Raw genomic sequence first — 230,686 nt, 5'->3', positions numbered from 1 at the left:
TGCAGAAGAACGTGCGCGAGAAGGATCTGAAGCTGTTTCTCGATCTCTCCGGCGAGCCGCCGCCGGCGACGCCCGATGAGCTTGCGCTGCGCATCCTCGTCCCTGCCTTCATGATCTCCGAGCTGAAGCGCGCCTTCGAGATCGGTTTCCTGCTGTTCCTCCCCTTCCTGATCATCGACCTCGTCGTCGCCTCGGTGCTGATGTCGATGGGCATGATGATGCTGCCGCCAGCGACGATCTCGCTGCCGTTCAAGCTGATCTTCTTCGTGCTGGTCGACGGCTGGTCGCTGGTGGCGGGAAGCCTGGTGCAGAGTTACGGGGGGTAGTCGCCGCGATTTACGCAGCCCCCCTTACTTCACGTCATACTGCTTGCTGAGGTGATCGCCGATCTGCACCAGCATGGCGACGCTTTCGGGAAAGCCGGGCTTGGCGCGCGTCGCCTGGTCGGCATCGGCGCGGAACTCCCAGCTGTCGCCGTCGCGGACGATCGAGATGGACATGCCCTCGGGGCCGTCGGTATGGACCTTCAACTCGGCGCGCGCCATGGCGATGAGTTCGGCTTCGGTCTTGGCAGGCTTGCTCATATCGTCGCTCTCCCGGCATGAAGGTGCACAGGTTGCCGTCTCGCCCGGCACCTGTCGAGAGGCCAGAAGTAGCAGAGTTCCTAAAGCGCGATACGCGCTTTAGGTTATTGTTTGAGCATGATCTCCGCGCAAACGCGTTCCGCGTTTGTCGCGAGGGAAAACCGCGGCGCACTTTTCCGGATCATGCTCTATCGCGTCATCTTGATCTGCCGCACGACCGGGATCGTCGGCAGCGAGCCGGTATGATCGGTCTCGTCCTTGGCCTGCGGGGCGGCCGGTGCGCGGGCGGTGGCGTCGGGGAAGCGCTGCTTCATCTCGCGGAGGAAGCCATCGAGCGTGTCGACGCTTGCGGCGAGTTTTGCAATGTCGGCGAATTCGGCGCTGGACGCCGCGGCCGGCTTGCTGGCGATGTCGAAGGCGAGCCGGTCCGCGCTCTCGCTCATCAGGGGGGCGTATTTCTCGCGAAAGCGCGACAGCCCGATCGAGTCGTCGGCCAGCGCATAGCCGACGGCGGCGCGGATGATGTCGCTCTTCTCCACCGCATTGAGCGGCTTGAAGTCGCGGAAGCGGTCGCCGTAATAGAGCTCGATCTGCTCGGCGGACTCGCGCCAGCGACGTCCTGCCCAGAAGATGTCGGACCGCAGCCGCAGCACCTCGCGGCCACTGACATTGGAGACGATGTCGAGTGCGAGATCATGGCGGCCGACGTCGCTCTGCGCACGCGCTTCCAGCAGCAGGCGCTGCTGCCGCAACTCGCCGGAGAGATCGCTGATGCGGCTGGCGCGCAGCGCCGTGATCGCCATGTCGGGCTTGCGGTTGGCGAGGTAGATCATGGCGAGGCGCGCCGCGACCTGCGCGCGCGCGGCACCTTCGAGGCGGTGGTCGACCTGGTATTGTAGCAGCTCGGCGGCCTGGTCGAGCAGATCGATCGAGGCGAGACGATCGGCCAGGCGGCGGATCAGCTCGTCACCGCGGCGGCCGATCGGCGTCAGCTCGCGGAACTCATAGAACATCCCGAGCGCCTCGACCGGCGGCAGCTCGTCGCCCTTCGGCCCCAGGAAGATCTGCGTAAACAGATCCGAGGCCAGATCCTGCGCCTGGCGCGAGGCTTCCGCATTCGGCTGCAGCTTGGTCGCGGTCCGCGCCGCGGTGAGCGCATCGCGATAACGCCCATTCTCGGAATAGAGTTGCGACAGCATCTGCAGCGTCTTGACCTCGATCGCGTCGCCGCGCCACGTCATCGACAGCGTCTCGAGCTCCTTCAGCGCGTCTTCCTTGCTGATCTCGTCACGCTTCTGCCGCAGCGCGACCTCGAGCTGCTTGGCTTCCGCCGCTGCCTGCCGGTCATTCGAGGCGACCGCGAATTTGTAGTCGTCGAGCGCGTCCTTGTCGTGACCGAGCGCCTCGGCGAGCCGGCCGCGCAACACGGCAAAGCCGGGCGCAGCTTCCGGCGACACGCCGACCACCTCGATCTCGCCGCGGCGCTTGGAGGCGCCGGCATAGTCCTTCACCTCGAGCGAGGCGCGCATCGCATCCATCGTCACGATGCGCTGGATGTCGAGCGGCAGCGAGGCGATGGCGAATTCGACATTCTTGAACTTCTCGCGGGCATCCGCCCATTTGCCCTGGCGCGCATAGGCGAGCGCCTTCCAAAGCTGCGAGTCGTGGCTGTTGCCGATCACGGGATTGGCGAGATCCTTCAGGCCTAATGCAGGCCGTCCGATCAGGATGCTCGAGATCGCATGCACGATCAACGCGCCGCTCTCCTCCTTGTTGAGGGGATCGCTCAGCATCAATTCGGTCACGGACTTGGCTTCGTGATACATCGCGCGCGACATGTAGAACTGCGCGAGGTCGAGCCGCGGCAGCGAACGCTGTGCCGGCTCGACGGCGGAGATCGCCGCAATCAGTTCGCTCTGGCGCGTCCAGAACTCTTCCGACTGGCCCTTGCGCCAGCCCTCGGGATTGAAGACCGGCCGCACCGCAGTCGGTGCGCGCTCGGCCGAAACGTCGACCGGCGACAGCGTCAGGCCGCCCTTCTTGCCGAGGATGACCTTGTCCGATCCGACCTCGACGCCGACCTCGTCGGAGTTCGGCCGGATCGCGATGCCGTGGGCGGATTCCAGCAGCGAGAGATCGACGAGATCCTGCCGCTTGATGAAGCCGCGGACCGGCCGCTGCGCGGTGACGACATAGAGCATGTCGCCGGCGTCAGGATCGGTGAGCTTGTGCATCAGGCCCGGATTGGCGAAGGGGATCGCGATGTTGGCGAGTGCGGGATCGGTGATGTTGCGCGACATCATCAACGGCAGCGGCGTTGCCTGGATCTTGTCGGCGAGCGTGAGCAGCCAGTTGGTCTCCTTGCCGACCTCCTCGCTGGTCAGCGAATAGACCAGCGGACGGGTGAGACGGATGCGCACCGCCTGCCCCTTCTCGAGCGGCATGCGGCTGACCTCGCCGATCATGGCACCGCCTTTGGTGCGGATCGCTTCGACGTCGACCGGCTTTGGCGAGTCGAACACCAGCCACACCGTGTCGCCGCGACGGAACGCGGCGGCGGGCGTTGAGACCTGAAGCGGGAATGTCACGCGCAGGCCGTCGCTGTCACGCCGCGCATCGACACTCGCCGCCGCGGGCGGTGGCGAAGCTTGGGCTTCGACGGGCGCAGCCTTGGGCGTTTCTTTGGGTGCTTCTTTCGGCGTCTCCTTGGCAGCTTCCTTGGGCTCTTCCTTGATCGGTTCCTTCGCGGCTTCCTTCACGACCTCTTTGGGCGCCTCGGGCACCACGGGCTTGGCAGGAGCGGCAGGCACGGCGGCTTCCGTCGCGGGTGGCGCGGGCTTGGGCGCTTCCGTGACGCGCGGAGCTTCGGTCGAATTTATTGCCGCTGCCGACTTCGGCGCCTCGGCGGGCGGCATCGCCGCGGGCGTTTCCGGCTTCACCTCGGGCTTCACGTCAATTTTAGCTTCGCGCGCGATCGTTTCCGAGGTCGGCGGCTTGATCTCGCCATGGGCGTCCTTCGGCTTTGCGGCCGCCGGCTTCTCAGTAGCCGGCGCCGGTCCGTGACCACCGGATTCGGCCTTTGCGATCGTCGCTTCAGGCGTCGCCGCCCTGGTCTTGTCGGGCTGGAAGGCGATGTCGACGACGTAGTTCTTGTCGTCGCGGAAGGAGTGCACGTCGGAATCGCCGATCAGCGCAATCTCGACGCTGGTCTGGTCGATATCGGACTTCTGCTTGATCGACGCGACGTTCGGCGGCGCGGCGACGACGGCATCTGCAAGGTCGAAGCTGAGATTGGCGTTGAAGGCGAGCGTCAGCTTCTGCTCATTGAGCACGGAGGACACACCGACGCCGTCGGGCATCTCGAACACGAAGCGCACGAAGGTCGGCTGCATCGAGGCCCGCACGCGGATCGGCGGACGCTTCTTGCCTTCGGCCGCGGCGCGCTGGGCGCGCAGCGCGCGTTCGGCAGCGCGCGCGCGCTCGGCGAGTTCCTTGACCACCTCCTGAGGCAGGCTGGGCGGCGGTCCCTTCCAACCTTCCGGCATCAGATCGACGAAGGTGCGCTCGCCGGCATTCATGGTGTTGACGGTGACGCGCCGCGCTAGCGACAGCCGGATCGCGCTGCCGTCGGGGTCGCGCCGGGCGGAGTTGACGTAATCGGGCGCACCTTCCGGCACCCGGTCGACGGGAACGTCGACGGGTCGATCGAAGCGGATGATGAGGATGGAGCCGGCGGTCGTCACCTCGGAGGGTACGTCTTCGCCGAGCTTGATCACGAGACGGGCAAAACCGCCGCTGGCCGAAAAGCTCGCCTCGCCCCGAATCGTATCGGCCGCTCGGGCACCATGATTAAGGCCGACCAACAGGCAGGCTGCCAGAACAGGTGCCTTACGGATATGACGCGACAGGCCCAGCGCCAAAGCGCGGGCTCGCGACACAAATCCAGCGGCAGCCTTCTGCGCCATTGGCGGCATTTCTTCCGGTTCGACGAGTCATGCCGGCACTGGCGCCGGCCCGTGCCGTCGACTGTAGGTTTTGCCAATTAAGGACTTGTTAATGCTGTAATGAGGACTTGATTGGGCACAGGGTGACGCGACGCCCTGCTCGTGGACCGAGACGTTCGCGTACGGAATCTGGGGGAGCAATGGGTTAAGGAGGTGTTAACGCCCCGTCGTCGCGCGCACCGTCATCGGCCGCGTGGGCACAAAAAGACGGCCAATCAAGCGCCACCATTGGCCGGCAAGAAACTTATCTCGCCTCGCGCTTCGCGAACTGACTGCATGGTCGATCGCTCTTCCGAGATTCGACTCTCGATGTACTCACGCTCGAGATCCGTCAGCTGCGTGTTCAACAACCGCTGATAGCGGCGAATGCTGTCGTGAGCTCGAATGAGCGCGAACCTTGCATCCATATTCACCTCCGATTCGTTCCGCGTGACCAGGCCAACTCAGTCGGAAACGACGCCAAAACGTGTGAACTCGTCGCCGATGTTCCCCTGAATTGTCTTGGCTGCCGAAATGTCGGCATCCCCGCCAACCCCGTCGCCTTGCTTCAGTTTGGCAAGCCCGCGGCCAAAAAGCGCGCTGGCCAATGCCGGGGCAGCTCGCAGGGCAGAATTGTAGTCGTCGATCGCGGCGCCGAATTCACCCATCTTCAGGTGGATCAGTCCGCGCGAATCGTACACGGCAGCGCTGGTCGATCCCGATTGAAGCGCTCTGTCGCAATCCTCCAGCGCCGCCTGCCAGGCGCCGAGAACCGCCCGGGTCCAGCATCGTCCGCTCCATGCGGACTGCAGGTCGGGCTGGAGACGAATTGCCTCGTCGTAGTCGCGCGCCGCGCGCTGGTGGTCCTTCTTCTTCAGATAGGCTCCGGCGCGGTTGACGAAGGCAGCGCCGTAGCCGGGATCGAGCTTGATCGCACCATCAAAGGCTTCGATCGCGAGTTCAAATTCGCCTTGCCTCAGATGAGCCACGCCGCGGTTGTTGAAAGCCTTCGCGTATGTCGGATTGAGTGTGATCGACTGATCGAAATCGCGGAGCGCCCTGTCGTAGTCGCCCCTTGCGGTGTAGGCGTTGCCGCGATTGTTATAGGCGATGGCCAGCGCTGTGGTCGGACCTTGACGCGCCTCTATGAAAGCCGTGCAGGCGTCGATCCGGGCATCGAGCGGGGTGGCACCGGTCCCGTTGCATAATTCGATCTTGCTGAGATAGCTGTCCTTCACCTTGGCGTTCTGGGCTGCGACCGGCAGGCCGACCAACAGCAAGACGACAAGTGCGATTCCGCCTTCAGCGATGGAGGACCTTGCTTCCATGTCAGGCTCCCGATCTTCTGAGATCTGGCGATGGCACGGTTAGCACCAATTCTAGCAGCCGCGGCAAATGTTCAGATTGAGCCTGTGCTCGACCCTTTGCTCGGCTTTCGGCGCCCCCGCTGCGCCGGACCTCTTCGTATATTTGTTCTTGCCCTCTTCGATGAGAGTAGAGAACCTGGTGGTTCCGTCGTCCGAGATTTCGACGTGAGGTGTGGTGCCTCGAATGCCCATCGTGGCAACCGGCGTTTCGATCTTCATGTCGCCGGTCTTCGCAACCTGGCCGGCGACAAAAACGAACGTCCCCCGAGTCAGATTGAAAACCGTCGAATTGGACTTCCCAGTCGGGTCGTAGACATATTCGTCCAGCGTCATGTGGGCGTTGCTCGACAGGTTGAACGAAGTTCCATCGACAAAGTTGATGCCGACCCGTCCGTCGGCACCGGTTCGGACCACATCGCCCGAATAGACGGGATCTCCGATCTTCGTCTGGATGGCGTCGCCCGCGACGTTTGCCTGGACAATGGCGGCACCCGCATGCTCGATGATGACCGAGCCATCGGCCGTCACAACTTTCCCGATTGGCGTTGACGCCGAGTCCAGCACGGCACGACGCGGAGAATCGCTCTGCGCGTGGACTGCGCAGGCGGCCTGCGCGAGGACGAGACCTGCCACGAGAATAATCGTTGCACGAGTGCCCATGGCTTCCTCCTCTAGAAGATATCGTCCTTGAGCATCCGAACGGCTCGGACAGCGTCGGTGAAGCCATCGCGCATCATGGCAGACCCGTCACAACAAGCCACGACAGTCAAAATGGTTATTCCGGCTTAATCCGAATGGCTGATCGCGGTGCCCAAAAGAGCCACTATCCGCGCCCGGCAATTTCAAACAGCTTTTCTCAAAGCCGTGGCGTCCGGCAAACGACAGCAGTTCTGCCGTGATCCGCCTGGGCGGAATTCTCGGAGACCACGGCCTTTAGCGGGCCTGACTGACGTTGCCGGCACAAAACTGTTCCCGATCGCGTGACGCGGCAAGCCGGCCAAGGTACGGCGACGGCTGAGGCCGACTGTTTGGGCAATCGGGGTTGAACAATGTTCGGCACGTCCACTGCAAGGCACGGGGACGAGCGCGAAGCCGCCGCGGCCCCGCACCGCCAAGTGAGGACCGCGACGAGCGGCGCTCTTGATGCGCCCGCTACCCAGATTCGTGAGCGGGCCTCTGCCGGGGGCTTCGGGATGCTGTCGCTCACGGCATTGCTCCTCTCGATGATCAAAGAGGTCGAGGCGGCAGACCCGAACGTAACGTTCCTCGACGACGATACGATTGCGTACAAGGACCTTGCGCACGGCGCGTTCGAGCTCACCACCAAGGAGGCCATCCCGCGGCACATCATCGTCGAGGATCCCGGACAAACGGTCGTGCTGAGTAAGGTCGGCTCCGGGGTTTCCGTGAACCAGCTCGACAACAGCGCGACGCGCATGGAGGAGCTGCGGGCGGTCCAGCAAGAGGCGCTCGAAAATTTCGCGAAGGGATATGGCACGCACGGGTCCGGCACCCCTCCGTTCGTCAAATCCCTGCCGCTGGAGCCGATCCATTTCATAGCGCCCGACGCACCCGCGGCGCCGAACGCACTGCCAGCGGTGCCCGTCATCATGATGCCCGAGATCATGATCGTGAAGACGCCGCCGACCTTGAATGCTCAGGCGCCCCCGCTTGAACTCGACACGGCCGTGTTCGACGTCTTCACCGCAACGAGGGGAACGTTCAGCGCCAGCAGCTCCAGCTCCAACGCCGCGCTGACTTTCGCCATCAGCGGAGGCGCTCCGGGCAATACCGTGCTGGATGGAGCAACCTACGACGTATCGAAGACCAGCGCTTATGGCACGCTTTATCTGAACAGTACGACTGGCGCCTATGCCTTCGTTCCCGACAATGACGCGATCAACGCGCTGAAGACGTCGACCACCGATAGCTTTGTGATCGCCGTGTCAGACGGGTCGCTTTCGGCACAGCAGGTCTTCACGATCAACATCAATGGGGTCGACGACGCGGCGATCATCTCCGGCATAACGACCGGCACATCGATCGAATCCGGCGGCGTCGCCAATGCCTCGTCCGGATCATCCGTCACGACCGGCAAGCTCTCGGATGTCGATGTCGACGACCCCGCCAACACTTTCACGGCCGTCAATTCGCCGACGCCGAGTGCACACGGCTACGGCACTTTCACGATGACCGCCGATGGCGTCTGGGCCTACACGCTCGATCAATCCAACAGCGCAGTCCAGGCGTTGAACATTGGCCAGACGCTGACCGACACTTTTACGGTGACGAGCATCGGCGGGACCCCGCAGTTGATTACCATCACGATCAACGGCTCCAACGATGCTGCCATCATCTCCGGGACGGCGACCGGCACCGTAACGGAAGCCGCGTATGGGACGCGCGGGACACCGACCGCAACCGGCAGGCTCACCGATACGGATGTCGACAATACTCCCGACAGCTTCACGCCGGTGACCTCGCCAAAGGTGAGCGACCACGGTTATGGCAGCTTCCAGATGACGGCAGACGGTGTCTGGACCTACCTGCTCGACAACGCAAATTGCGCCGTCCAGGCGCTGAACGCCTGCGATACCCTGACGGACACCTTCACGGTGACCACCATCGACGGCACCGCGCAGGTGGTGACGATCACCATCCACGGCACGAACGATCCCGCCATCATCCGCGGCTGCACCACAGGCTCGGTGACCGAGCCCGACTGCGAGGAACGAGGCAAGCCGACGGCGAGCGGCAGACTGACCGACACCGACGTCGACAACCCGCCCAACACATTCACGCCGGTCACTTGTGCGACGCGGAGCGCGGGCGGCTACGGCACCTTCACGATGACCGCCGCCGGCGTGTGGACCTACACGCTCGATACCACCAACTGCGCCGTAAAGGCGCTTTCTTCCTGTGACACATTGACCGACACCTTCGCGGTCACCACCATCGATGGCACGGAACAGACGATAGCGATCACAATCCACGGTGCCGACGATCGCGACCATTTCGGTCACGCGGCAGCTCACGATGCCGCCGCCCCGCCCCATGCTGCCGCGATCCCCGAAGACAATACGGCTGCAGATGGTTTTGCCGCCGTTCAGACGGTGGCTGCGAGCACCCACGACGCGCGCACCGGTGACACCGCTGTCTCCGGCGAAAGTCCGGATGATGGCAAGATCAGTTCACAGGACAGTTGCGATGCCCGTTCTGGCGGATACGAGCGGAATCTTCTTGCCAGTAGTTCCAGAGACGACCATTTCGTCTTTGCCTCGACATCAAATCCCGGTGCGGCGCGCCCTGATATCGTCTCTGGATTCAAGATAGACTCTGAGCGCATCGACCTGACGGCTCTCGGCGTCGACCGCAGCATCCATTCCGGCACAGGTCCCATCGAGACGTCACACCATGAAAATCAGTTGCTCGAGCAACATCACCGGGACCCGACAGGCGAGAACGACCTTCCTCGTGTTGCCTGGGTTCGCCTCGGGGACTCATTTCATTTCAAGCAGCCAGCCCCAGACGGTTCGGGTGTCCTTGCGCCCGAGCCGAGACACGCGGCGGCCGAACCCCACGCCACCGAGGATGGCGCTTTGCGTGACCACCGATCAGGGTCCGGCGCAGGATTGGATGATCCCTCGGACCCGTCCGGTCATCACGAACATGCCGGCGTAGTCCATGGATTCGGGGCGGCGCCGATGCCTGAACTGTCCCCGCTGCACATTGATCCAGCTCACGGGCCAGGCTCAACTCACGCCCTCGTACCGCACGATCTGATCGTGTGATGCCCGCAGGGCGACGGTGTCAATGTCGCCTTCTCGCGCTCCGCGCCTCTCGAGCCCTCAATTCGGCTTTTGCGTCGGCTTGCCGTCGATCTTGGGAAGATCACTGGCGGAGGCAGCCTGATCGCCGCCCCCATTGGCGCGGCGGGCCATTTCGACGGTCAGCCGCTCGGCCGCTTCCGACGACATCAGTCCCAGGATGTCGGACATCTTGCGCGGGGCGATCGCCGAGGCGATCTCGATCAGCACACCCATTTCCAACCGGTCGAACACCCGCGCCGCGTCCTTGGGCTTCATGCCCTCATACATGGTCACGAGGCCCTTCAAGCGCTGGGCCTCGGCGGCCTTCTGCTCGGCCTGGGTCGCGGTGATGCGGGATTCCACCGCTTTCATCTCCTCGACCTTGTCCTCGATGCGCTTCTCGGCCGACTTCAAAAGGCTCTCGCGGATATCGATCTCGCGCTGACGGGACTCGATCTCCTGGCGGCGCGCCTGCAACCGTTCCAGGATCGCGCGCTCCGAGGCCGAGACCTGCGGCTGGGCTTCGTCCATCTTGACCGGGGTGCCCTCGAACTTGGTTTCGGGCGCGGCCGGCTTCGGCGCTTCCTTCGGCGCGCCATGCGTGGAGCCGGTGATGTCAGGGTCCTCGCCCCCGGGAAAATTCAAATTCTCCTGCGCCCAGGACTTCTTCACCTGCTTCGGCTGGTAGTCGAAGACATAGCCGCCATTGATCACGAGCCCCGCCACTTTCAGTGTGGCGAGACCTGCGACCGCAACCAGGACGACCGGAATGACGCGGATGTTACGAAAGGACTTCATACCCTGACTTTATGCGGCGAGACCGTTGGACCTTCGGCGCTCGGAGAACGCTTCGGCGGCAGCGGCCACCGCCTTCGCCGCCGACGGCTTGGCGACCGGGGCGGCCGCGGCTTCCGGATTCGTGACGGGGCGCGCCGCGATCGCGATCTTGGAGAGGCGACGCACCACGTTGTCGGCTTCGCCGAGCTGCTTGTGGAGCTGGTCGGACATCTGCGTGGCGGCGGCAAGCTGGCTGCCGAGATTCTCGTTGACGTCGCGCACCGCGAGCTTGAGCCCGCCGATCGCGCGCTCGGCGATCTCGGTCGCGGTGATGAGCTCGCCGATCACAGCCTTCAGCGAATGCTCGTCCGCCTTCAGCCGCGTCAGCCGCTTGTTGAGCAGGATGCAGTAGCCGATCGTGAGCATTAGCAGGATAGCCACCAACGTCTCGATCGCCATTCCCAGAGAGTGGTTCATGGGGCCTCCATCAGCTTGTTCTGTTCGTCCACCTTCTCGAACATCGCAAGTGTCGTACTTGGCTTGCGCAAGGGTTTCGTCACGCGGATCGCAACGCGTTCCCCGACCCGGCCCATGCGTCCTTCGGTGATCGTGACGTCGCCGCAGCGCACGGTGACGTTGGCATCGGCGCGCATGTCGAGCGGCAGCGTGTCGCCGACCTTCAGCCGCATCAGCTGCTTGAGCGGAATGTCGGCCTCGTAGAGCACGGCGTCGACGGAAATCTCGGCCTGCACGATCTCGGTGGCGAAATGGCCTTCCCAGATCGGGTCGCGGCCGAACTTTTCGCCCATGAACATCTGGAGCAGGACGGCCCGGATCGGTTCGATGGTCGCGTAAGGCAGCAGCAGTTCGATGTTGCCGCCGCGATCTTCCATGTCGATGCGCAGGCGCACCAGGATCGCGGCGTTGGCGGGACGGCTGATCGCGGCGAAGCGCGGATTGGTCTCGAGCCGGTCGATCGTGAAGGTCACCGGCGACAGCGGCCGGAACGCCTGCTCGGCATCGGCCAGCACCACCTCGACCAGGCGCTTGACCAGCTCGGTCTCGATCGTGGTGTAGGGCCGGCCCTCGATGCGGAGCTGGCTCGAGCCGCGGCGGCCGCCGAGCAGCACGTCGATCATCGAGTAGATCAGGCTGGAATCGACCGTCGCCATGCCGAAATTGTCCCACTCCTCGGCCTTGAAGACCGAGAGCACGGCGGGCAGCGGGATCGAGTTCATGTAGTCGCCGAAACGCACCGAGGTGATGCGGTCGAGCGAGACTTCGACGTTGTCGGAGGTGAAATTGCGCAAGGAGGTCGTCAGCAACCGCACCAGGCGGTCGAAGACGATTTCGAGCATCGGCAGACGCTCGTAGGAGACCATCGCCGAATCGATGATCGCGCGGATGCCGGAATGGTCGTCGAGCGTGACGTCACCGACGGTGAAGCCGAGGAGATTGTCGATCTCCTCCTGCGACAGCACCCGCTCGCCCGAGTTCTTGCCGTTGCCGAGATCGCGGCTGCCGTCCTCGACCATGGCCGCCCATTGCAGGGCCATGGTCTCCGAGAGTTCGTTTTCGGCAGCAGCCTTCGCGGCCTCTGCGGGATCCTCGGAATCGAGCGACGCCTCCCATTGGGCGGCAATCGCATCCTGGTCCATCTGCTCGTTGCCGGCCATGACGCTAGCCCGTTACCTTCTCTGAACCGTCACTGGAGCACGACTTCCTTGAACAGCACCGCGCTGACCTGGATCGGCGCGACTGCGGCGTTGACGCGCTTGGTCAGCTCTTCCTTGAGGCGGAAGACGCCGGCGGAGCCGTTGAGGTCGGAGGAGCGGAGCTCGCGCACATAGGTCTGGAAGATGTCGGTGACCCGCGGCATCGACGGCTTGATCGCCTCGATCTGCTTCTCTTCCTTCAGCTCGAGCACGATCTTGAGCTTGAGATATTGCACGCGCTCGCCGGGCGCACCGGCGAGGTTGACCATCATGTCGGGCACTTCGACGAAGGCCGGCGGCTTCGGCGGGGGAGCGACCTCGGCATGATGCTCGTCTTCACCATGACGGAAGAACAGGAACCAGGTTGCGGCGCCGCCGCCGAGCACGACCAGCGCGCCGACGATGATCAGGATCAGCTTGAACTTGCTTTTGGGGGCAGCGGCTTCCGCGCCTTCGGCGGCTCCGCCGCCTTCCGCTTCATTCTCTGCCATGATCGTCCGGGCTCGCTCATCTCAAAAGGATCGAAAGAGCGAAGCCTCCTGGCAGACAGTGACGCGATACAAATGCCCCAGCGCAAAGCGCTCCTCTTACAAGCAAACGCTACGGTAATAATGGTTAACGGAACCTTTCGATTGGGCCCCCGCTAGGAAAAATCTGCCGGGCAAACATGGCTAACAGAACCTTTCTGCCTCCCGCCCGCGCCGCCAAAAATCGACAACCCATTGGAATTTAACACCATTTCAAGTTGGCACGGCTTTCGCTGAGAGAGGGGCGAGACCGAACGGTTTGGGAGAACCCGACGGTCTCGTTCACGGGATCGGCCAAGGCGCTTGGGAGAGCGAAATGGCGGATCTCACGCAAGGGGAGATTGACCGATGCAGAATGCGCTTCTGATCGGCTTGTCACGGCAGATGACGTTGGAGCGGCAGATGGATGTCATCGCCAACAACGTCGCCAATGCCAACACCAACGGCTTCAAGGCCGACCATTCGCTGTTCGAGGAGTACCTCAACTCGAACGCGCATGAGGACAATTTCGTCGGCTCCGACCGCCGGGTCTCCTATGTGCAGGACCGCGGCACCTACCGCGACGTCGGCCAGGGGCCGATGGAGGCGACCAACAACCCGCTCGACATGGCGATCAGCGGCAACGCGTTCTTCGCCGTGCAGGCCAATGGCGCCGAGCGCTACACCCGCGACGGCAAGTTCGCGCTCAGCAGCACCGGCCAGCTCATGACCTCCGACGGCAATCTCGTGCTCGGCACCGGCGGCCCGATCGTCTTCCAGCCGACCGACCACGACATCAACGTCGCCGCCGACGGCACCGTGACCGTGCTCGAAGGCACGGCCAAGACCGACTCGATCCGCGGCAAGATCCGCATGGTGGAGTTCGACGATCCGGCCAAGCTGACCAAGCTCGGCGCCAATCTCTACGGCGCCGGCTCCGCCAACCAGCAGCAGACCACTTCCAAGTCCACCCTGCAGCAGGGCTACATCGAGAAGTCGAACGTGAATTCGGTCGGCGAGATGAGCCGCATGGTCGAGGTCATGCGCAGCTACACCGCGATCGCCAACCTGCTCCAGCAGCAGAGCGACCTCCACAAATCGGCGATCGAAAAGCTCGCCGACGTTCCGGCCTGATTAGGGGACCACTGACATGCAAGCGCTCCACACCGCTGCGACCGGAATGGCGGCACAGGAACTGAACGTTCAGGTGATCTCCAACAACATCGCCAACCTGCGCACCACCGGCTTCAAGAAGCAAACCGCGGCGTTCCAGGACCTGATCTACGAACACGTCCGCCGCGTCGGCGCGCAGGCCTCGGACCAGGGCACCATCCTGCCGGTCGGCGTCGATATCGGCGGCGGCGTCAAGACCGTCGGCACCCCCCGCAGCATGACGCAGGGCACGCTGTCGCAGACCGGCAACGACCTCGACCTCGCGATGTCCGGCGAAGGCTTCTTCAAGATCCTGATGCCTGACGGCACCTACCAGTACACCCGCGACGGCACGTTCCAGATGGACAACCAGGGCCGCGTCGTCACCGCGCAGGGCAACCCGGTGCAGCCGACCATCACGATCCCGAACAACGCCTCGGGCATCACCGTCAACGAGCAGGGCCAGGTGTCGGTGACGCTGCCGGGCTCGTCGAGCAACACCATTCTCGGCCAGATCGGCGTGACCCGCTTCATCAACAAGGCGGGCCTGCAGCCGGTCGGCAGCAACCAGTTCACCGAGACGACCTCATCCGGCGCGCCGCAGGACGGCACCGCGAACTCCGAAGGCTACGGCAAGATCACGCAAGGCAGCCTCGAACAGGCCAATGTCGACGTCGTGTCGGAGATGAGCGACCTGATCGCCGCGCAGCGCGCCTACGAGATGAACGCCAAGGTGATCAGCGCCGCCGACCAGATGATGCAATCGACCACGGCGCTGTTCCGCTGAGGTGATGACCATGATCCGCACCACGCTTGCCACTCTCTCCGCCCTGCTCGTGCTGGCGCTGCCGGCACAGGCCGCCGACGACGGCATCGCCGTGCCGACGCTGCGCGCCAGCGTCACCGTCACCTCCGACGTGGTGCGGGTCGGCGACCTCATCGAGAACGCCGGCTCGGCCGCGCTGATCGCGGTCTATCGCTCGCCCGATCTCGGCACCACCGGCGCGCTGCCGGTTGCCCAGGTCCTGAGCGTGCTTCGCGCCAAGCAGGTGATCGGCGTGATGACCGGCGACATCAAGGAAGTCCAGGTCACGCGGCTCGCCCGCACCTTCGCCAACAAGGATCTCGAAAACGCGGTCGCCTCCGCGCTCGAACGCCGCTTCGGCCTCGGCGACGCGGCCAACATCACCGTGACCTTCGACCGCGGCGTTTCCGACATGCGGCTCGATGCCTCCAACACCGGCGCGCTGCAGCCCGTCGCAACGCGCTACGACGCCCGCAGCGGCCGCTTCGACCTCGCCTTCGAGATCAACAACGACAACACCCCGACGCCGACCAAGCTGCGCTTGACCGGTACTGCGATCGAGACCGTGGAAGTCGCCGTCCTGACCCGCGACATCGAGCGCACCGAGACGCTGAAATCCTCCGACGTCGCGCAGGAGCGACGGCCCAAGGCGGAAGTGCCGGGCGAGGCCGCCACGCGCGACCGCACCGTCGGCATGCAGCTTCGCCGGCCGATGCGCGCCGGCACGCCGATCCGCGTCGCCGACATCGCCAAGCCCGAATACGTGTCACGCGACCAGAGCGTCACCGTCATCTACCAGGTCCCCGGGATTTATCTCACCACCCGCGGCAAGGCGATCGAGAGTGGCGCCGAGGGCGACACCGTGAGCGTCCTCAATTTGCAGACCAAGCGCACGCTGACCGGCATCGTCACCGCCCGCGGCCAGGTGACCGTGCAGGGCGCCAGCCAGTCCGCGCCGATGGAGGCTGCGGTCGAGCAGACCTCCTCGCTCAAGCGTGACGAGGCGCCCGCCCCCGTCGACACCGCAGCCCTCCTCCGGAACCTGGTCCAGTCCCCCGCGTCGCCGGCCCAGATCGCAGAAGCCCAGATCCCGCAAGCTCGCGTCTCGCAAGCTCAAGCAAAGTAAGAGTTCGTCATGTCCGCTTTCAGTTCGGCTTACCGTCTTCGTCGCGTCGTGATCTCGGCCCTGCTGCTCGCCACTTGCGCGCTCGCAAGCGGCTGCTCCTCGATCGACCGCCTGTCGCAGATCGGCGAGCAACCGAAACTGTCCGCGATCGACAATCCGACGACGCAGCCCGGCTACAAGCCGGTGCAGATGCCGATGCCGAAGCCGGAAGTCGCCTCCTACAATCCGAACTCGCTGTGGCGGAACGGCAGCCGCGCCTTCTTCAAGGATCAACGCGCGACCCATGTCGGCGACCTCCTGACCGTGACCGTGAACATCACCGACAAGGCCAACCTCTCCAACGAGACCCAGCGCAGCCGCACCAATTCGGAAGATTCGGGCATCACCGATTTCATCGGCTCGAAGACGCTCGGCGTCCAGGCGCAGAAGGTGCTGCCCGGCCGCATCCTCACCGCCGACTCCACCGCCTCCAGCGACGGCAAGGGCTCGGTCAATCGCACGGAAGCCCTGCAGACCAACGTCGCAGCGGTCGTGACCCAGGTGCTGCCGAACGGCAATCTCGTCGTCGAAGGCAAGCAGGAGATCCGCGTCAACTTCGAGATCCGCGAACTCGTGGTCGCCGGCATCGTCCGGCCTGAGGACATCCAGAGCGACAACACCATCGATTCCAGCAAGATCGCGCAGGCCCGCATCGCCTATGGCGGCCGCGGCCAGATCACGGACGTGCAGCAGCCGCGCTACGGCCAGCAAGTCATGGACGTGCTGCTGCCCTTCTAAGTCTCTCCCGAGCTCCCACATCGTGTTCGCGAACCTAGGCGCGAACGACGATGTACTACGCGGCCCTCGCTAGCTCCCCTGGCGAGGGCCGCATGTATTTTGGCGGTGGTGGCGCTTCACACTCGGCCATTGCAAACGGAGAGAGCGTTCACGTGAACTCCGCCTCCACCGAGCCCAATCCATCCAGCTCCATCCGCACCTTGTCGCCGGCTTTCAGCCATAGCGTCTTCACCAGGCTGCCGGTCAGCACGAGCTGTCCCGCATGCAACCCCTTGCCTTCGGCGGCGAGGTGGTTGGCGAGCCAGGCGAGTGCATTGTGGGGATGGCCGAGCACGTCGGCGCCGGTGCCGTGGCTGACCTCCTCGCCATTGACGAGGGCGCGGCCCTTGACCGCCTTCAGGTCCGGGACCGACGAGCGTGGTACCGCCTCGCCCAGCACGCAGCCGGCGGCGAAGAAATCATCCGCAATCAGCGTCGGCGCGCCCATCGTCTCCCATTTTACATAGCGGTCGTCGACGATCTCGATCGCGGGATGATAGGCCTCGACGGCTTCGCCGACCCATTCGGCGGTGAACGGCGCCTCGCCGGCGGCGAGGTTCCGCTTCAGGCGCACCGCGATCTCGCACTCGACGCCGACACGGACATAGTCGGAGGCCGCGAGCTTGACGCCGCTGTCATGCACCCCCTTCTGGAATACGCCGCCGCCGCAGGGGTGCGGGATGCCGATATAGTCCTGCATCACCTGGCTGGTGCAGCCGATCTTGTAGCCGACCAGCGGTCCGACATTCTTCAGCAGAAGATCATGCAGCGCCCGCTGAACCTCATAGCCCTCGGCTTCATCGGCCGGGGGAACTTCAAGCGCCGCAAGCGGCGCATGGTTGCGGCGCGCCAGCGCGATGGCCTTTGCGGCTTCGAGAATTTTGTCCATCGGCGCCGACTCCCACGCTACGCACTTGAGAGCCGCACTTCAGCATCCCCGCCCGGGCATGACAAGCGCGGGCGGCATATGCTGTCACGCCTTGACCAGGCCGAGCCGGATCAGGCTCTCGGCCGTGGCGAGGATCGCCTCGTCGTTGGAACGGGGCTGCCAGCCCAGCATCGACCTCGCCTTGGCGCTGGTGGAATGCCTGACGCGGCCGAGCATCGGCACGACCGCCTGCAGCAGGGGAATCCGGCTCGCGGCGAGCCGCACCAGCCAGTCCGGGGCCTGGAGCCGGGGAACCCGGCGCGCCCGCGATCCCAGTTCCCGCCGCAGCACCTTGCCGATATCGAAGATCGACAGCGTCTCTCCGGAGACCGCGATGAAGCGCTCGCCTTTCGCCTCCGGCGCTGTCATCGCCCGCAAATGCAGGTCGGCGACATCGCGCACGTCGACCACGCCGAAATAGACCCGCGGCACCGCCGGCATGGCGCCGTCGAGCAGCGATTTGACGATCTCGATCGAGCCAGAGAAGTCCGGCCCGAGCACCGGACCGAAAATCCCGGCGGGGTTGATCACCGACAATTCGAGCCCGCCGCCGTCGCGCGCGATGAAATCCCAAGCCGCCCGCTCCGCCAGCGTCTTGGACTTGATATACGGCTGCACGTCGCTGCCGGCGAGATTGGTCCACTCGGTCTCGTCGAACGGCTTCTCCCGCGGCGGATGGCCGTAGCCGATCGCGCCCAGCGACGAGGTGATGACGACCCGCCTGACGCCGGCATCGCGCGAGGCGCGCAGCACCCGCAGCGTGCCGTCGCGGGCCGGAACGATCATCTCGTTCTCGTCCTTGGGCACGCTGGTCGATAGCGGCGAGGCGACGTGGAGCACGTAGTCGCAGCCCGTCACCGCCGCCTGCCAGCCCTCGTCCGCCGTGAGGTCGGCGGTGAAGAAGGACAGATTCTCCGGCGACGCCGCCCCGCCCTCGCGCAGCATGGCCAGCACATCGGTTTGCCGGTCCGGCCGCCGCACCGTCGTTCGCACCACATGACCGGCGGCCAGAAGCTGCAGGACGACATGGATACCGACGAAGCCGGATCCGCCGGTGACCAGAACGATGCTCATTGCCAAATTCCCCATATTGCGCCGGGTGGCTAAATTGGTTCCGCCACCCTGCTCAGAACCGCATCTGGTCACTATCTCCGGGGGAACAAGTAGAATGGATTTCGAGACCGGTATGGAAAACCTGACCAGCGTTTGCGACGGCGACTGCGATTGCAGCCCGGACCCAACCCTGCTCGCCGATTTCAAGCGCGCGATCCATGCGCTCGGCGGCAAGTGGAAACTGGAGATCCTGTTCGCGCTGATGAACGGTGCGGTTCGTTTCGGCGCGTTGCGGCGGTCGATCGGTGGCATCACCCAGCACATGCTGACCACGCAGCTGCGGGAGCTCGAGCAGGACGGCTTGGTGTCGCGCACCGCTTTCGCGGAGAAGCCGTTGCGGGTCGAGTACGAGCTGACGGACGCGGCTTACGGCCTGCTGCCGGCGTTTAAGGAAATATTGAGCTGGTCCAGGGTTTATGGGGATGCAAGCCTTGCTGCATCGCGTGAAGCCTGATTGCAGCGATGTTTGAAGCTGCTGGATCAGGGCCTCAGCATCCGAGACGATCTCGTTGATGCGACTCGCAAAACCTCCCGCACGTGAAGTGAAAGCTGTTTCTCATGTGAATTCACGTGAGCTTGCAGGAATCGACTCTAGGTCCTTGATCCTGATTCACTTTCCACCATCGCGACGATAAGCGCGATGTCGTGGTGCCCGAACCGGCACCACGACATGACGAGATCGAAGCTCCGCGTCTCAGGCGTAGCCGAGCGCGAGCCGGATTGCGCTCTCGACCGGCGAGTAGACGCCATCGGGCCGCTTCAGCCTGTACGGCTCGGCGAGAGGAAGCGACGGCTGTGCCATGAAGCGCGGCCGCGTCCCCTGGTGCCTCTGCGCGGCATGAACCAGGAAGGGATGGCAGAGATAGACGGTGCCGGCATCGCCGGTCGCCAGCGCAATCGGACAATCGGCTCCCATCTCGTCCAGCACCATGCGCGCCCCGCCCGCCTCACCCGCCGGCGCCAGATAGCGCGCCATCGGAACATGCGAGCCGACCCGGATGCGCGTCGGCGCATCGTCCTCGCCGACGTCGGAGAACAGGAACAGGAGCAACAGCGCCCGTCCGCGCGAGGTGACGTTGACGCGCCAGGCCGAGAAGTCGCGCGTCTCGTTCGGGTCGCAATCCGCGCCGGGAAAGCTGAGATCGACGTGCCAGCCGGCGTCGCCCGGATCGTCCGGATGCGGAAAGCGCACTGGAATCGTGCCGATGTCGCGACGCGGGCGCCAGCGTCCAGATCCGACGATCTGGTCGAATGCCGCATGGAGGACGGCCGTGTTGATGGCGTCCCGGAACGGAGGATCGCCATAGCCCGGCAACCGGATCACCGGCCGCGTCCAGGTCGACGGGTCATCCTCCCTACACGGCAGGTCGCGCCACATGATGGCGCGCGCGGCCTCGGCGAGGTTGCGGGGAAAGGCATTGTCGATCCGGACGAAGCCTTCGCGAATGAATTGGTCGATTTGCGCCTCGTCGAGCGCGCAGGAATTGGCAGTCATGCTGTCTCTCAATTGCTCGCCAGCCTTCGTCGTCCGCGCGTTGCGGAACCGGCCGGCTCAATCGGTTGGGAATCCGCGAGTGGAACTCGCGGGACGCGATGCCTCTGCGATGGAGGCGCCTGCGCTCAGCCCAGGAAGGAAACCGAAGCGATATTGAGAGTGCAAATCATCATGGCGGCGCAAATTTACGCGCCAAACCAGCGGCGCTCAAGCGGCACCGTAAGCTCAAAAATAAAGAGCCGCATCGCTGCGGCTCGGACTCTATTCGTCGCGATAGACCTTCTCGCGTTTCTCGTGGCGCTCCTGCGCTTCCACCGAGAGCGTCGCGATGGGCCGGGCCTCGAGCCGTTTCAAAGAGATCGGCTCGCCGGTATCCTCGCAATACCCGTAGGTGTTGTCCTCGATGCGCTGGAGCGCGGCGTCGATCTTGGCGATCAACTTGCGCTGGCGGTCGCGGGCGCGGAGTTCGATGGCGCGGTCGGTTTCGGACGATGCCCGATCGGCGAGATCGGGGTGGTTCACGTTCTCCTCCTGCAGAGCCTGCAGGGTGAGCTTGGACTCTTTGAGGATCTCATCCTTCCAGGCGAGGAGCTTCATACGGAAGTACTCCTTCTGCCGGTCGTTCATGAAAGGCTCTTTTTCGGTCGGTCGGTAGTTTTTCAACTTTTCCAAGGGCGGCCTATCTTCTTAAGCAACGACTCGTGAACGGAACGAAGTCCGTTGAGCCGGGGCTTATATAGCTACCCCATGTGACAGACAATATTTCCTTAATAGCGCGGTTACCGCCCCCAAGCCCTTGCACAGGAAGGTTTATCCGTAAGGGCCCGGGGGCGGCCAAAAGCCTAGTAACCGACCGTGAAACGCTGCCTCAGATGGGCCGGCTTCTCGATCTCGTCGGCGAGCGCGATGGCGTAGTCGGCGAAGCTGATCCAGCTCTTGCCGTTCGCATCTGCGAGAAGCTGATCGGTGCCGAGACGGAACTTGCCGGTGCGTTCGCCCTCAATGAACAGTGCCGAGGGCGAGAGGAAGGTCCAGTTCAGCTCCTTTTCCTGCCGTAGCAGGTCGAGGAAAGCGCCACCCGCCTCCGCCTCGGCTTTGTATTGGGCCGGAAAACCGGGGGTTGTGACCAGTTTGACGCCAGGAGCGACCTCCAGGCTGCCGGCGCCCCCGACAACCAGGTAACGACCGACCTTGGAGTCCTTGGCAGCAGCAATCAGCTTGTGCGGGTCGCTCGCCAGGAAGTGGACGGAACTCACCGCAACATCATGCCCGGCCCAGAGTTTGGTCAGGCCGGCCTGATCGAGCACATCGCCTTTGGTCGGCGTGACGTTCGGCAGGCCTGCGATCTTCTCCGGGTTCCGTGCGATGGCGGTAACGCCATGGCCACGGCGGGATAGTTCCTTGGTGATCTCCGAACCGGCCCGGCCCGAGGCGCCGGCAACTGCGATTTTCATGGAAGGCTCCTTCGCTTCTATAGTAACCAATAGTTACTAGATATCGCAAAGAACGCTGGTGTTAAGAGAGCACTTTGTGCTTACCTGCTTACGCAGGAGTAACCGGCAAGCCGAAGCAAGCGCGAGGATTGAGATGAAACCCAATGTCTATGCCGCCGAGTGCCCGACACGCCAAATTCTCGATCGCGTCGGCGACAAATGGGCCGTGCTGATCCTGTTGCTGCTGCGCGAGGAGCCAATGCGCTTCAATCAGTTACGCCGCACCATTGAAGGCATCTCGCAGAAGATGCTGAGCCAGGTTCTCAAGTCACTCGAACGCGACGGCCTGATCAAGCGCCGCGCCATCGCGACCGTGCCGGTGACGGTTGAATATTCGATCACGCAGCTCGGCGTGACACTCGCTGCTGCGGTGGATCCGTTGCGCGATTGGGCCGAGGAGAATCTGAAAGACGTGCTCGCCGCCCAGCGCCGCTACGATTCGCAGCAGAAGGAGGAAGCGGCGTAAAGCCGTTGTTCTCGCGGGATCGCGGTCAGCCCCGCCCGGCCTTCGCCAGTTCGACCTCGACGCGCAGCTCGATCTCGGACAGCACGGAATCGAGACCGGGATCGCCGGAGGACGATTTCAGGTTTGCGGCCGCGTCGCGCAGCCGCATCACCGTCGAGGCGTCGAGATTGCCGGACAAGAGTCCCATCTTGAGATCGTCGAGCACGTCGAGCGCGGTCTTGCCGCGGGCGACCGAGCGCTTGCGGCGCTCGACCGGATCTTCCTCGATGCCTTGCAGCGCGAGCAGCGCGTCGATGTTGGCGGAAGCTTTCGGTGCGGCTGCGGCGCGCGTCTCTTGCGCCGACGAGGTTTCGGGCAGCACGAAGGTGCCGGAGCTCGTTCGCTTGGCCTGGCTGGCCGGCGTTCCAAGCGTGGTGCCATTCGGTCCGTAGATGCGCATCAGAGCAATCCGGGTGATCGATGCGCCACATTCGCCGCTTTATGGTTAACGGGGCGTAAACGGCCCGGCAAAATCTGCCGACAGGCGGCAGTTTCGCTCCTCAAGGCGAATGCCTGCTGGCGCCGATCCCAAGAGATTTATTCAACCTATTCAATCGACTATCCCCTCTGCCCCGTGTTGGCACAGCGCTCGCAAGGAAAGCGTCGGACCAGCTCGTCATGGGAGTGTCGCAGATGGTCCGAGATGTGAGGAGCCTCGGGGAGCAGAGGATGCCAGGCGTTCGTTGGGTAAGGATTCTGAGTGGGGTTTTTGGGGTGGCCTGTGCCGCGCTGTCAGCGCTGGCGCTCTCGGCGGCCTCTGCAAACGCGACCTCGCGTATCAAGGATCTCGCCAATATCGAAGGCGTGCGGCAGAACCAGCTTATCGGCTACGGCCTCGTCGTCGGCCTCAACGGCACCGGCGACACCCTCAACAACATCCCCTTCACCAAGCAGTCGCTGCAAGCGATGCTCGAGCGCATGGGCGTCAACATCCGCGGCGCCACCATCCGCACCGGTAACGTCGCCGCCGTGATGGTGACCGGCAACCTGCCGGCTTTCTCCACGCAGGGCACGCGCATGGACGTCACCGTCTCCGCGCTCGGCGACGCCAAGGATCTGCGCGGCGGCACCCTGCTCGTCACCCCGCTTCTCGGCGCCGACGGCAACGTCTACGCGGTCGCGCAGGGCTCGCTCGCGATCTCCGGTTTCCAGGCCGAGGGCGAAGCGGCGAAAATCGTGCGCGGCGTTCCGACCGTAGGCCGGATCGCCAACGGCGCCATCATCGAGCGCGAGATCGAGTTCGCGCTGAACCGGCTGCCGAACGTGCGACTGGCGCTCCGGAACGCAGATTTCACCACGGCCAAGCGCATCGCGGCTGCGATCAACGATTATCTCGGCGTCAAGAGCGCCGAGCCGATCGATCCCTCGACGGTGCAGCTGACCATCCCGCCGGAGTTCAAGGGCAACGTGGTCGCATTCCTGACCGAGATCGAACAGCTCCAGGTCGATCCGGATCTCGCCGCCAAGATCATCATCGACGAGCGCTCCGGCATCATCGTGATGGGCCGCGACGTCCGCGTCGCCACCGTCGCGGTTGCACAGGGCAACCTCACGGTCACGATCTCCGAGAGCCCGCAGGTGAGCCAGCCCAACCCGCTGTCGCGGGGCCGGACCGTGGTCACGCCGCGATCGAGCGTCGGCGTCACCGAGGACGGCAAGAAGTTCGCCGTCGTCAAGGACGGCGTCTCGCTGCAGCAGCTCGTCGATGGCCTCAACGGCCTCGGCATCGGCCCGCGCGACCTCATCAGCATCCTCCAGGCGATCAAGGCCGCGGGTGCGATCGAAGCCGACATCGAGGTGATGTGATGCAAACCGGCATGCTCAACACCGCGCACGTCGTCACCGCCGCGCTCTCGAACCCTGCCTTCTCGGTTGAGAGTCGCAACAACCGGCCCGACTTCGAGCTCGCCGCCGCGCTTCAGAAGGTCTCGCCGCAACAGCAGGCCAAGGCGCAGAAGACCGCGACCGACTTCGAGGGCATGTTCCTCAACAGCATGTTCGCGCAGATGACGTCGGGCTTGAAGGGTGAAGGCCCGTTCGGCGACACGCCGGGCACCGGCGTCTGGCGCTCGATGCTGACCGAGCAATATTCCAAGAACTTCGCCAATGCCGGCGGCATCGGCGTCGCCCGCGACGTCTACCGTACCCTGATCATGCAGCAGGCCAAAACCACTCTTCGTACGGCATAAGGTCAAACGAGATGAACCACTTCAGCCCGTCACGTCAGCCGATGCCAGCGCAGCGCCCGAACAGCACGCCCGAGAGCGCCGCGGCACGCAAGCTCGCAGAGGACCTGATGGACGCGATGAGCGCCCTGCTCGGCCTGATCGAGCGCGAGACTGAGCTGGTTCGTGCCGGCAAGGTCCGCGAGGCGATGACGATGGAGAGCCAGAAGCAGGAGCTATCGCGGCGCTACGTCGGCGCCGTCAGTCAGTTGAAGGCGAACCAGACCCAGCTCTCGAAATCCGCGCCCGAGTTGCTCTCGACGCTGCACCGTCACCACGACGCCTTCCGCGCCATGCTTCAGGTCAATCTCACCGTGCTCGCGACCGCTCATGCGGTCTCCGAGAGCGTCGTGCGCGGCGTCAACGCCGAGATCCAGAAGCGCAACGTGCCGAACACCTATACGGCCGCGGGACGCCGCGCCACGCCCGGCCCGCGTCACATCACGCCGCTCGCGGTCAGCCGCACGCTCTGAACGCAGACAAGGAACTCCATCCAATTTTACGAAAAACCGCGCGGCGATAGCGTCGCGCGGTTAGTCACGTTTGCTTACCGGGTGTTCAATCCTGGTGTTCCATGGTTGCGCATTGAGAGGGGTTGGGATTTGACTCACACAAGGCAACCAGGAGGCTGCCATGAGTACAGATTTCAGCATCAGGCCGGTGGGGATACCGGCCCCCGTACAGATCGTCACGACGTCGAATTCGGCGGCGAACGATGCCGTGCAAACCGATTTACCGGTGAGCCAGACGGTCGCCGCGAGCGATACGAGCGCGGCTGCGAGCAATGATCTGCAGAGCAATGCGAACATTTCGCGCCAGGTCGTGTTCGACCAGGCGTCCGCATCGATGGTCTTCCAGGTCGTCAACGACCGGACCGATGCCGTGGTCAATCAGTTCCCCGACGAGGCGATGCTGCGCCGGCGAGCCTATTTCCACGCACTGGATTTGAAGTCGGAGCCCTCACGTCCGCTCAATACGGACCTCAGCGCTTAAAGAGCGCCCGCCGATCAGTTGTCGAGCGTGGCCTGGGCGGTGTCGAGATAGCTCGAGCCGGTCGCCGGGTCCGTGACGACGTTCTTGATCTGCGCCGTGCCGGTGTCGGTCAGCGTGAACTTCGTGTTGCCGAAGCGGAACGACGAATCCTTGATCAGCACCTGCTGGTATTGCGAGGTCCCCTCGCTCTGATAGTGGAGCTGCGCGCGGAAGCCGTTGACCTGCGAGATGTTGAGCGAAAACTTCTTGCCGTCGGCGTAGGTGCCCGTCCAGTTGCCCTGGTACAGCGACGAATCGACCGCAACGTATTTGGACGAGCCTGTCGTGCTCGAAAGCGTATTCGCCTTATACGCGGTCGACAGGATGCTCATGATGTCGGACATCACGAGTCTCCGTCAGGGCCGGCCGGACAGACCGGCAGCAATATTGCGGTTGATCTCGATCAGCGGGCGGAAGTGATCGAACTGCGGGCTCATCTGCAGCGCCGCGGTCTGGCTCAGCACGAACACGCTGATGTTGGCGATCTTCTGCCGGACGTCGAGCGGCTGTGGGTTGTTCTCGCGCATCGCTTCGCTGAGGAAGATGGTCCAGAGCTTGCGGTTGAACATCAGCGCCTGCGTGGTCTGCTCGCTGAAGGGGTCAGCGGCATTGATCGCGTCCTGGAGCTTGTTGGCCGCCTTCAGCAAGGTCTGCGCCTCGACATCTCGAGGAGATGCGGTGGTCGTTGCAACACGCGCGTAGGCCGAGGCAGCGGAATTCGACATCAATCACACCTTGGAAGCTTCCTAGCCCGTTGAACGGACTTAAGGATTTCTTTCCCAACCCTATGCAGTAGCGCTTAAGATTTGCTTACATGTGCGCCTGGAAGCACTCCGGATTATTACGGGTCGCTTCGTGAGCGCGAGGCTAGATGCAAGGACGCAAGCTGTAAACTTGCGTTGCATCGCGCATCTCGATCGCAGCTAATCTTGTCTTAGCGAACTCCCTCAAAAGAACGGCGGGACATTAGCCCCGCCGCGCCGTCTCAAGATTCAATTTCGCGCTTTCGAATTAGCGGAGCAGCTGCAGCACGCTCTGCTGCGACTGGTTGGCCAGCGACAGTGCGGAGACTGCGATCGATTGGCGGGTCGACAGCGCCTGGCTGTTAGCCGCTTCCTCGTTGGTGTCCGCAAGCGTCAGGTTGGACGAGCCGGTCTGCAGCACGTTGATCAGGTTCTTGGAGAAGTCCTGGCGGACCTGCACGATCGACAGGTTCGAACCGAGCGAAGAACCTTCCGAGCGCAGCGTGCTCGAAGCAGCGTTCAGGCTCTGGAGGACCTTGTTGGTAGCGCCGTTGTCGATGAAGTCGGTGCCGGGGACGAGATTGCTGAGGCCAAGACCGGCCGCGTTGAACACGACGCCGTTGATGCCGAGCGTGGAGCTGCCGGTCTCGTTGAAGACCAGCTTCAAGGTGTCGCCGTTCAGCAGGTTGACGCCGTTGAAGGAGGAGTCCTGCGAGGTCGTGTCGATCTGCGCCAGGATGTTGTTGAACTGGCTGACCAGGCTCGAACGCGCGGTCTGCGCCACGGGATCCTGAACCGGGGGCTGCGCGGTGGTGAAGGCAAGCACGCTCGTGAGCGTACCGCCGACCGCGCCGCCTGCGGTCGACGAACCGAGGGTCGACGATGCGTATTCGTTGACGGTGGTGACCGTCAGTACGCCGTTGGCGTCGATCGTCGCGGTCAGGTGGTTGGCCTGAAGCTGGACGTTGAGCTGGTCGAGCGTCTTGACCGTGCCGTTGGTGCCGTCGCCGAAGGTGACGTTGACCGGCGTGCCGCCGTTGAACGAGGTGAAGGTCAGGGTCTTGCCGCTGACGCCGCCGACACCGGAGGTCCGCGATGCGCTGAACGCCGTCGCCGTTCCAGTGTTGCCGCTGAGGCCGAAGGCGTTCAGCGCGTTGCCCGTGCCGGTGATCGAGAGGTCGGCGTTGATGCCGGTCGAGATCGAGAGCTGGCCGCTGGAGTTCACCGACGACGGGATCTGGCCCGAGGTGGTGCTAAGCGTGGCAGCACCGTTGAAGAGGCTGGCGGTCTTGACGCCGGTCGCCAGGTCGATCGAATTGAGCAGGTCGGTCAGGTTCGCGCTCTGCAGATAGACCGTCGAGTTGCCGTTGCCGTCGGTGACGACATTGCCGTTGACGCCGTAGCCGGTGGGCACGCTCGCTGCCGATTGCGGAGTCTGCGCGTTCTTGAAGGTGATGGTGTGGCCGTCGACGTTCAGCGTCGAGCCGTCCTGGACCAGCGAGCCCAGCGAGCCCGCTGTGGTCGAGCGATTCGCGCTCACGCTGGCATTGCCCGCGCCGGTCGCGGCCGTCAAGCCGAGGGCGTGGAGGAAGTCGGCATTGCCCGTCACGCTGAGATCGGCGCCGGTCGAGCTCTTCAGCGTGACGACACCGCCCGCGCTGATGGAGGAGGCTGTCTGAAGGGTGCCCACAGGGCCGGCCGAACCGCTGACAGCGATGGTCGCCGCGCCTGCGCTGATGGTCGCGGTCTTGACGCCGCTCGCGAGATCGATCGCGCTAAGGACGTCGTTGACCGTCGCCTTGGGCGCGGCCGCCGTTCCCTCATAAACGATCGAGTTGCCGTTGCCGTCGGTGGCGATGCTTCCGCTGGCATTGAGGCCCCAGCCGGTCGGCTGCGTCGCCGGAGCGGGGCCGGTGCGGAAGGTAACGGTCTTGCCGTTCACCGTGATGGTGTCGCCGTCCGCGGGCGGCGTGCTGAACGTGGAGGACGTCGTGGTGCCGAGCAGCGTGTCGGTGCCGATCAGCGCAGTGCTGTTGTCGGCGGCATTCACCGCACTACCGGTCAATGTACCAGCGCTCGAACCGAGCGAAGCACCGAGGGCGGCCGCTGCCGTCACCGGCGTGACACCGCCGGGCGCACCGGTATAGAGCACGTTGCTGTTGGCGGTCGCGCTCGCATAGGAGGTCGTGCCGCGCAGATCCGCCGGCGTCGCACCCGGGATCGTGGTCGAGACGTTGGACTTGGTGGAGTAGCCGACCGTGGTCTGCAGCGCCTGGTTGGCGATCGACTTCGCGCTGTCGATCAGCTTCTGCAGCGAGGTGATGCCGGTATTGGCGGCCTGCAACACCTGCACACCGTTGTTGATGCCGTCGAGCAGGTTGCTGATGTCGCTTGCTCGGTTGTCCAGCCCCTGCGCCGTGAAGAAGTTGGTGGGATTGTCGAGCGCCGTGTTGACCTTCTTGCCGGTCGACAACCGCTCCTGCGTCGTGGCCAGCAAGTCGGCCGTCGACTGCAGCGACAACAGGTTCTGGCGAACGGACGCCGAGAGAACGATGTTGGACATTGGCAGGTCTTCCTCTTGAACCGGATACGAATCGGCCGCGCGGGTCTGGAAGCGGGCGTTTGTCCAGTTTTAGGACCTGTCCTTTAAAGTATGGTTAACGCCGGTTTAAGAGATAGGGTTAATGGCTGGTGTACGCCCTTCCCGGTCTCAAAACGCAAAAGAGAGCGGCGGGGCAAAAGCCCCGCCACTCAATTTTATTCAGTAATTTCAGCTACTTATTAGCGAAGCAGCTGAAGCACGCTCTGCTGCGAGGTGTTGGCCAGTGACAGCGCCGAGACCGCGATCGACTGGCGGGTCGACAGCGCCTGGCTGTTCGCCGCTTCGACGTTGGTGTCGGCCAGGGTCAGGTTGGACGAGCCGGTCTGCAGCACGTTGATCAGGTTCTTGTTGAAGTCCTGACGTACCTGCACCACCGAGAGGTTCGAACCGAGTGCGGAAGCCTCGGACCGCAGCGTGCTCGACGCAGCGTTCAGGTTGGTCAGCACCTTGTTCGACGCGGCGTTGTCGATGAAGTCGACGCCGACGGTCAGCGCAGCGAGGCCCAGACCCTTCGAGTTGTAGGTTACGCCGGTGATGTTCAAGCTCGACTTGCCGGTCTCGTCGAACACCAGCTTGAGCTGGTCGCCGTTCAACAGGTTCACGCCGTTGAACGAGGAGTCCTGCGAGGTCGTGTCGATCTGGTTCAGGATGTTGTTGTACTGAGACACCAGATTGGCACGAGCGGTCTGCGCCACCGCATCCTGGACGGGAGTCGATGCCGTCGAGAAAGTCAGCGCGGTGGTGAGCGTACCACCGATCGCACCGCCCGCAGTGGTCGAGCCAATCGTCGAGGACGCGTAGTCGTTGGATGCCGTAATGGTCAGCTGACCGTTGGCGTCGATCGTCGCGGCCAGGTTGTTGGCCTGGAGCTGCGTGTTGAGCTGATCGAGCGTCTTGACCGTGCCGTTGGTGCCGTCGCCGAAGGTAACGTTGACCGCCGTACCACCGTTGAAGGAGGCGAAGGTCAAGGTCTTGCCGGCAATGCCGCCGATACCCGAGGTGCGGGCCGCGGTAAAAGCGGTCGCCGTCCCGGTGTTGCCGGCAAGGCCAAGTGCGTTCAGCGCATTGCCCGACCCAGTAATCGTGAGATCTGCATTGATGCCGGTTGCAAGCCGGAGCTGGCCAGAGCTGTTGATAGACGAGTTGGACTGGCCGGTGGCGGTTTTCAGCGTCGCAGCGCCTGCGGCGTTGATGGTCGCGGTCTGCACGCCGGTGGCGAGGTCGATCGCGTTCAGCACATCGGAGACCGTGCCGGACGACAGATAGACCGTCGAGTTGCCGTTGCCGTCGGTGAGGACGTTGCCGCTGACGCCGGAGCCGCTCGGGATCGCCGGAGCACCCGTGGAGCCCGGAACGGCGCCGTTCTTGAAGGTGATGACATGGCCGTCGACATTCAGCGTCGAGCCGTCCTGGATCTGCTGACCCAGCGAGCCGGAGCTGCTGGTGCGGTTCACGTTCACCGTCGCGTTGCCGCCGCCGGTGGCGGTGGACAGGCCGAGGGCCTTCAGCAAGTCGGCCTTGCCGGTGATGCTGAGATCAGCACCGCTCGAACTGTGCAGCGTGAGCTTGCTGGCCGTCGTGACACCGACGTCCGAAACGGCGGTCGCGTTGGCGCTCTGGGAGATCGTCGCCGAACCGGCGGTGATCGAGGCAACCTTCACGCCGCTGGCGAGGTCGATCGCGGTGGTGAGGTCACCGACCGTCCCCTTCGGCGTCGTGGTGTCGCCCAGATAGATGGTCGAGTTGCCCGCGCCGTCGGTGGTGATGTTGCCGCTGGCGCCAAGGCCGCTCGCAACCGTGGCGGAGGTCGGCGCCACGCCGGAGCGGAAGGTGATCGTGTGACCGTTGACGGTCAGCGTGTCGCCGTCCGAGGGCTGGGCGTTGCCGACCAGGCCGGTCGCGGTCGCCGCACCAGTGCCGAGAAGCGTGATGCCCGCGGTAATGGCGGTCGAACCGTCGCCGGCGGTTGCCGCCGCACCGGTGAGAACGCCCTGGGTCGCGCCGAGGGTCGTGGTGCCGCTCGCAGCGTGGATGCCGCCGGCCGTGCCGTCATAGAGCACGTTGCTGGAAGCAGAAGCGCTGGCAAAGCTGGTCGTGCCGCGCAGGTCCGCCGCCGTCGCACCCGCGATAGTGGTGGAAACGTTGGACTTGGTGGAGTAGCCGACGGTGGTCTGCAGCGCCTGGTTGGCGATCGACTTGGCGCTGTCGATCAGCTTCTGCAGCGAGGTCAGGCCGGTGTTGGCAGCCTGCAGCACCTGCACGCCGTTGGCGATGCCATCGAGGAGGTTGTTGATGTCGCTGGCGCGATTGTCGAGCGACTGGGCGGTGAAGAAGTTGGTGGGATTGTCCAAAGCCGAATTGACGCTCTTGCCGGTCGACAGACGGTTCTGTGTGGTGGCGAGAAGATCGGCGGTGGACTGGAGAGAGAGCAGGTTCTGACGAACCGACGCAGAGAGAACAATACCGGACATGACTCTTACCCTTCTGGCTTACGCGTCTTCGTTCGATCGCTTCTGGATCGAGTGACGGCCACAGGGTGCGCTGACATGGCTAACAAAGGGTGAAACGCGTCTCACTGTCATAAGCGCCGGTTCACCATAAACCATTGTGACGCGTTGCCAGGCCTCGCAATCGGCCTGAAATCATTGGCGATTCTGCGCGCTTACTCTCCATTAACCATAACCGCTGGTTACTTTTTCGATCGCTCCCGCCTCCTCGAATGCCGATGGCGAACAAAAAAAAGCGGCGGGGCCGAAGCCCCGCCGCCGGATCTTGCTTGCGATGTCGTCCGCTTGTTAGCGGAGCAGCTGCAGCACGCTCTGCTGCGACTGGTTGGCCAGCGACAGCGCAGAGACCGCGATCGACTGACGGGTCGACAGCGCCTGGCTGTTCGCCGCTTCGACGTTGGTGTCGGCCAGCGTCAGGTTCGACGAGCCGGTCTGCAGCACGTTGATCAGGTTCTTGTTGAAGTCCTGACGAACCTGCACGATCGTCAGGTTCGAACCCAAGGCGGAGGCTTCCGAACGCAGCGTGCTCGACGCGGAGTTCAGGTTGGTCAGCACCTTGTTGGTCGCGGCGTTGTCGATGAAGTCGACACCGCCGGTCAGTGCGGCAAGGCCGAGACCCTTCGAGTTGTAGGTCACGCCGGTGATGTTGAGGTTTGACTTTCCGGTTTCGTCGAACACCAGCTTGAGCTGATCGCCGTTCAAGAGGTTGACACCGTTGAAGGACGAGTCGAGCGAGGTCGAGTCGATCTGCTGGAGGATGTTGTTGTACTGGCTGACCAGATTGGTACGGGCCGTCTGGGCAACAGTATCCTGCGTGGGCGTAGACGCCGTCGAGAACGTCAGCGAAGTGGTGAGCGTACCACCGATGACGCCGCCCGCGGCGCTCGAACCGATGGTCGAGGACGCGTAGTCATTGGTGCTCGAGACCGTCAGCAGGCCGTTGGCGTCGATCGTCGCGGTCAGGTTGTTGGCCTGGAGCTGCGAGTTGAGCTGATCGAGCGTCTTGACTGTGCCGTTGGTGCCATCGCCGAAGGTGACGTTGACCGCCGTGCCACCGTTGAAGGAGGAGAAGGTCAAGGTCTTGCCGGTGATGCCGCCGATGCCCGAGGTACGGGCCGCGGTGAACGCGGTCCCGGTGCCGGTGTTGCCGGCGAAGCCGAGCACGTTCAGCGCATTGCCCGTGCCGGTGATCGACAGGTCGGCATTCACGCCGGTCGAGACCTTGAGCTGGCCCGAGGCGTTGATCGACGAGTTGGTCTGGCCGGTCGCGGTCTTCAGCGTCGCCGTGCCGTTGGCCGCGATGGTCGCGGTCTGCACGCCGGAGGCAAGGTCGATCGCGTTCAGCACGTCGGAGATCGTGCCGGACGACAGATAGACCGTCGAGTTGCCGGCACCGTCGGTGAGGACGTTGCCGCTGACGCCGGAGCCGCTCGGGATCGCCGGAGCACCCGTGGAGCCCGGAACGGCGCCGTTCTTGAAGGTGATGACATGACCGTCGACATTCAGCGTCGAGCCGTCCTGGATCTGCTGACCCAGCGAGCCGGAGCTGGTGGTGCGGTTCACGTTCACCGTCGCGTTGCCGCCGCCGGTGGCGGTGGACAGGCCGAGGGCCTTCAGCAAGTCGGCCTTGCCGGTGATGCTCAGATCGGCACCGCTCGAGCTGTGCAGCGTGAGCTTGCTGGCCGTCGTGACACCGACGTCCGAAACGGCGGTCGCATTGGCGCTCTGGGAGATCGTCGCCGAACCGGCGGTGATCGAGGCAACCTTCACGCCGCTGGCAAGGTCGATCGCGGTGACGAGGTCACCGACCGTACCCTTCTGGGTCGTGGTGTCACCCAGATAGATGGTCGAGTTGCCCGCGCCGTCGGTGGTGATGTTGCCGCTGGCGCCAAGGCCGCTCGCAACGGTCGAGGAGGTCGGGGCCACGCCGGAGCGGAAGGTGATCGTGTGACCGTTGACGGTCAGCGTGTCGCCGTCCGAGGGTTGGGCGTTGCCGACCAGGCCGGTCGCGGTCGCGGCACCGGTGCCGAGCAGCGTGATCGCCGCCGTAATGGCCGTCGAGCCGTCGCCGGCGGTTGCCGCCGCACCGGTGAGAACGCCCTGGGTCGCGCCGAGGGTCGTGGTGCCGCTCGCAGCGTGCGTGCCGCCGGCGGTGCCGTCGAACAGGACGTTGCTGCTCGCAACCGTGCTCGCAAACGAGGTGGTGCCACGCAGGTCGGCCGCCGTCGCACCGGAGATCGTGGTGGAGACGTTGGACTTGGTGGAGTAACCGACGGTGGTCTGCAGCGCCTGGTTGGCGATCGACTTCGCGCTATCGATCAGCTTCTGCAGCGAGGTGATGCCGGTGTTGGCAGCCTGCAGCACCTGCACGCCGTTGGCGATGCCATCGAGCAGGTTGTTGATGTCGCTGGCGCGATTGTCGAGCGACTGGGCGGTGAAGAAGTTGGTGGGATTGTCCAGAGCCGAGTTCACGCTCTTGCCCGTCGACAGACGGCTCTGCGTGGTGGCGAGAAGATCAGCGGTGGACTGGAGGGAGAGGAGGTTCTGACGAACCGATGAGGAGAGAACAATACCGGACATTGAGTGTTACCCTTCTGGTACGCAACGCAACAAACTTCGATTAGGATTAATCGATGCCGGGACGGTGAACGTTGAGGGCTAACAAAGCATGAAGCGTGTCGCGCGAGTCCTTGCTTGGATTCACCATATGCGCGCTTCGCACCGCATCGCGCCCGCTTCTATCGTCATGATCGAATGATGCTTTTCGATGCAGCGGCGGCGCGTTTGCCACTTGTCAACCATAACTCAGAGTGAGCAATTCGCTGCATTCAATTGCATTGTCTACATCTAAGCGCGTTGGTGCAGCGGCAGGACATTTGCCATTTGTCAACCATAACGCGCAGCACACAAACTGCTTGCCTTCGAAGGCATCGTCTTTATCCGAGGCAGCGACACCGTAATGCCACGCAAAAAGAAAGCGGCGGGGCCGAAGCCCCGCCGCCGGATCTTGCTTGCGACGTCGTCCGCTTGTTAGCGGAGCAGCTGCAGCACGCTCTGCTGCGACTGGTTGGCCAGCGACAGCGCGGAGACCGCGATCGACTGACGGGTCGACAGCGCCTGGCTGTTCGCCGCTTCGACGTTGGTGTCGGCCAGCGTCAGGTTGGACGAGCCGGTCTGCAGCACGTTGATCAGGTTCTTGTTGAAGTCCTGACGAACCTGCACCACCGAGAGGTTCGAACCGAGGGTCGACGCTTCCGAGCGCAGCGTGCTCGACGCGGCGTTCAGGTTGGTCAGCACCTTGTTGGTCGCAGCGTTGTCGATGAAGTCGACACCGTTGGTCAACGAGGCAAGACCCAGGCCCTTCGAGTTGTACGTCACACCCGTGATGTTCAGGCTCGACTTGCCGGTCTCGTCGAAGGTCAGCTTGAGCTGGTCGCCGTTCAACAGGTTCACGCCGTTGAACGAGGAGTCCTGCGAGGTCGAGTCGATCTGGCTCAGGATGTTGTTGTACTGAGACACCAGGTTGGCGCGAGCCGTCTGGGCAACCGTGTCCTGGACGGGGCTGGAAGCCGTCGAGAACGTCAGCGCCGAGGTCAGCGTACCACCGATGACACCGCCCGCGGCGCTCGAACCGATGGTTGAGGACGCGTAGTCATTGGTGCTCGAGACCGTCAGCAGGCCGTTGGCGTCGATCGTCGCGGACAGGTTGTTGGCCTGGAGCTGCGAGTTGAGCTGATCGAGCGTCTTGACCGTGCCGTTGGTGCCGTCGCCGAAGGTAACGTTGACCGCCGTGCCGCCGTTGAAGGAGGAGAAGGTCAAGGTCTTGCCGGCAATGCCGCCGATGCCCGAGGTACGGGCCGCGGTGAACGCGGTCCCGGTGCCGGTGTTGCCGGCGAAGCCGAGCACGTTCAGCGCATTGCCCGTGCCGGTGATCGACAGGTCGGCATTCACGCCGGTCGAGACCTTGAGCTGGCCCGAGGCGTTGATCGACGAGTTGGTCTGGCCGGTCGCGGTCTTCAGCGTCGCTGTGCCGTTGGCCGCGATGGTCGCGGTCTGCACGCCGGAGGCAAGGTCGATCGCGTTCAGCACGTCGGAGATCGTGCCGGACGACAGATAGACCGTCGAGTTGCCGGCACCGTCGGTGAGGACGTTGCCGCTGACACCGGAGCCGCTCGGGATCGCCGGAGCACCCGTGGAGCCCGGAACGGCGCCGTTCTTGAAGGTGATGACATGACCGTCGACATTCAGCGTCGAGCCGTCCTGGATCTGCTGACCCAGCGAGCCGGAGCTGGTGGTGCGGTTCACGTTCACCGTCGCGTTGCCGCCGCCGGTGGCGGTGGACAGGCCGAGGGCCTTCAGCAAGTCGGCCTTGCCGGTGATGCTCAGATCGGCACCGCTCGAGCTGTGCAGCGTGAGCTTGCTGGCCGTCGTGACACCGACGTCCGAAACGGCGGTCGCATTGGCGCTCTGGGAGATCGTCGCCGAACCGGCGGTGATCGAGGCAACCTTCACGCCGCTGGCAAGGTCGATCGCGGTGACGAGGTCACCGACCGTACCCTTCTGGGTCGTGGTGTCACCCAGATAGATGGTCGAGTTGCCCGCGCCGTCGGTGGTGATGTTGCCGCTGGCGCCAAGGCCGCTCGCAACGGTCGAGGAGGTCGGGGCCACGCCGGAGCGGAAGGTGATCGTGTGACCGTTGACGGTCAGCGTGTCGCCGTCCGAGGGCTGGGCGTTGCCGACCAGGCCGGTCGCGGTCGCGGCACCGGTGCCGAGCAGCGTGATCGCCGCCGTAATGGCCGTCGAGCCGTCGCCGGCGGTTGCCGCCGCACCGGTGAGAACGCCCTGGGTCGCGCCGAGGGTCGTGGTGCCGCTCGCAGCGTGCGTGCCGCCGGCGGTGCCGTCGAACAGGACGTTGCTGCTCGCAACCGTGCTCGCAAACGAGGTGGTGCCACGCAGGTCGGCCGCCGTCGCACCGGAGATCGTGGTGGAGACGTTGGACTTGGTGGAGTAACCGACGGTGGTCTGCAGCGCCTGGTTGGCGATCGACTTGGCGGAGTCGACGAGCTTCTGCAGCGAGGTGATGCCGGTGTTGGCAGCCTGCAGCACCTGCACGCCGTTGCCGATGTTGTCGAGGAGGTTGTTGATGTCGCTGGCGCGATTGTCGAGCGACTGGGCGGTGAAGAAGTTGGTCGGATTGTCCAGGGCCGAGTTCACGCTCTTGCCCGTCGACAGACGGTTCTGCGTGGTGGCGAGAAGATCAGCGGTGGACTGGAGGGAGAGGAGGTTCTGACGAACCGATGCCGAGAGGACGATACCGGACATAACTCTGTTACCTTTCTGGTAAACGACGCTACTGTTACGCGTCTGCATGGATCTTGATTGATCCAGCGACTGGCGGACCGTGGCGCCGAGAATCTAACGAAGCATGAAATGAAATCGCCGCTTTCGCTGAGTCGCGGCGTGATTCGGGCAATCAGTGCCGACGTGACGCGGCGCCGCCGGGCAATTTCAACATTGATATGATTGAGCTTTTCCGTGGTGCTGGCCCGGATTCACAACTCGTTAACTAATGTTGAGGGAGTATTGCACCCTGATCCGCCACAACACGCGCTTCGGTTACGAAAGCGTTGATGGAGAACAGGCAATGGCCCTCAAGGTCGAGCTCAGGCCGCACGAACGCATTATTGTCGGGAACTGCGTCATCACCAACACCGACCAGCGCGCCCGCCTTCTGATCGACGGCGAGAACGTGCCGATCCTGCGCGAGCGCGATATCCTCACGCCCGAGACCGCGGATACGCCCGCCAAGCTCGTCTATCTGGCGGTCCAGCTCATGTACATCTCGCCGGACCCGCAGGGCCAGCACGGCACCTATTTCAACCTGGTGCGCGACATCGTCACCGCCGTGCCAAGCGCCTGGCCGATCATCGAAGAGATCAACAACCACATCATGAGCGGCGATCTCTACCGGGCGCTGAAGGATGCCCGCAAGCTGATCGCCTATGAAGACAAGCTGCGTGAGCAATTCGAAGCCACCCACCCAAAGGATGGCATCAAGGGTGACGTCAGCTCGGCCGCCTGAGCGCTTCGCACATCTGAAACGATGCCGCCCCGGACCATGTCCGGGGCGGCTTTATTTTGACGCTCTCTGATATCACTGCGCCGCGAGCGGCGGCGCAGCGACCTCGATCAATCCGCCGGTCCGCCGCGTGCCGAACTTGATCACGGCCGACACCAGCGCGTCGATGTCCGTCTCGGCGGTACGATGATTGACGATCGCCGCGCGGATCGCGAACCTGCCGTCCAGCGTCGTGCTTGACGGTGCGGCAATGCCGGACTCCTGGACATCGGCGACAATCTCCCGATTGATCGCATCGTCGGCGCGATAGCGGAAGCAGACGATGTTGAGATTGACCGGCGCGAGCAATTCGAGCCTGGGCTCGGCGAGCACGCGCGTCTCGAGATATCGCGCGAGCGCGCAGCTGCGTGCGATCACCTCACCCAGCCGGTCGGTGCCGAATGTCTTCAGCGTGAACCACGTCTTCAGCGCACGAAAACCGCGCGACAGATCCGGACCGAGATCGCACGGCCAGACAGCACCGGCCGCAAGCCCCCTCGCCTCGCGGCTCAGATAGGCCGCCGGCTGTGCAAAGGCCTGCCGATGCCGTTCACCGTCACGCACCAGCAGGAAGCCGGCGTCATAAGGCACCTGCCCCCATTTGTGGAAGTCGAGCGCGATCGAATCCGCAAGCTCGATGCCAGCGAGCAGCGGCGCAAGCTCGGGCGAGAGGATCGCGAGCGCACCAAAGGCACCATCGACGTGAAACCAGATGCCCTCTTCGCGGCACAGGTCCGCGATTGCCTTGAGATCGTCGATCGCGCCGATGTCGACCGTGCCGGCCGATGCCGTGACCAGGAACGGCTTGAAGCCGACCTCGCGATCGATCGCGATCTGCGCGCGCAGCGCGGCGACATCGATGCGATGATCGGTGTCGACACCAATCTTGCGCAGCGCGTCGGTGCCGAAGCCAGCGATGTCCATCGCGCGGGAGATACAGCCATGCGCGGCCTTCGACGCATAGGCCGTGAGCAACGTCCCGTCATTGCCGATGCCGTGTTGGCGCGCCAGCGTACCGAGCGCGCTGGTGCGCGCCACCAGCACCGCCATCAGATTGGCCATCGACGTACCGGTGACGAAAATGCCGCTCGCACCTTCCGGAAAGCCGAACAAGCCGCGCATCCACGCGACGATCTGACGCTCGACCTCGATCGGCATGTGATCGCGTCCGCCGAGATTGGCATTGAGGCCTGCTGCAAGCATCTCCGCGACCATGCCGACGGCTGTGCCGCCGCCGTGCACCCAGCCCATGAAGCCGGGATGGACGTTGCCGGTCGCGTAAGGCGCGACATGCTCGGAGAATTCGCGATAGACGTCGGCGAGAGACGTCGCTTCGCGCGGCACGTCGGTCCGGACTGCCGCGCGAACCTCGTCGGGGATCGGCTGCCAGACCGGCCGCGCGCGGACATTGGCGATGCCGTCGATCGCCTCGTCCAGCATGCGATGGGCGAGTGCACGAAACTCGCTCCAGTCCTGCGGATCGAGCGATCCGTTCGTGACAGATGCCTGCGCGTTGCGGATGATCTCGTTCATGCTGCACTCCCCACGCAGGCTTTGGCATGCCGCGACAGCATCGCGGTGAACGCGGCAAAGATCTTGCGCATCTGCGGCGGCTTGTACGGAAACACCACTGGCGAATCCATGTTGTGCACGACGGCCGTGTTGTCGGCCTCGAACACCAGGAGCTCGCCGTTCTGGTTCTCGGCGCAATCGACGATGAAGTAATCGAGGCCGACGCGCCGGCTCATTTCGTCGAGCGCATTCTGGTGACGTGCAGCGAAGGCGCGATCGAAGTCTTGCATGAAGATGGCTTCTTCGGCGCGCTTCTCTTCGCTGAACGCCATGTACGCGTTGAGATACCAGATGTCCCAGCGATCGGCGATCGCCATGTGGCAGGCATAAGGCTTGCCGTCGACCATGGTGAGCCGGATCTTGCGAAAGAGTCCGTCGGGGCTCGCGTAGTTGACGAAACGCGCCACAAAGAAATCCAGCTCCTGCCGTTCGGCAAGATAGGCCGCGAGCGCCGCAGCATCGTCAACCTTCGCAAGCCCGACGCCGGCATGCGTGCCGCGCGGCCGTGCGATCATCGGAAAGTGCAATTCGCCCGAGATCTCCGCGCAAGCGATCCGCCCTTCGGAGAGAGCCGTCAATTGCGCACGCGTTGCGTTGGCGGTCACGGGAATGTCGAGACCCGGGATATCAGCCAGCAACCGGTAGAGCTTGTCGCGATCGAGATTGCCGATCAACTCGGGGCGATTGAGCAGCGGTCGCGGCCAGCGCGGCGCGGCTTTCTCGATCATCGCCAGCGCTTCGCGGCATTCCTCGGAGTCGGATGCGACCACGATGGCAACGTCGTGCTCAGGCAGCGCTTCCGGCAGGCCCTTGTCCTTGGTCACATAGAGCGTCAGGAGCTCGATATCGGAGCCTTCGAGCAAGAATTCGATCGGCGTGTTGCCGCCCATGTCGATATCGGCCGCAAGCGCAAGCACGCGCAAGCCGGGCTTCGGCGCCGCAGACGGCGTGCGAAACAATTGATGGAAGGAGAGCACCTCGGACTGGATCACGAGGCCTGCTTCCTTCTCGCCCATCAGCTGGGCGATCAGCGACAGATCCAATCCCTCGCCAGCCTGCGCCGTCCCCTCCGCGATCCGCGCCAGCAGCCGCTCGCGCAACGGGTGCAGATCGATGCCCTCGAAGGCCTGGCGGGTCAAATGCGCAAAGCCGATACGATCGGCAAAGTTCGGCGCGGCAAGCGGATGCAACATCTCACACCTATGAGGGCTACGCCGGCACAGCGGCGGTATGGTCAAGCAGCAGCTCGGTCTTCACCAGGACGTGGGCGATGCGATCGAGGATATGCTGCACATTGTGTTGCGCTTGCGCGCCGTCGGGCGACCAGGCGTCGGTGACGAGCCGCGCGCCGATGCAAAGGCGCAACGCAGCCTGCGGCGCGCCGTCCGGTTGCGCCAACCGCACCGGCTGGCCGACGAGACAGCGTTGTGCGGCAACCTGCCGGTCCGCCACGCTCCCGACGATGTCGTCGTTCATGTCCCGCGCCAGGGCGCGATGAACGGCGCTGGTATCGGCGATGGATACCGGCTTGCCGTTGCGAAGCAGCGTGAATGGAAAGATCGTAGGCCGCGCGAATTCCTCGTCGTCCACGCCCGCCTCGTCGAAGGCCGCCGGTACGGCGCGCAGCGACGGCGACAGCGCGATCATGCTGCCGATGCCGGCTGCAAGCTCGGCGACCGCCTTGGCACGGAACGCCCCCGGCACGGCGTAGTAGTTGCCGATCTCGGCCAGCGCCGCTTCCCAGCGCAGCCACTGGCCGAAATTCGGACGGCGTTCGAAGCGCGAGCGCAGCGCCGTCCACATCATCGGCCAGTCGCAGCGGCCGGCATAATCGAAGAAGCCCGGCGCGATCCCTTCAATCCGGTCGAGCGCGCGCGACAGTCCTTTCGGCACCAGCAGTGCACCGCTGAAGGCAGGACCGCCGAAGAACTTCGAGCCGGTGATCAGCACCATGTAACCGCGATCGAGATAGGAGCGCAGCCGGCGACGGCCAAGCCGCGCCTGACAGGCATCGACGACGACCTGAACCTTGCGCGGCCAGCGCCGCGCGATCTCATCGAGACAGGCGGCGCTCGGCGCACGCCAGCCGAGCTTTGACGAATCCATAATGTGCAACAAAACGCGCCGGCCTTGCGCGAGGCTGTCCTCGATTGCACGCATGACCTCGGCATCCGCGTCGGTGCGCATCGCGAGGCCGGACGTGGCGTCGAGCAGCGGTACCGCGATGCTGTCACCGGAAAGACCCGCGATCGCAGCGTCCTTGCGCACGGCAACGCCGCTCGCCGTCATCGTGCTGAAATGGTGCCCGCGTGCGGTATGAGCCGTTCCGCTGCCGGTCTGGTCGGCCCCGACCACGATGGACACCGGCGGTCCGCCAAGCACCGCGTGCGCCAGGAACAAGGCATGGAGCTGGGAATCGGTACCCGATGGCGAGAACACGACATCGACGCGCGGCGAGAGCTGGAAGTGTCCGCGCAGTTCGTCGCGCAGGTCCTCGCAGCGCCGGTCGAAGGCGATCTCGACTTCGTCGAACAGCGATTTGTGGACCAGCTCCTCGCGCGCCAGCGCGGCTCGATCATAGCCTGCTTGCGAGATCGTCGACGCAGTCGATGAGGCGAAATTCCAGATCTCGGGTTCGGGCGACGGCGCGCAGCCATAGGCATTGACGCGCTCCCTCGGGTCGAGCGCCAGCCGCTGGTCGCCGCCGGAGACGAGCAGCGTATCCAGCGGCGTGAAGAGATCGCGCAAGCGATAGCGCGAGCCGCCCTCGGACGCTCGCTCGATATCTGCGAGGTGGGATGCGCCGGTGCTCATCCCGACAGGCTCACGCCGCGTCGGCCGCCGCCACCGCGGGTGCGGCTGCGAATTGCGAGGCGATGTCGCCATGGAACACCGAAGGACCGACGTGGTCGAGCGAGCTCTGGATGTCGGCCCAGATCTCGCCACCGATATCGGTCCAGCGCTTGCAGAAGGCGAAGTCTTCCGAGAGATAGGTGCCGGTCGCCGGATCGATCATGCATTCGAACAGCGCGAACCGGTTCTGGCTCGCGACCAGCGAGTCATGCGAATGCTCGCGGAAGAATTGCAGATTGGCATAGTCCGGATGGCGGCACATCGCCTCCAGCGCCTGGCGCCGGATCATCAGGAAACCGGTGCCGGCATAGCGCACGCGGGTAAAGCCGTTGACCACCACGATGCGGTCGGGATCCTCGATCTCGAGCACGTAGTCGAGCGAGGCCGCCGTGACGTCGGTCCGTCCCGCCTTGATCGCGCGCGTTGCCTTGTCCCAATTGACCCGCTTGATCGGATAGCAGCCGGCGACGACGTCGGCGCCGGATTCGATCAACCGGAAGACCTGCTCCGGCTTGAAGCCGATATCGGCGTCGATGAACAGGAAATGCGTCGCGTCCGGGTCGTCCAGGAACATCGCGACCAGATTGGCCCGCGCGCGCGTGATCAGCGCGTCGCCGTCGCGCAAGTGCACCTTGAGCCCGAGATTGGACATGCCGTGCACGGCGCGCTGCAGCGCGAAGATCGAGCTCGCGTAAATGCTCGACACCTGCCCGCCGAAGCATGGCGTAGCCACCACCAGTTGCATCTTGTCCGACATTGACGGCTCCGCCCCCGCTCAAATCCTCACCAAGAGGTAAACAGGCATGGTTAACGGCGCCTTAATGCGCCCTTACAGGTACTTGACCAACGAGAGCTGCGCGAGGTTGGCGGTAGTCTGGTAAGACGCCTGCAGCGCGTTCTGAAGCGACAGGATTTCGCTCGCCACCTGGTCGGGCGAGGCCGACTCCGCCTGATCGACGATGTTCTGCAGCTGCGCCTTGGCCTGGGTCTGGCGCGTGGTCGCGTCCTTCATGGTGTTCTGGGCCATCGCGATGTCGGTCTGGATGTCCTCGATTTTCTGTTGGCCCGCCTGCGGGGTAAGTGCCTGGGTGGTACGCAGGCTCAGGGCTGCGACCGCCGCACCCGAATATTGCCCGGTCGGCGAGGTCGAGAACGTGCCGTACACGGCGACCGCCTGCAGCTGCTTGCGGATCGCGTCCTCGTCGGCCTGGGCGCCATATTGCACCGTGACGGAATCATCGACCCGCGCCACCGCGGTCGAGCGCGCCGACCCCGGACCGTCATTGCCGGTGTACCATTTCACGGTCGTGGCCGAGCCGTCCACCAAGGTCGTCGCCGAGCCCGCAGGCGAGGAGCCGACGCGCAGCGGAGCCTTTGCCGCCGTGACCGGGGACGTCGTGAAGCCGAGCGCCGCGAACGCCGTGCTGTTCGAGCTCGTGATGTTGAGGCTGCCGGGATCGTCCGTGTTGATCGTGATCACGCCACCATGGATGGTCGATGGTTTCGAGGTGCCAGTGAGCTGATCGATCTTGCTAAGCAGAGTTGAGACATTGTCGGTAACGTTGATCTGGTTTGGACCTGTGGCACCCGAGGCGACAAAGGTCAGCGTCTGACCGTTCACCGTAATCGTATCGGGGCTAACGGCAGGCGGACCCGCCGACCCCGCCTGGAACGCCGTCGAGAGGACTGAGGGACCGCCCGTCGTCGCAGTGCCGCTCAGCACAGTTGAACCTGTGATCGGAGCCGTCGACGGCACGCTGCCGCGCGTCACGCTGCCGAGACCGAGCGCCGTGGCCGCCGCACCGCCGGTGACCGCCACGTCTGTGCCGGTGCCAGTGGCGATCTGGATATTGCCGCTGGCGCTCAGGGTCACGTTGGCGGAGGGGACGCCTGCGGCCGTCGCGATCGCGCTCAAGATGTCAGACACCTTGGCGGTGCTGCCCGAAGCCAATCCGATCGTGGTGTTGCCGCTGGCCGTCGTGACCGTGGTGACGGTAGGGTCGAAGGTGATCGTGTGGGCGCCGTTCGCGCCGGTGATGGTCAGGGTGGTCCCGGTCGGAGCGTTGGCGAGCGCGTTGAGAATGGTTCCGTTGAGATGGGGTGTCGCCGAAGAATCGAGCGACGTGGCCGTCGACGCAGCCGCCGCTGCGGTGTCCTGCAACGCGACCGAGCCCGTCCCGGTCGTCGAGGTATAGGAGCTCAGATTGCCGGTGGCCGCCGTGTTCGCGGTGGCCGATCCCGCCGTATTGAAGAAATTGTCGCCGGCAGCCACGGCGGATGCTGCCACCAGCGAGGTGTTGGCGAGCTTCGTGATCGCGGTGTTCAGCGCGGTGTTGAGGTTCGACGAGGTAATGGCCGGGTTCGGAGCAACCGCCGGAATGACATTGGGATTGCCGGGATCAATCGCAAAGCTGCCGACCGGCGTCGGCGTAGCGCTGGACGCCGTCAGGTCGATCTGCTCGGTCGAACCATCCGGCAGCGTGAACTGTACGCTGAGCTTGTCGCCGTTCTTCGGATTGACGCCGTTGAGATTGACCGAGAACGACACCGGCGAGCCGCTTGGGCCGGTCACGGTCGCACCCGTCAGTGTCGAGGAGACCGCCGCGATCTTGAGCCCGAACGGCGACGTCGCCGAATCCTCCTGCACCTGGATCGCGCCCGAGGGCAGCGTCGACTGCACAAGCCGGCCCATGCCATTGGTGCCGAGGTCGGCAGCCTGACGCTCCGCCATGACTTGCTTCAGGCCGGCCTGCGTCGTGGTGCCGTTGATGATGTCACCGGCGTTGGCGACTGATTGCGTGTTGTAGGCGGTGCCGGAGAACAGGTAGCGGTTGCCCGACTGCGTGTTGAGGACGCCAACCATCGAGCCGAACTGCGCGGCGGCGGTGTTCTGCGCCACCGTCTGGCCGTTGACGTTGAGATCCTGTGAGCTGGTGGCCGAGCCCGTCTGCACCGTGTTGCGGATCGTCGTCAGCGACTGCAGTGCCGTGTTGGCGAGGTTGATGTTGACGTTGACGTTGGTGATCGTGTCGGTATAGGCGGCGATGTTCGAAAGCTGCGCGCGCGAGGCGATCGCAAAGCCTTCGTTGGTGCCCATGCCTGAATAATTCTGCGACAGCTTGCCGGTCGAGAGCTGCGTCGACAGGTCGGTGAGCTGCTGGTTGATGTTGCGGATCTGTGCGCCGAGGACCGACGAACCGTAATTGATGCTGCTGATCGACATGTTTCAGAGCCCTACTGATTACCCTTGAGCCTGGATCAACGTATTCATCATGCTCTGCACCACCGACATGACATGGGCGTTGGCGGCATAGGCATTCTGAAGCTGGATCAGGTTCGACATCTCCGAGTCCAGATTGACGCTGGAGGTCGAGTTGAACTTGGCCTGCAGCGTCGAGACCACGACGCTCTGGCCCTGTTGGAGGGCGGTCGCCTGGGTCGAGGCGTTGGCCTGAACGCTCAGGAACTGCTGGAGATAGTTCGAGACGCTGCCGGTGAACGGCTGGCTGGCCGAACCGAGACCGGTCTGCGGTGAATAGGAAAACACCGTGTTGGTGAGCTGCGAATAGAGATAGTCCGAGCGCGTGGTGTCACCGGTGGGCGTCACCGGCGAGGTGCTGTAGATCGACAGCCTTGTCGGGTCGGTGACCAGTGACGGGTTGACCGAAATGCGGCCGGCAAGGCCGGTCATCTGCGAACCCGACGCCGTGATCGCACCTGTGTAGAGCGCCGTGCTGCCGTCGGTGAACAGCGGCAGTTGCGGGCTGCCCGACGTCAGCGACGAGATCGTCTTGGTGGCGGCCGACGAATTGACCTTGGCGAGACCGGTGCCGTCATCGGTGATCCGCAACGTCGTGGCGGTAGCCGGCGACGGGGCGGCGGAAAACGACAGATGCGCACCGGAAAGCGTGGCACTGAGCGCCGACGCGATCGCGCCCATGCCGGCGGAGAAATTGACTCCAACTTGCATCGGATTAGCGTTAGCAGCGTTCTGAAGCGGCAAAGCCGCCGGATCGGTGACGTTGACCAGCGTGATCTGGCGCTGCGTGTTGGTCGTTGTATCCGTGTAGGTAATGTTGACGGTGTTGCCGGGCGCCGCACCCGCGAGGTCGACGTCGAAGCCGGCCGGCGGGCCCGCAACCGCGCTGCCTGCCGTGGTCTTGTCAGACAGTGCGCTCGACATCGTCGCGGCGAGCTGGTCGACCTGGTTCTGCGCCTGCACCAGCGTCTGGTCGCGCAGCTTGAGATCGGCTGCGATCTGGCCGGAGGAGACAACGTTGTTGGCGACGACGTCGAGCGATGATCCGTTTGGCAGCTTGATGGTCAACGCCCCCACACCGGACTTGGTCGGATCGACGTTGTAGAGCGAGGTCGCCGAAAGCGTGCCGGTAGATGCGAAGGAGAACTGCGAGGCCAGTCCCGCGCCGACGAGCTGAATGCCGGTGGTAGTGTAGATGTTGGCCTGGTTTGATCCGTCGGTGGTGACACGAACGTCGACGAATTTCGACAGCGTGTTGATGGCCTGGTCGCGCTGGTCCATCAACGATGCGGCGGATGGATCGCTGGGAGCCAACCCCTGGAGCTTGGTGTTGATGTCGGCGATCTGGCTCATCGCCGCGTTGGCCTGCTGCGATGAGGTGCCGAGATCCTGCTCGACATTGGAGCGCAGCGACTGGATGCCCTTGGTGGTGACGTTGAGCTGCGTCGCCAGCGACTGCGCGGCACCGAGCGCGACCGTTTGCGCCGACGACGAGCCTGCGCTGGTCGAGAGCGCCTGGAGCGAAGAGGTGAAGTTGTTCAGCGCGTTTTCGAGCGTGCCGCTGTTGCCGGGCGTGCCATAGACATTCTGAAGCTGCTTCAGAATGTTGGCCATCTGGTCGGCATAGCCGCTGCCGCCGGTCTCGGTGCGCAGCTGGTTCTGCACATAGCTGTCGATGTCGCGGCTGACGCCGGTCGTCTTCGCAGTCGAGCCGAAGTCACCGGTGGTGACTTCGATCTGGTTCGGCGTCTGGGCGACGTAACCCGGCGTCTGCGAGTTTGCGACGTTCGACGAGACGATCGACAGCGCGGCCTGGTTGGCACGCAGACCGCTCATCGCACTGGCAAGGGCTGAACTCAAACCCATCTTACTTGCCGCCTTTGGTTACGTTACGCGCCGATCAGCGCAACACGTTGAGGAGATCCTGGACCATCGAATTCGCCGTCGTGATCACCTTGGTGTTGGCCGAATAGGCCTGCTGGGTCACGATCAGCTTGGTGAATTCGTCGGCGATGTCGGTGTTGGATCCCTCTAGGGACGAGCCGCTGATGGTGCCCGAGGCGCCGTCGATCGCCGGACCAGACTGATCGGTGACGGCATAGGCGCCGCCATCCAACGCCTTGAGGTAGTTGGTGCCATTGAAGTGCGACAGCGACACCTGAGCGAGGTCGAGGTTTTGGCCGTTGGAGAAGGTGCCGACTACAAGGCCGTTGTTGTTGACGGCGACCGAACGGAGCTGGCCGGCGGCGTAGCCGTTCTGCGTGATGGTGTTGATGGTGACGGCACCGCTGGTGCTGGCATATTGCGTCAACCCACCCGAAGAGATGTTGAAAGCGACCGAGCCGAGTGATTGGCCGCTGACGCTGACGTTGTTGATGGTGATGCCCGAGCCGGTCGGCGTGGACAGCGAACCGTCGCTGGCAAAGGTGAAGGTCTGGCCGCTATTGACCCAGCCGACCGTCGTACCGGTCGCGTTCGGGTCGGTCTGATAAAACAAGTTCCAGCTGTCCGTATGTCCTGTGCCCAGTGCCGCGCTGTCGGTCTTGGCCCAGCGCAATTGCATGTTCACGGGCGTGCCGGCCGCGTTGTAGGCCGTCACGGCACCGCCGCTGATGGATTCCTTGGTGAAGGTCGCGATGTCGTTGCCGATCACCGTCCCGGTGCCGGCCGTGCCGCCGCCGTTGCGCGCCTTGGTCACCGGGCTCGTGAATCCGAGCGCTGAGAACGCGGGCGCGGTGCTCGTGATGCTGAGATCCTGCGCCGTGCCTGTGTGGAAGGTGATGGCGCCGGTCGAGGCGTTGATGGTCGGCTGCACGCCCGTGGCGGTCCCGATCGCCGTGAGCAGGTCGCCGACTGTATCGTCGGCGCGGACGTGGGTTGCGTCCTGCGCGCCGGTGCCTGCTGCAGTGATAGTGATGGTAGTCGCGGGCGAGGTGCCCACGACGATGGTGTTGCCGGCGACGAAGTTCGACGTCAGCGAGTCGCTCGGCGCGGTGCCCGACAGCTTTGTTGCAGTGGTGATCGGCACTGGCGTCGTATTCTCGTTGTGGACGGACGTGCCGGTGATCGTGGCATCCGAATAGGGCGTCGCCGGCGTGCCGATCGGCAGCGGGTTCGCCGCGAAGTCGGACGGATTAAGACCACCATTGGCCAAGAGCGAACCGCTGGCCGCCGTCGAACTTGCCACCGTGTTCGGCTGGGTCGGAAGGTTCGCCGCATACTGAATCGCGGTGGTCGCCTGAGCCGGAACGAAGTTGTTCTGGAATTGCAGCACCGTCGGCACGTTGCCGGTCGGGTTGCCGGTCTTTGGATCGACCGCGACGCCCATCAAATAGTAGCCGGCACCGTTGACGAGGTTGCCGTTGGCGTTGACCTGGAAGTCGCCGCGGCGGGTGTAATTCGTGACGCCGTTGAATACCGGCACGTTGTCGACGACGCCGGTCGCCTTCTGCACCGAGAAGAAGCCGTCGCCGGTGATCGCCATGTTGGTGGCGACGGTGGAGGACGAGATCGTACCCTGGGTGGTGATGGTCGCCTGCGCATGCGCAGTGACGCCGCCGGCGACCTGCTTGCTCGGCACGGAGGCGTCCGGGATGAGATCTTCGAATGAGGTCCCGATGCCCTTGTAACCGGTGGTGGACGAGTTCGCGATGTTGCCCGAGATGTTCTGAAGCGCGTAGGACTGCGCCTGCAGGCCACCCACCGAGGTGTTCATTGCATCGAAGATACCCATAACTTTGTCTCCAAATCCGATCTCGGCGGCCGGCAGACCATGGCCGCAGTCGGAGGAGACGTCGCAAGGCCTATGCCAATGCGGGTATTCTCAGGAAATCAATGACTTAAATAGACATGCCCCGGTCGGATGACCGGGGCATAATTGCCGGACCGGCAACAATTGCCGGGGAAACACTTCATATAACGCCCTAAGTCGCCGACGGCGCCGCGGGATGAAACACCAGCCCGAAACCGTCGATGCAGTAGCGCAATCCGGTCGGCTTCGGACCGTCGTCGAAGACGTGGCCGAGATGGCCGCCGCAGCGCCGGCAGTGCACCTCGGTGCGCACCATGCCGAAGGTGCGGTCCTCGGTCTTGCCGACATTGCCCTCGATCGGCTGGTAGAAGCTCGGCCACCCCGTGCCGCTCTCGAACTTGGTTTCCGAGGCGAACAGCGGCAGGTCGCAGCCGGCGCAGGCGAAGGTGCCCTTGCGATGCTCCTTCAAGAGCGGGCTGGAGCCCGGCCGTTCGGTGCCTTCCTTGCGGAGGATCTCATATTGCTGCGGGGTGAGCTGGGCCCGCCACTCGGCGTCGGTCTTCTCGATCTCGAACTTTTGTGCGGCCTTCTCTCCAGCCTCAGCGGGTGTTCCCCTCAACCAGCGGAAGGCCGAAAGGCCAAACAGACCGGCGACGGTCGTCAACAGGATGCGGCGGTCAAACATGTCTTTCTCCGTGCGCAGGAAGTCCACGCCCTGAGATACGGATTCTAACGGCGGACGTTACACTTCCAGGCGGGATTTTTCTCAACTTATTGCGAGACGCCTTGGTCTTGGGGGACCGGTTCCGCCTGCTCCGTCGCTGGCGGCTGCGGTGCCGGAGCCGGCCGCGGCCGAACCCCGGGCGGCGGACGGCGCGGACCGGTGCCGGCAGCCCGATTGGCCTCGGCCAGCCGCGCCTCGCGTTCCCTATCCTTGACCCGGGCCCGTTCGCGATAGCGGGCGAGCGACCCCGCGGCGGCGGAACTTGCCCTGCCCCAAACTCCGACCAGTTGGCCTGCGACCCGTCCGGTGGTGCCGCCGGCCCAGACCAGCTCGAACGGCGAGAACAGCTTCCAGCGCTCGTCGCCCCACAGGATGCTGCGTGCGATCAGCTGCCCGGCCATGGCGGAGGTGTTCATGCCCTGGCGGCCGAACCCGCTCGCCACCCACAGACCTTTGCGCAGCTGGCCGATCTGCGGCATGCCGTGCACGGTCTGGCCGGTGGCACCGCCGAAGGTGTCGGTGATCTCGACATTGCCGAGCTGGGGAAAGATCGTGCGGATCCGCCGCTTGACGGCGCCGGCAAATCGCTGCGGCCGCGCCGCCCAGGTCGTCTCCGGGCTCTCCCACATCAGGCGATCGCCATCGACGATGCGGAAATGATCGACGCCATCGGAATCCATCACGGATCCCTTGAAGCCGATGATCTCGTGCACGCGCTCGCCGAGCGGCGCGGTGATACCGGCATGGCGCCAGACCGGTAGCAGCGTCTCCGACAGGCGCCGCAAGGGCGCGCCGAGATGAATGTTGCCGGCAAGCACGATGTGCGTGGCGCGCAGCCGCGCCGACGGCGTGACGATGCGCTTGCGGATACCGGAATGATCGATGCTGACGACCGGCGTATCCTCGAAGATGCGGGCACCGGCGCGCCGCGCCAGCACGGCAAGGCCATGCACATATTTGCGGCCGTCGACCTGGAATGCTTTGGGATAGTAGATGCCGTGGAAGTAACGATCGGTCTTGAGCGCCTCGCGAACGCGATCGACCTGCCAGCCCTCGACCTCGGTGTCGAAATCCTCGTTCAGCATCTGGAGCCGGCTGATCAGCCGGTCGCCGGCATCGACGTTGGAGACTTCCAGAACGCCGTCGGTGATGCCGATGCCCGGCATGTTCTCTTCGGTGGCATTGGCGCGGACGAACTCGGCGCCCTCCTTCGAGAGCGTCCACAATTCGCTGGCGTCCTCGAAGCCGATGCGCTCGATCAGATCCGTGAGCGGCAGCGCGAAGCCCGGCGTCACGGTGCCGAGCTGGTTGCCGGAGGCGTTCCAGCCGATATGGCGGCCCTCGAGCACCGCGACGCTGGCCCCGAGCCGGGCCGCCTCCAGCGCAATGGAGAGGCCGGCAAGCCCCGCCCCGATCACGCAAATGTCGGCGTCGAGATCAAACGACAGCCGCGCACGTTCACGAAAGCCGGCTTCTTCCTGGGACACGCTTGTGAAAGTCTCGCTCATGTCGTTTTGTCAACGGAGCAATCTTCTTAAAGGACCAATCGGGCGCTTGTCACCTTGTCCTCAACCGGCGCCTGTAGATTATTCTGGACGTGGAACGATTCGAGAATGCCATGCGCCGTTTGATGCTGCTGCGTCACGCCAAGACCGAGACCGACGCGCCGAGCGGCCGCGACCAGGACCGCCGGCTCGACGACCGCGGCCAGCGGGACGCCGCCGAAATGGGCGACTGGATCGCCGCTCACCCGCCCGTGCCCGAACTCGTGCTGGTGTCGCACGCCGTCCGTGCCCGGCAGACCTGGGATATCGCCTGGCAGGCGATGAAGGACCGCGTCGCAGCACCGCAGGTCGAGATCCTGCCGGAACTCTACGGCGCCGATCCCGCGCAGATCCTTGAAACCATTCGCACTGCAACGATTCCGGCCAATCCCAGGCAGTTGCTGCTGGTCGGGCATAATCCGGGCATGCACGAGGCCGGCCTGATGCTGATGGGCAGCGGCGATCCGGCCGGCGCCAAGGCGCTTGCCGGCAATCTGCCCACGGCGGGGCTTGCGGTCCTCGACTTTGACGTCAAGGATTGGGGGGACGTGGCCTACCGCCGCGGCAAACTGGTGCTGTTCGTCAGCCCCAAGTTGCTTCGACTGGGATGAGACGCGCGGGCGCCGTCTCGACCGGTTGATGCAGCTTGGTCACTAGGGAGGCGCAGATGTTCAAGTCCATTCTCGTGCCCATCGACCTCGCCGACACCGACCTCGCAAAGCCTGCGATCGCGACCGCGACGACGCTGTCGCAGAACTGGAGCGGATCGGTCCGGCTGCTCAACGTGCTGCCGATGACGCCAGTGATGCTCGCCGAATACGTCCCGGCCGACTTCGACGAACAGCAGCGCCAGACCTCGGAAGAGGCGCTCGCCATCGTCGCGCGCGAATCCGGGATCGAGGCATCGCACATCTCAAGCGTCGTGCGCCAGGGCGGCATCTATCACGAGATCCTGGAGGAAGCCGCGCACATGAAGGCCGACCTGATCGTCATGACCTCGCATCGGCCTGCGATGCGGACCTATTTCCTCGGCTCCAACGCCGGGCATGTCGTGCGCTACGCGAAGTGCTCGGTGCTGGTGGTGAGGCACTGAACTCGGAGCAATGTCGTGAAGCAATGGTGGCGGAGATGGACCTACGAGGTCCCGCTCGCAATCGGCGATGCACTGTGGGAAGTGCTGGTGGTGCAACTGGCCGCGCTGCTGGACAGGCTGACGGTGCGGAAGGTCGTCGCCTTCATCCCCGTCGTCATCCTGATAGGCGCCTACTACCACAGCATCCCGATTCCGCCGGAACTGATGCTGATCGGCGACTTCCTCGCCTATATCGACATCTTCTCGGTGCTGTTCCTGATCGGGGTACTCAGCCGCGTCACGACGATCTTGTTCGTCGTCAAACAAGCGGCGGCACGCGTCGCGATGCTCGCAGGCCACGTCGCCGCGCAGTTGCAGCGGCTCGATGTCCGGCATCGGCGCACGCGCAGCGCTCCGGCGAGGCCTCGCCGCAGGCCTGATCGGTCCGAGGACGATCGAGCCTATGGCGGCGTGTGGGGCCAGGTCGCGCTGGCTTGATTACGGTCTGGATTATCCGCTGCGCTCGCAATGACGATGCGGCGGCTGTTGCGGGCTAAGACTCCGCTCTCGTCTCCCGGCTCTGCGCCGCAACACCAAGGCGTTGCAGCGCGTCCGGGGCGAGAGCGAAGGCACTCACAGATACCGCGTCAGCTCGGCCTTGAACTGGCCGTAGACGGCGTCTTCGATCTGGCTGCGGTTGATCCCGATGTCGCGCAAAGCGCGGTCGTCGAGCTCGTTCAGCGTCTTGACGGCGGAGCGGCGCTCCAGGCGGTCGAACAGGGCATAGGCGGCGTTGACGAGCGTGGCAAAAAATCCGCTCGACGAGGATGGGCGTAAACTCCGCCCGGCAGTTTGCGAGATCGTGGTCATGTTTCTTCTCCGGCCTTTGGTCCTGCGCGGCGAAGCGGATGCCGTTGGCGCAAATGCCTTAAGCATCTGCACCTCATTTGCCATCGGATTGCTCTCGCTTTCCTCGGCTCAATCGCGGACCTTGATGGAACTTAAATGCTCCAGTACATTGCTCGGAGCAAGGAAAACATTGCTCTCGGTGCAATAATGTCCAAGTTCGAGTACGTGAAGCTTGCGGATGCCATTGCCGCAGATATCTCTAAAGGCACGTTAAGACCCGGCGACCGGCTGCCGCCGCAGCGCAACTTTGCCTATGACCGTGGCATAGCGGTCTCGACCGCGAGCCGTGTTTATACGGAGCTGCTGCGCCGCGGGCTCGTGGTCGGCGAAGTCGGGCGCGGCACCTTCATCTCCGGCGACATCAGGCGCGAGGTCGAGACCGTCACCGAACCGCGTGATGCGCGCATCGATTTCGAGGTCAATTATCCGTTATTGCCGCAGCAATGGGCAATGATCGCCAAGAGCCTCGCCGGGCTCGAACGCGTCGACGCTTTGGAAGCCGTGCTGCGCTCGTCGACCAGCACCGGCACCAAGAGCGCACGCAATGCGGCTGCCGCCTATCTCGCGCGCAAGGATTTCACGCCGCAGGCCGAGCAGATTCTATTCACCGCCAACGGCAAGCAATCGCTCGCGGCCGCGCTCGCAGCGCTCGTGCCGACCGGCGGACGTTGCGGCGTCGAGGCGCTCACCTACCCCTACGTCAAGAGCATCGCCGCGCGGCTCGGCATTACGCTGGTGCCGATCCCGATGGACGAATTCGGCGCGCGGCCCGACGCGATCCAGAAGGCGCATCGCGAAGCGCATCTGTCGGCGCTGTATCTCCAGCCCATCATCCAGAATCCGCTCGGTGTCACCATGAACGCGACGCGACGCGCCGACATCATGCGCGTTGCCGAGAAGCTCGACCTCACCATCATCGAGGATACCGTCTACGGTTTCCTCGCCGACGACACGCCGCTGGCGGCGCTGGGGCCGGACCGCTGCATCGTGCTCGACAGCCTCTCGAAGAAGGTCGCGCCGGGTCTTGCGCTCGGCATCCTCGTCGCGCCTCCTCACTTGCGCGAGAGCGTCATGAGCGCGGTCCGCACCGGCGGCTGGATCGCCTCGGGCCACGCGCTCGCATCCGGTCAGCGATTGATGGCCGACGGTACCGTCGCCGAGCTGACACGGCTCAAGCGCATCGACGCCGCACGTCGCCAGCAGACCGCGGCACGACTGCTCGCCGGTTACCAGATCGCCGCCGATGCGCGCTCCTATCATCTCTGGCTGACGCTGCCGCCGCACTGGCGCTCGCAGACATTCGTTGCCGCGGCGGCCCGGCGCGGCATCGCGCTGACGCCGTCCTCGACCTTCGCGGTCGCGCATGGCCATGCCCCGAACGCCGTGCGGCTGGCGCTCGCCCCGCCCTCGTTCGAGCAACTCGATTCCGGCCTGCGCACGATCGTATCGCTGCTCGGCACCAAGGAGGAAGATTTCGACTCGACGGAGTAGCCCCTCGCCGGTCAACGCTCCGGCCATTCGGCGATGAAGCCTCTCGCCTTGTACGGCCCGATCTTGTCCCATTCGTGCAGGACACGACGACGAAATTCATCGTCGGTATGCCAGAGCGTGCGTGGCGTCGCAAAACTGTCGACGGTGAGCAGCAGCTTCGTCACCTCGGGCCAATGCCGGTGCAATGTCATCGGATAGCGCCGCGCGGTCCAGGTGTTGCCGAGGCAGATCACGCTGCGGATATTGTGCAGTCCCAGCGCCGCATCGATGATCGGCAGCGAGAAGATCACGTTCTCGCCGGTGTTCATCGCGCGATGCTCCTCGAGAATCCGATCCCCCGGAATGCCCGCATCGACCATGGCCGCCTTGATGATCATGCACTCGGATTGCTCCGAGCCGGGCGTTGCGCCGCCGCTGACAATCGACCAGCGGAAAGAGCCCTCGCGCCAGAGCCGCGCGGCGGTTTCGGCGCGCAGCACCACGTCCTCGCGGGTGCCGAACAGAAACAGCAAGTCGGCCGGCTGAAGCGGCGTATCGATCAGATGGGTGCGATTGATCTCGGCGATCTCGTCCGCCGTCGGCAGGCGCGTACTGCGATTCCCAACTGTCATCGCGGCACGATGCGGGACCGGCGCGCGGCTGCGAAGTCAATTTTGATTGCGGCCGGTTACGAGCGCTAGGGCAGCAGGCCAGCCGGCAGCCGATCAAAACTGTAGCTGCGCGGCTGGTTGCGCCGGACGAAGCCGCCGACTTGCCAGGCGAATAACGCGGCAAAGCCGAGGATGAACAGGAGACCGGCGACTTCGCCGATCATCAGCGCGCGGATCAACAGTCCGGCCATCGCCACGGCCAGCACCGCGAGGAACGCCAGCACAGCCGCATAGGTCTTGCGGCCGAGGCCTGCGGTCAGCGCGGCGCGGCTGCCGGCCTTCGCCATCCGCGCGTGCAGCTCGACGAGAAAATCGCGAAACCCGCGGTCCTGCGGCGCCATCAGCGCCGCGGTCTGCCAGCTCGTCGACAGGATCGCGATGCGACCGCCGCTGGCACGGCTGACATCGGCGCGAAAGCGATGCTGCTGCATCGAAACCGGTCGGAAGGACAGCCGGATTGCACTGATCTCATCATAGCGCCAGACGCCTGAGCGGCCGGCGATGTGCCAGGACAATCCCTCATCGGTCAGCTCGAAGCGATGTGCCGAGCCGATCAGCGACGCCTTATATGCGTAGCTCGTGACCCACCGCCCCTTCCCGTCCGAAACCTGCATCACTCAATCCCGTCCGCGATCCGCTTGCGCGACCGCCCTCCCCCATCCTACAAGCAGGGCATGGCTGAGACGACCTATTTCCCGCGCCACCTGATTCTCGGGGCCGCCATGATCTCGGGCGTGCTGCTCGCGCTCGCGGTGCACATGTTGGGTGCGCGCTACGGGCTCGACCTCGGCGGTCTCTGGCGCTCGGACACGCATGAGTTCATGCCGACCGGAGCTGCGATCGCCTGGTGGCTGATTGCGACCGTCGGATTCTCCGGCGGCTATTTCACGGCGTCGTTGATGCAAAGCGCCGTCTCCGGCCAGATCCCGCAGCGGATGCGTCAGTTCCTGATCGCGGTCGGCGTGCTCCTGCTCGCCGGCGCCGGACAGGCCGCCTCGGCGCCGAGCCCGATCCCGACCATTTCCGGCGTGCTCGCAGGCCTTGCGGCACTGTGTCTCGGCGCCGTGATGGCGTTCTGCGGCGCGCATTTCGCGCTGCGCCGCGGCTAGGCCTTTTCAGGCCGAAGCGCGTAGCCGCGGCCGTTCCAGCATCATCGCGACATCGGAAGCGGGCCGCGGCATGCTGAACAGATAGCCCTGCGCCTGGGTGCAGCCTTCGCGCCGGAGCAACTCGAGCTGCGCATCATTCTCGACGCCCTCCGCCGTGGTGACGATGCCGAGGCTGCGGCCAAGACCGGTCACGGCGCGGATGATCGCGACCGAATCCTCGCGCGTGGCAAGCTCGGACACGAACGAACGATCGATCTTGATCTTGTCGAACGGAAAGCTGCGCAAGTAGCTCAGCGAGGAATAGCCGGTGCCGAAATCGTCGAGCGAGATACGCACGCCCATGGCGCGCAGATCGTGCAGCGTGGTCAGCGTCGCCTCGCTGTTCTGGAGCAGTACGGATTCGGTAATCTCGAGCTCGAGGCGGCTCGCCGCGAGCCCCGATTTCTCCAGCGCCTCGGTCACCGATGCAATCAGGTTCGGATTCTTGAACTGCACCGGCGAGAGGTTGACGGCGACGCCGACGTCATCCGGCCAGGTCGCAGCATCTGCGCAGGCACTGCGCAACACCAGCTCACCGAGCTGGATGATCAGGCCGGTTTCCTCGGCGAGGGGAATGAAGTTGAGGGGCGAGATCAGGCCGCGCTGCGGATGGTTCCAGCGCATCAGCGCTTCGAATGCCACCACGCGATCGCTGGCGACGTCGCGGATGGGCTGATAATACGGCTGGAATTCATCGCGCTGCAGCGCCGCCCGCATATCCATTTCCAGCAGGCGCCGCGCCTGCGCGCGCGCGTCCATGCCGGTCTCGAAGAAGCGATAGGTGCCGCGGCCGTCCGCCTTGGCGCGGTACAGAGCGAGATCGGCGTTCTTCAGCAGCTCGTCGGGATTGCTGCCGTCCTGTGGCGACAGCGAGATGCCGATCGAGACGCCGATCACGATCTGATGGTCGTCGATCGCGTAAGGCGCGGAGATCACCTCGACCAGACGGCCGGCGAGCGCCCGCGCGGCAGCCTCTTCCGAGCGACCGATCTGGACCACGGCGAACTCGTCGCCGCCGAGGCGGGCGACGGTGTCGTGTTCGCCGACGGTGGCCTTGAGCCTGCGTCCGACTTCCTTCAACAGCGCGTCGCCAATGGGATGGCCGAGCGAGTCGTTGATGTCCTTGAAATGGTCGAGGTCGAGGCAGAGCACCGCGAGCTGGTCGTTCGCGCCCGCCCGACGCAGCCCCTGCTCGAGCTGCTCGTGGAACAGGACGCGGTTCGGCAGATTGGTCAGCGCATCATGGCGCGCCATGTGCGAGATCTTGGCCTGCGCCTCCAGCCATTCGGTGATGTCCTCGAAGGTGGCGACCCAGCCGCCGCCCTGCATCGGCTGATTGACGACACGGATCGAGCGCTCGAACCGGGTCACGACCTGGCTGGTCGTACGGCCCTCCCGCGCGTCGGCGACAAGGCGCGCGAAGAATTCGTTTGCATCGCCCTGCCACTGGCCTTTGGCCTGCTCTTCCCGCAACACGTCGACGAGCAGCCGGCCGGTGAGCGGAATGTTGGTGCGACCGAGCATCGCGGCGTAGCGCTCGTTGAACAGCTGGATCTTGCCCTCCGCATCGAACATGCACAGCCCCTGCGACATGTTTTCAAGAGCGGTATCCAACACGACCTGCTGGCGTCCGATCTCGCCCTTGGCGCGACGGTCGAGTACGGCGGCCGCGAGCGCGATGACGAGAATGGCAGCGGCCGCGCTGGCGGTCAGGATGGACAACGACGCCGGCGGGATCGAAAGACCACTGATCACGAGCGTCGGATCGGGCGTCAATTCCAGTGCGCCCATCGCGGTGAAATGATGAGAGACGATGGCAACCGTCAACAGGATCGTCGCGGCAATCGCGTCGGACAGGCTATCGCCTCGTCCCGCGACGTGCAGGGCGAACGATCCAAACAGGATGCCGAGCACGATCGAGACCGTCACGGTTCCGGTGGCCCAGCCGACATGGGCGGGAATCTCGAACGCCATCATGCCGGTGTAATGCATCGCGGCCACGCCTGCGCCAACGACGGCGCCGCCGACAGCGACCAGCCCCCTATGCGTGGACGAAACCGAGATGCTGAGACCGATGAAGGTGACTGCGATCGCAAACAGCAGCGACAGGATCGTCACGGGAATGTTGTAGGCGCCGCCGGCGCCCGGCCCGTAGGCCTGCATCGCGATGAAATGGGTTGCCCAGATACCGCAGCCGGCCACCATGGCATCGAGCGTGATCCACACCAGACGCGCCGACCCGCTCGCAGCACGCGCGCGGTGAAACAGGCTGATTGCCGCCGCGCTGGCGAGCAGACATACCACCCCGCCGAGTGCGACCAGGCGCAAATCATGCTGGTCCGTGAGACAAAACAGAACTTGATACATTGCCGGCCCCTATTCCATCGGGCACTAGAACCGGCAGAAATGGACAGTCGGTAACCGGCTATGCGCCGGTTACCGGAATGGTGAACAGGGAATGTGTGCGCTTACTCACATTTGTTCGCCGCCCGCCTTTGCACCGAAGCCGATCACGCCGGCCGCCAGCAGCAGCACGGCCGCTGATATAATTAGCGACTGGTGAAGGCCGATCATGAATGCGCTGTCGGAGGCTACCAGCGAACCGAACAGTGCAACGCCGAGGACACTGCCGGTCTGTCGCGTCGCGTTGAGCACACCCGCAGCGATACCGGAGCGCGCCTTCTCGACGCTGCCGAGCAAGGTGGAGGTGAGAGGCGGCACCAGGAGGCCAAGTCCGCCGCTGATCGCGATCATCTGCGCGAAGATCGCCCAGTAGCTCGTCTCCGGCTCGATCCAGAGCAGACCAAGACAGCCAAGCGCCGAGATACAGGCGCCGACAACGATGGTCGGGCACGGGCCGATGCGCTCGGCGAGGCGCGGCGCCAGCAGATTGACCGGCAACACCGCGCTCATCATCGGTACGAAGGCGAGCCCGGTCCACCAGGCCGACAGGCCGTTGATCCGCTGGAAGTAGAGACTGAGCACAAAGATCAGGCCGTAGATCGCGATATTGACGAGCAGGCCGACGACCGTGGTCAGGGTAAACAGCCGATGACTGAACAAGGACAACGGAAGCATCGGTTGCTCCGTGCGGCTCTCGCGCCAGACGAACAGCGTCGCGAAGACGGCGGCCGCCGCGAAGGCCGAAAGCACGAGCGGATGCTCCCAGCCAAGCACGCCGCCCTCGATGATCGCGCCGGCGAGCGCCCCCAGCGCGCCGATCGCGGCGAGCTGGCCAGGCAGATCGATCTCGCGCGAACGCGCCCGCGTGGTCTCTGTCGCATAGCGCCAGCTCAGCCACAGACCGGCGAGGCCGATCGGCAGATTGACGAGGAAGATCGCCCGCCAGCCGACCAGCGTGATCAGCGCGCCGCCGACGAAGGGACCGGCGGTCAGCGCCAGGCTTGCGCCCGCCGCCCAGACCGCGACGGCACGGCCGCGCGCGCGGTCGTCCGTATAGGCATGACTGAGCAACGCCAGCGAATTCGGCACCAGGATCGCCGCCGCCAGCCCCTGGACCAGCCGCGCGCCGATCAGCACGACGGCGTTGGGCGACAGCGCGCAGGCGAGCGAGGCCGCGGTGAAGATCGCGAACCCCGCCATGAAGATGCGCTTGGCGCCGATCCGGTCGCCGAGTGCGCCGGCCGTAAGGATGAAGGCGGCAAAGGCGATGGTGTAGGCGCTCACCACCCATTGCAGCTCGGCAACGCCGCCGCCGAGCGTTTTGCTCATCGCATCGAGCGCGGTGTTGACGATGGTGACGTCGAGCTGCACCACGCCGTAGCCGAGGCTCATCGCCGCCAGCGTCAGCGAGGTCGCAAGGCGCGAAGCGGTGCGCGTGGCATCCTTCGCGCCGAAGGTTTCATATTTGATGGTGTTGGCTCGCATGCTGCCACCTCGATTGCAGCCCCATGCGACATATACGCCTCCGGCCCGCCATCATGTTTCGACAATGACCGAATGATGGATGCGCGAGCGCCGCGCGGACGACCGCGCGGCGCTTTTGCGGCTAGGCCGGCGTTAGCTCGCGGCCCGCAGGTTCACCTTGCTCTCGGCAAGCGTCGTCAGTTTCTTGTCGGTCGCCTTCTCTTCCTCGAGCGTTTTGGCCAGCACGGCAGCACAGTCGCTGCGACCGAGCTGCTTGGCCCAGGCGATCAGGCTGCCGTAACGGACGATCTCGTAATGCTCGGCGGCCTGCGCCGCGTTGATCAGCGCGGCGTCGAGCACCGCCTTGTCCGCGACCTCGCCGGCGGTCTCGTCGGCCTCCTCGATGATGCCGTCGATCGCCGGGCAGTCGACCGCCTTCACCTGGGCACCATGCATCTTGAACACTTCCTCGAGCCGCGTGACGTGCTGCCTGGTTTCTTCGAGGTGCGTCAAAAAGCCCTGCTTCAGCTGCGGATCGGTCGCCTTATTTGCCATTTTCGGCAGCGCCTTGGTGAGCTGCTGCTCGGCGTAATAGATGTCCTGTAGCTGATGCACGAACAGGTCGTTCATGGTCTTGATGTCTTTTGTGAACAGTCCCATCGTTCCGATCCTCGCAGGTTTCGGGAACACGGCAGCACCGGCCTGCACGAGAAGCCTGTGTTTTGCCGTGTTCGATTGCTGATGGGGCGCTAACCGATCCGCAGCAGCGTCGTTCCAAAAAATGCCCGGATCGTTTGCTTCGGAACAACGCTTGCGACCGCAGGATTTGAAACCATCTGAACATGCGGGTGCACGACGCAGGGTCGCTCCCTCGACTCATATGCTTAACGCGCGCGCCATGTGAACCACTTATGACAAAAACAGCCGGTCCGGCGCAGAACCAGTCGTTGTCAAGGGCTGCACAAGTCGCTGTTTTTGCCTTAAATGAGCTACATCATGCCTAGCGATCGACGCCCATTTCGGGCAGTGATCGCAACCGACCGGCCAATGTCTGGCCCGGTCGGTCTTGCCCCCCGCCGGGAGGATGAATGCACGGACTGCTGCCCGCGCTGAAACGCGGCTTCAAGAAATGGATCGGCTGGCGACGGCTCGGTATTGCCGCAAGCGTGATGATCATCGCCTTCGCGGTCACCACGCTGCTGCGGACCCTCAAGGGCATCGATACCGGCGTCATCCTGACCGCTTTGACCGATATTCCGCGCGGACATATCGGTCTGGCCGCGATCTGCGTGTTCTTCGCGTTCTGTACGCTGACGTTCTACGACTTTTTTGCACTGCGAACGATCGGCAAGAAGCACGTGCCCTACCGCATCGCAGCGCTGTCGAGCTTCACGTCCTATTCGATCGGCCACAACATCGGCGCCACCGTGTTCACGGGCGGCGCGATCCGTTTCCGGATTTACTCGGACTACGGGCTGAATGCGATCGACGTCGCCAAGATCTGTTTCCTCTCCGGCCTGACCTTCTGGCTCGGTAACATCTTCGTGCTCTCGATCGGCATGACCATCCACCCGGATGCGGCCTCCTACATGGATCAGCTGCCGTCGTCGATCAATCGGCTGATCGCGCTCGGCGGCCTCGCCTCGATCGCCGCCTATCTGGTCTGGCTCTGCATGGGCGACAAACGCCGCGAGCTCGGCCAGAAGGGCTGGAAGGTCGTGCTGCCGTCGGCGCCGCTGACGCTGGTGCAGATCCTGATCGGTGTGGTCGATCTCGGCTTCTGCGCGCTTGCGATGTACCTGCTGATGCCGGCCAATCCGCCGATCGACTTCCTGTCGCTCGCCGTGGTGTTCATCCTGGCGACGCTGCTGGGCTTTGCCAGCCACGCCCCGGGCTCGATCGGCGTGTTCGACGCCGCCATGCTGGTGGCACTGCCCGAATTCGGCCGCGAGCAACTGCTGGCAACCCTGCTCGTGTTCCGCATCCTCTATTTCGTGATCCCGTTCGGCCTCGCCATCTCCATTATGGGCACCCGCGAGCTCTGGATGAACGTCGTCCGGCCCTGGCAGGAGCGGCGGCGGCTGGCGGAAGCCTGCGCGCAGGCCAACCTGCCCAATCAGGTGACGCCGATGGAGCGCGAGCGATTGGTGCGCCAGGCCAGCAAGCGATAAGGCACGCCCGAGCCCGTAGGAGCCTCAGACAAAGGTTGCGGGGCGGAGAGTGATGCTCTCTTATTTCCGCCTCAACTTTGCCGTTGAAGACGCGGGCCATGATCCCTATTTCCCTACGCCGTTTGCTCTCGAGCGCCTTGCTGCTGGCCGGGCTCCTCACCGTTTTGCCGCTTCCGCGCGCCGTCGCGCAGGATGCCGGCGCCATGCAGATCACCTGGGAGGTCCGCAACCGCTTCCGCCTGTTCCGCGAGGAGCGCGACTTCCTGCTGCATGTCGAGAATGCGCGTAACCGCAGCATCCTCGCCGCCGAGCAGTCGCTGGAGCTGCAGAGCGAGGGCCGCGGCTGGGCCCGCAACATGGTCAACCGCCTCTGCATCGATCTCCAGGGCCGGGTCAACCAGCCCTGCACGCGCGACAACGTCAAAGAGAACTACATCACCCCGATCGACCACCCCATCACCGTGCGCCTTGCCGGCGCGGTGCCGGTCGGCGCCACCTGCGCGTGGACGTTCGACGACGGCGACGGACCGCAGACCTCGACCTTCGACTGCGCCGAACCGGTCAATCTGCGGGTCCGCTATGGCAAGCAGACGGTGGCGAGCGTCGACGTCTCCTCCGGCTCCGATCCGAGCCAGCGCATCCAGACCGAGATCCAGGTCCGCGACATCTTCATCGCCGGCCTTGGCGACAGCATTGCCTCCGGCGAGGGCAATCCGGACCGGCCGCTGGCGCTGTCGGACGAGGGGTTTTGCTTCCGCTCCTATCTCGGCACCGCCGGCGGACAGTATTACCGGCCGAGCCGCGCCGGCTTCAAGGGCGGTCGCGCCTGCGAGGCACCGGATACGCTTGCCAATTGGCAGCACTACAGCGCGCTCTGGCTCAACTCGCCCTGCCACCGCTCGCTCTACAGCTACCAGACCCGCACCGCGCTCGCGCTCGCGGTACGCTACACCCATATCGCCGTCACCTATCTGCCGCTCGCCTGCACCGGCGCCAGCATCAGCGACGGGCTGCTCGGCTCGCAGCGCGCCCGCGAATGCCCGCCCGGCAAGTCCGGCGTCTGCAACACCAGCGTCAATGCCCAGGTTGCGGAGTTGCGCGAGGCGGTCACCGCGGCCAAGAAGCGCCAGCCGGATCGCAATCTCGATCTGGTGCTGCTCTCGATCGGCGCCAACGACGTCTACTTCTCCGGCCTCGTCGCCGACGTCATCGTCGATACCGCGACTGAACGCGCGCTGTTCCGCCGCTCCGGCGTGATGGCGAGCGTCGACGATTCACGCGATGCGCTCCAGCGCGAGCTGCCGAAGAATTTCGTCAAGCTGCGCGAGGAGCTGAAGCCGCTGCTCGGCGGCGACCTCTCGCACGTGGTCTACGTCTCCTACGCCAATCCGGCGCTCGCTGATGGCGGCGTGCCCTGCCGCGGCGGCCGCGCCGGCTTCGACGTTCATCCCGCCTTCAATGCCGATCCCCAACGTCTCGCCCGCGTCTCGACCTTCGTCGACACCGAGTTCCTGCCGCAGCTGAAAGGGCTCGCAACCTGCACGCAGGGCGCGCTGTGCCGCGATCCCGAGGCTGACCGAATGACCTTCGTCGACACGCACCAGGCTGCGTTCGCGGATCACGGCTTTTGCGCTCATTCCGGCAATGATCCCGAGTTCGACCGCACCTGCTTCGCCGAGAACGGCCAGAGCTTCAATCCGGACATCGTCAGCGCGGCGAGCCAGCCGATGCTGTGCGGCCGGGGCGCCTCGGAATATCGCGCCTACCTGCCGCGCGCGCGCTGGATCCGCGATGCCAATGACAGCTATTTTGCCGCGATGACCTATCCGCAAGGATTGCCGGCGGCGAGCCAGCCGAACGACATCCACGACGCGACCTGGGGCGTGCTGTCGGCCGTCTATGGCGGCGCCGTGCATCCGAGCGCCGAAGGCCACGCGGCGATGGCGGACGCCACACTGCCGGCCGCGAGCGCGGTGCTGGGCCTGGATGCCGTGCCGCCAGGCGTCACGCGCGGACTATTGGGCCCACTCCTGCCGGCCGCTCGGCAATAGCGGAATTGGGGGCAACGGAACCACCGTTGCCGCTCGCTAGAAATTGATGCGCTGCCGTCAATTGAGTCCATTCCATTCAGGGCAGGTTCAGCCGGCCGGCGCATGATGACGCACGCGTCATGGCATGTGGGCGTCCTCATGCAGTCCGAACCCGTCGGGACCGATCGTGGATAGCAGAAGCGGATGTCGTCGGCTGCACTGGTCGCGCGTTGCGGCGTTCGTGGCGCTCGCTGCGGGCCTGCACCCGAACACGACCCGCGCCGACGACCTCAATCCGCACGATCTCGCTCTGCTCGATCGGCTGACCTTTGGCGTCAGTACCGCGAGTGCCGCGCACATGCACGGCCTTGGTGCCGAACGCTGGCTGCAGGAGCAGTTGCATCCCGCCGGCAATCCGGTTTTGCCCGACGCGGCCAAGGCGCAGATCGACGCGATGCCCGACGTCCACAGCTTCCCGTTCGACATTGCGGTTGCCTTCGAGCAGCAATCCAAGAGCGCCAATCAGGTCGCCGATCCCGAGCAGAAGAAAGCCGCGCAGCAGGTCTTTCAGCAGGCGATGAACGATCGCGCCAAGCAGGCGGCGGCCCGTACTATCCTGCGCGCGCTCTATGCGCCCGACCAGCTGCGCGAGCGCATGGTCTGGTTCTGGTTCAATCATTTCAATGTCCACCAGTACAAATCGAATCTGCGCATACTGGTCGGCGACTACGTCGATCATGCCCTTCGTCCGAACTCGCTCGGCAAGTTTCGCGACCTGCTCGCCGCGACCGTTCGTCATCCCGCGATGCTGCGCTATCTCGACAACGCCGACAACGCGGCAGGCCATCTGAACGAGAACTACGCCCGCGAGATCATGGAGCTGCACACCATGGGCGTCGGCTCCGGCTACACCCAGGCCGACGTCGAGGCGCTCGCGAAGATCCTCACCGGGGTCGGCATCGACACCAAGCCGGAAGACCCGAAGCTCAAGCCGGAATTGCAGTCCCAGCTCGTGCGCGAGGGCGCCTTCGAGTTCAATCCGTCCCGTCACGACTACAGCGACAAGACCTTTCTCGGCCACACCATCAAGGGCCGTGGACTTGCCGAGGTCGACGAGGCCATCGACATTCTGGTCCGCCATCCGGCGACCGCGAGCCATGTCTCGCGCAAGATCGCGACCTATTTCGTCTCGGACAATCCGCCCGAGACGCTGGTGCAGCGGATGGCGCAGAGCTTCAAATCCACCGACGGCGACATTGCGTCGGTCCTCGCAACGATGATCCATTCGAGCGAATTCGAGGCCGCGCTGAAACCCGGCACGCGCTTCAAGGATCCCGTGCAATACGTGCTGTCGGCCGTCCGCCTCGCCTATGACGACCGGGTCATCCTGAACACGGCGCCGATCCAGGGCTGGATCAATCGCCTCGGCGAGGGCCTGTTCAACCACGAGACGCCGGATGGCTACGCGCTGACCTCGGCATCGTGGAACGGCCCTGGACAGATGATGGTGCGCTTCGAGATCGCGCGCCAGATCGGATCGGGCTCGTCCGGCCTGTTCAAATCGGACGGACCGAACCCGGTCGAGCAGCCCGCGTTCCCGCTGCTCCAGAATGCACTCTACTTCAACGGCCTTCGCAAGACGCTGGGCCCCGCGACCTTGGCCTCGCTCGACCGGGCGATTTCACCGCAGGACTGGAACACGCTGTTCCTGTCGTCACCGGAATTCATGCACTGAGCTACGGAGATCACCATGAACCGTCGCGAGCTGATCAAGACCTTTGCCGCACTCGCGCCGCTCACGGTGGCAGGCCGCGTCTGGGCCGCGCCGGCAACCGATGCCCGTATGCTCGTGGTGTTCCTGCGCGGCGCCTATGACGCAGCGAATGTCGTGGTGCCGGTCTCCAGCGAATTCTATCGGGCATCGCGACCGACGCTCGCCATTGCCAAGCCCGATCTCGGCAATCCCAACGCCGCGCTTTCGCTCGACGCCGATTGGGGACTGCATCCGGCCCTGCGCGACAGCATCTATCCGCTCTGGGCCAAACGCGAGATCGCCTTCATTCCCTTCGCCGGCACCAGCGACGACCTGACCCGGAGCCATTTCGAGACCCAGGACACGATCGAGCTCGGCCAGTCGGCCTCCGGCTCGCGCGACTATCGTTCGGGCTTCATGAGCCGGCTCGCCACCGAGCTGACGCGGGTCAAGCCGATCGCGTTCACCGACCAGCTCCCGCTGATCTTCCGCGGCAAATCGCAGGTGCCGAACACCGGCATCAACAACGTCGCCAAACCCGGCGTCGACGACCGTCAGGCCGATCTGATCAAGAAGATGTATGCCCAGTCCAACCTGGCGTCCTCGGTGTCGGAAGGCTTTCGCGTGCGCGACGACGTCTACCGCTCGGTCTCCGAGGAGATGAATGCCGCCAATCGCGGCGCCGTCTCGCCGCGCGGCTTCGAATTGTCGGCCCGCCGTATCGGCCGATTGATGCGCGAGCAGTTCAACCTCGGCTTCGTCGACGTCGGCGGCTGGGACACCCATGTCAACCAGGGTGCCGCCAACGGCTATCTCGCCGACCGGCTCGGCGAGCTCGGGCGCGCCCTCGTCGGCTTCTCCGAGGAAGTCGGGCCGGCCGCGTGGCGCGATACGGTGGTGGTCATAATCTCGGAATTCGGCCGCACCTTCCGCGAGAACGGCGACCGCGGCACCGATCACGGCCATGGCAGCGTCTATTGGGTGCTCGGTGGCGGCATCAATGGCGGCCGCATTCTCGGCGAGCAGGTCAAGGTCGAACAGCCGCATCTGTTCCAGAACCGCGACTATCCCGTGCTGACCGATTATCGCGCGCTGTTTGCCGATCTGTTCGGCCACGTCTTCGGCCTCGGCAACGACAGCATCCAGCGCATCTTCACCGGCGTGCACCCGACGAACCTGGCATTAGTTTGAGTTGACGATCGCGCGCACAGAAAAATTTTCGCGTGCCACGTAGTCGCGACGTCATCCAACGGTCATCGCCGTTACCTAGTTTTCCCAACGCTACAATTTGACGCAGGTGTTGACGCACGTGGCGGGAGCGCAAGCTCCCCGCTGCGCGTGGTCGTGCGCCTGCACGTCAATCCGCAACAGACATCATTGGGGAGCTCAATCATGACGATCGAAAAGCGGCCGCGCGCGGCCGTCGCAATCGCTTTTGCCTCGACCCTTGGTCTTTCGCTGCTGGCCCCTTCGTTCGCCCGCGCGGACGATAAGGACAAGGGCGACATCAAGCATGTGCTGCTGATCAGCGTCGACGGCATGCATGAGGTCGATCTGCAGCGCTATGTCAGCTCTCACCCCTCGTCGAGCTTGGCCAGGCTGCTCGCGCATGGCGTCCATTTCGCCGATGCGCACACCTCTCGCCCCTCGGACTCCTTCCCTGGTCTCCTTGCATTCATGACCGGAGGGACGCCGAAAACCCACGGCGTGTTCTATGACGATTCCTACGACCGCACGCTGTTCGCGCCCGGCAGCAACTGCCAGGGCAGCCCCGGAACCGAGACGCTGTTCGATGAATCGATCGACTACGACTTGACCAAGCTCGACGGCGGCGGCCCTGCCGGCTCCAGTCATATCGATCCGACGCATCTGCCGATGCGCCTGACGAACGGCAAATGCGAACCGGTCTATCCGCATCAGTTCCAGAGGCTCAACACCATCATGGAAGTGATCCACGAGGCCGGTCGGCGCACGGCCTGGTCGGACAAGCATCCCGCTTACGAGATCATCAGCGGTCCGTCCGGCAAGGGCCTCGACGAGCTCTATGCGCCCGAGATCAACTCGACCTCGGTGCCGGGTCAACCCGGCGCGGACTGGACCACCGACCCGAGCTTCACGCGCACCTACGACCAGCTCAAGGTCACGGCCGTGCTCAACTGGATCAAGGGCTTTGATCACACCGGCAAGACCAAGACCGGCGTTCCCGCGATCTTCGGCATGAACTTCCAGGCCGTCAGCGTCGGCCAGAAAGTGACCGCCGACGGATATCTTGACGCCGCGGCGACGCCGAGCCCGCAGCTCCAGGCATCGCTCGACTTCGTCGACGCCTCGCTCGGCCAGATGCTCGATGCGCTGGCGGACCAGCACCTCGCGCGCGACACCCTGGTGATCGTCGGCGCCAAGCACGGCCAGTCGCCGATCGACGTCAACAAGCTGCACATGCTGACCGGCAGCACCAATCCGAAGTTGGGCGGCGGCGCGCGCGCCGACGTGACCGATCCGGCCGATTTGTTGACCAATGGGGGCGTCACGCTGGCCCAGGAAACCGCCGACGACGTTGCGCTGATCTGGCTGAAGAACCAGGGTGATGCCGAGAAGGCCGTCGCAATCCTCGAAGCCGACCGCAAAGGCAGCAACAAGGCTCACATCGAGAAAATCTATGCCGGTGAGGATTTGGTCGATCGGTTCGGCGATCCGGCCGGCGGCCGTACGCCTGACATCATCATCCAGCCGATCGCCGGCACGATCTACAGCAAGAGCAAGGCCAAGATCGCCGAACATGGCGGTTTCGCCGAGGACGACACGCATGTCCTGCTCGTCGTCTCCAATCCAAAGCTCGCGCCCACAGTCGTTCGCGAGCGCGTCGCGAACCGGCAGGTGGCGCCCACCATCCTGAAAGCGCTCGGCCTCGAGCCGGACGATCTCGAGGCGGTGCGCGGCGAGGACCATACGCGCCTGCTGCCGGGCGTGCGGCTGCGCGACCGGGACTGACCCTTCAAAGAAGCGCGGGAGGACCACAGTCCTCCCGCCACATTCACATCGTCGCCCGCCTTTGTGCGCAATTGCGCACTGAAACGGGCGACGCCTTTTCTCCTGGCGGTCACACTCCGTTCCCGCTCCCTGCCGTTCCATCAATTCAAAAACGGCATCAATCGATACTCCCTTGAACTTGGACACTTTCCCGCGTGCGCCTCTAGGAGTCGCAGCGAGGAAACATTTCAAGTTCTAAGGAGGCGCCTGATGAGCGCAGTGGTGTCCGCAACGGACGTGAGGAGGTCTCGCGTCAGGCTGTTCATCGTGACCATGCTGTTCCTGGTCACGACAGTGAACTACGCTGACCGCGCCACGCTCTCGATCGCAGGCGCCGCGCTCGCCAAGGAACTGCATCTCGATCCCGTCGCCATGGGCTGGATCTTCTCGGCCTTCGGCTGGTCCTATGTAGCCGCACAAGTGCCGGGCGGCTGGCTGCTCGACCGCTACGGCTCGCGCCTCGTCTATGCCTTCAGCATCATCGTCTGGTCGCTGTTCACGATGATGCAGGGCTGGGTCGGCTTCTTCAGCGCCGGCACTGCCGTCGCCGTGCTGTTCGCGCTGCGGCTCCTGGTCGGCGTTGCGGAAGCACCGTCCTTCCCCGCCAATGCCCGCATCGTCGCGGCTTGGTTTCCCGGAAATGAGCGCGGCACCGCATCGGCCTTCTTCAATTCCGGGCAATATTTCGCCACCGTGATCTTCGCGCCGCTGATGGGCTGGATCGCCCATGATTACGGCTGGCGCTACGTGTTCTTCGTCATGGGCGGGCTCGGCGTCATCATGGGCCTCGTCTGGGTCAAGACCGTTTACGGGCCGAAGGAGCATCCCGGCGTCAACGAGGCCGAGTTCGACTACATCAAGGACGGCGGCGCGCTGGTCGATCTCGACGCACCCAAGGACGAGCGCGCGCCGGACTCCGGTCCGAAATGGGACCATATCCGCCAGTTGCTTTCCAACCGCATGATGCTCGGCGTCTATCTCGGCCAGTACTGCATCAACACGCTGACCTACTTCTTCCTGACCTGGTTCCCGGTCTACCTCGTCAAGGAGCGTGGCCTGTCGATCCTGCAAGCCGGTTTCGTCGCGACGCTGCCCGCGCTGTGCGGCTTCATCGGCGGCGTGCTCGGCGGCGTCATCTCAGACGCCATCCTGCGCAAGACCGGTTCGCTGACCATGGCGCGCAAGATCCCGATCGTCGGCGGCATGCTGCTGTCGATGTCCATCATCGCCTGCAACTATGTCGACGGCCAGGCGCTGGTGGTCGGCTTCATGGCGCTCGCCTTCTTCGGCAAGGGCATCGGCGCGCTCGGCTGGGCGGTCGTCTCCGACACCTCCCCCAAGGAAGCCGGCGGCGTCTCCGGCGGCCTGTTCAACTCCTTCGGCAACCTCTCCTCGATCACCACGCCCATCGTGATCGGCTACATCGTGGCCGCGACCGGCTCCTTCAACGGTGCCCTGGTGTTCGTCGGCATCAACGCGCTGGTGGCCGCGGTCGCCTACCTCGTCGTGGTCGGCAAGATCGAGCGGGTGGTGCTCAAACGTTCCTCCTGAGCGCTCCGAGTGATCGGAGCGGGACAGGCAACTCAACGGCGGCCCTCAAAAGCCGCCGTCTTTGTTTTGGGGATGATCGATGCTAGAAGTGCCGGGGAAACGCCTTATTCATCTAAGGCATGTATCGATGTTCGACCTCAACCAGCTCCGCTGTTTCGTCACGGTGGCGGAGGAACTGCACTTCGGCCGCGCCGCCGCGCGGCTGAACATGACCCAGCCGCCGCTGTCCCGGCAGATCCAGGTGCTGGAGCACATCATCGACGCACCGCTGCTGGAGCGCACCAGCCGCTCGGTGCGCCTGACGCCGGCCGGGCGCAGCTTCCTGCCCGAGGCCCGTCGCATCCTGAAGCTCGCGGAGAGCGCCTCGCAGGTCGCCCGCCGCATCGCGCTCGGCAAGACCGGCTCGCTGAAGATCGGCTTTACGGCTGCAGCCGCTTACGGCTTCCTGCCCGAGCTGGTCGCGGCCTGCCGCGCCAAGCTCCCGGAGGTCGATTTCTCGCTGAAGGAGATGGTCTCGGGCGATCAGTTCGAGGCGCTGACCTCGGGCCAGATCGATGCCGGCCTGCTGCGGCCGCCGATCGCGCGGCCCGAACTGACCAGCCGCCGCGTCGTCGCCGAGCCCCTGCTCGCCGCGATCCCGAAAAAGCATCCGCTGGCCAATGCCGACAGCATCACCATCAAGGATTTCGACGACCAGCCCTTCGTGATGTATTCGCCCTATGAGAGCCGCTACTTCCACGATCTCCTGGTGGCGCTGTTCACCCGCGCCGACATCCTGCCGCGCTACGTCCAGCATCTGAGCCAGATCCACTCGATCCTGGCGATGGTGCGCGCCGGCCTTGGCCTCGCCATCGTGCCGGCCGCGGCCGCCGGCCTGAAAATCTCCGACGTTCGGCTGCGCCCCCTGAAGCTACGCAACCGCGTTCCGGTCGAGCTCTTCATGGTCTGGCGCCGCGACGACGAGAATCCGCTGCTGTCCGCGCTGGTCAAAATCGCCAGCGAACTATCCTCCGCCGAGGTGGTGGAAGATTGATGCTCAATCCGCATCGGTCGATATAGGCTTTGGCTTGGACGCGCATCGAACGGTTGCCTAAACAGCTGCGCATGGACGCGCGCCTCAGGTTGCGTCCCCGATAAACACGAGAGCAGGGAGCAGCGCCCATGAGCAAGATGACCCCGCAGGAAATGGCCCAGAAGATCGGATCCGGCCTCCTGTCCTTCCCCGTCACGCCGTTCAAGGCGGACTATTCCTTCGACGAGGCGACCTACCGCGCCAACATGGATTGGCTGTGCGGCTATGATGTCGCGGGTCTGTTCGCCGCCGGCGGCACCGGCGAGTTCTTTTCGCTGACCCCGACCGAAGTTCCGCAGGTGGTCAAGGTCGCCGTCGAGGAGACCAAGGGCCGCGTGCCCGTGCTCGCCGGCACCGGCTACGGCACGGCGATCGCCCGCGAGATCGCTGTTGGCGCCGAGAAGGCCGGCGCTGACGGCCTGCTGCTGCTGCCGCCCTACCTCACCCATTCCGAACAGGAAGGCCTTGCCGCTCACGTCGAGGCCGTCTGCGCCGCCGTCAAGATCGGCGTCATCGTCTACAACCGCGACAACGCCATCCTCCAGCCCGACACGGTCGCCCGCCTCGCCGAGCGCTGCCCGAACCTCGTCGGCTACAAGGACGGCATCGGCGACATCGAACTGATGACCCGCGTCTACACCAAGCTCGGCGACCGCCTGACCTATGTCGGTGGCCTGCCGACCGCCGAGACGTTCGCGCTGCCCTATCTCGACATGGGCGTGACGACCTATTCCTCGGCCGTGTTCAACTTCGTGCCGGAATTCGCCACCAATTTCTACGCCGCGGTGCGCAAGCGTGACCACGCGACCATCCACGCCGGCCTGAAGGATTTCATCCTGCCGCTGATCGCGATCCGCAACCGCAAGAAGGGTTATGCGGTCTCGATCATCAAGGCCGGCATGAAGGTGATCGGCCGCGATTCCGGCCCGGTCCGGCCGCCGCTGACCGATCTCACCGAGCAGGAGATTGCGGAACTGACCGCGCTGGTGAAGAATCTGCCCGCCGCAGGATCGACACAACAGGCGGCAGAATAAAAACAACACAACAAGGAGGAGCGTGCAATGGTCGAAGTTTCCGGCGCACCAATCGTCACAACGATGCAGGTGATCCCGGTCGCGGGCCGCGACAGCATGCTCCTCAATCTGAGCGGCGCGCATGCGCCGTTCTTCACCCGCAACATCGTCATCCTCACCGACAATGCCGGTCACACCGGCGTCGGCGAGGTGCCGGGCGGACAGAAGATCTGGCAGACGCTCCAGGACGCCCGCGATCTCGTGATCGGCAAGACCGTCGGCGCGATGAACAACATCCTCGCCGACATCCGCACCACCTTCGCCGACCGCGACGCCGGCGGCCGCGGCAAGCAGACGTTTGACCTTCGCGTGATGATTCATGCGGTCACGGCGATCGAATCCGCCCTGCTCGACCTGCTCGGCCAGCACCTCAATCTTCCTGTCGCGGCGCTGCTCGGCGAAGGCCAGCAGCGCAAGAGCGTCGAGACGCTCGGCTACCTCTTCTTCGTCGGCGACCGGCGCAAGAGCAAGCTCGACTACGTCCAGGGCGAGACCGGCAAGCCCGACTGGTTCAACCTCCGCCATCAGGAAGCGATGACACCTGGGACGGTGGTGCGGCTCGCGGAAGCCACCCAGGACCATTACGGCTTCGCCGACTTCAAGCTGAAAGGCGGCGTGCTCCGCGGCGAGCAGGAGATCGAGGCTGTCACGGCGATCGCAAAGCGCTTTCCCGATGCGCGCGTTACGCTCGATCCGAACGGCGCCTGGTCGCTCGACGAGGCCATCGGCCTCTGCAAGAACATGCACGGCATCCTCGCCTATGCCGAGGATCCCTGCGGCGCCGAGGCCGGCTTCTCCGGCCGCGAGATCATGGCCGAGTTCCGCCGCGCCACGGGCTTGCCGACCGCAACCAATATGATCGCGACCGACTGGCGCCAGCTTAGCCACGCGCTGCGCCTGGGTGCGGTGGACATTCCGCTCGCCGACCCCCATTTCTGGACCATGCAGGGCTCGGTGCGCGTCGCCCAGACCTGCCGTGACAATGGCCTGACCTGGGGCTCGCACTCCAACAACCATTTTGACATTTCGCTCGCGATGTTCACCCATGTCGGCGCCGCGGCCCCCGGCAAGGTCACCGCGATCGACACCCACTGGATCTGGCAGGATGGCCAGGCGCTCACCAAGGAGCCGCTGCAGATCAAGGGCGGCAAGATCACGGTCCCGGATCGCCCAGGCCTCGGCATCGAGATTGACCGTGCGGCCATCGAGGCCGCACATGAACTTTACAAGCAGCATGGACTCGGCGCCCGAGATGACGCTATGGCCATGCAGGACCTGATCCCCGGCTGGACCTTCGACGACAAGCGTCCTTGCCTCGTGCGTTAGAAAACTTTCCCTGGAGGAACGAGATGACTGCGATCCTGAAGAACTTCATCGGCGGTGAATGGGTCGACGGCTCCGGCGTCACCAAGAACATCAACCCCTCCAACACCAACGATCTGGTCGGCGAATACGCCAAGGCCGACAAGGCGCAGACCGAGAAGGCGATCGCGGCCGCGAAAGCCGCCTTCCCCGCCTGGGCCCAGTCGACGCCTCAGGTGCGCTACGACGCGCTGAACAAGATTTCTCTCGAGATCCTCGCCCGCAAGGAAGAGCTCGGCCGTCTGCTTGCCCGCGAGGAAGGCAAGACGCTCCCCGAGGGTATCGGCGAGGTCGCCCGCGCCGGCCAGATCTTTGCGTTCTTCGCCGGAGAGGCGCTGCGCCTGATCGGCGAAAAGGGCGCCTCGGTGCGTCCCGGCCTCGACGTCGAGCTCACCCGCGAGCCCGTCGGCGTCGTCGGCATGATCACGCCCTGGAATTTCCCGATCGCGATCCCGGCCTGGAAGATCGCGCCCGCGCTCTGCTACGGCAACACGGTGGTGTTCAAGCCGGCCGAACTGGTGCCCGGCTCGGCGCATGCGCTGTCCGAGATCATCACGCGCTCCGGCATTCCGGCAGGCGTCTTCAACCTCGTGGTCGGCTCCGGCTCCGTGGTCGGCCAGACCCTGCTCGACCACCCTGACGTGGCGGCGATCTCCTTCACCGGCTCGGTGCAGACCGGCCGCAAGATCGCGCAGGCCTGCGTGCTCTCGAACCCGATGAAGAAGTTCCAGCTCGAGATGGGCGGCAAGAACCCGCTGGTCGTGCTCGACGACGCCGATCTCAAGACCGCCGTCGAGGTCGCCGTCAACGGCGCCTATTTCTCGACCGGCCAGCGCTGCACGGCGTCGTCCCGCCTGATCGTCACCGAAGGCATCCATGACCGCTTCGTCGCGGCGGTGGCCGAGCGCCTGAACAGCCTGTCGGTCGACGACGCGCTCAAGGCCGGCGTCCATATCGGCCCGGTGGTCGACCAGAGCCAGCTCGACCAGGACCTCCGCTATATCAAGATCGGCCAGGACGAAGGCGCCAAGCTCGCCTTCGGCGGCGAGCTGCTCAAGCGCGAGACGCCCGGCCACTATCTCGCGCCGGCGCTGTTCACCGAAGCCAACAACAACATGCGCATCGCGCGTGAAGAGATCTTCGGGCCCGTTGCGGCCGTCATCCGCGCCAAGAACTACGACGAGGCGCTGGCGATCTCCAACGACACCGAGTTCGGCCTCGCCTCCGGCATCTGCACCACCAGCCTGAAATACGCCTCGCACTACAAGCGCAACAGCGAGTCCGGCATGGTGATGGTCAATCTGCCGACCGCCGGCGTCGACTATCACGTGCCGTTCGGCGGCCGGAAGGGCTCGAGCTACGGTGCCCGCGAGCAGGGCTCCTATGCGCGCGAGTTCTACACAACGGTGAAGACGGCCTATACCTATCCCGGCTAACCACAAGGAAGACATCGTAGGGTGGGCAAAGCGAAGCGTGCCCACGGCTTACGTTCGGTATGAAGCATGGTGGGCACGGCGCATTGCGCCTTTGCCCACCCTACGACTTCAGTTTCTGAGGTACAGCAGATGGATCAGGACGTCGCAGCAAAAGAACAGCCCCGCTACATCAAGCTCAACGCGCGCGACAACGTCGCGATCGTCGTGAATGATTTCGGGCTTCCCGCCGGCTCTCGCTTCGCCTGCGGACTGACGCTGCGCGCCTTCGTCCCGCAGGGACACAAGACGGCGCTGGCCGACATCGCCGAAGGCGCGCCGATCATCCGCTATGGCGAGGTGATCGGCTACGCGCTCTCGCCGATCCTGGCCGGCGAATGGGTGGATGAGGCGCGCATCCGCATGCCGGAGGCCCCTGCCCTCGACAAGCTCGAAATTTCCACCGCCGTGCCTGCGCCGCTGCCGCCGCTCGAAGGCTTCACCTTCGAAGGCTTTCGTAATCCCGACGGCTCGGTCGGCACCAAGAACATCCTCGGCATCTCCTCCTCCGTGCAATGCGTCAAGGGCACGATGGAATATGCGGTGAAGCGCATCCGCGCCGAGCTGTTGCCGAAATACCCGAACGTCGATGACGTCGTGCCGCTGACACACGCTTATGGCTGCGGCGTTGCTATCACAGCGCCCGATGCGGTGGTGCCGATCCGCACGCTGCAGAACCTCGCGCTCAACCCGAATTTCGGCGGCGAGATCCTGGTCATCAGTCTCGGCTGCGAGAAGCTTGCGCCCGAGCGGCTGGTGCCCGAAGGCATCAGCGACGCCATCGTGCGCATGCAGGACGAAGCCTTCGACGGCTTTGGCGCGATCGTCGATGCGATAATGACGCAAGCGGAAGCCCGCCTGAAGATCCTCAACAAGCGTACCCGCGAGACCTGCCCGGCTGCCGATCTCGTGATCGGCCTGCAATGCGGCGGCAGTGACGCATTCTCCGGCGTCACGGCGAACCCCGCCCTCGGCTTCGCCGCCGATCTCCTGGTGCGCGCAGGCGCCACCGTGATGTTCTCGGAAGTCACCGAGGTGCGCGACGCCATCCAGCTTCTCACCCGCCGCGCCATCAACGAGGACGTCGGCCGCGCGCTGGTGCGTGAGATGGCCTGGTACGATTCCTATCTGGCGCGCGGCGGTGCCGATCGCAGCGCCAACACCACCCCCGGTAACAAGAAGGGCGGCCTCGCCAACATCGTCGAAAAATCATTGGGCTCGATCGTCAAGTCCGGCTCGTCAGCCATCACCGGCGTGCTCTCGCCCGGCCAGAAGGCGACGCAGAAGGGCATGCTGTTCGCGGCAACGCCGGCTTCCGACTTCATCTGCGGCACGCTCCAGCTTGCCTCCGGCATGACCTTGCAGGTGTTCACCACCGGCCGCGGCACGCCTTACGGCCTCGCGGCGGCGCCCGTGATCAAGGTCGCGACCCGCACCGAGCTGGCGCGACGCTGGAAGGACCTGATCGATTTCGACGCGGGCGGCATCGCGACCGGCGAGAAGACGATCGAGGAAACCGGCTGGGACCTGTTCCGCCTGATCCTCGACGTCGCCTCCGGCCGTACCAAGCCGTGGTCGGATCGCTGGGGCATTCACAACGACCTCACGCTGTTCAATCCGGCACCGGTGACCTGAGCGCCGGCAACTCGTCCAAGAGGACTCCAAGAGGACCTCGATGTCCCGCGTCACGACCCTGCGCACGATCCGCATCGACGAGCGGCCGAACCTGATCTGGGTCGAGATCGAAACCGACGAGGGACTGACCGGCCTCGGCGAAAGCTTTCGCGGCGCGCAAGCGGTCGAGGCGGCCGTGCACGAACTCGCGGCGCCGCTGGTGCTCGGCCAGGACTCCCGCCGCATCGAGGCGATCTCGCGCCAGTTGCTGACGCCCTATCTCGGCTTTCACAGCGTCAGCGCCGAGGTGCGCGCGGCCAGCGCCATCGACATCGCGCTGTGGGACCTCAAGGGCCAGCGTCACGGCATTCCCGTGCACGAGGCTCTCGGCGGCGCCAGCCGGCTCGAGATCCGCGCCTACAACACCTGCGCCGGCTATGCCTACAACACGAAAAGCTCGAAGCGCCGCGAGATCGGCGCGGACGATGCCGCGCTCGGCCCCTACGACGATCAGATCGCCTTCATGCGCGATGCCCGGGACGCTTGCCGAAAGCCTTCTGAGCGAAGGCTACGGCGCCATGAAGATCTGGCCGTTCGATCCGTTTGCCGCGAATGGCGGTCATGCGATCTCGCTGACAGATCTCAAAACCGGACTGGAGCCGTTCCGCAAGATCCGCGACGCCGTCGGCGATCGCATCGAGATCATGTGCGAGCTGCACAGCCTGTGGGGCATGCACACCGCCGAACGCATCTGCCGCGCGCTCGAAGATTACGGCGTGTTCTGGGTCGAGGATCCCCTCAACAAGATGGACGACGTGCAGGGCCTTGCCGATCTCAGGCGGCGCGTGAAGACACCGATCTGCGGCAGCGAGACGCTGGCGGGTGCGGCGAGCTTCCGCAATCTGCTCGCGGCCGATGCGGTCGACGTCGTGATGCTCGACATCGCCTGGTGCGGCGGCCTGAGCGAGGCGCGCAAGATCGCGGCGTTGAGCGAGGCCTACAACAAGCCGCTTGCGCCGCATGACTGCACCGGACCCGTGGCGCTGATGGCGGGGCTGCATCTGGCGCTGCATGCGCCGACGGCGATCTTCCAGGAGGTCGTGCGCGCGACGCTGTCGACCTGGTATCGCGACCTCGTCACGGCGCTGCCCGTCGTGACCAACGGCATCGTATCGGCACCGACGGCCCCCGGTCTCGGGCTCGCGCTCAATCCGGATTTGCGCCGCCGCGCCGACGCGGTGGTGCGAGAAACCAAACTCGGCGCGTAAAGCACGATCGTCCGTCTGTCGCGAAACCTTGCTGAAACATTGGCGCGGAAAATTTCTTCCTCGTTTCGTCCTGCCGTCGCACGCAACCAAATTGACCCGCCCGCGGAAGACGAATGTTCGCACACAAGCGAACCTGCTGCGGCACTGCCGCGACCAAACCTCCGATTGATATCTTCAACGGAGATTTTGAAATGCGTATTCTCTCGATGATTGCCGTTGCCGGCGCAATGATTGCAAGCACAGCCAGCGCATTTGCCGGCGAGCTCCCCTCTTACGAGGCGAAGTCGTTTCCGATCTCGACGGTGCAGGTTCAGGTGCTCGGCGGCGCCGGCGTCGAGGAGCAATCGACTGCGCCCGCGATGATCGTCGCCGGCATGCCGGCCTCGCCCGCGCAGATGTCGGTGCTGTCGCCGCGCGTCAAGCGGCTCGCCAGCGTGAGCTCCGACAGCGAGGCGCGCTAAGCTTTTCGCCCTATGCGACGCCCGCATCTGATGCGGGCGTCGCAGGTATTTTCAGGTCATGCTGCCCGGCATGAAGCAGCGCACGCGCGGGTGGCCGTCGATATAGTGCTTCCACACCATGGTGCGGCCGATCTTGTTCGGCTCGGTGATGACAGCGCCGTCGGGCACGACGACCCACTCCTCGTCGAGAAGCACACGATAGTGTCCCTTGTCGGACTCCCAGTCGACATCGGCGACGACATAGCCGTCGGCATCCGAACAGCACTGTCCGTACTGGCTGCGCAGGCTCTCGAACCAGGGTTTTAACGGCGAGTTGGCATAGCGCCCGTCGTCACGCGCCAACGCCGATGTCGCCAGCAGCATTGTCAGTCCCAGCAACGTCGCCGCACACGGTCTTGCGAGTTTCATAACGTCATCTCACGGATCGAAGTTGGCGCCGCGAGGAACAGGCGACGTCGCTCGCGCCCTCGAACAGGCACGGCAGCGGCGACTCGCTCCTCCGGCGGATTTGCCGATAGCTATGCAAATCCAGCGCCACCGCGCATTCCGGGGAACTACTGGCGCGGCCGCCTTCCTCGATCCGACTGCACGTCCTGCATGTGTGATGTGCCGACGCTCCGCCGCGCCTCACTTCGGAGGCTTTCCTTGTCGTGTCAGGACGTGTACGAAGCGGGCGCGGACGCGCCCGCCATCCGCTTAACCGACTGTTTCGAATGGAAGAATTGGGTATCGGCGTGACAGGCCTTGGACCGTCAGCGCTATGAGTGACTCGAGGGACCTGCTTCCCGGTCAACAGGACCCGACCGATTTGCCCGCAAACCAGGTGCAGTTTGCGCTGGTGATTTCGCGCATGCTCGAGACGGTGAAAGACGACGCCGAAGCCCGGCGGCAGATGGTCTACGATCTCGCCCGCTACAAGCTCCAGGAGCAGTTCACCTACGCCGACGCGAAAAACATCGAGCAGATGAAGCAGGCCCTCGAGGTCGCGATCGATGAGGTCGAGAAGTTTTCGCGCGAACAGGCGCCGCTTGAGCGCTTGCCGCCGCAGCAACTCACGTCATCCAGGGTCACCGAAGCAGGCACTCTTCTGGTCTCCGGCGATACAACGGTTTTGCCTTCGGGGATCAAGTCCCGCAGCAAGCTGCCAGTGGTCTCTGGTCCGCTCTGGCCTGTGATCAAGCGGACGGCGGCCATCCTGCTCGTCGTTGGCGCAACCGTCGTGATCGTCTCGCAGCGAGACCGGATCGCCGCGCTGCGCCGGCAGATGTCGTCGCAGACGCCGGAGATCGCACAGGTCGCGCCAAAACCCGAGACGACGATCACGGTGGCCAAGCCGGAAATGGTGCCCTCTCCGCCGCCTCCACCCACGCGCGTGCTTCCCAGCGATTACGGCATCTATGCCTTGATCGACGACAAGTCGCTGGCTGAGCTGAACGCGACCGGCGTGATGGCGCCGGACATGCGCATTGCGATTTCACCGGAATTCAAGAAGCCCGATCGGCCGCACCTGCCGAACGGCCACGTCAAGTTCATCGTGTTCCGCCGGGATATTGCAAATGTGATCCCCGAGCGCGTCGAGGTCCGCCTTGTCGCGAAGGTCAAGGAGTTTTCGACCGACGCCGCAGGCAAGACGACGAGTGGCGGAGACGACGTCGGCGTGATCCGCAACTTCTCTTACCCGTTCCGGATCTCGCCGATTCCGGGGAAAGCCGAAATGTACGAGCTGCACGCCAGTGATGTGGAGCTCGAGCTTCCGCCGGGACATTACGTCCTGAGCCTGGGACCGCAGGCCTATTATTTTCAGGTCGACGGCGAGATCACCGATCCCCGGCAATGCCTCGAGCGCGTCGTTGCCGGCAACGGCACGTTCTACGCGCCTTGCAAGAAGGCGCGGACGTATTGATGTCCGTTGCCCGGGCGGCGTGAAAGCCGTCTACTTCTTGGCCGCCGGCGCCATCATCATCGCGCCACCTTTTTTGGTCGCGGGCACGGGCGCCGGCTTGGTCGCGGCGGCCTGCGCGGGGAGATATTTCGCGATGATGGCGGGATCGACTTCGGCCATACTTGTATCCGGCAAACGCTGCCAGGTCTCGTCCTTGCCGAACAGGGAAATGCCGAGGAAGCCGCGCATGGTCAGGACCTGACCATCCGGGCTCACCGTCATCTTGGCCTTCCAGATGTTGCCGTCACGCGGATTGACGACGTTGCCGCCCTCATACTTCAACCCGTCACGCTTCATGTCGCGGATGAAGGAGAGGCCGAGCACCGGCTGGTTCTTGCGATCGTCCGTGCATTTCGTGCAGGCTTCGTTCGGATCGTCGCCGGGGCGCGGAAACGTCTTGGCGATGACGCCTTCGAAGATGCCGTTGTGGTCGATGAAGAGGAACCAGCCCACCGTCTTGCCGTCCTCGACCTTCTGCCAGAGACCCGCAGCGGTTGGCTGCTGCGCTTGTGCCGCAGTCGGGCGCGCCGCGCCGAGCGACAGCGCGAGGAACGCGATCAGCCCAAAGCTGGAAAAGAGTTTCCGCATTATGATCACCTTGCTAAGCCGCCACTGCAATGGCCGCAGACTACGGCGATTTCGCGAACGATTCCAGCACCAGGAACATGGGGCATCGCTCGTCCGCTCCCGTCGCGATCAGTTGACACCGAGCTTCTTTTGCAGGCTGGAGGACGAGGTCGTGTACTGGAACACGAGCCGCTTCTCCGGATACACGTAGCGGTGGGCTTTTTGCGACATCAGTGCGCCCTCGTGGAAGCCGCACAGGATCAGCTTGATCTTGCCGGGATAGGTGTTGATGTCGCCGATGGCGAAGATGCCCGATACGTTGGTTTCGAACGCAGAGGTCTCGACCGGCACCAGATTGTTCTCCAGCGCAATGCCCCAGTTCGCGACGGGGCCGAGCTTCATGGTCAGGCCGAAGAACGGCAGCATGGTGTCGCAGGCGATATCGCTGACATTGTTGTCGTTGCCCTTGACGGTGGCACCGGTCAGCTTGCCATCGGCGCCCGAGAGCGCGGTGACCTGGCCGAGCCGCAAGTCCATCTTGCCACTGGCGACCAGCGCGCGCATCTGCTCGACGCTGTGGGGCGCGGCACGAAAATCGTCGCGCCGGTGCAGCAGCGTGATGCGCTTCGCCAACGGATGCAGATTGAGCGTCCAGTCGAGCGCGGAATCGCCGCCGCCGACGATCAGCACATTCTTGTCGCGGAACGTTTCCATCTTGCGCACGGCGTAGTGCACCGAGGTGCCTTCGTACGCTTCGATCCCCGGCACCGGCGGACGCTTGGGCTGGAACGAGCCGCCACCGGCCGCGATCACCACCACCTTGCATTCGAACACCTTGCCGGCGTCGGTGGTGCAGCGAAACGCGGGATCGCCGATCTTCTCCACGGTCTCGATCATCTCGCCGAGATGGAAGGTCGGATGGAACGGCTTGATCTGCTCCATCAGCGCCTCGGTGAGGCCCTGCCCCGAAACCTGCGGGATGCCGGGAATGTCGTAGATCGGCTTTTCCGGATAGAGCTCGGCGCACTGGCCGCCGACCTTGTCGAGGATGTCGACGAAATGCGCCTTCATGTCGAGAAGGCCAAGCTCGAAAGCGGCGAACAGACCGCAAGGGCCAGCGCCAATAATCAGCACATCGGTTTTGATCACGTCGCTCATGTCGTCTCTTTATCGGTCGTTATCGGTTGGACGGCGCCCGGCGGGCAGAGGTGACCCTGACTGTCTAGCCAACGGGGATGGATCAGGGAAGGCATAAAAGCGGGAGCGCCCCGCAGCCGCGCCCACTTGCCGGGTCAAAATAACTGGGCTGTAACGAGGTTGGATATGACGGAGATCAATCGGTGAACGCACCAAGCCGCCTCGATACGACGCCGCGCCTGGAGGACTTCCCTTTTCGCCTCAGTGACAACGTCCGCTTCGGCGATCTCGACCCGAACCAGCACGTCAACAACGCGGTCTACGCCACCTATTTCGAGACCGGCCGCGTCACGCTGATGAAGCTCCCGGAATACGGGCTGACACCGCCGGGGCTCGCCTGGATCATGGTGCGGCTCGACATCCATTTCCGCGCCGAGCTGCACTGGCCGAACACGATCGAACTCGGCCTCGGCGTGGTCAAGCTCGGGCGCACGTCAGTGACCTTCGAGCAGGTCGTGTTTTCGAACGGGACCTGCATCGCGTCGGCGACGTCCGTCGGCGTCTTGCTCGACGAGGCGACGCGCCGGCCGGCACCCCTGACCGCAGAGGTGATCGGGAAATTCAAACCCTGGCTCAAGCGCGGCATCGAGGTCACGCCGCCGAGCACTTAAGTGCATGATCCGGAAAAGTGTGTAGCGGTTTTCCGGAAAGATCATGCTCTCTTGGAGGGACGGATCAGGCCTGACGTTCCGGCGTCGACACCACGAGCCCGTCGAGCTCGTCGGCGACCTTGATCTGGCAGGACAGGCGCGAGTTCGGGCGCACGTCGAAGCCGAAGTCGAGCATGTCCTCTTCCATCGGCGTCGGGCTGCCAACCTTCTCGCGCCAGGCTTCGTCGACATAGACATGACAGGTCGCGCAGGCGCAGGCGCCGCCGCATTCGGCTTCGATGCCGGGAATGCTGTTGCGGATGGCGGCTTCCATCACGGTCGCGCCGTTCTCGACATCCACCGTGCGGGTTTCGCCCTTGTGGTCGACAAAGTGAATTTTGGCCATGGGTGCTCGTGCTGCCGCGATCTGGGGAAAAAGGAGGGTCCGGGCTGTCCTATAACGGGTCGGTCAGGGCAGCGCCATAGCGTTTTCAAGCGAAGTGGATACCGGTTCGCGGGAAGAAAACGCGTCAAAACAAAAGACTAATGCGCAAGTCCCCGACTTCCAAGGGGGCGCCGGCCTAGTGCTTGAGGATGCTCGCGATGGCCGCGCGAACCTCGGCGACCGCCTCTTTCAGCGCGGCGAAGGCGTGGGGCTGGTTGTGGCCGATCCGGATCGCGGTTTCCAGGCTGGCGGCGGCATCCGCCACCGCAAAGGCGCCGATCCCACGCGCCGAGCCCTTGAGCTTGTGCGCGAGCGCGCCGGTCTCGGCCGGCAGCGCCGTCATCGCCGCGATCAGCCGGACCGCCTGCTCGGCGAACATCGCGAGCACTTCCTGCTCCAGCTCGGCATCGCCGAGCGTCATCCGCGCGAGGTGGTCGAGGTCGAGGGGGCTGTCGATGGGCGCAAGCGGGGGCGAGGGCATCCAGTCCATCCGTTGCAGTTCAGGCGTCATGGCGCAGGCCCCGGCATCGCGCGACGGTCCGCCGGTCCGGCGGTTCGCCCCCACCGAAGCATGGAAATGGTTAACGAAGTGTTTGCGCCGTTTTACGCAAATCCGCCCGTTTATTGACGAAAAGTTGCCGCAATCGACCGAGTTCCGTGGAGAATTTCATTTAGGCCTAAGGTGTTACGGCGCGATCCTGTTAACGATGATTAAGATTGTATTAATCGCGGGCATTTCATTCGCGACGCTCTGCCAATAGGATGTTGCGGAAATTGGCGGACAAGCCGTCCGGGTGGGGACGGCTCGGAGATCCGCGCAAGCGGCATGATCCGGTCTGTGGGCTTGCGCAGCGCGCAGGGCTCGCGGGGGGACGCGTACAAGTAACGAGGGCTCGGACTGAACATGGCCAACACTCCCAAGAAGGTCAAAGACCCCACAGAAGTTGCGCTTTCTGCGATCCAGGAAGCCCTCAACATCAGCGACACGGCTGCCGACACCAGCCGCAACGCATCGATGCGCAACGAAACGGCGCCGCAGGTGGCGCCCCCGACACCTCCCGCGTTCGACGAGCCGACATTCGAGCCACGGCCGGCCGCCAACGAGCGCGCCGTGTTCGATCCGATCGAGGAACCGCGCGCCTCGCGCCGCGCCGCCAATGACGACCGCGAGACCATCGGCCAGCTGCTCCAGTCGCTGCAGACGGGCCGCCCTGCCCGCAACATCTACACCGGCGCGACCATCTTCACCGTCGTCTGGCTTGCGGCCTGCGCCGCGCTGACGGTCGGCTTCCTGCCCTCGATCCGGGCGGCCATGGGCGAGAGCGGCGGCGTGCTGGCGATCGCCGGCCTCGCCACGATGTTCTTTGCGCCGATCATGCTGTTCTACTTCCTCGCCAGCCTGGTCTGGCGCGGCCAGCAGATGAGCCAGGTCGCGCAGGCGATGGCGCAGGTCGCGATCCGATTCTCCGAGCCGGAAGGCTCTGCGTCCGATTCCATGGTCACCGTGGGTCAAGCCATCCGCCGCGAGGTCGCGGCGATGGGCGACGGCATCGAGCGCGCGATCGCGCGTGCCGGCGAGCTCGAGACGCTGGTCGCCAACGAGGTCGCCGCGCTCGAGCGCGCCTATTCCGACAACGAGGTGCGCATCCGCGCCCTGCTCCAGGACATCGCGCATCAGCGCGACAACCTGGTCGGCCAGGCCGAGCAGGTCCGCAGCGCCATTTCCGGCGTGCAGATCGACCTCCGCCACGACATCGCGCTGATCTCGGACGCGATCGCCTCGCGCGTCGACGAGGTCGCGAAATCCATCACCGGCGCGCTGGAAGAGCGCGGCGCCCACATCACCGGTGCGCTGAGCCACGCCGGCGACAACATGATCCTAGCGCTCGGCGAGCGTGGCGGCGACCTGCTCGACCGCCTCGAGGAAGCCAGCGCCGAGACCACCCGCGCAGTGCTCGACGCCAGCGAGCGGCTGACCACCAGCCTCAACTTCAAGACCGGCCACGTCCACGACGAGTTCGTCGACCTCGCCGACCGCGTCCACGAGATGCTGAACGAGCGCATCGACCGCATCACCGGCGAGTTCGAGCAGCGTTCGGCCGCGATCGTCGACGGCATCTCCGAGCGCACCGAGCAGGTGCATGACTCCTTGAAGAATTCGTCGGACTCGCTGCTGCTCGAGCTCGAGCTGCGCTCCAACGACCTCTCCGCCAAGATCGACGACGCCGGCAACCGCCTCGCCGGCCAGATCATGACCTCGGGCGACAAGGCGAGCGAGGCGCTCGACGCCACGGTCAACACCCTCGTCGCCAAGGTCGTCAGCCAGACCGAGACCGCGCACGACTCGCTGTCGCTGCAGATGAGCGCGTTCGACGAGTTGGTCAAGAACCAGGGTTCCGAGCTGGTCGAGAAGTTCGCCCGCGATTCCGGCACGCTGGGTGCCCTGATCACGCGCCACATCTCCGAGTTCGACCGCACCGTGAAGACCTTCGGCGGCGAGATCGTCGAACGCATGGGCCAGCGCACCCACGACATCCATGAGTCGCTGAAGACCTATGTCGAGAACTTCGACACCCGCTTCACCTCGAACGGCGGTGCGATCACGGCCGTGCTCGACCAGCGCCTGGTGCAGTTCGAGACCACGATCGGCGAACGCGTCACCAATCTCGACGCCTCGCTCAACGGCAAGATCACGAGCCTCGACGGCACGATCGAAGGCCACATCAGGACTTTCGACGAACAGCTCATCGGCCGCGTGGCCGCGCTCGAGGAGTCGTTCGACACCCGCGCCAAGTCCGTCACCGAAACCATCGACGGGCGTCTCAACACGCTCGCGATGTCGCTGACCGATGGTGCCGCCCAGGCGATCCAGTCGGTCGACACGCGCTTGACGCACCTCACGACGACACTCACGGGTGGCGCATCGCAGGCGCTCGAGTCCATCGACGCCCGCCTCACCCACCTCACGTCGACGCTGACCGACGGCGCCTCGCAGTCGATCCAGGCGATCGATACGCGGCTGACGCACCTCACGACGACGTTCAACAGCGGCGCATCGCAGGCGCTGGAGTCCGTCGACAGCCGCCTCACCTATCTGACGACCGCTTTGACCAACGGCGCCTCGCAGGCCGTGCAGTCGATCGACACCCGCCTCACCTTGCTGACCTCGACGCTCACGGACGGCACGGCGCAGGCGATCGAGGCGGTCGACCGCCGCATCACCGGCGTCGCCGACCTCATCGACGGCCGCAGCATGCACCTGACCGACACGGTCACGGCGCGCTTCCAGGACATCCACCAGGCGATCGAGACCAAGGTCGGTTCGGTTGCCAACGACATCGACGTCCGCGTGGCGCAGTTCGAAGACCTGCTCGGCTCGCGTGTCGAGGCCGTTGCCGGCCGCATCGAGAGCAGCGGCCGCCAGGCCAGCGAGGACATGATGTCCCGCGCCGAGATGATCTCGACCGCGATCCGCTCGCATGTCGAGGACGCCGAGCGCTCGCTCACCAACCTGGTCGTCAACACCAGCGAGACGATCCAGACCGGTGCGCGCACCGCCCAGCAGTCGCTGATGACGGTCTCCTCCGACGTCAACGCCCAGCTCAAGATGACCTCCGCCGAGGTCGAGCGCGCGCTGACCGCGGTCGGCACCGGCGCTGCGAACTCGATCCTGACCAGCGCCCGCGAGGCGCAGTCCTCCCTGGTCGCGGCCTCGGGCGATGCCTCCAACCAGATCAAGGGGCTCGCCGCCGACGTCGAACGCACGCTGTCCGCAGCCGGCTCGGCCACCGCGGCCTCGATCCTGGCCGGCGCCCGCGAGGTACAGACCACGCTCGTCACCGCCTCGTCGGATGCCGCCAACCAGGTCAAGACGCTCACTGCCGACGTGCAGCGCTCGCTGTCGCTCGCCGGCACCAGCACGGCTGAATCGATCACGGCCGGCGCCCGCGATGCGCAGGGCACGCTGATCGCGGCCTCGACCGAGACCGCCAACCAGATCAAGGCGCTGTCCTCCGACGTCCAGCGCTCGCTCTCGATGGCGGGCACCTCGACGGCCGAGAGCATCATGACCGGCGCGCGCGAAGCGCAGAGCACGCTGGTCAACGCGTCCTCGGATGCTGCGAGCCAGGTCAAGTCGCTCGCGGCCGAAGTGCATCGCTCGCTCTCGCAGGTCGGCCAGTCCACCGCCGAGACGATCACGGCGAGCGCCCGCGACGCCCAGAGCACCCTTCTTGCTGTCTCGGCAGAACAAACCGGCCAGGTCCGTTCGCTCGCAGCCGAGATGCAGCGCGCGCTGGCGACCGCCGGCGGCGCCACCATCGAGGCACTCACCAGCGGCGTGCGCGAGGCCCAGGGCACGCTGATCACCGCGTCGACCGATGCAGCGACCCAGATCAAGTCGCTGACGACCGACATCGAGCGCACGCTGACCGCTGTCGGTGCCGACACCGCCTCGACCATCCTCAGCAGCGCACGCGAGGCCCAGACCTCGCTGACCTCGACCTCGGCGGATGCCGCAAGCCAGATCCGCACGATCTCGACCGAGATCGAGCGCGCGCTGAGCACGGCGACCGCGAACGCGACCAACGACATCCAGACCAGCGCGCTCAACGCCCAGAATGCGCTGATCAACGCCTCCAACGAGGCGAGCTCGCGGGTCAAGTCGAGCTCGGCCGACGTCGAGCGCTCGGTGCTCTCCGCCTCGAGCAGCTTCGGCCAGGCCATGACCGGCAAGACCGACGAGATCGTCACCTACGTGCAGCAGCAGGCTGACCGCCTCTCGAACATGATCGACGCCAAGCGCGGCTCGCTCGTGGATGCGATCGGCTCGAAGACCAGCCAGCTCACGCTCGACATCGACCGCGTCACCTCCGACGCGCTGAAGTCGATCGAGACGCGCGGCACGGCATTCTCGCAGACCATGATGGGCAACGGCAATGAAGTCGCGCGCACCATCAACGCGGCGAGCGAGATCGCGACCAGCGCGGTCGGCCGGTCGCTGAAGGACCTCGAGACGGCCTCGCGTGCGGCGATCGACCAGTCGCGCCAGGTGTCGATTGCGGCCGTCACCGAGATGCAGGAGACCAGCAAGATCCTGCGCACCGACACGGTCGCCCTGTTCGAGCGTCTGCGCGAAGGCAACATCCTCCTCCAGGAGGTGCTGACCGGTGCACACGACAACCTCAACTCGCTCGAGCGGGCGCTGGTGACGCGCGTCGCCGACTTCGTCTCGGCGATGAACGACGTCACCTCGCGCAACGGCGCGGCGACCCAGAACCTGGAAGACCAGCTCAACGTCTTCAACACGAAGACCACGCGGGCACTGCAGGATCTCGGCGAGCTGTCGACCCAGTTCGACGCGCACGGCAAGGCGCTCGTCGATGCCGCGCAGGTCGTCGAGCAGAGCAACAAGAACACCACCGCCTCGCTTGCCGAACGCAAGGCGGCGCTGGAATCGCTGGTCACCACCATCGACCTGCGCACCGCCGATCTCGACCAGCGCCTGTCGCGCTTCACCGGGCTGCTCGATGAGTCGCTCGCTGCAGCCGAAGAGCGTGCCCGCGACATCGCCCGCGTGGTCGCGGAGACCGCCGGCGCAGGTTCGGCCGCGATCACCCGCCAGTTCGAGGCGGTGCGGTCGGCGTCCGAAGAAGAGCACCGCCAGACCATCGAGGCCATGCACGACATCTACCGCACGACCACCGACGAAGCGGATGCGATGTTCAAGCAGTCGACGGAGAAGTTCGGCAACCTCGTCTCCAGCATGAAGCAGATGGCGTTCGAGATGCACAACGAGCTCGAGGCCACCCGCAACGAGCTGCGCCGTGGCGTCCTCGAGATGCCGCAGGAGGCCGCCGAGAGCACGGCGCAGATGCGCAAGGTGATCGTCGACCAGATCGAGGCGCTCGCCGAGCTCAACCGCATCGTGGCCCAGCATGGCCGCGGCCTCGACGTCACCACGGCGGGCCGCGCTTCCGTCGCCGTCCAGCGCCAGGAAGAGCCGGTGATGGCAAGCACGGGCGGTCGTGGCACCGAGACGCGCATGCGCGACACCGGCAGCGCCTCGACGCTGCCGCCACCGGACCTCGGCATGCCGGCCTCCTCGCGTCGCACCGAGGCTCCGTCGGTTGCCCCCGGCAGCAACGGCAACGACCCGGGCCGCGACGGCTGGCTGTCGGACCTGTTGAACCGCACCGACGCCAATCAGCCTGCTCCGGCCGGTCGTGAGGCCCCGCGCGGCCGCCAGACTGCTGCACCCGCTCCGCAGCCGCAGGCCCCGCAGAGCAACGGCAATCCGCTGGAATCGCTGTCGCTCGACATCGGCCGGCTGATGGACCGCAACCTCGCCTCCGAGATGTGGGATCGCTACCAGCGCGGCGAGAACAAGGCCTTCACCAAGCGCCTGTACACGCCCGCCGGCCAGAAGGCATTCGACGAGGTCGCCCGCAAGTATCGCGCCGACCGCAACTTCAAGGGCACGGTCGACCGCTATATCAGCGAGTTCGAACGCCTGCTCGACGAAGTCGCCCGCGACGGCCGCGGCCCGCAGGAACTGCGCAGCCACCTGACCTCGGAGACGGGCCTGGTGTACACGCTGCTCGCGCATGCGGCGGGGCGGCTGGGGTAAGGCGCGTCACGACAGCGCACAGGAATGAAAACGGAGGCCTCACGGCCTCCGTTTTGTTTTTGACCTGGAGACGTCAGGTTCCCCCGGGCTGCCCGAACGACAGCCGCTCGGCCAGAACGGCGGCCTGGGTCCGCGAGCCGACACCGAGCTTGCGCAGGATCGTCGAGACATGCCCTTTCACGGTCTGCTCGGCGATGTCGAGCTCGCCGGCGATCTGCTTGTTGAGCTTGCCCTCGACAATCATCGCGAGAATGCGCAGCTGCTGCACCGACAGCGAGGCCATGCGTGCGGCAAGCTCGACATCGGCGCTCTGGATCGAGCCACGGCCGCCGGCATTCGGCGGCATCCAGATTTCGCCGGCGAGGATCTTCGTGATCGCATCCGCCATCTCGGGCAGGCCGAGCGATTTCGGGATGTAGCCGGATGCGCCATAGGCGATGGCGCGGCGGATCGTGGCGGCGTCCTGCCGCGCCGAGATGATCGCAACCGGCACCGTCGGGAACTGCGCCGACAGAATGAACAGCGCGGCAAATCCCTGGATCCCCGGCATCGTCAGGTCCCACAGGATGAGGTCGATCTCGTCCGACTGGGCCGAGAGCACGCCCACCGCCTCGTCAAGCGACTGGCAGGCGATGATGTCGAGATCGGGCAGCACGGTCGACAGCGCGCTGCGCAAGGCGGCCTGCACAAGCGGATGATCATCGCCGATAAGGATGCGCATGGTCACGCCGAGGCGGCTCCCTGTTTCGTCCCGAACGGCCGGCTCAGGGCTTCGTTGCCGAGGAAGCGCCGCAACGCCGCCGGCTTGACCGGCTTCGACAGGACCTCGCAGCCGCGCGCTCTCGCCGCTGCGCGCACGGCCTCGCTGCGATCTCCGGTGACGACGAGCGCGCAGATGCCGCGTCCCGACTTCTGCCCGAGATCGTCGAGAAAGTCCAAGCCGGTGCGCTCCCCGTCGAGATGATAGTCGACCAGCACGACGTCGGGCGGGCTTGCCGCAGCCACAGCCATCGCGCTGGCGGCATTGGTGGCGACCAGCACGCGATGGCCCCAGCCGCCGAGCAGCGCCGTCAGGCCGTCGAGGATCGTCGCATCATTGTCGAGACACAGGATCGTCAGCGGCCGCTCCGCCACCGCCGGTGCCGCTGTCGCCGCCTTGCGCTGGAGCGGCGTTCCCGGTCCAGGCGCCAGCGGCACCGTGACGGCAAAGCATGAGCCCTGTCCCGGGCGCGAACGGACATCGACGCGATGTCCCAGCAGCCGCGAAACGCGATCGACGATCGCGAGCCCCAGGCCGAGCCCCTTCTCCGATCCAGGCGCGAGGCGCTGGAACTCCTCGAAGATGCGCTTCTGATCCGCCGTGGCGATGCCGATGCCGGTATCCCAGACCTCGATGCGCAGATCGCCGCCGTGGCGCCGGCAACCGAGCAGGATGCGTCCCCTGGATGTCTCCTTGGGCGTGTAGCGCAGCGCATTCGACAGCAGGTTCTGCAATATCCGCCGCAGGAGATGCGGATCGCTTCGCACCGCGCGGTGACAATCGACGACGCGGAAGACCAGTCCGCGCTCGCGCGCCATCGCGGAAAATTCCACGTTCAACTGCACGAGGAGATCCGCGATCGGAAAGTCGAACGGCTCGGCGCGGACGGCGCCGGCATCATAGGAGGAGATGTCGAGCAGCCTGTCCAGCACGTGCTCGGTCGAGCGTAGCGCCGTGATGGCGCTGCCTGCCAGGGTGCGCTCCTTCTCGGCCGCGCCGGCTTGCGAGGACGCATGCAGGCTCTCGTCGAGCGCCGACAGGAACAGGCGCGCCGCGTTCAGCGGCTGCAGCAGATCGTGGCTCGCCGCCGCCAGGAAGCGGGTCTTGCCGAGATTGGCCTGCTCGGCCTCCGCCTTCGCCTGCTCGAGTGCCTCGGTCCGCTCACGGACGCGCAGCTCGAGGTCCTCGTTGGCGTGCCGCAGGGCTTCCGCGGCGCGGTGACGCTCGGTCACGTCGGTGTAGGTCGAGACGTAGCCGCCCTCGGCAGCGCGATCGTAGACGATCTCGAGCACGGTGCCGTCCGGCCGCTTGCGCTCGTAAAGATAAGGCCAGCTCTGCGTGGCGACGTCACGATTGACCAGGAGCGCGGCGAATTCGGACGCGGCATATTCGCCGCGCTCGACGTTGAAGGCAATGAGCTCCGCGAGCGAAAGGCCGACGCGCACGAAATCCGGTGGCAGGTCGAGCAGCGCGATGAACCGCCCGTTCCACGCCGTGATGTTGAAATCGGCGTCGAAGGCGCAGATGCCCTGCGGCACGCTCTCGAGCGTGCTCTGCAGCAGGCTGCGGTTGAAGCGCAGGGCCTCCGAGGCCTCGTCCAGCATCGCCATCGCCGCCCGGCGCGACAGCGAATGCCCCTCCAGCGAGGCCGCGATCACCACGCGCGCCGAGGCCGCGCCGATCGCCCCGGCGAGAAGATTCTCGGTGAAGCGGATCGAGTCGAGATCGACCAGGCCCGATGGATCGAGGCGCGGCCCCGTGCCCGACATGCGCGCCGCGAGATAGCCGTCGAAGGCTGCTGCGCCGCGCTCGGCACCGACAAAGCGCCGCGCGAGCGCACGAAGATCGTCGAGCCGGATCACCACGCGTGAGGACAGTTTTGGCACCGTCTCGCGGACGACACCATCGGCAAACGCCGCGGCCTGGTTGCGCTCGACGGTGGTTTGCCGCCCCAGCACCGAGAACACCAGGAAGCAGGCGAGGTTGGCGGCCAGGCTCCACAGCGTCGCATGCGAGATCGGATCGAGCCCTTCGAGGCCGAACAGCGCGTTCGGCTTGAGGAACGCGAGCTGCCACGGGCCGGTGCGAACGATCTCCTCGAAGGCGGGCCATAGCGGTGCGGCCGAGGGAAGCAGCAGCGTATAGGCCCAGATGAAAAATCCGGCCGCGATCCCGACCGAGGCGCCGATCTTGTTGGCACGCTGCCAGAACAGGCCTCCGACGAACGCCGGACCGAATTGCGCGACCGCAACGAACGACAGCAGGCCGATCACGGTGAGCGGATAGGCCTGGTTGACCAGGCGGTGCATCAGATAGGCCAGCAGCAGGATGCCGAGAATCGAGAGCCTGCGCACCGTCATCAGCACCGAGGTCACCGGCCGGCTTTGCGCGCGCAGACCGAAAAAGCGCGAGCGCAGCAGCAGCGGCATGATGACGTCGTTGCAGAGCATGGTGCTCAGCGCGACGGAGGTCATGATGACCATGCCGGTGGCAGCCGACAGTCCGCCCAGAAAGGCGATCAGGCTGACCGTGCCGGCATTCGCGGCAATCGGCAACGAGATCACGTAAGTGTCGGGGTCCATCATCGCACCGAACCTCGTCAATCCGGCGGCAGCGATCGGCAGGATCAGCAGGCTGAACAGCGCGAGATAGGTCGGGTAGAGCCACGCTGCGGTGCGCGTGTGGCCCGGGCTCTCGTTCTCGACAACGGCGACGTGGAACGCCTGCGGCAGGCAGAGGAAGGCGATCGCCGAGATGATGATCGTCGTAGGCCAGACCGGCTGCGCGGGATCGAAGGTCAGGATATTGGCCAATTGCGGATCCGAGGCGAACTGCGACACCAGCGCGGCCGGTCCACCGGACAGACCGAACAGCACGAACAGCGCGACAACGAGGAATGCGACCAGCTTGACCACGCTCTCGAACGCGATCGCGAGCATCAACCCGCGATGATGCTCGCTGGCGTGGACATGCCGGACGCCGAACACGATCGCGAAGAGCGCCATCGACGCGGCGACGCCGAATGCGGAGTCCTGCCAGAACCGCAGCGCCTCGCCGCCCGCGCGCTCGGGCTGGAGGATCAGGTAGTCGAAACTCTTGCCGACGGCCTTGAGCTGAAGCGCGATATAGGGAAGCACGCCAAGCAGCGAAGCGAGCGTCACGAAAGCCGCAAGCACCTGGCTCTTGCCATAGCGCGCGGCGATGAAGTCCGCGATCGAGGTGACGTTCTGGGCTTTCGCGATCGCGATCACCTTGGACAGCAGCGGCTGGCCAAACAGCAGCACGAGTGTCGGACCGATATAGATGGTGGCGAAGTCCAGCCCGCTCGTGGCGGCACGACCGACCGATCCGTAGAAGCTCCACGAGGTGTTGTAGACCGCAAGCGTCAGGCAGTAGCTGACGGCCGCCGCCCCGGATCTTGGCGAGACCAGCGGTCCGTCCACGCTCCGCCGATCGCCCCACCAGGCAATCAGGAACAGCGTGGTCACGTAGCCAGCCGCGACCGCGAGAACGAACCACGCCTGCAAGACATCCTCACTCGAGATCTATCCGCGCACCCGTGGACGGGTCCGGAACGCGGGCGGATACTAGAGCGTTTTCCAGCGAAGTGGACACCGGTGCGCGTAAAGAAAACGCGTCAAAACAACAATCTGGAGCTTTCAATTGCGTGGAAGGCACGCTTGGGATTGGCGGCCGGGTGTCCGGCCGCCAATCAAGGCATGCGGTCAGGCCGCCTCGCGCGACACCCGGGCCTGCGGCAGGCCCTTGAGCACGAGGTTGACCACGACGGCGACCACGATGTTGAGCGCGAGCGCCAGCACCCCGGTGTAGATCGCGACCTTGCCGGCACCGAAGTCGATGCCGTGCAACGGCTTCAGCCCGTCCGACCAGGCCAGCCACGATCCGCCTGCGAGGCCGACGGCCCAGCCGGCCAGCAGCGCAGTGCTCGAGAACCAGTTCAGATAGAGGCCGAACACCAGTGCCGGCAGCGTCTGCAGGATCCAGAGGCCCCCAAGCAGCTGCAGGTCGAGCGCAAACTGTGTCGGCATCAGCAGGATGGCGAGCAGCGCGCCGACCTTCACCAGCATGGAGGTGATCTTGGCGACCTTGGCCTCGCCTGCCGGCGTCACCTTCGGATCGATCCACACCTTCCAGAAATTGCGGGTGAACAGATTGGCCGCACCGATGCTCATGACCGCCGCCGGCACCAGCGCGCCGATCGCGATCGCCGCGAACGCAAAGCCTGCGAACCAGCTCGGGAACAGCGTCTTGAACAGCTCCGGCACGACGTCGTTGTTGCTCGCGAGCTTGAGCCCCGCCGCATGGCCCATGTAGCCCAAGAGCGCGAGCAGGCCGAGCAGCAGCGTGTAGGCCGGAAGCAGCATCGCATTCTTGCGAATGGTGTTGCCGCCGGAGGACGCGAAGATGCCGGTCAGCGTGTGCGGATACATGAAAGCGGCGAGTGCCGAGCCCAGCGCCAGCGTGGCGTAGGGCACGATCTGCGCCGGCGCCAGCAGGATGCCGCCCGAGCCTTTCGCCGCGAATGCGGCATCGGCCGCCGTGAAGATCGCGCCGTAGCCGCCGAGCTTGGACGGCACGATCGCGATCGCGGCGATCACCACGATGTAGATCATAATGTCCTTGACGAAGGCGATCAGCGCCGGGGCGCGCAGGCCCGACGAATAGGTGTAGAGCGCCAGCACCAGGAACGCGAGAACGAGCGGTACCTCGCCGGTCAGCCCCAGCGCCTTGATCGCCACTTCCATGCCGATCAGCTGAAGCGCGATGTAGGGCATCGTCGCCAGCACGCCGGTTGCGGCAACGGCAAGCTCGAGGCCACGTGAACCGTAAGCGCCGCGCACGACGTCGCCTGCGGTAACATAGCCGCGCTCCTTGGCGACCTTCCACAACACCGGCATCACCGCGAACACGAAGGGATAGACGATGATGGTGTAGGGCAGCGCGAAGAATCCGTAGGCGCCGACGGCGTAGACCAGCGCCGGCACGGCGATCACGGTGTAGGCGGTGTAGAAGTCGCCGCCGACCAGGAACCAGGTGATCCAGGTCCCGAACTTGCGGCCGCCGAGGCCCCACTCGTCGAGATGAGCGAGCGTCTCCGGCTTGCGCCAGCGCGAGGCGACGAAGCCCATGCCGGTGACGAGGATGAACAGAGCGAGGAATACGGCAAAGGCCGCGCTATCGACATTAGTCAGCACGGCGCACGCTCCTGTAGACGATGTAGGTGAGCAGCGAGGTCAACGGCACCCAGGCGAGCTGGTACCAGTAGAAAAATGGGAAGCCGAACAGAAGCGGCTCCCGGACGTTGTAGAACGGCACGATCATCAGGCCGATGAACGGCAACAACAGCAACAGACGTATCACGCTCTCTCCTCCCCTGTGATTGAAGTCGACGCGCTTTTCGTGAAGCGCACCTTGAGCGCGATATAGCTGACATCGCCCGCCAGCCCCTCCCCCTACCTTGGCTCGGCCGGACCCCCATACTTTCGTATCGCTGCCCGGGTTGGAGCGGAGATCGCGAATAGCGAGTGGCGAATGGAGACGGAGGCCTTGCGGTCTCAGCCTTTGTTCGAGCTTGTCATTGCGAGGAACAATCGTAGCTCGCATGGAGCGGAATGCTGGAAAGGTCTCGGATTGTGCTCCGCTCCAATCTCTCACCGTCACCCTGAGGTGCGCGCTCAGCGGCGCAACCGCGCCGCTGAGTAAGCCTCGAAGGGCGACGGCCCGGCTGCATCGGGGCCGCGCATCCTTCGAGGCTCGCTACGCTCGCACCTCAGGATGACGGGACCAATAGCGAAGTCGACACGACGAGGAGTGGCCCGTGGACTACACGCCTACTGCCGCCTGCCGCTCGCGGCCGGTGCCGGCTTCGGCGCCTCGGCCGGCGGGGGCGCTGCTGCCGGTGCGCTGTTGCTGGCGCCGAACAGCACCCGGGTCGGGTTGCGGTCAAAATTGTTCACCGCGCGGCTGATGTCGCCGAGCGTGCGGCGGCCGTCGGTCATCAGTGCACCGGAGCGCTTGTCGAAATCCTCGGCGAGCTCGCGGATCGACTTGACGGTCAGGAACAGCTCGCCGCCGTCCTTGCCGCCGGCGAGCGTGTTGAGACCGAGCATGAGGTTGTCGGCCTTCAACATCACGCCATCGACCTTGGCCATCACGCCGTCGATCTTCTCGGAGTTGCGGGCGAGCGAGTTGGTGAAGGTCTCGAGGTTCTTCAGCGAGTTCTTCACCGACTCCTGGTTGTCGGCGACGATCTTGTTGATGTTCTGCAGCGTGCCGCGGATCGCCTCGGTGACGTCCTGGAGCTTGTTGGGATCGGCCGTCAGCGTCGGGATGCCGTCTTCGTCGAGCGGCGGCGGCGGCGCCGCATCCTCGCCGCCCTTGAGCGAGATCGCGGCAACGCCGGTCAGGCCCTGGAATTCGAGGCCCACGAGGGTGTCCTTGCGAAGCGGCGTGTTGTTCTCGATCATGGCGAGTGCGACAACCCGCCTCGGATTGTCGAGCTTCACCGAGACCACTTCACCTACCCGGATACCGTTGAAGTTGACGCTGCCGCCGTTGCGCAGGCCCGCGGCCGGGCCCTCGAACACGACGCGGAAGGGGCTGCGCTGCTTGGTGGTGTGCAGCGACTGGAACCACAGCACGAAGCCGATCGCAGCCGCGAGCACCGCCAGCGTGAAGGATCCGATCAATACGTAGTTCGCCCGCGTTTCCATCAGCTGCTCCGGCACCTCAAGTCACGACCGCGCGGGCGCGCTTGCCATGGAAATACTGCCTCAGCCAGGGATGCTGCGAGGCCTGCATGTCGGCGATCGACCCTGCAGCAATGATCTTACCGTTCCCTAAAACGGCGATCCGATCGCAAGCCGTGTAAAGGCTGTCGAGATCGTGGGTTACCATGAAAACGGTCAGCCCCAAAGTCCGCTGCAGCGTCCTGACCAGATCGTCGAAATCACCGGCGCCGATCGGATCGAGGCCCGAGGTCGGCTCGTCCAGGAACACGAGATCGGGATCGAGCGACAGCGCGCGGGCCAGTGCGACGCGCTTGATCATGCCGCCGGACAGCTCCGAGGGAAAGCGCTCGGCCACTTCCGGCTTGAGACCGACCATGGCGAGCTTGGCCATGGTGATCTCGTCCATCAGCCGCTGCGACACGCGAAGATATTCGCGCATCGGAAACTGGATGTTCTGCCGCACCGTGAGCGAGGAAAACAGCGCGCCCTGCTGGAACAGCACGCCCCAGCGCCGCTCGACGTTACGGCGCTGCGACGTGTTTGAGGAATCGAGGTCGACGCCGAACACTTCGATGGAGCCCGCGACCTTCGGGACGAGACCGATGATGGTCCGTGTCAGCACCGATTTGCCCGCGCCCGACGGCCCGACAAATCCCAAAATCTCACCGCGCTTGACGTCGAGGTTGAGGCCGTCGAGCACCCGCGTCGCGCCGAACTGTACGGTGATGTCGCGGACGCGGATGATGGGGTCTTGAATCGCGTTTTGAGTTTCTTGCGCCATCGTCACATTCCGATCGAGGCGAAGAAGATGGCGAACACGCCGTCCATCACGATGACGAAGAAGATGCCCTTCACCACCGAGGCGGTCGTGTGCTGTCCGAGCGATTCCGCGCTGCCCTGCACGGCGAGGCCCTCGACGCAGGCGACGATGCCGATCACCGCGGCCATGACGGGCGCTTTCACGATGCCGACGATGAAATGATCGATCGAGATGGCGTCGCGCAGCCGCAAAAGAAACGCCTCCGGATCGACGCCGCCATAGAGCCAGGCGACGAGCCCGCCGCCATAGAGCGCAGCCATGGCGCCGAGGAAGGCGAGGATCGGCAGCGCCAGCACCAGCGCCAGCATGCGCGGCAGCACCAGCACCTCGATCGGGTCGAACCCCATGGTGCGCAGCGCGTCGATCTCCTCGCGCATCTTCATCGAGCCGAGCTCGGCGGTGTAGGCACTGCCCGAGCGGCCAGCGACCATGATCGCGACCAGCAGCACGCCGATCTCGCGCAACACCAGCACGCCGAGCATGTCGACGACGAAGATGTCGGCGCCGAAGCGGCGGAAATGGAAAATGCCCTGCTGGGCGATGATGCAGCCGATCAGGAACGTGATCAGCACGATGATCGGCACCGCACGCCAGCAGACCTGCTCCATGTGATGCACGGTCGAGGTCAGGCGAAACGAGCGCGGATGAATCAGCACATGCGCGACCGCGGCGAGCACCGCGCCGAGCATGTCGATCAGGCTCGCGATGGTGCCGCCGACGCCGGCGACGGCGCGGCCGATCTGCTCCAGCATGCCCGAGATCGTGATCGTGCTGCTGTCGACCACCGGGGTTGCGCGGACCCGGCGCACCTCGTCCACGAGGCTCGAATAATTCGCCGACAGCCCGGCGATCTGCGCCTCGACGGCGCCCTGGGTCAGGCTGCGGCGCAGCCGCTCGATCAGCCACGCACCGAAGGTGTCGAGCTTGGCGACCTCGGAGACGTCGATGAAGATGCTTTGGGAGCTGCCGGCGAGCTTCTCGGCGTCGGCCACCATCCGCTCCAGCACCGGCGCGAAGCTCGCGGTCCAGGTTCCGGTGGCGCAGAGGGCCAGCGCGTTGCCTTTGGCTATCCGTTCCAGCTTCGGATCGCCGTTCAAGATATCCGCTCCCGTGCCGGGGCGGAGGAAATCAGATAGTTGCGCACGCGCCCTTACCCAGAAAAGGTATCCCCAACTGGTTAACGTTAGTTGCTAGAGGTAACCAGCAGGTTCAGATTTCGCCAGAGTTCAAAATGACTTCCAGCAAAGTTCCAGCCCTCGCCGCACGAATCGAGCGGTTTCCCATCGCCGGCAGTTTCACGATCAGCCGGGGCGCCAAGACGGAAGCGGTGACCGTTGTGGCCGAAGTGAGCCGAAACGGCCTGATCGGCCGTGGCGAGTGCGTGCCCTATCCCCGCTATGGCGAGACGCCCGAAGCGACGCTGGCCGCGGTCGAGGCCATGCAGGCCGCCGTGGCGGGCGGCCTGACGCGGCAGGCCCTCCAGGCCGCCATGCCGCCAGGAGCTGCCCGCAATGCGCTGGATTGCGCCCTGATCGACCTGGAGGCCAAGGCGGCGGGCCTGCGGGCCTGGAACTTGCTGGACCGCCCGATCCCGGGCGAGCGCACCACGGCCTACACGATCTCGCTCGGCACGCCCGAGGCCATGGCGGCGGCGACTGCGAAAGCGGCGCGCCGGCCGCTGCTCAAGATCAAGCTCGGCGGCGACGGCGACCCGGAACGGATCGCGGCGGTGCGCAGGGCTGCCCCCGAGTCCGAGCTGATCGTGGACGCCAACGAATCCTGGACCGAAGCCAATCTGGAAGCCAACCTCGCCGCCTGCGACGCCGTCGGCGTCACCCTGGTCGAGCAGCCGCTGCCGGCCGGCAAGGACGACGCGCTGGCGCGGATCAAGCGGCCGCTCGCGGTCTGCGCCGACGAGAGCGTGCATGATCGTGGTTCGCTGGCGCCCCTGCGCACGCGCTACGACGCGGTGAACATCAAGCTCGACAAGACCGGTGGTCTCACCGAGGCGCTCGCCATGGCCGATGCAGCGCAGGCACTCGGCTTCGAGATCATGATCGGCTGCATGGTCGCGACCTCGCTGTCGATGGCGCCCGCCATGCTGGTGACGCCGCAGGCGCGCTTCGTCGATCTCGACGGACCTCTGTTGCTCGCGCGCGATCGCGATCACGCCCTGCGCTATGACGAGAGCCTGGTCTATCCGCCGGACGCTTCGCTCTGGGGCTGAGCGATGAGCCGACGCCGCGCCGCCCAGATCAGAAGCGCGCCGGCCGCTGCCATCGCCGCCATGACGTAATAGAGGCTGTCGCCGATGTGGGCGTAGATCGCGCCTGAGGCGATCGAGCTTGTCGCTCCCACCACTCCGCTGCACGCGGCATAGTAACCCTGCCCCCGCGCAATCTGATGCGACGGGACGCGCTGCACCAGCAAATTCATGGTGCCGACGATGGTCATGCCGAACGTGAGGCCGTGACCGAGCTGCGCGATCGTGAGCAGCGCCAGCGACGGCTCCTGCGCCGTGACGATCCAGCGCAGCACCGCGCTGACGCCGCCGATCGCCATCAGCGATGACGGATGCAGCGAGAAGCGCGGCGATAGCGCGAACACGACGATCTCGGCGATCACGCCCAGCGTCCAGAGTCCTGCGATGGTGAACCCGCCGAGCCCGTGGGCCTGCCAGCTGATCGCCGAAAATGAGTAATAGGCGGCATGACTGCCCTGGATCAGCGCGGCCGAGATGATGACCAGCCAGAAGCCGGCATCGCGCAGCAGGGCATTGCCGCCATGCTTTTCCGCGGTCCTTCGCCTGACATCGTCGAGCGGCTGGAGCAACAGGCCTGTGACGGCCGCAACCAGGGCCCATGCGACGATGATCCAGATCAGCTCGCGCGTGGCGATACTGTCCACGAGATAGCCGCAGGCGAGTGCGCCGGCGGCGAAGGCCGCCGAGCCCCACAGCCGAACTGGCCCATAGTCGAAGCCGTAGCGAATGACGCCGCGCAACGCGTACGCATCCGTCAGCGGGACGACCGGCGTCCACACGATGCAGGTCAGCGCATAGAGCAGGAGCAGTGCCAGCGGCTGGTGCTGCAGGCCGACCAGCGCAAATCCCGCCGCCGTCGCGACGACCGAAACCATCATGCCGGCGCGAATCGCATGGCGCTTTTCAGCAAAGGCGGTTGCATAAGGCAGCGTGGTGAAACGCGTGATGCCCGGCAGCGCGTTGATGATCCCGATCCAGGCCGCATCGACGCCGACCGCCTTGAGCCAGACCGGAAAGAACGGCAGATGCGTGCCCGACACCGCGAACACGGCCGAGTAGAACAGCGCGAGACGCACGGCGAATCGCCGCTTGACGGATGTCGCGATGGGGATTTGTGATTCGCCTGCCATCAAACCAATTGCGATTCGGTCGATATCGTGGTGATCGTTACAGTAACGCGCACTGATTTGCGCGACGAGATTGTCATGGCCAACGAAGCATTCGCCCTCTCGCCCATGTCTGCCCGCGCGGCCGAGCCGAACGAGCAGGATTACGACGCGATCCGCGAAGCTTTCATGGAGACCGCGCGCGGCCGCTGGTTCCTCGGCGAATACGCCAAGCGCAACCGCAATGCCGACACGCGCATGGTGCTCGACGCGGTCGCCAAAATCGAAGAAACCCTTGCGGCACAGCGACAACCCGTCGTCGAGGACCGCCTCCCCGAAGCGCTGGTCGCGATCCGCCGTGCCGTTGACGACGCAGAAAACGCCGCCGCCAAGGCGTGCGATCCGGCGGCGCTCGAGGCAAGCCTCGCACCGATCCCCCGCGGCGTGCGCATCATCAAGGAGATCTCCTGGCGCTGGCGCGAGATCGGCGCCGACGGGCGAATCTGCGACTTGATTGATTCGCAGCTCGCCTCGATCGAGGCGGCCTGCGCGCAGATTTCGACCATCGACCCGCGCGGCGACCTCAAGGCCGCCTTCGATCTGCTCAAGGACCGGGTCGAGCAAACCGACGCTGACGGCGACGCAGCGCCGCAGGCCGCGGTGCGGCCGGCACCTGCGCAGGCCACACCGCCGGTGGCCGAAGCGCCCGCCGCGATGGCGAGCGAAGCACCCGTGGGTTCTACGGAGACGCCACAGGACATCGCGGCCGAGGCCGTCGATGACGCGAGCGGCATTGCCGAGAACGCGACGATGGACGTCGCGATCGCGCCTGAGATCGCCGAAGGCCACGTCGCCATCGAGGCCAGCCTTGCTGCGGTCGAGGACGGCCTCGCCGATCCCGCGTCCGTCGCAGAGATCACGGACGAGTTCTCGCTCGATGCCGCGGCGGAAGCCGAGGATGAAGCGATACTCGACGCCATCGCGCTGGAGATGGCCGCGCCCGATCCGGAGTTCGACGCGATCGTCGAGCCCATGGAGATGGAAGCGGCTGTGCCTGTGCCGATGGTCGCGGAGGTCGCCGAGCCGGTCGTCATGGAGGCGCCGATCGCGCCACATATCGAGGCGCCGGTCGTCGAGGCGCCGGTTGCCGAAGCACCGATCGCGATGGAATCGCTCGCGCGCCTCACCGATGCCATTGCGGAAGCCGCGGCTGAAGTGATGGAGCAGCCGGCCCCCGCCATGGCGGCCGCGGCGACATCCGGCGCAGCACCGACCGCGTCGCTTCCGATGCCGTCCCCCCTGCCCGAACCCTCGCTCGGCGCCACCATTCTCGCCAGCGGCATCGTGCAAAAGCCCCGCGCTGCGGCCAACGACGCGCTCGCGCCGATCCGCCGCATGACCCAGGCCGAGAAGATCGCGTTCTTCTCGTAAGCCTCTCTCGCACTTTCTCCATCGTCCTCGTGAGCGCAGCGAAGCGGTCTCGCTTTCGCGGTCCCATCAGGTCAGAAGAGAGCTGATCAATACCCTTGTTTGCCCAATGCTTCTTCGCGGCGAAGCGGGGAATGGATTCCGGCAGCCAGATTGGTCGACGCGGCATCAATGGCGCCGCTGTCGGGATCGACCAAATCGTCGGCCGTCGAAGCAGGTGCGGCGTTCCGCCTATCGACGAGTTGCTTGCCATATCTTCGCAGCGGCGTCTCAAAATATCGGAACGACAGATCGCTGAGCAGTGCGAGCAGCCCGACGATGGCAAGGACGATCACGGCCTTCATCGTGGCATCCGGCAACTGTCCGGGATGGGCGCGTTCCCAGGTCTCGCGCACGAAGGCAATCACAGGGTTGTGCATGAGGTAGAGCCCGAACGACCTCGCCCCGATCCAGACCAGGATTGATCTGAGCAATCCTGGTGCAAGCAGGTATCCACCGTTGAAGGACGCGATATAGACCAGGGCGCCGCAGATCAGCGTCACGATCACCGGGAAGAACGTGACCAGGCCGGGGCCGCCGCCCACCGCCGCGAGCGCAAACAGCAGGATGACAAGAAGCGGCCATCGCACAAAACGGTTTTGCAGGAAGTACGGCGTGAAGGCCACGTCGGCGGCGCTCTGCTTGAACAGCGCGATCAGCACGCCGAGCGAGATCGCATCAAAGCGGGTCATCCAGGTCAGGGATGTCCGCTCTCGCATCGCCATCCAGGCGACAATCCCGGCCAGCACCACCGCCATGGCGCGGCGCGGAAGCAGAACGAGCAGCGGAAAGGCCAGATAAAATTGCTCTTCCAGACTGAGGGACCAGTAGACGCCGGAGGACCCGCACCAGAGGTTCGGCGAGGCGGTACAGTACGCGTAGTGAAAATTATAGACGTTGAGGGCCGCGGCAAGAAAATCGCCGACATTGCCGAAGAAGGAAAAGTAAGCCCCGGATCGATTGTAGACGAGCGACATCACGATCGGAATGAGCAGCCACAACCATGCCAAAGGCATGATGCGAAAGGCGCGGCGGATCCAGAAATCGGTTACGACGCGCCAATAGGCGGGCGCCCCCTTGCCGGCAGCCAGGACGAAATCCCGATAGAATGCGCGCGTTATCACGAATCCGGAGACGCAGAAGAACAGGTCGACGCCGAATGCAAAGTTCAGGTAACTCTCCAACGTCGGCGGGAGCCACCACATCGCCGTACGATGGTGAGCAATCAGGACGAATAGGATCGCAATCGCGCGCAACACCTCGATTTCCGGCAGGATCCGATGGCTCGCACCACCTTGCGAATGGCGGCCATCCCCCTGTTTGCCGTGCATGCTATCCACTCGATCTCTGCTTCTTGGCGGCACGGTTCTTGCCGTGCCGCAATTAGAGCGCCCGTAGCAGCCTGAATACCACCTCCCACCCTGGTTAAGTCAATCCTGCGAGGTCACTAGGGGGCCCGGGGCCAGCGCAAGGCGTCACGCCACACGCTTCGTCTCTGCGATGACCACGCCGGCTGCCTCCGAAGCCGGGTCCGGGCCCGACTGGATCATGCCGTCACCGCGAACGCGCAGATCTGCGTGAGGATCGATGGCAAGCCGCTCGAACAGGGCTTGCAATTCCGGCCTGAGGCCGTCGCCGCGAAGCGCGGCGATGGCATGAAGCTTGTGCATGTCAGGATCCTTCATGTTTGTCGCACGATAGGAACCGGCACAGTTCGATCCACCCGATTTCGGATGTGCAACACCCTTGGGGATCGGAACGCACCATAGGTTCCGGCGTGATCTACATCACGCACGGGACAACGGGTGATCGCGATCACGGACCGCGGGTTCGAACGTGTCCTAGCTTCCTCGCAACCAATCTCGCATCGAGATGAGCCCCGAGGGAGCACGCCATGTTCCGCCTGAAATCCGCCCTGATGACCGCCGGCCTGCTGGGGAGCCTGTTTGGCTTCGCCTGCGGCCCTGTTGCCGCGCAAGTCGCCCCTGTCGAGCCGGCCGCGCCTGCCGCCCTGCAAGGCCCGGAGCAGCGGGTGGCGCTGGTGATCGGCAATTCGAACTACCGGAACGCGCCGCAGCTCGCCAATCCCGACAATGACGCGCAGTCGATGGCGCAGTTCCTCAACTCCGCCGGCTTCGAGGTGATCTCGGCGACCGACCTCGGCCAGAACGACATGCTGCGCGTGGTGCAGGATTTCTCCGCAAAAGTGTCCGCGCGCGGCCCGAACACGGTGGCGATGGTCTATTACGCCGGTCACGGCGTGCAGCTCGCCGGCGAGAACTATCTCGTCCCTGTCGACGCGAAGGTGTCGAACCCGACCGAGCTCGTCAACGACTCGGTCCGCCTGGTCGACGTGATGTCGACGCTGGAAACGATCCCGAGCCGGATGCGCATCGTCATCCTCGACGCCTGCCGCAACAACCCGTTCCCCAACGTCAGCGACGCCGGCCGGGGCCTTGCCATCGTCGATGCGCCGAACGGCTCCATCGTCGGCTATTCGACTGCACCCGGCGCCGAGGCGCTCGACGGTAACAACGGCCACAGCCCCTACACGCAGGCCTTCCTGAACGTCGCGCGCGAGCCCAACGTGCCGATCGAGCAGCTGTTCAAGCGCGTGCGTCTCCAGGTGAACCAGACCACCAGCGGCGCGCAGATTCCGTGGGAGAGCTCCTCGCTCACCTCCGACTTCACCTTCTTTGGCGATACCGCCGTTGCCGCCAACCGCGCGCCGATGAATGCACCGGTGGTGCAGATGGCCTCGAACCTGCCGAGTCGTTCGACCCGCCAGGCCTATGACTACGTCGTGTCCGAAGGACGGCCGGAGTACTATCAGGAGTTCATCCAGATGTACCCGCACGACCCGCTGTGCGATCACATCCGCTGGCTGCTGTCGAACCTGCTGCTCTCGCAGGCCTGGCACCAGGCGGTGCTGGCGAACTCGCCGATCGGCTACCAGGCCTTCTACAACAACTACGGCAACAGCCCCTATGCGCAGATGGCGCACAAGCTCGAGATACAGCCGAAGCTGATCCCGCTGATGCAGGCAACGAAGTTTCTGGCTCCGCAGAACATTGCCCCGACGCTCAAGATCGGCAATCTCGGCCAGCCCAAATACATGCCGCTGATCCAGCAGGGCAACGGCGGCTCGCAGATCAACGCCAACCTTCCGGTCGTGCAGAAGCCGGTCGACAGCAACGTCATCGGCAAGCTCGGCAATGGCGGCCAGATCGTCAACCTGCCGGCCGGCAATTCGCAGAACGGCGCGCCGTCGCAGACCCCGGGCAAGATCGTCACCCTGCCCGCGCCGACCAACACGACGACGAACAACAACGGCATCGGCAAGATCACGACACTGCCGGTGACCACCACCAATCAGAACACCGGCAACAACAATGCCGGCACGGCTAATGGCAACCCCGGCAAGGTCGTGAGCATGCCGGTGACGATCGGCAAGGGCGGCTCGACCGTCGATGTGAAGACCACGGACGTGAAGACGACGAATGTTCAGACGCAGAACAACCCGATCCGCATCAACAACGGCGTGAAGCTCAACAACAACCCGGTGAACAAGGTGCAAGTCCAGAACAACCACCAGAACAACCGGCCGCAGTTCAATGCGATGGGGAATGGCGGCGACAACAATGTCCGTCAGTCGATGAACCAGTCAAACGGCGGCAACAACCACCGCAGCTTCATGCACTGATTGCGGCAGCCGCACACGAGAAAGGGGCAGAGCGGCAACGCTCTGCCCCTTTCGTCATGTCAAAAACTCAGGCGACCAGTTCGGCAAACAGATCCGCATCGACATTGCCGCCGGAGAGCACGATCACCACGTTCTTGCCGGCGGCGTCGAGACGGCCCGCGAGCAACGCCGCAAGGCCCACCGCGCCGCCGGGCTCGACCACAAGCTTCAGCTCGCGATAGGCAAAGGCGACGGCCGCGCCGACTTCCTTGTCCGACGCGGTCACACCGCGTGCCAGAAGCTTGCTGTTGATCGCAAAGGTCATCTCGCCGGGGATCAGCGCCATCAGCGCATCGCAGATGGTGCGGCCCGCCGGCGGATGCGGCTCGCGATGGCCTGCGGTCAGCGACAGGCCGTGATCGTCGAACGCCTCGGGCTCGGCCACCACGATCTGGGCTTGCGGATAGCGCGCCTTCACGGCTGTGGCGACGCCTGCGATCAGGCCGCCGCCGGAGGCCGGCGCCACCACGATGTCGGGCGACAGGCCGAGCGTTGCCATGTCCTCCGCGATCTCGCGACCGGCGGTGCCCTGCCCCGCGATCACGAAGGGATCGTCATAGGGCCTGACCAGCGTCGCGCCGCGCTTCTCGGCAATGCCGCGCGAGATTGCCTCGCGGTCGTCGTTGTAGCGATCGTACAGCACGACCTCGGCGCCGTAGGATTTGGTGCGCTCGCGCTTCGACAGCGGCGCATCCGCCGGCATCACGATGGTCGCCTGCATGTCGAGGATTTTTGCCGCCGCCGCGACGCCCTGGGCGTGGTTCCCGGAGGAGAACGCGACGACGCCGCCGGCGCGCTTGTCCTGCGGGATCGAGAACACCTTGTTGAAGGCGCCCCGGAACTTGAAGGAGCCGGTGCGCTGGAGCATCTCCGGCTTCAGGAACACCTTTGCGCCGACGCGCTCGTTGAGCACGGGAAACGACAACAGCGGGGTGCGGACGGCGAAGGGCGCGAGTACGCGCGCTGCGGCGTCGATATCGGCGGGGCCGATCGGAAGGGGCTGTTCGGACATGCGGCGATGTTATCGCGGCGGACGCGGCGCGGGCAAGACACCTCCGCGCGAGGATTTTACCCTTTAAGCGACGAAGCGCGGCTGTTCCGCGCCCGCCCGGCCGGGCAGCACCGCACCGACCGCCCGGATGCTGTCCACAAAAGCCCGCGCCGAGGCTTCCCAGGTGTAGTTGGCGGCGAATTCGACGCAGGCCTGCCTGGAAACATCGAGCGCGGCGAAGCAGGCGTTACGCAGATCATGATCGAGCGCCCCGACCGGCGCATCGCCGATGACGTCGCGCGGCCCCTTCACGGGGAAGGCCGCGACCGGCAGGCCGCTCGCCAGCGCCTCGAGCAGGACCAGGCCGAACGTGTCGGTCTTGCTCGGAAACACGAAGACATCGGCCGCCGCATAGATGTCGGCCAGTTCCTCGCCGTGCTTCTCGCCTAAAAAGATCGCATCGGGATAGGCTTCTTCCAGCGCGTTGCGCGCCGGGCCGTCGCCGACGATCACCTTGGTGCCGGGCAGATCGAGGTCAAGGAACGCCTCGAGATTCTTCTCCACCGCAACGCGGCCGACCGACAGAAACACCGGAGCCGGCAGGCAGAGGTCGACGGCGCGGGGATGGAACAAATGGGTGTCGACGCCGCGCGGCCACAGCACGACATTGTCGAAACCGCGCTCGCCGAGCTCCCGGGCCAGCGCCGGCGTTGCCGCCATCACGGCCCGGCTCGGGCCGTGGAATCGGCGCAGCGCCCGCCAGATCAGGGATTCCGGAACCGGCATCCGGGCACGGACATATTCGGGAAAGCGGGTGTGGAAGCTGGTCGTGAACGGCAACTTGCGCTGCCGGCAATAGCGGCGGACCATCAGGCCGATCGGCCCTTCCGTCGCGATATGGATACTGTCGGGCCGCGCTTCCTCGATCAGTTTTGCGATGCGCGCCGGGCGCGGCATCGCGAGCCGCACGTCGCGATAGCTCGGCATCGCAAAGGTGCGGAACGATTGCGGCGTCAGAAACGTGAACTCGACACCGAGCGTCTTCGCGGCGTCAGCGAGCTTGGTCAGCGTCCGAACCACACCGTTGACTTGCGGGTGCCAGGCGTCGGTCGCGACCAGGATGCGCATCAAGCGGCCCTTGCTGCCACCTGCGGTACGGCGGCAGGCTTCTGCGCGTGATCCGCCCAGGTGATGATCTCGAAACGGCCGTCGTCGTGCTCGACCAGCGCCGTGCAGCTCTCGACCCAGTCGCCGCAATTCATGTAGCGGATGCCGTTCTCGTCGCGGATCACGGCGTAGTGGATGTGGCCGCAGATCACGCCGTCGGCGTCATGACGCCGCGCTTCGGCAGATAGCGCCTGCTCGAACGCGCCGATATAGTTGACCGCGTTCTTGACCTTCTGCTTGGCCCATTGCGACAGCGACCAATACGGCACCTTGAACATGCGCCGGAAGAAGTTGACGAAGCGATTCATCTGGATCGCGAAGTCGTAGGCCTTGTCGCCGAGATGGGCGAGCCAGCGCGCGTTCTGCACCACGAGATCGAAGATGTCGCCGTGGATGACGAGATAGCGCTTGCCGTCAGCCCCGGTGTGGACGGTGTTCTCGACGACGTCGATGCCGCCGAAATGCGTACCGTAATAGTTGCGCAGGAACTCGTCGTGATTGCCGGGCACGTAGATGATCTTGGCGCCCTTGCGCGCCTTGCGCAGCAGCTTCTGCACCAGATCGTTATGCGATTGCGGCCAGTGCCAGCTCGATTTCAGCGCCCAGCCGTCGACGATGTCCCCGACGAGATAGATGGTGTCGGCATCGTGGTAGCGCAGGAAGTCCAGCAAAAGGTCGGCTTGCGAGCCGCGGGCTCCGAGATGAACGTCGGAGATGAACAAGGTGCGAAAGCGCCTTTCAGGGCTCTCGTCACTCACATCGTAACTTCCCATGCGACAGCCTGTAACAATGTCCCGTGACAGGGGGATGACCAATTGAACCTTTGAGGCACCCTCAGATACGAATCAAACCTCGCCTCGCCCTCCCCGCGAATATCAGTCGCATGCGACAATCAGGCGACATGGGGCGGCATTGGTTACCCGCAAAAGCCCGGACCGGAAGCGCGGCACACGCCAGAGACGACGCGAGCCACGGGCGGGCGCGCTATTTTCCGGAAACGACCATCGCCCGAACAAGGAGTGCGATTCGTTCACTACGCGCGCCGAGCCTAATTCGGCCCGAGCGCTCGAGCTCAACGAGCCCGTGCAGGGCCGCCCAAAACGTCTCGGTCGCGACATCCACATCGACGCAGAACGGCGTTACCACGGCCGCGAGGGCCTCGAACCCGGCCCGTAGTTCCGGTCTGGTCCCGGCTTCGGCGAAGCGCAGGTCCGTCGGAAGAGTGAACATGGCCTCATAGAGCGCGGGATTTCGGTGGGCAAAGGCGAGGTAGGCCGTCGCGACATTCTTGATGGCGTTTCGCCCGGTCGACCCACCTGCCGCCTCCCGAAGAGCCACGGCGATGTCGCGGAAACCCTCGAGGGCTACTGCGGTAACGATCGCATCCCTGTTTTCGAAATGTGAATAGAGGACCGGCTGACTGTGTTCGATCTCATCGGCAAGCCGACGGATCGTCACGGCGTTCCATCCCTCGCGCTCTGCGATCACGCGCGCTGCCGCGACGATGCGGCGTTCGCGTTCAGCGCGTTGCCTGTCTTTCCGCTCGGCGATCCCCAACCTTCGATCTCCCAGGCCAAGATGGTCGACACTTATTATCGATGCTTGACGATCTAGCAACGCTAGAATATGTAGTCTAGCAATGCTAGATTATCTTGGATCGATATAATGAATCTCATGCACAGGCTTCCGCTTGGAACCGCGCTGCTCGTGGCTCTCGGGATTATCGCGATCGGCATCCAATATGTCGTCAGTCCGCGGACGGCGACACGCAGTTTCGGCCTGCCACTCCCTGAAGACGGTGCCAACACCGACTGGTGGCTTCGCCTCAAGGGCGTTCGCGACATCGCGTCGGGATTGACCGTGCTGGCATTCATGGCGTGGGGTGTCCCCCGCGGGGTCGGCATCATCCTGTTTGTCGAAGCCATCATCCCCTTCGGCGACATGCTGGTCGTGCTCGGCGGCCGAGGCTCTGCAAGACGCGCGTTCGGCATTCACGGCCTCACGGCGGCGATCATGATTCTGGCAGCCATCCCCATGATGATGGATGTGCCCTGAGATGACCCATATTGTTTCGGTTTGTCTGCTCGTTGCCGGGCTCTTTGGCGCAGGCCTCCATAACGCGATCGCCGGTTCCGCGACGCAAAGCAGCTTCGTTCGATGGGGTTACCCGCGCTGGTGGGGCCGCCTGACCGGCGGATTGGAGATCGTGAGCGCCGTTCTGATTGCGCTCCCCGCAAGTCGCGTTGTTGGCCTGGTGCTGGGCGCAGCAATCATTTTGGCCGCTGTTCTTACCGTGGTGCGCCACCGCGAATTTTCGCACCTTGTACCGCTCGGTGTGTTTGCCACCTTGATGGCTCTCGCAGGAACGTTGTCTTGAGGGCCGAAATTGCCGACCGGCTAGCCGCAGCCGGCGTCAGTAGAATTTGTGGAAATGATGGACCGGCCCGTGGCCGTGACCGACGCTGAAGCGGTCGGCAGCTTCGATCGCCGCGCTGATCCAGGCCTTGGCGTTGCGCACGGCCATCTCGAGATCCTCGCCCCTGGCGAGGCCTGCTGCAACCGCCGAGGACAGCGAGCAGCCTGTGCCATGGGTGTTGCGCGTGGCGACGCGCGACGCGGCAAGCGCGATCGTCTTGTCGGCGCCGACGAGATAGTCGATGCTCTCGCGGCCCTCACCGTGTCCGCCCTTGATCAGGACCGCGCGGCAGCCGAGTTCGAGAAGGCGGCGCCCCTGGCTTTCGATCTCGATCTCGCTTCGTGCGATCGGCTCGTCCAGCAGCGCGGCCGCCTCCGGCAGATTGGGTGTGATCACCGATGCCAGCCGCATCAGCTTCGTGCGCAACGCCTCGACGGCCTCCGCCGCCAGCAGGCGATCGCCGGAGGTCGCGACCATCACGGGATCGAGCACGATATGGCGAGGCTTCCAGTGCACCAGCGCAGAGGCGATCGCGTCGATGCTCTCGGCCTGCGCCACCATGCCGATCTTCACCGCGCCGACATCGAGATCGGAGAACACCGCATCGATCTGCGCCGTGACGAACGCGGCGGGCACCGCATGAATGCCGGTGACGCCTTTGGTGTTCTGCGCGGTCAGCGCCGTGATCGCGGACGCGCCATAGACGCCGAGCGCGGCAAAGGTCTTCAGGTCGGCCTGAATGCCGGCGCCGCCGCTCGAATCCGAACCGGCGATGGTGAGCGCCACGGGCGTGGTCATCGCAGGATACGCTTGCTTGAGGAAAACTCGGCCATAGCCAGTCCTAGCGCGCCCCTGCAGCCCCAGCAAGCCGGCGAATCAGGCACAGCCGGTGCTGCGCGGCATTGTCGCCCCGGAAGCGGGCATAACCTGAGAAAATAAGACCAGGGCATCGTCCGGCCTTGGCGCCCATCCCCGCGAATGACACGTTAGCAGGTGGATTCGTCCAGCGACGCCTTGTTGCGGGCCGGCCTCGGCCCGCAATCCTTTCGGGAAGAAATCATGTGGGCCTATTTCGAACGTATCCTCGACTCCTCGATGTTTTCACCGCACGGCATCTGCCTGCTGTGGGAGCCCGAGCTGATCTGGCTCCATGTCGTCTCTGACGCCTGCATCGCGGCGGCCTATTTCTCGATCCCGTTCGCGCTCGCGATCCTCGTCACCAAACGGCGTGACCTCCAATTCGGCTGGGTCTTTTGGGCGTTCGCAGCCTTCATCATGGCCTGCGGCCTGACCCATGTGCTGTCGATCTACACGCTGTGGGTGCCGATCTATGGTATCGAGGGCCTGGTCAAGGCGATGACCGCCATCGCATCGATCTTCACCGCGGCCGCGCTCTGGCCGCTCCTGCCAAAGATCCTGGCAATCCCCTCCCCGTTCGAGCTGCAGAAGGTCCAGGCCGCGCTCCAGGAGGAGGAGATCAAGAGCCGGGACGCGACATTGTTGCTCAGACAGGTCGGAGACGCCCAGCGCGCGATGCGCGAAAGCGTGACGCGTCTCACCGCCATCGTCGAGACCGCGGTCGACGGCGTCATCCTGTTCGACGCGCAGGCCCGCATTCTCCTTTTCAATCCCGCGTGCGAACGGCTGTTCGGCTATCGCGCCCAGGAAGTGATGAATCTCGACATCGGCATGCTGATGTCGAACGACGAGAGGCGCCCAACCACCGGTCATGCGCGGCGTTTCGCAACCGGAGAAGCCATCGGCCTGTGCAAGGACGGATCGAGCTTTCCGATGAATCTGTCGGTTGGCCAGGCGTGGCAGGACGGCGAGCTGATCTATGTTGGCATCATCCACGATCTGACCGCGCGTAAGCTGACCGAGCAGCAGCTCCAGCAGGCGCAAAAGATGGAGACGGTCGGCCAGCTCTCCGGCGGCATCGCGCATGACTTCAACAATCTCCTGACCGTGATCATCGGCAACGCCGAGCATCTCAGCGAGCAGCTGAAGGCGCGGCCCGATCTGCGGCAATTTGCCGACGATATCTGCGAGTCCGGCGAACGCGGCGCGGAGCTGACGCAGCGACTGCTGGCATTCAGCCGCCGCCAATTGCTGCAGCCAAAGACGATCGATTGCCGCGAACTGCTGCAATCCATGCTCAAGCTGCTCAAGCGCACCTTGCGCGAAAACATCGAGATCAAGACGGCGTTCGGCCCTGGCACCATCCAGGCCTTTGCGGACCGTGCCCAGCTCGAATCCGCCGTGTTGAACCTTGCGCTCAACGCACAGGACGCGATGCCCTCCGGCGGACACCTGACGCTGAGCACCGAGCTCGCCGCAATCGACGAGGACTACCGCGCCCTGCACCCAGAAGTGACATCCGGCGCCTACGCGCTGATTTCCGTCACCGACGACGGCGAAGGCATGACGCCCGAAGTGATCGAGCACGCCTTCGAGCCTTTCTTCACCACCAAGGAGGTCGGCAAGGGTTCAGGGCTTGGACTGAGCATGGTCTACGGCTTCGCAAAGCAATCCGACGGCCATGTCTCGATCTATAGCGAACAGGGCCTGGGGACGACGGTCCGGATCTACCTGCCGCGCACCGGCGGCGGACAATCGCCGACCGACGTGCTGGACGGCGAGGACGCCGCGCCGCGCGGGCACGAGACCATCCTGATTGCCGAGGACGATCCGTTTGTGCGCTCCTCGGTGATCCTCCGGGTGGAGGCGCTCGGCTATCGCGTCGTCGCCGCCGTCAATGGCCAGGAGGCCCTGCAGCGGCTGCGCGCCGATCCCGGCATCGACATGCTGTTCACCGATATCGTCATGCCCGGCGGGATGAGCGGCTGGGAGCTCGCCGATCAGGCCCGCCGGATTCGGCCGGGCCTGCCGGTGCTGTTCACTTCCGGCTATGCGCTGGAGACCCTGGTCGAGCAGGGCCGCGCGCAGGCGGAGGCCGTGGTCCTGACCAAACCCTATCGCAAGACCGAGCTCGCCCAGCGGCTCAGGGACGCCTTCGCCGCAGCGACGGCGGCTTCGTAGGGCATCGGATCGTCATCTGACGCCTGGAAGTCCGCTTGCTAAATCGGGCTGATTTTGGCCTATTAGCCGGCAAGATATGCCTTCGGAGTGACTGCAATGGTTCCCTTTTTCGTCCAGATCAAATGTAAGCTTGGCCAGTCCTATACGGTCGCCAATGCGCTTGCCGAAGCCGAGATCGCCTCCGAGATCTACTCCACGGCCGGCCATTACGATTTGCTGGTGAAGTTCTATGTCGACAACGACACCGACATCGGCCACTTCATCAACGAGAAGGTGCAGGTGCTGCCCGGCATCCAGGACACGCTCACCATCATCACCTTCAAGGCGTTCGGCGCCAGCTAGACGACGCAGTTGGCGCAAGCGGCGATGTTGCGCAGCCGCTCGCCTGTGCTAGCGTCCGGGCCTTGGAATTGAAGTGAGTACTGCAAGCTATGGCCCTCACCACGACGGTGCCGCTGCTGATCAGCCAGCAATTCGATAGTGAAGTCGTGTTGGCCAACTATCAGAATGGCGTCTACTACAACCTCGACGGCAGCGCTGCGCAGATCTGGCTCGGCCTCAAGGTCAACCGAACGGTTGAGGAGATCGGACGCGCGCTGGCTGCTGCGACTGATGGAGATGTGACGTCAATCACGCAACAGGTGCAAGCCTTCGTCGACAGCATGCTGGCGGAAGGCCTCATCGCGAACGGTGCCGCCGATGCGCGCAGTGAGACCTCCGTTGAGACGTCCATCAGCCCTTGGACACCGATGCTGTCGGGCGCATTCGTCGCCCCGGAATTCCAGCGCTTCGACAATCTGCGGGAGCTGCTGCTGATGGATCCCGTGCACGATGCCGGCGAGGAAGGCTGGCCGCTGCGCGAGAACCAAGAGAACTAGATGAAAGCGAGCGACCTCATCCGGCGGGAGATCGCGGGGGTCTTCGCCAGGACAACGTCGGAGCCGATCGAGGCGCATGCGCGCTGCGGACCGTTCGGCTTGCATCTCGGCTTTGCCTCGCAGGATTTGGCCCGCATGTTCCTGCCGGCCTATGTCCAGCGCGCGGCCGATGGCGTCGATCTCGAGCTTCGCTTCGTCACAGCAACCGACCATGATCTCTCGGCGCTGGTGCCGGAAGCTTCCGAAAAACCGCGGCTGCTGATCGAGGACGGCATCTATTCGGTCTGGCAGCCGGCCGTCATTCCCGTGCTGTACGCGATCGACCTGGTGGCGCGGCGCGGCATCGCGTGGTTGCCTAAGGGCGAGGCACCGCCCTGGATCCGCAGCCGGCCCGCGATCTCCCTCATCCACGCCCTGATGCAGGAGACGCCCTGGTGCGCCGTCCATGCGGCGGCTGTGGGGAGCACGACCGGCTTCACGCTGCTCGCGGGCGAGGGTCACAGCGGCAAGACCACCGCGGCGCTCGCCTGCGTCAAGGCCGGCTGGCGCTACGCGGGCGACGACTTTGTCGCGGTCAACAGCGTCACCGGCGCGATCGAGCCGCTGTTCTGCTCCGCGCGGCTGCGCCCTGCCCTTGTCGACGCGTTTGGCGACCTGATCGGCGGCACCACGCCGGTGTCGGATTTCAACGGCGAGCTGCGCCACGAGCTCAGCCTGGCCGGTCTCGGCGAGCGCCTCGGTGGCGGCAAGCTGCGTGCGCTTTTCATTCCGCGCCGGCGCGGCGCGGCCTCACCCGAATTCACGCCTGCGAAGCCATCGGATGCGTTTCGCGCGCTGCTGCCGACCACGGCCTACGAGCTGCCGGGCTGGCCGAACCAGATCGCGGAGAAGGTGGCGCGGATCGCAGGTCTCGCGCCGGTGTTCTTTGCCGATACCGGCACCAGGCCTGCCGAGATTCCCGCCGCGTTCGCCGATCAATTGCAAAGACTTTGAGGCCGCACCGACATGCGTGTCTCCGTCATCATCGCCGCCTACAATGCCGAGACCTACATCGCCGAGGCGGTCGAGAGCGTGCTCGGCCAGACCGTGCCGCCCGATGAGGTGATCGTCATCGACGACGGCTCGACCGACGACACGCGCAATGTGCTCGGCGAATTCGACGACCGCATCACCGTGCTTGCCCAGAGCAACAACGGCCAGGCCGTCGCCGTCAACAAGGCGCTCGCGACCGCGCAGGGCGAGCTGATCGGCTTCTGCGACGCCGACGACCTCTGGACGCCGCGCAAGCTCGAATTGCAGCTGGCACTGCTGGAGCATCAGGGCCGCGTCGACGCCGTGTTCGGCAAGGTCGAGCAATTCGTCAGTCCCGACGTGCCGGACGCGCAACGCGAGCGCCTCAAGCCCGCGGTCGCGATCATGCCGGGCGAATTGAAGCAGTGCATGCTGATCCGGCGCGCCGCGCTCGACCGGGCCGGGCCGTTCGACGAGAGCCTGCCCGCGACCTTCTTCATCGCCTGGCTCGGCCGCGCCAAGCAGAACGGGTTGAGGAGCGCGCACGTCGACGACATCGTGGTGCGCCGCCGGCTGCATCTCGGCAATGGCGGACGCATCAACACGGACGCCCAGAACCGCGAGACGCTCCTGGCGCTGCGCCAGGCCATCAAGGCCCGGCGCCCGCCGGAGTGAACACCGTCGCGCCGTTCACCGACACGGATTTCACGAACAGCCCGAGCAGACGCGGATCGATCGAATGGCCGATGTCGGTCGGGCGCTGGCAATCGAGCATCCGCAGCGCGACGACGATCTTGCGTTGGCGTGCACCAATGACTCTCGCCTGCAGCGCGATTCTGAACGGCATCGGATCGGTGCGCCCTGCCGCCATCTGCTGCACCGATCCAATGCCGGCGTAAGCGACGAAGCGGAAATTGTCCGTGCCCGGCGGCAGGAACGGCACGACCACGAGCTCCACGGCGACGGGATCGCGGGTCCTGTCGTCGACGGGCATTTCGAGGACGGCGAATGGACGGTCGGTCCACCGCCCCTCATCCTCCGGAATGGAAAAGCCCTGCCCGAACCAGATGCCGCTCCCGCGCGACGGATACGCCGCGCGCGCGATCTGCTGCCAGATCCGCTTCAGGATCGCATCCCGAAACAAGGGAAACTGCACGATGCCCGCATCGAATGCCGCGATCGCCGCGCCGGGTAGCCGCAGCCAGTCCCAGCCCCGGAACGGCGCCTTGAAACGCGCGCGAAGCGCCGAGAAGAAGGCAGCGCCAAAGTGCTGCCACTGCGTGCGCCGCGCGCGCGGCACGGCGCGGATCGACATCTCGATCGACTTTCCCGGCGGTCCGTAGTCCCATAACTGCCAGATGAGTCCGTGCGGCACGAGGGCCGGCATCTCGCGCGCGACGACGTCGAGCAATTGCGCGGCAAACAGGCTGCCATTGTAGCGCGTCACGATCGCGCGGAAGCGGTCCCAATCGACCCTGGCGCCGGCCTTGCTCTCGAGCACATGGACGATCTCGAGCGCGCGGGACACCATCTCGTTCTGATCGGCTGGCTCCGGCCGCATCGCCGCGATCGCCAGATGCTCGGCAACACCGGGGATCAGCACCTCATGGGTCAGCAGCGTCCCGGTCTCGGCGGTCGCGAACAGCGCCTCGGTAAAGCCTTCGTCGTCGAGCCAGAACAGTGCGCGCCAGTGCAGATCGATGGCGCGGGCAAAGCCGGCCCGCGACATCGCCACCGCATGGATGTCGCGATCGAAATCGGATTCCTGGAACAGCTCGACCCGCATGCCGTGGCTGCGGAAATCGGCCTGCCGCAGCACCTTGATCGCGCGCGACGCATCCGCACGGCGGACCAGGAGATCGTAATCCCCCGTCATGCGCTTCGCCATGTAGCTCTCGTCGCGCGCGAACAGCGCGCCGCCCTTGATCAGCAGCGCGGCGATGCCGGCGGCCTTGAGCGCTGCGGACGCCGCGACCACATCGCGCACCCGCGTCGCATTCGACAGCCAGACATGCTTGACGACGCCGCGCATTTTCCTGGTGTCGGCATCGACGATCCCGGCCATGTCGGCGGTTGCCACAAGCAGCGGCATGGTGCGGTAGACGACCTCGTCGGCCGCATCGAGCGGCTCCGCGGCGCGCCAGGCCTGATAGGCGTCGATTGCGGTCCGGCCCTGTCCGAGCGCGGCGCGAAACAGCGTGAGATGACGCGGGCCCAGCGCGGCCGGAAGTTTTGGCACGATCTCAACCGAACGGTTGAGCCGCGGGGCGTGTTTCGTGCGACACGGTCAAATCACACGCCGAAACGATCAGCCAGAGCTGCACGAAAAACTCACGCCCCATGTGACGCAATTCCAATTCTCAACCCGCGACCGACGATGGGGGCGCAATCACGGCGTGTCAATTGGAAAGGGCCTGCTTCAGCCGCCACCCTCCTTGCGTTTGGGCGGCGTCGGTCCATCGACCGGCGGCAGCGACTTCAGATAGGCGGCCATCGCGGCGCGATCCTCCGGCGTCGACTGCGCGAGGTTCTTGATCACCGGCCGCATCGCGCCCGATGCGGTGTCGCCCTCGGGCATGTCGCCGGTCTCGAGAAAGTCGGCGATGTCCTTCTCGCTCCAGCCGCCGATCCCCTTCTGCGTGATGTTCGGCACCCAGCCCTCGCCTTCGGGATTGGGACCGCCGGCGAACCGCTCGCCCCGGTTGATCCCGCCGAGGGCGTTGCGCGGACTGTGGCATTCGGCGCAATGACCAAAACCGTTTACGAGATAAGCCCCGCGATTCCATTGTGCGGACCGCGCGGCATCCGGCTTGAACGGCCCGACATCCATGAACAGCAATTTCCAGATGCCGACGTTGCGGCGGATGTTGAAGGGAAACGGCAGATCGTGGTCGCGCACCCGGCCCGCGACCGGCGGCAGCGTCTTCAGATACGCGAAGAGATCGCGGACGTCGTCGACTTTCGCAATGTGATACGACGTGTAGGGAAACGCCGGAAAATAGTGCGTGCCCTCAGGCGAGATGCCGCGCATCACCGCGTTGACGAAATCGGCCTCGCTCCAGCGCCCGATGCCGTCGGTCGGGTCGGGCGAAATGTTCGGCACATAGAACGTGCCGAACGGCGAGCCGAGCGCCAGGCCGCCACCGAGCCGCAGGCGATCGGGCTGATTGGGTACGGCGTGGCAGGACGAGCAGCCGCCGGCATTGAACAGCTCCTGCCCATTGGCGAGATCAGGCCCGCGCGTCGGCGCCGGCAACGCCAAGGCGGTCGGCGCGGTCAGCCACCAATAGACGGCAAGGGCTGCGACGGCGGCGATCAGGATGACAGAAATTGTTCGTCGCAACATGAGGGATCCCAACAGGCTCTGGCGAATTTACGGATCATCCCGCAGCCGCTCCAGCCACGAATAATTTAGATGGTTTGAGCGGAATCCGGGAATAAAGTCGGAACCGCACTGTTTGCAAGTTGACAGCAATCAGGCGTCAACAGGGAGAGACCCATGAACAAAGCGCTTTTTGCCACGCTGGCGCTCGGAGCCGCCGTCGCATTCGCCGGCCCGGCCAGCGCGGAGAAACTGAAGGCGACGCTGGACGGCAAGTCCGAAGTCCCCGCCAATGCCAGCGCCGGCACGGGCACAGCCGATATCGACTATGACGCCGCCACCAAGAAGCTCTCCTGGAAGGTGACCTACTCCGGGCTCTCCGGCCCCGCCACCGCCGCGCATTTCCACGGCCCCGCCGAAGCCGGCAAGAACGCCGGCGTCATGGTGCCGATCCCCGGCATTGCAACGAGCCCTGCCGAAGGCTCGGCGACGCTGACCGACGCGCAGGCCTCCGATCTGCAGGCTGGCAAGCTTTACGTCAACATTCACACCGCGGCCAACCCGGGCGGCGAAATCCGCGGCCAGGTGACCAAGTAGATTTCATAAAGACGTCATCGACGAAGGCTGGACGCGAGGAGCGCGTCCGGCCTTTTCGATTCCGGCGGAGCGCGTCAGGCCGGGCGCTTGCGCACGGCGACCTGGTGGCTCCTGAGGATCACCTCGGCATCGTCGTGCCAGGCGAGGAATGTGTCCACGGCGGGCGCGACACGCATCCAGTCGGGATTGTCCGGCTTCCAGGTGTAATCGTCCATCAGCATCACGCCGCCCTCGCGCAGCAGGCGCCAGGCGCCGAGGCAATCGATCATGACGTCGTCGCGCTGATGGCTGCCGTCGACATAGATGAAATCGAACATCGCGTTCTCTTCGCGCAACGTGCCGAGCGCCTTGATCGAGGTGCCCACGATCTTGCGCAGCCGCGGACCATAGGCGGCGAGGTTGCGGTCGAAACGAGCGGCATCTTCGCCATCGAAGAGATCCACGCAGGTGAGCTGCGCTCGCGCGAAGAATTCGAGCCAGAACAGCGCAGACCGCCCCTCCTTGGAGCCGATCTCGAGCACGCTTGCGGTCGTCTCGCGTATGTCGCCGAACAGCGCGCTCCAGGCAACCGTCCGCGCGGCGACGTAATCGCGCCGAAATTCCTTGCCCGCAAAGACGTACGCGTAGGGGTCCTGGGCCCGCGCCAGCGCGATAACCCGCGCGCGAAGCTGCGCCTGTCGGGCGGAGGGATCGCTCACGAGAGCCCGGAATCTGACTGCGCGACGACACCGACCATTGTGTCACCGATCTGGCGCTTTATGATCGCTCCCAGAGCAAAGGTGCGCAACATGACCACTCCCAACGCGAACCATCCCGCCTTCTCTGACAAACTATCGCAGCCAAGGTCCTGCGGGAAGCCTGCCCCCACACCATTGCATCATCTGGCGGGCCTTGTCGTTGCCGCGGCAATCGCTGGCTTCTCCGGACCGGTCGTCGCGCAAAACGACCTGGAAAGGCAGGCTCAATGCGAACTGTCGGCGATCCGCGACACGAGATCGCCGCTTGCCGTCCAGACCATCCGTTCGGCCTGCAACTGGCTCGTGGTCAATGGCGACTCGCTGCTGAATGCGTCCAGCAAGGGCTATTACATCTGCCTCGTGCGGCAGCTCTCGGGCGCGCAGAGCAACGAGGCCGCCGCGGCCATCATGTCGGCATGCCGCGCGTCCAATCCGCTCTGAGGAGCGCTTAGGCCGCGCTCAGCGCATGCTCGAGATCCGCGATCAGGTCCGACGGATTTTCGATGCCGATCGACAGGCGGATGGTGCAATCGAGCACGCCGATCTTGCGGCGGATGTCGGCGGGCACGCCGGAATGGGTCATCGTCGCCGGCAGGCTCGCCAGCGATTCCGTTCCGCCGAGGCTGACTGCGAGCTTGAAGATCTGCAGGGAGTTGAGGAATTTCTCCGCCGCCGCCTGGCCGCCGACGATGTCGAACGAGAACGTCGACCCCGCGCCGAGACATTGCCGCGCGAACACGCGCCCCGCCGGCGAGGTCTCCTCGTGATGACCGAGATAGTGGACCTTGGCCACCTTGGCGTGGTCGCGCAGATAGTCGGCCACGAGGCGCGCGTTGCTGTCGGCCTTCTCCATGCGCAGGCTCAGGGTCTCGAGCGAGCGGTTGATCATCCAGCAGGAATGCGGATCGAGCTGGGTGCCGATGGCGCCGCGCAGCGCCTTGACGCTTTTCATCATCGCCTTGGTGCCGAGCGCGGCGCCTGCGATCAGGTCGGAATGACCGCCCACATATTTGGTCAGCGAGTACAGCGAGATATCAGCGCCATGCTCGATCGGCCGCTGAAACACCGGCCCGAGCAGCGTGTTGTCGCAGGCGATGATCGGCGTGTGGCCCTGGGCCTTGCCGATGGTGTCGGCGACGCGGCGCATCAGCGCGACATCAACGAGGCCGTTGGTCGGGTTGGCCGGGGTCTCGATCAGGATCATGGAAACCCGGCCCTTGCGCATCGCCTCCTCGGCGGCCTGATTGACCGCCGCCTCATCGATGCCGTCGGCAAAGCCGACCGCGCCGATCGAGAAACGCGACAGCGTGTTGGTCAGCAGCGTTTCCGTGCCGCCATAGAGCGGCTGCGAATGCAGAATGACGTCGCCCGGCCGGACGAACGCCAAAATCGTCGTCGAGATCGCCGCCATGCCGGACGAGAACAGCGCACAGCTCTCGGTGCGCTCGTAGATGGCGAGCCTGTCCTCGACGATCTCGCTGTTGGGATGGTTGAAGCGCGAATAGACGAGCCCGGCGCCCATGCCTTCCGGCGGCTCGCGGCGGCCGGCCACGAAATCGAAGAAGTCCTGCCCGTCCTCGGCCGTCTTGAAAACGAAGGTCGAGGTCAAGAACACCGGCGGCTTGATGGCGCCTTCCGAGAGCTGCGGATCATAGCCATAAGTCAGCATCAGCGTTTCCGGATGCAGCATATGGTTGCCGATATGGGTTTTCGACGGAAACGGTTTTGCCATGGCCTGTCTCGCTGTTCCTGATTCACATCCGCCCCGCTTGTGCTCAAGGATAGCTGATGTAGGGCCCGCTGACAGTGACGCTCAGATCAAATTTGCGGCTGGACTCGCCGCAACGCGCACAAAAAACCCGCCGTCACCGGCGGGTTTTTCAGAGTTCTCGCTTGTTCAGCGCGCTGGCACTGCTCCCGGCAGGACGTCCCCGTCGCGCGACAAGCGCGCATCGAGGCTGAGGGCACCGGCGCCAAACGCGACGATCTGAAGCAGGCCGCCTGCCATCATCACGTTCTTGAGGAAATGAATCATCTGGTTCTGGTCGGCGAAGTTGCCGTGGAAGACGGCGGCCGTTGCGAGCGAGAACACGGCGAGCGCGAGCGCGACCGAGCGTGCCTGGTAGCCAGCGATCAGCAGCAGACCGCCGCCGAGCTCGACCAGAACTGCGATCGCATAAGCGGCCGGCGGCACCGGAAGTCCGGCTGAGGCGATGTAGGCGGTCGTGGCGCCATAGGACGCAAGCTTGCCAACGCCGGTGAAGACGAACGGCAGACCGATCAGCAGGCGGCCGAGGAGAGAAGCGTAACGCGTGGTATCCATGATCATTACTCCTGTGCTTTGTCAGGCGTGACGGGTGTGATGGGGACTCATCGTTCGCCGCCGCTGCAATTTCGTTTTGCGGGGGATCAGCGGGCGACGAACTGCTTCGTTGCGTCTTGACAATGGCCCGGGATCATTGGATTAAAAATAGAAATGATGGAAAATCACCGTTTCCAATTTTGACCCTTCAGCCGAACAGGGTTTGCGCCCCAAGAGTCCGCGCCCAATTGTGCTGGCGCGCTTCGCCCCGTCCAGATTCAAAGCTAGACTGCGACCTGACGCGCGCTCGCTTGTCGCGCCCGAGCCCGGAGCGGTCGATGATCAAGGTCCTGATGGAACGGGATATGCCGCAAAACTTCGACCCCAGCGACGCGGCACAAGCGAGCCGTCATGCGCGCATTGCGCTCGACGCGGTCACTGCGACCGCCGGAAAAATGCACTGGCTCTGCACTTACGCGACGGATGACCGCAAGTTGTTCGGCCTCGTTGTCGTTGAGAACGAGGACGTCATCGCCGAATATGTGAAACGCGCCGGCATCGACAGTGGCATCAAGATCCACCGCGTCACCTGCGTTCTCGATCCGGCGCTCGCCGCGCCAAGATAGCTGGCACGCTCGTAGCCCAGATGGAGTACAGCGCCATCCGGCTACGTACCGCAACGGCTACTTCAGCTTCACCCGATACGTCTCGTGGCAGTCCGTGCAGCGGTCGTTCATCGCAGTGTAGGCGGCCTTCAGGCTCGCCAGATCGGTGACCTTGCCCTTGACCTCTGCGATCGCCTTCTGCACCGGCGGAATCTTGGAGTCGAAATCGGCCTTGTTCTGCCAGACCTTTGGCGAGGAACCATAAGTCGCGTTCACAACGTCCTGCTTGGGATTGACCTCGAAGGTCTTTGCGATCTTGGCGACGTCGGCCTCGAGACTGGCGATCGCCTCGTCAACGGCCTTCTGATTGTAGGGGATTTCGCCCTTCGTCATCTTGAGGATCACGCCGTACATGCTCTTGGCCTGCGAGCGCATCAGATTGTCCTGCTGGACGGCAACCTCCTGCTGCGCCATCACGGCGCTCGCACCCAGAACAAGGGTGCCGGCGACAATCAAAATTCGTTTCATCGGCGTGTTTCTCCGGCTCGCAAGTCGGTTTGGGGGAGGATCATTCATGGTTAGAACCCGGCGACGGGCGATTATTCCCGCCGCCGGCGCCACGCCTTACAGGCTGTGGCGGCGGTGATGCTCGTTGATCGCGATCCAAACACGTTCTGGTGTCGCCGGCATGTCAATGTGGTCGATCTTGTATTCGCGCCAGAGCCCGTCGACGATGGCGTTGACGACGGCCGGACAGGAGCCGATCGCGCCGGCTTCGCCCGCGCCCTTCACTCCCATCGGATTGGTCGTGCAGGGAATGTTGTTGGTCTCGAACACGAAGGACGGGCCGTCGGCTGCGCGCGGCAGCGCGTAGTCCATGAAGGTCGCGGTGATGAGCTGGCCGTCGCCCGCGCCGTAGACCACCTGCTCCATCAGCGCCTGGCCGATGCCCTGCATGGCGCCGCCATGCACCTGGCCCGCCAGCAGCAGTGGATTGAGCGTCTTGCCGAAATCGTCGACGATCACATAGTTGACGATTTTGATGATGCCGGTCGCCGGATCGATCTCGACTTCCGCGACATGCGTGCCGTTGGGATAGGTGCCGTCGGCGCTGGCAAACGACGCGCTGGCGTTCAGCTTCGACGGATCGGCGCCCGGCCGCTTGGCGAGATCGGCGAACGAGATCGAACGGTCGGTGCCGGCGATACGGACGATGCCGTCGGTAATCTCGAGGTCGCCGGCGCTCGCTTCCAGCGCCTGCGCCGCGATCTCTTTCAGCTTCTGCCCGAGCTCGCGTGTTGCGCGCTCGACGCTGACGCCGCCCGAGGGGATCGAGGCCGAGCCGCCGGTGCCGAGGCCCGTGGCGATCATCGCGGTGTCGCCCTGATGGACGTGCACCCGCTCCGGCGCGACGCCGAACTGTTCGGCGACGATCTGCGCATAGGCGGTCTGGTGGCCCTGCCCGCTCGACTGCGTGCCGATCAGCACGGTGATGTCACCATTGGGGTCCATCCGCACATTGGCGGTCTCCTCGCCCATGGTGCCGCAGACCTCGACATAGCTCGCAAGCCCGATACCGCGGATCAGGCCGTTCTTCTTGGCCGCCTTGGCGCGCTTTCCAAACTCCTTCCAGTCACCGATCTCCATCGCACGCTTCAGATGCGCGGCGAAGTCGCCGGAATCGTAGACCTTGCCGGTCGCGGTCTTGTACGGCAGCGCCTTGGGCTGGATGAAATTCTTGCGGCGGATCGCATCCGGCGTCATGTCCAGTTTTCGCGCGCAGGCATCGACCAGGCGCTCGATGACATAGGCCGCCTCGGGCCGGCCCGCACCGCGATAGGCATCGACCGGCACGCTGTTGGTGAAGACGGTGCGCACCCGGCAGTGGAAGGCCTGGATGTCGTAAAGGCCCGGCAGCATGCCGGCGCCGCCATGCGGAATGTAGGGCCCGAAGGTCGAGAGATAGGCACCCATGTCGCCCATCAGGTCGCAATCCATCGCGAGGAATTTGCCATCCTCGGCCATCGCCATCTTCGCGGTGGTGACGTTGTCGCGGCCCTGCGCGTCGCCCATGAAGTGCTCGGAGCGATCGGCCGCCCATTTCACCGCCTTCTTCAGCTTTCGCGCCGCGACCGCCACCAGGGCGTATTCACGATAGGGAAACAGCTTCGTGCCGAAGCCGCCGCCGACATCGGGGCAGATCACGCGCATCTTCTCGGTCGGGATATTCAGCACGTTCTGGCAGAGGATGTCGCGGAGGCGATGGCTGCCCTGGCTGCCGATTGTCAGCGTGAGATGATCGTTCTTGGCGTCGTATTCGCAAACCGCCGCGCGCGTCTCCATGAAGCTCGCGACCACGCGCGGATTGACGATGGAGATCTCGGCGACCGTATGCGCCTTGGCAAACGCGGCTTCGGTCGCGGCCTTGTCGCCGATCGACACATCGAACAGCACATTGCCGGGCTTGTCCGGCCAGACCTGCGGCGCGTCCTTCTTGACGGCGTTGACGAGGCCGGTCACCGACGGCAGCGGCGACCATTTGACGTCGATGGCTTCGATCGCGTCGCGGGCCTGGTCGATGGTCTCGGCGACGACGAAGGCGACGGAATCACCGACGTGGCGCACCTCGTCCTTGGCAAGGATCGGGTAAGGCGGGCCGGTGAAGGGATCGGTCTCGAAATTGAACAGGCAGGGCAGATTGCCGAGATCGCCGACTTCGGCGGCGGTCAGGATCAGCGCCACACCGGGAAGGGTGCGGGCGCGGCTGGCGTCGATGGTGAATTTGGCATGCGCATGCGGCGAGCGCAGCATCAGGCAGCGAAGCGCAGCCTGCGGCGCGTAATCGTCGGTATAGCGGCCCTTGCCGCGGATGAGCGCGTCATCCTCCTTGCGCAGCACGCTTTGGCCAACGCCGAACTTGATGGGAGCCGCCATTTTTTCTTGTCCCGTCCTATGGTTGTTTTGCCGGCATATTGCCGTGGAAAAAGTGGCAAGGCAAACGGCTTTAGGCGGGCCCGGTCCTCAATCCCGGGCATGGCGACTTCGGCCGAACGGCCGCGGCTGGTGAGGCAGGAACAATTCCTCGCTGGAAAAGCTTGTATTTGTGAACACGGCATCCACAGCGGGACAGTCGCCGGCGCGACCATACGGCGCAACGCCCGTGCGGCCGCGTTGACGTCCTCGATGAACGAGTGGACCCATGCCCAACCCGACCGAAGAACAGATTCGACTCCGCGCACATCAATTGTGGGACCTCGCCGGACGGCCCGAGGGGCGCGAGGACGAATTCTGGCACGAAGCCGAACGCGAATTGAGCGACGGCACCACGAACAATCCCGACGAGAAGTCCGAGACGTTTCTGGAGTAACGGACATGGCCGAAAGACACGCCTGAGAACAAGCAGCCGCGCTCGCTGCCGCTTGCTCTCAGAGCGCACGTCCACATCTCGCAGTTGACCATTTACATCCCGCCACGGCTCAACAGATACCGCGTGCTGTCTCTCAGCGCATCGATCGATCGCTGAGGCGTGAGGTGGTCGATCTCGCCGCGCGTCAGGCCGATATCCATCAGCTCCCTGTCACTCAGGTCCTGCAACGACAGCCGTGGGCTCTGGCGCCGCTGCTGATACGCAAGCCAATATTGCCTGATCAGGCCGAGGATACTCCGCGTGGAGGCCGCCGCGGTGCCGGCAGCGTCCTTGTCCGGCAAGGCGCTGTCCAGCGCCGCAGCCGACGCCTTGAGGCGTGCGGCCAAAGCCTGGTCGACCGCGCTCTTCGCCGACACGATCGTGAGCCTGAGGCCGCGCCTTGCGGCGTCGCCCTCTATCCCGGGAGAAACGTCCGTTAGTTGTGGTGGCATCGCATGCTCCTGCTGTTGTGCCGGCAGGGAGCGTGGCCAAACAAAAGGCCCCGTCCGATGCCGGCGGGGCCTGGTGGAAAAGATGTCGTCGACGAATTCCTAGCGCGCGACTCCTTCCACGGCCCAGCCGAAGCGGGTCATGTGCGAGAAGTTAACGTTGCGCGACCATTTAATCATGGGCACGCCGATAGCACGGCGATCGCGCAAAATCAAGAGATGTGCGGAGTTTGGCCACACCCTGCAGGCGAGCCTCACTCCGGCGCGACGACGCTGCGACACATCGGACAGCAACGCCATAACTGAACCAAGTCGCTCGACGAGCCTTTCCCAGGCGATCGGATCGCGCGTTCGCGTCGTGGTCGAGGCCGTCTCAGCTGACGTAGCCCGCTCCGAAATGTGCGGGCGCATGGGCGGGCGGTGGCGGAAGATTCGCTCAAGTTGTATCTTTAATTTAACTCGCGCGATACACCCTCTGGTTTAGTGATATCCCCGTTGGGAATGGGGGAACTAGCATGCTGAGGGATGTTTTTGACGCTGCGGCCGCAGCGCCGGGCGCCAGCCGTCTCCAGCGACTGGAGGTCACGGAACGGAACCCGCGAGAGCATCATATCGCTGACACAGATCGTGAATCGCCGGCGCATGCGTCCGGGGCAGCGCCTGGCCGATGATTATGCCGCCGCTCACAAGGGTGAACGCCTCGCCATTTGACCCTCGGCTGGAATCCCTGCGTGGCCTCGCCTGCCTGACGGTATGCGTATTCCATGCGACGCACGTCTTCACGAACAATCCGCAATCGGTTTTCTTTGACACGCTGCTGCTGGCCGCCAATCCGGCCGCGGCCGTGATGTTCTTCTTCGTGCTGAGCGGCTATGTGCTCGGGGCCTCGCTGGAGCGCGACCGTGCAATTGCGCCTTACATGGCGCGGCGGCTGTTCCGGCTGATTCCACCGTTCGCGGCAGCGGTCCTGTTCGCTTTCGCCTGCGAGCGCCTTTGGCGTCTTGATCCGGCCCCGGCCGGGCTCACACCCGGCTTCGAGCACCTGTTCTGGCCGCAACCGACCTGGAACGATCTGTGGGACAATCTGCTGCTCGGCTCCAATCGGGTGAACGGTCCGACCTGGACGCTCTTTCCCGAATTGTTGGGATCCATGATGCTGCCGTTCGCGGTCGCTGCGCACGGCAGGATTGAACCACGATGGCGCTGGGCACTGTTCGCCGCGGTCACGGTCCTGCTCGCGAGCGGCCCTTACCGAACGCTGCTGTGGTTCTATTTCGGCTGTTTTCTCGTCAAGGAGTTTGCCGCACTGCTCGCAGGTCGCAGGCAGCTTGCCACGGTTGCGTTCATCGCGGGCCTGGTCGGACTGGAGATAGCCGGCTCCTACGATGAGTTCTATACGGCGGGCATTGCGCTGGTTTCGGCCACTGCAGCCGCGCTGATGATGGGTGCCGTGGTGTCGTCACGCGACATGCTGCAATGGGCGACGACCGCGCCGCTGCGGTTTCTTGGCCGAATCTCGTTCAGCCTCTACCTCGTGCACTGGCCGATCTTTTATCTCTGCGCCCTCGTCGCGGTCGATCTTGGCTCGATCGCGCCGACGCAGGTCTGGGGCAATTTGTTCGTCATGGTGACGTCGCTCGTCGCGGCGATCGCCATCGCGGGGCTGGCGTATCGCTTCATCGAAGCCCCTTCGATTCGGGCAGGTGCGTTCGCGGCACGTCTCCTGGCGGAGATGTGGCGAAGCCGGGCAGCTGTCCACGGCGCCGGCTGATTATTCGCTCTAACCACGCACCAGCGAGACCAGCCAGCTGCGGCCGAACAATGCGAGGATCGCGAGCGCGTAGACGATCGTGCCGCCGAGGGCCAGCAGGACCAACGTCACTTCGTCATGGAAGCGCATCGCGCCCAGCGCAGAACCGCCAAAGCGCGCGATCAGCCAGAAGGCGCCGGCGAGGATCAATCCGGTCAGCAGGAATTTGCCGAGCGACTTGAGCCAGGCGCGATCCAGCACGAGAAAACCGCGCCGCACGGCGAAGAACAGCACCAGCAGCAGATTGGTCCAGACGCCGACGGCGGTCGCCAGCGCCAGGCCGATCTGGGCGAACGATCCCATCAAAGCGAGTTTCAGCGCGACGTTGACCGCGATGCCCGACAGCGAGGCACGAACCGGCGTCGCGGTATCCTTGCGCGCATAGAAGGTCGCGACCGCGCTGCGGATCAGCACGAAGGGGATCAGGCCGATGGCATAGGCCGCGAGCGTGCTGCCTGCGGCGACCGCATCGGCCTTGGAGAACGCACCGCGGGCGAACAGCGCACGCATGATCTCGTCGGGCACGGTGAGGAAGGCGGCGACGAACGGCACCGAGAACAGCAGCGTGAAGTCGAAGGCGCGGCGCTGCGCCTTCATCGCGCCGTCATGATCGTTGGCCGTGATCCGCCGCGACATCTCCGGCAGCAGCACCGTGCCGATCGCAATACCGATCACGCCGATCGGCAATTGATTGAGGCGGTCGGCGTAGTACAGCGCCGACAGCGCGCCCGCGGGCAGGAAGGTCGCGATGATGGTGTCGGCGAACAGCGCGACCTGCGTGCCCATCGAGCCCAGCGTCGCGGGTCCCAGTGCCCTGAAGAAGCCGCGGACGTCTTCATCAAGCTTGAGCGGCGCAAAGCGCGGCAGTCCGCCATGGCGGGCGAGATCGCCGGCGAGCAGGAAATATTGCAGGAAGCCCGAAATTAGCACGCCCCAGGCGGCTGCGTGCCCCGCAGTGGGAAACCAGGCGGCGAGCGCCAGCGTCATCATCATCGCGACGTTGAGGAAGATCGACGCGGCAGCCGCACTGGCAAAGCGCTGCATCACGTTGAGCATGCCGCCATAGAGCGTCACCAGCGTGATCAGCAGCAGATAGGGAAAGGTGATCCGGGTCAGCTCGATCGCGAGCTTGCGCTGCTCGGCATCCTCGGAAAAGCCAGGCGCCAGGATGCTCATGGCCTGCGGCATGAACAGCCAGGCGACGACCAAGAGCACCACCTGCGAGGCCAGCAGCAGCGTGAAGATGCGGTCGGCGAACAGCCGCGCCGCCCCCTCCCCGCGCTCGCCATGGACATGGGCATAGGCCGGCACCCAGGCGGCGTTGAAGGCGCCTTCGGCGAAGATCGCGCGGAAATGGTTGGGCAGCCGCAGCGCCACGAAAAAGGCGTCGGCCACGGGGCCGGCGCCGAGGATCGCCGCGAGCATGATGTCGCGGGCAAATCCCGTCAGCCGCGAGAGCAGCGTGTAACCACCGACCGTGAAGATGCGTCCGAGCATGCGTCCCTTCTAGAGGAAGAGACGGCTCGCTGCAAAATCAGGGCGAATCAGCTTGCCAGCGCGCCGCGCACGGCCGTGATTACCCGCTCCTGGTCGGCTTCGGTCAGATAGGCGTGCATCGGCAGGCTGATGACGTCCTGCGACAGGCTCTCGCAGGCAGGCAGCCCACCGTCGGCGACCGGATACTGCTTGTAGGCGGTCTGCTGGTGCATCGACTTGCCGTAATAGATCGCGGTCGGCACGCCCTGGGCCTTCAGCGCGGCGGCGAAGCCATCGCGGTCGGTCCCCTCGGGGAGACGGATCGTGTACTGTGCCCAGACCGAGGTATTGCCCGGCGCCAGACGCGGCACGGTCACGACGTTGGACAGGCCCCGCGCATAGCGCTCGGCGACCTTGTTGCGGGCGGCGATCTCGTCGTCGAAAATCTTCAGCTTCTCGATCAGGATCGCGGCCTGCATGGTGTCGAGTCGGCCGGTCAGGCCGAGGCGGACGTTGTCGTATTTGTCGACGCCCTGCCCGTGCACGCGGATGCTGCGTAGCGTCGCCGCCAGCTCGTCGTCATCGGTGAGAATAGCGCCGCCGTCGCCGAAGCAGCCGAGCGGCTTGGCCGGGAAGAAGCTGGTCGTGGTGGCGAGCCCGAAGGTGCCGAGCTTGCGGCCCTTGTAGCTCGCGCCAAAACCTTGCGCGGCGTCATCGATCACGAACAGCCCTTCGGCCTGTGCGATCTCGGCGATGGCATCGTGGTCGGCAGGCTGGCCGAACAGATCGACCGGGATCACCGCGACAGGCTTCAGGCCAGCCTTGCGCGCGGCCGCAATGCCGCGCTTGAGCGACTCCGGGCTCATGTTGAAGGTCGTCTCGTCGACATCGACATAGACCGGCGTGGCCCCGGTCCGTGCCGCCGGCGACGCGGTCGCAATGAAGGTGAAGGAAGGACACAGCACCGCATCGCCGGGCCCGACATTCTTCGCCATCAGCACCATCAGAAGCGCATCGGTGCCGTTCGAACAGGACACCACGTGCTTGGCGCCGCAATAGGCGGCGAGCTGCTTCTCGAGTTCGAAGACCTCGGGTCCATTGACGAACTGGCAATGGTCCATCACGCGCTTCACGGCGGCATCGAGCGAGGCACCGAGCCGGGCGCGCTGCGAGGCAACGTCGATGAAGGGAATGGGTTCGGGACGCAGATGCTGGTTCATGGCCTGGTTCTTCGCCTGGTTCTTGGCGCCTTGCGGGTTTTGAGCGGTCGACATGGAAAGGGTTTTAGCCGGCGATGCGGCGCGGACCCTTGCGGGCGGGCGACGAGGCTGCGGGCCGCGACGGCGTCTCGAGGCACTGCGTCGCGATCTCGAGGCTGGCGACGCCCTCGTCACCGGTGACCGCCGGCGTCTCGCCGTTGCGCACCGCCTTGAGGAAGGCGATCAGCTCGGCGCGGAGCGGCTCGTCGTGACCGACCGGCAGGTGCCGCATCGAGTAGCTGCCGTCCGGCTTGAAGCCGAAGCATTCGGTGACCTGGCGCGTCAGGAGATCGCCCATCACGTATTTGTCGCGGGTCGCGACCGTGACGCTGCGCGCCTTGAACGGCGTCAGCCAGTTGGTGTTGATGTGCGCGAGCACGCCGTTGGCGGTGCGGAACTGCAAGAGCGCGATGTCCTCGCGCTCGGCGACCGCGCTCGACAGCTGCGGCTGCACCTCGACGATGTCGGATTCGGTGAACCAGCGGATCAGATCGATGTCGTGCACGGCCAGATCGATGACCACGCCGACATTGGACATGCGCGGCGGGAACGGACCGACGCGCGTGATCGCGATCGAGAGGATGTCCTCGCCCGCGATCGCCTGCTTGACGGCGGCGACCGCCGGATTGAAGCGCTCGACATGGCCGACCATCAGCGTGACGCCGGCCTTTTGCGCGGCGGCGACGATCTCGCGGCCCTCGGCGACCGTGGACGCGATCGGCTTCTCGACCAGCACGTGGATGTTCTTGGCGATGCAGGCGAGCGCGACCTCGTGATGCAGATGGGTCGGCGCCGCGATGGTGACGGCATCGACGCCTTCGGCCAGGAGCTGGTCCAGCGTCTCGAAGCTCGCGCAATTGGCGAGTTCGGTCGCGCGCGTCCGATGCGCCGGCGAAGGATCGACCACGCCGACCAGGCTGACGCCGGGCAGACCGCTCAGCACGCGCGCATGGTTGCTGCCCATCACGCCCGCGCCAATGACGCCGACGCGCAAACCGGCCTTTGCCGGTTGTGACCCTTTGGAACTCATCTGATCGAACCCCGATTCAACGCAAATCCCCGGGCCGCTTCTAGCACGGGTGCCACATTTGTGGCGAATGCCGGCCAAACTGCCCGGACACGATTTGATTCAAAAAGTTACACGTTCTCCGGGCCTTAAGCCGCACAAAGCGGGCTTTTCAGGCCCGGATTCCGTGATTCGGAGTTGGCTGGTTACGACCTTTGATAGTCGTCTTCAATCCGGATGATGTCGTCCTCCCCGAGATAGGAGCCGGTCTGGACCTCGATCAGTTCCAGCATGATCTTGCCGGGATTCTCCATCCGGTGGACGGCGCCCATCGGGATGTAGATCGACTCGTTCTCGTGCACCGTCTTCACGGTCTCGTTCACGGTGACGCGGGCCGCACCACGGACCACGATCCAGTGCTCGGCGCGATGATGATGCTTCTGCAGCGACAGCCGCCCGCCCGGCTTGACCACGATGCGCTTGACCTGATGGCGCTCGCCATTGTCGACCGACTGGTAGCTGCCCCAGGGGCGATGCACCTTGAGATGCTCCTCGGTGACCTTCGGCGCGACCGCCTTGAGCTTGGTCACGAGACGCTTGAGGCCGTTGGCGTCCTTCTGGCGCGAGACGAGAACCGCATCCGCCGTTGCCACGACGACGAGATCGTCGACGCCTTCGAGCGCGACGAGTGCGTGATCGGTGGTGACGTTGCAGTTGCGCGAATCCTCGAACACCGCGGTGCCGTGCGCCGCATTGCCTTGGCTATCCTTGTCGGACAGTTCCCACACCGCGCGCCAGGAGCCGACGTCGGACCAGCCGCAGGACACCGGCACAACGGCTGCGCGCGAGGTCTTCTCCATCACCGCATAGTCGATCGAGATCGCCTTCGCCGCGCCGAAGGCCTGCGGCTCCAGCGTCACGAAGCCGAGATCGCGGCCGGCATTGGCGACCGCATTGGACACCGCCTCGACGCTCGCCGCATCGACCTTGCGATATTCGTCGAGCAGCAGGGAGGCGGGGAACATGAAGTTGCCGCTGTTCCAGAGATAGCCCGAATTGACGTAGTCGGCGGCCTTCACGGCATCCGGCTTCTCGACGAAGCGCGCGACCGCGTGGACTTCGCCGGAGATCACCTCGCCCGGGCTGATATAGCCGTATTCGGTTGCCGGCCGCTCCGGCTTGACGCCGAAGGTGACGATGCGCCCGGTGCTCGCGGCCATGAGGCCCTCGCGGCACGCCGCGACGAAGGCGGCATTGTCCTGCACCACATGGTCGGCGGCGAGCGCGAGCACGATCGCTTCGCCGGTGCGGTTCTGCGCGAACGCCGCGCCCGCGGCGATCGCGGGACCGGAGTCGCGCCGCATCGGCTCGAGGATCACATCGGCCTCGATGCCGATCTCGACCAGCTGCTCCAGCACCATGAAGCGATAGGACGCATTGGTGATGACGATGGGGCGATCGAACAGCGAAGCCTCCGAGACGCGCAGCAGCGTGTCCTGGAAGGTCGAGCGCGCGCCGAACAGCGGCAGGAACTGTTTTGGGCGCACCTCGCGCGAAGCCGGCCACAGCCGCGTGCCGGCGCCGCCGCACATGATCAGGGGAATAATGCGTTTGTCCATCGTCATTTCAAACCTTGTAGTGGTCGCGATACCAGGTGACAAAATTGTGGACCCCGTGCTCGATCGGCGTTGACGGTGCAAAGCCGGTGTCGCGCATCAAATCCTCGACATCCGCGAACGTTTCCACCACATCTCCCGGCTGCATCGGCAGCAATTCTTTGACCGCCGTCCGACCCAGCTCCCGCTCCAGAAGTCCGACGACATGCATCAGCTCTTCGGGGCGGTGATTTCCGACATTGTAGACCCGAGACGGCGCATTTGCGGCAGCCGGATTGTCCGCAGGCACAAGATCGACCAGCTTGGACACTACACGGGTCACGTCGTCAATATAGGTGAAGTCGCGGCGCATCTTGCCATGGTTAAAGAGCCGGATCGGCTGGCCCGCCATGATGGCGTTTACAAACAGAAACATGGCCATATCAGGCCGTCCCCACGGGCCATAGATCGTGAAAAAGCGCAAGCCCGTGACCGGCAGCCGGTAGAGATGACTATAGGACTGCGCCATCACCTCGTTGGCCTTCTTGGTCGCGGCGTAGAAGCTCACGGGATGATCGGTCCGGTCCTGCACGGAAAACGGCAGTTTAGTGTTGGCGCCATAAACGGACGATGACGAGGCGTAGACGAGATGGCGACAGCCGCACGTCCGGCAGCCCTCGAGCAGATTGAGAAAACCCTGCAGATTGGAATCGGCGTAGCTCTGCGGATGCTCGATCGAGTGGCGCACGCCGGCCTGGGCGGCGAGATGCACGACCTCCGGAAAGCGATGCCGCGCAAACAGCGCCGCCATCGTCTCGCGATCGGCGAGATCAGCCTGGACAAAAGAGAAACGGGATTCGTTGCCGAGCAGCGAAAGGCGCGCCTGTTTCAACGCTGGATCGTAATAACTGTTGAGATTGTCGAGCCCGACCACGGGCCGCCCTTCGGCCAGGAGCTGCCGGGCGACGTGAAAGCCGATGAAACCGGCGGCACCCGTCACCAAAATCGCCTGATCCGTCATCCTGTTCCCAAGCGATCCCGAGCAATCCCCGAAGCCAGCCCATAAAGTTTCTCCGGCCGGTATCAAGGGGGCGCAATAGACCGCCGCCCTTCGTGATAGCTATTGCAAGATCGGCGCCAAAACCATACCAAAGCGGCCGAATTCGGCGCCTCGCGTCGGGTTGCCCCGAAACCCTGTCCAAGCGGGCGAGATGCGCCGAATCCTGTTGTCGACGGCCAAAATCCTGATCTCCGCGGCGCTGCTCTATCTGGCGCTACGCAAGGTCGATCTGACCGAGCTGTTCTCGCGCTTCACCGCGACCAGCCTGTTCTGGATCGGCATGGCGATCGCGGTGACGTTCCTGCAGATCTTCGTCGGCGTGCTGCGCTGGCGCGAGGTCAGCGCCGCATGCGGTGCGCCGCTCGAGCTCGGCCGCGCGATGCGCTACAACGTGATCGGCTCCTTTTTCAACCAGACCTTGCCGTCCGCGATCGGCGGCGATGCGGTCCGGCTTTGGATGGTGGCGCGCACCGGCGCCGGATGGCGCGCAGCGACCTATTCGATCTTCGTCGATCGCGCGATCGGCCTCGTGGCGCTGGCGGTCCTCATCGTCGCCAGCCTGCCCTGGAGCTACACGCTGATCACCGATCCGCACGGCCGCTCGGCGCTGCTGCTCGTCGACTTCGCCGCGCTTGCCGGCGGCATCGGCTTCCTGATCTTCGGCGCGCTGACTTGGCCGTGGCTGAAGACCTGGTGGGCCACCCACCACATCCACGCCTGCGCCGTGATCGCCAACCGCGTGATCTTCAACCGCAAGAGCGGCCCGACGATCGCGATCCTGTCGATTTTGGTTCACGTCCTTGCCGTCGTCATCGCCTGGTGCGTGGTGCAGTCGATCGCAGCACCGGTCAGCTTCGCGCAGGTCTTCCTGCTGGTGCCGCCGGTGATGCTGATCACGCTGATGCCGATCTCGATCGCCGGCTGGGGCGTGCGCGAGGCGAGCATGGGGCTCGCCTTCGGCTTCGCCGGGCTGGCGGCCAACGAAGGCGTCAACATCTCGTTGCTGTTCGGCGCGGTCTCCTTCATCGTCGGCGCATTCGGCGGCCTGGTCTGGATCCTCAGCGGGGAGAAAGCCGCGCACAGCGCGGCGCCGATCGCGGCGCGTGAATAAGGGTTCACAGGGCCGGCACGGACGCACCGCGACCGCAGCGATTACCTATCAACCTTCAGGGTTGTTTCCTATAATCTCCGGCGCGTACATCACGGATCCGGAATGAAGATCAGCGTCATCACGGCCAGCTACAACTCCCAGGCGACGATCGGCGCCACCATCGAATCCTTCCTCGCCCAGACGCATCCCGACAAGGAGATGCTGGTCGTCGACGGCGCCTCAAAGGATGCAACGCTGAAGATCGTGGAGTCGTTCGGCTCCAGCGACATCCGCGTGATCTCCGAGCCCGACAAGGGTGTCTACGACGCCATGAACAAGGGGCTGCATCTGTTCAAGGGCGACGCGATCGGATTCCTCAATTCGGACGACACGTTCCACGACGACAGCGCGCTGGCGGCGATCGCGGCGGCGCTGGAACAGGCCGATGTCGTCTATGGCGACCTCGACATGGTCACCGATCACCAATCCAAGACCCTCGTGCGGGCCTGGCGCGGCGGTCAGTACGGTCGCTACTCGTTTCAGCTCGGCTGGGTCCCGCCGCATCCGACGTTCTACATGCGACGCCAGGTCGCCGAGACGGTCGGCGACTACGATCTGAGCTACGTCACGACCGCCGATTACGATTACATGCTGCGTGCGCTGGCGCTGAACGACTACAGGGTCACCTATCTTTCCCGCATCATCGCCGATTTCCAGATGGGCGGCATCAGCACCAGCGGCTGGCGCGTGACCTTGCGCGCCAATCTGGACTGCCTGCGGTCGCGCCGGCAGCATCTGAACGCGCCCGTCATCGACGCAGCGTTCTTCCTGCGCTTTGCCCGGCGGATCTTTCAGCTCCGCTCGCCGTCGTCCCTCAGGATGCAGCGCTCGCGTTGACGCCGAACTCCGGAACGGCATCCTTCAGGATGGTCCTGATGGTGGCGCGATCGTCATGCGTGATGGCGATTTCGAGCGCGGACATCCATTTGCGCAGCGTTTGCATCGGCGGCTCGTTCGGCTTCGCCGCCATGACGCCCGCGACCCCGATATCGACGGTCGGCTCCTCGGAGGCGAACAGGATTTCGTTCAATCGCTCGCCCGGCCTCATGCCGCTGAACACGATCTCGATGTCGATTCCGGGCTGCAGGCCCGAGAGCCGGATCATCCGTTCCGCCAGATCGACGATCTTCACCGGCTGGCCCATGTTCAGCACGTAGACCGAAACGTCGAAACGCCTGGCGCCGAGCGCATGGGTGGCCGCCGTGATGACGAGATCGCAGGCTTCGCGGATGGTCATGAAATAGCGGACCATGTCGGGATGCGTCACGGTGACGGGACCGCCGGCCTCGATCTGCGCCTTGAACTTCGGCACGACCGATCCGTTCGAGGCCAGCACGTTGCCGAACCGGACCGAGATGAAGCGCATCGCCGGCTTGCCGCCGCCGGCCTGCGCCACGAGGTCGTGGTCGAGCGCCTGGCAATACATCTCGGCGAAACGCTTGGTCAGACCGAGCATCGAGACCGGCTCGATCGCCTTGTCGGTCGAGATCATCACCATGGCCTCGGCGCCTGCGGCGAGCGCGGCATCGGCCACGTTGATCGAACCGAAGATGTTGGTCTTGACGCCCTCGCTCCAGTCGCGCTCCAGGATCGGAACGTGCTTGAGCGCGGCGGCGTGGAACACGATGTCCGGCTTGAACTCCGCCATCAGACGCGTGATGCGCTCGCGGTCGCGGATGTCGGCGATCCGGCCTTCGATCTCGGCGCCGGAACCGCGCGCGGCGAGCGTCTCGGTGACCGCATAAAGGGCCGGCTCCGAATTCTCGACGATCAGCAGGCGCGCCGCGCCGAACGCAACCACGCGCTCGCAGATCTCCGAGCCAATCGAGCCGCCGCCGCCGGTAACGATGACGCTCTTGCCGTTGATCAGGGCTTCGAGACGCCCATAGTCGATCGTCTCGCTCGGCCGCAGCAGCAGGTCCTCGACCGCAACCGAGGTGAGCCGCGGCACATCCCCCTGCTCGAGCGACGGCAGCCGGCTGACGATCAGGCCAAGCCGGCGCGACCGCATCAGCACGGATTCGGGATGCGAATCCGGCTCGAAGGCGGACGGCGTCATCACCACCCGGGCGATCGATTTGTCGCGCTTGGCAAAGCTCGCGATGACATCCTCTATGTCGTCGATCGCGCCGACGACCGGCACGTTGCGGATGAGCTGGCCGAGGTCGGCCCGGGACGGCGACAGCACCCCGACCGGCCGCAGATGCTTGATGGCGCCGCTCTCGATACCGCGGAGCACGACCTCGGCATCGGCGGTGCGCCCGATCAGGAGCGTCGGCGCGGCATTTTCGGTCCTGACGTGATGCATCACGCGGGTGTAGCGGAAATAGCGATAGGCCAGCCGCAATGCGCTCAGCGCGGAGATCTCCAGGAACCAGTAGAGGACGATGGTGATCTTGCCGAGAAAGAAGGCGCCGTGCACGTTCGGCGCGACGAAGATGTAGTCGAGCACCAGAAGGGCGACGGTGAGCACCGTGGCGACGCGGATGATGTTCAGCGCATCGGGCAGCGAGATGAAGCGCCACTTCGTGGTCGTCAGGTTGAAGACGTAGAACACGACGACGCTGAAGGCGAGGAAATAGGGCAGGATCTGCAGCAGCAGCGGCAAGCGGGCCGTGAAGCCCGCGCCGCCCTCGAAGCGCAGATAGAACGCAGCGAACAGGGCCGCGGCCGTCGCCACCAGGTCGTGAAGCGCGATCAGGAAGTTACGCAAAGTGAGATGCGAAAGACGCGTCATCTGCCGACCGATGAATATCCCGTTAGATGCAACCTGATCGCGCTGATAGCCCATCTCGGCCGCGGTTGCCAGCCGCGCGATCGCTCAGGAACTGGCTTCCCCCACCTTCGCCGCTTGCCGTTGCGCCCGGATCACCATGCCGCCGGCAACGCCCACGCCGATGACGTACATCCAGCCCTCGTGGAAATCGAACAGATGCGAGTTGAACAGCGAGGTGAAGACGTTCTGGACCACCACCAGCAAGCCGATCCATCTGGCGAACCCGTCGCCGCGAAACAGCAGGAAATGGGAAATCCAGATCGCGTAGAGAACGGCGATGCCGACGAGGCCCCATTGCACGGCGACATGCAGCGTCTGGTTATGCGGATTCGGAAAGACCCTGACGCCTGGAACCCATGAGGGTTCTTTCGCGGCTCTCTCGAACAATCCCTGCGTAGAACCGGTACCATGCCCCACAAGCGGAGCCTGCACGAAAAACCGAGCGGCATGCCGCCAAAATTCAAGACGCTCGCCCATTGACGTTGGAATATTGCGCTGGGTGTAGAGTTGGTAGTCGCTGACAAAGGTGTCCGCGGTCTTGCGCAATTGCGGCGAGGCCTGCCAGGCGACCGCCGCGCCGGCGATCAGGGCGGCAGAGATGATCGCGATGCTGCGCCATCTCAAATGAAGCAGCGCGAACACGGCGAGCATGATCGGCACGGTCACGAGCGCGGTGCGCGACACCACGACGAAGACCATGTTGACCAGAAAGCTCAGCGCGAGTGCCATCAGCAGCCCGGCGAGCGGGTAGCGCTTCTCGCGCAACAGCATCATCACGGGATAGGCGAGCGCGACCGCGCACAGCGTGAATTCCTGGCTCTGATCGATATAATTCTTGACGAAGATACCGCGCTCCGACGGGTCGTAGGGCTTCAGCGACAGACCCGGATAGAAGGCGACCAGCCACGACATCACCGACAGCAACGCGCAGGACGCCAGGAAGGCGATGAGCATCCAGTTGCCGCGCGGCGAGCGCTCGAAATGATAGAGCAGGACGGGAAGCACGAGCAGCTTGACGGTCGGCCCCACGGCATAGAGGCGCGCGCCCCAGGCCGCGTCCGACCACAGCGTTCCCACCAGCGCCAGCAGGAACAGCGCGATCGGCGCCGCAGAGATCGGACGCTTCAGCGATTGCAGGAATGCGTGGACATCGAGAAACGGCACCATACAGACCAGGAACGCGGCGTTGAAGATCGCCACGAGCGAGGTCGACCAGGGCAGCGAGGCCACGGTCAGGATCGCGAACAGGTCGACCGTCTCGCCCCAGGCCGCCGGGCTTCGAACGCGCCGCCCCAGCATCTGGAGGGTCGTCTCCCGCGCGAGCGCCGTCACTTCGTCTCTCCGCGCGCGCGATGAACCAACGCGGTCGTGCTGAAACCCTTCAGGATGTCGACCAGCACGACCACCCCGCCGGCGGCTTCGACGACCTCGTGGCCGACCACCTGCTCGCGGGTGTAGTCGCCGCCCTTCACCAGAACGCTCGGCGTGATGCGCGTGATCAGGTCGATCGGCGTGTCCTGCTCGAAGATCACGACGAGATCGACGGCTTCGAGTGCGGCGAGCACTTCGGCACGCGCGCGCTCGTCCTGGACCGGACGATCCGCGCCCTTCAGCCGCTGCACCGAGGCGTCGCTGTTGAGACCGACGATCAGCCGGTCGCAGGCGGCGCGCGCCGCGGTCAGAACCTTGACGTGGCCGGGATGCAGGATGTCGAAGCAGCCATTGGTGAAGCCGACGCGCAGCCCCTCGCCCTTCCATTCGGCGAGTTGGGCCTCGAGCGCGCCGGGCGCGCTCACGACCTTCTCCTCGGCGGCGAGATAGGCATGCGGCAGGATCTTTCGCCGCAGCTCGTCGGCGCTCACGCTCGCAGTGCCCTGCTTGCCGACCGCGACCGCGGCCGCCGCACTCGCCATGCGCAGCGCCGTATCCCAATCCGCCCCCGCCGCGCGCGAGACCGCGAGCGCGGCGGCGACGGTGTCGCCGGCGCCGGAGACGTCGCGCACCTTCACCGGGAAAGCCGGAACATGGACGGCCTCGCCCTTGCGCGGCACCAGCGTCATGCCGTGCTCGCCCTGCGTGACCAGGATCGCCTCGCAATCGGCGAGCCGCATCACGTCCTCGCTGGCATCGACGATGCTCTGCGGCGTGTCGGCACGGCTGCGGGTGGCTTCCGAGAATTCCTTGCGGTTGGGCGTGAGCAGCGTGGCGCCGCGATAGATCGCCCAGTTCAGGCTCTTGGGATCGACGATCACGGGCTTGCCGAGCTTTCGCGCGGCGTCGATGGTATGGCGGATCACGCGCGCGGTCAGCACGCCCTTGGCGTAGTCGGACAGCAGCACGATATCGGCGCGCGCGATCTGCGGCACGATCGCCTCGATCAGCTTCGTCTCGATCTCGTCGGAGGCCGCTACCGCCTGCTCCCAATCCGCGCGCAGCATGTGTGTGGAGAAATGCTCGGAGACGAAGCGCACCTTTCGCGTGGTCGGCCGCGACGGATCGCACACCAGCGCGCTGTCGATGCCGGCATGGTCCGCCAGCGCGGCCTTGAGTCGCGCGCCCGCATCGTCCTCGCCGACGAGGCCGACGAAGATACAGCGCGCACCGAGCGAAGCGATATTGCGCGCGACGTTGCCGGCACCGCCGATATGGATCTCGCTGCGCTGGGCCGCGATGACCGGCGTCGGCGCTTCCGGCGAAATCCGCGACACCTCGCCGTAGACGAACTCGTCCAGCATGATGTCGCCGATGCAAAGCACCGTGCGGCCGGAGATGGCTTGCGCGAGGGCATCGAAATCGAGAATGGGCGTCGGCATGGTCATTGGGCCTCAGATCCTTGGGGCCTTATCGGAAACGGTCGGGCCGGTCGAGATAGTCCCCGACATAGGCCTTCACTGCGTCCTCGAGCGTCGTGAAGCCGCCGTTATAGCCGGCGCGGTGGAGACGATCGACCTTGCTCTCGGTGAAATATTGATAGCTGCCGCGGATCTGCTCGGGCATGTCAATGTATTCGATGTTGGCCTTCGTACCGAGCGCAGCATAGGTCGCGAGCATCAGATCCTTGAAGCTCCGCGCCTTGCCGGTGCCGACATTGAACAGCCCCGACACCGCAGGCGTCGCCAGCAGCCACAGGATCACGCGCACGACGTCGTCGACATAGATGAAATCGCGACGCTGGTCGCCGTCGGCGATGCCGTCGCGATGCGACTTGAACAGCTGCACGACGCGGCCCGCCTTGACGTCGTCGAAGCGACGCGCCAGCACGCTCATCATCATGCCCTTGTGGTATTCGTTCGGGCCGAACACGTTGAAGAACTTCAGGCCCGCCCATTGCGGCGGCAGGGAATCGCCGTTCGCGACGCGCCCGGCGACCGCGAGATCGAACAGCTGCTTGCTCCAGCCGTAGAGATTCATCGGCCGCAGCTTCTTCAGTGCCGGCAGCGAGGCGTCGTCGTCGAAACCTTCCGTACCGTCGCCATAGGTCGCGGCCGACGAGGCGTAGATCAACGGCACGGCGTTGGCCGTGCACCAGTCGAGCAGGCGCATCGAGAGGCGGAAATTGGTCTCGATCACCAGATCGCCGTCGGTCGCGGTGGTCTCGGAAATCGCTCCGAGATGGATCACGGCGTCGAGCTTGCGCCCCTTCAGCCAGTCGGCAAGCTCGGCCGGCGGAACGATATCCACAAGCTGCCGCTTGGCGAGATTGCGCCATTTGCCGTCGCTGCCCAGGAGATCGCAGATCACGACGTCGCTGCGGCCCGCGTCGTTGAGCGCGGCCACGACATTCGATCCGATAAAACCGGCTCCGCCGGTCACCAGCAACATTCCAACCACCCTGCCCGATCTTCGCTGCCCGATACCTGCCCTAGCGCATCATCTACCAAAGTGTAAGCATTTTGGGCCTGACGCTCGCGGCTCGCGCTTCTGCCCGCTTTACCTGCCGGCCCGGAGCGGCTAACCGAACCGCCACATCAGGGCGCCCGCGGCACAATTAACGAATGAACAGCGATTCGCAATTTGGCGGAAATGAGGATCGGAGCGACACGAGCCCGATCCTGATCGTCCCTTATATGTGGATCGGCGATTTCGTCCGGAATCACACCGTCGTGCGTGTGCTGAAGGAGCGATGGCCGAATCGGCCGGTCGATCTCCTGACCACGTCGCTGTGCGCGCCCCTGGTCGACTACATGCCCGGCGTGCGCGCTGGGCTCGTCTGGGACCTGCCCCGCAGCCGCCTTGCCGTCGGGCGCCAGCTTGGCCTCGCCCGGCTCCTGCGTGAGCGGAACTACGGCACCGCCCTGGTGCTGCCCCGGACCTGGAAGGCTGCCATTGCGCCGGCGCTGGCCGGCATCCCGGAACGGGTCGGCTTCGTCGGCGAGTTCCGGTTCGGCCTGCTCAACCGCTGGCGCTGGGGCGAGAAGAAGCTGCCCCGCTTCATCGACAAGAACGCCGCGCTGGCCCAGCCCGACGGCGCGCCCCTGCCGCCGGAATGGCCGGTTCCGCAATTGCGGGTCCCTGCTGACGAGATCGCCCGCTGGCGCCAGGCCAACGGCCTCAGCGCCGGAGCCGCCGTGGCGCTCGCGCCAGGCTCGGTCGGGGTGTCGAAACGCTGGACCTATTATCCGGAGGCCGCCCGCCTGCTGGTTGAGCGCGGGCTGGAGGTCTGGGTGGTCGGCGGTCCCGCGGAAAAGGGCCTCGCCCAGGAGATCGTCGCGGCCGGTGGCCCGCGCGTCCGCGATCTCACCGGCAATGATCTGCGCAACGGCGTTCTCGCCATGGCCGCGGCCGGTGTCGCGATCTCGAACGATTCGGGCCTGATGCATATCGCGGCCGCGCTCGACACGCCCACCATGGGCATCTTCGGCCCGACCAGCCCCTATCTCTGGGCCCCGCTCAACGGCCTCGCCGCGACCGTGGTCCAGACCAAGAGCGTGCTCGCCTGCCAGCCCTGCCAGAGCACGATCTGCAAAATGAACGACCACCGCTGCATGCGGGATATCGCGGCGTCGGAGGTCGTCGAGATCGCAAGAGACGTGCTGGCAAGGACGCAAGGACGTGCAAATGTCTGACGGCCGCGCGGCGAAGCCCGCCGCATTCCTCGATCGCGACGGCGTCATCAACCTCGACGATGGCTATATCGGCACGCGAGATCGCATCCGTTGGACGGAAAACGTCGCCAGGGCCATTCGCCGCCTCAACGAAGCCGGCTATTGGGTGTTCGTCTTCACCAACCAGTCCGGCGTCGCGCGCGGCCTCTACAGCGAAGCCGATGTGAACGCATTGCACGGCTGGATGCGCGACGAGCTCGCCCGCGACGGCGCCGGGATCGATGACATCCGCTTCTGTCCGTATCATCCGCAGGGAACGGTCGCCGCCTACAGCAGGGAGCACGACTGGCGCAAGCCGGCGCCCGGCATGTTGCGCGATCTCATCCAGCACTGGCCCGTGCAGCTCGACGGCAGTTTCGTCATCGGAGATCAGCCGAGGGATCTCGAAGCCGGCAAGGCGCTTGGACTGCCGGGCTTTCTCTTCGAAGGCGGCGACCTCGATGCGTTCGTGGCTGAGGTGATCAGTAGCTTGAGTGGCCCAGTCAGCGCACCCGACTAACCATATGCGCGCCCAAGCTCATATTGAGCCGTCAGAGCACCAATTGGAATGCTCCATTCCTTGGCAATGGTGCGGATCATTTCCAATGTCAGTGGACGGACGCGATTCAAGATTTCGGATGCCCGATTGCGTCCAATCAGAGCCGCCAATTCTGCTTGCGATCGTCCCATGGACTCGATTGCGAAATGGAGAACGTCGACTGGATCGCCGTGAGTGGTTGCGAAGTGATTGTCTTCGTACTCCTTGATGAGCGACGACAAAACTTCGAATCGATCACCGTCGGGCGTGCCGGGCGTTGGCTCGACCTCGAAATAACGAGATACTTCGCGGATCGCCCAGTCATAGTCGTGTTCATTGTGAAGGGGCCTTACGTCCATCATCACACCGTCTCCGCGTCTATTCCATCGTACTCTTCGTGCGTGCCGACAAACTTGATGAGGGCCTTTTTGAACTTGTAGGAGAAATGAACCACTAGGCGATACTTGTTGCCGCCGATGTCGAAGATAGCTCTGTTGTCTCCAACAAAGTCCACGTTGTTTCCAAATGCCTGTTTGAGGTCTGCCGGGCTCTTCCAGTCCCCCTTGGAAACGATTTCGTACCAAGTACCCAGCGGCGTCTCCGCTTGGGGGTATCGCTCCCAGAAGGCCTTGAGTGCCCTTCTAGCAATTACGTTCATTGCCATAGCACGTTCCCAAAATGGGATCAATTCAAATTCCCAAGACGGGAACAAAGTCTCTGCGCGCAACATGAGCGCGAGAGGTGCCCGACGGCACACAACTTTTGCGATCATGACTGTCTAAAGGTGTTTTGCCCGACGAGTCAAATAAATTTCGTAAAATCCGCAATCGTATTACCCCAGCACTGACGAGCTATTGATGCCGCCGGCACGCGCTACTGTGCATGGGGTTGTTTTCACGTTTTTGTCCGCGCTCAATCAGAGCAACGGACGATAGACCTCGCCGATCCGCGCCGCCTCGGCATTAAGGCTGAACTTGGCGAGCACCCGCGCCCGCCCCTGCTCGCCCATCGTGGTCGCCAGAGCCACGTCGCGCATCAGCGGCTCGAGCGCTACAGCCAGCGCCTCCGCATCACCGGTCGGTATCAGCACGCCGCTCACGCCGTCCTCGACCACGAGCTCGGCAGCTCCAGCGCGGGTGGCGACCAGCGCGCTGCCGGCTGCCATTGCCTCGATCAGCGTCAGGCCAAAGCCTTCGTTGCGCGAGGTGAAGGCGTAGATCGTCAACCGCTGATACCAGCGCTGCACGTCTTCGATCGGCAGCTCGCCGGTGATGACGATGCGCGATTGCAAGCCGGCTGCCTCGATGCGCTTCTTCAGATCGTTGGCGAAGGGCGTCTGCTCGGCCGTGACTTGTCCGACGATCACGGCCGTGAAATCCGGATAGCGCGGCAGCAATCGGCACATCGCATCGACGAACACATCGGTGCCCTTCTGCGCACGCACGCGGCCGAAGCAGCCGACGGCGTAACGACCGGGCAGCGCGGCTTCCGCGAACGCCGCGGCGCGATCGACCGGCGGCGCATAGACGTCGGTATCGACGCCGTGCGGGATCACCGTCGCTTTGACTTTGAGGAACGAGGCCGAGATGTCCGATGTCGCGATGATCGCGTCCATCTGCCGGATCAGCCAGCGCGTGATCCAGCTGTGATGCCGCTGCGCCGCCGAGGTGAACACCAGCTTGAGCGGCCAGCCGAGCGCGCGCAACGCGACGCCCGCGATCATCTCGTTGTTGCGGCGCGCATGCCAGATCAGGGGCGACTTGCGGCGCCATAGTTTCAGGACATCGGCGACGCCCAGCCGCGCAATCCCCTCCGGCGCGTCCGATCCGAACCACGCGGCGCGATAGAGTTTTGCCAGCCGCGGCGCCACCATCCGGTTGGTCGCGGTGACCCCGGAATAGCGCCTGTGCAGATTTGGCACGATCACTTGCAGATCGCCCGGGAAATTCGCCACGTCGTGCTCCGTTTCGCAAAGTCCTATACGCAACATTAAGCATAGTGACCAGTTCAGCCGGCCCGAAACCCCCTCTTCACCGCGCAAACGTTAACTTGGTGCGTTGATCGAAGACGGGTGAGATCATGACTGTGCTAGTCACCGGCGGCGCCGGCTATATCGGAAGTCACACGGTCCTGGCGCTGGCGGAAGCCGGCGAGGACGTCGTCGTGATCGACGATCTCTCCACCGGTTTCTCCGCTTATCTGCCCGAGGGCGTTCCGCTGTTCATCGGCGATGCCGGCGACGAGAACCTGCTCGAGGGCGTGATCGCCCAGCACAACATCGAGAGCATCATCCATTTCGCGGGCTCCGTGGTCGTGCCGGATTCGATGCGCGATCCGCTCGGCTACTACCGCAACAATTTCATGACCGCGCGCAATCTGCTCAACGTCGCGGTGAAGCGCGGCATCAGCCGCTTCATCTTCTCCTCGACCGCCGCCGTCTACGGCAATCCGGACCAGGTGCCGGTGCCCGAACACGCGCCGACGCGGCCGCTGTCTCCTTACGGCTCGTCCAAGCTGATGACCGAGATCATGCTGCACGACGTCGCCGCCGCCTACGGCATGCAGTACGTGACGCTGCGCTATTTCAACGTCGCGGGTGCCGATCCGCAGGCCCGCATCGGGCTTGCCACCGTCGGTGCCACGCATCTGCTCAAGATCGCGGTGGAAGCCGCGACCGGCCAGCGCGCCAAGATCGACGTGTTCGGCACCGACTACCCGACCCAGGACGGCAGCTGCATCCGCGACTTCATCCACGTGACGGATCTGTCGCAGGCGCATCGCTCCGCGCTCGCCTATCTGCGCAATGGCGGCGCCTCGACGACGCTGAACTGCGGCTATGGCCGCGGCTATTCGGTGCTCGAAACCATCGACGCCGTGCGGCGGGTGTCGGGCCGCAGCTTCGCCGTGCAATACGCCCCGCGCCGGCCCGGCGACATCATGACCATGGTCGCCGACACCAGCCGCATCCGCGGCCTGCTCGACTGGAAGCCGCAATACGAGGACCTCGAGACCATCGCGGCGCACGCGCTGGCCTGGGAGGACAAGCTGTTCCGCGAGCGCCATGGCGAGCTCCGCCACGCCGTCTCGGCCTAGAATCCATCCGGACGCAAGCCCTTAATTGGGCTTGAAAACCGTAGCTTTAGCGGGCACAGAGGCCATTCGATCCCTGACGCGCGGGCAGGCTTTTCGCCTTGGCCGTCAATGGACTACGGATGGCCCAGTTTCCAAAGAAAATCACCGACGATCCCTATGAGGCAATGGTCCTCATTCGCCGCCTCGTGGCGGAACAGGGGATCATCTACTGGCGGCGCTACCTCGTTGCCTTTGCGCTGATGGCGGCGGCCGCCGGCTCGACCGCAGGCGCGACCTACGTGCTCGGCCAGGTCATCAACCAGGCCTATGTCGACAAGAACATCCCGGGCATCGCGATGTTCTCGGGCATCACGGTGATCCTGCTGTTCATCAAGGGCGTGGCGACCTACGGCCACATGGTGATCCTGACCAAGATCAGCAACGCCATCCTCGCCACCAACCAGCGCCAGCTGTTCGCCAAGCTGATGCGCGAGAGCGTCGGCTTCTTCTCGGAGCGGCATTCATCCGAATTTCTGGCGCGGCTGACGGCCGGCGCCAAATCGATCACCGACGTGCTCAACATGCTGGTCAACGCCATCGGGCGCGACCTGCTGATGCTGCTCGCCATGATCGGTGTGATGGTGTGGCAGGATCCGCTGATGTCGCTGATCGGCCTCGTCGCGGTGCCGCCGGCGATGCTGGTGCTGCGCAAGCTGGTCAAGCGCATCAAGGGCCTCGCCTACAACCAGTTCACCGGCACCGCCGACATCCTGGAGACGATGCAGGAATCGCTGCAGGGCATCCGCACGGTGAAGGCGTTCACACTCGAAGACACCATGCAGAGCCGCATCGACGAGAACATCGCGATCGTCGAGCGCAACGCCAACAAGATGGCCCGCGTCGCCAACCGCTCCAACCCGCTGATGGAAATGCTCGGCGGCTTCGCGGTCGCCGGCTGCCTGCTCTATGGCGGCTACAGCGTGGTCGCGCTCAACGCCACGCCCGGCGCGTTCTTCTCGTTCATGACCGCCTTCCTGATGGCGACCGAGCCCGCCAAGCGGCTGGCGCGGCTCAACATCGACCTCAACAGCCAGCTCGTCGGCGCGCGCATGCTGCTCGAAGTCGTCGACAGCCCGGCCAGCGAGCATTCCGACGACGACAAGCCGGCGCTGAAGCTCTCCGAAGCAAAGATCGAGATGCGCGACGTCAGCTTCTGCTACCGCGCCAACGAGACCGTGCTCAACCGCATGAGCTTCATCGCCGAACCCGGCAAGGTCACCGCGCTGGTCGGCCCCTCCGGTGGCGGCAAATCGACCGTGCTGGCGCTGCTGCTCCGCTTCTACGAGGTGACGCAAGGCGACATCGTGATCGACGGCCAGTCGATCGGCGCGGTGTCGCGCAAATCGCTGCGGGCACAGACCGCCTATGTCGGTCAGGACGTCTATCTGTTCCGCGACACCATCCGCAACAACATCGCCTTCGGCAAGCCGGGCGCGAGCGAGAACGAGATCATCGAGGCGGCGAAGGCGGCCTGCGCGCACGATTTCATCATGGGTTTCCCGCTCGGCTACGACACGCCGGTCGGCGAGCACGGCACGCAGCTGTCCGGCGGGCAGCGCCAGCGCATCGCGGTTGCCCGCGCGCTGATCAAGAACGCGCCGATCATCCTGCTGGACGAAGCCACCGCCGCGCTCGATTCCGAGTCCGAACGGCAGGTTCAGGAGGCGATCGAGCATCTCTGCCAGAACCGCACCACCATCGTGATCGCGCATCGTCTGCACACCATCATGCACGCCGACGCGATCCTGGTGGTCGAGGGTGGCGAGATCGTCGAGCAGGGCCGGCATGAAGAGTTGCTGCGCCGTGGCGGCCGCTACGCCTCGTTCTTCCGCCTGCAGCACTACGACACCGGCGCGCTGGCGCCGATCAGCGCAACCGCATAGAGTTCCCTATCAACCCAAGAGCAGCGAGACCGCTTCATGAACGCCGCCTCCTATGTCATCCCGCTTCCGCCCCAGGCTTCGCTCCCCGTCGTCGGTGAGGCCGGCCGTTATCCGGTTCGCCGCATCTGGTGCGTCGGCCGCAATTATCTCGAGCACATCCGCGAGATGGGCAATGACGAGCGCGCGCCGCCGTTCTTCTTCGCCAAGCACGCCGACATGCTCGTGCCCGATGGCGCCACCATCCCCTATCCGCCGCTGACCAAGGACCTGCATCACGAGGTCGAGCTGATCGTCGCGCTCAAGAGCGGCGGCCTCAACATCCCCGCCGAGAAGGCGCTCGATCATGTCTACGGCTATGCCGTCGGCATCGACCTCACCCGCCGCGACCTCCAGATCGCCTCGCGCAAGAAGGAGCGTCCGTGGGAGATCGGCAAGTCGTTCGACGGCTCGGCGCCCGCCTCCGCCATCCAGCCGGCCTCGAAGATCGGGCATCCCACCAAGGGCAAGATCTGGCTCACGGTCAACGGCAAGGAAGCCCAGACGGGCGACCTCGAGCAGATGATCTGGAACGTGCCCGAGACGATCTGGCAGCTGTCCCAGCAGGTGAAGCTCGCTGCCGGCGACATCATCATGACGGGCACGCCGGCCGGCGTGTCGCAGCTCCAGCCGGGCGACAAGCTCGAATGCGGCGTCGACGGCGTCGGCACGCTGAAGGTCAGCATCGGCCAGCCGGAATAAGCTGCACGACATCTGGAAATCGAAAGGCCCCGGACCTGTCCGGGGCCTTTTGCATGTCGAACGTGTGATCGCGATCTACCAGGCCTTCACTGGCCGATTCGCGTGGCTCGTCTGCGGCACGCCGCGATTGAGCGACATGTGCGAATGCACGCACAGCCAGCGATCGCCATCTCTCGAAAAGATCATGGTCGCCCGGCCGGGGCGCGGAAACGCGCTGCCGTCGGGATGATAGCCCGTGCTCGTCCACGGTGCGATCACGGTCGTCGTCATGCCATCTGGTGATGCCAGAACCTGGGTCTGCTCGAGCACGAAGCGGAAGTCGGTCGTCTTCGGCCAGACATTATTCCATTGCGTCGTGACCCACTGGTCGAGGCCGGGGATGACGTCGTTATGCGTCCCGAACGCGAGTACGTCCGGATGGAACAGCGGTCGCGCCGAGGCATAGTCGACCTCGCGGACAAACCCTGAGAAGGTCTCCAGCCACGCGCGGAAGAATTGCACGGTCTCGGTGTTCGCAAGTGGCAATTGGGCCATTGCCTGCTCCATGTTTGGCCGGTAAATCGCGACGAACCTTGTTGCCATGGACCGGCCAGTGCAGCAAGATTCGCGTGTCGGGACCGGAGGGTCCCACCGCAGAGACCGCATCAGAAAACGAGAGGATGTCTCGGATGTCGAACACGATCACGGAGCTCGAGGGGCTGCTGATGCAGCGCCCGCTCACCGACCCACAGCTTGTCGCCGCGGCGGAGAAAGCTTCGGACTTCCGCATCCTGCCGGATGCAACGGTCATCAAGATCGGCGGGCAGAGCATGATCGATCGCGGTCGCGCCGCGGTCTATCCGATCGTCGAGGAGATCGTTGCGGCCCGTAAAGCCCACAAGCTCCTGATCGGCACCGGCGCCGGCACCCGCGCGCGGCATCTCTATTCGATCGCCGCCGGGCTTCGCCTGCCCGCCGGCGTGCTGTCGCAGCTCGGCGCCTCGGTAGCCGACCAGAACGCCGCGATGCTCGGACAGCTCTTGGCCAAGCACGGCATCTCCGCGGTCAGCAGCGCAGGACTCTCGTCCGTGCCGCTGTTTCTCGCCGAGGTGAACGCCGTCATCTTCGCAGGCATGCCGCCCTATAGCCTCTGGATGCGGCCCGCGGCGGAAGGCGTGATCCCGCCCTACCGCACCGATGCCGGATGCTTCCTCGTCGCCGAGCAATTCGGCTGCAAGGCGATGATCTATGTGAAGGACGAGAACGGTCTCTACACCGCGAACCCGAAAACGTCAGAGAAAGCGACCTTCATTCCAAAAATCTCGGTGGCCGAAATGAAGGCCAAGGGTCTACAGGATTCCATCCTGGAATTCCCGGTGCTCGATCTCCTCACCGCAGCGCGCCACGTCCGCCAGGTGCAGGTCGTGAACGGCCTCGTTCCCGGCAATCTCACCCGCGCGCTCGCGGGCGAGCATGTCGGCACCATCATCACCGCGAGCTGAAGAGAGCACCGTCATGGCTGACACCAACCAGATCAAGCACGTCGCCTCGCCGCTCGCGCGCCAGACCCTTCTGGACAGCGATCTCACCCGCCCCGTCGCCGGCAATCGCCCGATCAAGCTGCTGCCCTGGCTGCAGGTCATCAAGATCGGCGGCCGCATCATGGATCGTGGCGCTGAGGCCATCCTGCCGCTCGTCGACGAACTGCGCGCGCTGCTGCCCGAGCATCGCCTGCTGATCCTGACCGGCGCCGGCATCCGTGCCCGCCATCTCTACAGCGTCGGTCTCGACCTCGGCCTGCCGGCCGGCTCGCTCGCGCCGCTCGCCGCCAGCGAGGCGGGTCAGAACGGCCACATCCTGGCGAGCCTGCTCGCGCCCGAGGGCGTCTCCTATGTCGAGCACGGCACCATCGCGAGCCAGCTCGCGATTCATCTTCAAGCGGCGCGCGCGGTCGTCGGCAGCGCGTTCCCGCCCTACCACCATCACGAGTTCCCGACCGCGCGCATCCCGCTGCATCGCGCTGATACCGGCGCCTTCCTGCTCGCCGACGCGCTTGGTGCCGCGGGTTTGACGATCGTCGAGGATGTCGATGGCGTCTACACCACCGATCCCAATGGCGCAGACGGCAAGAAGGCCGAGCTCTTGAAAGAAACGAGCTTCGCCGAACTTGCGAAGCTCAAGGGCACGCTGCCGTTCGATCCCGCGCTGCTCGAGGTGATGGCGAATGCACGCCACATCGCGCGCGTGCAGGTGGTGAACGGCCTCGTGCCGGGCCGGATCGGCGCGGCCCTGCGCGGACAGCATGTGGGGACAATCATTCAGACGGGTGCCAAGCCGGCGTAGCGATGTGGCAACGCTCACAAACAACAAAGCCCCGGAGGATGCTCCGGGGCTTTCTTGTAGGGCGGATTAGCGAAGCGTAATCCGCCAACGCATCGCGCCGCATCACCCATGCCAATTGCCGATGCGGCCGAGTGGCGGATTGCGCTTCGCTAATCCGCCCTACGCACCTACGTCAGCGCCGAATACACGATCAGGCCGAGGATCAGAGCCGTCACCGAGTACTTCAGCGTGTAGTAGACGTTGCGGTTCCACTCCTTGACCTTGCGGCTGCCGAGATGGATCTCGTAGAGCTTGCCGAACACCTTGTTGAGCACGCCGACGCTCTCGCCTTCGACGTTCTGGGTCGCCGACGCCTTGACGATGTGATGGCTGACCCAGCGGTTGATCGCGGTCATGAAGCCGAACTTCATCGGACGCTCGACATCGCAGAACAGGATGATGCGATTGACGTCAGTCTGGTTCTCGGCGCTGTGGATGAAGGTCTCGTCGAACATGAAGGCCTCGCCGTCGCGCCAGACGCATTCGACGCCGTCAACGAGGATGCGGCACTTGTTCGAGTTCGGCGTGACGAGGCCGAGGTGATAGCGCAGCGATCCGGCAAAGGGATCGCGATGAGCGCCGAGCTTGCCGCCCGGAGGCAGCATCGCGAACATGGCGCCGTGCACGCTCGGGATCGACTTGAGCAGCTCCACCGTCTTCGGGCACAGCGTGTTCGCCGAGGGCAGGAAGTCGTCGTACCATTTCAGGTAAAAGCGTTTCCAGCCGCTCTTGAAGAATGAGTAGAAACCCCAGTCGTTGTTCTTCGCTGCCGCGCGGATAAAGCCTTCGTCGAACAGGCGGACGGCCTCGTCGCGGATGGTCTCCCAGTTCTCGCTGAGCGGCTTCAACTCGGGAAACTGCTCGACCGAGATGACAGGCTTGTTCGGCACGGCCGAGCCCGCATACATCAGCACGTTATAAGGTGCGAGATAGGTCGAGTGATCGCCGAGCTGGCGCGCGAAGCGCAACCGCTGCTTGCCCCGAAAGTGAACGTAAATCGTCGATGCCGCCAGCACATACAAAATGACAAGCTGCGGCGCAAAAAGCTGTTTCAGCATTTCCCCAAATCCCGAGTAACCCAGCCGGGGACGTGATCTACCGCGGCCGGCCCCCACCGGCAAGATATTCACCGGGGGGTTGCGGTCACGCTGGGGAGAGCTCGGGGACGGAACCCGGGCTAAAATGAACCGAAATCGGCCGAATCACGCCCGGGACAGCGCCTGGAGGCCCTTGAAGGTCAGGCGCTTGGGGTCGGTGACGCCGGCGAGATAGAGCCGGCGGATAAACGCGATGACGGCGTCGCGGTCGCAATCGGTCAGCGCGACGACGGCGTCGACCGCGATCTTCTGGGCTTCCATTGGGCTCACCTCGGCCTTGCGAGTAACCCCGGCCGAGACAGGCTAGGACTCATCCGTTAATCCGGCGTTAACCGTTCGGAACCATCGCCGATTCAGCCCGGCGGCCGTATACGCAAAACAACGCATTGGCAGAAGCGGCGCGACACCTCAGCGAGCGCCAATGCTCTTCCTGAACTGTGCAAAGTGCTTCTTCAGACGGGGCACGGCAAAATCGGCGAAGGCACGCACCTTCGGCACCGAGAGCCGGCCCTGCGGCGAGATCAGGTTCGCCGGCATCTCCGGATCCTCGTCGCTCGCAAGCAGGACCTCGAGTTCGCCGCGCGCGACCTGCTCGGCAACTTGATAGGAATACATCCGCGCGATGCCGCGCCCGGCCACCGCGGAGGCGACCGCCGCATAGGTGCTGTTGACCATCAGGCGCGGCGTGAACTGAACCGTCCGCGGCACCGTTGAATTCCTCGACGGCGCGAAGGTCCATGAATTCGGCAGATGCGCCATCGCCACGATCTGGTGTTTGGCGAGGTCGCCTGGCTCCGCGATGCGCGGATGCTGCTTCAGATAGCGCGGCGCGGCCACCACGACCCGCCGGACCTCACCGAGAGGCAACGCCACCATCGCTGAATCCGCAAGCGGACCGATGCGAAGCGCGATATCGACCCCCTCCTCGATCAGGTTGACCGCACGATCGAACAGCAGCAGCTTTGCCGAAACGGTCGGATAAGCGTCCAGAAACGCATCCAGGATCGGGCGCAACACCATCTCGCCTGACACCACTGGCGCCGTGATCGTCAGCAGACCCCGTGGCGCCGCGCGCGGGCCGGCCGCAATGGCGTCGGCCTCTTCGAGTTCGGTCAGCACGCGCCGGCAGATAGCGGCATAGCGCTCGCCCTCCTCGCTCAGCTTGATCGACCGCGTGGTCCGGTGCAGCAGCTCGGCGCCGACCTGCCCCTCCAGGAAGGCGATGGCGCGGCTCACCGCGGCCGGCGAGCGACCGAGCTTGCGGCCTGCGGCGGCCAGGCTGCCCTCGTCCACCGCAAGGACGAACACCTTCATCGCATCCAGACGATCCATGCCTTCCCGCTGCCCCGTGAAATTCCAATGACAAATTAAGCCCTTGCCCCAATCGCGACAACTGCTGCCGGACGCCGGTCCGGCATTCATACGCGCCGCGAAAGAGTGTCTGCCGGGCAGCGTGTATTCGCGAGCAGGCCTCCGCGGCGTACCTCAATGCCCAAGCCAGCCGGTGCTGGCGCGGATCAACAACAGGAGCCCGTCATGGGTATCGAGCAAAAGGTCGCCATCATTACCGGTGCATCGCAGGGCATCGGCGCTGCCCTCGTCCAGGGTTTTCGCGATCGCAATTATCGCGTCGTTGCGACGGCGCGCTCCGTCAAGCCGTCCGGCGATGACGATGTCCTTGCCATTCCCGGCGACATCGCCGACCGGAAGACTGCGGAACGCGTGGTTGCGCAGGCCGTCGCCCGCTTCGGCCGCGTCGACACGCTGGTCAACAATGCCGGCATCTTCGTCGCAAAGCCGTTCACGCAGTACACGGCCGAGGACTATGCGGCGGTGATGGGCACCAACGTCGCCGGCTTCTTCAACATCACGCAGCTCGCCATCGCCGAGATGGAGAAGCAGGGTTCTGGCCATGTCGTCCAGATCACGACCACCCTGGCCGATCAGGCCAACTCGAACGTGCCCTCGGTGCTGGCCTCGCTGAGCAAGGGCGGACTGAACGCCGCGACTAAATCGCTTGCGATCGAATACGCCAAGCGCGGCATTCGCGTGAACGCGGTTGCGCCCGGCATCATCAAGTCGCCGATGCACCCGGTCGCGACGCATGCCCAGCTCGGCGCGATGCACCCGGTCGGTCACATGGGCGAGATGTCCGACATCGTCGATGCCGTGCTCTACCTGGAGCAGGCGAGCTTCGTGACCGGCGAGATCCTGCATGTCGACGGCGGCCAGAGCGCCGGCCACTGACCGCGGAGCAGCACCATGCCCATCGTCACCATTCAAGTGACCCGAGAAGGGACGACGCCGGGAACGGCGTCGCTCACGGCGGAGGAGAAAGCCGCGCTGATCAAGGGCTCGAGCGAGCTGTTGCGCGACGTTCTCGGCAAGCCGCTCGATTCCACCTTCGTCGTGATCGAGGAAGTCGACACCGACAATTGGGGCTGGGGCGGCCTGCCCGTGCCGGAATTCCGACGGCGCCGCGCGAGCCAGACAGGATGATCCGCGCGCCATCGTGCGCAGGAGGATGCCATGACCAACGCAAACACGAAGCAACACATCGAGACCCGGCTGCACCCGCAGCCGGGATCAGAATCACAACGAACCTGGCGCTATGCGGTAGCAGGCCTCTCTGCATCGCTGGTCGGGCTTGGCCTCGCCCGCTTCTCCTACACGCCGCTGATCCCGGCGCTGATTGCCGCGAAGTGGTTCAGCGCGTCCGACGTCGTCTATCTCGGCGCCGCGAACCTCGCCGGCTATCTCGCGGGCGCGCTCGCCGCACGGGCTGTCGCGGCGCGCGTTGGCGCAGTTCTCGCGCTGCGGGCGATGATGGTGCTGGCGACGCTCTCGTTCTTTGCCAGCTCAGCGCCTGTGTCCTTCACCTGGTTCTTCGCCTGGCGATTCCTCTCCGGGCTCACCGGCGGAATCATCATGGTGCTGGCGGCGTCCGTCATTCTGCCGCACACCTCGCCCGCCCGGCGCGGCATCGTCGGTGGCGTGATCTTTGCGGGCGTCGGTCTCGGTGTCGCGGCATCGGGCACGCTGGTGCCCCTGCTGCTGCAACAGGGCCTGCAGCAGAGCTGGGTTGGCCTTGGCGTCCTCTCGGCCGTGCTGACGCTCGCGAGCTGGTGGAATTGGCCTGCGGACACTACGACTGGCGCTTCGCCCGCGCATCAAGCAAAGCACCATCGCACGCCGACTGCGGCCCGTGCGCTGCTGATCCAGTATGGGCTCAACGCGGTGGCGCTGGTGCCGCACATGGTTTTCATCGTGGATTTCGTGGCGCGCGGTCTCGGCCAGGGCATTGCGGCCGGATCGCGCTATTGGGTGCTCTACGGCCTCGGCGCCATCGTCGGTCCGCTCGTCACCGGTCATCTCGGTGATCGATCCGGCTTCGGCCCGGCGCTGCGCGCGGCCTTTTTGATCGAGGCGGCCGCCGTGCTGCTCCCCACCGTCAGCACCGCGCCGGCGTCACTGATCGTGTCGAGCATCGTGGTCGGCGGGTTCACGCCGGGCATCGTGCCACTGGTGCTCGGACGCATCCACGAGCTTGTCCCGCACTCGAGCGAGCAGCAGCGCGCGACATGGAGCCACGCCACCACCAGCTTTGCGCTATTCCAGGCTGCCGCGGCTTACGGCTTCTCCTGGATCTATGCGAACACCGGCGGCGACTATCTGGTTCTGTTCGCGCTCGGCGGCGGTGCCGCGGTGCTGGCGCTCGCGATCGACCTTGGCCTCGCGCTCACCACGCGCAAGGCATAAAAGCGGCGGCGTAATCAGGTATATCGCATCACGCCGTCGTCGATGCGGCCGAAGCGCAACGAGACGATGTCGAGCGCATAGTTCTGGTACAACCGCCACGGCTGTTTGGAGCCCTGCTTCGGCATCTTGGCGACCGAGCGCTGCACATAGCCCGAGGTGAAATCGAGCGAGGGCTGTGCGGTGATCTCGGGGTCGTCATTGTGCGGCATGGCCTGGCGGAAATTATGCCGGTCCATGTAGTTGATGAGACGGCAGACATATTCGCAGGTGAGATCGCATTTCAGCGTCCAGGACGCGTTGGTGTAACCGAAGGCCGACGCCATGTTCGGCACGTCGGCATACATCATGCCCTTGTAGGTCAGCGTGTTGGCGAAATCGACGGCACGACCGTCGACGCTGACATCCAGGCCGCCGACGACCTGGAGCACCAGCCCCGTCGCCGTCACGATGATGTCGGCCGCAAGCTCGCTGCCGTCCTTCAGGCGGATGCCGTCGTGGGTAAAGCTGTCGATCTCGTTGGTGACCACGGCGGCGCGCTTTTCGCGGATCGCCTTGAACAGATCGCCGTCGGGCACGAGGCAGAGCCGCTGGTCCCAGGGGTTGTAGCGCGGCGTGAAATGGGTTGCGATGTCGTAGTCGGGGCCGAGCGCCATCCGCACGCCACCGAGGATCAGGTTCTTCACCTTGTCCGGCCGCCGCCGGCTGAGCTGGAAGAAGAACATGCCCCACATCACGTTGCGCCAGCGGATCAGGTGATAGGCCAGCCGCGCCGGCAGATTACGGCGCAATTTGTTGGCGACGGGATCCTGCGCGGGACGCGACACCACATAGGTCGGCGAGCGCTGCAGCATGGTGACCTGCGCCGCTGTCTTGGCGAGCTCCGGCACCAGCGTCACCGCGGTCGCGCCCGAGCCGATCACGACGACGCGCTTGCCCGCATAGTCGATGTCCTCGGTCCATTTTTGCGGATGCACGATGCGGCCGGCAAAATCGGCGACGCCCTTGAACTCCGGCGTATAGCCCGCCTCATATTTGTAATAGCCGGAGCACATGAACAGGAAATTGCAGGTGAAGCGCACCAGTTCGGTCGCCCCCTCGCCCGTGATACGCTCGGCCTCGACGGTCCAGCGCGCCTCGGGCGTCGACCAGGCCGCGCGCTTGACGCGATGGCGGAAGCGGATGTGCTTCTCGATGCCGTTTTCGGTCGCGGTCTCGCGCACATAGTTCAGGATCTGCGGCCCGTCGGCGATCGCCTTTGGATCGGTCCACGGCTTAAAGGAATAACCGAGCGTGAACATGTCGCTGTCGGAGCGGATGCCGGGATAGCGAAACAGGTCCCAGGTGCCGCCGATGCAGTCGCGGCCCTCGAGAATGACGTAGCTCTTGCCCGGGCACTTGGTCTGCAGATGATAGCCCGCGCCGACGCCGGACAGGCCGGCACCGACGATCAGCACGTCGAAATGTTCTTGTTGCATGGTTTCCTCCGCCGGCGGGGATAGTCCGCCCGTCGCAGCGGCCCGTCAATCGGCAATTGGCCGCCCAGCAACTGGAAAGCGAGTCGAATTCCATGCGCCGAAACAACAAAGCCCCGGATCGCTCCGGGGCTTTGCGTCGTTGATCTCTGCGATCAGCGGCTCAGTAGCGGTAGTGGTCGCTCTTGTACGGGCCTTCCTGCTTCACGCCGATATAGTCGGCCTGGTCCTTGCGGAGCTCGGTGAGCTTGACGCCGATCTTGGCGAGGTGGAGGCGCGCGACCTTCTCGTCGAGCGACTTCGGCAGCACGTAGACTTCCTTCTTGTACTTGCCATCCTTGTTGTTGGCGTACAGCTCGATCTGCGCCAGCGTCTGGTTGGTGAAGGACGCCGACATCACGAAGGACGGGTGGCCCATTGCGTTGCCGAGGTTCACGAGGCGGCCCTCCGACAGCATGATGATGCGGTGCTTGTCGGGGAATTCGATCTCGTCGACCTGTGGCTTGATGTTGGTCCACTTCAGGTTACGCAGACCCGCAATCTGGATCTCGTTGTCGAAGTGGCCGATGTTGCAGACGATGGCGCGATCCTTCATCGCACGCATGTGCTCGATGGTGATGATATCCTTGTTGCCGGTCGCGGTGACGAAGATGTCGGCACGGGGCGCGGCGTCTTCCATGGTCACGACCTCATAGCCTTCCATCGCCGCCTGCAGCGCGCAGATCGGATCGACTTCGGACACCATCACGCGGCAGCCGGCCTGGCGCAGCGAGGCGGCCGAACCCTTGCCGACGTCGCCGAAGCCCGCGACCATCGCGACCTTGCCCGACATCATGACGTCGGTGCCGCGGCGGATGCCGTCGACCAGCGATTCACGGCAGCCATAAAGGTTGTCGAACTTCGACTTGGTGACGCTGTCGTTGACGTTGATGGCCGGCCACAGCAGCGTGCCCGCCTTCTGCATGTCGTAGAGACGATGCACGCCCGTGGTTGTCTCTTCCGAAACGCCCTTGATGCTCTCGGCGATCGCGGCGAAGTAGCCCTTCGGTTTTTCCTTGAGCTGCTTCTTCAGAAGCGCGAAGAAGACTTCCTCTTCTTCCGAACCGGGCTTGTCGAGGAAGGCGGTGTCGCCCTTCTCGGCGCGCAGGCCGAGATGGACGTACATGGTGGCGTCGCCGCCGTCATCGAGGATCATGTTCGGGTGACCGCCGCCGTGCCAGTCGAACAGCTTTGCGGTGTAATCCCAGTAATCCTTCAGCGTCTCGCCCTTGACCGCGAACACCGGAATGCCGGCGGCCGCGATCGCCGCCGCAGCGTGATCCTGCGTCGAATAGATGTTGCAGGAGACCCAGCGAATGTCGGCGCCGAGCGCTGCCAGCGTCTCGATCAGCACGCCGGTCTGGATGGTCATGTGCAGGGAGCCGGCGATACGCGCGCCCTTCAGCGGCTGCTTCGGGCCGTACTCTTCGCGGGTGGCCATCAGGCCGGGCATCTCGGTCTCGGCGAGCGAGAGTTCCTTGCGGCCGAAATCGGCGAGCGAGATGTCCTTGACGATGTAATCGGTGAAGCCGGGCTTCGCGTTCATTGCGAGTGTCCTGTTGTTGAACGGGCATTCCGGGACGCCTCCAAGAGGAGCCCCGGAATCGCGACGTGAGGATTAAGGATTCCGGATTCGCGCGAACCCGGAATGACGTACAAAAATTAGACCGCGCGCTTGAGCGCTTCGACGAGATCGGTCTTCTCCCAGGAGAAGCCGCCCTCGTTGTCGGGCGTGCGGCCGAAATGGCCGTAAGCCGAGGTGCGCGCGTAGATCGGGCGGTTGAGATCGAGATGGCTGCGGATGCCGCGCGGGGTGAGGTCCATCGCCTTGGCGGCGGCCTTCTCGAGCTGGTCCTCCGACACCTTACCGGTGCCGTGGGTGTCGATGTAGATCGACAGCGGACGCGCCACGCCGATGGCGTAGGCGAGCTGCAGCGTGCAGCGATCGGCAAGACCGGCGGCGACGATGTTCTTGGCGACGTAGCGGGCAGCGTAAGCCGCGGAGCGGTCGACCTTGGTCGGATCCTTGCCGGAGAACGCGCCGCCGCCATGCGGAGCCGCACCGCCGTAGGTGTCGACGATGATCTTGCGGCCGGTCAGGCCGGAGTCACCATCGGGACCGCCGATGAAGAACTTGCCGGTGGGGTTGATGTGCCAGATGGTCTTCGGCGTGATCCAGTCCTTCGGCAGCGCTTCGCGCACATAGGGCTCGACGATGTCGCGGATCTGCTTCGACGAGATGTCCTCGACCAGATGCTGGTGCGACACCACGATCTCGCGCACGCCGACCGGCTTGCCGTTCTCGTACTGCACGGTGACCTGGCTCTTGGAGTCCGGACCCAGCACCTTCTCCTTGCCGGAGTGGCGCGCTTCGGAGATCAGGCGCAGGATCTTGTGGGCGTAGAAGATCGGCGCCGGCATCAGGTCGGGCGTCTCGTTGGTGGCATAACCGAACATGATGCCCTGGTCGCCCGCGCCCTCTTCCTTGACTTCGCCCGGCTGCAGCGCGTCGACGCCCTGAGCGATGTCGGCCGACTGCGGATGCAGCAGGATCTCGATGTCGGCCTTCTGCCAGTGGAAGCCGTCCTGCTCGTAACCGATGTCCTTGATGGCATCGCGCACGACGCCCTCGATCTGCTCGTTGGTGACGGACGACGGACCGCGCGTCTCACCGGCGATCACCACCTTGTTGGTGGTGGCCAGCGTCTCGCAGGCGGCGCGGATCTGCCAGGGATCGATGCCGGCCTTCGGCCCTTCCCGGTAGAACAGGTCGACGATCTCATCGGAAATCCGGTCACAGACCTTGTCCGGATGGCCTTCGGACACGGACTCGCTGGTGAAAAGATAGGACGCGCGCATCAGTAACCCCTTGTTCCGCCGCTTCAGGCGGAGTTTGCGATGTTTACCCTTGGATTATGTCAATCACGCCGGCGCGAGATGACGTAGGATTCGTCGAGAAACCAGAGCCCGTTGTACTTTCGCAGCACATCCCTGGCGGCATCCAGAGTGCGGCCGTTTTGAGTCATATCTGTCAACCGGTCGTCCTCAATCTGAGCGACATACACCGCCGCATTCCACGCTGCAAAGGCTGTCGAGGTTCCGATGGTACCCGTCACCTCGTTGGGCAGCGCTTCCATATCATACCTGAAGATCGAACGGTTATCCGCGTAAGCATTAAAATTTAAGTCGCGGCCCAACGACCCAAGCTCATACTTCACGGCGCGCAATAGCTCATGGCGGCTCACCGAGAAAGGATTTTCTCCGGGCCAGATCGCCTGGATCATTTCCATGCCGGGATCGTGACCATGGGAGTGAATACCGATCAGGCGGCCGCCCGGCCGCAACGCCCGCGCCAGCGGTGCAATGATCCGTTTGGCCCGGAAATTGACCGAGGACAGCGCCCGGTATGGCTGGGATGCAATGACGAGGTCGAAATTGGCCTCGGTCTGGCCCGGCCGCGGAATGGTCGAATCCAGCAGGAATCGGTGGTCCTCGCGATAGAGCACCAGCACCACCGGCCGCTCATACAGCGGCATGGCGGTGCGCGGGCTGATCGCGGCACGCCAGTTCTGCTCCAGGAACGGTCGCAGCTCGGCGATCTGCTGCTCGAATTCGCCCGATGAGCCCCCCCGCAGCGGGACCTCGTGCCAGACGGTGGCAGCGGCGGCCGCAGGCGACGCGGGCGTCAGCCAAGGCGCCTCCGAATAGAACATGTTGGTGAAGACGAAAACCGACGCCGGATGCTCGAAAATGCGGTCCGGCACCTTCTCCAGCGTCAGGCGCAGATCCTCGAGACTGAGCTCCTTGCCGGCCACGTAGAACGGCATGTGCGGGTAGCGCTGGTGCGTGGCGCGCAGCACCCGCGCCAGCACCGTGCCGTCGCCGACACCGGCATCGAAAATGCGCAACGCCGGGGGCCGCGGATGGATGCTGGCGAGTTCCAGCGCAACGCGCTCCGCAACCACCCGCTTCTCGCTGCAGGTGTGGACAAACAGCAGATATTTCTGCCGGTTCTCGAAGAAGCGGAAATTGCCGCGCGGATCGCGCTTTTCCGGCGGCACCTGAAGACCCCGCGGCGGCGGCAGGCCGCCCGTCGTGGACGCGGCGATATAGGCCTGGATCCGCTCCAGCGTGTCGATGGTGATGCGCTTGCCCTCGCGCAGCCGGTGCACGAGCTTCCCATCATTCACCGCACGCCGGCCAAACGTCGATTCCGCCATGTCCGCCTTGCGGCAGAACTCGGTGATTTGGCTCAGGATTTCGTCGTTTTTCATGAGTGGGACGGCGGTGGGCAGGAATGTTGGGCACGGCCCTCCTAGCAAATTCTGCCCATTGAGGGAATACCCCCTGGAATTGCTCAACAGCCGATCGATCGGCCGTACCACGCTCCGGGACACCCCCATCGTGCGTTTGGCCGCCCCCACACTTCCCGGTATACGTAGCGAACGGGGATGTTCGGGGCAGGATATGTTGAGGTCATTGTGGCTCGCCGCTTGTGTTCTGGCGGCAGTATCGGGCGGCGCACGCGCAGGTTATCTGGACGACAATCCCGACGAAGTGTTCGCATCCGTCTATGAAAGGATCGGCGTCCTGCCCGTTGCGGCCGCGCGCGACCCATTCATCTGGCTGCGCCTGGAAGAGCTGAAGCGCGAGCCGTGCGACCAGAAGAGCATCGGCGATCTCGCGCTGACGCTGGACAAGCTCGGCTACCGTCGGCAGGCCGCTGATGGGCTCTACAAGTTCGTCATGAATTGCGGCGCGCCGATCACGGCACTGCATCGCTCGATCAACATCTATCTCAAGCTCACGGATTATCCCCGAGCGGTCGAGGTCGCCGACGAGTTCATCCGGCGCGCACCGACCAATCACGACGCGCATTACTTGCGGGGCGTCGCGCTTGACGGCGTGCAAGACTACCGCCGCGCGCTGGCCGATTATTCCGATGCCATCGAGCTCTATGGCACGGACAAGAAATCGATCTCGAGCCGTGTCTTCCTGCGTATGGCAGGCGCTTATGCCGCTCTCAAACAGTTCTGCGAGGCAACAGCGCCAATCAGTCTATGGGTCGCGCTCGATCCGGCCGCCCGCGATACCAGCCAGACGCGGAAAATCATCGCGGACTACGAGAGCCAGGGCAACTGCGTCGCCTCAACCGAATCCCGCAAGGAAAGCTTCCCTCTGCGCGGGGGAAGGGACGTCGTCACAGTGAAGGCTGCGATCAACGGCGTCTCCGGACTGTTCATCCTCGATACCGGCGCGAGCTACGTGTCCGTGAAGGCCGCGTTTGCCGACCGCGCCAAGATCTCCGACGCAGGCGCCAGTGAGATCACGCTCATAACGGCCAACGGCCAGATCAAGGCGAAGCTATCCAGGGCCGACAAGGTTGCGCTCGGCAAGCTGGAAGCAACCAACGTGCCCGTGGCGGTTCAGACGACGGATGACAAGAGCTTCGGCGCCGGAGTGGATGGCCTGCTCGGCATGAGCTTCCTGTCGCGATTCGAAGTGCAAATGGCCGGCGGCTTCATCGAGGTCCGCACCCGCCAACCGAAGAAGTAGGCCTGCCCTCGCAACCCACGGGATCTGAACCGGCGATCCCTCAGGGGCGACAAAAGGGGCATGTCCCCCTTCCGTCGTATCGCCCGCATCCGAAGCCCCATGCGCCGCCTGCTTTTGGCATTCGGCCTGCTCACCGCCGCGTTGTGGTCGGCGCCCTGCTCCGCCCAGTCGCGCAGCCAGCTCGGGCCCCTCTGCACCACCGAGACCACCCCGGCGGATCAGATGGTCGGGGCCTGCAGCAAGATCATCGCGCTGAAGGTTTTCAAGGGCGAGCAGCTCGCGACCGTCTATTTCTGGCGCGCGGTGGGCTGGAACAAGAAGGGCGACTACGCCCGGGTCATTGCCGACACCACCGAGGCGATCCGGCTGCAGCCGAGCCAGGCGGTCTACAACATGCGGGGCTCGGCCTATTACGACAAGGGCGACTACGACATCGCGATCGCGGATTTCGACGACGCGCTGAAGCTCGGGCCGCCGAGCGGCATCATCTTCCACAATCGCGGCAATGCCTGGCGCGGCAAGGGCGACTACGCCAAGGCGATCGCCGATTACGACATGTCGATCAAGGCCGATCCGAGATCAGCGTTCTCGTTCCAGAACCGCGGCATCGCGAAGGGAGCGCTCGGCGATCTCGACGGCGCGCTCGCCGACATCAACCAGGCGATCCGGCTCGATCCGACGCTGCCGCAGCCGCTGATCAACCGCACCGCGATCTGGCGCGCGAAGAACGATCTCGATCGCGCCATCGCCGACGGCAGCGAGGCGATCCGGCTCGCCAAGGAGAAGCCGCCGGTCAACATCATGACGCCGCCGAACAGCGTGCTGATCTCCGCCTACACCCATCGCGCGCTGGCCTATGAGGCCAAGGGCGACTATGCGCGCGCGAAGGACGACTACAACGCCACGCTCGCGATCGTGGCCTCGGACGCCGGCAGCAAGGCCAATCAGGCCACCGCGAAAGTGCGGCTGTCGCTGGTGACGGACGCGACCGCGCCGATCCCGCGCGATGCGCCCGCCTCGTCGGGACAACAGCAGGCCACGCCCACGCAGCAGCAGGCTAACGCCGCGCCTGCGCCCTCGCCTGCCCCCGCGACACCCGGCAGGCGCATGGCGCTCGTGATCGGCAACGGCGCCTACGCCCATGTGAAGGCACTGCCCAACCCGCCCAACGACGCGCGCGCCGTCGCAAAGAGCCTGCGTGAGATCGGCTTCATCGTATCGGAGGGCGTCGATCTCGACCGCGCCGCGATGCAGAAGATGACGCGCGCGTTCTTGCGTGATGCGGCGCGGGCGCAGGTCGCACTCGTCTACTATGCCGGTCACGGCGTGCAGGTCGACGGCCGCAACTATCTCATTCCCATCGACGTCGAGCTCAAACCCGGCGCGAGCATGACCGAAGCGATGATCGACATGGACACCATCATGGCCGGCCTCGATGACCAGGTCCGCACCAACATCCTGATCTTCGATGCCTGCCGCAACAATCCGATGGCGCAACAGGTTGCAAGCACCGGCGGCAGTCGCGACATCGAGGGCGCGCCAGGCCTCGCGGCACCGTCGAGCCTCGGGTCAGGCGCGACGCTGGGGGCCGGCACGCTGATCGCATTCGCGACAGCGCCGGGCCAGGTGGCGCTCGACGGCGAAGGCGCGAACTCCCCCTTCTCCGCAGCGCTCTCCCGCCACATCGGCACGCCGGGGCTGGAGGTGCAGCAGATGCTGACACGGGTGCGGGCCGAGGTGGTCTCGGGCACGAAGAACAAGCAGGTGCCGTGGTCGAATTCCTCGCTGCTGGGCGAGGTCTATCTGGCGGAGAAGTGAGGGTGACCTCGTTGCTGTGAGGCGATGGCCGCGCATCAAATTCAGTGTCGTCCCGGCGAAGGCCGGGACCCATAACCACCGAAAGTAGTTTTGCGAGGGCTCGCAGTTGCCGGCTTCGCGCCGCAACTTCTCCCTGGGGGTATGGGTCCCGGCCCCCCGTGCGCAATTGCGCACTAGGCCGGGACGACACCGAGGGATTGGCGAGGCCTTACAGCCTCACGTGACGGACAGTGCGAAGCTCAGTTGCCCCACACTTCCTTCGCGATTTCGACCGCAAGGCCGAGCTTGGCCCACTGCTCCTCCTCGGAGAGGATGTTGCCCTCTTCGGTCGAGGCAAAGCCGCACTGGGGCGACAGCGCCAGTTGCTCAAGCGGAGCAAACTTGGCGGCTTCTTCGAGACGACGCTTGATGTCGTCCTTCTTCTCGAGCTCGCCGAACTTCGAGGTGATGACGCCGACCACAACAACCTTGTTGCCCTTGGGCAGGAAGCGCAGCGGCTCGAAGCCGCCGGCGCGGTCGCTGTCGTATTCCAGGAAGTAGCCGTCGTAATTGGTGCCGGCGAGCATGGTCTCGGCCACCGGCTCGTAGCCGCCGGAGGAAATCCAGGTCGAGCGGAAATTGCCGCGGCAGACATGCGTGGTCACCACCATGTCGGCGGGCTTCTCGGCCAGCGCGTAATTGATGATGCGCGCGTAGATCTGCTGGAGGCCTTCCGGATTGTCGCCGCGCTCTCGCGCCTTCTTCAGCTCATCTTGCGAGCAGAGATAGGCCCAGACGGTGTCGTCGAACTGCAGATAACGGCAGCCGGCGTCGTAGAACGCCTTGACGGCCTTGCGGTAGGTCTTGCCGAGATCCTCATAGAAGGCGTCCAGATCGGGATAGACGTCCTTGGAGATCGCCTTGCGGCCGCCGCGGAAGTGCAGCACGGCTGGCGACGGGATCGTCATCTTGGCGGTGACGTGGGCCTGGTCAGCGACCTTCTTCAGGAAGCGGAAGTGGTCCAGCATCGGATGGTCATCGGGGAAATCGAGCTTGTCGATGACCCGGACCGCGTCATGCCGCGTCTCGACGCCCGCGAACTGGATGCCCGTGTCCGGGTGAAACATTTCGCAGCCGGTGAGCTTGGCCAGGAAATCGAAATGCCACCACGAGCGGCGGAATTCGCCGTCGGTCGCGAGCTTCAGGCCGACCGAGGCCTGCTTGTGCACGACCTTCTCGATCTCCATGTCCTCGATCTTGCGCAGATCGTCGGCCGAGATCTCGCCCTTCTCGAGCTTCGCGCGGGCTTCCTTGATCTTGGCGGGGCGCAGGAGGCTGCCGACCTCGTCGGCGCGGAAGGGGGCTTTGGTTCGCTGCATTCTTAAACTCCCAAGAATTTTTTAGTGGGCCGCCGCCCCTGCGACGCCGAGGTGGCGCTCCAGGACCGAAGGGTCGGCCTTCAGCGCGGCGCTCGGGGCGTCGTGGACGATCGTTCCGCGCTCCAATATCACAACACGGTCGGCGAGCCCCAGAATCTTTTGCGCGTTCTGCTCGACGATGATCGAGCAGATGCCGCCCGCCCGGGTGATGGTGCCGATCGCCTTCAGCAGCTCCTCGACGATGATGGGGGCGAGGCCCTCGGTCGGCTCGTCCAGCAGCAGGACCTTCGGGTTGAGGGTCAGCGCGCGGCCGATCGCCAGCATCTGCTGCTCGCCGCCGGAGAGCTGGTTGCCGAAATTGCTCCGCCGCTCTTTCAGCCGCGGAAACATCTCGTAGACCTTCTCGACGGTCCAGGGACCGGGCTGGGCCACCGCGGTCATGTTCTCCTCAACCGTCAGCGAGCGGAAGATGTTGCGCTCCTGCGGCACCCAGCCAATGCCGGCACGCGCGCGCTGGTCCGGCCGCATGGTCGTGACGTCGGTGCCGCCGAGAGTGACGTTGCCGGAGAAACGGCGGGTCACGCCGACGATGGAATTGATCAGCGTGGTCTTGCCGGTGCCGTTACGCCCGAGCAGCGCCAACACCTGCCCCTCGGCAAGGCGCAGCGACATGTTGGGCAGCACCACCGCCTCGCCATAGCCGGCGCGAAGTGAATCGATCGCGAGCAGGTCAGACATTGACCGCCTCCTCGCCGAGATAGACCGCCTTCACCTGCGGATCGCGCGCGACCTGGTCGGGCGGGCCTTCAGTCAGCAGCGCACCGGAGACCAGCACAGAGATACGGTCGGCGAACGAGAACACGAGATCCATGTCGTGCTCGATCAAGAGCACGGTCACGTCGCGCGGCAGGCTACCTACGACGGCAAGGATGTCGTGCCGCTCGCTTTCGGGCACGCCGGCGGCGGGTTCGTCGAGCAGCAGCACCCGCGGCTTGGCGGCGATCGCGACCGCGATCTCGAGCAGGCGCTGCTTGCCGTAGGGCAGCGTCACGGTCTCTTCGTTCATGACGTCGAGCAGATGGAAGCGCGTCAGGAGATCGGCAATCTCGCCGTTGACGTCGCTCCGCGTGCCCATCCGCCGCCACCAGTCGCCGCCATGGCCGAGGCGTTCGGAGACGGCAAGGCCGATGGTCTCGAGCGGGGTGAGATCAGGATAGAGCTGATTGATCTGGAAGGTACGCGACAGGCCCCGCAGCACGCGCTTGTGCACGGGCAGATCGGTGATGTCCTGGCCTTCGAGCAGGATACGGCCCGAGTTCGGCTTGAGCACGCCGGTGAGCTGATTGATCACCGTGGTCTTGCCAGCACCGTTCGGACCGATCAGCGCATGGCGGGCGCCCTGCTCGATCTTCAGCGACAGGTCGCGGGTGACGCGGAGGCCGCCGAAGGTCTTTTCGAGATTCTGGGTTTCGAGCGCGATGGTCATGAATCGCTCTCCGGCACGGCGACGACGGCTTTTCGTCCGGCGACCTGCTTGATGATCAGGTTCGGCACATAAAGCACCCAGCGATGCAGACGCTGGCGGCCGACCAGCACGATCACGACCAGCACGAGGCCGATCCAGAACTGCCAGTATTGCGGGGTGATGGTGGAGAACACTTCCTGGAGCATGCGGAAGATCACCGCGCCGATCAGCCCGCCATAGAGATAGCCGGTGCCGCCGATGACGAGCACCAGCATCAGGTCGGCCGAGCGGTCGAAGGCGAACACATCGAGCGAGGCGATCGCCGTGGTCTGGGTGAACAGCGCGCCTGCGATACCCGCATAGAACGCCGCGAGTGTGTAGATCGCGATCAGGCGGCGGTTGACGGGAATGCCGATGGCAGCGGCGCGGAGCGGGTTGTTCTTGATCGCACGCAGCGACAGGCCGAACGGCGAATGCACGATGCGACGGGCGAGCAGGAACAGTACGAACAGCACGGCCAGCGAATAGAAGAAGCCGGCCTTGCCGAACATGTCGAACGGGATCTCGCCGAGGATGGGCTGCATCTCGATGCCCTGCAGGCCGTCGGTACCGCCGGTGATGTTGGAGAAACGCTCGGCGAGCGCCTCCAGCAGCAGCGCGATGCCGAGCGTGACCATCAATCGGGTCAGGTCGACGCCGCGGATCACCAGGAAGCTGGTGGCAAAGCCGAGCACCATTGCGGCGAGACCCGCCGCGATCAGCGCCAGCACCGGCTCATTGATGATGCCGTGAAGCGCCAGCAATCCCGCGGCATAGGCGCCGACGCCGAAGAAGGCGGCGTGGCCGAGCGAGACGATGCCGGCATAGCCGAGGATGAGATCGAGCGACATCGCGAACAGCGCCAGCCGCAGGATGTCGGTCATGATCAGATAGCGCGTGGGAAACAGGAAGCCGCACGCGAGCACGACGAGCCAGAAGGCAGCCTCGCCATAGTGCCAGCGCGCCTGCCGTTGGGCGTGATAACCGACGTCGGAAGAAGCGTTCATCGGCAAACTCAACGCGCGGCCGTGCGGCCGAACAGGCCGTTCGGGCGCCAGATCAGGATCACGATCATCATGGTGTAGATCACGAAGGGCCCCATCTTCGGCACGTAATATTTGCCGGCGACGTCGCCGATGCCGAGCAGCAGCGAGGCCAAAAACGGTCCGGTGATCGAGGACGAGCCGCCGACGGTGACCACGATCAAGAAGTAGATCATGAATTTCAGCGGGAAATACGGATCGAGGCCGAGGATCTCGGCGCTCAGGGCGCCACCGAGGCCTGCAAGGCCGCATCCGAAGGCGAAGGTGAAGGCGAACACCTGCGGCACGTTGATACCGAGGCCGCTCGCGGCGCGGGGATCATCGACGGCGGCGCGCAGGCGGCTGCCGAAACGGGTCTTGGCCAGCACCATCTGGAGACCGATGGTCAGCAGGCCGCAGATCACGATGATCATCAGCCGGTAGCGGCCGATGCCGACGCCGAACAGGTCGAACTGGCCCTGCAGCGCGGCCGGCAGGTTGATGAAGACCCGAGACGAGCCCTGGATGTAGTCGACGGCCGCGACCGACATAAACGTCAGTCCGATCGTGAACAGCACCTGGTCGAGATGACTGCGCGCATAGAGATGGCGATAGAGCGTCCGCTCGAGCGCAATTCCGATCGCGGCCGCGGAGACAAAGGCGAGCGGCAGCGCGGCGAAGAACGGCCACCCCATCCTGTTGACCAGCACCATGCAGACATAGCCGCCGGCCATGGCGAAGGCGCCATGAGCGAGATTGACGAAGTTCATCAGGCCGAGCGTAACCGCGAGCCCGCAGGCCAGCACGAACAGCAGCATGCCGTAGGCAACGCCATCGAACAGGTTGGTGAGGATTGAGGTCATCGTCTCAGCTTGAAGTTAGTCGTCGTGGCCGGAGCGCGCTGAGCGCGCCCCGGGATGACGCGCTTTCGCGCGTCACTTCTTGGTCTTGCCGAGATCCTTCACGGCCTCGAAGGTCGCGAACTCGACGTTGTAGAGCTCGCCGTCGACCTTCTCGACCTTGCGGATATAGACGTTCTGGATGATGTCGCGCGTTTCCGGGTCGATCGAGATCGGACCGCGCGGGCTCTCCCACTTCTGACCCTTCATGGCTTCGATCAGCTTGGTGCCGTCGGTGTCGCCATTGGTCTTCTTCAGCGCCTCGTAGATCAGGTGAATGCCGTCATAGCCGCTCACCGCCATGAAGCCGGGACGCGTGCCGAACGCCTTCTTGTAGGCGGCGACGAAGTCCTTGTTCATCGGCGAGGGATGCGCCGCCGAATAGATGTGCGCGGTCACGGTGCCGAGAACGGCGTCGCCCATGTTGTTGAGCAGGTCGTCGTCGGTGACGTCGCCCGGCCCGATCACCTTGATGCCGGCCTTGTCGAGGCCGCGCTCGGCATATTGCTTCATGAAGTTGCCGCCCTGGCCCGCCGGCACGAACACGAAGATCGCGTCGGGCTTGGCATCCTTCATGCGCTGCAGGAACGGCGCGAAGTCGGGATTGGCGAGCGGCGTCTTGACCTCCTCGACCACCTCGCCGCCACCAGCGGTGAAGTGCTCCTTGAAGAAGTTGAGCGCGTCATTGCCCGGCGCGTAGTCCGAGGTCAGCGTCGCCACCTTCTTGATGCCGTTCTTCACGGCCCAGTCGCCGATGATGGTCGAGGACTGCGCGAGCGTGAAGCTGGTGCGCACGATATAGGGCGAGCGCTCGGTGATGATCGAGGTGCCGGCCGCCATCACGACTTCCGGGATCTTGGCCTGCGTCGCCAGCGGCGCAGCCGCGAGCGCCGCCGGGGTCACGCCGAAGCCGCCGATGAAATTGACCTTGTCGTTGACGATCAGCTCCTGCGCGGCGGTCTTGGTTTTATCCGGGATCGCAGCATCGTCCTTGACGATGATCTCGATCTTCTTGCCGGCGACGGTGTCGCCCTTCTGCTGCATGTAGAGCTTGATCGCGTTCTCGATCTGCTTGCCGGTCGAGGCCTGCCCGCCGGTCATCGGCAGAATCAGGCCGACCTTGACGGTGTCTTCCGCCTTGGCCGGCGCGACAGCCGCAAGGCCCGCGATGGCGGCAACCGCGGCCGCCCAAGAGACCGTTTGCGTAAATAGTTTGCGTTCGAACATCAGATGTCCCTCCCCTTCATTCCTGACCTCTTGTGCGCCGGACCGAGTGCCCGGTCCTTGCCTCACCTTAACCCACGCACGAGCGAACTCGCGCGTCACAAGGCGTCTTTCGCGCCCTCATTGTCAATCGGACGTTTGGCGACCATTCGGCGCAAGCCGCGCGTCCCGATGACCAAGCGTGGAGTGCGAAGTCGCGGTTACGCCGGGGTAACCCGAGCACCTCGATCCTGGTCGCGTCCATTTGTACGATTGTACAAATAAAATGGACCTGTCAACGAAAAAGCCCGGCCGCCGACCAAGCCAGATTGTCGCGAGCTGATGGTCACAGTCTAGAAAGGCGACCTGCCGGGTGGATGGAGGATTTCGCCTTTCATTTGCAGAATTTGAACATTGGCGAGCGAGGCGCCCATCCATTTCGGTATTTTGATACCCACCTCGAATAAGCCAATTTTACCTTGTTGAAGGCTACCGTTCCTGACCCGCTGGTTATCCGGCGTTTGACCATCCCCGTCCCGATTCCGGCGCCCGTACGATGTCCATGCGTTTCCATTCTCTCCTGCTTCTCGTCGCGCTTGCCACGGGCCTGTCCGGCTGCGGCACCGTCAACGAGAAGCTGTCGGCCGGTATGGGCGACTACGTCCCGCAATGGGCCGGCGGCCTGCCTGCGGACGCCCCGCCACGACCAGGAACGCCGCAATACGATGCATGGATGAAGGAACGCCAACGCCTGCGCCAGCTCCCGGCCGCCGACCGGCCAAAGGACGGGACCGAGCAGCCGACCGGCGCGACGCCGGCCTCGGGCGCAAGTCGCTAGAGACGGGTTCTCATCGGGCACCACCGGCTGCACCGATGAAGCTCGGTTGCCGCAACCTCATGACCGCCCGCAGCAATGCGCGGCTGCTCGACATTTATCGAGCGGCTTGAACGCTATCAAACTGAAATATCGCGCAGCACCCGGAGACGCCCGCAAAGGAAAAGCGATCGTCGTCAACGATGACGTCGAGCACGGCCTGGTAAACGCCATAGACGTGCCGCCGATCCGCATTGCCGGGATCGAGGAAATCATGAAACATGACGAACCCGCCATCGACCAGCAGCTCTTTGGCTAGCTCGGCGGCATCGACCGTCGCCCGATATCCGTGCCAGTGATCGATGAAGATGAAGCCGTACGTCTTCCCCTGCACGGCAAGTTCGTTCATGCGTCGCGTCGCATCCGAGACGGTGAACGTTACGCGCTCGCTACCCGGGCGTCCCGCGAGATTCCGCTCGGCTTCAACACTGTTTCCGCGGTCCAGCTCGATTGTCTCGATGGAGCCGTGGCCCCGATCGTGAACCGCCTGCGCCAGGATCGAAGTTGACAGTCCTTTGTTGGTGCCGGCCTCCAGAACATCTCCGGGAGCTCGGAACGCCAGCTCATAAAGCTTGAGCGCATCGCCGCGTCGCAAATAACCAGTGATGCCAAGTTCGATCAGGAACTCGACGCCCTGATGCCCGAGCGGCGCATCAGCAAGATGCCGATGGGACGCGTTGATGATGTCGCCGCTGTAGTCGGCAAAACTGAGATGATCCAGCGGGCGCCATTGGCCTGCAAAAGCCGATCCTGACGAAACCAGACGCTCCTTGTACGTGTGGCTTTTCGCAATCCACGCGTCGTAGTTCGGAGGGAACAGCTTGATCTTCACGACATCCAGGATGTTCGGCCAAGCCATTGGAAAAATCCCTGACCTGCACGATCTCACCCCCCAGTAGTCATCTGATAGAATAACGCCCTTAGGTCTATATTATGGCGGCGGCAGCGCCGGCGAGCTTGTTGCAGAGCCGAAGAAGAGTTCGCAGCCGGACTTCATCGCGCACGTATTGACGGCCGGACGACGTTGAAGCAACACGGCGTGCATGAAGCTCCGAAGGACGTGTGAGCACTACCGGCTTGCTGCCGCCGCGGAGCGAGGTGAGCTTCCGGCGCGGCAGTGACGCTGCCCTTTGGGGCGTGCGAATCTGGATCACTCAAGACATGATTGATGGAATGAGTTCGGCGGACGAAAAAAGGTGCCTGGTCATTGGCGCCACAGGGTTGGTCGGCGGCCATATTCTCCGGCTGCTGCTGCAGAGCGGACAACGGCCGCTTGCCCTCTCCAGATCACGCAAGAGCGCGGCAGATGTCGACTGGTATTGCGGTGACCTGGCGAAGCCTGAAGCCCTGAACTTCCCGCCGTTCACGACCCTCTACTGCACGGCCGATGCTATTCTGTTGGCGGACGCCCTTCCCCATATCTTCGATCCTTCGCTGAAGCGTATCGTCGTATTCAGCTCCACCAGTGTCATGACCAAGCGAGATAGCGAGGTCGCCGAAGAGCGCGAGTTGTTGGGCAGGCTCGCCGAGGCCGAAGACAAAATCGCGCAGGCTTGCGCACGCAACGATGTCGAATGGACGATCCTGCGTCCGACATTGATCTACGACCCTGGCCGCGACACCAATATCACGCCGCTTTCGCGCCTCATCCGACGATTTGGCTTCATGCCGCTGGTCGGCGGCGGCTCGGGTCTCCGACAGCCGGTGCATGCCGAGGATCTGGCCATCGGCGCCATCGCAGCCGCATCAACCGCGTCGGCTGCGAACAAGTTCTATTCCCTCCCCGGCGGCGAGACGCTGACCTATCGTGACATGATCGGTCGGATTTTCGAAGGAATGGGGCTACCTCGGCGAACCATTTCGATTCCCGCGTCCCTGTGGAAGGCCGCCTTCGTTTTCGCGAAACCACTCTTTCCAGGTGCGAACGTGGCGATGGGCACGCGCATGACGAAAGACATGATTTTCGATTCGAAGCCTGCGTCGCAGGATTTCGGCTGGAAGCCCCGGACGTTTCATCCCCTGTTTGATCAATCGCCCGTCAAGAAACCGTCGTGATGGTCACTTGACCGCAGGGGCCTGCTGTCCGGTGCGGCTAGCCCGAGGGCTTGTCCCGAACGACGCGATCGACTCCCACGCCATGCCCTCGCAGGGTCGACCAGATCAGCTTCAGATCTCCGGCAAAGCTTTGGCTGCGGATATATTCGGCGTCGACTTCCGCCAGACGCTTGGGGTCCGTCATGTCGATACCCCGGCTTTGCGCAAGGCCGGTTATACCGGGGAGGACCGCCAGGACTCCTAATTGCTTGCGGGCTTCAACCAGTGCCGCCTGGGACGGCAGGCACGGCCGAGGTCCGACGAGGCTCATATCGCCAGCCACCACGTTGTAGAGCTGCGGGATTTCGTCGACCTTGAAACGCCGAAGATACTCACCGAGCGCGGTCACCGACGACGCCTCAACCTGGTGGGTCGGAACATTGGCAGTTCCCGCACGCATCGTCCGGAACTTGTAACAGGTAAATGAATGCCCGCCTTTTCCGACGCGAACCTGCGCGAAGATCGCTGGACCCGGGCTCTGAAGCCGAATGGCTATCGCGATGACGAGGAGGACCGGCCAGGAAACCAAAAGAAACAGCGCGCAGGCCGCGAAATCAAACGCCCGCTTCATCGATCAATCACTCCAACGATCCTGGCGGCTCGACTATGGCACGGAGGCCCGCCTTGGTCTCAACCCGAGGGGACCATCCGGCCTTCTGCAGGCAAGCCGAGCTTGCAACGAGCTCCCGCCCGATTCGGTCCCAAAGCGACCGGCGCCCTGTCGCAATTACCATGGCTTTGAGCGCCTCAGGCGGTATCGAAATCAGTTGAGGCGAACGTCCCATTCCTTCTCTTAGCGTGGCAAAGATTTCGGCGATAGTGATCGGTTCCGGATCGGAAACGATGAAGGTCTGGTTCAGCGTGGCGGATCCATTGAGACAGAACAAGACTGCTTCCGACAGATTCCGGATCGATAGAAGAGAGCGTCGATTGCGGAAGGCCCCGAAGGGTAGCGGAATGGGGAGCGCCGCAATGCGGACGATCAAGGCGATATTGGCCTTGGCTCCCGGGCCGTAGACGATCACGGGCCTGAGGATTGTATACGGCACGCCGGAGCGCTTGATTTCCTCTTCCGCCTCCAGCTTTGCCCGATCGTAAGCCGTGACCGGGCACGCCTGGTCATTTTCCGTGACGACGCTATCCGCCGCCGAGCCCGCCTGGGCACCAATCGACGACATGAAAATCAAGCGTTTGACCGAGTGATGCCGACAGGCCTCTGCCAAGCCTTTTGTCGCAACACGATTGGCTCGCGTGTAATTGCCGCTATCGACGCGACTGCGGTGGGCGATGGCGGCCAAATGCACGACGACGTCGATGCCCTCGAGCAGCGGATGCCAGTCCACCTGGGTTTCGAGATCGGGCAATTTCACCCATTCCAGATTGTTCCCCGCTCTGCCCGGCTGGCGTGAAGCCGCCCTGACATGATGTCCGGCGGATGACAAGGCGGAACAAACCGCCCCGCCAATGAAGCCCGAAGAGCCGGTGACCAGTATTCGAAATGGCATCCTATTGTTCCGCCCAGCTCACCACTTCCGTCGAATGTCTTAAAGCGGATACGCAACCCACGGTAAAGGTCCGATACAATCGCGCGCCCGAACCATTTTGATGACGGAGGGCTGGATTGGTCACAGCCCAGCGCCATTGGCCGTCCCGTCGGCAGCCCTGCCTCGAATCAGCAGCAGCATCGCCCGCCGGCCGGGCGTTTTAAGGCCGGAATCCCGGTTCGCGCCCAGAATTGGCGAAATATGTTCCATCGTCATGAACCTGACAGCCAGTCCGGCCCTAGTCCCCAAGATAGTTGCCCAACAATCGGGGTGTCGGCCCCTGGAACGACGATCACCCGACGGAAAGTTCCAGCCGCGCGGCCGGGCGATGATCCCGGACCAACCCGTCGTCCACACCATGCTACAGGACGGATGGAGGTCGATCATCCCCCGCCAATCCTCGCGGCGGCAAACAGCAACTGACGATTCTGCTCGATGCTTTGCGAATCCTTCAAGACACGCTCAGCATATCGTATGCACGCGGCTCTCGCTGCGGACTGTTCGGCCAAGGTCCAACGCGCCGCCTCATCGATGCAAGCCGCGATGGCGCTGAGGTCTGGCGCAATTGCCCATCCCGCGCCGGCTTCGCGCAGATCGTTCCACGGAGTCTGATCGCTCGTGAGCACGGGCAGCCCGACACTTAATGCCTCAAAAATGACGTGCCCGTAGTTCTCGCCTAACGTCGGAAACAAGAACAGGTCATAGCCGGCAAAGACCGACGCGATGTCCTGATGCGCCACTTCACCGCGATAGGCGACACTGACATGCGGCGGCAGCTCGTCGATGAGCCTCTGGCATTCCGCCCAATAAGACTCATCCTCCTTTGGTCCGTAGATATCGAAGGTGACGCTTGCATTCACGAGACCAAGCGCCTGCAGCGCACCGGTCAGATTCTTTTTAGGCGATATGCGCGACACGAAACAGAGGCGAAACGGACGACCACTCTCACGTGGACTCCATGCCGAAGCTGCATTCACGGGCGGCGCGGTCGCCAGATCGGATCCGACTGCTATCGAGGACGGGCCGATCGACATGGTCCGGGAAATATCGTCAGCCTCAATTTCCGTCGAAGCATGCCACATGACGTCCCGGGTCACCCCAAACATCGAGGCGCCCCTGATATAGGCCGATTTCCTCAGGCTCTTGAGTGTCAGGGCTCCAGGCGAGAACTCTCCACGCGGCGCAAGCAGCAAGGGTATGCGTGGAATAAGACCGAACCGCCGAGCGATCAGGACGCGCAAGCTAAAAATCGGATCGAAAAAACTGTTGAGATAAATACAGTCGGGGCGAACCTCGTCGATCAGGGCGCGGATGGCTCGGATGGAAATGGCTCCGGGCGCAAAATACCGAACCTCGGCCTTGCCGGTCTTGATCCAGGCATTCCGATCAACCGCCGGATACGGTTCGACGTCCCCCAAGTCGCGATCGGTTGTGCCGATGAAAAATCGGATCTCGTCGCCGAGCGCTTCCGCCATGTTCGCGAGCGACCTGATCGGACCGCCTGCCTTGAAGCCTGGCAGATAGTGCCTGTTAAATGCCAACACTTTCATGGTGATCTGGTTTCGCGCTGAAAATGACCGATACCGTCGCGGCAATATCGACATCTGGCAACGCCAGGTTCGGAATATCCCTTCGAAGGGAACGCAATCGCGAATCCGGGCAAATGTGTCAATCGCACAACGTAGATCATCACCGGCCAATGACCGCAACCACGACGGCAGCGCCCGCAAAACGGCTCACCCGAGGCTGAAACTCAGACGCCAGAATTCGATGATTTACTGGGAATTGCGCCAGATGGCCAGCCTGTAGTAATCACGAACCACCGGCAACTCTCGGGTGTGGCAGGGATAAATTGGAGACCTATGTTGACGGAACTGCCACTGATAAGCTTGGTGACGCCCACCTACAACCGCTCCAAATATCTGCCGGAGACGGTGAACTCGGTACTCAATCAAAGCTACCCCAACATAGAATTCATCATCGTCGACGATGGCTCAACCGACTCGACCGGTGAGTATCTCGCCACGCTTCCTCCGACGGTGAAAGTCTTGCGGCAATCGAACGCCGGACAAGTCGCAGCGTTGACGGCAGGCTGGGCCGCAGCAACCGGTACATATCTCGGTTACCTGAGCGACGACGACATCCTGCTACCGGACGCGGTCGCAACCCTGGTCAAGCATCTCGAAGCAGAACCTGAGGCGGTCGCAACCTTCCCAAACACCAATCTGATCGATCAGAACGGCAGGGTCGTCAGGGAGCGCGGGGGCCGGCCGTTTTCCCTGGCAGAGCTCGTGATCGAACAAGAATGCTACATCGGCCCGGGCGCCATCTTTCGTCGGAGCGTATATGAGGCGGTCGGCGGTTGGGACCCTCGCTGCAAGCTCGGACCGGATCGCGAATTCTGGATGCGCGTGGGATGTCTTGGCCGCATCGATTTCAATCCGGAAGTGCTGGCGCTCTACAGGGTCCATTCCGGATCGCTTTCAATCAGCGGAATCGTGTCGGACAAGCTGGTCGATGAGTTCATCTATGTTGCGGACAAGTTCTTCGATGGCCCGTTTTGTCCGAGCTCGCTGCGGGCGAGCAAGAACCTCGCGGTCGCCAACGCCAACCTCGTTGCCGCCCGCGGACATCTGCGCAATGGTCATCTGACCCGTTTTGCCCGGTCAATCATGACCGCCCACAGATACGACCCCGCAAGCCTCAATCCGAAAGCGATGTCGAGACTGGTCCGAGCAGTGATCCCCCCTGGGCTGAAGCAACCGATCGCGCGCCTGGTTGGACGCTTTCGACGCGGCACTTAATCCCGTCATGATTCTCATCGTCACAGGGCTCTGCGCACATGGCTTTTAAGACACCCGAGCGTCCCAGCGCCCTTCGGCTCACCGGCGCGCCAGCGGCCATGACGATCTATCTCGCATTGACCGTGCTGGCCTTTCGTTTCGGCCCGTGGCCCTGGCCAGTGCAACAGCCGGGATACCTTTACCTCTATCTCACAGCGGCCATCGCCCTGTTCTTCGTTGGGGCAATCGGCGGCGCCTTCGCTTCCATGCCGTGGCGGTCGCCTATCGCAAGTCATCGAGAAACTGCAACGATCAAAGTTGCGATTCTGCTCATGGTTCTCAGTGTGCTGATCTTGTCGGAGGCGCGAACCGACTCGCTCCTGCCGCCGGTCTCGCTTCAACTGTCGCTCGCGAACTACAACTACGATATCTTCGTTGCGAGGAATTTCACACGAGGATGGTGGACCTACTTCGAATACGCGTTCGCCCTGCTCAGCCCGTTCTTCTTCCTTGCGCTGACTGGAGCAATCCAGCATTGGCGTCAGCTGGGATGGCCCTACCGGATTGCGTATATCTTCGCCTGCGTCACTTATCTCCTGATCTACACGCACATTGGCGTCAATCGCGGTCTCTTCCAATTGTCGGTGCTGCTACCGCTGACCTTTGGGCTATGTTACGTCTTTTCGGGACTGACCTCACGCCGCACGATCTGGATCCTGATCTCCTCCGCAGTCGTTGGCATCGCGCTGTTCCTGTGGATCTTCGTTTTCTTCATTTCATTCCGCGATCCAGCCTCCAACGTAGGCCACTTCACCCCTTTGAATCTCGACGCGCAGAGATCCGGAGCGATCTATGCAATGCTGCCGCCGGCGCTGTACCCGGGCTACGAGACGGTCACGCGATATCTCGGCGTCGGCTACTACGGACTTTCCCTCGCGCTGGCGGAAACCGACTATGGACTTGGGTGGGGCCTCACCAATTCCCTGCTCGTCTTGAGGAAGGCCAAGGTTCTCCTCGGCGACAGCTGGTACTTCCATACGCTTCTTCCGGTCATCGAAAAGAAGTACGATTGGAGCCTCTGGTCAACCTGGCACTCCGCGTTCGCGTGGTTCATCTCGGATTTCGGCGTGTCCGGTTCGTTGATCGTCGTCCTGATGATTGGTGTCCTTTATGGCCTGGTGTGGCGCAATCTTTTGATGACGGGATCCATCGTTGCGTTAGCCTTGTTCTATCTGCTGAACACGATGGTGTTCTATTTTCCAGCCAACAATCAACTGCTGCAGTCGGCCGACACGTTTTTCGGCTTCCTGGTTCTGTTCCTGATTTTCGTTGCTGGTTTTTTCCAACTGGATCTCATCAGAACGTCACCCTCAGCGACCACCGTTTTTGATCAGCCTTCCAAGGATCAGTTTTAGCCAGCCTTCGTGCGACATCAGGGTAAGATGTCGACAGCATGGGCAACGGATCATAGAGATGCAGCCGTGACCTTCTTACGCAAACGCCCGACGGACGGACCTTCGGGCGGCGGAAATGCGGGCCGATCCGGCGGCATGGCCATGGCCGGCAAAGTGTTCCAACTCGCGACCGGCGTCGGAATTGGCCTGCTGCTCCCGCTCAGCCTGAGCTTGCACGACGTCGGCCTGTTCTTTTTCGTCCAGGCCATCGTCAACGTCAGCGTTGTCCTCGCTCAATTGGGACTGCCCGTGACGATCCCCGGAATCGTCTCACACGCTATGGCGGTTGGAGACACGGGACGGGCCCGGATTGTCGCCATCGAAACGATCAAGATGTCCGTCATCTCCGGCCTGGCTGTCGGATGCCTGGTCGGAATTTGTGCGTTCGCTTTCGGCCCGGCTGCCAACGCATTGAGCCCACAGATCTGGAGTCTCGTTCCGCTCATCATTCCCTTGATTGCGGCCGGCGCTCTGCTTGGCGTTCTGGCAGAACTCCATCGCGCGCTCTACGGCATGGTGGCCGCTTCGTTCCTGCCCGCCTTTCAGGGGCTGGTCGTCAGCGTCTATCTCGTATTTGCGCTCGCTTTCAAAATCCCCATGTCCATCTCGCACCTTCTGACCGCCAGCGTGCTCGCGGCCATCGCCGGGATCGCGCTCGGACTGGTGCAATTGGGGCGAATGATGCGTCCGTGGCAACGGGTACCGGTCACGCCGGCGCCCCGGTCGGACATCCTCGCAGAGAGCTGGCCAAATCTCGTGACGACCATGAGTTTCGTTGCTGCGTCCCAGCTCGACATTTGGGTCGTGGGACTAGGCGGCCACCCTGCAGACGTCGCCTGCTACGGATTGGCTCTGAGAATAGGAGGCCTGTTCGCGGTCCCGCTCACGATCGTATCGCTCACGATCCTGCCCCATATCGTCACCAACTGGGCGCAGCATCGTCGCTTGTACTTGCAGTGGCTGCTGACCCTCTCGGCGACCGGAGCGACCCTTGCAGCACTCGTTGGATTTGTCCTGTTCGCTGGCGTCGGGCGAAGTCTGATATTGGCGATCTGGGGAGAGGCGTATGCGCCGGCCTTCGGTGCCGCGCTCATCCTGGGTCTCGGCCAAGTCATGTTTTCGGCCGGCGGCGTTGCCGGTTACGCGCTCATTCTGCTGGGCAGGCAGAAAGCCGCAATGGTCATCACGTTGATCATCGCGAGCGTCACGGTGCCCCTGGCCGCCTGGGCCATGTTCACGTTCGGCATTTTGGGCGTCGCAACCGTATATGCCGCAAGTTCGACCGTGCAAGCGCTCGCGAATGTCCTTCTCGTCCGCAACTTTTTCGGACTCGCCGCGAATGCAAGGCTGATTAATCCCTTGCGCGTCGGTCGCCTGTTGTCTCACACGCCGAAAAGCTTGCGAAAGTCGTTGCCGGAATGACGACAGGCTTTAGAGTGTCGACGAAGGCTGCGGCAATCCTGTCGTCCGCCTTGAGGCTCGCAGGGCAAGTGGCCGGCCAATTGCCCGGCCGAACTGTTTCTGGTAGTCGTGCGTCCATGCAATCGTGGACGCTCTCGAGGACGATAGTGCTGGGGCTGGGGCTGCTGGCACTGTATTTTCCGGTCGCCATCTACCTGACATATTCGTACTCCCCGCCGCCGGAACCGCCGGTTATTCGGACCTTCCTGCTCCCGCCATTCACAAAAGTTGACGGCGATGGGCATGCGTATCAGGCATCATCGGAATACATTGCATCCCTTGATGCGCTCGCGGACTCCCGCGGCGACGGAGCCAGCTCTCCGATCCTGATCTACGAGAACGGCAGGCCGCTCGGGCCCGCGCACAGCTCGCACGACGATATCGAAAAGATCGGCAACGGACGATTTTCGCATTGGCGAGGAATGGGAATTATTTTCTCGGCCAGCGATGTCACCGACCCGAACACAAACGGCAGGCGGTACACCGTGGTTGTGCCGAGGTGAGACCGCAGGGGTCGCCGGGGCGGCGAGCATCGTTGTTCGGAGCCTCGACGCCCTCATCGTAGCTGAGCGTCGATATCCGAAGCCCCTCAACGCGCCTCTCGCTTCCCGTCACCCGAATAGCGCAATTCGGACAACCAGCCCACGAGCTTGTCGATCTGTTTCTTGCGATCAAATTCGGCAGTTGCAAGATCGCGACCGCGCGCGCCCATCGCGCGCCTCTCATCCGGCGTCAATCCCGCAAGCTGCACGACCGCATCGGCGAGTCCTTTCGCGTCGCTGGCAGCGCAGACGAGACCGGCTCCGGCCTGCTGGACCAGTGCCGCTCCCTCGCCATTCATCATCGCGAGAACTGGAACACCTGCGGCGAGGTAGGTCTGCAGCTTGGCGGGGATCGTCGAGGACAACACGGAGTCCGGCTTCAACGAGACGAGCAGTGCATCGGCGTGGCTGAAGAATGACGGCATTCGCTCGACTGCGAACCGTCCAAGCATCAAAACCGCATCACCAAGTCCGCGACGACTGATTTCGGAAGCGACCCAATCCGACATGCGGCCGTCGCCAACGAGGACCCAGCGGAATTCCGGGCGGCCGCGCAAATGCTCGGCGGCGTCGAGAATTGCGGGAAAGTCCTGCGCGTCGCCGATGTTGCCGGCGAACATCACCGTGAATTTGCCATGCGCCGGCGGAACCTCGGGCGCCGCAGCCTGATCGCGCGCCTCATAGATCAGTTCAGCCCAGTTGGGAAAGTAGACGATGCGTTCCGGATGATCGCAATTGCCGGCGATCCGCGGAACAAAGCTGCGCGACTGCGCCAGGATCAGATCGCAGCGATTGTATATGAACCGGACCAAACGACCAATCAGCGCCAGCAAGCGGGGCGATGTCACTGCGCCGACGGCAGGGAGCGTTTCAGGCCACAGGTCCTGCACCCAGAAGGCCATCGGCACCCGGCGCAGCCGACGTAACAGGATCGCCGGAATGCCGACCGTGACCGGAGACGGCTCGAACACAAAGATGCAATCGAATGGCGTCGATCGGAGCTTGATCGGGCCGAGAACGGTCGCGGTCACGACAAAGCTTAGATAGTTCAGCAATAGCCCGGGTCCCGCGGATCGTGCCAGCAGAGGAACGCGCAAGATCCGCGCCCCCTTGTGCCGCTCGTACCGTTCGGGTGCAGCGTAGAAATCGGTAAATCCGCTGCGATTGGGGTAGCTCGGCGTCCCGGTCAGGATCGTGACCTCGTGACCTCGCGCCACGAGATCTTCCACGAGATCGTTGATCTTGAAATTTTCCGGCCAAAAGTACTGGCTGACGACAAGCAACTTCAAGGAGCACCAATCCAGGCTATCTTACGGTGCGGACGACCGGCGGCGTCCGGCGCGATGTCTTCTAACGATTCGTTCTCCAGACAACCCTTTGGACGTAATCGGTGTAGCTGTGAATGATGCGAACGACCTTGTCGGACACGTTAGGCGTCGCATAGTCGGATACGATCTGCAGGGCGCGATCGGCGCCGCGCTCTCGCGCATCGAGGATCGCAATTCCTTGCATGACGCGATCCACGTCGAGGCCGACCATCATCGCGGTACCCTCCTCCATGCCTTCGGGTCGCTCGTGTGCCTCTCGAATGTTCAGCGCCGGGAGATCGAGAATTGACGCTTCCTCGGTGATGGTGCCGCTGTCTGAAAGTACGGCGCGGGCTCCGATCTGCAGATTGACATAGTCGCTGAATCCAAGCGGCTTCATCAGCTGAACTTCCGGCCGGAACGACATGCCCCTCGCGTCGATCCGCTTCTGGGTGCGCGGATGGGTCGAGACGATAACCGGCAGGTTGAACTGCCCGGCAACCGCATTGAGCATCTCCCGGAGCTTGGCGAAGTTCGTCTCGGAATCGACGTTCTCCTCCCGGTGCGCGCTGACGACGAAATAGCGGCCGGTCTCCAGCCCGAGCCGCGCCCGTACGCCGGAAGCATCGATCTGCTGACGGTAGTGCTCCAGCACCTCGAACATCGGGCTCCCGGTCTTGATGACGCGGTCGGGCGCCAATCCCTCGCGGAGCAGATAGTCGCGGGCGATGGTCGAATAAGTAAGGTTGATATCGGCGGTGTGATCGACGATCCGTCGATTGATCTCTTCCGGCACGCGGTCGTCGAAGCTGCGGTTGCCCGCTTCCATGTGAAAGATCGGAATCCTGCGACGCTTGGCTGCGATCACTGCAAGGCTGCTGTTCGTGTCGCCGAGGATGAGCAGCGCTTCCGGGCCCCGCTCCGCCAGCACCCGGTCCGTTGCGATGATGACGTTGCCGATCGTCTCGGCCGGCGTCGCACCCGCGGCTCCGAGAAAAACGTCCGGCTTCCGGATGCCGAGATCATCGAAGAAGATCTGATTCAGCTCGTAGTCGTAGTTCTGCCCAGTATGGACCAGCGTGTGATCGCAAAATTGATCGAGCTTGGCGATGACGCGCGACAGCCGAATGATCTCGGGTCTGGTGCCGATTACGGTAAGTACTTTCAGCTTGCGGGCAGTCATGAACCCGACATCCTACATCTCATCCGTCTCAACCTGGTGACCATCCACCGGTTACGAGCAGCATGGGCGCGCGTGCCCAGCCGCGTCGGATTTACGCCGCTTCGTCATCCTTCGTTGACGGGTGTGCGGCCCGCAACGACCGTGCGGATGTAATCAAGGCTATTGAGCAACTTGATCATGCCGGCAACATCAAGGCGCTCGGTATTGTGCGAATTGTAGTCCTCGCTGCGCGAGATCTGCGTTTCGCCCTCTTCGAAAAATTTCGTGTAGTTCAGATCGCGCAAATCAGGCGGAACACGGTAGTAGAGATTGAGATCCTGCGCACTGGCGCGCTCCTCCCGGCTGAGCAGCGTTTCGTACAGCTTCTCCCCGTGACGGGTCCCGATGATCTGGATTGGGTGATCGGGACGATCAAGAACCTTCACCATCGCCTTGGCAAGAACTTCGATCGTCGCGGCCGGAGCCTTCTGGACAAAGATGTCGCCGTTGTCGCCGTGTTCGAACGCATAGAGCACGAGATCCACCGCGTCGCCGAGCGACATCATGAAGCGCGTCATGTTCGGATCGGTAATGGTGATGGGCTTGCCGGCGAGGATCTGATCAACGAACAACGGAATGACCGAGCCGCGCGAGGCCATCACGTTGCCGTAGCGCGTGCCGCAAATCACCGTCGATCGCGCATCGAGGTTGCGCGACTTGGCGACCATGACCTTTTCCATCAGCGCCTTGGATATTCCCATCGCGTTGATCGGGTACACGGCCTTGTCGGTCGAGAGGCAGACGATACGCCTGACATTGGACGCAATCGCCGCTTCGAGCACATTTTCCGTTCCCACGACGTTGGTCTTGACCGCCTCCATGGGATGGAACTCGCAGGACGGAACCTGCTTCAGCGCGGCGGCATGGAACACGAAATCAGCGCCGCGCATCGGGCCAAGAAGACTCGAGTAGTCGCGGACATCGCCAAGATAGAACTTGAGCTTGTCGGAATTGTAGAATTTGCGCTGATCGTCCTGTTTCTTCTCATCACGGCTGAAAATGCGAATTTCGCGAATTGCCGACGAGAGAAAGCGACGCAACACTGCGTTACCAAAAGACCCGGTGCCACCCGTGATGAGCAAGCATTTGTCTTCGAACATCGACGTCCCTAAGCGATCTATCAAAGTTGGCGGTGCTGCGAGCAGCTCGCAGTTCAACGCGCCCCAGCCTTCCGGAAACTGCTACAGAACCCCCCGCTCTTCCGCAACCGCCGATTGCCTTCATATCAGGCAGATACGGGGATTAAACACAAATTCGGCCGAGAAACGCCTGGTTTGAACGAATCCGAGCCGAATGCGACCAAATCGGCACATGAGCCTTGGCATCACTGGCGCCCCGCCGACCTCTCATTTGGTCTCGAGTGTGGAGAATCCCCCAAAGGCACGATGCAAGGGCCGGTTCTGCCATCCCGGGGCAAGTGCGGCGTCCATCATCATCGGAAGCTTCGTTGGCCCGATCACTCTCTCAGCCCTGACGAGACACGCCGAATATTCAGCGGGAAGTTGGATATCGGACAGATATTGGGTCGGCCGATAGAACGCCGGCACCAGCACCGTGCTGAACGAGACCCGGTCCTGCGGAAGGTCCACCGGGATGCTCTGATCGAGAGGTTGCCATATGCCTTCGCGCCTCGCGTACTGAAGTGAAATCGTCATCCTGCCCGGCCGGCAGTTCTCACCGCCGAAAGTCAGCAGGATACGGTCTCCGGCAGCCCGCACATCCCATTGCAGGCCTTGTTCGGCAAGTTTGGGGGTCATGCTGTCCGGGGCACTTTCGACAAGCGCGCGATGTCTGTCGGGCAACGGCAGGCCGAAGACCGCCGTTTCGCTGGTGGACGATTTTGAGACGAGGGCAATTGGCTCTCTCGGCTCCGCCAGCAACGCTTCGATTTGATGCCGCAGGACCCGATCCTGATACATCGTCATACCAGCGTAGACCAAGATCAGTCCGACGAACGCGATCGCGGCAACGGTCAAGAAGCGAGGCAGAACACCGCGAAGCCGCGACCACTCGAAGGGAACGCTGAAGAACGAGAGAACCGCCAGGACCCAGACGAACTCGAGCTGAAAGACATGCCGAACCGAAAACTGCACCACCGGATATGTCAAAAGCGCGCCGAACATCAGGAACAGAGCGAATGCCTCGCGCGGCCTGACGGCCGCCTCTCGCCAGAAGAACGCGACAAATCCTGTCGCACATATGATCGCAACCAACGGGTTCGCCAGTCGATCGTAGAGCCGGTTCAGCAAACGCGCGATCCGCGGGGCTGCACGCACGGGAACACCTGGATCCAGATTGATACGCCCGGGCGCGACGAGGCGCGGAAACAGAACCACCCAGGCGGCGGACTTCAGCGCTTGCGTTGTCACATCGCCGGCAAAGTATGGAAGCCAACCGAGCACGTAAGAACCGGATCGTGTCGCAGCCTGGGAAACCGTGTGGCCAAGCTTGCCCTCGCCCGCATCCCAGTTCGGATCAGCGGGACGCAGGTCCGCAGCGACGGACGACAGCACGATCTCGTCCGAATAACGCGCTCCCAGCGAATATGGCACAGGCCCCAGATCCATATAACTCTGGAATGGATCGGACAGGCCTTGCATCAGCAACGTGCCGGACGCGCCGGCCGTTCCGACTCCCAACAGCGGCGCCGCAGAAAACAAGGACGTCGCGATGAAAACGGCGATTGTTGCGACGCCGACTTTCCATCTCTTCGGTCCCGAACAGACCACCAATGAGACGATCCCGATAGGTAACAGGATGAAAATATCGGAGCGAAAGCCGACTCCCAGGCCGATCGTCACGCCGGAAAGAGCCGCCCACAACAAAGCCATGCGCGGCAACTCGGCGCGCATGGTCAGGATCAGAAACGCGATGGCCCAGATGAAGAACGGCGCCTTGGAGAAGTCCCGAAAATATGGAACCATCGACAGCATGACCGGCGACAGAGCCAGAAGACCTGCCCCCGCCACAGCGGGCCATCTCGCGAAGAAAAGACGAACCAGGACGAAGCAACCACACGCATAGGCACCGACCAGCGCCGAAACCAGCGGCCATAGGTTCGCGTAGCGAATTGACGTCATGCGCCACAAGGCGGAGACAGCCCAACCCAGATAAAGTTGCGCACGAAAGAACATGCCGGCCGGCTCTTCAGGCGCAATCCCGATCGTCGCGCAGTCGAACACGGAGCTGCGTCCGAACAGGAAATCGACCATCGCCGGGGGAGTGACTGGGGAACGCACGAAGCCGTGACCGCAAGCCGAATAGACCATCTCCGGCATGAACGCCTGATAGAAGTACAGCATGCTCGATTGGTGAAGCACGGTGGCGCCCAGTACCGCACCCAACAGGGCGAATCCCACCCCGATAAACCAGTCGGGGCGGCCAGGCATCGTCACGTCTTCTCTCGACATTATAGGGAGTCTCACAATCGGGTCGATCCGGTCCGACCTCCGGAACGGTCCGGCGGCAACACGAGCGAAAATTCGTGACCCGAGGTCGTTTATACGTCCATGGGGGCACCGACAAGTGAGCGAGGCCAGGTCTCCGCCGCAGGCCCGACGGCCCCTTCAGGCAGCATCCGCACGGACATTGGCGAAATCCCCGCCGCGCGGTCCCCGGAAACCAGCATTGCCTCCCCTTCTACAGCGACTGGCTTTCAAGTACTGTCGGCGCTTCTATTCCCGACATCCCGGCTGGAGTTGTAAATGACGTTTAGGGTCACGGCGCGCGAGTTCTTGCGTGGAACACTTCATCGTCTTGGCCTGACGAAAGTCATCGACTGGCTGCGCCAGTCGCGGGGAAACCGATTCACCATCGACAAGCGCGCCTCCGTGCGGGATCGCTTCGCTTCGATCTATCAGAACGATCTTTGGAAGATGAATGAGGGCCACCCCTCTTCGGGAGAAGGGTCAAGCGAGCACTCGGCAAAGAACGTGATCGAGAGCCTCCCGAAAGTCGTATCCGAGCTCGGCATATCCTCGCTGCTGGACATCGGCTGCGGCGACTTTACCTGGATGCAGAAGATCGGGCTGTCGTGCTCATACACCGGCGTCGACATCGTTCCATCCGTGATTGCGCACAATCAGAAGGAGTTTTCCACGCCGCAGCGGAGTTTCATTTGCCTGGACGCCATCACCGAAGACATTCCGGCTGCGGATGCGGTGTTTTGCAGGGAGGTGCTTTTCCACCTGAGCTTTGCGGATAGCATGAGCCTGATCAGGAACGTCTACAAATCAGGCAGCAGATTCTTCCTTGCGACGACAGAACGCGCAACCGGGTACAACTCCGACATCGATAGCGGAGACTGGCGCATTCTGAATCTGCAGATTTCTCCGTACAATTTCGGACCGCCGATCATGGAGATCGCGGATGATTCCGTCAGCGTCGGCAGGATCATCGGGGTCTGGCGGCGGGAAGATTTTCCTGTTTGGGCGAAAACCCGTCCGGAACGAGCTGCGTCCTGACCCGTGCAATGCGAGCAACAGCATGCCCGGTGCGATGGTGTCCCCGAAGATACAGGGCATGGCGGCCTGCAGGCGATGCCTGTTCCGTCGGTTGCCAGACGCTCTCCCCGCCCCTATTGAGGTCGTTCTCCTCTCAAGGAATCCGGTGAATGACTTTAAAGGATAGATGGCGAGCAATTGCCGGTCTCGTCGAAACTCCGGGTGGAATCGGCCTCCTGATTTTCCTGCAGATCGTTATCATCGGCCTCTCCTTGAGAGCCATCACGACTTTCAGCCCGCATTATTTCAGCGCCGCCTCGTTCCATATTTTCTATGACCCGACTCGATTGCGGGTGGCCGTCGCAGTGGTCGCGGCCTTCGCCCTTGTCGGCACGATCTTCTTGGTAGCCCGCTTTAGTTTCGGATATCTGGCCGGATTCTATCTCTATTCGATGATCGTGGGCTATCTCTGGCTCAACTGCTTCAGCGATTTCAACTACGATCACAAATTGGCTGCATGGTCTGCGGCGTTTTCGGCTGCCGCGTTTCTGGTCCCCGCCACGCTGATCGCCTCCCCCGTCCGCAGAACATACGAACTTCCCGCGAGAATGTTCGAGCACTTGCTGACGCTCATCCTGTTATTGTCCCTGGCGACGATCACAATTGGTGCAATCTACAATTTCAGAATCGTAACCATCGAAAACATCTACAGCTACCGCGATGAGCTCGCCTTTCCCGCCGGACTTAGGTACGCGATCGGGATCACCACCACCGCCCTGCTGCCCTTCGCTTTTGCCTGTTTCGTTGCGCGAGGAAACATGTGGCGCGCGGCTGCGGTGCTGGTTCTGTCCCTGCTGTTTTATCCGGTCACGCTGACCAAGTTCGCTATTTTTACACCGGTCTGGCTGGTCTTCGTTGCTTTCCTCGCCCGATATTTCGGATCCAGAACGGCTGTCATTTTCTCCCTGTTGCTGCCATTGCTTGCAGGACTCCTGACCTCCATTATTGCGGTGTTGCCGACCCTCTTCTACACAATCAATTTTCGGATGATGATCATCCCGTCGAACGCTTTCGACATCTACAACGATTATTTCTCCAGGCACGAGCTGACTCATTTCTGTCAGATCGGATTGCTGAAGCCGTTCCTGTCATGTCCCTACAACGAACCGCTGACGAACGTGATGAAGCAAGCCTATGAACTCGGATATTTGAATGCGTCGCTGTTTGCGACCGAAGGCATCGCCTCCGTCGGCCCCCTGCTCGCACCGATCACGGCGTTCGCATGCGGGCTGGTCATCGCTTTCGGCAATCGTCTGTCTGCGGATCTGCCGCCCGAATTTGTCTTGATCTCCGGCGCGATCCTGCCGCAGGTCTTGCTCAACGTTCCCCTATCGACCACGCTTCTGACGCACGGGGCCGCGGTACTCTTTCTGCTCTGGTACGTAACGCCGCGGGCGATGTTCGCACGCGCCTAGTCCACGAACACCACCGTCTTGCGGCCGTTGAGGAGGACGCGGTCGTCGAGGTGATAGCGGATCGCGCGCGCCAACACGCGGCGCTCGATGTCGCGGCCCTTGCGGACGAGATCTTCCGGCGTGTCGCGGTGGCTGATGCGCTCGACGTCCTGGTCGATGATCGGGCCTTCGTCGAGGTCGCGCGTGACGTAATGGGCGGTCGCACCGATCAGCTTCACACCGCGCTCATGCGCCTGGTGATAGGGCTTTGCGCCCTTGAAGCCCGGCAGGAACGAGTGATGGATGTTGATGCAGCGGCCGGAGAGCTTGGCCGACAGGTCATCCGACAGGATTTGCATGTAGCGGGCGAGCACCACCAAATCGGTCCCGGTCTTGGCGACGAGATCGAGGATCTGCGCCTCCTGCTCGCTCTTGGTCTCCTTGGTGACCGGCAAATAGTGAAACGGGATGCTGCCGAAATCGAGCCCGGCATAGACCTCGCGCGGATGGTTGGAGACGATCGCGGCCAGGGTCATCGGCAACTCGCCGGTGCGCCAGCGATAGAGGATGTCGACCAGGCAGTGGTCCGACTTCGACACCAGCAGCATCACCTTGCGATGCGCGGCACGGTCGCGCATCTGCCACTCCATGCCGAAACGCTCGGCGATCGCAGCAAAGCCGGTCTGGAGCGCAGACAGCTCCACGGCAAGATCGGCCGCGGTGAAGACGACGCGCATGAAGAATTTCTTGGTCTCGACGTCGTCGAACTGCTGGGCGTCGAGAATGTTCTGTCCGGAATTCGCCAGGAAGGTCGACACCGCCGAGACGATGCCGGGTCGATCCGGACAGGACAGGGTCAGAACATATTGATGATCGGGCATGACTTTGAAGAATTGGCTCTTGATGACGGTTTGTGCAACGGCGGCGGAACGACCCGCGACTTGCATCCTGCTCTAGCACCGAGGCGACCCTTGCGCCAATCCCGGCGACGGTGTCAAAGTGAACGGACGATTGCGATTTCTGCTCACCGGAGCACGCCCATGGCCGACCGTTTGACCGGCACCCGCATCCTGATCCTGGAAACCCGCGAGGAGGCGCAGTTTTCAAAGCTCCTGGCCGAGCAAGGCGCCGAGGTCGTGCAGTGTCCGATGTTCACCATCCAGGACGCCCCGGACCCTGCTCCTGTCGAGGCCTGGATCCGCCGCGCCATCGACAGGCCGTTCGACGACCTCGTGCTGATGACCGGTGAGGGCCTGCGGCGGATCATGAAGCTCGCGCGCGCACGCAGCCTCGACCAGGCATTTGTCGCGGCGCTGGCCCAATCGCGAAAGTTCACGCGCGGGCCGAAGCCCGGCAAGGCGCTGCGCGAGATCTCGCTCGAGGCGCAGCAGACCACTGAGAAACCCACCACCGAGGGCGTGATCGAGATGCTGGGCAAGCTCGACCTCAGGGGACGCCGCCTCGGGCTTCAGCTCTATCCGGACAAGGATCACGGCGCACTGACCGGCGCTCTGGCCGCGCAAGGGGCCGAGGTCGATACCGTGCTGCCTTATGCCTATGACTCGAAGGCTGCGGACGCCAACATCGTCGCCGCCATCGAGGACATGGCGGAGGGACGGATCGATTCCATCGCGCTCACCAATCTCGGCCAGGTCCGCCGCCTGATCGAGGCCGCCAAGGCCCATGGCAGCGAGGCGAAATTGCGCGCGGGATTCGAGCGGACACTGATCGCCTCGGTCGGACCGGCCGTCTCCGGCGAACTCGCCGCGCACGGTCTGCGCACCGACATCTCGCCTGCGGAAGACGCCTATTTCATGCGTCCGCTGATCTCGGCGATGGCGGCGGCGCTCGCGGAGAAGCTGCCGCCAAAAGGCGCACAACGGCCCTAGCCGCGCATGACACGATACACGCTGGCGTTTCCTTCAACGCCGCGAAGCGGCGCATCGAAGACTGCGATTGTATGCCCGGACAGAAGATCGCTTACGCCCGGCGCCGAATACAACGCCTCCGAGATGCAAATCTCGCCCGCGTCCGCCAGAGACTGCACGCGCGCGGCAACATTCACGGTCTGACCGAAATAATCCAGATTGTCATTCAGGGTTACGGCGATCGAAGGGCCGCAATGGGCTCCGATCTTCAGGATGATGCTCGGCCCGCCATGCTCGGAGTTGTGGCGTTCGATGTCCCCCAGCATGTGGAGCGCCGCCGAAACCGCGTCCGCTGGACGAGAGAAGACCGCCATGACCGCGTCCCCGATCGTCTTGACGATGGCCCCGGAATGTTCCTGGACGGTCGCACCGAGCAGGGCAAAATGTTCGCGGACCAGCGCATAGGCATTGAGATCGCCGAGCCGTTCGTACATCGCGGTCGAGCCTTTGAGGTCCGTGAACAGCAAGGTCACCTGCCGGATACCGAGGCCTTCCTTCTCGTCCACGCGTTCTGACCTGAACAGGCGGCGAAACGTCTGTCTTGCAAGCAACATCCCACCGGACATGTAGGGCTCGAAATCAAGCGGCGGCTTGGTCGACTGTGCCAGAACTTCAGGCGGCCAATTGATCAGGAGCAAGGAGCCTCGCGTCACTCCGGAGTTCATCACCTCGACAATGACGGGACCGGGCGGTACGGCGGCCAGCGAAGACGAAAAACGCTGCCCATCGTATCCAATTCGCAGGATTGTCGGTGTGGTCGTCGGATCGCCGGCCACCGCAACGGCGAACGCAGCCTGGGTTTGAATATTGACCCCCGCCAGAGCACCGGGACCGAGCTCGCAGCGAACGGTCGTGGCGGAGCCTGGCGGCAGGAACGAAAGGCCGCGAACGAAGGCATGCAAATAATCGAGAAACCGGATCTGCCGGCCTGGTATCCGCGCGTCATTCAGGAATCGAAGCTTCCAATGGAAATCCTCGACCGAAAGGGAGGCGGGATCATGAAACGGAAGCCGCCGGAGTTGCGGCGACACCGTGAACGTGACCTCGATGAAATCGTCGAGATCGGTCTCGCCGGTGACGTCGCACAAGCCGCAAACATAGTGGGTCTTGAGCGTGCGCAAGGCGCCGAAGCTATCGAGCACCATGCCGGATTGCGGACAAACAACGTCCCAGCTCATCTCGAACAGCCCGCTTCTGGTCGCGTGGAGAAACAGGTCTATGCTTTCGGGCTCGGCTATGGCGCGGTCGCGCGCGAATGCCAGAGGATTGACGCGGTAGAGCGATAAATCGTCACCGCTCCTGATGAGCGTTTCGAATTTTGAGATCACGCGGGGGCTCCAGGATCGGGCCCGCTCGATCTCGGTCATCTTGCTTTCGAGGAGCCTTTCCTGAATCTGGGTCATTGTACGCCAGGGTCATTGCCTTCGTCATGGACAGGCGTGGTCACGACAATGACGGCTGCACCTCGAGCGCACAGGGCTGATGCCTTCCGCGGCCAAGGGCAGCGCGCCAACCAGCCGACGGCGGCTAGCCTGCCACCTGCGAAGCAGCCGACATCAATTCCTGCGGGCTCGGCATCCCGAACATGCGACGGCCGCCTTCGGGGACCTCGGTAAAGGTCCAGCGTACGACCCCTTCCCGATCGAGCAGGAACTGGCCGAACAGCTGGCCGTGGCCGGTCGCCAGCATGCGCTGGTCGGCTTCCGTGATTTCGTAGCCATCTTTTTTGTTGAGGATGTCGGACGCCGCAACCGGATTCATCGGCTCCGGCAATTCGTCCGGCAGATTCATCTGCATGCCCATCACGACGTTCATGCCCACCTTGCGCGGCCATTCAGTCTCGCTCTCGGTGAACTCGAGATTGGGCAGGCCAAACGCGCGGTGCGACACCCGCTCGGGGTCAGACGCGGCGAACAGATTGGGCAATGGATGATATCGGAAGTAGAGCCGCGCCCGATCGATCGGCGTATGGACGACGGTGAGGCTTTCGACACCCTTGTCGCGCAGGGCCGCGTCAAGCTGTGCCTGTGCCGCAATATGGCGGCGGCAGAACGGGCAGTGCAGACCTCGAAACAGGCCCACCAATATCGGACTATGGCCGCGAAAATCCTCGAGTGCGACCTTCCCGTCGCGCGTGATGGCGTCCAGCACGATGTTGGGCGCGCGATCGCCCGGTTGAAGCGGTCCATCGACATGATGTTCTGACATGGTTGAACTCCTTCACATGACCTAGTCAAGAAATGGCAGTACAATCAGTCCGGCGGGATCAAGCCCGTGCCTGGTGCAGACATCATCGGCCAGCGCGAAATAGCGCTCCGCCTCGGGCATGTCGCCACGATCAAGGTTCAGTGTCGCAAGACCATCATAGCACGGAAAGAGCTGCTGTGGCTCGCCGATCTCGCTCGCCACCGCGATGGCCTCGTTGTAGCAGCGCGCCGCGAGATCAGGACGGAAGTGGCATTGATGGATCTGCCCGAGCACGATCAGGGGCACCGGGAGATGCTCGCGCTGGTCGAGCGCACGATCGATCTCGATCGCCTTTTCGGCCGCCGGCACCCCTTCGTCGGTACATCTGTCCGTGAAAGTGCAGCAGGCGACGGCAAAGTTGGCCAGGAGACGCGCCTGGAAGCCGAGATCGCCGATACGATGCGCGACATCGAGCCCACGCCGGCAAACGTCGATGGCTTGCGCCGGGTCGATCAGCGTGTAGAGCACCCCGAGGTTGGTGTAGCCGCGGCACGCCACGTTGAGGATGCCGGCGGCTTCGGCAGCCGCGACACTTTGCTCCACCTCGCGCACCGCCTCCTGGTGTCGCCCAAGCCGCGCCAGCGCAACCCCTTTGGTGTTGAGTGCCTCCGCAATGGCGCGCGCCGCCTCGAGCCCGGCCTGCCCGTCTGCGTCCGCCGACACGGAGCGTGCGTAACCGAGAGCCTCGTCGGCCCACCGCGCGGCAGCGACGTGATCGCCCACGCGACATGCCAGACGGCCGCGCTCCTGCAGGAGGTGCGCCCACTCGATCGGAGCGTCGGTGCCGGCCAGCCGTTCTGCCGCCTCGGCATAGTGCACCTCTGCGTTGACGCGCTTGCCGGCATCCCACAACAATCGGCCGAGCTTGCGAAGAATTCGCGCCTCGCCGATGCAATCTCCCACCGCGCGGTGCCCCTCCAGCGCGCCCTGGTAATGCTCCTCGGCCACGCTTCGGCGGCCGGCCACGCGACAGAGGTCCGCGATCCGCTCGTACAGGACCAGGCATTCCGGCTCCCGTTCGACGCCGGTCAGTACGGCGAGGGACTGCTGATAGAAGCGAAGCGCATCGTCATTGGCGTAACTTCCGCGGGCGCGATCGCCGGCCGCGCGCAGATAGCGCGCGCCTTTCGGCTTGTTCGCGCTCAGACTGAAGTGGTGTCCGAGCAGCACGAGATCTTCGAGCCGCTCCGGCTCGTTGCCATAGAGCCGCTCCAGCGCGGCTCCGATCCGTCCATGAAGCTCGATCCGGCGCTGCAGGAGCAGGTTCTGATAGATGACGTCCTGAAGCATGGTTTGCGTGAAGCGGTAGGTCCGCAGCGAAATCGAGTTCGAGCCGGCGACCTCCTCGATGATCTCGGCGTCGCACAGGAGTTCGAGCCCTGCTTCGACGCTCGCCCGCTCGGTCGCCGCAGCACCGAGCACAGCCGCATCAAAGCGCGGGCCGATCACTGCGGCCTCCTGGGCCAGGTGGCGCACCCGATGCGGCAAACGGTCGAGACGCGCCAGCAACAGAGCCTGAATGCTCGCCGGAATCTCCGCGGCGGCTTCCTCCGACTTCATTCGCCATAGCGCGCCATCGCGTTGCAGGGCGCCGGCTTCGATGAGGCCGCGGATGATCTCCTCGAGGAAAAGCGGATTGCCGCCCGCGCGTTCGAGGATCCGATTGAACAGCCGTCCCGGTGGCTCGCACCAGCCGTGACTGAAATAAGCCGCCAGCAGCTTTTGTCCGTCGGTGTCGCCAAGTGGAGGCAGCCGAAGGGTCGTATGACTGATCCGGCCGGAGCCGAACTGGTCCAGCTCCAGCATTGGCCGATGTGTAAACAGCAGCATCAGCCGCGTCCGCTCCAGACGGTCCATCAGGAACCGCAGCGCTTCCAGCGATACCGCATCGGCCCAGTGCAGGTCCTCGACGATGATCAGAAGCGGCGACAAGGCGAGGCGCCGTTCGAAGACGGTGCGGATCGCGAAAAAGATCTGCCGGCGGAGCTGTTCCGGCTCGACATGCCTGAGCACGGCGTTGGGGTCGCCAAGACCAAGGACGTGCAAATAGAGAGGCATCAGGTGGTCGGCCTCCTCGGCCGGGATGCCAAGCTCTGACAGCGCTTCGGCAACCTTTGCCTCCGCCTCCGCGGCGTCGGCCTTCTGCGCGATGCCGTAGGCACTGCGCAGCACGGCGGCGAGTGTGCCGTAGGATTGTTCGCCCAGCGGCGAACAGACTGCATGCCGGATCGCCACGCCTGCGAAGGGATCCTCATCGCGAATGCGCGCGACGAATTCGTTGACCAGGCGCGTTTTCCCGATCCCCGCTTCGCCGACCAGCCGCACCAGTTGAGCCGCCCCGCCGCACGCGCGATCAAGGCTGCCGATCACGCGCGCAAGCTCGGCGTCGCGCCCGATCAGCGGCGCATCGAGGCCCAGCGCGTCGAGGCCTCGTGCCGCACGGGGCGTCTCGAGCGGTCCCCTCAAGCGATGGACCAGAACGCTGCCCATCTTGCCCTTGAGCGAGACCTCGCCAAGCGACTCATAGGAGAACGCGTGCCGCGTCAGACGATGGGTCAAGGGCCCGACCAGCACCTCGCCCGGAGCCGCCATGGACTGCAGTCGCTGGGCGGTATTCACGGTATCGCCGGTCACCGAGTAGGATTTCGCAACGCCCACACCCAGCCCACCCGCGACGACGTGCCCGGTGTTGATTCCGACATGGAGCAGGAGTGGTGAGCCGGCATACGTCTTCGCACGTTCGCTGAGCCGCGCCGTCCGGCCGATCATGTCGAGGGCTGCGCAGACCGCCCGCTCCGGGTCATCCTCGTGCGCGGCCGGTGCGCCAAACAGGGCAAGCAGCGCATCGCCGATAAATTTGTCCACGAAACCGCCAAAGCTTTGCACCGCGGCGGTCAGTTCCTCGAACAATTCGTTCTGCAGCGTCTGCATAACCTCGGGATCGAGCCGCTCGCTCATCGCGGTGAAGCCGCTGAGGTCGGCAAACAGCACGGTGACGGTGCGGCGGTTTGCTTCGTTATCGATTTTATCCGCCTGCGGCCGAAATGCGTGTTGAGTCTCGAACGCCGGCACGAGCGGTGGAGAGGACGACGACCTGACCGGAGCCGTCATCGCGCTCGTGCGCCGCAATGCCCGCTCGCCGCTCGGGGTGGCCTCACCGACAAGCGTGCCGCATTTGGGGCAGTAGACGAAATCAGGAGCGCATGGAAAACCGCAGCCAGCGCACGCACTCGGCTGCTTCGTGCCGCACTTCGGGCAGAAGGCAAAACCGCTCTGAACCTCAGAACCGCAACCCGAGCACGTCATGGCTCAAGACCTGGCGGAATCCGCGATCTGCTGGACCGATCCAATCGGCCCAGAATGGGCTCGGTGCGCAGGAAGTGCAAGCGGCGGACCGGGCTACCCCTCCCGTAGGGGACCCGCACCGCGAGGCGACGTCGTGGATGGGCACGCGAACGGCAGCTGCTGCGCGCCAACCCGCAGCCACATGCTGGCATGCGATAGCGTCAATTGACACAACCACCATCACCGCTACGCTGCCGAACAGAAGAACAAATAATTAAGGGCCGGGAATCGCCGTGAAACCCGTCAACGCATCTTGAGCACACCCACAAGACCATCCGCGCTCGCGCCATTCCGCATCCGCAACTATCGCTTCCAGTGGCCGTCCGACCTGCTCACCTCCTGGGCGTTCGAGATCGAGACGCTGGTGCTCGGCTGGTACATCCTGGTCGCGACGGGCTCGGTGCTGCTGCTCACCATTCTCGCATCGCTGCAATATGTCGGGACGTTGGTCGCGCCCGTGCTCGGGATGGTCGGTGATCGCATCGGTCACCGCGATCTTCTCGTCATGCTGCGTCTCACCTATACCGTCCTCGCCTCGACCATCATGCTGCTGGCGCTGACCGGTCACCTGGCTCCGCTCAAGGTGATGATCATCGTGACGATCATGGGCCTGATCCGCTCCTCGGATCTCGGCCTACGCAGCGCACTGCTCGCCGACATCATGCCGAGCGAGCTGCTGGTGGGGGCGATCAGCCTGTCACGCACCACCCAGGACAGCGCGCGCATCGCCGGGGCGCTGACCGGAGCCGGACTGTTCGCGACCTTCGGCATCGGCAAGGTCTACATGGTGATCGCCTGCCTGTATTTTGCGGCCGCTGTTCTCATGTTCTGCCTGACCCGACCGGCGAAGTCCGCGGAGCATCGCCTGGTGGAAAGCCATTCGGGCTCGCGGCTGCTGCGCGATCTCAAGGAAGGCATCGTTTATTCCTGGAACGGGCCGGCCATGCTGGCAGCGCTTTGCGTCGCATTCCTCGCCAATCTCACCGCGTTTCCGCTGACGAATGGATTGCTGCCCTTCATCGCGCGCGACATCTTTCATACCGACCAGACCGGCCTCGGTTATCTCTCGGCGAGTTTCGCCCTGGGCTCGCTGATCGGCTCCATCACACTCAGCCTGGTGGGTGGCCTGCGCATTGCCCGGCTTCTGATCGGCGCCACGCTTGCCTGGTACACGTTGCTGCTGGTGTTCGTCGAAATCAGGACCATGCCCGTAGCCATGGCCTGCCTCGTGCTGGCCGGCATCGCCCAGAGCATGTCGATGATCTCGGCAGCCGTGATCCTGATGCGGACGGCGAGCGCACACCTGCGTGGCCGCGTCATGGGAGTGCGCATGATGGTGATCTACGGCCTGCCGATCGGATTGCTCGCGGCCGGCAGCCTGATCGACGTCATCGGCTATTCTGCAACGGGGTCGCTCTACGCCGCTGCGGGCTTCATCGCGATGCTGGCCATCGCCATCCGCTGGCGCGCCGACCTCTGGCCGGTGCACGCGCCCGCCAATGCGCGCTAGAGTCGCGTTCCGATGAATCGGAACGCGACTCTAGATTCTCATTTTGACGCGTTTTCTTAACGCGAACCGGCATCCACTTCGCTCGAAAACGCTCTAATCCCCGTATCCGCGCAGCCGCTCGACATTGAGGATCGTGACGCCGCCGTACTCCAGCCGCAGCAACCCCTCCTTCTCCAGCCGGTTCAGCGCGCGGTTGGCGTTCTGCCGCGACATGCCGGAGAGCGCGCCGATCTCCTCCTGGGTGATCTCCAGATGCGCGGTCGATTCCGGATAGAGGATCGGATTGAACAGCGAGGCGATGCTGCGCGCGAGGCGCGAAGTCGCATCGAGCGTGCGGTTGACCTCGAGCATGCCGATGAACTGGCCGAGCCGCTCGTTGAGCTGGCGCACCAGGAAGCGGTTGAAGCCGACACTGTTCTCGAACAGCCACATGAAGGCGCTGCGCTCCATCAGCGCCACCCGGCTGTCGCGCAGCGCGACCACGTCGTAGCGGCGCGGCTCGTTCTTGAGCACACTGCCTTCGCCGAACCAGGCGCCCGCCGTAAGCCCCGCAAGGCTGGTCTCCTTGCCGTCACGCGAGACGCCGCCCATGCGGGCAAGACCGCTCACCATGCCGGCCCAATAATCGAATTTGTCGCCGCGCATGAACACGGTCTCGCCGGTGCCGTAGGACCGCTCCGTGATCCCGGCGCGGGCCACCTCGATCTCCGCTGGCGTGAGCTCGCGCGACCAGGCGGCCACGCGCTTCAGTTGATCCTCTGAAATCATGATCGAGAGGCCAGCCGCACCGTTTCGTCACTCCATCCTTCTGCTGCACTGCAGCACGATCATTCCGACCCCCATCCGACGAAAGGAGTAAGTCGCTGCAGCCCTGAAAACTTTGTCGCAGAATTGTCAGGCCGGAGACATTTCAAAATAGCGCTTTCCCCTATTGAGAGCCACCTCGGGTGATGCGGCTTTTGATCCCAAACGGGGACGAAAGTGGCGCGGCTCCGGTCGGGACCATGTGTTGCATGGCCTCACCGGCACGACCGTACTAGGATTGCCCGAGAGGAACGGACGAAGAGCGCCACTGAATGCGCCATCACCGGGAGGGATTTGTTTGGTGGCTACCAGTCTCGAAGTGCGCGGCGTGTCCTTGCGGTTCGGCGGCGTTCGCGCGCTGACCGACGTCAGCTTCGCCATCAACGAGGGCGAGCTGTTCTCGATCATCGGCCCCAACGGGGCCGGCAAGACCTCGATCGTGAATTGCATCTCCGGGCGCTACAAGCCGACCGAAGGCCAGCTGTTCTACCAGGGCCGCGACATCACCGGGCTGACGCCGAATGCGCGTCCCAAGCTCGGCATCGGCCGCACCTTCCAGAACCTGGCGCTGTTCCACCACATGAGCGTGCTCGACAACATCATGGTCGGCCGCCATCACCTGTTGAAGAACAATTTCCTCACGGGTTCGCTCTACTGGCTCACCGGCGCGCGCAAGGAAGAGCTCGAGCACCGCCGCAAGGTGGAAGAGATCATCGACTTTCTCGACCTCCAATCGGTGCGCAAAGCCACCGCCGGCACCCTCTCCTACGGCCTGCGCAAGCGCGTCGAGCTTGCGCGTGCCATGGCGCTGGAGCCGCGCCTCATCCTCCTCGACGAGCCGATGGCCGGCATGAATTTCGAGGAGAAGGAGGACATGGCCCGCTACATCGTCGACCTCAACGAGGAATTCGGGATGACGGTGGTGATGATCGAGCACGACATGGGCGTGGTGATGGACATCTCCCACCGCGTCATGGTGCTGGATTTCGGCCGCAAGATCGCCGAGGGCGACCCCGCCGCCGTGCTCGCCGATCCCCACGTCAGGCGCGCCTATCTCGGCGAGGAAGACGAGACGCTGGTCGATCCGGACGATGCCCCTCCGGCGCAGGAGAGCGCGGCATGATGGATTACGCAGGCCGCGTCGCCCAGGCCGACACCTATCCGAAAATGCTCCGGCTCAATGCCAAGGAGCACGGCAACGAGATCGCGCTACGCGAAAAGGATCTCGGCCTCTGGCGTCCGTTCACCTGGAACGATTACCAGACCCGCGTGCGCGATTTCGCGCTAGGCCTGGTCGAACTGGGCCTTGGCCGCGGCGATGTCATCGGCATCATCGGCGATAACCGTCCGGACTGGGTCGCGGCGGAAGTGGCGGCGCATGCGATCGGCGGATTGAGCCTCGGGCTCTATCGCGATGTGCTCGATGAAGAGGCCTTGTATCTCCTCAACTATGGCGAAGCGCAGCTCGTCTTCGCCGAGGACGAGGAGCAGGTGGACAAGCTGCTGGCGCTGGCCGAGCGCGTGCCGCGGCTCAAGCACATCATCTATTCCGACCCGCGCGGGATGCGGAAATATGACGACCCGCGCCTGATGTCGGCAGAAAAATTCGCCGAGCTCGGCCGTACCAGGGCCGCGCGCGAGCCGGAGCTTTACGACAGGCTGGTCGATGCCACCAAGGGGGAGGATGTTGCGATCCTCTGCACCACGTCGGGCACGACGTCGCATCCGAAGCTCGCGATGCTCGCCGCCGGTCGCGTGCTCGGCCATTGTGCGACCTATCTCGCCTTCGACCCGAAAGGCCCCGACGACGAATATGTCTCGGTGCTGCCGCTGCCCTGGATCATGGAACAGGTCTATGTGCTCGGCAAAGGCCTGCTCTGCCGGATGAAGATCAACTTCGTCGAAGAGCCGGATACGATGATGAACGATCTGCGCGAGATCGCGCCGACATTCGTGTTGTTCGCGCCGCGGGCCTGGGAATCCATCGCGGCGGACGTCCGCGCCAAGGTGATGGATGCGACGCCGTTCAAGCAACGGCTGTTCGACATCGGCATGAAGTCGGGTCTGGCCGCGCTCGAACAGGGCAAGCGCTCGGGCTTTGCCGACGCGATCCTGTTCCGCGCGCTGCGCGACCGGCTCGGTTTCACGCGGCTGCGCTCGGCCGCGACCGGCGGCGCCGCGCTCGGGCCCGACACCTTCAAGTTCTTCCAGGCCATGGGCGTGCCGCTGCGCACGCTCTACGGTCAGACCGAACTGCTGGGAGCTTACACGCTGCATCCCGCGGGCAAGGTCGACCCTGACACGACGGGCGTGCCGATGGCGGACAGCGTCGAGATCCGCATCGACAATGCCGACGTCCACGGTGTCGGCGAGATCGTGGTGCGGCACCCCAACATGTTCCTCGGCTATTACAAGAATCCCGAGGCCAGCGTCGCCGACATCAGGGACGGCTGGATGCTGTCGGGCGATGCCGGCTATTTCAACGCGGACCGCCAGCTCGTCGTCATCGACCGCATCAAGGATCTCGCGGAGACCTCGCGCGGCGAGCGCTTCTCGCCGCAATTCATCGAGAACAAGCTGAAGTTCTCGCCCTACATCGCGGAAGCCGTCGTGCTGGGCGCCGGCCGCGACGCGCTCGCCGCGATGATCTGCATCCGCTACTCCATCATCTCGAAATGGGCGGAGAAAAACCGGCTCTCGTTCACGACGTACAGCGACCTCGCCTCGCGGCCCGAAGTCTACAGGCTGCTCCAGAAGGAAGTCGAGACCGTCAACGCCACGCTGCCGCCGGCACAGCGCATCTCGCGCTTCCTGCTGCTCTACAAGGAGCTCGACGCCGATGACGGCGAGCTCACGCGCACGCGAAAGGTGCGCCGCAGCGTCATCAACGAGAAATACGAAGGCATCATCGACGCCATCTATCGCGGAGCAGCCGACATCCCCGTCGACACCGTGATCCGCTTCCAGGACGGCACCACGCAGCGTGTGCGCACGACGCTCCGCGTGGTCGATCTCGGCGAACACGGGCCCATGGCGGAGGCCGCGGAGTGAATTCGCTTCCGATGCAGAACCCGCAATTGATCCACCCCTTCTCGCGCCGTTACGGAGAGGCGAAGGACAGCATCACATGAACAGCGCCTTCCTTATCCAGCTCCTGGTCAACGGCCTCGTGGTCGGCACGCTCTATGGCGTGGTCGCGATGTCGTTCGTGCTGATCTACAAGGCGACGCAGGTCGTCAATTTCGCGCAAGGTGAAATGCTGCTGGTCGGCGCTTGGGTATGCTGGGCGTTGCTCGCCAAATACCAGGTGCCGTTCTGGATCGGCATGCCGATGACGCTGGTGTTCATGTTCGTGTTCGGCATCGCGATCCAGGTGCTGATCCTGCGGCCGATGATCGGCGAACCCATTATTTCTGTCATCATGGTGACGATCGGCCTCTCCACCGTGCTGCAGGCGACGCTGAAATGGATGTTTGGCGTCAATCCGCAGCCGTTCCCGCGCGTGTTCGAGAGCCAGTCGGTCGGCCTGTTCGGCCTCCAGATCCAGACCGTCTATGTCATGAGCCTGGTCGTGTCGGTCGCGATGATGATCGGCATGGCCTGGTTCTTCCGCGCCTCGAAATACGGCCTCGCGATGCGCGCCACCGCGTTCAACCAGCAGGTGGCGCAGTCGCTCGGCATTTCCGTGAAGAGCGTGTTCGCAATGGCCTGGGCGATCTCCGCCACCGTCTCCGCGGTCGCCGGCGTGGTCGTCGCCGTGGTCAACGGCGTGTCGTCGGGCCTTGCCGCCTACGGCATAAAAGTGTTTCCGGCGGCGATCCTCGGCGGGCTCGATTCCGTCGGCGGCGCGGTGCTCGGCGGCATCATCATCGGGGTGCTCGAGAACGTCGCGCAATATGTCGACAGCCAATACCTGCACTGGGGCAATCTCTACGAGATCGCGCCGTTCTACGTCCTCATCATCGTGCTGATGATCAAGCCTTACGGCCTGTTCGGCACCCACGACATCGAGCGGATCTGATCCATGGCCGGCCCTGCCCTCATCCCTGCTGGTGATTTCCGCACCTCCTACGCGGCCGACACCACGATCTTCCCGACCACGACCAGCCGCAACTTTGCGATTGCCGGCGTCTTGCTGCTTTGCCTCGTGCCGCAAGTCCTCGGCGGCTACTGGCTCAGCATCCTGATCCAGATCGGTATCTTCTCGATCGCGGCGCTCGGGCTGAACATCCTGGTCGGCTTCACCGGCCAGATCTCGATCGGGCATGCCGCCTTCTTCCTGCTCGGCGCCTTCACCTCGGCCTACATCTCCAACAACGCGCCGATCCCGGTGTTCTTCGCGATCCCGCTCGCCGGTGTCGTCACCGCGCTGGTCGGGCTGATCTTCGGCATTCCGGCGGCGCGCCTGAAGGGGCTTTACCTCGTCATCGCGACGCTGGCCGCCCAATATATCCTGCTCGACTTCTTCTCACGTGCCGAATGGTTTTCCGGCGGCTCCGTGCCGGCGAGCGCCGAGCCGTTCTCGATTCTGGGCTACACTTTGCGCGGCGATAAGCAATATTTCTACGTCGTGCTGGCCTATGTGCTCTTCAGCTACGTCCTCGTCACCAATTTGATGCGCACCCGCGATGGCCGCGCGCTGGTGGCGATCCGCGACCATTATCTCTCCGCCGAGATCATGGGCATCAACCTCACCAAATACCGCACGCTGTCGTTCGGGCTCGCCGCGTTCTTCGCCGGCATCGCCGGCGCGCTCTACGCGCATTACCAGCTGGTGGTCTCGCAGGAAGGGTTTGGTATCGAGCGCTCGATCCTGTTCCTCGCCATGATCATCATCGGCGGCACCGGCTCGATCATGGGCACGCTGATGGGCACGGCCTTCGTGGTGCTGTTGCCGGAATCGATGGAATTCATCAGCCTCTCACTGAAGGGCGGCGCGATCGACAAGGCGTTGTCGCTCAACAACAACATCACCTTCCTGCGCGAGATCGCGATCGGGGTGATCATCATCGCGTTCTTGATGTTCGAGCCGGACGGGCTCGCGCATCGCTGGCGGCAGATCAAGGCATACTGGAAACTCTACCCGTTCTCGCACTGAGCGCGGGCTGCTTCACTTAAACAATAAAACCGGAGGAACCGACCCATGACAATGAAGTCCCTTTTGAGCACCGCATCGCTCGCGCTTGTGATCGCGGCATACTCCGCGAGCGCGCAGGCGCAGATCGCGATCGGGCATCTCGCCGATTATTCCGGCGGCACCTCCGACGTCGGCACGCCCTACGGCCAGGCCGTCGCCGACACCTTTGCCTGGGTCAACAAGAACGGCGGCGTCGGCGGCAAGCAGCTCAGCGTCGACACCAACGATTACGGCTACCAGGTGCCGCGCGCGATCGCGCTCTACAAGAAATGGTCGGCGCCGGACAGCAAGGTCGCCGCGATCATGGGCTGGGGCACGGCTGACACCGAAGCGCTGACCGGCTTCCTCGCCCAGGACAAGATCCCCGACCTCTCGGGCTCCTATGCCGCCGCCCTGACCGATCCTGAAGGCACCAGCGGCAAGGCCAAGCCCGCGCCCTACAATTTCTTCTACGGCCCGAGCTATTCAGACTCGCTGCGCGCGATGCTGATCTGGGCCGCCGAGGACTGGAAGGCCAAGGGCAAGCCCGGTAAGCCGAAATTCGTCCACATGGGCGCCAACCATCCGTACCCGAACGCGCCGAAGGCTGCCGGCGAAGCGATGGCGCAGGAGCTCGGTTTCGAGGTGCTGCCGCCGCTGGTGTTCGCGCTCGCGCCGGGTGACTACAGCGCGCAGTGCCTGAGCCTGAAATCCTCCGGCGCCAACTACGCCTATCTCGGCAACACCGCGGCCTCCAACATCTCGGTGATGAAGGCCTGCAAGACCGCCGGCGTCGAGATCCAGTTCCTCGGCAATGTCTGGGGCATGGACGAGAACGCCGCCAAGACCGCGGGTGACGCTGCCAACGGCGTGATCTTCCCGCTGCGCACCGCGGTGAGCTGGGGCGGTGACGCGCCCGGCATGAAGACGGTGATGGAGATCTCCAAGATGTCCGACCCCACCGGCAAGGTCTATCGCCCGGTTCACTACGTCGCGGCGGTTTGCTCGGCGCTCTACATGAAGGAGGCGCTTGACTGGGCCACCAAGAACGGCGGCGCCACCGGCGACAACGTCGCCAAGGGCTTCTACCAGAAGAAGGATTGGGTGCCGGCCGGCATGGAAGGCGTCTGCGCGCCTTCGACCTGGACCGACAAGGACCATCGCGGCACGCTCAAGGTCGAGCTCTATCGCACCGAGATCTCGGGCGCGACCGACGGCGACCTCAACGACCTCATGGCCAAGGGCACGATCAAGCTCGAGAAGGTCAAGACCGTCGAGCTGCCGCGCAAGCCGGAACTGCTGGGCTGGTGATGCAATCTCGGACGTCATGGCCGGGCAAAAGCGCGAAGCGCGTCTTCGCGCAGATGTCCCGGCCATCCACGTCTGACCTCACCCACAAAGTACGTGGATGCCCGGGACAAGCCCGGGCATGACGAGCGCAGCAAATTGGCGGCACCGAACATGACCGACATCCTCGAAGCATCCCGCGCCAAACCGACGGCCGTGGCCCCCGCTCCCCTCCTCGCCGTGCGCAACATCGAGGTCGTCTATGACGACGTCATCCTGGTGCTGCGCGGCCTCAGCCTCGACGTGCCCAAGGGCGCGATCGTGGCGCTGCTGGGCGCCAACGGTGCCGGCAAGTCGACGACGCTGAAGGCGATCTCGGGATTGCTCAAGACCGAGGACGGCGAGGTCACGCGCGGCGAGATCCTGTTCGAGGGCGAGCCCATCGCCGGCATCGATCCCGACAAGATTGTCCGCCGCGGCATCTTCCAGGTGATGGAGGGCCGGCGCATCGTCGCCGACATGACGTCGCTGGAAAACCTCAGGCTCGGCGCCTTCACGCGCAGGGATCGCGAGGTCGATGCCGACCTCGATATGGTCTTCAACTATTTCCCGCGCCTGAAGGAGCGCACGGGACTGGCCGGCTATCTCTCCGGCGGCGAGCAGCAGATGCTCGCGATCGGCCGCGCACTGATGGCACGCCCGAAGATGATCTTGATGGACGAGCCGTCGATGGGCCTGTCGCCACTACTGGTGAAAGAGGTGTTCTCGATCATCCAGAAGATCAACCGCGACCTCGGCGTCACCATCCTGCTGGTGGAGCAGAACGCGCGCGCCGCGCTGTCGGTGGCAAGCCACGGCTACATCATGGAGCAGGGCAAGGTCGTGCTCGACGGCACCGCCGACGAGCTGCGCGACAACGAGGACGTCAAGGAATTCTACCTCGGCGGCGCCGGCGACCAGCGCAAGAGCTTCAAGAACCTGAAGAGTTTTAAGCGGCGCAAACGGTGGCTCTGAGCTCTAGCTCAGCACCTGCTCCGCTTCCGTGACCGCGCAGAGAACATGATAGAACGACGACGCAGGAATGGTGTCGACCAGCGATTTGCCGTCGCTGTCGAACTGGTCGTACCAGCCGCCCCGCACGGGATGGCTGAGATAATGCCGTTCGAGCCGCACCAGCGACGCACGCGCTTCCTCCGCCGCACCCGCCTCGCCCGACTCGGCCTGCGCGATCCACGCCTTCGCGATCTCGGTCTGCGGCCACAGCCGGCGCGTCGCGCGGCGGATATTGCCGGTATCGTCGCCCTCGTCGACGAGACAGCCGGTCGCCGTGTCGCGATAGCGCAGCGCCGTCGCCAGCAGCTCTGCGCGCCGCTGTCCGGTCGGACAGCCCGTGATGCGTTCAAATCCCTTCAGCAGCCAGACCCATTCCGCCTGGTGGCCGGCCTCGACGCTGACCGGTTCGATCTTCGACCAGTCCTCCTCGAAATATTCGCCGAGCGCGCATTTCCGCTTGTCGTAGAGATTGGCGAGGAACAGCGCGAAGAATTCGCCGGCGCGGTTCTGGAACGACAGATCGTGGGTCGCGTCGAAGCACGCGATCATCGCCTCGAACAGATGCATCTGCGGGTTCTGCCGGCGCGGCAGCGACACCGGCAGGCTCTCATGCACGCCGCCATGCGGCGAGCGCAGATGGCCGTCGAGGAAGCCGAGCAGCGCATCGATCTCGGCGCGGATCTGCGCGTCCTGGTCGAGCGTATAGACGGTTGCCAGCGCAAACAGGATGAAGGCGTGGTCATAGGCGTCGCGCCGCGCATCGAGCACCGCGCCATCCGGCGTCAGCCGGTGCACATAGCCGGGCTTTCCGTCCGGCGCCTTGGCCTTTGCCAGCAGATGCTCGAGCCCCTTCAGCGCGATGGCGCGACCTTGCGGATACCAGCCCATCTGCGCCGCCTTGGCGTAGCACCAGATCTGGCGCGCTTGCACGAACACGCGCCGCGGCGCGGCTCTGTCGGCCGTGCCGTCGCGGTGCAGCCGATCGATGAAACCGCCCGTTTCATGGTCCCAGCCGACGGTCGACCACAGCGGGATCGCGTCCTCGATCATGCGGCGCTTCAGGCGCGCGACGACCCCCGCCGCTTCTTCCGCCGGAATGATGCTCTCGTCCGCCATTGCGTCCTCTCCACGCCCCGCCAATGGCCGTCTGATACCCATGCGAGCGGCGGCGTGCAACGGATGCCAACCCGGAAAGACCTGTCATGACCGCCCATTACGACGCCCTCGAGACGCGCGAGCCAGCGGCGCGCGAGGCCGAGCTGTTCGCCCGCCTGCCAGGCCTCCTGCGCAGCGCGATGAGCACGCCCGCCTATGCCGAGCGGCTGAAGGGCATCGATCCCGCCGCGGTGACCTCCAGGACGGCGCTGGCCGGCCTTCCCGTGCTGCGCAAGTCGGAACTGCCTGCCCTGCACAAGGCCTCCCAGCCCTTCGGCGGGTTCGTGGCGGCGGCCCCGGGGTCGTTTGCCCGCCTGTTCACGTCGCCCGGCCCGATCTTCGAGCCGGAGGGGCGGCAGGCCGATCCCTGGCGCGGCGCGCGGGCGCTGTACGCGGCCGGATTCCGCCCCGAAGACATCGTGCTCAACACCTTCAGCTACCACCTCACCCCCGGCGGCTTCATCTTCGACGCCTCGGCGCGCGCATTGGGTTGCGCGGTGATCCCGGCCGGCCCCGGCAACACCGAGCAGCAGTTCGAGCTGATCGAGGCCTACCGTCCCGTCGGCTATAGTGGGACCCCCGATTTCCTGAAGATCCTGCTCGATGCCGCAGTGACCGCGGGCCGCGACATCTCCTCGATCAAGCGCGCGCTGGTTTCGGGCGCGGCGTTTCCGCCCACGCTGCAGGCCGAGATCAAGGCGCGCGGCATCGACGCCTACCAGGCTTTCGGCACCGCCGATCTCGGCCTCATCGCGTTCGAGACCGAGGCGCGCGACGGCATGGTCGTGAACGAGGATCTGATCATGGAGATCGTCAAGCCCGGCACCGGCGATCCCGTGTCCCCGGGTGATGTCGGCGAGATCGTGGTGACCTCGCTCGATCCGCACCATCCCTGGATCCGGCTGGCGCTCGGCGACCTCACCGCGGCGTTGCCGGGCTCGAGCAAATGCGGTCGCACCAACATGCGCATCAAGGGCTGGATGGGCCGCGCCGACCAGACCACCAAGGTCAAGGGTATGTTCGTCCGCCCCGAGCAGGTCGCCGAGATCGCCAAGCGCCATCCCGCGCTCGGACGGCTGCGCCTCGTCGTCACCCGCCAGGGCGAGGCCGATGCGATGACGCTGAAAGCCGAGGCGGACACATCAGGCGATGCACTGCGCGAGGAGATCGCGGGCACCCTGCGGGCCGTGACCAAGCTCGGCGGCGCAGTCGAGCTGGTCAGCCCCGGCGCATTGCCGAACGACGGCAAGGTGATCGCGGACGAGCGGTAGGTCCCGCGCCGCCGGATTTCAGGCCGCCCGGACATTGTGCACGGTCCGTGAATGGGCTATTCGACCCGCAAATGAGCCTCCGCCGGGACATCACTCGCAAACTCGCGAACGGGACGCGCTAGGCCGTGCGCGTTCTCGTCCTCAACGCAGATTATCAGCGCTTCCTCGCCTGGCTGTACCGGCGCCATCCGGGCCTCGAGAATTCGAGCTACGACGCGCAGATGGCAGCGCGCAACGCCAGCCTGTTCGGCGTGGCCGACTTCTACTCGCGCAATTTCGAAGCCCTCGGGCACACGGCCGCCAACATCCACGTCAACAACGGATGGATGCAAACGGCATGGGCGCGCGAACATGGCATCAGCGTGACGCCATCGCCGCCGCCGGGCGCCGCCGTGAGCGATGCCATCCCGGGATGGCTGCAACGCGCCGTCGCGCCTTTCAAGCCGGTGTTGAGGCCGCTCGCCCGCAAGATCGGCCTGAGCCCGCGCCTCGACGCGCAGTCCGAACAGATCCTGCTGGCGCAGATCGAGGACTTCAAACCGGACCTGATCCTCAACCAGGATCTCTTCCACGTCGACACGCGACTGGTGCGTCGGATCAAGCAGATCTGCCGCCCCACCATGGTCGGCCAGGTTGGAATCGTGCCCTCGCGCGGCGAAGATTGGTCGGTCTACGATCTCCTGATCTCGCAGATCGCCGCGGTGGTGGATTTCTTTCGTCAACAAGGCGCCCGCTCGGAAGTCATCCACCTGGGATTCGAGCCTGCGATCCTCGACGTTCTTCCGCCTGCACCAGAGCGCAGCATCGACGTCTCGTTCGTGGGCGCCGTATCGGCCGATCACCAGCAGCGCGTGGCGCAGCTGGAAGCTGTTGCGCGCCGCTACGATCTGAAACTGTTCGGCAGCGGCCTGCATACGCTGCCCGCCTCGTCACCGCTTCATCGCTGTTACCAGGGCGAGGTGTGGGGCGTGGACATGTATCAGGCGCTGCGAGCCTCGCGCGTGACGCTCAACTCGCATATCGACATGGCCGGACCGGAAGCCGGCAATGCGCGGCTGTTCGAAGCAACCGGTATCGGCGCCTTCCTGCTCACCGACTTCAAGGACAACCTGCACACGCTGTTCGAGCCCGGCCGCGAGGTCGCTGTCTGGCGTTCCGCCGACGACTGTATCGCGCAGATCGATCGCTATCTCAACGATGAGCCCGCTCGCCAGGCGATCGCTGCGGCCGGACAGGCCCGCACGCTTTCGAGCCACACCTTCCGCCAACGCGTCGAGACCATCCTGCGGCTCGCCGCGCGGGCCTAGCGGCGCTCCCGCAATCCCCGATCGCCTGATCTTGACGGTCCCGGCCAAAATGGCCAAAGTGCTCCCGCGTGACGCTATGTCACTAAAATTACAGCGTTTTTTGTCGAGGCTCAGATGGAACACGTCGAACATGTTCGATTCGGCGACCAGCTCTATGCGATCATCGTGCGCGCCTCGTTCCGCGAGCCGGGTATCCACTTCTTTTCGTCGCCCGAGCTGTCGCAGCAGCTCGCCTATATGAGCCATCCGAAGGGCAAGAGCATCGAGCCGCATCGTCACAACAAGGTGACGCGCGAGGTGCACTACACCCAGGAAGTGCTCCTGATCCAGAAGGGCAAGCTCCAGGTCGACTTCTACACGGTCGAAGAGAACTATCTGGAAAGCCGCGTGCTCGGCGCCGGCGACATCATCCTGTTGTGCAGCGGCGCGCACGGCTTCCACGTGCTCGAGCCGGTCGAGATGTTCGAGATCAAGCAGGGCCCCTACTCCGGCGAGAACGACAAGACCCGCTTTGCCGAAGTCGCCCAGTCGGAAATCCGGATCAAGGGTCCAAATCCGTGACCTCGCCGTTCATTCCCGTCAACACGCCGCTGCTCGACGGCAACGAGGCCGAGTATCTTGCCGAATGCATCCGCACCGGCTGGATCTCCTCGGAAGGACCGTTCATCAAGCGCTTCGAGCAGGCGATGGCGGAAGCCGCCGGACGGCGCCACGGCATCGCCGTGACCAACGGCTCGGTCGCGCTCGACATCGCCGTCCACGCGCTCGGCCTCGAGGAAGGCTCCGAAGTCATCCTCCCGACCTTCACGATCATCAGCTGTGCCGCGGCCGTCGTGCGCGCCGGCCTCGTCCCGGTCGGGGTCGACTGCGATGCCGCGACCTGGAACATGACGGTCGAGGGCGTGGAGGCCGCGATCACGCCGCGCACGCGCGCGATCATGCTGGTGCACATCTACGGCCTGCCGGTCGATCTCGAACCGATCATGGCGCTTGCGCGCAAGCATGATCTGAGGGTGATCGAGGACGCCGCCGAGATGCACGGGCAGACCTATCGTGGCGCGCCCTGCGGCAGTTTCGGCGACGTCTCGACCTTCAGCTTCTATCCCAACAAGCATGTCACCACCGGCGAAGGCGGCATGATCCTCACCGACGACGACACGCTCGCCGACCGCCTGCAGGGCTACCGCAATCTCTGCTTCCAGCCGCAGCAGCGTTTCGTTCACGAGGACCTCGGCTGGAACGCGCGCCTGACCAACCTCCAGGCCGCGCTCGGCGTCGCCCAGGTCGAGCGCCTGCCGCGCACGGTCGAGCTCAAGCGCCGGATCGGCCGGCTCTATGACGACCATCTCGGCAACGTCGCCCACATCCGCCGCCCGGTCGCCCGCACCAACTATGCCGACAACATCTACTGGGTCTACGGCGTCGTGCTGGACGACAGCGTGCCCTTCGACGCCAAGGAGGCGATGCGCCGCCTCGGCGAAAAGGGCATCGGCACGCGGCCGTTCTTCTGGTGCATGCACGAGCAGCCGGTGCTGCGCCGGATGGGCCTGATGCTCGATGAATCCCATCCGAACGCGGAATACATCGCCCGTCGCGGTTTTTACCTGCCGAGCGGGCTTGCCTTGACCGACGACGAGATCGCGCGCTCCGCACAGGCGCTCAAGGAGATTCTGGCGTGACGGTGTTCGCCGACTACGCGCCCTGGTATGACCTGCTTTATCAGGACAAGGATTACGCGGCCGAGACATCGTTCGTCGAAGCACGCCTGCGCGACCACGGCGTTTCCTCCGGACGGCTGCTCGATCTCGGCTGCGGCACCGGCCTGCACGCGCTCACCTTCGCGCGCCGGGGCTGGAGCGTCGCCGGCATCGATCTCAGCCATGAGATGATCGCGAGCGCCAAGGCGCGCGCCGCGCAGGCCGGGCTCTCGATTCCGTTCCGGCAGGGCGATGTCTGCGAGACCGGCCCGGAACGCGACTACGATGCGGTGGTGTCGCTGTTCCACGTCGCCAGCTATCAGGCCAGCCGCGATGCACTGGCGGCAATGTTTCGCACGGCCCATGCCGCGTTGAAGCCAGGCGGCGTATTGTTCTTCGACTATTGGTATGGCGGCGCCGTGCTGGCACAAGGCGTCGAGACGCGCGTCAAGGTAATCGAGCAGAAGCCGCTGCGCCTGACCCGGATTGCGCAATCCGACCATGACGAACAGGCGGCGACCGTTACGGTGAACTACACGCTGTTCTGCGAGGACACGGACCGCACCACGATCCGGCGCGTCGATGAAGCGCACCACATGCGTTACTGGTTTCCATTCGAGATCGACGCGGCGCTCGCGGCCAGCGGCTTTCAGCCGGCCGACCACGCCGCATGGCTGACCCAGGACGCCCCGCACTCGAAGATCTGGGCCGCCTACGCCGTCGCCAGAAAGGCCGGCAAGCCGTGAGACCACTGCGCGTTGCCGTGATGCTGGAGCAGGCCCTCGACGTCGGCGGGGGCTTCCAGCAACCGCTCAACGATCTGCTCTGGCTGCGCGACTGGGCGGCACAGTCCGGCAATGAGATCGTGGTGTACTCGCCCTATCCGAAGACGCTCGAGATCCTGAAGGAGTTCGGCATCGAGGGGCGGATACGCAAATTCGGCGTAGTCGATTACATCTTCCTGTTCCTCAAATATTGCGGTCCGTTCGATCTCGTCCAGATCGCGCTGGAGCTCAAATCGCCGTTCGAGCGCGCCTTGATCCGCGACGGTATCGACGTCGTGCATTTCACCTCGACCTCGAAGCGGCACCTGCTGCTCCACCAGCTGCCGTTCATCATCACGATCTTCGACGGCTGCCATCGCGATGCACCGGAGTTTCCGGAAGTGCGCACCTTCGGTGAATTCGAGCGCCGCGAGATCCTGTTCCGCCTGGCCAGCACCAAGGCGGTCGCGGTGATCGTCAATGCGTCCGAGCTGATCGACGATCTTTGCCGCCGCTACGCCATGGAGCGGGAGCGCGCGATCTGCATCCCGTTCTCGCCCTCGACCTATGTCAGCAGATCCGCGCCCGATGCAGCCGCCGATGCAGCCGTGCTGGCGAAATACCGGCTCGAGCCCGGCTATCTGTTCTATCCGGCGCAGTTCTGGCCGCACAAGAACCACATCACGCTGCTCGCCGCGCTCGCATTGTTGCGCGAACGCGGTATCACCGAGCGGCTGGTGCTGTGCGGCTCCAACCGCAGCGGTCGCGACAAGATCGACCTGGCGATCCGTAACCTGGGATTATCCGACCAGATCTCCATCATCGGCTTCGTCGAATCCGCCGAGCTCGGCGCGCTCTACCGCGGCGCATCGGCGCTGGTGATGCCGACCTATTTCGGCCCGACCAATCTGCCGCCGCTCGAAGCCTGGACCGTGGGCACGCCCGTGATCTACCCCGAAGCCTTCAAGGCGCAAGCCGGCGACGCTGCGATCCTGTTCGACTACGACGACCCGCGCTCACTCGCCGACGCCATCGTCAGTCTCCGCGCCGAGGGCACGCGCGAACGCCTGAGCGCGGCCGGACATCTTCGGCTCGCGCAGTTCGCCGAGGAGACCAAGGCCGGCCACCGGGAATTCGCCCGTCATTTGGAGCGGCTGAAGCACCGGCTGGCGCTGACTGCGCGCTGAGATCATCGGCTAAGCCGGAACCAGCGCCCGCAGCCGCTCGCGCAGTGCCGTGTTCAAGAGCGGGCTTGCGAGCCCACCGACCACCGCGATCCAGATCGCGCATTCCAGCACGAAATGCACGAGCCCGCTTCCCGGCAGGAGCGCGGTGATCGCGAGCCCGATCAGCCAGCCCGGCGCGATGATCCCCGCGGCCGTGAGCAGCAGGAACGCGACATGCCTGAGCGGGTGGCGCAAGGTCTGCCATATGATCACCAGCGTGAGCAGCCCGAACTGGACGACAATGTCGCTCGCGACCATCGCAAGGGCCGCACCGAGCGGCCCGAGCCGCGGAATCAGGACGAGGGATAGCACCAGGAATACGACGAACTGCAATCCCTTGGTCCGGATCAGAAGCGCGCCGCGATTGCTGTGATTGGCAAAGACCAGCGCCATCAGCGAGGGCGCGCCGGCGGCCGAGCCGAGCAGCAGCGTTACGGCGAGCAGCCCGTCATAGGGTATGCCGCCATGAGTCCACAGCGCGAAGAAATCGGGCCAGAACGGCAGAAAGCCCGCGACCGCCAGGCAAGCGAGCCCGGTGACGAAAACCGATCCATGCGCGTAGAGACGGCGGAGCCGATCTTTGTCGCCGATTGCATGATCGTGCCCGAGCTCGGCACCGAGCGGCAACGCGGTTTGGAGACATAGCCCGCGCACCAGGCTCGCGATCACGCGCGTCAGCCCCCATTGCACAACCGCGACGCGATCGGTGACGAGCGCGGAGACGAGCAGGACCGGAATGTTGACGAGCGCAAGCTCGGTGATGTTGGCGATCGCGAAAGGAAGCGCGCGGCCGAACTGGCCGATGCTCCAGCGCCAGGACGGCGCGATCAACGGCGGCCTTGCGGCACGGCGCAGGAACGGGAAGCGGCGCGGCGTATCGAAGCCGACGATAAAGACCATGAACAGCAGCTGCGTCGACACGAAGGCGATCGCCACCGCGAGCAGGCTGCCGAACATGGCGAGCGCGACGAGCTGCGCGATCTGGCCGAGCAGCAGTGCGGCGTTTTGCATCCACACGGCCCGGCCATACAGGCCGCGGACGCGATAAAGGCCGGAGCAGAGATTGGCGGGCAGGCTCAGCAGCATTCCCACTGTCATCACCAGCATCGCGGCGTCGAATGTCGGCATCGCGCCAAAACCGAGCACGGCCGACGGCGGTGCGAGATACTCGGCCGCGCAAAGCAGGACACCGAGCCCGGCGACGATGGCGAGATAGATGCGCAGCATCCCGTGGTAGACGCTCGCCGTGCGTCCGTCGCAGTCGACACAGGACTTGAAGGCGAGAAACCGATTGATGGCGCGAAACTGCAATCCGGCATCCGCCACGATGACGAGGCTTCCGGCGGCATAGATCGCAAGCCACGCCGCGAGCACGTCGCCACTCCAGACGTGCAGGAAGGCGGGGATCAGCAGCAATTGCTGGGTCAGCCCCAGCACCATCTGGACCAGGTTCGCCGACCAGCCGCGAACGAGCCGATGCAGGCGACCGCTGCCCTCTTCGCTTTTGGGGCCGTCCGTCCCGCCTGGCGCGTTAACTTGCGTGTCGGTCAAGCCGCATCCTTCCCCGCGAAAACACATCGCGATCCGTCGCGAGTGCCCGCGATGGTGCGGCGCGGCCGTTGCACCGGACTGCACATGATGGCCAGTTGATTTTCGCAGCGGGAAACGTCAACGTGGATTCGGACCAGAGCGTTAATGTGGTTCTTAAGGTGGTTCAACGGCTTAGGCAATGGCATCCGAGTACATCCCGTTCAATCGGCCCTACGCGACCGGAAAAGAGCACGGCTACATCCAGAATGCGCTGGACAGCCGCTACGTGTCCGGCGACGGTCACTTCACCAAGCTTTGCCATCAATGGCTCGAGCAGCGCACCGGATGTTCGCGCGCGTTGTTGACGCACTCCTGCACCTCTGCCCTCGACATTGCCGCGATGCTGCTCGACCTCGAGAGCGGGGACGAGGTGATCATGCCTTCGTTCACCTTTGTCTCGACCGCGAACGCGTTCGTGCTGCGCGGCGCGGTCCCGGTCTTCGTCGACATCCGCGAAGACACCCTCAACCTCGACGAACAGCAGATCGAGGCTGCGATCACGCCGCGCACGCGCGCGATCGCGCCGGTGCATTATGCCGGCGTTGGTTGCGAGATGGACACGATCGTCGCGATCGCGCGGCGTCATAATTTGCGGATCGTCGAGGACGCAGCCCAGGGGATCATGGCGAGCTACAAGGGCTCGGCGCTCGGCGCCATCGGCGATCTCGGCAGCTTCAGCTTCCACGAAACCAAGAACATCATGTCGGGCGAAGGCGGCTGCCTGCTGGTGAACGATCCTGGGTTTGCGCAGCGCGCCGAAATCATGCGCGAGAAGGGCACCGATCGCGGCCGCTTCTTCCGCGGCGAGGTCGATAAATACACCTGGCAGGATATCGGCTCCTCCTATCTGCCGAGCGACATCACAGCGGCTTTCCTGTGGGCCCAACTGGAACAGGCCGAGTATATCACCGACGAGCGGCTCGCGATCTGGAACAGATATCATGCCATGCTGGCGCCGCTCGAGCAGCGGGGCTTGCTGCGGCGCCCGGTTGTACCCGCTGAGTGCCGGCACAATGGCCACCTCTATTACGTGCTGCTGCCGCAAGGTGCCGACCGCGGAGCCGTGCTCCGAAAGTTGCGGCAAGCACAAATCCAGGGGGTCTTCCATTACGTCCCGTTGCATTCCGCGCCAGCCGGCAGACAGTTCGGACGCGCGCACGGCGATCTGTCACGCACCATCGATTTGTCCGAGCGCTTGATCAGGCTGCCATTCTGGATTGGCCTGCAGGAGCACCATCAACAGCGAGTCTGCGAAACGCTGGAGGCGATCCTCGAACGGTAGCGCTCAGAGCCCGTCCGATTCGCCGTTCTTTGGCGTCGAGCGCGGTACGAAGGGCGCGAACGAAGTGTTGGCCGTCGTCGGCATCGTCAGCTTGCTGCCGCTGTCCGCAGGCACACCGGCCGTTGCGGGCGGCCCTGCCGGTGCCGGCGATCCGTCCAGCCGCTGGAGCGCCAGCACCTCGCTGCGATCGCCCTGCTTGAATGTCACCTCGCGCGGCTGCACCGAGGCCAGCGACCAGCCGTCCAGCGATTCGCCCTGCCGCAGCCGAACGATCTTCTGATCCGTGCGGTTGATGAGGATCGCGATCGCATCACCCTCGCCCACCACGGCCCCGACCAGCATCAGCGGTGGCGGCGCCTCGACCGGCTTCGGCGGCGGCGCCGTTCGGGCCACTTCGGCCGGTGCGGCCGCGACCGCGCGCGGCGGCGGCCGCCGCGTCGCCGAGAAAATCGGGCGCTCCTGGGTCGCGGTCAGCGCCGACAGCGGCGCCGACCACAGTGGATTGCCGCGGGGCGCAGGCTTGCTCGCGGCCGGGGCTGGCCGGGCAATCGGTTTGACCGCACCGACATCGACGCTTTCGGCAGGGCTGCCGGCGGCATCGTCAGACAGGATGTCCATACGCGACGAGGTGGCCGCTACGCTTTCGGTGATGCCGAAGGCCGCACAAAACACAGCCAATCCGACCGATCTCAGCCACCCGGACATCGAACTCCCCTGCGATCAGCCAGCGCGCGGCAAGCCAGAGGCCGCAAACTAGTTCTGATGGGCCTCACGATCAACCCGCGTGCAACCTGTTCTACCGGACTGCAGAACCTGAGCTTTCAGCGCTGTTGCAGCGCGTGAAAATGTTGCCCAACGGCCACGATCGTCGAAATTGCAAGCGAAACAGCCTGGATCTCGGCGCAAATGGACTTCCGTTCATTGCAGGACGCCGCGGCGCTATGGATTATGGCATCGGCACGCGGCTTCGCCACACGCATAAGTTGCGGATTTCTTTGTCAATTTGAGAATACCGATGGCTGGACTGACAATGGCGCGTGCGAGGACCGATAAGCGGCTGCGCGCCGTCGTCCGGCACTCGCTGGCGACCCTGCTCGCGACCACGGCGCTTGGCGTCGTCGCCGCCCACGCCGTGGACGCCACCTGGAACGGCACCAGCAGCGACTGGACGGATCCCGCCAACTGGAGCACCAGCGTCCCGGACGGGACCGCGACGTTCACCAGCACCGGCTCAACCGCGATCGACAACCTCAACGGCGTCGTCGCCATCGGCTCGCTGCAGTTCACGAACACTGCGCAGGCCTACACGTTCACGATCTCCAACCCGTTCATCATCAACGCAGCGGGCATCATCAACAATTCCGCCAACACGCAGACCTTCGAGGTCACCTCCGGCAACAATCTGGTCTTTCAGAACAGCAGCACCGCGAGTGGCGGCACCGGGGCCGTGACCATCACGAACAATGCCGGTGGCACCGTCAACTTCCTGCAGAACAGCACGGCGGGAACGGTCACCCTCACCAACAACAGCTTCGTCACGTTCGAGGACAACAGCTCGGCCGGCAGCTCCCAGATCACCAACAACGTCAACGGCCAGATCGATTTCTTCACCAGCGCGTCGGCCGGCACCGCGACGATCAGCAATGCTACGGGAGCGACGCTGAACTTCCACGGCAATACCACTGCCGCCAGCTCGGCCATCACCAACAGCGGCACGCTGACCTTCGACGGCTCCGCCACCGCGGCCAGCTCCACGATCACGACCAACAATAACGGCACCACGAGCTTCACGGGCACGTCGACCGGTGGCAGCGCCCGCTTCATCACCAATGCCGGCGGCACCGTCGACATCTCCGGCCTGACCAACGGCGGCATGACGTCCGGATCGATCGAAGGCGCCGGCAATTACGTGCTCGGCGCCAACACGCTCACCACCGGCAGCCTCAACACCTCGACCCAGGTCGACGGCGTGATCTCCGGCACCGGCGGCGGCCTGACCAAGGTCGGCACCGGCACGCTGACACTGACCGGCACCAACACCTACACCGGCGCGACGACGATCTCGGCCGGAACGCTGGCGCTGTCGGGCTTCGGCAGCATCGCGAGCTCCAGCGTCGTCACGGTGAACGGCACGCTCGACATTTCCGCGATCACTCCATCGGCAGCGGCCCTCACCACGCTGGCCGGGACCGGGGCGGTCCAGATGGGCACCAAGGGAGTTCTCATCACCAACGGTTCGACCGAGTTCTCCGGTGTGATCAATGGAACGGGCGGGGTCGAGATTTTCGACGGCACCCAAACGCTCTCCGGCGTCAACACCTATACCGGCGCAACCCAGATCGACGTCGGTGCGACGCTGGCGCTGAAGGGCAGCGGCTCGATCGCGAGTTCGGTCCTTGTGACCTTCTCGCCGGCTGCGACCGGGACATTGGATATTTCGCAGACCACCTCCGGCGCCTCGATACAGGCGCTTTTCTCGGTGGCTGGTGCCGGTTTCATCGCGCTCGGCTCGAAGACACTCACGATCACGAACGGAAGCGTGTTCTCGGGCGTCATCATGGACGGCGGTATCGGCGGCGGCACGGGGGGCAATCTGGTGATTGCCAACGCCGCCACGCAGCAGCTCTCAGGCAACAACTCGTATACCGGCACGACCACGATTGCCGCGGGCGGCGAGTTGGACCTTGTTTTTTTCGGCGGCCTGAATGGCAGCATCGCTTCATCCCGGAACGTCATCGCCGATGGTATCTTCGACATCTCGAACCTCTCCAACGGCGGCACCTCGATCAAATCGCTGTCGGGTTCGGGCAATGTCAATCTCGGCGCCAACACGCTGACGATCACCAGCGGCAACGGCAGCTTCGCCGGCGTCATTGACGATGGCGGCGCCGGCGGCGGCCTCACCATGGCCGGCGGCACGGAGACGCTGACCGGCGCCAACACCTATACCGGCGCTACCACCGTGAACGGCGGCAAGCTCGTGGTCGACGGCTCGATCACCAGCGCGTCGACCGTCAATGCCGGCGGCACGCTCGCGGGCATCGGCAACGTCGGCAATGTCGCGGTCGCCGGCGGTACGCTTGCGCCGGGCAGCGCAGCGAACCCGACCGGGACGCTGACGATCAACGGATCGCTGAGCTTCACCGCGGCCTCGACCTATATGGTGCAGGTCTCCTCCGCAACGTCCAGCCTCGCCAGCGTCACGGGCGCAGCCACGCTCGGCGGCGCGACGGTGAGCGCGATCTTCGGCTCCGGCACCCTCAAGAAGCAGTACACGATCCTGACCGCGGCCGGTGGTCTCGCCGGCTCGACCTTCAATTCGGCCGTCGTCTCCAACATGCCGTCGATCAACGCGACGCTGAGCTATGACGCCAACAATGTGTTCCTCAATATCGGCGTCAACTTCACGCCGAGCGGCGGCGGCCTCACCGTCAACCAGCAGAACGTCGCCAACACGCTGACCAATTTCTTCAATTCGACCGGCGGCATTCCCGCCGCCTTCGCCGCGCTGACGCCGGCGGGGCTGACCACCGCCTCGGGCGAGCTCGGCACCGGCATCATCCAGTCCGCGATCAACGCCGACGGCCAGTTCCTCAACCTGATGCTCGATCCGACCGTGGTCGGACGCTCGAGCGGCTTCACCAAGGCCGGCAGCGTCGCGCAATTCGCCGACAGCGACGACGCGGCCGCCTATGCGTCAATGCGTCCGGCAACCGCGCGCGAGCGCGAGGCCTATGCCATGGCGACCAAGGCGCCGCTGCTGTCGTCGCAGCCGATCAATCGATGGAGCGTCTGGGCGGCCGGTTATGGCGGCTCGGCGCAGGTCGGCGGCAATGCCGCGGTCGGCTCGCAGGACCTCACTGCGCGGGTCTGGGGCGGCGCGGCCGGTGCCGACTACCGGATTTCGCTGGACACGCTCGTCGGCTTCTCGCTCGGCGGCGGCGGGCTGAACTACTCGCTGGCCAACGCGATGGGCGCGGGCTCCGCCGACCTGTTCCAGGCCGGCGTCTACGGCCGGCACAATTTCGGCCCGGCCTATATCGCAGCCGCACTGGCCTATGGCTGGCACGACGTCACCACCAACCGCACCGTGGCGCTCGCCGGTGCCGACCAGCTCCAGGGCCGGTTCAGGGCCGACACGTTCTCGGCCCGCTTCGAGGGCGGCTACCGCTTCACGACGCCGCTGATCGGCATCACGCCCTATGCGGCCGCGCAGGTGACGAATTTCAACCTGCCCAGCTATTCCGAAGTCAGCCTCAATGGCGGCGGCCTGTTCGCGCTGAACTATGCCGCGCAGTCGCTGAACGATACCCGCTCCGAGCTCGGCCTGCGCACCGACAAATCCTACGCGATGCAGAACGGCGTACTGACCCTGCGCGGCCGCGCCGCCTGGGCACACGACTACAATCCGAGCCGCGCCGTTACCGCGCTGTTCCAGACCCTGCCCGGCGCGAGCTTCGTCGTGAACGGCGCCAGGGTCGACGCCGATTCCGCCCTCGTCAGCGCCAGCGCGGAAATGAAATGGCTGAACGGCTTCTCGCTGGCCGGCACCTTCGACGGCGAATTCTCCGGCAACGTCACCAGCTATTCCGGCAAGGGCGTGTTCAAATACAGCTGGTGAGCTACTTCCCCGCCTGCCACTGCCCGGAAACACCCAGGATCACCCTGACGCGGCCGGTGCTGGCCTCGTTCAGGGCCGTCGATTGCGGCACCTGGACGTCGAGCTGGTCGACGAACAGGAACGGCATGCCGGCTTCGAGATCGTAAAGCACCTTCTGCAGCGCGGGCTGCTCCAGCTCGCAGCTGACGACGAGGCCGACGAAGCCGTCCTTTGCTTGCGCGCCTGAGACGTCGACCTGTGAGGACTGCACCGAGCCACCGACATTGCCGACCGCGGCCGCAACCCGCTGCAGCAGATTGGCGCCTGCGACCGTCACCGTCGGTCCCTCCAGGAACGGCGTGCCGGGATGCTCGGCCGAGATCGCCGCGGCGTTCTTGGCGGCGCCCTTGCGGCCGCGCAGCTGGTCGAGCAGGTCGGAGGTCTGGGCCAGGGCCTGGCGGTGGGCGATGACGTCGGCGATCGACAGGCCCGCCGTCAGCAACAGCCCGGCCGTCACCGCGAGATAGAGCGTGACCGCGATCAGCGGCGAACCGTGCAGCCAACGCGCGATTGCGCTTCCGCTTGCCATCCCGGCGCTGCTCATGCCGCTTTTCATGGCGCTTTTCATGGCGCATTCCTCGGTTCGATCTGCGCTTCGATGTGAAAGCGCTCTCCGGGATCGGTCGAGCTGCGCGTGGTCGGCGCGTAGAAGGTCGCGCGGGTGAAGTGCTGGGACTGCTCGATCAGCGGGATCAGCGAAGGTGCATCGCGGGTGATGCCGGCAATCTGGAGCTTGTTGCCGGCCAGATGCATCTCGGTGACATAGGTGTGGTCGGGCAAGAGACGGCTCAGCGATTCCAGCACGATCACGCTCGCCGGCGTGTCGTATTTGCGCCGCTCCAGCAGCGCCAGCGGCGAACGCTCGCCGCCATCGGCACCGCGGATCGCGGCGCGGCGCTGGGTGATCTGCTGCTCGAGCTCGCTCTCCTGCGCGCTCAAGCTGTCGGCCAGATAGCCCGCGACGATCGAGCCGAATATGGCGGCGATCGCGGCGACGACCAGCACCGCCTGCAGCATCCGGCTCAACCGCACCGGGTCGATCGCGCCGCGCGACTTCTGCTCGAATACCTTGATGCGGCCGCCCTCGGCCGGCTCCGTCAGAACCGCGATCGCAGACGGATGAAATCCGGACACGGCCTCGACATAGCCCATCGCCAGCCGGCGCGGCGCCGCCGCGATCATCGTGGTGATGCCCTCTGCGCCTTGCGCCACCGGCGCGCTGCAACCGAACACGGCGTCGCCCGCGCTCCACGGCGTCAGCCGATCGATCTGTGCCCGCACGATGCCCTCGAGGAAATCCGCCGCGCGCGCCGGCAGCTCCAGCGGACGGAACAGGAAGCGCGTCGGCCGCAGCACGATCTCGACGCGGCAGCCGCGGACGATGGGCGCGAGATTGGCGCCGGTGAACTTGCCGTCCGCGAACGCGATCTCCTTCGGCGCGTTCTCCGGCTTCGCAGCCTCCAGCACGAACGCGCCGGTCTCGCCTTCGACCAGCCGGACCAGGCGCGGCGAGACCATCCGCTCCAGTCCGGCAACGGCAGCACCGGCCACCGTGCCGGTCCAGGCATCGAAGATCGCGCGAAGGGAATTGAGCGAACTCATCTCACAGGGGCTTTCCGGCAGAGCCGTCGAAGGCGTTGTGCCACGACAATACACGATAGGGCTCATCGCCGCTTTCGAGAAGCAGGATGACGATCTCGGCCGAGCTTTGCCGGTGCGACGGCGCCTCGGTAGTAACAGTCACGCGGTAAGCCTTCGAACCCTCGATCGTTGCGCTGGCGCTGCCGGCGAGCCCTATCAGGGACCGCGGGTCCACGCTGGGGTCGGCACGGTCGCGCAGCAGGCGCTGCAGGGTCTCCGGCGTCATATTCGGCAGCGCCGCCACCACCTGCGGCGCGGCATCCACCACGTTCACGGTGCGCATGTTGCTGAACACGGTGACGAAGGGGAGCACGCGCTCGATCACTGCCGGCGGGATGCCGCGCACCAGCCACAGCTCGTCGCTATGCGGAAACGGCGCGTGGCGCGGCAGATAGGGCGCGCCGATCGTGCGGTAGTAGGAATCCTCCGGATTGTCCTGGCCGGTCTCCGTCGACGACCGCCACGCCAGAATCCGATCCGCATAGTCCGGCGCATCCGACGCGGAGACGCCGAGTCCTGTCATCAGGCCCGCGAGGACCGCCTTCGGCGCCATGTTGAGATCGATGCGCGCGGCCTCCGAGCGGAACGTCACGGCCACCCTTCCCGCCCCGACGCGGGCATTGAAGGTGCCGCTGGTCGGGCGCGTCGCCTCGCTTTCCGCGGTCAGCCGATAGGCCGCGAGCTCGAGGCCCGCATTCACCAGTGCATCGGCCTGCAAACGGTCGGTGTTGACGGCGACGGTGACCGCGGTGTTGGTCACATAGGTCAGATAGACCAGCGCGAGCGTGGCGAGCGCAGCCAGCATCCAGAGCACCACGATGACGATGAAGCCGCGGTCGTCGCCGAGTGGTCTTTCGCCGACTGTTGTTTGACCAAGCGTTCTCCAGCCAAGTGTTCTCCGACCAAGCGTCCGCGAGCCAGGTGTTCGCTGGCGCAGCGCGTCCCGATCATCCGCGGCGCCGCTCACAGCTGCTGCTCCTCTTTCTTCTCCGCCTGTTGCGGCGTCGGGCCCGCCGTGACACAGGTCGTCGGATTCTTGGCGCGCGCGCATTCGGCCGGCGCGTTGATGTGCGGCAACACGGCGGCCGAAACCGCCAGCACCTGACCGTTGGCGCCGTCGCGCACCGTGATGCGGATGCGATCCGGCAGTTGCGACTGACCGTGCCAGGTCGGCTGCCACTGCCGATCGTGCCCGGCATAGGCGAAGCTGACGCGGAACGGCGCGCGGATCAGCACCACCTGATCGGCGAAACGGATCTGCCCGTCGGTCGGCATCGGCTGGAACGGCGCGCGCTCGCGCACCAGCGCCAGCCCCTGCGCGTCGGCCTTCTCGATCAGGCGGATGAATTCCAGGCCCGGGCGCGCGCTCGGGCCGAGCGCGGTGCGCAGGAAGGTCACCGACAATTCGGCGCCGTCGAACAGCGGCACCTTGGCGTCGCCGTTCACGGTCATCTGCTCGGCGACGGAGAGATCGGCGACGATGCGGTCGAGCCCGGTGGCGAGGCGCTCCGCGCGCTGCACCCGCGCGATGCCGCGATTCCAGTTCGGCAGCCACTGTGCCGTCACAGTCGCCAGCGCGGCCAGGATCACCGTCATCAGCAGCGTCGCCAGCAGCACTTCGAGCAGCGTGAAACCCGCCTCGGAAGCGAGCGCGCGGCAGAGGCGTTTCGTTGCGCGGGTCATTGCGTGGACCTCGGCACCAGCTTCACCGTCGTGACCTGGATCGTGCTGCCGTCGGGGCGCTGGAGGCGCAAATTGACCGCCAGCGGCACGAAGCGATCGGTGGCGGGATTGCCGCCGGCCACATTCATCGGCGCGATATCGACGCGCCAGCGGCTGCCGGCGAGCTGGCCGCTCTGCCGGCCGGGTTTCAGCAGTCCGCGCGCCGGCAAATCCGCAAGCAAGGTCTCGGCCGTGCCGGCCAGCGCCAGATGCTGGTCGATCGAGCGCGTGCCCTTGGTCGTGACCGATATGACCGAGCCGATGGTTCCCAGCACGATGACGATGATCGCAAGCGCGACCAGTGCCTCGATCAGCGTGAAGCCGGCGGCGCCGTCAGAGCAGCTTCTGCGGGACAATCTCGACGCCTCCGGTCAGCCAGTTGACGCGCACCTCGTAACCCATGCCGGGCCGCGCCAGCGCGATCGTCCCGCCGCACGACATGCCCGACGGAAAGAAATCGATCGACCGCCCGGTGGCACGATCGGCGCAGCGCGCGGCCAGCGTCGCCTGCACGACCACGTCGCGCGGCAGGCGGATGATCTGTCCGGTGACGCCGGAACGGATGGCGCGCGCCTCGGCGTCGACCAGGGTCGCGACCCTGACCTGACGGCGCAGCGCGCTGTTGCGATCGGATTTCAGCAGCGCCGCGGTCTCGACCGCGTAACTCTCGAGCTTCGCCCGCGTCGTCGAACGCGGGATCGCGGGAAGGATGATCGCCGCGAGCAGGCCGATGATCGCGAGCACGCACAGGATCTCGATCAGCGCGAAGCCTTCGGCATCGACGGCCCGCGCGTCGAAGGCTTGCGCATGGAAGGCTTGCGCGCCGAGCACCGGCCCCTCGCCAATCGGCTTAGCGCGCGCCGCTGACAATGTCGGACGCCGTTCCACTGCCGCCTTCCTGACCGTCTGATCCGAGCGAGATGATCTCGTAGGGAGCGCTCGCGCCCGGTGAACGATAAACATAGACGTGGCCCCAGGGATCGTTGGGCACCACACCGCCACGCAAATAAGGCCCGTTCCAACCGGCCTGGTTGTTGCTGCGCGTCAGCCCGGCGAGACCCTCGTTCGACGTCGGATAGCGGCCGAGATCGAGATAATAGAGATCGAGCGCGCTGGAGAAACTCTCGATCTGGATTTTCGCCGCCTTGGCCTTGGACTCGCTGAGATAGTTCAGCACCCGCGGACCGACCAGCGCCATGATCATGCCGATGATGGTGATGACGACGAGCATTTCGACCAGGGTGAAGCCGGCCTCTCCGCAGGCGACGCGCCGCCGGCGTCGCCTTGACGATGGATATCTGGTCACTTCATGCCCCTCCCATTACATCCGCCTAACCGACAATCTGGCTCACCGACATCAGCGCCGTCATCACCGATGTGATCAGGCCGCCGACGACGAGCGAGATCGCGATGATCGCCGCAGGTCCGGCAATGCCGACGGCGCGGTCGAGCGTGCGTTGCAGCTTCGCCTCGTAGAATTCGGCGACCCGGCCCGACAGCATCGGCAATTGCCCGGTCTCGTCGCCCAATCTCAACATGCGCACCGCCATGGGCGGCAACGCCTCGGTCTCGGCGAGCGCATCGGAGAGTTTTGAGCCATGGCGGACACGGTCGGCAGCATCGCTCCAGACCCCGGACGATCCGGTGGTCGCCATCATGTCGACGAGGATGCGCAGCGTTGTGGTGAGGTTGACGCCGCTGCCGAGCAGCAGGCCGAGATTGCGGCAGAACAGCGCCGTGCGGTAGGCGCCCATCACGTTGCGGATCGCCGGCAGCCGCACGATCGCATTGGTCAGTCCGCGGCGGACACGCTCCTGCCGCAACACGAGCCACGTCGCCGTGACAATGGTCGCAAGCCCGGCCAATACCGCATCGGAATTGCCGCGCAAGAACGTCGAGATGTTCAGGAACACGCCGACGATCGGATCGACCTTGGCACCGAAATCCTGCAAGACGCTGGCGAACTGCGGCAGCACGAATGTCAGGAAGAACAGCAGCACGCAACCGGCCGC

201 protein-coding genes and 1 pseudogene (2 of these 202 running past the window's edge) are annotated in these 230,686 nt (G+C 64.3%); 88 read left to right on the top strand and 114 right to left on the bottom strand.

What is annotated here, in order from left to right:
- On the top strand, positions 1–326 hold the 3' portion of the coding sequence (gene fliP / locus QA645_RS15295; RefSeq protein WP_283051236.1) for a flagellar type III secretion system pore protein FliP. 451 nt of this gene lie to the left of the window's left edge; the window shows 326 of its 777 coding nt (coding positions 452–777); its start codon lies off the left edge, out of view; the stop codon is at positions 324–326.
- A gap of 24 nt (positions 327–350) precedes the next feature.
- On the opposite strand, the gene QA645_RS15290 is transcribed toward fliP, so the two are convergent.
- From QA645_RS15290 to QA645_RS15270, 5 genes are all read right to left on the bottom strand, one after another.
- Positions 351–584 carry a hypothetical protein gene (locus tag QA645_RS15290; protein ID WP_254194476.1) on the bottom strand — a complete coding sequence of 78 codons (234 nt, stop codon included), beginning with the start codon at positions 582–584 and terminating at the stop codon, positions 351–353.
- Positions 585–772: 188 nt separating this feature from the next.
- Entirely contained in the window at positions 773–4,549 is a 3,777-nt protein-coding gene (locus QA645_RS15285) for a tetratricopeptide repeat protein (RefSeq protein WP_283051234.1), read from the bottom strand.
- 254 nt (positions 4,550–4,803) lie between these two features.
- A complete protein-coding gene (locus QA645_RS15280) occupies positions 4,804–4,995 on the bottom strand; it encodes a hypothetical protein (protein ID WP_283051233.1) in 192 nt (63 codons plus the stop codon).
- A gap of 36 nt (positions 4,996–5,031) precedes the next feature.
- On the bottom strand, positions 5,032–5,841 hold the full coding sequence (locus QA645_RS15275; RefSeq protein ID WP_283051231.1) for a tetratricopeptide repeat protein: 810 nt from the start codon (positions 5,839–5,841) through the stop codon (positions 5,032–5,034).
- A 105-nt stretch (positions 5,842–5,946) separates the two neighbouring features.
- Entirely contained in the window at positions 5,947–6,594 is a 648-nt protein-coding gene (locus tag QA645_RS15270) for a FecR domain-containing protein (RefSeq protein ID WP_283051230.1), read from the bottom strand.
- 389 nt (positions 6,595–6,983) lie between these two features.
- Between QA645_RS15270 and QA645_RS15265 the strand changes: the two genes are divergently transcribed.
- The gene (locus tag QA645_RS15265) at positions 6,984–9,725 is read left to right on the top strand and encodes a VCBS domain-containing protein (RefSeq protein ID WP_283051228.1); all 2,742 of its coding nucleotides are present in this window, start codon (positions 6,984–6,986) and stop codon (positions 9,723–9,725) included.
- A 57-nt stretch (positions 9,726–9,782) separates the two neighbouring features.
- Here the strand turns inward: QA645_RS15265 and QA645_RS15260 are convergent, their stop codons facing one another.
- From QA645_RS15260 to fliL, 4 genes are read right to left on the bottom strand one after another with little or no spacing between them, the layout of a single operon-like run.
- Positions 9,783–10,541: a flagellar protein FlbB gene (locus QA645_RS15260; RefSeq protein ID WP_254194483.1), complete on the bottom strand. Its 759-nt coding sequence runs from the start codon at positions 10,539–10,541 to the stop codon at positions 9,783–9,785.
- A 9-nt stretch (positions 10,542–10,550) separates the two neighbouring features.
- Positions 10,551–10,997, bottom strand: a complete 447-nt coding sequence (locus QA645_RS15255; RefSeq protein ID WP_234679442.1) for a DUF6468 domain-containing protein — start codon at positions 10,995–10,997, stop codon at positions 10,551–10,553.
- A complete protein-coding gene (gene fliM / locus QA645_RS15250) occupies positions 10,994–12,196 on the bottom strand; it encodes a flagellar motor switch protein FliM (RefSeq protein WP_027534776.1) in 1,203 nt (400 codons plus the stop codon). The genes QA645_RS15255 and fliM overlap by 4 nt, the downstream gene beginning before the upstream one ends.
- Positions 12,197–12,225: 29 nt before the next feature.
- Positions 12,226–12,726 carry a flagellar basal body-associated protein FliL gene (fliL, locus tag QA645_RS15245; RefSeq protein ID WP_254132578.1) on the bottom strand — a complete coding sequence of 167 codons (501 nt, stop codon included), beginning with the start codon at positions 12,724–12,726 and terminating at the stop codon, positions 12,226–12,228.
- Positions 12,727–13,110: 384 nt separating this feature from the next.
- Here fliL and flgF point away from each other — a divergent pair, with 384 nt between their 5' ends.
- Genes flgF through flgH form a run of 4 tightly spaced genes read left to right on the top strand, consistent with a single transcriptional unit; the run spans position 13,111 to position 16,601 of the window.
- Positions 13,111–13,875 carry a flagellar basal-body rod protein FlgF gene (gene flgF, locus QA645_RS15240; protein WP_254132579.1) on the top strand — a complete coding sequence of 255 codons (765 nt, stop codon included), beginning with the start codon at positions 13,111–13,113 and terminating at the stop codon, positions 13,873–13,875.
- 16 nt (positions 13,876–13,891) lie between these two features.
- The gene (gene flgG, locus QA645_RS15235) at positions 13,892–14,680 is read left to right on the top strand and encodes a flagellar basal-body rod protein FlgG (RefSeq protein WP_027534779.1); all 789 of its coding nucleotides are present in this window, start codon (positions 13,892–13,894) and stop codon (positions 14,678–14,680) included.
- A gap of 10 nt (positions 14,681–14,690) precedes the next feature.
- Positions 14,691–15,824: a flagellar basal body P-ring formation chaperone FlgA gene (flgA, locus tag QA645_RS15230; RefSeq protein WP_283051219.1), complete on the top strand. Its 1,134-nt coding sequence runs from the start codon at positions 14,691–14,693 to the stop codon at positions 15,822–15,824.
- A 9-nt stretch (positions 15,825–15,833) separates the two neighbouring features.
- Complete coding sequence (flgH, locus tag QA645_RS15225; protein ID WP_254132581.1) at positions 15,834–16,601, top strand: flagellar basal body L-ring protein FlgH; 768 nt, start codon at positions 15,834–15,836, stop codon at positions 16,599–16,601.
- A gap of 148 nt (positions 16,602–16,749) precedes the next feature.
- On the opposite strand, the gene QA645_RS15220 is transcribed toward flgH, so the two are convergent.
- Both QA645_RS15220 and QA645_RS15215 read right to left on the bottom strand, forming a co-directional pair.
- Entirely contained in the window at positions 16,750–17,529 is a 780-nt protein-coding gene (locus tag QA645_RS15220) for a fumarylacetoacetate hydrolase family protein (protein ID WP_283051217.1), read from the bottom strand.
- A gap of 84 nt (positions 17,530–17,613) precedes the next feature.
- Positions 17,614–18,642: an aldehyde reductase gene (locus QA645_RS15215; protein ID WP_283051216.1), complete on the bottom strand. Its 1,029-nt coding sequence runs from the start codon at positions 18,640–18,642 to the stop codon at positions 17,614–17,616.
- 94 nt (positions 18,643–18,736) lie between these two features.
- Here QA645_RS15215 and QA645_RS15210 point away from each other — a divergent pair, with 94 nt between their 5' ends.
- The gene (locus QA645_RS15210) at positions 18,737–19,135 is read left to right on the top strand and encodes a helix-turn-helix domain-containing protein (protein WP_283051215.1); all 399 of its coding nucleotides are present in this window, start codon (positions 18,737–18,739) and stop codon (positions 19,133–19,135) included.
- Between the two features lie 240 nt (positions 19,136–19,375).
- On the opposite strand, the gene QA645_RS15205 is transcribed toward QA645_RS15210, so the two are convergent.
- From QA645_RS15205 to QA645_RS15195, 3 genes are all read right to left on the bottom strand, one after another.
- Positions 19,376–20,176, bottom strand: a complete 801-nt coding sequence (locus QA645_RS15205; protein WP_283051213.1) for a phytanoyl-CoA dioxygenase — start codon at positions 20,174–20,176, stop codon at positions 19,376–19,378.
- A 261-nt stretch (positions 20,177–20,437) separates the two neighbouring features.
- A complete protein-coding gene (dksA, locus tag QA645_RS15200; protein ID WP_008142458.1) occupies positions 20,438–20,803 on the bottom strand; it encodes an RNA polymerase-binding protein DksA in 366 nt (121 codons plus the stop codon).
- Positions 20,804–21,018: 215 nt separating this feature from the next.
- Complete coding sequence (locus tag QA645_RS15195) at positions 21,019–21,630, bottom strand: NAD(P)-dependent oxidoreductase (RefSeq protein ID WP_254194490.1); 612 nt, start codon at positions 21,628–21,630, stop codon at positions 21,019–21,021.
- A 133-nt stretch (positions 21,631–21,763) separates the two neighbouring features.
- Between QA645_RS15195 and QA645_RS15190 the strand changes: the two genes are divergently transcribed.
- Positions 21,764–22,135, top strand: coding sequence for a helix-turn-helix domain-containing protein (locus tag QA645_RS15190; protein ID WP_254132587.1), 372 nt, complete (start codon positions 21,764–21,766; stop codon positions 22,133–22,135).
- 25 nt (positions 22,136–22,160) lie between these two features.
- On the opposite strand, the gene QA645_RS15185 is transcribed toward QA645_RS15190, so the two are convergent.
- The gene (locus tag QA645_RS15185; protein WP_283051211.1) at positions 22,161–22,574 is read right to left on the bottom strand and encodes a flagellar assembly protein FliX; all 414 of its coding nucleotides are present in this window, start codon (positions 22,572–22,574) and stop codon (positions 22,161–22,163) included.
- Between the two features lie 269 nt (positions 22,575–22,843).
- Here QA645_RS15185 and QA645_RS15180 point away from each other — a divergent pair, with 269 nt between their 5' ends.
- From QA645_RS15180 to QA645_RS15165, 4 genes are all read left to right on the top strand, one after another.
- The gene (locus QA645_RS15180) at positions 22,844–23,980 is read left to right on the top strand and encodes a flagellar basal body P-ring protein FlgI (protein WP_254132589.1); all 1,137 of its coding nucleotides are present in this window, start codon (positions 22,844–22,846) and stop codon (positions 23,978–23,980) included.
- Positions 23,980–24,363 carry a flagellar assembly peptidoglycan hydrolase FlgJ gene (flgJ, locus tag QA645_RS15175; RefSeq protein ID WP_254132590.1) on the top strand — a complete coding sequence of 128 codons (384 nt, stop codon included), beginning with the start codon at positions 23,980–23,982 and terminating at the stop codon, positions 24,361–24,363. The genes QA645_RS15180 and flgJ overlap by 1 nt, the downstream gene beginning before the upstream one ends.
- An 11-nt stretch (positions 24,364–24,374) precedes the next feature.
- Positions 24,375–24,872: a hypothetical protein gene (locus QA645_RS15170; RefSeq protein WP_283051209.1), complete on the top strand. Its 498-nt coding sequence runs from the start codon at positions 24,375–24,377 to the stop codon at positions 24,870–24,872.
- Between the two features lie 160 nt (positions 24,873–25,032).
- Positions 25,033–25,392, top strand: coding sequence for a flagellar protein FlaG (locus tag QA645_RS15165; RefSeq protein ID WP_148778243.1), 360 nt, complete (start codon positions 25,033–25,035; stop codon positions 25,390–25,392).
- Positions 25,393–25,406: 14 nt separating this feature from the next.
- Here QA645_RS15165 and QA645_RS15160 read toward each other — a convergent pair whose 3' ends face one another.
- The 6 genes from QA645_RS15160 to QA645_RS15135 form a co-directional block, all read right to left on the bottom strand.
- Positions 25,407–25,775, bottom strand: a complete 369-nt coding sequence (locus tag QA645_RS15160) for a hypothetical protein (protein ID WP_283051207.1) — start codon at positions 25,773–25,775, stop codon at positions 25,407–25,409.
- Positions 25,776–25,787: 12 nt separating this feature from the next.
- Positions 25,788–26,156, bottom strand: a complete 369-nt coding sequence (gene flaF / locus QA645_RS15155) for a flagellar biosynthesis regulator FlaF (RefSeq protein WP_027534793.1) — start codon at positions 26,154–26,156, stop codon at positions 25,788–25,790.
- A 286-nt stretch (positions 26,157–26,442) separates the two neighbouring features.
- Complete coding sequence (locus QA645_RS15150; RefSeq protein WP_283051204.1) at positions 26,443–28,737, bottom strand: DUF1522 domain-containing protein; 2,295 nt, start codon at positions 28,735–28,737, stop codon at positions 26,443–26,445.
- 218 nt (positions 28,738–28,955) lie between these two features.
- A complete protein-coding gene (locus QA645_RS15145) occupies positions 28,956–31,247 on the bottom strand; it encodes a DUF1522 domain-containing protein (RefSeq protein ID WP_283051202.1) in 2,292 nt (763 codons plus the stop codon).
- A 324-nt stretch (positions 31,248–31,571) separates the two neighbouring features.
- Positions 31,572–33,863, bottom strand: a complete 2,292-nt coding sequence (locus QA645_RS15140) for a DUF1522 domain-containing protein (protein ID WP_283051200.1) — start codon at positions 33,861–33,863, stop codon at positions 31,572–31,574.
- Between the two features lie 450 nt (positions 33,864–34,313).
- Positions 34,314–36,605 (bottom strand): DUF1522 domain-containing protein, encoded by a 2,292-nt coding sequence (locus QA645_RS15135; RefSeq protein WP_283051198.1) that lies wholly within the window; start codon positions 36,603–36,605, stop codon positions 34,314–34,316.
- Between the two features lie 322 nt (positions 36,606–36,927).
- On the opposite strand from QA645_RS15135, the gene flbT reads away from it, so the two are divergent.
- Positions 36,928–37,365 (top strand): flagellar biosynthesis repressor FlbT, encoded by a 438-nt coding sequence (gene flbT, locus QA645_RS15130; protein ID WP_254132597.1) that lies wholly within the window; start codon positions 36,928–36,930, stop codon positions 37,363–37,365.
- A 72-nt stretch (positions 37,366–37,437) separates the two neighbouring features.
- Here the strand turns inward: flbT and QA645_RS15125 are convergent, their stop codons facing one another.
- The 9 genes from QA645_RS15125 to QA645_RS15085 form a co-directional block, all read right to left on the bottom strand.
- On the bottom strand, positions 37,438–38,934 hold the full coding sequence (locus QA645_RS15125; protein WP_283051195.1) for an aspartate aminotransferase family protein: 1,497 nt from the start codon (positions 38,932–38,934) through the stop codon (positions 37,438–37,440).
- Positions 38,931–40,166, bottom strand: coding sequence for a hypothetical protein (locus tag QA645_RS15120; protein ID WP_283051193.1), 1,236 nt, complete (start codon positions 40,164–40,166; stop codon positions 38,931–38,933). Before QA645_RS15120 ends, QA645_RS15125 begins: the two co-directional genes overlap by 4 nt.
- A gap of 16 nt (positions 40,167–40,182) precedes the next feature.
- Positions 40,183–41,787 (bottom strand): hypothetical protein, encoded by a 1,605-nt coding sequence (locus QA645_RS15115; protein WP_283051192.1) that lies wholly within the window; start codon positions 41,785–41,787, stop codon positions 40,183–40,185.
- Between the two features lie 10 nt (positions 41,788–41,797).
- Positions 41,798–42,583: a hypothetical protein gene (locus QA645_RS15110; protein ID WP_283051190.1), complete on the bottom strand. Its 786-nt coding sequence runs from the start codon at positions 42,581–42,583 to the stop codon at positions 41,798–41,800.
- Positions 42,584–42,655: 72 nt separating this feature from the next.
- On the bottom strand, positions 42,656–45,049 hold the full coding sequence (locus QA645_RS15105) for a flagellar hook associated protein (protein ID WP_283051188.1): 2,394 nt from the start codon (positions 45,047–45,049) through the stop codon (positions 42,656–42,658).
- Positions 45,050–45,067: 18 nt separating this feature from the next.
- Complete coding sequence (flgK, locus tag QA645_RS15100; RefSeq protein ID WP_283051187.1) at positions 45,068–46,951, bottom strand: flagellar hook-associated protein FlgK; 1,884 nt, start codon at positions 46,949–46,951, stop codon at positions 45,068–45,070.
- 34 nt (positions 46,952–46,985) lie between these two features.
- Positions 46,986–48,818: a flagellar hook-basal body complex protein gene (locus QA645_RS15095; protein ID WP_283051185.1), complete on the bottom strand. Its 1,833-nt coding sequence runs from the start codon at positions 48,816–48,818 to the stop codon at positions 46,986–46,988.
- Between the two features lie 190 nt (positions 48,819–49,008).
- Complete coding sequence (gene msrB, locus QA645_RS15090; protein ID WP_283051184.1) at positions 49,009–49,521, bottom strand: peptide-methionine (R)-S-oxide reductase MsrB; 513 nt, start codon at positions 49,519–49,521, stop codon at positions 49,009–49,011.
- 86 nt (positions 49,522–49,607) lie between these two features.
- Positions 49,608–51,068, bottom strand: a complete 1,461-nt coding sequence (locus QA645_RS15085; RefSeq protein ID WP_283051182.1) for an FAD-binding oxidoreductase — start codon at positions 51,066–51,068, stop codon at positions 49,608–49,610.
- Positions 51,069–51,178: 110 nt separating this feature from the next.
- Here QA645_RS15085 and QA645_RS15080 point away from each other — a divergent pair, with 110 nt between their 5' ends.
- From QA645_RS15080 to QA645_RS15070, 3 genes are read left to right on the top strand one after another with little or no spacing between them, the layout of a single operon-like run.
- A complete protein-coding gene (locus QA645_RS15080; protein WP_283051180.1) occupies positions 51,179–51,715 on the top strand; it encodes a histidine phosphatase family protein in 537 nt (178 codons plus the stop codon).
- 56 nt (positions 51,716–51,771) lie between these two features.
- Positions 51,772–52,197, top strand: a complete 426-nt coding sequence (locus QA645_RS15075; RefSeq protein ID WP_234679478.1) for a universal stress protein — start codon at positions 51,772–51,774, stop codon at positions 52,195–52,197.
- A gap of 15 nt (positions 52,198–52,212) precedes the next feature.
- Complete coding sequence (locus QA645_RS15070; RefSeq protein WP_283051174.1) at positions 52,213–52,674, top strand: hypothetical protein; 462 nt, start codon at positions 52,213–52,215, stop codon at positions 52,672–52,674.
- A gap of 135 nt (positions 52,675–52,809) precedes the next feature.
- On the opposite strand, the gene QA645_RS15065 is transcribed toward QA645_RS15070, so the two are convergent.
- On the bottom strand, positions 52,810–53,046 hold the full coding sequence (locus tag QA645_RS15065) for a DUF1127 domain-containing protein (RefSeq protein ID WP_128958298.1): 237 nt from the start codon (positions 53,044–53,046) through the stop codon (positions 52,810–52,812).
- Between the two features lie 186 nt (positions 53,047–53,232).
- Here QA645_RS15065 and QA645_RS15060 point away from each other — a divergent pair, with 186 nt between their 5' ends.
- Entirely contained in the window at positions 53,233–54,576 is a 1,344-nt protein-coding gene (locus tag QA645_RS15060) for a PLP-dependent aminotransferase family protein (protein WP_254132609.1), read from the top strand.
- Between the two features lie 11 nt (positions 54,577–54,587).
- Here QA645_RS15060 and QA645_RS15055 read toward each other — a convergent pair whose 3' ends face one another.
- Together QA645_RS15055 and QA645_RS15050 are read right to left on the bottom strand one after the other, a co-directional pair.
- Entirely contained in the window at positions 54,588–55,187 is a 600-nt protein-coding gene (locus QA645_RS15055; protein ID WP_283051168.1) for a YdcF family protein, read from the bottom strand.
- Between the two features lie 65 nt (positions 55,188–55,252).
- Positions 55,253–55,840: a hypothetical protein gene (locus QA645_RS15050; protein WP_283051166.1), complete on the bottom strand. Its 588-nt coding sequence runs from the start codon at positions 55,838–55,840 to the stop codon at positions 55,253–55,255.
- Between the two features lie 60 nt (positions 55,841–55,900).
- Here QA645_RS15050 and QA645_RS15045 point away from each other — a divergent pair, with 60 nt between their 5' ends.
- Positions 55,901–56,335: a hypothetical protein gene (locus tag QA645_RS15045; RefSeq protein WP_254132612.1), complete on the top strand. Its 435-nt coding sequence runs from the start codon at positions 55,901–55,903 to the stop codon at positions 56,333–56,335.
- A gap of 6 nt (positions 56,336–56,341) precedes the next feature.
- Here the strand turns inward: QA645_RS15045 and QA645_RS15040 are convergent, their stop codons facing one another.
- The 3 genes from QA645_RS15040 to QA645_RS15030 form a co-directional block, all read right to left on the bottom strand.
- Positions 56,342–58,741: an EAL domain-containing protein gene (locus QA645_RS15040; protein WP_283051164.1), complete on the bottom strand. Its 2,400-nt coding sequence runs from the start codon at positions 58,739–58,741 to the stop codon at positions 56,342–56,344.
- A gap of 105 nt (positions 58,742–58,846) precedes the next feature.
- Positions 58,847–60,262, bottom strand: a complete 1,416-nt coding sequence (locus tag QA645_RS15035; protein WP_283051163.1) for an MFS transporter — start codon at positions 60,260–60,262, stop codon at positions 58,847–58,849.
- Positions 60,263–60,394: 132 nt separating this feature from the next.
- Positions 60,395–60,901: a ferritin-like domain-containing protein gene (locus QA645_RS15030; RefSeq protein ID WP_283051161.1), complete on the bottom strand. Its 507-nt coding sequence runs from the start codon at positions 60,899–60,901 to the stop codon at positions 60,395–60,397.
- A gap of 428 nt (positions 60,902–61,329) precedes the next feature.
- Between QA645_RS15030 and QA645_RS15025 the strand changes: the two genes are divergently transcribed.
- The 14 genes and pseudogenes from QA645_RS15025 to QA645_RS14965 all read left to right on the top strand — a co-directional run bounded on the left by QA645_RS15025 (position 61,330) and on the right by QA645_RS14965 (position 79,098).
- The gene (locus tag QA645_RS15025; RefSeq protein ID WP_254194511.1) at positions 61,330–62,412 is read left to right on the top strand and encodes a YbhN family protein; all 1,083 of its coding nucleotides are present in this window, start codon (positions 61,330–61,332) and stop codon (positions 62,410–62,412) included.
- A 98-nt stretch (positions 62,413–62,510) separates the two neighbouring features.
- Positions 62,511–64,463, top strand: a complete 1,953-nt coding sequence (locus tag QA645_RS15020) for a hypothetical protein (RefSeq protein WP_283051158.1) — start codon at positions 62,511–62,513, stop codon at positions 64,461–64,463.
- Between the two features lie 220 nt (positions 64,464–64,683).
- A complete protein-coding gene (locus QA645_RS15015; protein WP_283053206.1) occupies positions 64,684–66,177 on the top strand; it encodes a DUF1800 domain-containing protein in 1,494 nt (497 codons plus the stop codon).
- A 15-nt stretch (positions 66,178–66,192) separates the two neighbouring features.
- A complete protein-coding gene (locus tag QA645_RS15010) occupies positions 66,193–67,386 on the top strand; it encodes a DUF1501 domain-containing protein (protein WP_283051156.1) in 1,194 nt (397 codons plus the stop codon).
- A 201-nt stretch (positions 67,387–67,587) separates the two neighbouring features.
- Positions 67,588–69,186, top strand: coding sequence for an alkaline phosphatase family protein (locus QA645_RS15005; RefSeq protein ID WP_283051154.1), 1,599 nt, complete (start codon positions 67,588–67,590; stop codon positions 69,184–69,186).
- A gap of 249 nt (positions 69,187–69,435) precedes the next feature.
- The gene (locus tag QA645_RS15000) at positions 69,436–70,776 is read left to right on the top strand and encodes an MFS transporter (RefSeq protein WP_283051152.1); all 1,341 of its coding nucleotides are present in this window, start codon (positions 69,436–69,438) and stop codon (positions 70,774–70,776) included.
- Positions 70,777–70,903: 127 nt separating this feature from the next.
- Complete coding sequence (locus tag QA645_RS14995) at positions 70,904–71,809, top strand: LysR substrate-binding domain-containing protein (RefSeq protein WP_254132621.1); 906 nt, start codon at positions 70,904–70,906, stop codon at positions 71,807–71,809.
- A gap of 128 nt (positions 71,810–71,937) precedes the next feature.
- Entirely contained in the window at positions 71,938–72,882 is a 945-nt protein-coding gene (gene kdgD / locus QA645_RS14990; protein WP_254194517.1) for a 5-dehydro-4-deoxyglucarate dehydratase, read from the top strand.
- A gap of 27 nt (positions 72,883–72,909) precedes the next feature.
- Positions 72,910–74,247 carry a glucarate dehydratase gene (gene gudD, locus QA645_RS14985; protein WP_283051150.1) on the top strand — a complete coding sequence of 446 codons (1,338 nt, stop codon included), beginning with the start codon at positions 72,910–72,912 and terminating at the stop codon, positions 74,245–74,247.
- Between the two features lie 23 nt (positions 74,248–74,270).
- A complete protein-coding gene (locus QA645_RS14980; RefSeq protein WP_254132624.1) occupies positions 74,271–75,719 on the top strand; it encodes an aldehyde dehydrogenase family protein in 1,449 nt (482 codons plus the stop codon).
- A gap of 129 nt (positions 75,720–75,848) precedes the next feature.
- Positions 75,849–77,390 carry a galactarate dehydratase gene (gene garD / locus QA645_RS14975; protein ID WP_283051148.1) on the top strand — a complete coding sequence of 514 codons (1,542 nt, stop codon included), beginning with the start codon at positions 75,849–75,851 and terminating at the stop codon, positions 77,388–77,390.
- 40 nt (positions 77,391–77,430) lie between these two features.
- Positions 77,431–77,700: pseudogene (locus QA645_RS43340) on the top strand (mandelate racemase/muconate lactonizing enzyme family protein); the annotation flags it as partial.
- A 247-nt stretch (positions 77,701–77,947) separates the two neighbouring features.
- Positions 77,948–78,637: a mandelate racemase/muconate lactonizing enzyme family protein gene (locus tag QA645_RS43335; RefSeq protein ID WP_349253180.1), complete on the top strand. Its 690-nt coding sequence runs from the start codon at positions 77,948–77,950 to the stop codon at positions 78,635–78,637.
- 191 nt (positions 78,638–78,828) lie between these two features.
- Positions 78,829–79,098, top strand: a complete 270-nt coding sequence (locus tag QA645_RS14965) for a hypothetical protein (RefSeq protein WP_283051146.1) — start codon at positions 78,829–78,831, stop codon at positions 79,096–79,098.
- 51 nt (positions 79,099–79,149) lie between these two features.
- Here QA645_RS14965 and QA645_RS14960 read toward each other — a convergent pair whose 3' ends face one another.
- The gene (locus QA645_RS14960; RefSeq protein ID WP_254132631.1) at positions 79,150–79,506 is read right to left on the bottom strand and encodes a hypothetical protein; all 357 of its coding nucleotides are present in this window, start codon (positions 79,504–79,506) and stop codon (positions 79,150–79,152) included.
- A 352-nt stretch (positions 79,507–79,858) separates the two neighbouring features.
- On the opposite strand from QA645_RS14960, the gene QA645_RS14955 reads away from it, so the two are divergent.
- Positions 79,859–81,001: a hypothetical protein gene (locus tag QA645_RS14955; RefSeq protein ID WP_283051144.1), complete on the top strand. Its 1,143-nt coding sequence runs from the start codon at positions 79,859–79,861 to the stop codon at positions 80,999–81,001.
- 30 nt (positions 81,002–81,031) lie between these two features.
- Here QA645_RS14955 and QA645_RS14950 read toward each other — a convergent pair whose 3' ends face one another.
- Positions 81,032–81,628, bottom strand: a complete 597-nt coding sequence (locus QA645_RS14950) for a DUF2147 domain-containing protein (protein ID WP_254194524.1) — start codon at positions 81,626–81,628, stop codon at positions 81,032–81,034.
- A gap of 108 nt (positions 81,629–81,736) precedes the next feature.
- Positions 81,737–82,765: an NAD(P)/FAD-dependent oxidoreductase gene (locus tag QA645_RS14945; protein ID WP_283051141.1), complete on the bottom strand. Its 1,029-nt coding sequence runs from the start codon at positions 82,763–82,765 to the stop codon at positions 81,737–81,739.
- A 182-nt stretch (positions 82,766–82,947) separates the two neighbouring features.
- On the opposite strand from QA645_RS14945, the gene QA645_RS14940 reads away from it, so the two are divergent.
- Positions 82,948–83,415, top strand: coding sequence for a thioesterase family protein (locus QA645_RS14940; protein WP_283051140.1), 468 nt, complete (start codon positions 82,948–82,950; stop codon positions 83,413–83,415).
- Positions 83,416–83,479: 64 nt separating this feature from the next.
- On the opposite strand, the gene QA645_RS14935 is transcribed toward QA645_RS14940, so the two are convergent.
- Positions 83,480–83,800, bottom strand: coding sequence for a 2Fe-2S iron-sulfur cluster-binding protein (locus QA645_RS14935; RefSeq protein ID WP_148775221.1), 321 nt, complete (start codon positions 83,798–83,800; stop codon positions 83,480–83,482).
- 175 nt (positions 83,801–83,975) lie between these two features.
- The gene (locus QA645_RS14930) at positions 83,976–84,350 is read right to left on the bottom strand and encodes an Hpt domain-containing protein (protein ID WP_283051137.1); all 375 of its coding nucleotides are present in this window, start codon (positions 84,348–84,350) and stop codon (positions 83,976–83,978) included.
- A 393-nt stretch (positions 84,351–84,743) separates the two neighbouring features.
- On the opposite strand from QA645_RS14930, the gene QA645_RS14925 reads away from it, so the two are divergent.
- Positions 84,744–90,467 carry a negative regulator of septation ring formation gene (locus QA645_RS14925; RefSeq protein ID WP_254194527.1) on the top strand — a complete coding sequence of 1,908 codons (5,724 nt, stop codon included), beginning with the start codon at positions 84,744–84,746 and terminating at the stop codon, positions 90,465–90,467.
- A 73-nt stretch (positions 90,468–90,540) separates the two neighbouring features.
- Here the strand turns inward: QA645_RS14925 and QA645_RS14920 are convergent, their stop codons facing one another.
- The 7 genes from QA645_RS14920 to QA645_RS14890 all read right to left on the bottom strand — a co-directional run bounded on the left by QA645_RS14920 (position 90,541) and on the right by QA645_RS14890 (position 99,896).
- Positions 90,541–91,194, bottom strand: a complete 654-nt coding sequence (locus QA645_RS14920; protein ID WP_283051136.1) for a response regulator transcription factor — start codon at positions 91,192–91,194, stop codon at positions 90,541–90,543.
- Positions 91,191–94,754: a PAS domain-containing hybrid sensor histidine kinase/response regulator gene (locus tag QA645_RS14915; protein ID WP_283051134.1), complete on the bottom strand. Its 3,564-nt coding sequence runs from the start codon at positions 94,752–94,754 to the stop codon at positions 91,191–91,193. The genes QA645_RS14920 and QA645_RS14915 overlap by 4 nt, the downstream gene beginning before the upstream one ends.
- Before the next feature lie 198 nt (positions 94,755–94,952).
- Entirely contained in the window at positions 94,953–96,443 is a 1,491-nt protein-coding gene (locus QA645_RS14910; protein ID WP_254132640.1) for a sodium:solute symporter, read from the bottom strand.
- Positions 96,433–96,609, bottom strand: coding sequence for a DUF3311 domain-containing protein (locus QA645_RS14905; RefSeq protein WP_254132641.1), 177 nt, complete (start codon positions 96,607–96,609; stop codon positions 96,433–96,435). Before QA645_RS14905 ends, QA645_RS14910 begins: the two co-directional genes overlap by 11 nt.
- Positions 96,610–97,079: 470 nt before the next feature.
- On the bottom strand, positions 97,080–97,961 hold the full coding sequence (locus tag QA645_RS14900; protein ID WP_254132642.1) for an MlaD family protein: 882 nt from the start codon (positions 97,959–97,961) through the stop codon (positions 97,080–97,082).
- 16 nt (positions 97,962–97,977) lie between these two features.
- Positions 97,978–98,760 carry an ABC transporter ATP-binding protein gene (locus QA645_RS14895; protein ID WP_254132643.1) on the bottom strand — a complete coding sequence of 261 codons (783 nt, stop codon included), beginning with the start codon at positions 98,758–98,760 and terminating at the stop codon, positions 97,978–97,980.
- Between the two features lie 2 nt (positions 98,761–98,762).
- Positions 98,763–99,896: an ABC transporter permease gene (locus tag QA645_RS14890; RefSeq protein WP_254132644.1), complete on the bottom strand. Its 1,134-nt coding sequence runs from the start codon at positions 99,894–99,896 to the stop codon at positions 98,763–98,765.
- 134 nt (positions 99,897–100,030) lie between these two features.
- On the opposite strand from QA645_RS14890, the gene dgcA reads away from it, so the two are divergent.
- Entirely contained in the window at positions 100,031–101,026 is a 996-nt protein-coding gene (gene dgcA, locus QA645_RS14885; RefSeq protein WP_254132645.1) for an N-acetyl-D-Glu racemase DgcA, read from the top strand.
- Here the strand turns inward: dgcA and QA645_RS14880 are convergent.
- Positions 100,996–102,192, bottom strand: coding sequence for an MFS transporter (locus QA645_RS14880; RefSeq protein ID WP_283051127.1), 1,197 nt, complete (start codon positions 102,190–102,192; stop codon positions 100,996–100,998). The two genes, dgcA and QA645_RS14880, sit on opposite strands and share 31 nt — an antisense overlap.
- Before the next feature lie 75 nt (positions 102,193–102,267).
- Between QA645_RS14880 and QA645_RS14875 the strand changes: the two genes are divergently transcribed.
- Complete coding sequence (locus QA645_RS14875) at positions 102,268–103,599, top strand: hypothetical protein (RefSeq protein ID WP_283051125.1); 1,332 nt, start codon at positions 102,268–102,270, stop codon at positions 103,597–103,599.
- 86 nt (positions 103,600–103,685) lie between these two features.
- On the opposite strand, the gene QA645_RS14870 is transcribed toward QA645_RS14875, so the two are convergent.
- On the bottom strand, positions 103,686–104,999 hold the full coding sequence (locus QA645_RS14870; RefSeq protein WP_283051123.1) for an acyltransferase: 1,314 nt from the start codon (positions 104,997–104,999) through the stop codon (positions 103,686–103,688).
- Positions 105,000–105,110: 111 nt separating this feature from the next.
- A complete protein-coding gene (locus tag QA645_RS14865; protein WP_254132649.1) occupies positions 105,111–105,305 on the bottom strand; it encodes a hypothetical protein in 195 nt (64 codons plus the stop codon).
- A gap of 224 nt (positions 105,306–105,529) precedes the next feature.
- On the opposite strand from QA645_RS14865, the gene QA645_RS14860 reads away from it, so the two are divergent.
- Positions 105,530–107,338, top strand: coding sequence for a caspase family protein (locus tag QA645_RS14860; protein WP_283051120.1), 1,809 nt, complete (start codon positions 105,530–105,532; stop codon positions 107,336–107,338).
- Between the two features lie 67 nt (positions 107,339–107,405).
- Here the strand turns inward: QA645_RS14860 and QA645_RS14855 are convergent, their stop codons facing one another.
- From QA645_RS14855 to QA645_RS14840, 4 genes are all read right to left on the bottom strand, one after another.
- Positions 107,406–108,389 carry a threonine/serine dehydratase gene (locus QA645_RS14855; protein WP_254194535.1) on the bottom strand — a complete coding sequence of 328 codons (984 nt, stop codon included), beginning with the start codon at positions 108,387–108,389 and terminating at the stop codon, positions 107,406–107,408.
- Between the two features lie 63 nt (positions 108,390–108,452).
- Positions 108,453–109,496, bottom strand: a complete 1,044-nt coding sequence (locus QA645_RS14850; protein ID WP_283051117.1) for a glycosyltransferase family 1 protein — start codon at positions 109,494–109,496, stop codon at positions 108,453–108,455.
- Positions 109,496–110,308 carry a UDP-2,3-diacylglucosamine diphosphatase gene (locus QA645_RS14845; RefSeq protein WP_254132653.1) on the bottom strand — a complete coding sequence of 271 codons (813 nt, stop codon included), beginning with the start codon at positions 110,306–110,308 and terminating at the stop codon, positions 109,496–109,498. The genes QA645_RS14850 and QA645_RS14845 overlap by 1 nt, the downstream gene beginning before the upstream one ends.
- 211 nt (positions 110,309–110,519) lie before the next feature.
- Positions 110,520–111,092: a TetR/AcrR family transcriptional regulator gene (locus QA645_RS14840; RefSeq protein ID WP_254194537.1), complete on the bottom strand. Its 573-nt coding sequence runs from the start codon at positions 111,090–111,092 to the stop codon at positions 110,520–110,522.
- Between the two features lie 117 nt (positions 111,093–111,209).
- Between QA645_RS14840 and QA645_RS14835 the strand changes: the two genes are divergently transcribed.
- Both QA645_RS14835 and QA645_RS14830 read left to right on the top strand, forming a co-directional pair.
- Positions 111,210–111,590: a DUF4267 domain-containing protein gene (locus QA645_RS14835; protein WP_283053205.1), complete on the top strand. Its 381-nt coding sequence runs from the start codon at positions 111,210–111,212 to the stop codon at positions 111,588–111,590.
- A gap of 1 nt (position 111,591) precedes the next feature.
- Positions 111,592–111,912: a DoxX family protein gene (locus QA645_RS14830; protein ID WP_283051113.1), complete on the top strand. Its 321-nt coding sequence runs from the start codon at positions 111,592–111,594 to the stop codon at positions 111,910–111,912.
- 36 nt (positions 111,913–111,948) lie between these two features.
- Here QA645_RS14830 and thiD read toward each other — a convergent pair whose 3' ends face one another.
- Positions 111,949–112,749, bottom strand: coding sequence for a bifunctional hydroxymethylpyrimidine kinase/phosphomethylpyrimidine kinase (thiD, locus tag QA645_RS14825; protein WP_283051111.1), 801 nt, complete (start codon positions 112,747–112,749; stop codon positions 111,949–111,951).
- A gap of 261 nt (positions 112,750–113,010) precedes the next feature.
- Between thiD and QA645_RS14820 the strand changes: the two genes are divergently transcribed.
- The 5 genes from QA645_RS14820 (at position 113,011) to QA645_RS14800 (ending at position 117,554) form a co-directional block, all read left to right on the top strand.
- Positions 113,011–114,990, top strand: a complete 1,980-nt coding sequence (locus tag QA645_RS14820; protein WP_283051109.1) for a PAS domain-containing sensor histidine kinase — start codon at positions 113,011–113,013, stop codon at positions 114,988–114,990.
- A gap of 96 nt (positions 114,991–115,086) precedes the next feature.
- Positions 115,087–115,332, top strand: a complete 246-nt coding sequence (locus QA645_RS14815; protein WP_045008738.1) for an Lrp/AsnC ligand binding domain-containing protein — start codon at positions 115,087–115,089, stop codon at positions 115,330–115,332.
- 89 nt (positions 115,333–115,421) lie between these two features.
- A complete protein-coding gene (locus QA645_RS14810; protein ID WP_283051106.1) occupies positions 115,422–115,868 on the top strand; it encodes a PqqD family protein in 447 nt (148 codons plus the stop codon).
- The gene (locus tag QA645_RS14805) at positions 115,869–116,861 is read left to right on the top strand and encodes a hypothetical protein (RefSeq protein WP_283051104.1); all 993 of its coding nucleotides are present in this window, start codon (positions 115,869–115,871) and stop codon (positions 116,859–116,861) included.
- A gap of 12 nt (positions 116,862–116,873) precedes the next feature.
- Positions 116,874–117,554 (top strand): glycosyltransferase family A protein, encoded by a 681-nt coding sequence (locus QA645_RS14800; protein WP_283051102.1) that lies wholly within the window; start codon positions 116,874–116,876, stop codon positions 117,552–117,554.
- Here the strand turns inward: QA645_RS14800 and QA645_RS14795 are convergent.
- Both QA645_RS14795 and QA645_RS14790 read right to left on the bottom strand, forming a co-directional pair.
- Positions 117,529–119,118 (bottom strand): nucleotidyltransferase family protein, encoded by a 1,590-nt coding sequence (locus QA645_RS14795; RefSeq protein ID WP_283051100.1) that lies wholly within the window; start codon positions 119,116–119,118, stop codon positions 117,529–117,531. The two genes, QA645_RS14800 and QA645_RS14795, sit on opposite strands and share 26 nt — an antisense overlap.
- A gap of 180 nt (positions 119,119–119,298) precedes the next feature.
- The gene (locus QA645_RS14790; protein ID WP_283051098.1) at positions 119,299–120,225 is read right to left on the bottom strand and encodes a cytochrome c; all 927 of its coding nucleotides are present in this window, start codon (positions 120,223–120,225) and stop codon (positions 119,299–119,301) included.
- Between the two features lie 153 nt (positions 120,226–120,378).
- On the opposite strand from QA645_RS14790, the gene QA645_RS14785 reads away from it, so the two are divergent.
- Positions 120,379–120,798: a CHRD domain-containing protein gene (locus tag QA645_RS14785; protein WP_254194546.1), complete on the top strand. Its 420-nt coding sequence runs from the start codon at positions 120,379–120,381 to the stop codon at positions 120,796–120,798.
- 74 nt (positions 120,799–120,872) lie between these two features.
- Here the strand turns inward: QA645_RS14785 and QA645_RS14780 are convergent, their stop codons facing one another.
- On the bottom strand, positions 120,873–121,496 hold the full coding sequence (locus QA645_RS14780) for a class I SAM-dependent methyltransferase (RefSeq protein WP_283051096.1): 624 nt from the start codon (positions 121,494–121,496) through the stop codon (positions 120,873–120,875).
- A gap of 90 nt (positions 121,497–121,586) precedes the next feature.
- Between QA645_RS14780 and QA645_RS14775 the strand changes: the two genes are divergently transcribed.
- Complete coding sequence (locus tag QA645_RS14775) at positions 121,587–121,976, top strand: VF_A0006 family four-cysteine protein (protein ID WP_283051094.1); 390 nt, start codon at positions 121,587–121,589, stop codon at positions 121,974–121,976.
- A 7-nt stretch (positions 121,977–121,983) separates the two neighbouring features.
- Here the strand turns inward: QA645_RS14775 and QA645_RS14770 are convergent, their stop codons facing one another.
- Positions 121,984–123,267, bottom strand: coding sequence for a cystathionine gamma-synthase family protein (locus tag QA645_RS14770; protein WP_283051092.1), 1,284 nt, complete (start codon positions 123,265–123,267; stop codon positions 121,984–121,986).
- A 165-nt stretch (positions 123,268–123,432) separates the two neighbouring features.
- Entirely contained in the window at positions 123,433–123,864 is a 432-nt protein-coding gene (locus QA645_RS14765) for a DoxX family protein (RefSeq protein WP_283051090.1), read from the bottom strand.
- A 311-nt stretch (positions 123,865–124,175) separates the two neighbouring features.
- Here QA645_RS14765 and QA645_RS14760 point away from each other — a divergent pair, with 311 nt between their 5' ends.
- Complete coding sequence (locus QA645_RS14760; RefSeq protein ID WP_254132668.1) at positions 124,176–124,463, top strand: hypothetical protein; 288 nt, start codon at positions 124,176–124,178, stop codon at positions 124,461–124,463.
- A gap of 57 nt (positions 124,464–124,520) precedes the next feature.
- Here QA645_RS14760 and QA645_RS14755 read toward each other — a convergent pair whose 3' ends face one another.
- Together QA645_RS14755 and QA645_RS14750 are read right to left on the bottom strand one after the other, a co-directional pair.
- Entirely contained in the window at positions 124,521–124,970 is a 450-nt protein-coding gene (locus QA645_RS14755; protein ID WP_254194551.1) for a cytochrome c, read from the bottom strand.
- Positions 124,971–125,066: 96 nt separating this feature from the next.
- Positions 125,067–127,376 carry a xanthine dehydrogenase family protein molybdopterin-binding subunit gene (locus tag QA645_RS14750; protein ID WP_283051088.1) on the bottom strand — a complete coding sequence of 770 codons (2,310 nt, stop codon included), beginning with the start codon at positions 127,374–127,376 and terminating at the stop codon, positions 125,067–125,069.
- 265 nt (positions 127,377–127,641) lie between these two features.
- Between QA645_RS14750 and QA645_RS14745 the strand changes: the two genes are divergently transcribed.
- Positions 127,642–127,809, top strand: a complete 168-nt coding sequence (locus QA645_RS14745; RefSeq protein WP_283051086.1) for a DUF2934 domain-containing protein — start codon at positions 127,642–127,644, stop codon at positions 127,807–127,809.
- 92 nt (positions 127,810–127,901) lie between these two features.
- On the opposite strand, the gene QA645_RS14740 is transcribed toward QA645_RS14745, so the two are convergent.
- Positions 127,902–128,300 carry a DUF1127 domain-containing protein gene (locus QA645_RS14740; RefSeq protein ID WP_283051085.1) on the bottom strand — a complete coding sequence of 133 codons (399 nt, stop codon included), beginning with the start codon at positions 128,298–128,300 and terminating at the stop codon, positions 127,902–127,904.
- A 670-nt stretch (positions 128,301–128,970) separates the two neighbouring features.
- Between QA645_RS14740 and QA645_RS14735 the strand changes: the two genes are divergently transcribed.
- Positions 128,971–130,068 carry an acyltransferase gene (locus QA645_RS14735; RefSeq protein ID WP_283051084.1) on the top strand — a complete coding sequence of 366 codons (1,098 nt, stop codon included), beginning with the start codon at positions 128,971–128,973 and terminating at the stop codon, positions 130,066–130,068.
- 9 nt (positions 130,069–130,077) lie between these two features.
- On the opposite strand, the gene murJ is transcribed toward QA645_RS14735, so the two are convergent.
- The 5 genes from murJ to QA645_RS14710 form a co-directional block, all read right to left on the bottom strand.
- Positions 130,078–131,604, bottom strand: a complete 1,527-nt coding sequence (murJ, locus tag QA645_RS14730; protein ID WP_283051083.1) for a murein biosynthesis integral membrane protein MurJ — start codon at positions 131,602–131,604, stop codon at positions 130,078–130,080.
- Between the two features lie 47 nt (positions 131,605–131,651).
- Entirely contained in the window at positions 131,652–132,803 is a 1,152-nt protein-coding gene (locus tag QA645_RS14725; protein WP_283053203.1) for a DegT/DnrJ/EryC1/StrS family aminotransferase, read from the bottom strand.
- Positions 132,804–132,867: 64 nt separating this feature from the next.
- Positions 132,868–133,872: a Gfo/Idh/MocA family oxidoreductase gene (locus QA645_RS14720; RefSeq protein ID WP_283051082.1), complete on the bottom strand. Its 1,005-nt coding sequence runs from the start codon at positions 133,870–133,872 to the stop codon at positions 132,868–132,870.
- 182 nt (positions 133,873–134,054) lie between these two features.
- Positions 134,055–135,467, bottom strand: a complete 1,413-nt coding sequence (locus QA645_RS14715) for a mannose-1-phosphate guanylyltransferase/mannose-6-phosphate isomerase (protein WP_283051081.1) — start codon at positions 135,465–135,467, stop codon at positions 134,055–134,057.
- Positions 135,468–135,474: 7 nt separating this feature from the next.
- Positions 135,475–136,464, bottom strand: a complete 990-nt coding sequence (locus QA645_RS14710; protein WP_283051080.1) for an SDR family NAD(P)-dependent oxidoreductase — start codon at positions 136,462–136,464, stop codon at positions 135,475–135,477.
- Between the two features lie 190 nt (positions 136,465–136,654).
- On the opposite strand from QA645_RS14710, the gene QA645_RS14705 reads away from it, so the two are divergent.
- Together QA645_RS14705 and QA645_RS14700 are read left to right on the top strand one after the other, a co-directional pair.
- Positions 136,655–137,614 (top strand): lysylphosphatidylglycerol synthase transmembrane domain-containing protein, encoded by a 960-nt coding sequence (locus QA645_RS14705; RefSeq protein ID WP_283051079.1) that lies wholly within the window; start codon positions 136,655–136,657, stop codon positions 137,612–137,614.
- Between the two features lie 102 nt (positions 137,615–137,716).
- Positions 137,717–138,490: a glycosyltransferase family 2 protein gene (locus QA645_RS14700; RefSeq protein ID WP_283051078.1), complete on the top strand. Its 774-nt coding sequence runs from the start codon at positions 137,717–137,719 to the stop codon at positions 138,488–138,490.
- Here the strand turns inward: QA645_RS14700 and QA645_RS14695 are convergent.
- The 4 genes from QA645_RS14695 to rfaD form a co-directional block, all read right to left on the bottom strand.
- Positions 138,468–140,390, bottom strand: coding sequence for an SDR family NAD(P)-dependent oxidoreductase (locus QA645_RS14695; protein ID WP_283051077.1), 1,923 nt, complete (start codon positions 140,388–140,390; stop codon positions 138,468–138,470). The genes QA645_RS14700 and QA645_RS14695 overlap by 23 nt on opposite strands.
- 84 nt (positions 140,391–140,474) lie before the next feature.
- Positions 140,475–141,761, bottom strand: a complete 1,287-nt coding sequence (locus QA645_RS14690; protein WP_283051076.1) for an O-antigen ligase family protein — start codon at positions 141,759–141,761, stop codon at positions 140,475–140,477.
- Positions 141,758–143,242 (bottom strand): D-glycero-beta-D-manno-heptose-7-phosphate kinase, encoded by a 1,485-nt coding sequence (rfaE1, locus tag QA645_RS14685; protein WP_283053202.1) that lies wholly within the window; start codon positions 143,240–143,242, stop codon positions 141,758–141,760. The genes QA645_RS14690 and rfaE1 overlap by 4 nt, the downstream gene beginning before the upstream one ends.
- A gap of 28 nt (positions 143,243–143,270) precedes the next feature.
- Positions 143,271–144,251, bottom strand: coding sequence for an ADP-glyceromanno-heptose 6-epimerase (gene rfaD, locus QA645_RS14680; RefSeq protein ID WP_283051075.1), 981 nt, complete (start codon positions 144,249–144,251; stop codon positions 143,271–143,273).
- Between the two features lie 173 nt (positions 144,252–144,424).
- On the opposite strand from rfaD, the gene waaF reads away from it, so the two are divergent.
- Together waaF and QA645_RS14670 are read left to right on the top strand one after the other, a co-directional pair.
- Entirely contained in the window at positions 144,425–145,495 is a 1,071-nt protein-coding gene (gene waaF / locus QA645_RS14675; RefSeq protein ID WP_283051074.1) for a lipopolysaccharide heptosyltransferase II, read from the top strand.
- Positions 145,488–146,033 (top strand): HAD family hydrolase, encoded by a 546-nt coding sequence (locus QA645_RS14670; RefSeq protein ID WP_283051073.1) that lies wholly within the window; start codon positions 145,488–145,490, stop codon positions 146,031–146,033. The genes waaF and QA645_RS14670 overlap by 8 nt, the downstream gene beginning before the upstream one ends.
- On the opposite strand, the gene QA645_RS14665 is transcribed toward QA645_RS14670, so the two are convergent.
- The 3 genes from QA645_RS14665 to QA645_RS14655 all read right to left on the bottom strand — a co-directional run bounded on the left by QA645_RS14665 (position 146,030) and on the right by QA645_RS14655 (position 148,005).
- The gene (locus QA645_RS14665; protein ID WP_309143711.1) at positions 146,030–146,413 is read right to left on the bottom strand and encodes an XRE family transcriptional regulator; all 384 of its coding nucleotides are present in this window, start codon (positions 146,411–146,413) and stop codon (positions 146,030–146,032) included. The genes QA645_RS14670 and QA645_RS14665 overlap by 4 nt on opposite strands.
- Complete coding sequence (locus QA645_RS14660) at positions 146,413–146,709, bottom strand: type II toxin-antitoxin system HigB family toxin (RefSeq protein WP_283053201.1); 297 nt, start codon at positions 146,707–146,709, stop codon at positions 146,413–146,415. The genes QA645_RS14665 and QA645_RS14660 overlap by 1 nt, the downstream gene beginning before the upstream one ends.
- Positions 146,710–146,967: 258 nt before the next feature.
- Entirely contained in the window at positions 146,968–148,005 is a 1,038-nt protein-coding gene (locus QA645_RS14655) for a glycosyltransferase family 4 protein (RefSeq protein ID WP_283051072.1), read from the bottom strand.
- 125 nt (positions 148,006–148,130) lie between these two features.
- Between QA645_RS14655 and galE the strand changes: the two genes are divergently transcribed.
- From galE to QA645_RS14640, 3 genes are all read left to right on the top strand, one after another.
- Positions 148,131–149,144, top strand: coding sequence for a UDP-glucose 4-epimerase GalE (galE, locus tag QA645_RS14650; protein WP_254194567.1), 1,014 nt, complete (start codon positions 148,131–148,133; stop codon positions 149,142–149,144).
- A gap of 119 nt (positions 149,145–149,263) precedes the next feature.
- Positions 149,264–151,066, top strand: a complete 1,803-nt coding sequence (locus tag QA645_RS14645) for an ABC transporter ATP-binding protein (protein WP_283051071.1) — start codon at positions 149,264–149,266, stop codon at positions 151,064–151,066.
- A gap of 36 nt (positions 151,067–151,102) precedes the next feature.
- Positions 151,103–151,804 carry a fumarylacetoacetate hydrolase family protein gene (locus QA645_RS14640; RefSeq protein ID WP_254194569.1) on the top strand — a complete coding sequence of 234 codons (702 nt, stop codon included), beginning with the start codon at positions 151,103–151,105 and terminating at the stop codon, positions 151,802–151,804.
- Positions 151,805–151,879: 75 nt separating this feature from the next.
- Here the strand turns inward: QA645_RS14640 and QA645_RS14635 are convergent, their stop codons facing one another.
- Entirely contained in the window at positions 151,880–152,338 is a 459-nt protein-coding gene (locus QA645_RS14635; RefSeq protein WP_283051070.1) for a nuclear transport factor 2 family protein, read from the bottom strand.
- 134 nt (positions 152,339–152,472) lie between these two features.
- Here QA645_RS14635 and QA645_RS14630 point away from each other — a divergent pair, with 134 nt between their 5' ends.
- Positions 152,473–153,285 (top strand): uridine kinase, encoded by an 813-nt coding sequence (locus tag QA645_RS14630; protein ID WP_283051069.1) that lies wholly within the window; start codon positions 152,473–152,475, stop codon positions 153,283–153,285.
- A gap of 13 nt (positions 153,286–153,298) precedes the next feature.
- Positions 153,299–154,126, top strand: a complete 828-nt coding sequence (locus tag QA645_RS14625; RefSeq protein ID WP_283051068.1) for a molybdenum storage protein subunit alpha — start codon at positions 153,299–153,301, stop codon at positions 154,124–154,126.
- 167 nt (positions 154,127–154,293) lie between these two features.
- On the opposite strand, the gene QA645_RS14620 is transcribed toward QA645_RS14625, so the two are convergent.
- From QA645_RS14620 to QA645_RS14610, 3 genes are all read right to left on the bottom strand, one after another.
- Positions 154,294–155,223, bottom strand: a complete 930-nt coding sequence (locus QA645_RS14620; RefSeq protein WP_283051067.1) for an aspartyl/asparaginyl beta-hydroxylase domain-containing protein — start codon at positions 155,221–155,223, stop codon at positions 154,294–154,296.
- A gap of 144 nt (positions 155,224–155,367) precedes the next feature.
- A complete protein-coding gene (locus QA645_RS14615) occupies positions 155,368–155,523 on the bottom strand; it encodes a hypothetical protein (RefSeq protein WP_014493894.1) in 156 nt (51 codons plus the stop codon).
- 147 nt (positions 155,524–155,670) lie between these two features.
- On the bottom strand, positions 155,671–156,594 hold the full coding sequence (locus tag QA645_RS14610; RefSeq protein ID WP_283051066.1) for a LysR family transcriptional regulator: 924 nt from the start codon (positions 156,592–156,594) through the stop codon (positions 155,671–155,673).
- A 204-nt stretch (positions 156,595–156,798) separates the two neighbouring features.
- On the opposite strand from QA645_RS14610, the gene QA645_RS14605 reads away from it, so the two are divergent.
- Genes QA645_RS14605 through QA645_RS14595 form a run of 3 tightly spaced genes read left to right on the top strand, consistent with a single transcriptional unit; the run spans position 156,799 to position 159,021 of the window.
- Positions 156,799–157,509, top strand: a complete 711-nt coding sequence (locus tag QA645_RS14605) for an SDR family oxidoreductase (RefSeq protein WP_283051064.1) — start codon at positions 156,799–156,801, stop codon at positions 157,507–157,509.
- A 15-nt stretch (positions 157,510–157,524) separates the two neighbouring features.
- Positions 157,525–157,761 (top strand): 4-oxalocrotonate tautomerase family protein, encoded by a 237-nt coding sequence (locus tag QA645_RS14600; protein ID WP_283051062.1) that lies wholly within the window; start codon positions 157,525–157,527, stop codon positions 157,759–157,761.
- Positions 157,762–157,791: 30 nt separating this feature from the next.
- The gene (locus QA645_RS14595; RefSeq protein ID WP_283051060.1) at positions 157,792–159,021 is read left to right on the top strand and encodes a YbfB/YjiJ family MFS transporter; all 1,230 of its coding nucleotides are present in this window, start codon (positions 157,792–157,794) and stop codon (positions 159,019–159,021) included.
- A 14-nt stretch (positions 159,022–159,035) separates the two neighbouring features.
- Here QA645_RS14595 and QA645_RS14590 read toward each other — a convergent pair whose 3' ends face one another.
- From QA645_RS14590 to QA645_RS14575, 4 genes are all read right to left on the bottom strand, one after another.
- Positions 159,036–160,496 (bottom strand): NAD(P)/FAD-dependent oxidoreductase, encoded by a 1,461-nt coding sequence (locus tag QA645_RS14590; RefSeq protein ID WP_283051058.1) that lies wholly within the window; start codon positions 160,494–160,496, stop codon positions 159,036–159,038.
- 160 nt (positions 160,497–160,656) lie between these two features.
- Positions 160,657–162,078, bottom strand: a complete 1,422-nt coding sequence (gene ahcY / locus QA645_RS14585) for an adenosylhomocysteinase (RefSeq protein ID WP_254132698.1) — start codon at positions 162,076–162,078, stop codon at positions 160,657–160,659.
- Positions 162,079–162,194: 116 nt separating this feature from the next.
- Positions 162,195–163,391 (bottom strand): methionine adenosyltransferase, encoded by a 1,197-nt coding sequence (gene metK, locus QA645_RS14580; RefSeq protein ID WP_254132699.1) that lies wholly within the window; start codon positions 163,389–163,391, stop codon positions 162,195–162,197.
- A 59-nt stretch (positions 163,392–163,450) separates the two neighbouring features.
- Positions 163,451–164,806: a hypothetical protein gene (locus QA645_RS14575; protein WP_254135466.1), complete on the bottom strand. Its 1,356-nt coding sequence runs from the start codon at positions 164,804–164,806 to the stop codon at positions 163,451–163,453.
- On the opposite strand from QA645_RS14575, the gene QA645_RS14570 reads away from it, so the two are divergent.
- Entirely contained in the window at positions 164,751–166,088 is a 1,338-nt protein-coding gene (locus QA645_RS14570; RefSeq protein ID WP_283051056.1) for an aspartyl protease family protein, read from the top strand. The genes QA645_RS14575 and QA645_RS14570 overlap by 56 nt on opposite strands.
- A gap of 99 nt (positions 166,089–166,187) precedes the next feature.
- Positions 166,188–167,906, top strand: coding sequence for a caspase family protein (locus QA645_RS14565; protein ID WP_283051055.1), 1,719 nt, complete (start codon positions 166,188–166,190; stop codon positions 167,904–167,906).
- A gap of 239 nt (positions 167,907–168,145) precedes the next feature.
- On the opposite strand, the gene QA645_RS14560 is transcribed toward QA645_RS14565, so the two are convergent.
- The 6 genes from QA645_RS14560 to QA645_RS14535 form a co-directional block, all read right to left on the bottom strand.
- The gene (locus QA645_RS14560; RefSeq protein WP_254132702.1) at positions 168,146–169,264 is read right to left on the bottom strand and encodes a cobalamin-independent methionine synthase II family protein; all 1,119 of its coding nucleotides are present in this window, start codon (positions 169,262–169,264) and stop codon (positions 168,146–168,148) included.
- Between the two features lie 21 nt (positions 169,265–169,285).
- Entirely contained in the window at positions 169,286–170,002 is a 717-nt protein-coding gene (locus QA645_RS14555; RefSeq protein WP_148775284.1) for an ABC transporter ATP-binding protein, read from the bottom strand.
- Positions 169,995–170,750 carry an ABC transporter ATP-binding protein gene (locus QA645_RS14550; RefSeq protein WP_283051051.1) on the bottom strand — a complete coding sequence of 252 codons (756 nt, stop codon included), beginning with the start codon at positions 170,748–170,750 and terminating at the stop codon, positions 169,995–169,997. The genes QA645_RS14555 and QA645_RS14550 overlap by 8 nt, the downstream gene beginning before the upstream one ends.
- The gene (locus QA645_RS14545; protein ID WP_283051050.1) at positions 170,747–171,775 is read right to left on the bottom strand and encodes a branched-chain amino acid ABC transporter permease; all 1,029 of its coding nucleotides are present in this window, start codon (positions 171,773–171,775) and stop codon (positions 170,747–170,749) included. The genes QA645_RS14550 and QA645_RS14545 overlap by 4 nt, the downstream gene beginning before the upstream one ends.
- Positions 171,776–171,783: 8 nt before the next feature.
- The gene (locus QA645_RS14540) at positions 171,784–172,653 is read right to left on the bottom strand and encodes a branched-chain amino acid ABC transporter permease (RefSeq protein ID WP_254194590.1); all 870 of its coding nucleotides are present in this window, start codon (positions 172,651–172,653) and stop codon (positions 171,784–171,786) included.
- Between the two features lie 72 nt (positions 172,654–172,725).
- A complete protein-coding gene (locus tag QA645_RS14535) occupies positions 172,726–173,916 on the bottom strand; it encodes an ABC transporter substrate-binding protein (RefSeq protein WP_254132706.1) in 1,191 nt (396 codons plus the stop codon).
- Positions 173,917–174,448: 532 nt separating this feature from the next.
- Here QA645_RS14535 and QA645_RS14530 point away from each other — a divergent pair.
- Positions 174,449–174,730, top strand: coding sequence for a hypothetical protein (locus QA645_RS14530; protein WP_283051046.1), 282 nt, complete (start codon positions 174,449–174,451; stop codon positions 174,728–174,730).
- A 94-nt stretch (positions 174,731–174,824) separates the two neighbouring features.
- On the opposite strand, the gene QA645_RS14525 is transcribed toward QA645_RS14530, so the two are convergent.
- Entirely contained in the window at positions 174,825–175,625 is an 801-nt protein-coding gene (locus QA645_RS14525; RefSeq protein ID WP_283051043.1) for a class I SAM-dependent methyltransferase, read from the bottom strand.
- Between the two features lie 203 nt (positions 175,626–175,828).
- Here QA645_RS14525 and QA645_RS14520 point away from each other — a divergent pair, with 203 nt between their 5' ends.
- Positions 175,829–176,821 carry an NAD-dependent epimerase/dehydratase family protein gene (locus QA645_RS14520; protein ID WP_349253179.1) on the top strand — a complete coding sequence of 331 codons (993 nt, stop codon included), beginning with the start codon at positions 175,829–175,831 and terminating at the stop codon, positions 176,819–176,821.
- Positions 176,822–176,858: 37 nt separating this feature from the next.
- Here the strand turns inward: QA645_RS14520 and QA645_RS14515 are convergent, their stop codons facing one another.
- From QA645_RS14515 to QA645_RS14505, 3 genes are all read right to left on the bottom strand, one after another.
- Positions 176,859–177,431 carry a sugar transferase gene (locus tag QA645_RS14515; protein WP_283051041.1) on the bottom strand — a complete coding sequence of 191 codons (573 nt, stop codon included), beginning with the start codon at positions 177,429–177,431 and terminating at the stop codon, positions 176,859–176,861.
- A 7-nt stretch (positions 177,432–177,438) separates the two neighbouring features.
- Positions 177,439–178,365 (bottom strand): NAD-dependent epimerase/dehydratase family protein, encoded by a 927-nt coding sequence (locus QA645_RS14510; protein WP_283051040.1) that lies wholly within the window; start codon positions 178,363–178,365, stop codon positions 177,439–177,441.
- A gap of 422 nt (positions 178,366–178,787) precedes the next feature.
- Positions 178,788–179,954: a glycosyltransferase gene (locus tag QA645_RS14505; protein WP_283051038.1), complete on the bottom strand. Its 1,167-nt coding sequence runs from the start codon at positions 179,952–179,954 to the stop codon at positions 178,788–178,790.
- 312 nt (positions 179,955–180,266) lie between these two features.
- On the opposite strand from QA645_RS14505, the gene QA645_RS14500 reads away from it, so the two are divergent.
- The 4 genes from QA645_RS14500 to QA645_RS14485 all read left to right on the top strand — a co-directional run bounded on the left by QA645_RS14500 (position 180,267) and on the right by QA645_RS14485 (position 184,605).
- The gene (locus QA645_RS14500) at positions 180,267–181,208 is read left to right on the top strand and encodes a glycosyltransferase (protein WP_283051036.1); all 942 of its coding nucleotides are present in this window, start codon (positions 180,267–180,269) and stop codon (positions 181,206–181,208) included.
- 38 nt (positions 181,209–181,246) lie between these two features.
- On the top strand, positions 181,247–182,602 hold the full coding sequence (locus QA645_RS14495; RefSeq protein WP_283051035.1) for a hypothetical protein: 1,356 nt from the start codon (positions 181,247–181,249) through the stop codon (positions 182,600–182,602).
- A 135-nt stretch (positions 182,603–182,737) separates the two neighbouring features.
- A complete protein-coding gene (locus QA645_RS14490) occupies positions 182,738–184,063 on the top strand; it encodes a hypothetical protein (protein WP_283051034.1) in 1,326 nt (441 codons plus the stop codon).
- Between the two features lie 146 nt (positions 184,064–184,209).
- Entirely contained in the window at positions 184,210–184,605 is a 396-nt protein-coding gene (locus QA645_RS14485; RefSeq protein ID WP_283051032.1) for a hypothetical protein, read from the top strand.
- Between the two features lie 86 nt (positions 184,606–184,691).
- Here QA645_RS14485 and QA645_RS14480 read toward each other — a convergent pair whose 3' ends face one another.
- The 4 genes from QA645_RS14480 to QA645_RS14465 form a co-directional block, all read right to left on the bottom strand.
- Entirely contained in the window at positions 184,692–185,933 is a 1,242-nt protein-coding gene (locus tag QA645_RS14480) for a glycosyltransferase family 4 protein (RefSeq protein WP_283051030.1), read from the bottom strand.
- A 61-nt stretch (positions 185,934–185,994) separates the two neighbouring features.
- Positions 185,995–187,134, bottom strand: a complete 1,140-nt coding sequence (wecB, locus tag QA645_RS14475) for a UDP-N-acetylglucosamine 2-epimerase (non-hydrolyzing) (protein WP_283051028.1) — start codon at positions 187,132–187,134, stop codon at positions 185,995–185,997.
- 104 nt (positions 187,135–187,238) lie between these two features.
- Positions 187,239–188,273 (bottom strand): polysaccharide biosynthesis protein, encoded by a 1,035-nt coding sequence (locus QA645_RS14470; RefSeq protein WP_283051027.1) that lies wholly within the window; start codon positions 188,271–188,273, stop codon positions 187,239–187,241.
- Between the two features lie 246 nt (positions 188,274–188,519).
- Positions 188,520–190,583, bottom strand: coding sequence for a hypothetical protein (locus tag QA645_RS14465; RefSeq protein ID WP_283051025.1), 2,064 nt, complete (start codon positions 190,581–190,583; stop codon positions 188,520–188,522).
- Between the two features lie 294 nt (positions 190,584–190,877).
- Between QA645_RS14465 and QA645_RS14460 the strand changes: the two genes are divergently transcribed.
- Together QA645_RS14460 and QA645_RS14455 are read left to right on the top strand one after the other, a co-directional pair.
- Complete coding sequence (locus QA645_RS14460; RefSeq protein ID WP_283051024.1) at positions 190,878–191,636, top strand: class I SAM-dependent methyltransferase; 759 nt, start codon at positions 190,878–190,880, stop codon at positions 191,634–191,636.
- A gap of 149 nt (positions 191,637–191,785) precedes the next feature.
- Positions 191,786–193,090, top strand: coding sequence for a hypothetical protein (locus QA645_RS14455; RefSeq protein ID WP_283051022.1), 1,305 nt, complete (start codon positions 191,786–191,788; stop codon positions 193,088–193,090).
- Here QA645_RS14455 and purU read toward each other — a convergent pair.
- Positions 193,087–193,950, bottom strand: a complete 864-nt coding sequence (gene purU, locus QA645_RS14450; protein ID WP_283053196.1) for a formyltetrahydrofolate deformylase — start codon at positions 193,948–193,950, stop codon at positions 193,087–193,089. The genes QA645_RS14455 and purU overlap by 4 nt on opposite strands.
- A 159-nt stretch (positions 193,951–194,109) precedes the next feature.
- Here purU and QA645_RS14445 point away from each other — a divergent pair, with 159 nt between their 5' ends.
- Positions 194,110–194,958, top strand: coding sequence for a uroporphyrinogen-III synthase (locus tag QA645_RS14445; RefSeq protein ID WP_283051020.1), 849 nt, complete (start codon positions 194,110–194,112; stop codon positions 194,956–194,958).
- Here the strand turns inward: QA645_RS14445 and QA645_RS14440 are convergent.
- The 3 genes from QA645_RS14440 to QA645_RS14430 form a co-directional block, all read right to left on the bottom strand.
- Positions 194,955–196,400: an adenylate/guanylate cyclase domain-containing protein gene (locus tag QA645_RS14440; RefSeq protein ID WP_283051018.1), complete on the bottom strand. Its 1,446-nt coding sequence runs from the start codon at positions 196,398–196,400 to the stop codon at positions 194,955–194,957. The two genes, QA645_RS14445 and QA645_RS14440, sit on opposite strands and share 4 nt — an antisense overlap.
- Before the next feature lie 124 nt (positions 196,401–196,524).
- Entirely contained in the window at positions 196,525–197,205 is a 681-nt protein-coding gene (locus QA645_RS14435; RefSeq protein WP_283051016.1) for a redoxin family protein, read from the bottom strand.
- Positions 197,206–197,226: 21 nt separating this feature from the next.
- Positions 197,227–200,550, bottom strand: a complete 3,324-nt coding sequence (locus QA645_RS14430; protein ID WP_283051015.1) for an adenylate/guanylate cyclase domain-containing protein — start codon at positions 200,548–200,550, stop codon at positions 197,227–197,229.
- Positions 200,551–200,842: 292 nt separating this feature from the next.
- On the opposite strand from QA645_RS14430, the gene QA645_RS14425 reads away from it, so the two are divergent.
- Positions 200,843–202,099, top strand: a complete 1,257-nt coding sequence (locus QA645_RS14425; RefSeq protein WP_283051013.1) for an MFS transporter — start codon at positions 200,843–200,845, stop codon at positions 202,097–202,099.
- 93 nt (positions 202,100–202,192) lie between these two features.
- On the opposite strand, the gene QA645_RS14420 is transcribed toward QA645_RS14425, so the two are convergent.
- Positions 202,193–202,867, bottom strand: a complete 675-nt coding sequence (locus QA645_RS14420; RefSeq protein WP_254132732.1) for a Crp/Fnr family transcriptional regulator — start codon at positions 202,865–202,867, stop codon at positions 202,193–202,195.
- A 337-nt stretch (positions 202,868–203,204) separates the two neighbouring features.
- Between QA645_RS14420 and QA645_RS14415 the strand changes: the two genes are divergently transcribed.
- From QA645_RS14415 to QA645_RS14390, 6 genes are all read left to right on the top strand, one after another.
- Positions 203,205–204,026, top strand: coding sequence for an ABC transporter ATP-binding protein (locus tag QA645_RS14415; protein ID WP_254132733.1), 822 nt, complete (start codon positions 203,205–203,207; stop codon positions 204,024–204,026).
- Positions 204,023–205,954, top strand: coding sequence for a long-chain fatty acid--CoA ligase (locus QA645_RS14410; RefSeq protein WP_283051010.1), 1,932 nt, complete (start codon positions 204,023–204,025; stop codon positions 205,952–205,954). The genes QA645_RS14415 and QA645_RS14410 overlap by 4 nt, the downstream gene beginning before the upstream one ends.
- 76 nt (positions 205,955–206,030) lie before the next feature.
- Entirely contained in the window at positions 206,031–206,924 is an 894-nt protein-coding gene (locus QA645_RS14405) for a branched-chain amino acid ABC transporter permease (protein WP_283051008.1), read from the top strand.
- Between the two features lie 3 nt (positions 206,925–206,927).
- Complete coding sequence (locus QA645_RS14400) at positions 206,928–208,001, top strand: branched-chain amino acid ABC transporter permease (protein WP_283051006.1); 1,074 nt, start codon at positions 206,928–206,930, stop codon at positions 207,999–208,001.
- A 45-nt stretch (positions 208,002–208,046) separates the two neighbouring features.
- A complete protein-coding gene (locus tag QA645_RS14395) occupies positions 208,047–209,330 on the top strand; it encodes an ABC transporter substrate-binding protein (RefSeq protein ID WP_283051004.1) in 1,284 nt (427 codons plus the stop codon).
- 150 nt (positions 209,331–209,480) lie between these two features.
- Positions 209,481–210,320 (top strand): ABC transporter ATP-binding protein, encoded by an 840-nt coding sequence (locus tag QA645_RS14390; RefSeq protein ID WP_254194618.1) that lies wholly within the window; start codon positions 209,481–209,483, stop codon positions 210,318–210,320.
- 3 nt (positions 210,321–210,323) lie between these two features.
- On the opposite strand, the gene QA645_RS14385 is transcribed toward QA645_RS14390, so the two are convergent.
- Complete coding sequence (locus QA645_RS14385; RefSeq protein WP_283051001.1) at positions 210,324–211,475, bottom strand: AGE family epimerase/isomerase; 1,152 nt, start codon at positions 211,473–211,475, stop codon at positions 210,324–210,326.
- 86 nt (positions 211,476–211,561) lie between these two features.
- Between QA645_RS14385 and QA645_RS14380 the strand changes: the two genes are divergently transcribed.
- The 6 genes from QA645_RS14380 to QA645_RS14355 all read left to right on the top strand — a co-directional run bounded on the left by QA645_RS14380 (position 211,562) and on the right by QA645_RS14355 (position 217,740).
- A complete protein-coding gene (locus QA645_RS14380; protein ID WP_283050999.1) occupies positions 211,562–212,785 on the top strand; it encodes an AMP-binding protein in 1,224 nt (407 codons plus the stop codon).
- 125 nt (positions 212,786–212,910) lie between these two features.
- Complete coding sequence (locus tag QA645_RS14375; RefSeq protein WP_283050998.1) at positions 212,911–214,092, top strand: glycosyltransferase; 1,182 nt, start codon at positions 212,911–212,913, stop codon at positions 214,090–214,092.
- Positions 214,093–214,206: 114 nt separating this feature from the next.
- Positions 214,207–214,653, top strand: a complete 447-nt coding sequence (locus QA645_RS14370) for a hypothetical protein (RefSeq protein WP_148775315.1) — start codon at positions 214,207–214,209, stop codon at positions 214,651–214,653.
- Positions 214,650–215,771, top strand: coding sequence for a DegT/DnrJ/EryC1/StrS family aminotransferase (locus QA645_RS14365; protein WP_283050996.1), 1,122 nt, complete (start codon positions 214,650–214,652; stop codon positions 215,769–215,771). Before QA645_RS14370 ends, QA645_RS14365 begins: the two co-directional genes overlap by 4 nt.
- Positions 215,768–216,535: a class I SAM-dependent methyltransferase gene (locus QA645_RS14360; protein WP_283050994.1), complete on the top strand. Its 768-nt coding sequence runs from the start codon at positions 215,768–215,770 to the stop codon at positions 216,533–216,535. Before QA645_RS14365 ends, QA645_RS14360 begins: the two co-directional genes overlap by 4 nt.
- The gene (locus tag QA645_RS14355) at positions 216,532–217,740 is read left to right on the top strand and encodes a glycosyltransferase (RefSeq protein ID WP_283050992.1); all 1,209 of its coding nucleotides are present in this window, start codon (positions 216,532–216,534) and stop codon (positions 217,738–217,740) included. Before QA645_RS14360 ends, QA645_RS14355 begins: the two co-directional genes overlap by 4 nt.
- A gap of 9 nt (positions 217,741–217,749) precedes the next feature.
- Here QA645_RS14355 and QA645_RS14350 read toward each other — a convergent pair whose 3' ends face one another.
- Positions 217,750–219,330 (bottom strand): hypothetical protein, encoded by a 1,581-nt coding sequence (locus tag QA645_RS14350; RefSeq protein ID WP_283050990.1) that lies wholly within the window; start codon positions 219,328–219,330, stop codon positions 217,750–217,752.
- A gap of 178 nt (positions 219,331–219,508) precedes the next feature.
- Here QA645_RS14350 and rffA point away from each other — a divergent pair, with 178 nt between their 5' ends.
- Positions 219,509–220,651, top strand: a complete 1,143-nt coding sequence (rffA, locus tag QA645_RS14345; RefSeq protein WP_283050988.1) for a dTDP-4-amino-4,6-dideoxygalactose transaminase — start codon at positions 219,509–219,511, stop codon at positions 220,649–220,651.
- Positions 220,652–220,654: 3 nt separating this feature from the next.
- Here rffA and QA645_RS14340 read toward each other — a convergent pair whose 3' ends face one another.
- Positions 220,655–221,356: a hypothetical protein gene (locus QA645_RS14340; protein WP_283050987.1), complete on the bottom strand. Its 702-nt coding sequence runs from the start codon at positions 221,354–221,356 to the stop codon at positions 220,655–220,657.
- Positions 221,357–221,666: 310 nt separating this feature from the next.
- Between QA645_RS14340 and QA645_RS14335 the strand changes: the two genes are divergently transcribed.
- Positions 221,667–225,272 carry an autotransporter domain-containing protein gene (locus tag QA645_RS14335; RefSeq protein WP_283050986.1) on the top strand — a complete coding sequence of 1,202 codons (3,606 nt, stop codon included), beginning with the start codon at positions 221,667–221,669 and terminating at the stop codon, positions 225,270–225,272.
- 1 nt (position 225,273) lies between these two features.
- Here the strand turns inward: QA645_RS14335 and gspM are convergent, their stop codons facing one another.
- The 8 genes in view from gspM to QA645_RS14295 are tightly spaced (at most 25 nt apart) and all read right to left on the bottom strand, a layout consistent with a single transcriptional unit that may run on beyond the window.
- The gene (gene gspM, locus QA645_RS14330; RefSeq protein ID WP_283053195.1) at positions 225,274–225,855 is read right to left on the bottom strand and encodes a type II secretion system protein GspM; all 582 of its coding nucleotides are present in this window, start codon (positions 225,853–225,855) and stop codon (positions 225,274–225,276) included.
- A 20-nt stretch (positions 225,856–225,875) separates the two neighbouring features.
- A complete protein-coding gene (locus QA645_RS14325) occupies positions 225,876–226,913 on the bottom strand; it encodes a PilN domain-containing protein (RefSeq protein WP_283050985.1) in 1,038 nt (345 codons plus the stop codon).
- Between the two features lies 1 nt (position 226,914).
- Complete coding sequence (locus QA645_RS14320) at positions 226,915–227,919, bottom strand: type II secretion system protein GspK (protein ID WP_283050983.1); 1,005 nt, start codon at positions 227,917–227,919, stop codon at positions 226,915–226,917.
- Positions 227,916–228,635, bottom strand: a complete 720-nt coding sequence (locus QA645_RS14315; protein ID WP_283050981.1) for a general secretion pathway protein GspJ — start codon at positions 228,633–228,635, stop codon at positions 227,916–227,918. Before QA645_RS14315 ends, QA645_RS14320 begins: the two co-directional genes overlap by 4 nt.
- Positions 228,632–229,030, bottom strand: coding sequence for a prepilin-type N-terminal cleavage/methylation domain-containing protein (locus QA645_RS14310; protein ID WP_254194639.1), 399 nt, complete (start codon positions 229,028–229,030; stop codon positions 228,632–228,634). Before QA645_RS14310 ends, QA645_RS14315 begins: the two co-directional genes overlap by 4 nt.
- Positions 229,008–229,505, bottom strand: coding sequence for a prepilin-type N-terminal cleavage/methylation domain-containing protein (locus QA645_RS14305; RefSeq protein ID WP_349253191.1), 498 nt, complete (start codon positions 229,503–229,505; stop codon positions 229,008–229,010). Before QA645_RS14305 ends, QA645_RS14310 begins: the two co-directional genes overlap by 23 nt.
- Before the next feature lie 19 nt (positions 229,506–229,524).
- Positions 229,525–229,980 (bottom strand): type II secretion system major pseudopilin GspG, encoded by a 456-nt coding sequence (gene gspG / locus QA645_RS14300; RefSeq protein WP_254194640.1) that lies wholly within the window; start codon positions 229,978–229,980, stop codon positions 229,525–229,527.
- Between the two features lie 25 nt (positions 229,981–230,005).
- Positions 230,006–230,686 carry the 3' portion of a type II secretion system F family protein gene (locus tag QA645_RS14295; RefSeq protein ID WP_283050977.1) on the bottom strand. 531 nt of this gene lie beyond the right edge of the window, so 681 of the gene's 1,212 nt are visible here — the last part of the coding sequence; its start codon lies beyond the right edge, outside the window — the gene reads right to left on this strand; it ends in the stop codon at positions 230,006–230,008.

Origin of the sequence: Bradyrhizobium sp. CIAT3101 (genome assembly GCF_029714945.1) — a bacterium.
GTDB lineage: Bacteria > Pseudomonadota > Alphaproteobacteria > Rhizobiales > Xanthobacteraceae > Bradyrhizobium.
This window is presented reverse-complemented; position numbering and strand designations above follow the sequence as displayed.

What these genes read in the sequence shown, in the direction of transcription:
- QA645_RS15290 (WP_254194476.1), bottom strand. Translation starts at nt 584, where the DNA reads ATGAGCAAGCCTGCCAAGACCGAAGCCGAACTCATCGCCATGGCGCGC.
- QA645_RS15285 (WP_283051234.1), bottom strand. Translation starts at nt 4,549, where the DNA reads ATGGCGCAGAAGGCTGCCGCTGGATTTGTGTCGCGAGCCCGCGCTTTG.
- QA645_RS15280 (WP_283051233.1), bottom strand. Translation starts at nt 4,995, where the DNA reads ATGGATGCAAGGTTCGCGCTCATTCGAGCTCACGACAGCATTCGCCGC.
- QA645_RS15270 (WP_283051230.1), bottom strand. Translation starts at nt 6,594, where the DNA reads ATGGGCACTCGTGCAACGATTATTCTCGTGGCAGGTCTCGTCCTCGCG.
- QA645_RS15265 (WP_283051228.1), top strand. Translation starts at nt 6,984, where the DNA reads ATGTTCGGCACGTCCACTGCAAGGCACGGGGACGAGCGCGAAGCCGCC.
- QA645_RS15260 (WP_254194483.1), bottom strand. Translation starts at nt 10,541, where the DNA reads ATGAAGTCCTTTCGTAACATCCGCGTCATTCCGGTCGTCCTGGTTGCG.
- QA645_RS15255 (WP_234679442.1), bottom strand. Translation starts at nt 10,997, where the DNA reads ATGAACCACTCTCTGGGAATGGCGATCGAGACGTTGGTGGCTATCCTG.
- fliM (WP_027534776.1), bottom strand. Translation starts at nt 12,196, where the DNA reads ATGGCCGGCAACGAGCAGATGGACCAGGATGCGATTGCCGCCCAATGG.
- fliL (WP_254132578.1), bottom strand. Translation starts at nt 12,726, where the DNA reads ATGGCAGAGAATGAAGCGGAAGGCGGCGGAGCCGCCGAAGGCGCGGAA.
- flgF (WP_254132579.1), top strand. Translation starts at nt 13,111, where the DNA reads ATGCAGAATGCGCTTCTGATCGGCTTGTCACGGCAGATGACGTTGGAG.
- flgG (WP_027534779.1), top strand. Translation starts at nt 13,892, where the DNA reads ATGCAAGCGCTCCACACCGCTGCGACCGGAATGGCGGCACAGGAACTG.
- flgA (WP_283051219.1), top strand. Translation starts at nt 14,691, where the DNA reads ATGATCCGCACCACGCTTGCCACTCTCTCCGCCCTGCTCGTGCTGGCG.
- flgH (WP_254132581.1), top strand. Translation starts at nt 15,834, where the DNA reads ATGTCCGCTTTCAGTTCGGCTTACCGTCTTCGTCGCGTCGTGATCTCG.
- QA645_RS15220 (WP_283051217.1), bottom strand. Translation starts at nt 17,529, where the DNA reads ATGGACAAAATTCTCGAAGCCGCAAAGGCCATCGCGCTGGCGCGCCGC.
- QA645_RS15215 (WP_283051216.1), bottom strand. Translation starts at nt 18,642, where the DNA reads ATGAGCATCGTTCTGGTCACCGGCGGATCCGGCTTCGTCGGTATCCAT.
- QA645_RS15210 (WP_283051215.1), top strand. Translation starts at nt 18,737, where the DNA reads ATGGATTTCGAGACCGGTATGGAAAACCTGACCAGCGTTTGCGACGGC.
- QA645_RS15205 (WP_283051213.1), bottom strand. Translation starts at nt 20,176, where the DNA reads ATGACTGCCAATTCCTGCGCGCTCGACGAGGCGCAAATCGACCAATTC.
- dksA (WP_008142458.1), bottom strand. Translation starts at nt 20,803, where the DNA reads ATGAACGACCGGCAGAAGGAGTACTTCCGTATGAAGCTCCTCGCCTGG.
- QA645_RS15195 (WP_254194490.1), bottom strand. Translation starts at nt 21,630, where the DNA reads ATGAAAATCGCAGTTGCCGGCGCCTCGGGCCGGGCCGGTTCGGAGATC.
- QA645_RS15190 (WP_254132587.1), top strand. Translation starts at nt 21,764, where the DNA reads ATGAAACCCAATGTCTATGCCGCCGAGTGCCCGACACGCCAAATTCTC.
- QA645_RS15185 (WP_283051211.1), bottom strand. Translation starts at nt 22,574, where the DNA reads ATGCGCATCTACGGACCGAATGGCACCACGCTTGGAACGCCGGCCAGC.
- QA645_RS15180 (WP_254132589.1), top strand. Translation starts at nt 22,844, where the DNA reads ATGCCAGGCGTTCGTTGGGTAAGGATTCTGAGTGGGGTTTTTGGGGTG.
- flgJ (WP_254132590.1), top strand. Translation starts at nt 23,980, where the DNA reads ATGCAAACCGGCATGCTCAACACCGCGCACGTCGTCACCGCCGCGCTC.
- QA645_RS15170 (WP_283051209.1), top strand. Translation starts at nt 24,375, where the DNA reads ATGAACCACTTCAGCCCGTCACGTCAGCCGATGCCAGCGCAGCGCCCG.
- QA645_RS15165 (WP_148778243.1), top strand. Translation starts at nt 25,033, where the DNA reads ATGAGTACAGATTTCAGCATCAGGCCGGTGGGGATACCGGCCCCCGTA.
- QA645_RS15160 (WP_283051207.1), bottom strand. Translation starts at nt 25,775, where the DNA reads ATGTCCGACATCATGAGCATCCTGTCGACCGCGTATAAGGCGAATACG.
- flaF (WP_027534793.1), bottom strand. Translation starts at nt 26,156, where the DNA reads ATGTCGAATTCCGCTGCCTCGGCCTACGCGCGTGTTGCAACGACCACC.
- QA645_RS15150 (WP_283051204.1), bottom strand. Translation starts at nt 28,737, where the DNA reads ATGTCCAACATCGTTCTCTCGGCGTCCGTTCGCCAGAACCTGTTGTCG.
- QA645_RS15145 (WP_283051202.1), bottom strand. Translation starts at nt 31,247, where the DNA reads ATGTCCGGTATTGTTCTCTCTGCGTCGGTTCGTCAGAACCTGCTCTCT.
- QA645_RS15140 (WP_283051200.1), bottom strand. Translation starts at nt 33,863, where the DNA reads ATGTCCGGTATTGTTCTCTCCTCATCGGTTCGTCAGAACCTCCTCTCC.
- QA645_RS15135 (WP_283051198.1), bottom strand. Translation starts at nt 36,605, where the DNA reads ATGTCCGGTATCGTCCTCTCGGCATCGGTTCGTCAGAACCTCCTCTCC.
- flbT (WP_254132597.1), top strand. Translation starts at nt 36,928, where the DNA reads ATGGCCCTCAAGGTCGAGCTCAGGCCGCACGAACGCATTATTGTCGGG.
- QA645_RS15125 (WP_283051195.1), bottom strand. Translation starts at nt 38,934, where the DNA reads ATGAACGAGATCATCCGCAACGCGCAGGCATCTGTCACGAACGGATCG.
- QA645_RS15120 (WP_283051193.1), bottom strand. Translation starts at nt 40,166, where the DNA reads ATGTTGCATCCGCTTGCCGCGCCGAACTTTGCCGATCGTATCGGCTTT.
- QA645_RS15115 (WP_283051192.1), bottom strand. Translation starts at nt 41,787, where the DNA reads ATGAGCACCGGCGCATCCCACCTCGCAGATATCGAGCGAGCGTCCGAG.
- QA645_RS15110 (WP_283051190.1), bottom strand. Translation starts at nt 42,583, where the DNA reads ATGTCGGACAAGATGCAACTGGTGGTGGCTACGCCATGCTTCGGCGGG.
- QA645_RS15105 (WP_283051188.1), bottom strand. Translation starts at nt 45,049, where the DNA reads ATGTCGATCAGCAGCATCAATTACGGTTCGTCGGTCCTCGGCGCACAG.
- flgK (WP_283051187.1), bottom strand. Translation starts at nt 46,951, where the DNA reads ATGGGTTTGAGTTCAGCCCTTGCCAGTGCGATGAGCGGTCTGCGTGCC.
- QA645_RS15095 (WP_283051185.1), bottom strand. Translation starts at nt 48,818, where the DNA reads ATGGGTATCTTCGATGCAATGAACACCTCGGTGGGTGGCCTGCAGGCG.
- msrB (WP_283051184.1), bottom strand. Translation starts at nt 49,521, where the DNA reads ATGTTTGACCGCCGCATCCTGTTGACGACCGTCGCCGGTCTGTTTGGC.
- QA645_RS15085 (WP_283051182.1), bottom strand. Translation starts at nt 51,068, where the DNA reads ATGAGCGAGACTTTCACAAGCGTGTCCCAGGAAGAAGCCGGCTTTCGT.
- QA645_RS15080 (WP_283051180.1), top strand. Translation starts at nt 51,179, where the DNA reads ATGCGCCGTTTGATGCTGCTGCGTCACGCCAAGACCGAGACCGACGCG.
- QA645_RS15075 (WP_234679478.1), top strand. Translation starts at nt 51,772, where the DNA reads ATGTTCAAGTCCATTCTCGTGCCCATCGACCTCGCCGACACCGACCTC.
- QA645_RS15065 (WP_128958298.1), bottom strand. Translation starts at nt 53,046, where the DNA reads ATGACCACGATCTCGCAAACTGCCGGGCGGAGTTTACGCCCATCCTCG.
- QA645_RS15060 (WP_254132609.1), top strand. Translation starts at nt 53,233, where the DNA reads ATGTCCAAGTTCGAGTACGTGAAGCTTGCGGATGCCATTGCCGCAGAT.
- QA645_RS15055 (WP_283051168.1), bottom strand. Translation starts at nt 55,187, where the DNA reads ATGACAGTTGGGAATCGCAGTACGCGCCTGCCGACGGCGGACGAGATC.
- QA645_RS15050 (WP_283051166.1), bottom strand. Translation starts at nt 55,840, where the DNA reads ATGCAGGTTTCGGACGGGAAGGGGCGGTGGGTCACGAGCTACGCATAT.
- QA645_RS15045 (WP_254132612.1), top strand. Translation starts at nt 55,901, where the DNA reads ATGGCTGAGACGACCTATTTCCCGCGCCACCTGATTCTCGGGGCCGCC.
- QA645_RS15040 (WP_283051164.1), bottom strand. Translation starts at nt 58,741, where the DNA reads ATGTATCAAGTTCTGTTTTGTCTCACGGACCAGCATGATTTGCGCCTG.
- QA645_RS15035 (WP_283051163.1), bottom strand. Translation starts at nt 60,262, where the DNA reads ATGCGAGCCAACACCATCAAATATGAAACCTTCGGCGCGAAGGATGCC.
- QA645_RS15030 (WP_283051161.1), bottom strand. Translation starts at nt 60,901, where the DNA reads ATGGGACTGTTCACAAAAGACATCAAGACCATGAACGACCTGTTCGTG.
- QA645_RS15025 (WP_254194511.1), top strand. Translation starts at nt 61,330, where the DNA reads ATGCACGGACTGCTGCCCGCGCTGAAACGCGGCTTCAAGAAATGGATC.
- QA645_RS15020 (WP_283051158.1), top strand. Translation starts at nt 62,511, where the DNA reads ATGATCCCTATTTCCCTACGCCGTTTGCTCTCGAGCGCCTTGCTGCTG.
- QA645_RS15010 (WP_283051156.1), top strand. Translation starts at nt 66,193, where the DNA reads ATGAACCGTCGCGAGCTGATCAAGACCTTTGCCGCACTCGCGCCGCTC.
- QA645_RS15005 (WP_283051154.1), top strand. Translation starts at nt 67,588, where the DNA reads ATGACGATCGAAAAGCGGCCGCGCGCGGCCGTCGCAATCGCTTTTGCC.
- QA645_RS15000 (WP_283051152.1), top strand. Translation starts at nt 69,436, where the DNA reads ATGAGCGCAGTGGTGTCCGCAACGGACGTGAGGAGGTCTCGCGTCAGG.
- QA645_RS14995 (WP_254132621.1), top strand. Translation starts at nt 70,904, where the DNA reads ATGTTCGACCTCAACCAGCTCCGCTGTTTCGTCACGGTGGCGGAGGAA.
- kdgD (WP_254194517.1), top strand. Translation starts at nt 71,938, where the DNA reads ATGAGCAAGATGACCCCGCAGGAAATGGCCCAGAAGATCGGATCCGGC.
- gudD (WP_283051150.1), top strand. Translation starts at nt 72,910, where the DNA reads ATGGTCGAAGTTTCCGGCGCACCAATCGTCACAACGATGCAGGTGATC.
- QA645_RS14980 (WP_254132624.1), top strand. Translation starts at nt 74,271, where the DNA reads ATGACTGCGATCCTGAAGAACTTCATCGGCGGTGAATGGGTCGACGGC.
- garD (WP_283051148.1), top strand. Translation starts at nt 75,849, where the DNA reads ATGGATCAGGACGTCGCAGCAAAAGAACAGCCCCGCTACATCAAGCTC.
- QA645_RS43335 (WP_349253180.1), top strand. Translation starts at nt 77,948, where the DNA reads ATGAAGATCTGGCCGTTCGATCCGTTTGCCGCGAATGGCGGTCATGCG.
- QA645_RS14965 (WP_283051146.1), top strand. Translation starts at nt 78,829, where the DNA reads ATGCGTATTCTCTCGATGATTGCCGTTGCCGGCGCAATGATTGCAAGC.
- QA645_RS14960 (WP_254132631.1), bottom strand. Translation starts at nt 79,506, where the DNA reads ATGAAACTCGCAAGACCGTGTGCGGCGACGTTGCTGGGACTGACAATG.
- QA645_RS14955 (WP_283051144.1), top strand. Translation starts at nt 79,859, where the DNA reads ATGAGTGACTCGAGGGACCTGCTTCCCGGTCAACAGGACCCGACCGAT.
- QA645_RS14950 (WP_254194524.1), bottom strand. Translation starts at nt 81,628, where the DNA reads ATGCGGAAACTCTTTTCCAGCTTTGGGCTGATCGCGTTCCTCGCGCTG.
- QA645_RS14945 (WP_283051141.1), bottom strand. Translation starts at nt 82,765, where the DNA reads ATGAGCGACGTGATCAAAACCGATGTGCTGATTATTGGCGCTGGCCCT.
- QA645_RS14935 (WP_148775221.1), bottom strand. Translation starts at nt 83,800, where the DNA reads ATGGCCAAAATTCACTTTGTCGACCACAAGGGCGAAACCCGCACGGTG.
- QA645_RS14930 (WP_283051137.1), bottom strand. Translation starts at nt 84,350, where the DNA reads ATGACGCCTGAACTGCAACGGATGGACTGGATGCCCTCGCCCCCGCTT.
- QA645_RS14925 (WP_254194527.1), top strand. Translation starts at nt 84,744, where the DNA reads ATGGCCAACACTCCCAAGAAGGTCAAAGACCCCACAGAAGTTGCGCTT.
- QA645_RS14900 (WP_254132642.1), bottom strand. Translation starts at nt 97,961, where the DNA reads ATGGAAACGCGGGCGAACTACGTATTGATCGGATCCTTCACGCTGGCG.
- QA645_RS14895 (WP_254132643.1), bottom strand. Translation starts at nt 98,760, where the DNA reads ATGGCGCAAGAAACTCAAAACGCGATTCAAGACCCCATCATCCGCGTC.
- dgcA (WP_254132645.1), top strand. Translation starts at nt 100,031, where the DNA reads ATGACTTCCAGCAAAGTTCCAGCCCTCGCCGCACGAATCGAGCGGTTT.
- QA645_RS14880 (WP_283051127.1), bottom strand. Translation starts at nt 102,192, where the DNA reads ATGGCAGGCGAATCACAAATCCCCATCGCGACATCCGTCAAGCGGCGA.
- QA645_RS14875 (WP_283051125.1), top strand. Translation starts at nt 102,268, where the DNA reads ATGGCCAACGAAGCATTCGCCCTCTCGCCCATGTCTGCCCGCGCGGCC.
- QA645_RS14865 (WP_254132649.1), bottom strand. Translation starts at nt 105,305, where the DNA reads ATGCACAAGCTTCATGCCATCGCCGCGCTTCGCGGCGACGGCCTCAGG.
- QA645_RS14860 (WP_283051120.1), top strand. Translation starts at nt 105,530, where the DNA reads ATGTTCCGCCTGAAATCCGCCCTGATGACCGCCGGCCTGCTGGGGAGC.
- QA645_RS14855 (WP_254194535.1), bottom strand. Translation starts at nt 108,389, where the DNA reads ATGTCCGAACAGCCCCTTCCGATCGGCCCCGCCGATATCGACGCCGCA.
- QA645_RS14850 (WP_283051117.1), bottom strand. Translation starts at nt 109,496, where the DNA reads ATGCGCATCCTGGTCGCGACCGACGCCTGGCACCCGCAAGTCAACGGT.
- QA645_RS14845 (WP_254132653.1), bottom strand. Translation starts at nt 110,308, where the DNA reads ATGGGAAGTTACGATGTGAGTGACGAGAGCCCTGAAAGGCGCTTTCGC.
- QA645_RS14835 (WP_283053205.1), top strand. Translation starts at nt 111,210, where the DNA reads ATGCACAGGCTTCCGCTTGGAACCGCGCTGCTCGTGGCTCTCGGGATT.
- QA645_RS14830 (WP_283051113.1), top strand. Translation starts at nt 111,592, where the DNA reads ATGACCCATATTGTTTCGGTTTGTCTGCTCGTTGCCGGGCTCTTTGGC.
- thiD (WP_283051111.1), bottom strand. Translation starts at nt 112,749, where the DNA reads ATGACCACGCCCGTGGCGCTCACCATCGCCGGTTCGGATTCGAGCGGC.
- QA645_RS14820 (WP_283051109.1), top strand. Translation starts at nt 113,011, where the DNA reads ATGTGGGCCTATTTCGAACGTATCCTCGACTCCTCGATGTTTTCACCG.
- QA645_RS14815 (WP_045008738.1), top strand. Translation starts at nt 115,087, where the DNA reads ATGGTTCCCTTTTTCGTCCAGATCAAATGTAAGCTTGGCCAGTCCTAT.
- QA645_RS14810 (WP_283051106.1), top strand. Translation starts at nt 115,422, where the DNA reads ATGGCCCTCACCACGACGGTGCCGCTGCTGATCAGCCAGCAATTCGAT.
- QA645_RS14805 (WP_283051104.1), top strand. Translation starts at nt 115,869, where the DNA reads ATGAAAGCGAGCGACCTCATCCGGCGGGAGATCGCGGGGGTCTTCGCC.
- QA645_RS14800 (WP_283051102.1), top strand. Translation starts at nt 116,874, where the DNA reads ATGCGTGTCTCCGTCATCATCGCCGCCTACAATGCCGAGACCTACATC.
- QA645_RS14790 (WP_283051098.1), bottom strand. Translation starts at nt 120,225, where the DNA reads ATGTTGCGACGAACAATTTCTGTCATCCTGATCGCCGCCGTCGCAGCC.
- QA645_RS14785 (WP_254194546.1), top strand. Translation starts at nt 120,379, where the DNA reads ATGAACAAAGCGCTTTTTGCCACGCTGGCGCTCGGAGCCGCCGTCGCA.
- QA645_RS14775 (WP_283051094.1), top strand. Translation starts at nt 121,587, where the DNA reads ATGACCACTCCCAACGCGAACCATCCCGCCTTCTCTGACAAACTATCG.
- QA645_RS14770 (WP_283051092.1), bottom strand. Translation starts at nt 123,267, where the DNA reads ATGGCAAAACCGTTTCCGTCGAAAACCCATATCGGCAACCATATGCTG.
- QA645_RS14765 (WP_283051090.1), bottom strand. Translation starts at nt 123,864, where the DNA reads ATGATCATGGATACCACGCGTTACGCTTCTCTCCTCGGCCGCCTGCTG.
- QA645_RS14760 (WP_254132668.1), top strand. Translation starts at nt 124,176, where the DNA reads ATGATCAAGGTCCTGATGGAACGGGATATGCCGCAAAACTTCGACCCC.
- QA645_RS14755 (WP_254194551.1), bottom strand. Translation starts at nt 124,970, where the DNA reads ATGAAACGAATTTTGATTGTCGCCGGCACCCTTGTTCTGGGTGCGAGC.
- QA645_RS14750 (WP_283051088.1), bottom strand. Translation starts at nt 127,376, where the DNA reads ATGGCGGCTCCCATCAAGTTCGGCGTTGGCCAAAGCGTGCTGCGCAAG.
- QA645_RS14745 (WP_283051086.1), top strand. Translation starts at nt 127,642, where the DNA reads ATGCCCAACCCGACCGAAGAACAGATTCGACTCCGCGCACATCAATTG.
- QA645_RS14740 (WP_283051085.1), bottom strand. Translation starts at nt 128,300, where the DNA reads ATGCCACCACAACTAACGGACGTTTCTCCCGGGATAGAGGGCGACGCC.
- QA645_RS14735 (WP_283051084.1), top strand. Translation starts at nt 128,971, where the DNA reads ATGCCGCCGCTCACAAGGGTGAACGCCTCGCCATTTGACCCTCGGCTG.
- murJ (WP_283051083.1), bottom strand. Translation starts at nt 131,604, where the DNA reads ATGCTCGGACGCATCTTCACGGTCGGTGGTTACACGCTGCTCTCGCGG.
- QA645_RS14725 (WP_283053203.1), bottom strand. Translation starts at nt 132,803, where the DNA reads ATGAACCAGCATCTGCGTCCCGAACCCATTCCCTTCATCGACGTTGCC.
- QA645_RS14720 (WP_283051082.1), bottom strand. Translation starts at nt 133,872, where the DNA reads ATGAGTTCCAAAGGGTCACAACCGGCAAAGGCCGGTTTGCGCGTCGGC.
- QA645_RS14715 (WP_283051081.1), bottom strand. Translation starts at nt 135,467, where the DNA reads ATGGACAAACGCATTATTCCCCTGATCATGTGCGGCGGCGCCGGCACG.
- QA645_RS14710 (WP_283051080.1), bottom strand. Translation starts at nt 136,464, where the DNA reads ATGACGGATCAGGCGATTTTGGTGACGGGTGCCGCCGGTTTCATCGGC.
- QA645_RS14705 (WP_283051079.1), top strand. Translation starts at nt 136,655, where the DNA reads ATGCGCCGAATCCTGTTGTCGACGGCCAAAATCCTGATCTCCGCGGCG.
- QA645_RS14700 (WP_283051078.1), top strand. Translation starts at nt 137,717, where the DNA reads ATGAAGATCAGCGTCATCACGGCCAGCTACAACTCCCAGGCGACGATC.
- QA645_RS14695 (WP_283051077.1), bottom strand. Translation starts at nt 140,390, where the DNA reads ATGACGCGTCTTTCGCATCTCACTTTGCGTAACTTCCTGATCGCGCTT.
- rfaE1 (WP_283053202.1), bottom strand. Translation starts at nt 143,242, where the DNA reads ATGCCGACGCCCATTCTCGATTTCGATGCCCTCGCGCAAGCCATCTCC.
- rfaD (WP_283051075.1), bottom strand. Translation starts at nt 144,251, where the DNA reads ATGTTGCTGGTGACCGGCGGAGCCGGTTTTATCGGATCGAATGTCGTG.
- waaF (WP_283051074.1), top strand. Translation starts at nt 144,425, where the DNA reads ATGAACAGCGATTCGCAATTTGGCGGAAATGAGGATCGGAGCGACACG.
- QA645_RS14670 (WP_283051073.1), top strand. Translation starts at nt 145,488, where the DNA reads ATGTCTGACGGCCGCGCGGCGAAGCCCGCCGCATTCCTCGATCGCGAC.
- QA645_RS14665 (WP_309143711.1), bottom strand. Translation starts at nt 146,413, where the DNA reads ATGATGGACGTAAGGCCCCTTCACAATGAACACGACTATGACTGGGCG.
- QA645_RS14660 (WP_283053201.1), bottom strand. Translation starts at nt 146,709, where the DNA reads ATGAACGTAATTGCTAGAAGGGCACTCAAGGCCTTCTGGGAGCGATAC.
- galE (WP_254194567.1), top strand. Translation starts at nt 148,131, where the DNA reads ATGACTGTGCTAGTCACCGGCGGCGCCGGCTATATCGGAAGTCACACG.
- QA645_RS14645 (WP_283051071.1), top strand. Translation starts at nt 149,264, where the DNA reads ATGGCCCAGTTTCCAAAGAAAATCACCGACGATCCCTATGAGGCAATG.
- QA645_RS14640 (WP_254194569.1), top strand. Translation starts at nt 151,103, where the DNA reads ATGAACGCCGCCTCCTATGTCATCCCGCTTCCGCCCCAGGCTTCGCTC.
- QA645_RS14635 (WP_283051070.1), bottom strand. Translation starts at nt 152,338, where the DNA reads ATGGCCCAATTGCCACTTGCGAACACCGAGACCGTGCAATTCTTCCGC.
- QA645_RS14630 (WP_283051069.1), top strand. Translation starts at nt 152,473, where the DNA reads ATGTCGAACACGATCACGGAGCTCGAGGGGCTGCTGATGCAGCGCCCG.
- QA645_RS14625 (WP_283051068.1), top strand. Translation starts at nt 153,299, where the DNA reads ATGGCTGACACCAACCAGATCAAGCACGTCGCCTCGCCGCTCGCGCGC.
- QA645_RS14620 (WP_283051067.1), bottom strand. Translation starts at nt 155,223, where the DNA reads ATGCTGAAACAGCTTTTTGCGCCGCAGCTTGTCATTTTGTATGTGCTG.
- QA645_RS14615 (WP_014493894.1), bottom strand. Translation starts at nt 155,523, where the DNA reads ATGGAAGCCCAGAAGATCGCGGTCGACGCCGTCGTCGCGCTGACCGAT.
- QA645_RS14610 (WP_283051066.1), bottom strand. Translation starts at nt 156,594, where the DNA reads ATGGATCGTCTGGATGCGATGAAGGTGTTCGTCCTTGCGGTGGACGAG.
- QA645_RS14605 (WP_283051064.1), top strand. Translation starts at nt 156,799, where the DNA reads ATGGGTATCGAGCAAAAGGTCGCCATCATTACCGGTGCATCGCAGGGC.
- QA645_RS14600 (WP_283051062.1), top strand. Translation starts at nt 157,525, where the DNA reads ATGCCCATCGTCACCATTCAAGTGACCCGAGAAGGGACGACGCCGGGA.
- QA645_RS14595 (WP_283051060.1), top strand. Translation starts at nt 157,792, where the DNA reads ATGACCAACGCAAACACGAAGCAACACATCGAGACCCGGCTGCACCCG.
- QA645_RS14590 (WP_283051058.1), bottom strand. Translation starts at nt 160,496, where the DNA reads ATGCAACAAGAACATTTCGACGTGCTGATCGTCGGTGCCGGCCTGTCC.
- ahcY (WP_254132698.1), bottom strand. Translation starts at nt 162,078, where the DNA reads ATGAACGCGAAGCCCGGCTTCACCGATTACATCGTCAAGGACATCTCG.
- metK (WP_254132699.1), bottom strand. Translation starts at nt 163,391, where the DNA reads ATGCGCGCGTCCTATCTTTTCACCAGCGAGTCCGTGTCCGAAGGCCAT.
- QA645_RS14570 (WP_283051056.1), top strand. Translation starts at nt 164,751, where the DNA reads ATGTCCGCCTTGCGGCAGAACTCGGTGATTTGGCTCAGGATTTCGTCG.
- QA645_RS14575 (WP_254135466.1), bottom strand. Translation starts at nt 164,806, where the DNA reads ATGAAAAACGACGAAATCCTGAGCCAAATCACCGAGTTCTGCCGCAAG.
- QA645_RS14565 (WP_283051055.1), top strand. Translation starts at nt 166,188, where the DNA reads ATGCGCCGCCTGCTTTTGGCATTCGGCCTGCTCACCGCCGCGTTGTGG.
- QA645_RS14560 (WP_254132702.1), bottom strand. Translation starts at nt 169,264, where the DNA reads ATGCAGCGAACCAAAGCCCCCTTCCGCGCCGACGAGGTCGGCAGCCTC.
- QA645_RS14555 (WP_148775284.1), bottom strand. Translation starts at nt 170,002, where the DNA reads ATGTCTGACCTGCTCGCGATCGATTCACTTCGCGCCGGCTATGGCGAG.
- QA645_RS14550 (WP_283051051.1), bottom strand. Translation starts at nt 170,750, where the DNA reads ATGACCATCGCGCTCGAAACCCAGAATCTCGAAAAGACCTTCGGCGGC.
- QA645_RS14545 (WP_283051050.1), bottom strand. Translation starts at nt 171,775, where the DNA reads ATGAACGCTTCTTCCGACGTCGGTTATCACGCCCAACGGCAGGCGCGC.
- QA645_RS14540 (WP_254194590.1), bottom strand. Translation starts at nt 172,653, where the DNA reads ATGACCTCAATCCTCACCAACCTGTTCGATGGCGTTGCCTACGGCATG.
- QA645_RS14535 (WP_254132706.1), bottom strand. Translation starts at nt 173,916, where the DNA reads ATGTTCGAACGCAAACTATTTACGCAAACGGTCTCTTGGGCGGCCGCG.
- QA645_RS14530 (WP_283051046.1), top strand. Translation starts at nt 174,449, where the DNA reads ATGTCCATGCGTTTCCATTCTCTCCTGCTTCTCGTCGCGCTTGCCACG.
- QA645_RS14525 (WP_283051043.1), bottom strand. Translation starts at nt 175,625, where the DNA reads ATGGCTTGGCCGAACATCCTGGATGTCGTGAAGATCAAGCTGTTCCCT.
- QA645_RS14515 (WP_283051041.1), bottom strand. Translation starts at nt 177,431, where the DNA reads ATGAAGCGGGCGTTTGATTTCGCGGCCTGCGCGCTGTTTCTTTTGGTT.
- QA645_RS14510 (WP_283051040.1), bottom strand. Translation starts at nt 178,365, where the DNA reads ATGCCATTTCGAATACTGGTCACCGGCTCTTCGGGCTTCATTGGCGGG.
- QA645_RS14505 (WP_283051038.1), bottom strand. Translation starts at nt 179,954, where the DNA reads ATGAAAGTGTTGGCATTTAACAGGCACTATCTGCCAGGCTTCAAGGCA.
- QA645_RS14500 (WP_283051036.1), top strand. Translation starts at nt 180,267, where the DNA reads ATGTTGACGGAACTGCCACTGATAAGCTTGGTGACGCCCACCTACAAC.
- QA645_RS14495 (WP_283051035.1), top strand. Translation starts at nt 181,247, where the DNA reads ATGGCTTTTAAGACACCCGAGCGTCCCAGCGCCCTTCGGCTCACCGGC.
- QA645_RS14490 (WP_283051034.1), top strand. Translation starts at nt 182,738, where the DNA reads ATGGCCATGGCCGGCAAAGTGTTCCAACTCGCGACCGGCGTCGGAATT.
- wecB (WP_283051028.1), bottom strand. Translation starts at nt 187,134, where the DNA reads ATGACTGCCCGCAAGCTGAAAGTACTTACCGTAATCGGCACCAGACCC.
- QA645_RS14470 (WP_283051027.1), bottom strand. Translation starts at nt 188,273, where the DNA reads ATGTTCGAAGACAAATGCTTGCTCATCACGGGTGGCACCGGGTCTTTT.
- QA645_RS14465 (WP_283051025.1), bottom strand. Translation starts at nt 190,583, where the DNA reads ATGTCGAGAGAAGACGTGACGATGCCTGGCCGCCCCGACTGGTTTATC.
- QA645_RS14460 (WP_283051024.1), top strand. Translation starts at nt 190,878, where the DNA reads ATGACGTTTAGGGTCACGGCGCGCGAGTTCTTGCGTGGAACACTTCAT.
- QA645_RS14455 (WP_283051022.1), top strand. Translation starts at nt 191,786, where the DNA reads ATGACTTTAAAGGATAGATGGCGAGCAATTGCCGGTCTCGTCGAAACT.
- purU (WP_283053196.1), bottom strand. Translation starts at nt 193,950, where the DNA reads ATGCCCGATCATCAATATGTTCTGACCCTGTCCTGTCCGGATCGACCC.
- QA645_RS14445 (WP_283051020.1), top strand. Translation starts at nt 194,110, where the DNA reads ATGGCCGACCGTTTGACCGGCACCCGCATCCTGATCCTGGAAACCCGC.
- QA645_RS14440 (WP_283051018.1), bottom strand. Translation starts at nt 196,400, where the DNA reads ATGACCCAGATTCAGGAAAGGCTCCTCGAAAGCAAGATGACCGAGATC.
- QA645_RS14435 (WP_283051016.1), bottom strand. Translation starts at nt 197,205, where the DNA reads ATGTCAGAACATCATGTCGATGGACCGCTTCAACCGGGCGATCGCGCG.
- QA645_RS14430 (WP_283051015.1), bottom strand. Translation starts at nt 200,550, where the DNA reads ATGACGTGCTCGGGTTGCGGTTCTGAGGTTCAGAGCGGTTTTGCCTTC.
- QA645_RS14420 (WP_254132732.1), bottom strand. Translation starts at nt 202,867, where the DNA reads ATGATTTCAGAGGATCAACTGAAGCGCGTGGCCGCCTGGTCGCGCGAG.
- QA645_RS14410 (WP_283051010.1), top strand. Translation starts at nt 204,023, where the DNA reads ATGATGGATTACGCAGGCCGCGTCGCCCAGGCCGACACCTATCCGAAA.
- QA645_RS14405 (WP_283051008.1), top strand. Translation starts at nt 206,031, where the DNA reads ATGAACAGCGCCTTCCTTATCCAGCTCCTGGTCAACGGCCTCGTGGTC.
- QA645_RS14400 (WP_283051006.1), top strand. Translation starts at nt 206,928, where the DNA reads ATGGCCGGCCCTGCCCTCATCCCTGCTGGTGATTTCCGCACCTCCTAC.
- QA645_RS14395 (WP_283051004.1), top strand. Translation starts at nt 208,047, where the DNA reads ATGACAATGAAGTCCCTTTTGAGCACCGCATCGCTCGCGCTTGTGATC.
- QA645_RS14390 (WP_254194618.1), top strand. Translation starts at nt 209,481, where the DNA reads ATGACCGACATCCTCGAAGCATCCCGCGCCAAACCGACGGCCGTGGCC.
- QA645_RS14385 (WP_283051001.1), bottom strand. Translation starts at nt 211,475, where the DNA reads ATGGCGGACGAGAGCATCATTCCGGCGGAAGAAGCGGCGGGGGTCGTC.
- QA645_RS14380 (WP_283050999.1), top strand. Translation starts at nt 211,562, where the DNA reads ATGACCGCCCATTACGACGCCCTCGAGACGCGCGAGCCAGCGGCGCGC.
- QA645_RS14370 (WP_148775315.1), top strand. Translation starts at nt 214,207, where the DNA reads ATGGAACACGTCGAACATGTTCGATTCGGCGACCAGCTCTATGCGATC.
- rffA (WP_283050988.1), top strand. Translation starts at nt 219,509, where the DNA reads ATGGCATCCGAGTACATCCCGTTCAATCGGCCCTACGCGACCGGAAAA.
- QA645_RS14340 (WP_283050987.1), bottom strand. Translation starts at nt 221,356, where the DNA reads ATGTCCGGGTGGCTGAGATCGGTCGGATTGGCTGTGTTTTGTGCGGCC.
- QA645_RS14335 (WP_283050986.1), top strand. Translation starts at nt 221,667, where the DNA reads ATGGCTGGACTGACAATGGCGCGTGCGAGGACCGATAAGCGGCTGCGC.
- gspM (WP_283053195.1), bottom strand. Translation starts at nt 225,855, where the DNA reads ATGAGCAGCGCCGGGATGGCAAGCGGAAGCGCAATCGCGCGTTGGCTG.
- QA645_RS14325 (WP_283050985.1), bottom strand. Translation starts at nt 226,913, where the DNA reads ATGAGTTCGCTCAATTCCCTTCGCGCGATCTTCGATGCCTGGACCGGC.
- QA645_RS14315 (WP_283050981.1), bottom strand. Translation starts at nt 228,635, where the DNA reads ATGACCCGCGCAACGAAACGCCTCTGCCGCGCGCTCGCTTCCGAGGCG.